Here is a 230,686-nt window from a genome sequence, read left to right on the forward strand (position 1 = left end):
GGGCGATTCAACTCAGCTCGATGGAACAGTTCTGCATCATTTTTAAATCGCCTGATGAATGGCCTGTCTGTAGGGGTTTATCCCCCTTAATTTCAACGTGTTTCAGCAGGCATTTAAGTCCGCAAGGCGCTACTGGCAAGGCATTCGGCAGACAAAACCCGCGGATGGCATTCGTCGGATGGTTCCGCGCATACTTCCGCCCCAATGTTCAGAAGTGAAACATAAATCTTTTCGGGTCCTGTGTGCGGTGCGGCATATCCAGCCTGCCCCCTTGCCGGCATTGGGTTTCGCCCCTCTTGGCACGGTCCTCGCTAATAGTAAGGTGCAGCACTCGCTGGTGTCGTAAAAGCCGGAACGACAAACAGGCAATACGACAATTACGAGAACTGCTTACGGGGCTGGCCGCTTTGATGTTCACGATGGATGCCACCAGATGCATCCACTGAACTCAAGGCAGGCTGGAATAAAAAAGTACGGCGCACAGCGCAAAAATATAAGAGAAGACCATCATGTTGACGCTTCAATCCGACCTGCACGGCAATCATCTGTTGGGCGCGCTTCCGGCGCACGAATGGCAAGCGCTCACGCCCCACCTGGAGCTCGTTCAATTACGTACGGACCAGTTGCTGTGTGATTCGGGACAGCGGATTCACTTCGTGTATTTCCCGACGACCGCCATCATCTCGCTGCTTCACACGATGGAAGACGGCGGTTCGGCCGAGATCGCCGCGATCGGACGCGAAGGCATGACAGGTGTTCCAGTGCTGACGGGCGGCGACACCATGCCCACGCGCGTTCAGGTCCAGTGCAGCGGGTTCGCGTACCGGATGAGCGCAAGCGCCTTGCGTGAGCACTTCAACCGTTCCGATTTTCTGCGCCGCCTGATGCTGCTGTATATGCAAGCGCTGTTGACACAAGTGGCGCAGACGGCCGCATGCAACCGTCATCACTCGCTTTCCAAGCAATTGTGCCGCTGGTTATTGATCGAGATCGATCGTACGCCGACGAATAACCTGCAGGTCACACAGCAGATGATTGCCGACATGCTGGGCGTGCGCCGGGAAGGTGTGACGGAAGCAGCGGGTAAGCTTCATGACGCGGGCCTGATTCACCACAGCCGCGGTTGCATCAAGGTGCTCGATCGGGCCGGTCTTGAAGCGCGTGCGTGCGAGTGCTACGGCATCGTCAAGCGTGAATTCGACCGCATGCTGCCGCGCATGCGCCAGACTGAAGAAGTTTGATGAGGGTAGCAAGCGAAACGACGGCCCCGGAGTCGCGCAAGCCGCGAGTCTGGTGAAAGCCCGTCACGCAGCTTGAGGCAATGTTTTAACGTGAAGTATTAAGCGGGCCGCCCACGCGATAACGGCGACGCGCAAGCACTTCACTCATTTCAAGTTCAGCGGCTTCGGCATCTCCGGCCTCGGCTAGCTTTCGAGCCATCTGAAACGCTTCGCGCTCCGCTTCATTGGTAGGCTGCAGTTGTTCCAGCATCGCTTCAATGCGGGAGTGTGCGGTGCGAAATGTCGTCGATGGCTGTTCAAGCAAATTGGAACGTGTTTGCATGGCGCGTCCTGTCTGAAATTTCAGTGCTAGGGTTTTTACTAACCTTAGCACACGACTTATTTATCCGTGCAAGACGTTAGGTGAGAACTGTTTGACCGGGCTTACGTGTTCCTTTCGTGCCTGACGATTACGCATCGTTTGTCTTTCGTTGTTCTACTGCGTCCAGTACGGCATCGGGGTTTGTCGCCGCTTCCAGCATTTCCGTTTCCCATCTTCGCGCCTGGCGAATTCCGAGACCTATCCAGATTGCCGTCGATGGCATTGGATATCCTGCGTTCGGTGTCGCTTTGAGGCGCCTCGTTTTGTGGCATGGCCGTGCCTGACTATCCGCGAAAATCTTGCCTGCTGTTTGTGCGACAAAAATCATCGGCGGACCCGACGGCCCCTCCCTGCGAGTCATGGAGGCATGCGCCTTGCGGATGGCCTGATAGGTGGCGAAAAAAGCTGTCGCCCGCGCCGCAACTGCATTCGTGCACGTTCGGCTCCCGCCGGTTTCAGCCCGCTCCCATCAACTCTCCATTAAAGGTTTCCATGACTGATCCACGCAACGTTGCACACGACAAGAAAGTACAGCAAGAGAAAAAGCATCACGGCGAGGAGATTGCTCCTGAAGCGGTTCATGCTCCACAGCCAGGGAAGAAGCCGCATTTGAAGGAAGATGAAAACAAGGCAACGCCATCGGACGATGAAACCGCCAGCTAGTAGCACATTCAAGGAGAAACTATGGCTGAGGTCTTGAATGCCATCGCCATCATGAAGGCGAGTGCCGGTAAGGAAGATCAGTTGAAGGGCTTGCTGCTTGACGCGTTGCCCAAGTTCCAGGCGGAGCCGGGTTGCCTCGCGTACACGCTGCTCAATGACCTTGAGCAGCCGACGCGCTTCATCACATACGAGGCATGGGAAAGCGAAGCTGCATTACAGGCGCATATGAAGGCGCCCACACTCACGCAGGCCACACCGGTCATGAAAGAAATCTTGGCCGAGCCAATGGAACAAATACGCTTGAATGCGCTTCCCGGAAGCACGCCGTAGTCGTTCAATGCACCCCTCGCATGGGGCGACCTGCAATTCGCTTTAAATTACTCAGCCGGAGATATCATGGATTTCGCAACCCTGGACTCAACCATTCCCGAAACGCCGCCAGACGCTCCGAACCCCGGACCATCGCCTTCAGATGTGCCCGATGTCGGCAGCCCGGAGCCGGAACCGGATCAGCGTTGAGACTGCCGGAATGCGGGTCAAGCAGTCGTAGAGCGGCTCTGCACGTGTGTCGAGAAGACCGGCTGAATTCGTTCAGTCAGCCGGTCGTTCTCATACTCGGGTTCCGAAGACTCGGTCATCTGGATCTCAACCTGCCATGTGTCCACCCGGCGCAGTGGCAAGCCGGAATTGCGACACACTTTCGATTAGCCGTCTGCCCTGGGTTTCGAGCGATTGCGAAGCGGCCGCTGCCTCTTCCACCAGCGCGGCGTTCTGTTGCGTTACCTGGTCCATTTGCGTGATTGCGAGGTTGACCTGCTCGATGCCACGGCTCTGGTCGCCCGAGGCAGAGGAGATTTCACCAAGGATGGTGGTGACGCGCGAGACGGCCTCTGTCACTTCTGAAATGGTGACGCCTGCTTCGTCCGCAAATTGCGAGCCTTGGCGGACATTGTCAACCGACGTCGAGATGAGCCCCTTGATCTCCTTGGCCGCACTGGATGAACGCTGTGCGAGGCTGCGTACTTCAGACGCGACGACCGCGAAACCGCGCCCCTGTTCGCCGGCGCGCGCCGCTTCCACGGCGGCGTTGAGCGCGAGGATATTGGTCTGGAACGCGATGCCTTCGATAATGCCAGTGATCTCCGCAATCCGGCCTGAGTTGTCGCTGATCGCCGCCATGCTGTTCACGAGCCGGCCGACGACTTCATTGCCGCGTGTCGCGACATTCGATGCGTCCGCTGCAAGCGTGCTCGCGAGCACGGCATTCTCTGCATTGCTGCGCACGGTCGAGGTCAGTTCGTCCATGCTCGAGGCGGTTTGCTGCAAGGACGCGGCTTGTTGCTCCGTACGGGAGGACAAGTCGATGTTGCCCGCGGCAATTTCCGTCGAGCCATTCGCGATGTTCTGCGCCGCTCCGCGCACTTCGCCAATCAGCCGGATCAGGCTCGCACGCATGTTCGCCATCGACGCCATCACGCTGCCTTCGTGCGCGTCAAGCGACGCGTCGGAGGGTGTGAGTTCGCCGCGTGCCACCCGTTCGGCCTCGGCGCGCAACATGTCCGGCTCGGCGCCGAGCGCGCGGGTGAGGCTGCGCGTGATGAGCACGCCGGCCGCGAGCGCAAGCGCCACCGCCAGGGCGCAAAGCCCGACAAGAATCGCGCGCTGCGTCGCATACGCGCTGTCAGCCTGTATTTCCAGCTTGTCCGCTTGTTCTCGTGTGTAGAGCGCGAAATCATCGGTCGACTTCACGAGTGCGGCGAGAAGCGGGCGGCATTTGGACGTGATCTTCACGCGCGCCTGATCCTGGCGGCCTTCGAGCGCATCCTTGACGATGTCCAGTGCAACGGGCCCGTAATCGCGCTCGACCGATGCAATGGCGTCGATCAGCGTTTTAGCGTTGGGGTCGTCGGATCTGGCGATCGAGTCGTTAAGTTTTCTCAGGTTCGACTGGACATCGTCGTGCGCGGCGAGGACCGCCGCCTTCTCTGCCGCCATGTCGTCGGCCGAGGTGACGATCACGAGATTGCGCGCTGCGATCGCGCGCCGGTCCACGGCGGTTCGCACGCGCATGGCGAGGTCGGCGCGCTCGCTCACACCATCGATATACGTTTTCAACCGATGATTCGCCTCGCTGAGTTCAATGAGCGCGAGTCCCGCGACCACCACGAGAAGCATCATCAACATGCCATACGAAGCTGCTAGCCGACCGCGCACGGTCCAGGATTTCGATCTCATTGAACACCTCTATTTTTGTGGTTGAGCGGATCAGTGTTTTCCGGGTCCCGAAGAAATCAGCGAACGCGTACATGGAAGGTTAACGAGTGGAAGGCTGGATACTTTAGCGATTTTTCCAAATTTGCCAATTTTGGCATTTCTACTGAATAGGGATTGCGCGAACGGGTAAGATGTAGGAATGACCGCGCAATCGTTGTCCTAGCGTGTGTCCATGCCCAATCCACTTTTTCCCGCACCATGGACGATCCAATCATCACCTCCCGAGAAGCCGCATCCTTGCTGGGAGTGTCGACGCGCACCGCGCAAGTCTGGATCGAGCAATACGCACTGGAGTCGTGGAAGACACCCGGCGGACACCGGCGCGTGCGTCGCAGCGAGGTGATCGCGCTGCGCGAACGGCTGGCGCCATCCGAGCCGAAGCGCAGACCGGTGATGCTGGTTCAGGCGGGCAAGCTCAACAATGCGCGAGTTTGCGAAGCACTATCGGCGCTGGGCGAGGTGATCGCGATCGACGACAGCGATCCGCTCTCATCCCTGACCATCATCGGCCGAACCATGCCGGCGGTCGTAGTGATTGAAGTGGGACATACGAACCTCGAACAGCTCGCAATGCTCACGCATCTTTTTATCGATCCGTTGCTCGGGCATACGCATGTGCTCGTTCTTGGCGACATGACCGCTGGGCAGGTCGTGGCGCAAATGCGTCCCGGTGAGCAGGTATCGGTGGCGTCGCCGCAGTCTGGCGGCGAAGAACTTCGCGCGATCGTCGAGACGATCCTGGCGCAAGGTGAGCCCGGTGCATCGAATCGAGTACCTGCGCTGTCGGAACGCATGCGCGGATATCCGGTTCCTCCCGACGAAAACGAGCGGCTCAAAGCGCTGAACCGAACGGGCCTGGTCGATACACCTTTAGAGCCGGCCTTCGACAAGATCGTCCAGATGGCGGCAAACGTGTTGCAAACGCCGGTTTGCCTGATGAGTCTGCTGACGCACGACCGGCAGTGGTTCAAAGCGCAGGTCGGGTTGACCGAACGCCAGACGCCTCGCCTATGGGCCTTCTGCAACCATACGATCGTGCAGAATGGCGTTTTTGTCGTGGAAGATGCGGCTGCCGACGATCGTTTTCGCGGCAATCCGCTCGTGACCGGAACGCCGGAGATTCGTTTTTATGCCGGCGCTCCGATCAAGGACTACGAAGGTTACGCGCTGGGATCGCTTTGCGTCATCGACAACAAGCCACGGCAGATCAATGACGAGCAGCGGGCAACGCTCAAGACGCTCGCCGAGCTCACCTCCGATCGCATCAATCTGAGAACCCACACGCGCCAGCTTGCCGGCGGGCCGACGAGGTAACGGGCGGCGGAGCGCACCAAGTCTGCGGCGTGACACAACGAAATTCGCGTCGGCGCTAAGATAGGAACGATCAACCGTTCATTCATCGTGGGTCCGGGAGCTGACATGGAACATTTGCATCAAATGCCGCACACGGCGCAACGGCAGCTCATCGTCGATTTTTACAAGGCGGTCGCCGCGCACGATATGGAACAATTGCGCGCGGTCGTGGCGGGCGATTGGCAGTACATCCCCGCCATATCAGACGACCAGTCCGGCCCGGACCAGATGATTCCCGCATTCAGAAATCTGGCGATCGGCTTGCCCGATATGAAAATCGATCTGCTCGATGTTCTCGTCAGCGACGACCGCGTCGCCGTTCGTGCGAGTGTCTCGGGAACGCAAACCGGTCCGATCATGGGCGTGGCGGCGACGTCGAAGCCAGTGACTTTCGCTATTCACGCGTTCCACGAAGTGAAGAATGGCAAGATCACCCGGACGTGGCATCTCGAGGACTGGCTCAGCATGTTTCGGCAGATCGGCGAACTGCCCACCGACCTGTCTCACTGAACCCAACAAGAAGAACCGGGAGGTTCAGTTGATGCGTCCAGGGTTTCATCGATAATGGAAGTGGACGCCGCAACCGACACCACAGGAGAAATCTTGAGCCCGACATCATCGCCACTCTCCGCTGCCCGGCGCGCGCTCGATACAGAGCCGCAATCCATCGATGCACCGTTGTCGGCGGCAGCCGCATTCCTTATTCTCGTCGTGAAAGACGACGATGCGTCGATTGCCACAGCGCGCTCAGTTGTAGGGAGCACCGATGACCTCGTCAAGGATGTCAGGATCCGGACCGAGGGCGGCGTGTTCACCTGCAACGTGGGGATTTCACATCGCGTATGGGGGCCGCTCACCGGCAAACCGGCGCCCAGCGAACTCGCGCCGTTCAAGGAAGTGCGCGGCGCGAAGCATACCGCGGTGGCCACAGAAGGCGATCTGCTGTATCACATTCGTGCCGAGTCGATGGGCGTGATCATCGAGTTCGAGAAGCTTCTGCTCGAGGCCTTCGGGGACTCTGTTACCGCAATCGACGACGTCGCAGGATTTCGCTACTTCGATGGCCGCGACCTGCTGGAGTTCGTCGACGGCACCGCTAATCCCGACGGCCTCGACCTGCCGGCCGCGACGATCGTCGGCGACGAAGATCCGGCCTATACCGGCGGCAGCTATGTTGTGATCCAGAAGTATCTGCACGACATGGGCGCCTGGCGCGCGCAGAGTGTGGAAACCCAGGAGGCGATCATCGGTCGTACCAAGTTCAGCAACAGCGAGTTGCCGGATGCGACGGAAGGCCAGAAATCCCACAAGACGCTCTGCACGATCGAGGACGCAGAGGGTGAGCATGACATCCTCAGGGACAACATGCCATTCGCCGTTCCAGGTCGCGGCGAGTATGGTACCTACTTCATTGGCTATTCGCGCCATCTGTGGGTGATCGACAAGATGCTGGAACGGATGTTCATAGGCAACCCTCCGCCGCTTCATGACCGGATCCTCGACTTCTCCCGGGCTGTCAGCGGGGTTACCTTCTTTGCGCCGGCCCGCAAGTTCCTGAGCGATTTGGGTGACTGAGTGATTTGATTCTTCAGTTGCTGACGCCAGTCATGAAACTTAAGTGGCATGAGGTGGTCGAGATGCAGGGATTCAGCTTTTACATTACCCTGAATAAGCAGAGTCCCGGGCTCTCCGTGCGTAAGGGCTCGAGCCTGCCCGACCTCGCCGATACAAGCGACGTACCGGGACTTCACAAGGCACTCGAGGCCAACGGCCATGCATTGCAGGAGCTGGGTGCATGGCTGCCGACGTTATACAAACCGGAGCGCTTAGCGTTTCAAGGTAAAGGAGGCAACCATGCCGGATCAACAGGGCGACTTGAGTGAGGCGTTTATCGCACAGCAGCGCACACGCCTCGAGGCAATGCGCCGTGAACTGCTGGGCGGCGAGGAAAATACGATCGCGGATGAGCGCACTTCCCAGGAGAAGCATGACGACGAGGCGGTCGAGTTCGAGGACGACGCGCAGAACATGGCACAGGACGAGATCAACCAGTCGCTGCGCAACGTGAATGAACATCGCATTGGCGATATCCTGCGCGCGCTGCAGAAAATCAGCGAAGGCACCTATGGCCTCTCGGACGAAAGTGGCGATCCCATCCCCAAGGCCCGGCTCGAGGCAATGCCGGAAGCCATCTACACCGTTGCGGAGCAGGGGCGCCGTGAGGCCGGGTAAGCGCCATCGCGCGATGGACGGCGCTTCGCCCGTTTACTGATCGACGACGAAACCGTCGAAATGCGGTCTCATTGAAATGGGCTTGGACAAGGGCGGACGAATGCGCTGCGCATCCGGCAGCAACGCCATGCCGAGCCCCGGACCATTGGGTATGTCCACGAAACCCTGGTTCGGCAACGGCACCTTGTCGACGATATTGCTGCCCAGATGTTCCGGCCGCGATTCGAAGATTCCGGCCTCGAAGCCCGTCGCGTATTCCTGGATCGCAAAGTTGGGGATCGCGGCATCGAGTTGCAGGCATGCAGCGAGACCGATAGGCGAGAGCGGGTTGTGCGGCACGACCTGGATATGGTGCGCCTCCGCCATTGCCGCGACTTTGCGTGCGCCGGTAATGCCGCCGCACAGGCACAGGTCGACGCGCGCATACTCCACGCCGCCCCGGGCCATCAAGGTCTGGAATTCATAGATGGTCGAAAAGCGTTCGCCCGTCGCGATCGGAATATGGATTTTTTCCGCCACACGGGCCATCCCGTCGGGACCCTCCGGACGGATCGGGTCTTCAATGAACATGGGATGCGTGTCTTCAATGCCGCGCGCAAATACGATCGCCTCGGCCGGCGTCAGGCGTCGATGCAATTCGATCAGCAAGTCCACGCGGTCGCCCACTACTTCACGCATCTGATGCACGTTGCCGATGGCATCGCGCATCTTCTTGATGTGCGTCTTGAAGTAGACCTGGTCGTTGCCTTCATCGAGGAATGGATTCAGGTGACCGAATGCGTTAAAACCCGCTTCCATCTTGGCCTGACATTCCACCAGGATCTTCTCGATATTGCTTTCGTAGATATGCCCGTAAATACGCGCTTTCGTGCGCACCGGACCGCCGAGCAGTTCATAAATGGGTGCGTTGAATGCTCGTCCCTTGATATCCCAGAGCGCGATATCGATGGCGGAAATCGCGGCGTTGATGGCCAGTCCCTGGAAGTAGCTGAAGCGATGCATCACATTCCAGTGATGTTCGATTGCAAACGCATCCTTGCCGACGAGATATTCGGCAAAACGGCGGATGGCAGCGCCTGACGCTTCGATATGCCCCCATGCGCCGGCTTCTCCGTATCCTGTGATTCCTTCGTCGGTATCGACGCGAACAAACATGAACTGACCGACATGCAGTGGTTCGACTTTCGTTATTTTCATGGCTACTCCTGTTTTGTCCTGTGCTTTGATTGTTACCGTGAGGCTTGCGCCGGTGCTGCGTCGCTCTTGAGTGCAGCAGCGTCTGCACTGGCCGTTAGATCGTCGAGATTTCGGCCTCGCGTCTCCGGTCCGAGGGAGACCGAGACCGCCGTGATGACGCCGAGCGCCACGACATACCATGCGACCAGATGAGGCGAGCCAGCGCCGGCTGAGAGCAGGCCGACCGCGATCATCGGCGCGATGCCGCCCGAGATGGGCGAGGTGACCTCGCGGGCGAGGGAAAAGCCGGTGTACCTCACGCGCGATGGAAACATCTCTGCGAGCCATGGACTTTGCGCGGAAGTCATCATCGTCTTGGCTATCGACGAAACCAGGATGAGTCCCGCGTAGATCCATATGATCTCGCCGCTTTGAAGCATGCGAAAGAACGGGAAGATCGCCAGTCCGGAGATCAACGCCCCGCCTATATAGACGGGTTTGCGTCCCACCAGGTCGGAGACCCAGCCGAAGAACGGGACGGTTACGAATTGCAGTGCAGTACTGAACATCAGTGCTGTCACGATCACGTCGCGCGACATATGCAACTGCTGGGTGACATAGACGATCACGAACGATTCGTAGATATAGGCGAGCGAATTGTCGCCAAGACGCGCACCCCATGCGCACAGCATAGGGCGCAGCGAGGTGCTGAAGACTTCGCGAATCGGCGCCTTGACGACAGCATTGCGTTTTTGCAGGTCGAGGAACGCGGGCGTTTCCTTGAGCGAGCTGCGCAGTACCAGGCCGAGGATCACCACCACCGCACTCAGCAGGAAGGGTATGCGCCAGCCCCATTGCTCGAACGCACCTTTCGACAGGCTCGATGAAATATGAAAGGTGGCAAGCGACATCAGCAGGCCAAGTGCGACGCCTACATACGGCAACGAACCATAGAGGCCGCGCCGTTTCGGGGGCGCATATTCGATCACCATCAGGACGGCGCCTGCGTACTCCGCGCCGGATCCCAGTCCTTGCAGCGCCCGCAGGACGCACAGAAGGAGCGGCGCCCAGACGCCGATCATGGCGTAGGTTGGCAGGAATCCCATCAGCGTGGTCGAGCCGCCCATCAGCAGAAGGGTGATGATCAGCACCTTCTTGCGGCCAATCCGGTCCCCGAGCCGTCCAAAGATCACGCTGCCCACGGGCCGCACGAAGAATCCGATAGCAAAGCTTGCGTAAGCCAGGAGAGTGCCCGTCAGATGATCGTATGACGGGAAAAACAGCTTGTTGAACAGCGTGGCGGCGGCCGTCGCGTACAGGTAGTAGTCGTACCATTCAACCGCCGTCCCGACGATGGCGCTCAGAATGGCGTTGCGGACTGCACGCCGTACTTCAGGCGATTGACGGTGTGTGCTTTGCACAGGCAACCTCTTTTTTACGAACGCCGCGCGAGGCGCAGCGTGTCTCCATCGGCTCCGAGCGACGCCGCTCGCAGTATCTGGCACTACCAATGCCGCGTTGGCGCGGGCATTTCATTGACCGAACTCCGCCGGACTTCACAATGCTGCTTTTTGATACGCTTGCCGGCGATATTGCTCGACGCGTCCGGTACAAACACCCCGCGTCTTCAATTATCGTCTGGAAACGTTTCCGGAAACGTTTCCAGACGATAATTGCTTCAAACATGTGTTGTCAAGAATTGATTGGGAAATTTCGAGATGAGCAACAAGACAACAGAACCTGCCATCGTGAAGTCCGGCATCAAGGCGGTCGCCGAACTGGCGGGCGTGGGAATCGCATCCGTGTCGCGGGTGCTCTCAGGTCAACCCGGCTCCAGTCCGCAGATGACGCAGCGCGTGATGGACGCGGCTCGCCAGCTTGGCTACGCGCCCAACGTGCTCGCACAAAGCTTGCGCCGGCGTGCGACGCATTCGATCGGATTCGTCGGCTCCGACATCAATAACCCGCTGATCGCATCGATAGTGAGCGGTGCGGAAAGCGTGCTGAGCGTTGCCAAGTATTCGGTCTTGCTGACCAACTCAGGCGGCGACCCGGGAGTGGATGCGCAGCGCATCGACGTCCTGCTACAGCGCCAGGTCGATGGTCTGATCGTGTTGCCCGCGCTCGAGGACGATCCTGCGACGCTGGCTGCGTTGCGCGGGGCTCAGGCGCCGGTCGTCCTGATCGACCGCACCTTGCCCTCTGACATCGGCGCGCACTATGTGCTGTCCGATCACTTCCAGGGCCTCGGCGATGCCGGCCGCCATTTGCTTCAAGCCGGTCACAGCCGGATCGGACTGGTCGTGGGACTGGACGTTAGGCCGACCCGCGAACGGATTCGTGGAGTGGAGGCGGCCTTCGACAGTCTGGGCCTCGCGCGAAACCTGATCGTTCACCGGGGACGCTTGTCGCCGGAACATGGCGAGCAGGCCATCGAAGAACTGCTTTCTGGCGAGAACCCGCCAAGTGCGGTCATCCTGGGTGGCAATCAGTTGCTCGAAGGTGCGCTGCGTGCGGTGCATCGACGAAACCTTACGCTGGGCGTGGATTTGTCTCTGGTAAGTTGCGACGACCTGCCGTTATGCCGCCTTCACCATCCGCCCATTGCAACGGTCATGCGCGATACGGCTCTGCTCGGCCGACGCGCCGCGGAACTGCTTCTTGCCCAGCTTCGTGAACCTGGTGCCACCGATCCTGAATTGATGCCGACATGGTTCGAGGCCCGGGCGAGTTGTGGTCCGTTCGTGGGCTCGGCTAGCACGTCTGCTGCTTCTCCAGGAGCGAAGAAGCGCGCGAAGCAGGGACCCTCTATTTCCAGCAAATAAATCCGTCAGCTCAGACTGCCAGGACAACGGCCCGAACAAGATTAAAGTTGGAAAATCGATCCACTGAATACGGATAATCAGGGACAACCCTGCGCTCGAGATTTGCCCGTTTATTTGCCTGACACTCAGACGTGTTAGTTTGAGGGGCATTAACTCGTTCTTACCCAGCTCGCCGAGAGTTGAAAACACCGGTGCCTCGACCATTTTGAAAATGCGGTGTTGGACATATACGGCGCGCGGTAGGCGGCCCTCAAGCAGGAGATCGTTCTTTGAAAATAATTGGGTTCGCCATCATTGTCGGGCTGTTACGGGTTTTATCGATTCTTCCATATTCGTGGGTCGCTCGCTTTGGCAGCGGAATCGGAGGTGCGCTTTATCTGATTCCGAGCAGGCGAAAACGCATCGTGCTGATAAACCTGGGCCTTTGTTTCCCGTTAAAAAGCGCGAACGAGCGGGATATTCTTGGTCGTGACCACTTTCGACAAGTCATTCGAAGCTATTTCGAGCGGGGCATCCAATGGTACGGAAGTGCGCAGTCCCTCACGAAGCGCATCACGATCGAAAGCAGCATTGACCTGTCCGATGCCAATGCACCCCCTACCATTTTCATGGATTTCCATTTCGTCGGAATCGAGGTAGGCTGCCTGCTTTACTCCACGCGCCAGCCGGTTGCAGCACTGTATTCACCGATGTCGAATGTCCGTTTGTGCGAACTCGCCCGGAAACAACGGGGCCGATTTGGCGCAGAGATGGTCGAGCGCGGTTCAAGCGCAAGAAAGGTCATTGCGTTGCTGCGGGCCGGAACCCCCGTGATGCTCGCGGCGGACCTCGATCATGGTGCGGCCAACTCCGTGTTCGTGCCGTTTTTCGGCGTACCTGCCTGTACGCTCACGTCGGTTTCACGACTGGCCAAGGTAGCCGGTGCACGAGTGGTGCCATTCGTTACGGAAGTATTGCCGGGCTTCAAGGGGTACAAGCTGACGATCTTCGAGCCGTTGATCGACTTTCCCTCAGGCAACGACACAACGGATGCGCGCAGGATGAACGCATTTCTCGAGGCGCAGATCCTTCGGTTTCCGGAACAATACTACTGGGTGCATCGTCGTTTCAAACATCGTCCGGCCGGGTTGCCGGGCGTTTATTGACGACGTCATGAACCGGACGCGAAGAGCGCCTTGCGGATGATCGCGTGCACGCCCCAGTTTCCATCGACGACCTGAGTGACGCCGAAGTCGACCGCGACCGACATGAGTGAGATCGCCTCGTCTTCGGACAGGCCTTTCGTCGACATGAGGAATCGCCGCGTCTTGATGAATGCGTCGCGCATGGCCTGATCGAGTGTCGACTTCTGATAGACCTCGCTTTGCGCGCTCGTGCCGAACTCCGCCAGGTAGTTAGGATGACTGAAGCCATGCAGAACCCATTCTTCAGCAGTTTCCACGAGCGGGTAAGTGAGGTCGGCGAAGGGCTGGTCGGTCAGCGTCTTTTTCTTGTGCAGGACGAGTTCGAAGTCGCCCGTCAGCGAGCATTCGATTGCCGTGCCGCAAAGCTCCGAATCACCCTGCGACGCATGTGGATCCCCAATCGAAAGCAACGCGCCTGCCACGCCCACAGGCAGATAGACGCTTGCGCCACGCCCGACGCGCCAGTTATCCAGGTTGCCGCCGAAGGCTGACGGCGGGATCGAATCGATCAACCCGTCCTGCTGCGGGGCGACCGCGATCACGCCAAAATGCGGCCGCACTGGAATGGTCACGTTCTTCAGGATGTTGTGATTTTTGACAACCGTTGAGTGATCGACCGGCACGCCCGGGTAGTCGATTGTCGGATGGACCACGCCGAACGGATCACGTTGCGGTGTCCATCGGTAGTTGTAGACGGCGCGTGCATAAGCGGTGACGCCGTCGTCGGCGGGTTCTGCGTCAATCTCGTAGATGGTGACGACTTCCCGCGGCTTGGGCTCCGTCAGCAGTTCACGATAATGAAAACCCCACCACGCGGCCGCGTTGCTGCCGAACGCACGGCCGTGGAATTTCGGGTTGGCGCAAGGGCGCGCGTGAATATCGACAATTCGAACTTCGAGGACGTCGCCGGGTTCGGCATCGCGAACGGCAATCGGACCCGTGCAGATATGCACGCCGAAACCTTCGCCGGCGCCGCGGCCATAAATGGATGCGTCCATCGGGCCGGCGCCGCGCCGGTTCACATTCTTGCGCTCTGAAGTCCAGTGGAACACGCTTTCGGCACCCGGGTCACCCGCGACCATGCGTTCCCAGTCATCGGCGGCATGCTGGGTGAGCGCCTCGATCGTGACCGTGTCGCCGCTTTGCACCTCCAGCACCGGCTTCAGGTCATGGCTGAAATAGCCCCAGTGCACGGTGTTGGCCGTCGCGCGCAGCAGATGATGACGCGGCTTGCCGCGTTGCACGGGGGCTTCGGTAAGCACTGCATCGAGGCCGTTCTCGAGCGCCACCAGCGTATCCGCATCCGCCTCGGCGCCGGCCTGTTTTGCTTGCAGGAGCAGGGCAGGCGCGTTCACGGGCAATCCACGCGAGATGCGCCGCACGAGATGCCGCGCGATCTCAAGACTCGCCTCATGACGAAATGTGCGTGGCGATGCACCGTACCGCTCGCGAAAGACACGGCTGAAATGCGCGGGATCGTTAAAACCCCACCTGAAACAGATATCGGAGACAGAAACCTTTTCGTACAACGGGTCGACCAGTTCCGCACGACAGCGCTCGAGTCTGCGCGAGCGCAGGTAGGTGGAGAAGCTTTGCCCTGCGGTCTCGAAGAGCTTCTGCACGTAGCGTGGCGAGACACGCTCTTCCTTGGCAAGCATCGCGACGCTGAGCGCGGGGTCGCCAAGGCTCGCTTCGATCAACCGGCACACACGAGAAAAAATCGCCGCCTGGGAAGGCGTCAGCCCACCGAACGAACCTTTGCGTTCGTGTCCCGCAAGACTCGCGACAAGGAACTCGGCCAGCGCCAGTTCCAGCGGGCGAAGTTCTCCCGCCGACAAGCTCTCCACGCTTTCCGCGACCGATCGAAGAAAGCCCGAGAAAACGTGGCCGATGCCGGCTTCGCCCGAGAGTCGCGCCGCCCGCAGCGAAAAAGGCGACAGCACGCGCGCATTGACGGCATCTCGCGGCACCCGTACGACGAACACGCGAAAGCTCGAAGCAAACGCGATCGATGCGGCCTGTTGAGAGGACGCATAGACGATGTCATGGACGCCGACCGGCTCGCGCAAATCGTCTGCGATCAACGTGGCGTCTCCGTCAAGCAGCAGCACGATCATGAGGCTGTCTGCATGATCGGCTTTGAGTTCCAGCGTCTGCGCGACTGACGCGAGCGACGTGAGCTCGAACCCGCCCGTGGATGTCTGCGACGTCAGAGTGCCGTGCAGCGTGCGGTCGGAGGCGTTGAGCCTGCTGTACCAGCCGAGCCTGTCGAGCACCGTACTCCATTCGCGCACGCGTTCGACTTCAGGGTATGACTCGGTGGTGAAGCGCAACAGGTCCAAGCAGAACTCCAGAAGAAAGCGGCAAGACGCACTGCTTGAAAGCAACCTTCGCGCCATCGGCAATCGCGGCCGTGCTGGACCATTCAGCGCAAATTCGTGCGTGGTGTGTCGGATGCAGTGCATGCATGCGCCATTGCAGCGCACTCATGCACGAAGAAGCACGCTTCGCAGCAAGCACCCGTGAGCGGCTCACACCGGCGTTCACGTCTGTACCAGCAGTTGTGCGCGTGCAGACAAGTCTTGTTGATTTCGTTCACATACGCTCGTGTCGTGCAATGCAACAGGGCGTGCGTCGTGCAAGCCATTGTCATCAGCCGCATAGGAGCGTTTCAATGAACAAGAATATTTTTGGCCGGGGTTGGCAGCGCATGAGCGCGTGGTTGGGCAAAAGCCACGCACGCCTGGCGTTGCTCGGCAGCGTGTGCTCCGTGTTGTTTCTCGTGTCGGGACAAGCCAGCGCAGCGGGTCCGGCTACGCCGGCGGCATGCACGGCGTTGCAAGCCAAGTATCCGCAACTCAAGGGCAAGACGCTCGTCAACGCAATCAATCCGCATACGCCCGGTTATGAGGCGCTGGACCCGAACGACCCGAGCAAATACATCGGCTTCGATATCGATCTTGGCGAACTGATCGGCAGTTGCCTCGGCTTCACGATGACCTACAAGCCCGTCACCTTCGCCGCGCTGCTGACGACCTTGCAGAGCGGTCAGGCAGATATTGTCATCTCCGATATCTACGCGACCGAAGAACGTGCGAAAGCTGCCGACTTCATCACTTACTCCAAGGTGTTCGACGGCGTGCTGGTCGTGAAGGGCAATCCGAAGAAAATCACCGGCATCAACACGACGATGTGCGGCACGACAGCCGCTGAAAACACGGGCTACGTGGAGGTTCCGCTAATCCAGAACCTCGGACCGGCATGCAAGGCCGCCGGCAAACCGGAGGCAACGGTACAGCTTTACGATAACAACGCGAACTGCATCCAGGCGATCCTGGCCGGCCGCGCCGACACCTACATCAACGATGTCAACACCGTCGACCAGGCGGTCAAGGCGTTCCCGGACAAGCTCGAAAAGGCGACCGCCGTGACGTTGCCGTATTCGGTCGGCATTGGCGTACCGAAGGGCAAGACCGAGTTCCGCGACGCCATCATGGCCGCGCTGGTCGCGATCCAGAAGAGCGGTGCGCAGACTGAGCTGCTCAACAAGTGGCAACTCGGCGCGGGCAATCTCGAACCGGCCAAGCTGATCGTATCGAACTGATGGATCTTTTTCTCCATTACCTTCGGCTGCCGTATCTGCTCGAGGGCATCAGCTTTACGGTCGCGGTCACGGCACTGGGTCTTGCAGGAGGCCTTGTCGTCGGGCTTGTGCTGGCTGCCATGCAGCTCAGCCGGATCGGGCCGCTGGCGGCCATCGCACGCGGCTACACGGTCATCTTCCGCGGGACGCCGCTGATCCTTCAGCTCGTGTTTGCATACGATGCGCTACCGCACATCGGATTGAAACTGAGCGCGATCGGCGCAGCGGGGCTGGCGCTGGCATTGAATGAAGGTCCGTTCATAGCGGAGATATTGCGCTCGGGCGTGCTGGGCGTCGATCGCGGCCAGACCATCGCGGGTCAGGCGCTGGGCATGACGCCCGGCGTGCTGATGCGGCGGATCATTGCACCCCAGGCCATTCGTACGATGGTCCCGGCGCTCGGAAACGAATCCGTCAGCGCGCTGAAAAACTCATCGCTCGCTTCGGTGATCTCGGTAGGCGAGTTGACGTTGCGCAGCACGCAACTCGCATCGTCGACCTTCGATTTCTTCTCGATCTTCTTTGCGTCCGGCTTGCTCTACTTATGTCTGACCGGTGCTATCGCTGCGATTCAGCTCTCCATAGAACGGGCGCTCGATCTCGACAAGCCGGCCTCGCCAAACGGTTTCAGGCGCTTTCTGCCCTGGTACAGGTCAACGCCTGCATCAAAGCCTGACCCGGGCGGCGCAGCCGCTGAACCCGCAGCCGATATGCCGCCCGCGTTCCTTCCCGTAAGCGCTTCAGAGCGCGCGACCCGGTACGACGCGTTGTCGCGCAACGGCGCAGCAGTGCAGATAAGCGGGCTGCAAAAGCGCTACGGCGAGCAGACCGTGCTCGATGGCTTCGACCTCACTATCCGCTCCGGCGAAGTCGTTGCGCTGCTGGGTCCGAGCGGGTCGGGCAAGAGCACGCTGCTGCGCTGTATCAATCATCTTGAACAATGGGATGCAGGCGAGATCCGCGTCGGCGGCAGGCGCCTGGGCTTTCGCGACGATGGCCGGCGCCTGAATCCGCACGATCTCGCAAACGAGCGCGCAAGTGTGGGCGTCGGCATGGTGTTCCAGCAGTTCAACCTCTTCAGCCATCTCAGCGCACGCGAGAACATTGCCGGCCCGTTGCGCTGGGTGCATGGCTTGACGCCGGCGGCCGCCGATCAGCGCGCGCGTGAACTTCTGGAGCGCGTGGGCCTGAGTCATCGCGCCGATGCGCTGCCGCGCCATCTCTCAGGCGGCCAGCAGCAACGCGTGGCGATTGCACGCGCGCTCGCACCGAATCCGCGCGTGCTGCTGCTCGATGAACCGACGTCGGCGCTCGACCCCGAACTGGTGGGCGAAGTGCTTGAGGTGATCCGGCGTCTCGCATTCGAGGACGGCCTGACGATGATCATCTCGACCCATCAATTGCGTTTCGCCGATGAAGTCGCCGACCGCGTGGTGTTCCTGAGCGGCGGCGCGGTGGTTGAGGAGGGACCCGCGCATGAAGTATTGACGCGCCCATGCCATCCGCTGACTGCGCGGTTCCTGAGCGTCATGGGGGCGGACAGCCGCGTGGAAGTCATGTCGTAAAGATGTTCCCGGGCACCTCCGGTCGCCAGTGAACGACAGGTGCCTTCCAAGAAAATCTGCAAACACACTACCGCCTGCGGTTGCTCCCCGAGGTCCGAACATGAAGCATCACATCCTTCCCGTGTCACCTGAAACCGTGCATTGGGGATACTTCAGCAAACAGGTCGCACCGAGCCTGACGCTGAAATCCGGCGACCGCGCCACCATCGAAACGCTCACGCATCATGCCAACGACGACCATGAACGCATGATTGCCGGAGACCCGGGCGCCGAGAGCGTCTTTCACTGGACGCGGGAGCACAAGGCCGTATCGCGCCGGGGCGCAGGTCCGGTCGACGGCCCCTTCAAACTCGGCTCGGGAGAGGGCGTTGGCGTCCATCTGCTGACCGGCCCGGTGTTCATTGAAGGCGCCGAGCCTGGTGATGTGCTGGAAGTTCGTATCCTCGATGTCCGCCCACGTCCGAGCTGCAGCGCCTGTCACCGTGGCCGTTGCTTCGGTTCGAACGTTGCCGCCTCATGGGGCTTCCAGTATCACGATCTGATAGAAGAGCCGAAGCCCCGCGAAGTCGTGACCATCTTCGAGCTCGATACCACCGGCGAACCCTTCGCGCGTGCCGTCTACAACTATGTCTGGACGCCGCAGACCGATCCGGATGGCATCGTGCATACGAACATCGACTATCCCGGGGTGAAGGTCGATCACACGCTCGTCAAGCGGCGCGAGAACATTCTTCCCGACATCAAGGTGCCCGCGCGGCTGCATTTCGGCACGATGGGGCTGGCGCCGTCCGAGGCGGACTTTGTCAGCTCGATTCCGCCCAGCTACACCGGCGGCAATATCGACGACTGGCGCGTGGGCAAGGGCGCAACCATGTATTACCCGGTCGCGGTCGAAGGCGCATTTTTCTCGGTCGGCGATCCACATGCGGCGCAGGGCGACAGTGAACTCGGCGGCACTGCAATCGAGACGTCGCTTACGGGCGACTTCGAATTCATTCTTCACAAAAATGCAGACCTCGGTGGCACCATGCTTGAGGGCCTGACTCATCCGATGCTGGAAACCGATCAGCAATGGTCGGTGTACGGCTTCACGTTCCCCAACTACCTGGCCGAGCTCGGACCCAACGCTCAGCTTGAAGTCGCACAGCATGCAAGTCTCGACAAAGCCATGCGCGATGCATTCCGCAAATTGCGGCGGTTCCTGATGACCGTGCACAAGCTGAGTGAGGACGAAGCGATCGCGCTGATGTCGGTCGCGGCGGACTTCGGCGTGACGCAGGTTGTCGATGCGAACTGGGGCGTGCATGGTTCGATTCGCAAGGACGTGTTTGCAGCGCACAGATAAGTGGCACCGGCCGATCGTTCAAACACGAGGAAAATCCGCATGTCCGTGCAGCTCGCGTTACGCAACATCCGCAAATCGTTTTCCAACAAACTCGGCACGGTCGATGTACTGGGTGGGCTCACGTTCGATATCAACGAACGCGATTTCGTGAGCATCATCGGTCCATCGGGATGTGGAAAAACGACTGTGTTCAATGTGATTGCGGGTCTGCTCGAAGCCGACAGCGGCGACATAGTGTACAGGGGGCAGACGGTCGAAGGCTTGCGCGGCAAGGTCGGCTACATGATGCAGCGCGACCTGTTGCTGCCGTGGCGCACCGTGCTGCAGAACGTGTTGATAGGCCCCGAGCTGTCGCACATGCCAGTCGCGCAAGCGCGCGACATGGCGATGGAATATCTCAATACGTATGGCCTCGCCGGTTTCGAGAACGCGTATCCGCGCATGCTTTCGGGCGGCATGCGCCAGCGCGTTGCGTTGATCCGGACGCTGATCAATGACCCCGACATCATCCTGCTCGATGAACCGTTCTCCGCGCTCGATTATCAGACCCGGCTCTATCTGGAAGGCGTATTGATGGAAGCCGTGGAGACGTTTCATAAGACCGTGGTGCTCGTCACCCATGATATCGATGAAGCTGTCGCGCTCTCCAAACGCGTGGTCGTGCTTGGCGGACGCCCGTCGCAAGTGAAGAAGATCTATGACATCGATATCAGCGCGCGCTCGCCGATCGGCGCGCGCAGCGATCCAAACTTCTCCGGCTACTTTCACGCGCTGTGCGGCGAACTCGATATCCAGACGGAGGTTGGTTCAGCATGACGCAATCCGTTTCCATCGTGCAACCGGAGCAGAAAGTGCGTGCCCGCAAATTTGTATTCGACAGCGGCTGGGGCCGTTCGCTCCTGCAACTCGCCGCGGTGGTCGCATTCTTCGCGATCTGGGAAGGCGCCGCGCGGCTCGGGTGGGTATCGAATTTCCTGGTCGGGTCGCCGGCGAAGATCTTCGATGCACTCGTGCGCGATATTCATTCAGGCCAGCTTTTCATCGATACCGGCTACACGTTGTTCGAAGCGATTCTCGGTTTCGTGTTCGGCACGGCGGTCGGTTCCGTATGCGGTCTTGCGCTCTGGTATTCGCCGTTCATCGCGCGGCTGATCGAGCCTTTCATTGTCGCGATCAACAGCGTGCCGAAGATCGCGTTCGCGCCAATCGTGATTCTCTGGTTCGGGACGGGGCTCGTATCGAAGGTCGCATTGGCGATATCGCTCACGGCCATTGTCGCGCTGATTGCCGCGTATGAAGCCGCGAAGGACGCTGACCCCGATCTCCAGGCCTTGCTTGTCACGCTCGGCGCCAACAAGAACGAAGTGTTCACGAAGGTCGTCGTGCCTTCCACGCTGCCGTACGTGATCTCCACATTTCGCATCAACGTCGGGTTTGGTCTGGTCGGCGCGGTCGTCGGCGAGTTCATTTCTTCGGAGCATGGACTCGGGCACATGATCTTCACGGCGTCGAGCCTTTATGACCTGAACACCGTCTGGGAAGGGCTTTTCGTGCTGATGGCGATCGGCTTCGTGCTCTATTTCCTGATCGACATGATCGAGCGCCGGCTGCTGCCGTGGCGCCAGGCATCGAATGCAAACACGCTCAAGGTTTGATTGATCAACTACTCGAACAGGGAAATACTGATGGCTCTCAAAGCAAAAAACCTTCTTACCGTACTGGGCTCGGTGCTCGCGTTTTGCGCGACGTCGGTCACGACCACGGCGCTCGCCGCCGACAAGAAAGCGACCATCTCGCAGGCATTTCAGTCAATGCTGTACCTGCCGCTCTATGTTGCTATCGACGGGGGTTTCTTCACGAAGGAAGGACTGGACGTGACCAAGCAGACGGCGGGTAGTCCGAGTGCGGCATTATCGGCCGTACTGTCGGGCAGCGCCGACTTTTCGCTTCATGGCCCCGAGTGGACCGCGGTTGCGGCGGAGAAGGGCGCGGACGTCGATGTCATTGCGAACGTCGTGAACGGGGCCGCCGTGTGGATTGCGACGGCGCCTGACGTCAAGTTCACGAGCATCAAGGACGTGAAAGGCGAAGTCGTGGTCTCGGGACAGATGCCAACGACCAGCACGTCGCTGTTCTTTCGGGCGCTCAAGGAAAACGGCATGTCGCCAGGCGACGTCAAGCTCATACAGGTCCCGCTTGGCTCGGAGATCGGGCCGCTGGTGGCGGGGCAATCGAAGATCGCGGTGATGTACGAGCCGGGTCTCGACCAGGCGGTCGCCAAGGGCATGAAAGTCGTGCTGAGTTTCCCCAAGCTTTATGGCGAGTACGCGTTTTCGTCGATCACGGCCAAGCGCATCATCGACCCCGATACAGCCGCGCGCTTCGTGAAGGGCTTGCAAAGCGCGTTGCTATACATGCAGACCAATCCGGCGGAGACTGCCGCGATCGCCCGTAAGGAATTCCCGACGCTCGATGCACCCGTGGTCGACGCCGCCGTCAAGCGTATGCTTGCCGATGGCGTCTATCCAAAGAACGTGGACATCACGCCGAAAGCACTGACGGTCGCCATGGACACGCAGATCGCGCTTGGCAATCTGAAGCAACAGCCCAAGTACGATACGTTCGTCGCGCGTAGCTATATCCAACCCGCACTCGCTGCCAAGTAAAGCTCAAGCACATGACCAAGACTTACGTTTGCCCGACCATCGCTGAGATCCGCGCTGATGTGGCCTCAGGCAAGACCCGCGCCGCAGAGTTCGTTGCACAGGGTTTCGCCGCCGCTCAGGCTTCGCAATCCACGCTGCATGCATTCCAGTACTTGCCTGATGCATTGCCGGTCACGCACGTTGATGAAAACTTGCCGCTGGCTGGCGTGAGCGTAGCGGTGAAAGACATCATCGATACCGCCGACATGCCGACCGAGTTCAACTCGCCGGCCTATGTTGGACGGCGGCCGGCGCAGGACGCGACAGTGGTCGCGCGCTTGCGCGCTGCGGGTGCCACCATACTCGGCAAGTCGGTCACGACCGAATTTGCATTTCGTCATCCCGGGCAGACCGTCAACCCGTGGAACAGCGCATATACGCCGGGTGGATCGTCGAGCGGCTCGGCGGCAGCCGTGGGCGCAGGCATTGTTTCGCTTGCGCTTGGGACGCAGACTCAAGGTTCCGTGATCAGGCCGGCGGCGTATTGCGGCGTGGTCGGTTTCAAGCCGACATACGGCACCATTGCGAGAACGGGCGTGCTTCCGCTTGCATGGTCATTGGACCACGTCGGGTTGTTCACGAGGAGCGTTGCGGATGCGGCTTATGTGCTCAAGCTGGTCGCAGGCGCAGGCCCGGATGATCCACACGCGTCACATGTTCCTTTGGCATCGACGGTTGCAGCGGGGCGTCGTATCGGAATGCTGGTGAGGCAGGTCGGCGGCGCTGTCGAGCCCGCACAACAAGCCGCACTCGATGCCCTTGCCGAGCGCCTTTCACGCGACGGGGCCGAGATCGTGATGGTCGATCTTCCGGCTGAAATCTTCGATACACCGGCTCACGCGCTGACATTGATGGGCGTGGAAGCGGCCATCACACACGGCGATTTGTATCGGCGTTCGCCGGAGCTCATCAGCGCTCCCATGCGGGGATTGATCGAAGAAGGACTGCGGTGTGCGGCGACCGATTACGCGAAAGCCAAGGTCTTGCAAGGCCGGATGGCGCATCGGTTCGACGCATGGCTGAGGAAAACGATGACGCTCGATGCGTTGCTGGTCGCACCGGCGAATGGCGAACCACCGCATGGACTGGATTCCACCGGCGATGCTTCGTTCTGCGCCCCCTGGACGTTTCTCGGCGTGCCGGCTGTGACCGTGCCGATGAGTTTTGGACCTGCTGGCTTGCCGTTGGGTGCGCAAATCGTGGGCGCGGCCGGCAGTGATGCTGCGCTGCTCGATCTGGCTGAGTGGATCGAGGCCAGGACGAATTGGGCAAGTCGTGTTTCAACCACCAACGATACTGGGGCCTGAAGTCGTCGAAATCGTGCGGCGTCCATGTCGCGTCGACCATGGGCTGCACAGATCGATCCCTGGCGGCCACGCCTAGCAGAAAAGCCCAACGAATTCAAAGTTCGCGCACCTCTTCATGGTACGATCCGCCCACCATCAAAACGGAGATCGCCATGGCGTTCAAAGAAACCAAAGGCGATAAGACCGTCGAAGCTTGCGTAATGCCCGCCCCTGGCGCAATGTTCAAGGGTTACATTCGTGTTACCACCACGTGGCGCAACCACACGATCAACAAGACGATCGGTCGCGGTTGTGGTCGGCCGGTCAAAACCGAAGCGGCAGCTCTGGAATTCGCCGAAGCGGAAGCACGCCGAGTGCTCGCAATCAAGTAGTCACAGCGAATCACCGGTTTCGACAGCAGTCGAGATTCGGGTAGGCAGCCAAGATCCCCGCGCCGCAAGAACGGCGCATCGGAACGAGGCTGCCTTTTTTTGTTCCGCTCACCAGGTCTCTTCCCCCTGTTCCTTATTGAGCAGCCTGGCGAGCCGTTCAAGATCCGCTGGTTTAGTGAAATGATGATCGAAGCCTGCGGCCTGGGCGTCCTGCTGGTCCTTTTCCTGCCCCCATCCCGTCAGCGCGATCAGATCAACATGCACTCCCCACGGTTCTTTGCGAATGCGTCGGGCGATTTCGTATCCGTTGATATCAGGCAGGCCGATATCGAGAATGATGACCTCGGGCCTGCTGTCCCGGGCCGCCTCGAAGCCGGAGGTGCCGTCGAATGCGACATGAACTCGATGCCCTTCCATTTCAAGAACCATGGAAAGACTTATCGCGGCGTCTTTGTTGTCGTCGACTATCAGCACGCTGCGTCCTCTTCCGCTTGCAGGAGGCAGGCGTCGAGGCTTCGACGCGACGATCCTCTCTTCCTCGGAGACGGGCAAACGGATCACGAACTCGCTGCCTTTTCCAATCCCGTCGCTGCGCGCAGCCACGCTGCCGCCATGCAGCCGTGCGAGAGCTCGCACCAACGCCAGCCCGATGCCGAGGCCGCCCTGGGTCCGGTCAATTGCATTCTCGAGTTGCGAGAACATCTCGAATACCGTTTCCAAGCTGCCCTGCGGAATGCCGATGCCTGAGTCGCGAATCCTGATGGCGACGTCAGCCCCCTCGCGATTCGCGCTGAGCCAGATTTTTCCTCCGGGGGGAGTGAACTTGGCGGCATTGTCCAAAAGGTTCTGGATCATCTGCGAAAGCCGCGTCGGGTCGGCATCCAGCATGACAGGCTCACCGGGGATTGCGATAGTGAGTTCATGCGAGGCTGCAAGCACGAGAGGCCTCGAATTCTCGACTGCTCCCGTCAGCACTGAAACCAGATCGATATTCTCCCTGCGCAACTCAAGCTTGCCCTGCGTGATACGCGACATTTCCAGCAGATCGTCTACCAAGCGGGTCATGTGACGGACCTGCCGCTCGAATACTTCGCGACCCCAGATGATCTGTGGGTCGACAAGTTCCTTCAGGCTCAGCATCTCCAGGACGTTGCGCATGGGAGCAAGCGGATTTCGGAGCTCGTGCGCCAGCGTGGCAAGAAATTCATCCTTGCGCCGATTGACCTCGCGAAGGGCATTTTCCGCTTCACTGCGTGCCTCGAGCGCTTGCTCGGCGTTGCGCCGTGCGCCTAGCAATTCGAGCTCATACTGGTGACGCTCCGCAACGACGAGCACCGCGAACTCATCGAGCTCTTCGCCATCGAATTGCGTTCGCGACACATTGAAGAGAATCGGCACGACAGGACCAGCCCGGCTGACGATGTCTACCTTGACCTCGGCAACCGAATTGCGGAATTGCAGCAGAGGCGCCACGTGCGCCTCGAAGAGAAGCCGGCCGCCGACCGTCAGCAGATCCTGAATGCGGCGCAGTCCAACGAGGTCTGCTTCCCGATAGCCAATCCAACGGCAAAACGTTTCGTTCGCGCGGACGATGGTCCCGTCTTTGGTCGTCGTGAACAGACCGCACGGCGCGCGATCAAGCGTCTCGCTGATTGTCGGCAACAGTCTCTTTTGATGGGCCATCTGCGAGCGTTGGAAGGGTTTTTATGAAAGCCTCGATTGCATCGATGCATGCACGCGGCGCGCTGATATGAGGACAGTGTCCGGTGCTCTGGACGGTGGCAAGGACGCTTTCCCGGATCATTTGCCGCATATGGTCGCCCACTTCCAGGGGCACGAACGGATCGTCGCTTGATTGCACGATAAGGGTCGGCATGGTGACGCGGACCAGTTCGGAGCGGTGATCCGAAAGGAAGGAAACGCGCGCAAAGTGTTTTCCAATCTCAGGGGCGTTGCGGCAAAAGCTGTCGGCGAAATCGGCGCCGGGTCCGGATTGCGCTTGCGTGCCCAGGACTGATGGTGCGATCGAATTGGCCCATCCGAGATAATTACTCTCCAGCGATCCCAGCAGCGCTTCGATATCGCCTCGCTTGAATCCCCCTCTGTAGTCGCCGTCATCAATAAGCGAAGGTGTCGGCCCGATCATCACCAGTCCGCTGAAACGCTCGGGCGCCTCGATCGCCGCGAGCATTCCGATCATGGCGCCCACGGAGTGGCCAATTAAAACCACCGGCGCGCTGGTGAATTCGGCCAGTACTTCGAGCAGGTCTTTCGCATGACCGTGAAGCGTGCCGTATTTGACGAAATCGTACTTGGACAGATCGGAGCGGCCGCTGCCCACCAGATCGAGTAAAACTATGCGGTAGGTCGGCGCAAACGCGTCGGTCAGACACTGCCAGATGCTCTGGTCGAATCCAAAACCGTGCGCAAAAACCAGCGTGACAGGGCCGTCTCCGACGACGTGGACATTATTGCGTCTGTGGGCTTCCATTCCGCGCCTGTCATCGATAAATAACCAATCAGCACGAATTCCGCGACCGCCTCTTGAACCCAGCGAGACTACAAGGGCTTCCCCGTTAAGCGCAAGCTCAATCGAAGTCCGCGTTAATACATGCTGCAATGCCACGTCGGCGCGCGTGAGAAGGTGAAGGACTGCTGTACTACAACCGGTCATGTTGAGCCGTGGCCCGGACCCTGATGAAAGACGCGCGCAAGGACCTCATTCGTTGGACGGGATAGAAATCCCCGTCTCGCTGGCAGGTATGCCTTGCGCGGGTCCAACCCGCTTCACATCACCGCTGGCAGTGCAAAGTGATCGTTTATCCGCTCATGATGACTATCATTGATCGTCGGTGTTTGGTCAGGCCCGACGACTTCACGCTGCGGCCGGTTCGTGCTTGAAATCGTCGCCGTAACTTAGCATTGCCCAAGCCATTCTCGCATTCTTGGCCGCAATCGCAACTGCCGCACGCCAGTAGCCGCGGCGTTCCATAAGGCTGCGTACCCAGCGGCTGAACCGATCCTGCTTCTCGCCCAGACTGGCGATCACGGCGCGCGCCCCGAGCACTAGCAGGCTGCGCAGGTAGGCGTCACCGGCCTTTGTGATGCTACCCAGCCGCGCCTTGCCGCCGCTGCTGTGCTGGCCAGGCGTCAGTCCAAGCCATGCAGCCACCTGGCGACCGTTCCTGAAATCGTGTCCGGCACCGATGCTCGCAAGCAATGCGCTTGCGGTGGTCGGGCCGATGCCGCGCAGTAGCATGAGTCGCTTGCTGCGTTCGTCCTCACGCGCGATCTCCCTAATCGCGCGGTCGTATTCGGTCAGTCGGTCCTCGATGCTACCGGCGTGCTCGAGCAGATCGCTGATGCATCGTCTGGCCCAGCCGGGCAAGGCATCCAGATGGGTTGGGATCTCTCTTCGCAAGCGTTCCGGACTTTGCGGCAACACTACGCCGAATTCGGACAGCAGGCCACGTATCCGGTTGTATATCGCGGTCCGTTCCTCGATAAAACCCTGCCGCGTCCGATGCAGGCAGAGCGTGGCTTGCTGGTGTTCGTCCTTCAGTGGCACGAAACGCATGCTCGGGCGAGTCACCGCTTCGCAGATGGCTGCCGCATCGGCGGCGTCGTTCTTGCCACGCTTGCCTGACATCCGGTACGGCGCCACGAGTTTCGGCGCCATCAGCTTCACCGTGTGGCCGTACTGCTGGAACACCCGCGACCAGTGGTGCGCACCCGAGCAAGCTTCCATACCGATGAGACAGGGCGGTAGCTGGGCGATCAGCGCGACCAATTGATCGCGTGAGACACGCGGTTTGATCAATACCGCCTTGCCGGCTTCATCCACTCCGTGAACCGCGAAGACGTTCTTGGCAAGATCGATTCCGACAGTGACAATAGGCATGGATTTCCCCTCTTGTGGGTGTTGATGAACGTTCGAAACTTCATCATGGCACGTTGCTGCCGATTGCGGCTTCCGCGGCAGCCTCGGGACTGGGAAGTCCCTTTCATTCGTTGCGGGCGCATTGGAATATTAATACGTTTGGTCTAATTTCTCCTAGCGGTGTGATGTGGCGAATCACAGGCTTAAGTAATGCCCATCAAATGCATTTTTTCTGCGATGGACCAGCGGAAATAAATGCCTCTGTGACGTGTCGGTCGAGTAATGTCTACAGAATTATGCAGCAGGCTTATTAGTTTTCTTCGGTCAGTCTCATCGCCGTCGAAATGCGTCCAATTCCTGGACGATGGGTGTCTACCCACCAAGCACCCACAGGTGCCGATCAAGGTGCTCAGCCAGCTGCAGTATGGCTTCTCATCATGGCATACGACTTGCAGAAGCGTGGCCATTGCCGGGTTGCCGGTTTTCATCGAGTCGCGCCATGTTGAGTTGGGTACATTTCGGGGACCTCCACGTTTCGCACGACGACAGCTTCAAGAGTGTCGGCCTTCTAGAGCGTTTAGTCAGTGCGGTCAACACTAACGTCGCTCATGCGGTGGAGTTCGCCTATCTTCCGGGAGATAACGCCAACAATGGCAAGCCCGAACAGTACGCCAAGATTCGCTCGATCCTAAGTTCGCTTCGATTACCTACCAATGCGATTCCAGGGGATCATGATTTCGAACCAGGCTCGCTTGAAACATTCCATCGCGAACTGGGCGTCGACTCACTACCCAAGCAAGTCACCGTGAAAGGACATCGCTGCCTGTTTTTGGACATCGTGTCCGCCGGTGAAGGCGGTCCTGATTTCCGCCTTGGCGCGGCGCAGACAGAATGGATCGCAGCACAGCTGGCAGCTTGCGTGAACGACAAGGAACGGCCAGTTGTCTTCATGCATGCTTACCCCGGCGATCTTGCTGAAGGTGGGGAAGCGCTGGCACACCTGTTTGCATCCGCTGGAGTACTTGTCGTCGACACCGGCCACACTCACTACAACGAACTGCTCAATGACGGATCGGTTATTTACGCCGCGACGCGCTCGACCGGACAGATTGAAGAAGACGACGGGCGAGCGGGCGTTGCGATCGTCACCGTGGACGCCAGCGTGGTGAGTTGGCGGTTTCAGCCTGTCTCTGCAGCTTGGCCGCTGGTGATGATCACGACGCCGGCAGACAGGCGGCTCGTGACTGACCCCGCTGATCAAAGACAAGTGCCGGTTGGCAACTGCGAGGTGCGCGCCAAGGTGTTTGGCCAGCAGATAGCCGAAGTCGTGGTTTCCATTGGCGAGCAGCGTGCAACCATGCAGCCAGTGTCTGGTGAACATGCGGTTTGGCAAGCGGAGCTGCCGCGCCCTCCGGATGTGGATCGCTACCAGGTAACGGTCGTGGCGTCTGACGCGAACGGCAACACAGCGTCAGACACGATAGAGGTGCTCTCGCGACAGGGCGCGGGGAGCCGCGCGTTCGCCGCCGCCCCTCCTGGCACTGATGCGCACGCGGTTGGAGAATGGGCCGACCACGGCTTGCTCGGCTCGCAACTCGGCCCCAACAAAAATGGTCGTGCCTGGTGACGCCGTCTGCTGAGGTGGCCGTCCGGCCCGCCGGCAAGGCGACACGCCCGCTTGAGGCGCTGAATTTCTTCATGGCCGACGTGCAGGCAGGGATTGGCCCATTTCTCGGCGTATTCCTGCAGGCGCGGGGTTGGGGAACTGATTTGATCGGCACCGTGATGACCATCGGCGGCATCGCGGGAATGCTGGCCACTTCACCGGCCGGCGCCCTTGTGGATGCCACCCGGTACAAGCGCGCGGTGATCATCGTGGCTGGCGTGATGACTGTGCTTGCGTCTTTGCTGCTTTGGTTTGCACACGGCTTCTGGATGGTGGCCGCATCGCAGATTGCTACCGCAGTGACGGGCGCCGCGCTCGGACCCGCAATCGCCGGCATCACGCTGGGAATGGTGAGGCAGCGCGGCTTTGACAAGCAATTCGGCCGCAATCAAGTCGCCAATCACGCAGGCAACGTGGCCGCTGCGGCGCTCTCCGGCTGGCTGGGTTGGCGCTTCGGGTTCGGCGCCGTATTTGGCCTGAGCGCGATATTCGGCGTGGTTTCAGTTTTCACGGTGCTCCTGATTCCCGCAGATGCGATCGATCATGATCATGCGCGCGGTCTGGAGGGGGGGAACAAGGAGGCAAGCGAACGCGGCAACGACGAAATGAGCGGCTTTCGCACCCTGCTGCAGTCCAAGCCGCTTTTGGTGCTGGCCGCGGCGTTGGCAATGTTTCATCTTGGCAATGCCGCAATGCTTCCGCTTTACGGACTTGCGATCGTGGCTGCCAAGCAGGGCGACCCCAGCGCCTTCACTGCGCAGACGATTATCGTTGCACAGCTCGTGATGGTTATCGTATCGATGATGGCGAGTCGGCTGATCAAATGGCGCGGGTATTGGTGGGTGATCTTGATCACATTTCTGGCGTTGCCGCTGCGCGGCGCCATTGCCGCCAGTGTGCTTCATGCGTGGGGGGTGTGGCCTGTGCAGGCACTCGATGGCATCGGCGCTGGCTTGCAAAGCGTGGCGGTGCCGGCGCTTGTTGTTCGCCTCCTTGACGGCACAGGGCGCGTCAATGTGGGGCAGGGCGTTGTCATGACGTGCCAGGCTGCGGGTGCTGCGCTTAGTCCATTATTGGGCGGACTGCTTGCCCATACGTTTGGATACTCAGCCGCATTCCTGGTTTTAGGCGCTGTGTCTACCGCATCGATCGCCTTGTGGCTGGGATTTGGCACCAGTCTTCGTAACGCATGCCGCAGTTCTGAAAGCATATCGATCGAAGGCAAAACCGCAGCTTCGAGTGCCTGACGTACGTGCGGCGCTCAATGGGCCCGTCTGTACTCCTTTACTTTTTGAGAATCGCCGACGTGAATCCAACCTTCCTTTCCTGGGGCATCGCAGCCATGGCTACGGCCGGCGTCATTACGCGCCCGTTCAAATGGCCTGAGGCTATTTGGGCCGTCGCTGGCGCGTTGCTCATTGTCGCTCTGGGTTTGTTGCCTATTACGCAAGCTCTGCAGGCGGTCGCCAAAGGAGCAGATGTATATTTCTTTCTGTTTGGAATGATGTTGCTGTCCGAAGTAGGGCGCCGCGAGGGCTTGTTCGACTGGGTCGCGGTACTTGCGGTCAATCATGCGAAGGGGTCGCCCGCACGCCTGTTTTTGCTGGTGTACTTGGTAGGCGTGGTTGTTACGACATTCCTGTCCAATGATGCTGCCGCGGTTGTGCTGACACCGGCGGTCTTCGCCGCTGCGAAGAAAGCCGATACAAAGCCCTTGCCTTTGTTGTTCGTATGCGCATTCATTGCGAATGCGGCAAGCTTTGTTTTGCCGATCTCGAATCCCGCCAATCTGGTTTTGTACGGTAACCATACGCCCGCGCTGTCTCTCTGGATGGGCCGTTTCATCGTGCCTTCGGTACTGTCCATCGCGGCGACCTATTTCATGCTTCGCTGGGCGCAGCGCCGCGATTTGAGAGGCGAATGCAAGTCTGGCCTGGACAATGTGCCGTTGTCATCCAGCGGCCGCATTGCGCTGGGTGGAATCGCCGTAACTGCGATCGTGCTGCTCCTTGTCTCGGCGTTCGACATGCAGCTTGGCTTGCCGACCGCAATTCTTGGTGCGACGACCGCTGCAATCGTGCTGATCCAGGAGCGGAAATCGCCTTGGGCTCTGGTGAGGGACATCTCCTGGAGTGTCTTGCCTTTGGTTGCCGGGTTGTTCGTGCTGGTGGAGGTGTTGCAGCACACAGGCGTTATCGCGCACCTCGCACAGATGCTCCAGTCCGCTACTCAGCGCGACGAATCATTGAGCGCCGGATTGTCGGGTGGCGTGATCGCGATCGCTTCTAATCTAATGAACAATCTCCCGGCGGGGCTGATTTCGAGTGCGACTGTGATGCAGGCACACAGCCCTGAGCGGGTCATCGATGCGTTGCTGATCGGGGTGGATCTCGGGCCCAATCTCTCGATCACGGGGTCGCTGGCAACCATCCTCTGGTTGAATGCCATCCGGCGTGAAGGCGAAGACGTAGGATTCTGGAAGTTCTTGCAAGTGGGAACGGTAGTGATGATCCCGGCGCTGATCCTGGCGCTAGGTGCACGCGTACTGATCTGACAATCCGGAGAGGACCGATGAGCAATGCATGGATTTATCCTTTCATTATTTTAGGTGGTGTGTTGCAGGCGGCCGGTGCACCAATCAACGGCGTATTGAAGGCATCGTTGGTCAACCCGTGGCTGGCATCGGCGGTCTCTTTCATGCTGGTCACTTTCCTTGCCATAGCGCTGTTCTGGATACAGCCAACCCCGCTGCCGACGCTGACTGAGCTCAAGGACATGAAATGGTGGGCACCGTTGGGCGGCATGGTGGGAGCCGTGGCTGTATTTGCGGGCTTGACATTGGTCCAAAAGGTCGGCGTCGGAGCAATCAACGGGCTGACCATCTGTGCAAATCTGATAGCCTCAATTTTCATTGACCATTTCGGTCTGATCGGCGTGCCGGACCATCCGCTGAGTTGGCTAAGGGCGCTTGGAGCCGTTCTCATGGTAGGTGGCGTGGCGATGGTGATGAAGTTTTAAGTGTCATTCCAAGTGCCATTGCCATTGCCATTGCCACGGTTGATCGCGGGTGTTCGTCCTGCAAGTTGCGTGTACTTGCCGCCCATGATCGCGCGTGTCGATGCCTGGACTGCGACCGTGCCACCGCTTGCATAGACGTCGCCCGATCCAGGCGCGTTGCTCGATGCGAGCAATCAGCTTTCCACTCTGAACCAGCGTGCCCACCTGTATAGGCATTCGACCGGGTTGGCGTCAGCGCACCTGTTCCGCACATGTTGTTTCGCCATGTGTCGAATGCGTGAGGCGGCCCTGGCCTGCGCATCGTCAAGGACTGGAGAGCCCGCGTTCAATGCTGTTGTCCTGACTACGGCACGTCGCTGGTCGGCGCTCCGGGACGGCTGGCGAGTTTCCAGCGAGCACTGGAGCGCAAACGCACTATTTTTTCTAGCGCGTTTGTATCTGGTGCCGCATCACTCGCTGCACCTACACTTCCAGTCACACGGTGCCACATTGCTCCGTGTTGTTAACCCACCCTAAGGAGCATTCATATGAACAAGAATAAGGTCGACGGGACGCTTAAGCAGATCAAGGGCTCGGTGAAGGAAGCGCTGGGTAAAGTGACCGGAAATACGTCACTGGAAGTTGAAGGGGTTGCTGAAAAAACTGCAGGAAAAGTGCAGGAAGGCGTCGGGAAGACGCAGGAGAAAGCCAAGGACATCGCCGATAAAGCAACCGGCAAGGACTGATTCCCGGCATTCGATGACCGGGGCAGATAGACCATCGAAAGTCATCGATGATTCGTCATCCGAAACACTAAAGTAACGAGGTAATCATGTTTGAGAAAGCGGAAGGATCGATCAAAGAAGCTGCTGGGAAGGCGCAAGCCGCGCTCGGCAACGTCACGGGCGATAACGGGTCGCAACTGGAGGGCCGTGCGCGTCAAGCTGCTGGCATAGCTCAGCAATCGTATGGCGAGGCGCTCGACACCGTGCGTGGTGCGACCAAGAGTAACCCGGTGGCGTCGTTGGCGCTTGTCGCAGCGGTGAGTTTTATCGCTGGTGCCATATGGGCGAAGCGCTAGACCGGCTGACAGACATGTCGGGCGGGACCGGCTCGTGCGCTCCCTGAACTAGAATAAAAAGGTAATCCATGAATCGAATCCATACATCTCTTGACCCCCAACCAGTGAACGTATTGCGTGTCTCCTGGGGTGCCGTGTTCGTCGGCCTGTTGCTGGCCATGATGACGTATCTGTTCCTTGGCGTACTGGGCACGGCGATAGGTGCAAGCGCACTCGACCCAATGGGTGAGCGTAATCCGCTTGCTGGCTTCGGCACCGGCGCGGGGATCTGGGTCGGCGTGTCCACGCTCGTGTCGCTTGCGGTCGGAGGGTTTTTCGCGGGGCGGTCCTCGCCACGGCGCGGCGCGCTGCACGGCGTCCTCTGCTGGTCACTGACCACCCTGGTAACGCTCTACATGGTGTCGAGCCTGGCCGGCGGCGCGATCGGTACCGCATCCGGGGTGGCTCGGGCGGGACTGTCGGTGGCGGGTCAGGGCGTCGCTGCAGCGGCTCCGGGCATCGCTTCCGGCGTGAAGGGCGCGCTCAAGAGCAATGGCATCGATATCGATATGACCGATGTCCAGGGACAACTGGAGACGCTATTGCGTCAGACCGGCAAGCCCGCGCTCGACCCGTCAAATCTCAAAGCGTCCGCTCAGGGCGCAGCGAGTGACGGCACTGCGACCGCTGCAGGCGCTGCCGCGAAACCGCAGAACTCCGCCGATGATCTCAGCAGCTTTTTCGATCGATTGAAGCAGAAGGCGTATCCTGCCCTCGACGCGACGGACAAGGAAGCGCTTGTCAACGTCATCATGGCGCGCACCGGCAAAAGTCGTCCTGAAGCACAGACCATCGCGAATAACTACGAGCAGACCTACAACCAGGCACTCGAGAAGTACCGCAGCCTGAAGATCCAGGCCGAACAGAAAGCGCGTCAAGCCGGCGAGGCGGCCGCAACCGGCGTGAGTCATGCAGCGTGGGCGGGCGTCGTGATATTGCTTTTGGGCGCGCTTGTCTCCGGATTTGCCGGGTTTCTGGGACGCCGCAGCAATCCGTTGCGTGAGGAAGTCGTGGTGTAATGGCGACTGATGTATTCTGCCAGTGCCCTTGGTTGCCGCGATCTCTTTTGCTCGCAGCACCAAGGCGCGATTTTTATTATTTCACGACAGTGCAGGCGGCATGGCCGCATCGGCATCCAGGAAGAACCCAACCATGAACGACCGCGTGCTGCGTACCGAGACGGACCGGCGTCAGCTCCAGCAGATCATTACCGGACTGACCGAGGGCGTCATCCTGATCGAGCCGGATCAACGCATTTTGTGGGCGAATGAGGCTGCTCTCGGCATGCATGGCGTGGAAAATGTGAGCGACCTCGGCAAAGACGTGGGGGAGTATCGGGAACGGTTCCGGCTTCGCTATCGTAACAACCATATTCTTTCGAATGGGCAGTATCCAATCGAGCGCGTGATCGCGGGAGAATGTTTTAGCGACGTAGTGGTCGAGGTATTCCCCGCAGATGACGACTCGGTCAACTGGGTGCATCGGGTGCGCAGTCTCGTGCTGACGAACAGCCAGGGCGAACCGGACTGTCTCGCCCTGATCGTTCACGATGCGACTGAATGGGCAAGCGCCGAACAGCGCTTCGAGAAGACCTTCAATGCAAACCCGGCACCTGCGGTGATCTGCCGGTTGAGCGATCAGCGCTACATGAAGGTCAATCAGGGGTTCCTGGAGATGACGGGTTACGTTCGCGAAGACGTCATTGGCCGATCAGTGTATGAACTCGATGTATTCGAAAACGCCGAGAAGCGGGGCATCGCAATCGAACGCCTGAGCCAGGGCGCGACCATCCCCCAAATGGAAGCGGAGCTGAGGCTTCCGGACGGCGGTTTGAAACCCGTCGTGGTGGCGGGACAACCGATCGATATCGGTGAAGAAGACTGCATGCTCTTCACCTTCATGGATCTGGAACCGCGCAGGAAAGCAGAGAGCACACTGCGTCAAAGCGAGGAGCGGTTTCAGAAGGCTTTTCGCATGCTGCCGGTCCCCAGTGCCGTTGTGACCGCAGACGAGTTCGTGATTCTCGATCTCAACGAGGCCTTCACTGTAACGACGGGCTATGCGGCCGAAGACATCATCGGTCGGGCAGGCGCAGATGCGAACGTCTGGATGGGTGATGTCCGCAGCCGACTCGCAAGTCTGCTCGAGAGCGGCACCGGGGTGCGCAACGTCGAGTTCGACGTACGGAAGAAGAATGGCGAGACGATTCGCTGTCTTGTTTCGGCGGAATCAGTCAGCATCAATCGGCAGGATTGCGTGTTGATGGCGTGGCTCGATATCAGTGAACGAAAGCGCTCGGAAATGGAACTCGTCGATGCCATCGAAGCGGTCATGCAGGATGCATCCTGGTTCAGCAAGACCTTGATCGAAAAGCTGGCGAATGTCCGGCGTGCCAATGCGCCGGGAACGTCTGCTGGCCGACTCGATGACCTGACCGCACGGGAGCGCGACGTATTCGATGCCCTGTGTGAAGGGCAGGCCGACAAGGAGATCGCCAAGCACCTCGGTCTCGCATTGAACACGGTTCGTAATCACGTGGCGACCATCTACGCAAAACTCGATCTTCACAGTCGCAGCGAGGTGCTGGTCTGGGCGCGCGAGAATTCTTACTTCGGGCTTGCTGATCGCAAGAACAACAGGTAGCTCATGGTCGTTTGAGTTCTGGACTTGCCGGAAGATGAACATCTAGCCGTGGTGTACGGTGCTACCCGGCTTGCGTGGTACGGCACTCGTTGCCTTTAAAAGCTGGACTACTGCTGCGATAGCCGGGCACCTTCCGGCTCGAGCGGGCCGCCCTGCTCCTCGATTGCCTCGAGCGATTGCGAGCGTGTCTCGATGCCGAACGCGAGCACCACGAGTGCCTGGACCACCAGCAATGCCGCGACGCTGAAGGCGACGTATCGAATGCCACCGGTGCGGTACAGGAGCAGCGTAATGCCGGGCGCGCAAAACGACGCAATCCGTCCGAGTACGGCGCAAAAACCGTTGCCCCGAAGCCGGTAGCGCGTTCCGAACAACTCGGGAATGTAACAGGCAACAGCCAAAGCAACGATTGCATATAGGCAGCAAAAAAGGAGAAAGCCCATTATTGCGGCCATCATCGGCGAGCTCGAGAGCGCGTAGCTCACGCCCATTGCCGCGCCGATTATCGATGCGATCGCGATGCATCGGCGGCGTCCGAAGCGGTCAGTGCAGATGAGACCGATACCCGCGCCTATTGGACCACCCAGCGACATCACCATGCTGTACCCAAGCGATGACGACAGGCTGAGGCCCTGCCTAAGCAAAAAGGTAGGCACCCAGGTGACGAAGCTGTAAATGGCGATGCCAATGACAATCGATATGGTTGAACCGACCAACGTACGCGTCCAGACTTCGCTTGAAAACAGCACAGACAACGGCGGCGTCGGCTCGAGGTCCGGGGGCGTGCCCGACTGCACGGGCGCCCGATAACCCTTGCCATGCACTTCTTCCTCGATGCGGGTCACGATCAGATCGGCTTCTTCCAGCCGGCCTTCGCTTGCGAGCCAGCGGGGCGACTCAGGCATCGATTTACGCGCAACCCAGACAAGCAACGCACCCGCGCCGGAGACGAAAAACATGGAGCGCCAGGTCCACAACGGAATCAGGAAATAACCCGCGAGCGACGACACGAACAGCGCGCTGTTGGTCACCAGCGCGAGCAATGCGGAATAACGGCCCCGCTGCTTCGGCGGCGTCATCTCGATCAGGGTCGAATATCCAACAACGATCTCCGCACCAAGCCCGATACCCATCACGAGCCGACACGCGATGAGCCACGGCATGGAAGGCGCAAAGCCCGCCGCCAGTGACGCAAGACCGAACACGAGAAGATTCGCCTGATAGGTGAAGCGGCGGCCAAAACGGTCGCCGAGCATGCCCGCCAGCGTCCCGCCAATCGCCATGCCGACAAACGTGGCTGATATGAAATAGCCGTTGAGCTGCAGGTTCGACATGCCGCTATGGACCAGCGCACCGAGCACGGAGCCGGCAAGCGTGATGTCGAAGCTGTCGAAGAACATCCCTGCCGCAATGAGCCACAGCATGCGCCGGTGAAAACCGCTGAGCGGCAGCGCGTCAAGGCGCAAGCCAATGGATGCCGGGGATGCCATGTTGTCTCCTGTTTGTTTTTCTGTTTTGTTGCGTCGTTGTGCGTGGCGTCAGCGCGGTTTATCGATGAAACGCGTACGCAGCGCGTCCCAGTCGTCCGAACCCATGCGCTGGAAACGTTCCTTCGCGCTCAGTGCGCTGGCTGCAAGCGGGGGCATGCCGGTTGCGGCCAGCGCCGCCAGTTCCTGCTCGCATACCCGCATCACGCTTGCCAGCAGCAAGCTTGGCAGGATCGCTAGCCGATAGCCCATCTCGCGTACATCGTGCAGCGAGATGTCGGGCGTCTTGCCGCCCCGGACGATGTTGAAGAGACAAGGACCATTCACGCGCCGCGGAATCGCGGCGATTTCGTCGAGGTCGCGCGGCGCTTCGACAAACGCGAGGTCCGCTCCCGCAGCGAGCGCGGCGTTTGCACGCGCGATTGCATCGTCGAGACCGGAGACGCTGTTCGCATCGGTCCGCGCAATGATCACGAAATCCGGATTGCGACGGGCAGCGAGGGCGGCACGGATCTTGGCCACGAACTCTGCGGCGGGTACGAGTTCCTTGCCGTCGAGATGACCGCAGCGCTTGGGCGACACCTGGTCCTCGATATGAATGCCCGCGACGCCCGCCTGCTCGTAAGCGCGTACGGCCCGCGTCACGTTCAGCTCGTTGCCAAAACCAGTGTCGGCATCGGCGATAACCGGCAGGGTGGTGCACGCGACGATGCGCGCCGCGTTCGCAACCATCTCGGTCATTGTGAGCAGTCCATAGTCGGGCAGACCGTAGCTCGCGGCCGTGCCTGCGCCGGTCATGTATAACGCGGTGAACTTCGCCTGCTCGGCGAGCCGCGCCGTGATGCCGTCGTAGACGCCAGGCGCTACCAGCATGTCGCCCGAGCTCAGGTACTGGCGTAGACGTGCCGCAGCGGGGACCTGATTGTTGTCGTTCAAGAGCTTAGTCTCCGAAATGCCCGATAGCGGACCGCGCGTTGAAAATCAGGCCGCGCTGACCGGCGATGATGTCGGCGTCCATTCGCGCAGGCTCATGCCCATGAGCGCCGCCTGACGTTTTTCATACGCTTCGAATGCCTGCGAGCGAGCGCTTCCGCGCAAGCCGCCGCGCACTGCGCCAGCGCGTATGTCGCCGAAATATTCGAGCCAGTTTTCCGGCAGCGGCTGCGCGTTCGGGATGGACAGCCACAGACGCAGCAGATGACGCTTCATGTCCGGCTCCTCGTAGTCCTCAAAGCCGGTTCGGGAATGGATCGTGACGTAGTTGTTGAGCAGTTGCAGGTCGCCACGCTCGAGCGACATCGAAAAGCAGAAGCGCGGGTCCGTCATCGTTTCATCGAGCAGATCCAGTGCGGCGGTCTGAAGGGTTGAAAGACGCGGAACGTCGTCGAAATCGCGCTGTGCTGCGACGATATTCTTACGGTTCGTGCGCATGGCGAAATGCTCCGGCTGGTCGCCAACGATCGGGCAGCAATAGTAAGGCGGCTGGGCCGGGTCCTGAGCGCCTTGATAGCTGAAATAATAAGGTCCGCGCAACGCATTTGCGAGTTCTGGATGCTGGCGCTGCATATCCTCGAACACGGCGATCGAGCTGACGACCTTGCTCTCGCCGCCCGTTCTCGCGGCTCGACGGCATAGCAGGCCGACTACATCGCATGAGTCCATGTGGAAATCAAGTGATGCGTTCGTGTTGTAACCCCGGCCGTTCGTGGTCTTGTACGAGGAACCTACATCGCGTACATCGTTGAGGATGTCGCTCGCGCGGTTTTGCGTGCGCGCCACACCGATGTGCAGGCCCATGCCCCAGTAAGCAAGACGGGTGTCGTCCTCACTCCATCGGTCCACTGGAAAGCCTTTCAGCAAACACATGCCCCAGCGGCCCTGGGTCGTATCCACCGCGCGTTGCAACGCGTTCCGAGACACGGCGGTCAGCGGGAAATCGTCGGGGGTCATCTCAAGAAGGTCGCGGCCGAGCGTTTTTGCATGCGCGAGTGCGACGTCGAATCCGGCCACTTCGTCGGCGCTCAGACGCTGCATCCAGGATGTGTCGTCTTTCGCGTCGGTCGCGAGCCACGGAACGGGTCTGAAGCTGTTCATTGCTGTCATGTCTCCGGCTGTCTGAATTGTCAGCGGCGGGATGGAGTGAACTCCCGCTGCATATCTTGCAAAAAGTATAGGCTCGGCGGATAGTCAATAAAAGTGACTTTATTTCACTCCTTAGATAAGAGATCTTGATGAAACTGGAAGCGTTCGAAACGCTTGGAGCGGTTCTCTCCGAGGGTTCGTTTGCCGCTGCCGCGGCCGCGATGAACCTTACGCCGAGCGCGGTGAGCATGCAGATGAAACATCTCGAACAGTATCTCGGCCAACCACTGTTCAGGCGTGCCGGCTTGCGCGTACAACCGACCGTAATGGCGCATCAGGTGATTGCCGCGATGCGCGAGGGCCTGCAACAGATCGACGTGCTGAGGCGTCGCAATACCGTCGTCGTGGAAGGAACCATTCGGCTCGGCCTGATTGAATCGATCCAGCCCATGCTGCTGCCCGGGACCATGCGCGTGCTCCGGGATACCCATCCGCGACTCCTGCTGAGGCCGCAGCGGGGACGAAGCGCGGGTTTGACGGCCGACGTCAAGGCAGGTGTGCTAGACGCAGCAGTGGCCGCGCAGCCCGAGAAGGGGAGAGTGGCCGGACTGATCTGGTATCCGCTGTTAAAGCGGGAACTGGTCCTGATCGCGCCGCCTGATGCCAAAGCCGCAACCGTGTACGAATACCTCCGGCATTACGACTGGATTCGCTACGATCGCCAGACGACGACGGGAGCAATGGGCGCGCGTTACGTTCGTGAGGTGATGGCTGAGAAGCGCAGCGCGCTCGAGCTGGACAGCGTGACAGCGATTGTCGCGATGGTGAGCGCCGGGCTTGGCGTGTCCGTGCTGCAGGTGGTGGATCCGCGTGTCTGCGAGCAGTACCCGGTCAAAACGATCCGTTTCGGCGCGTCGCCGCCAACCTTGCAGTTGTCCGTGGTGACCCGCAAGGATGACGCAGATAGCCGGCTGTTGCTGGCCGTTCGTGAGGCGCTGAGCCTTGCATTGAAGACCACAAGGCCATAGGCAGGCGATAAGCAACCGGCGTTGCAGGTAAGTAAACAGTAAGTCACACCGTTTTAAAGTCGGTCCCGTTTTTGCCATTTAACCAGGGATCGACAGTGAGAAAGAATGTATGCGGCGAATATGCGTTGCTGCTGGCCTTTGCTTCAATGCTCGTATCAGCGCCGGTCTGGGCCGACGGGGCAGGCGCGCAGCCACCTGACGCGGACGACTCGGGTTTCACCGTGTTGAGCAACGCGACCAACGTCACGCATTGGGGATTGGGAGCCGGTTTCGGATACCAGCAGGCGCCGTACAAGAACTACGGCTCGAAGTTCGACCCGATCCCTTTATTCTTTTTTGACGACAAATGGATTCATGCTATCGGAACGACTATCGATTTCAAGGTCGGGACGTGGCACAACGTGAGCTTTACCCTTCGCGGTCAATATGCGCTCGGGGACGGGTACGAGGGCTCGGATGCATCCAGCCTCAACGGCATGCAGACACGCAATAGCGCGTTCTGGTATGGGCCGGCACTGGCGTGGAAGACCCGTTTTGGAACGCTGACTGGCGACGTGCTCGAAGGCGGGAACAAGGGGCAGAAGGCGAGCGTCGATTTCGGCAAGCGCATTGACTACGGCAGTTTCTCCGTTGAACCGCATGTAGGGGCCGAATGGCTGAGCAGCAAGTATGTCGACTACTATTACGGCGTCCGCTCGTCGGAAGTCCGCGCCGGACGTCCAGCTTACTCGGGCACATCGACATATGACATGTCGGCTGGCGCGCGCTTCGATTATCGGTTCACGCGCCAGCAGTCTGTCACGCTCGACGTCGGCGCGAAGCATCTTGGAAGCGGCATCACGGATAGCCCTATCGTGGGCAAGCGCTTCATTCCCGAAGCCAGATTCGGCTATCTGTACCAGTTCAATTGATCGGGTGATATGTCACGAGTCGCACTCATAGAAGATCATGTCCGGTTGTCGGCAATGATCCGGCAGGCGTTGCTGGGCGCCGGCGTGGAGACCGATACCTTCTGCACGCTATCAGAGGCCGCGTATGGCATGAGCCGGGGCGATTATGCGGTGCTGGTTGTCGATCGCGGATTGCCGGATGGCGATGGCCTCGCTTTCCTGAGAAACCTCCGCGCCGCTGGACAGATGACACCTTGCCTGATGCTCACGGCCCGCGACGCGTTGCACGATCGTATCGACGGGCTGGAAAGCGGCGCGGACGATTACGTGACCAAGCCGTTTGCGATGAGCGAACTGGTCGCGCGGGTTCGCACGCTGATGCGCAGGCCGCAGGAGCTCACTGCGCTCATCCAGGCCTTTGCCGATATTTCCGTCGATCCGCAGCAGCGCGCATTGCGATGCGGCGAGCAGTCGATCGTGCTCGCGCCCGCCGAACTCCAGATCATGCTGACCTTGATGAAAGTAGCCGGCCAGACCGTGCGGCATGCGGCCCTGGAGCACGCTGCTTGGGGACTTGCGGAAGCGGTCACGCCAAACGCGCTGGAAGTCACGGTGCATAGACTGCGCAAGAAGCTTTCCTCGATCAACGCAAGGACGCGTCTTGCCAACGTTCGCGGCGCGGGTTTCGTGTTGCAGGCGCCGGCCTGAGGCGGAGGTTTTTCAAGGAGGTTTGATGAAGCGCCTGATTCTTGTAGTCGATGCCGACCCCGGCTGCCGCGACGTGTTGCGCAACCGTTTTCACGCGGCGGGCTTCGACGTATCAGTCCTCTATGATGCAGCGGGGATCGCACATCGGCTGACACTGGAGAGGCCCGCGTTGGCGCTCGTCGCAAGCGGTCTGTGCATGAGCGGCGGACTGGCCGAGATCAAGCGCTTGCGCAATAGCGACGACGACTTGCCCGTCATCATGCTGGGTGAAGGGGACGACGCCACGGAGCGCATCGTCGCGCTTGAATGCGGTGCGGACGATGTCGTGTCGAAACCGTTCAATGTCGATGAAGTACTGGTCAGGGCCCGCAATGTTCTGCGCCGTGTCGGGCATCGGCCGATTCGGGAGCCGGCGTGCGGAATGCCTTATCGGTTCGATGGTTTCAAGCTCGACTTCCTGGCGCGCAGCCTGAGCTTTCAAGAGCGGCCCGTTGCACTCTCGGAAACCGAATATTCGCTTCTGAAACTGCTTGTCTCCTCGCCCGGCCGGGTGATTTCGGTCAGTGCCATAGCACAGATGATGGATTCGCGCGTACTTGACTCGAGCGTTCGTATTTGGGTTCACAGGCTGCGCTCGCGGATCAGGCTGGCCGCGGGCGCATGCGAGCAGATACTCACGGTTCAGGGTCAGGGTTATGCGTTTCACCCTTGCGGGAATGCAGAATCGAACGGCGCCCAACATGTTTAGGTACTGGGTCCGCAGCCTTTCGGCGCGACTATGGCTCACCAGCGTGACGGCGCTGGTGATCTGCCTCGGCGTGATCGCTGCGATCACCATGTACACGTTCAGTCATTCGCCTCCGCGGATGTTGCAGCGTCACGCCGACATTCGCGCCGCGCAGCGCATCGTTGACGGACTGCGTTTCGACAGCCACGGACAGCCAGTGGCGGTCGCGCTCGATGAGCAGAGCGCGTGGCTGTTCAACGTCGCGACGAACGACCTGATGTACCGCGTGCTCGATGACCGCGGTCATTTGCTTCTGGCGTCGGGCAAGGCAGCCGGCGGCGAACAGTGGGAGAAGGGCAATCCTGCAGAGGAGAGCCGTGAAGATCGCGAGGTGTCCATAAACGGGCGGCCGTTCGACCTGGTGACGCGAGAAACGCAGCGCGGCAACGCGCGGTTCGTGGTCCAGGTTGCAACGAGCGTCGCGTTCAACAAGGCCGTGCTGAGCATGAAGGTCAAGCCGATTCCCGGCATAGTGGGATGGACCATCGCGCTTGCCACGATCATTTTTGGTCTGACGCTGACATTCACCGTGCACCGGCTGCTTCGGCCGCTGAGGGCGGCATCTCGCGCCGCGGCGTCGATCACGCCGTCCAGTCTCACGATGCGTCTTTCCGACAAAGGCATGCCAAGCGAAATCAAACCATTGATCACGGCGTTCAACGACGCGTTGTCGAGGCTTGAGAACGGTTTCATTGTCCAGCAGGCTTTTCTGGCGTCGGCAGCTCACGAGTTGCAGACGCCTTTGACGCTGATCCGCGGACAAATCGAGTTGCAGCCCGGGATCGAAAAGAAGGAACTGATCTATCGCGAGATCGACCTGATGGCGAGGCAAGTGCGTCAGTTGCTGCACCTCGCCGAAGTCAGCGAGTCGCAAAACTTCGTGTTCAGCGATGTCAACTGGGCCGACGTAGCCGACGATGTCGCGGGCTACTTCGCCCTCAAGGCCAGCACGGAGAATGTATCGCTTGAGCTAGACTCGCCCGTCATTGCCTCGGTCATCAAGGCTGATCGAAGCGCGTTGTTTATCCTGCTCAAAAATCTCGTGGAAAACGCGATCAACGTCACGCCTGCGGGCGGCAGGGTGACGGTATCGGTGGACGGCAGTTCTATCCGGGTGAGCGATGAGGGTCATGGCATTGACCCGGAACATCTGCCATTCTTGTTTCAGCGTTTCTGGCGCGCCCCTGATGTCCAACACGATGGCGCGGGTCTCGGCCTTGCAATCTGCAAGGAGATTGCCGGTGCTCACGGCTGGCAGATCAACGTGAGACGGTTGCAAGTAGGAACAGCTTTCAGCGTGGTGTTCAACGCTTGAAGAGAAGCGGTCGTTACCCGGCTGCGCACGGTGGATTTTCCCTCGTGTGATCATCGAATCGACGTTGCGAAGGTAACAGGGCGTCCCGGTCGACCATCCCCGCAAAAAGCGCCTCTGCCTTGGTTGCCCCCTCAGTTGCGCATTTGAAACGCCAACCAAGGCGCCCGTCACCACGAATCCGCTCGGTCCTGCCTTGGCGGTCTTCGATCAACACAAACACCCCACCTTTGGAGCGCATCGGTCATTTGACCGATACCGACAAGACAAACCGAATGCCATGATCTCCACCCATGCAGGCCTACTTGTCGCGATAACGCTGTGCGGTCCTGCCGACAGCCCGTCACAGCGAGCGCCTGGCGTGTCGCCACGGCGACGCGGCCGATCAAATTTCAAAGGGAATTTCAATGGCTACTCGTCTTTCAGATACCACCGGCCTTCAGGATGAGCGGTGGCTCAAACACTACTACCTCACACGTGCAGCGTTTTCCGCGGTGTGGGTCGCGCTCGCGTTCGCCGTCGGTCAGCATGCCGCAGCGATCGGTGCGGCATTGCTCATTGTCTATCCCCTGTGGGACGCGCTGGCTAATTACATCGACATGTCGCGTAGCGGTGGGGCGCGCGAAAACCTCACTCAGGCTTTCAACGTCTTTGCAAGCCTGGTAATAGCAATTGCGGTGATGATGGTATTGAGCGTCGACACACGCCTGATTCTTGACGTATTCGGAGCCTGGGCCGTTCTATCCGGATTGCTTCAGCTCGCTACTGCCGTGCGCCGCTGGAAGCGGTTTGGTGCGCAATGGGCAATGATCTTGAGCGGAGGCCAGTCGGCGCTGGCGGGCGTGTTTTTTATCGCGCAGGCCCATTCAACAGCACCTCCCGCGATTATCAAAATCGCCGGCTATGCGGGTGTCGGTGCGATCTATTTTCTCGTTTCGGCGTTGTGGCTAGCCGTCGGGCAGATGCGGCGCAAGGTTGCATCGACGCACTAAAGAACTGGTTCAACCCCGGGCGTCTTTCTCGAGGAGCCTGGTATAAAGCGGCTTACTCATGGATCAACCGCTGAGTAATCAAGGTTATTGCATCAGCTATCGAGCATTGAGTGGTGTCGATGCGAACGTCGGGAGCGATCGGTTCCTCGTAGAGGGAATCGATACCCGTGAGATTCTTGAGCACTCCCTGTCTTGCGAGCTTATACAGTCCTTTAGGATCGCGGCTTTCAGCGATTGCAACGGGAACATGTACGTGCACTTCCACGAACCGATGAGACCCGGCAGTGAGCCGTGCGATTTGCCGATCTGCCGAGAAGGGTGAAATGGCGCAGACCAACACCAGCAGCCCGGCGTCAGCCATCAGCCGAGCGACTTCGCTCAACCGCCTGATGTTTTCATGTCGATGCTCATCGGAGAATCCAAGATCCCGGCATAGCCCGGTACGCACGGTGTCGGCATCCAGTAGGAAACTGTGTTTGCCGGCGTCATGGAGCGTAACTTCGAGGGCGTCGGCGAGGGTGGACTTTCCAGCCGCTGGCAAGCCGGTGAACCAGACTATGCCAGGTTTCTGCCCAAGCAAGTCGGAGCGGTCGTCGACGCCGACTGAAAACGCATGACGGTGAACGTGAGATGAATTGTCGGTTGGCAAGTCCATCTGATCTCCTCATTGCTTATGCCACTATGAATGACCCTGCGTCAGTAGTAGCGCCACTGTTCTGACAGTTCTCGAGCGAGCACCAGCTTTTCCTTAATGAGCTCAGCACCGTCCGTCCCAGGTCCCGATGCACCTCTTTTCGATACCATGAAACCCAATGCTGAGGCGTGAATGGATTTGATCGAGCGTCCGTCGATTCCCTTCATGAGCGAAGCATTACCCTTCATCTGTGCAACGAGATCTCTTGCAGCGCTGAAGTCCGGCGTTATTGCGACCTGGCCTCGAACTTGTGCCCGTAATGCCAAGGCGTATTCGGGAGACTGTCCCAGCCGGTCAACATCGACCAGCAAATCGGCTTCGTCGGCCGAGCGCATTGCAGACAGCATCCACACCGCTAAAAACGCTCGATATGCGTTGTCGCCGTCGACCGTACGCACGAACTGCTCGCAGGCCGCAGCATATTCATCGATCGAGGTGACGGGAGCGGGCGGCAAGCGAACGCCGCACACTTCAATGACCTCTTTGACGATAGGCTCGTTTTGATTAAGGCCCAATATCCGAAACGGAGCAGCAACAAAGAAGGGATTGCTCCATTGCTGATGAAGCAACCATCCAGAGGCAAACTGCGATGCGGGATTTCGCAGGACGACTGCGTGCATCACCTCAGGAAACGCGTCCTTTAACCATGGCAACCGGCCAAGGGATCGACAAAATTTGAAGACAGGTATCTTTCCCTGCTTCCTTGTCTGGTCGTGGAGGCTCTTCAGGTACGCTTGCAATGTTGAGAAGGCAGCATCCGCCACGGGTCCGAATCGATCCGCACTAAAACTTTTTCGATAGCCCGCCACACCATGTAAGTCGTCTCGAATGAACGGCCTATATTCGGTGAAATAAGGCGCTGTAAGTTTCGGATGACCCGAAGTCCAGGTCGGCTCTAAAGCGGGTATGTCAGCGGCTCGCAGGTCGGCCAGTATGGGGTGAAGCGGTTCATAGAACGCCGTCACGGTCTGCAAGGCCCGAAAGCGAGACCATACCCACGTTCCCGCGCTTCTCCAGCCGGCATGCAGAAAAATTCCACCCGCCGGTCCTTTCTCTCGCATGACAGTTTCCTGACTGCGGGGGTCTGCGGATGTCTGCTCCTTGTCATCGGTGATGTGCGAAGCACTGTTTGATGGATGCATCATCAGCTTTCTCTACAGTCCGAAGGGAAGGGTGTGTTTTGCGCGATTAAAGGACTAAAGGCTTGCAATGAGAGCCACAGTGAAAGGCGATTGTGCGTCTGCGGATATCAGAGAGCGGATGGTGAACGACAGGTAGTGTAGTTCCACGCGTCGTGTTCCGCGTTACCACAAGGGTCGTGACGGTTACGATCCATTACCAGTGCAATTCGCTGAGGTGTTGCGAAGCAACAGTTGATGCAGGTCGATCAGATTTTCACCGACTTGCTCGAATCCGAAGATGACTGAATGCAAGGAACGATACCGGTCGTAGCTATCGCGTGCGGCCGAGCCGTCAAGTTCTTCCCGCAATGTTTCGTGCGCTTCATTGAGCGCTCGGCTGCATGCGTCAGGATCCGGTGCCGCATGACCTCCTCTTACATAGGCAGCCAGCCTCGAAAGATAAAGCGCCCCACACGTTTTGACGTTGTTGCCGACGTCCATCATCACTTCTCGATCTCCCGTCGTGAAATGGCTGCCATGGGCGGAACCGATTCGATCCAGAAGAACAAGGCCGTGCCAAAGGCGTTCAGTTGCCGAGAGAGCAGACGACAGCGTCAGGCCTGATTGAAAGTGCGCGCGTATGCGCGTGTCGATTGAAACGGATCGAGCCAGTTCAAGATGTCCAAGGAATCGCTCGTGTAGAGCGTCGAGCGCGGCACGGTCGTGTGGTTGATCGAATATGGAAATATGGTTGAGCAATTCACTGCAATCGTCGAGTGCCGCTGCAATGAAATTGAACACGCGTTGGCGGGCGAGCTGCGGCCATACCGACATCGACACCGCGATCCCGATGCCGGAACCGAGGATGATCGCCCCAGCACGACTGATCGCATCAGAAATGCCGGCAGACGGGGCAAGCGCGATCACAGCGGCCGCCACGACGCCATAGCTTGTCGCGGGCCAGATCGCGGTCACACTGCAGGTCACAAGCGTGGTCAGCCCGAGTCGCAACATCGACTGCTCGCTGCCGGGAAAAACGTGTATTGCTGCCAGACCGACAGCGGTGCCGAATACCGCACCCGCCATTTGCCCAAGGCCATATCGCATGCTTCGGTCGAAATTCTTCTGCAGGGTAAAAAGGCTGGAGAAGATAGCCCATGTGGCATTCGAAGGATCAATGGCCGCGAGGACAGCGTAGCTCAGAAGGCTCGCGACAAGTGACTGCAAGGCTATGCGCAATGAATCGGAACGGCGCGCGCGCCAACCATCGGCAGCTCTCTTGATCAGATTCGCCGGTTGCGATCGGCCGAGATGTGGCATTGAATTTCCGTCAAACAATTTCCGCGGTGGACGCAAGGTTGGCCATTCCGAACCTTCGCGCGATCCTGCCGCGAAGTCCGACCGCCGCCGGATCCGCGCGGAAAAAATGGCGAACGGCCGAATATGGTTCAGCCGACCCGATCCGAGTACCGCATGCCACCCCTGCAATAGTCTGGTGCTCGCGGGTTACCGGGCAAAGAACAAACGCGGCGCGGCATATTGCAAGGGAACGCTGAAGAGCGGAAAAGGCATGCTCACAACGTGACGACGGCGTTGCCCGTCAGTCGACCGCTTTCGACAGCCTCGTGCGCCTCGACAATGTGCTCGAGGGAGAAACGCTCTGCCACGTTGTGATTGAGCGCGCCGGTTTTCAGATAACCATTCAGCGCACTCACAGTCTCGGCGCGCGCTGCGGGCGAGAGCTCGTAGACGATAAAAAAACGTATTGCGGCGCCACTTTGAATCATTGGCAGGAAGTCGAACTGCACCTGCGGCTTGCCCGACCCATAGATCGCGCCCATGCCGTCACGCGCCAGGGCCGCGGGGTACAGTGCGGCGTTCGCGGCGGCATCGACCTCCACGATTCTGTCCACGCCGCGTCCGTTCGTCAGCGCCTTCACACGCGCAACCACGTCCTCGTTGCGGTAGTTGATGACATCGTCGGCGCCGAGGCCCTTCGCGATCTGTGCCTTTGCATCCGAACTCACGGTGGTGACGACCCGAGCCGCGCCCAGGAGGCGCGCAAACTGAATCGCATATGCGCCCACGGCGCCTGCGCCCCCTGTGACGAGCACAGTCTTGCCAAGCACGGTGCCGTCGATCGTGAGTGCGCGAAGCGCGGTGAGTGCAGGAATGCCAAGGCACGCGCCCTCATCGAACGAGGTATTGTCGGGCAGGTCCACCGCTTGTTCCGCTGGCAGCGCGATGTACTCTGCAGCCGTGCCCCCAGCACGCTTCCATTGACCATTCCAGAGCCAGACCCGCTCGCCGATACGGCTCTCCGGGACGCCCCTTCCCACGCTTGTGATGACGCCCGCGCCGTCGCTGTGCGGTGTGATGCGCGCCGCCATGGGGGGACGGCTGGAACGCCCTTTGACATCGGACGGATTGACGCCGGACGCCTTGACCTGCACGCAGACTTCGCCTTCTTGGGGAGCGGGATTGTCGAGCTCGCCGACCGTAAGCACCTCACGCGCCGCGCCATTGCGCTCATACCATGCAGCTTTCATCTGAATTTCTCCTTGAATTAGCAGGCGGGATGGGCTGCGTTACCCGTGTATAGCCGCATCACGCGCGCAAGACGATCCCGTAAGACGACCTTCCGGCAAAACCGCCTGCATGTTGATTCGCGACCGTGGTTCAATCAAATTCCGAGCATCTGCGCCATCGCCCGTACAGCGTTCGACGTTGAATTCAGTAGGCCGGCTGCTTTCGTTAGGTCTTGTTGAATAGGCGCGTCACCGTCGAGAAAATGCATATATGAATTGCTTGGTCGGTGAGCTGGGAAAAGCGCCATAAACCTGAAAAACAGAAAGTTCATTAGGAAATATTGTACAGCCTGATGTTTTTTCTGGCAGCGTACAACGCGCAATTGCTGGATGAATCAGTGCATGCGCGTCCTTGTCAGTGACAACGCCATGCAGACTGACCGATGGACAAGTGGTGTTTATTTGGCATACCTAACCGGATCAATGCGGTTTACCGATCAAGACCAAGAATTGATCGATCAGGATTGGCGTCTTATGGCGTGTACGTAACGCTATCGTGGTTCGACAGAAATATGCGCATTACGTCCCGCATGCGGGCAACGGCGAGTGCACTTGTTGATAGCGAGGTGACGTTGCGCGCGCCGAGGTGAGGTTCAGCTCGAACGGCACAAAAACGATGCCGGTCGTCCCCGTGCTATGAACAACGAGGTCATGCTGGAATGCAGGTGGACTATTTCGCCGGCTGGTTCCAGGTAAAAAAATCGAGAAGGCTCTGAGGCGCGTCGGGACCGAGACACACCCTGAGTACGTCTTCCGCCTCCGCGGCCTCGGACGCGCTGCGGGGGAAGAGGTCCTGCTCATACAAGATGAGCGCGGCCTCAAGGTCATCGGGGTGGGCGGCGATAACCTTGCCGAGCTCAGCGCCGTCGAACATTGCAAGGTTGGCCCCCTCACCGGACGGGATCATCAGGTGCGCGGCGTCGCCGAGCAGTGTCACCCCCGGTATGCGGTCCCATCTGTGCTCGACTGGAAGCGCGTGAATGGGGCGGGGCATAAGGTTTGTCTCACCGTCGGTGATGAGCGCTACGAGTTCCGGAGCCCACCCGTCGAACTCCCTGGCAACGCAAGCTCTGGCCGCTGCCGGGTCGGAGAAGTCGATGCTGTCAATCCAGTCCGCGGGCTTGTTCAACTGCGCGTACGTATGAAGCACGCCATTGGGCTCGCGATGCGCCAGTATGCCCCTGCCCGGCGCGAGCGCAAATAGCGCTCCGTCGCCAACCGCTTGGGCGCTTGCCGCGTGTCGAGTGTCGCCGTCGTAAAGATGTGTCTCGAAGAATGACGTGCCGACATACGCCGGTTCCGCCAAGGAGAGAAGGGGACGAACTCTCGACCAGGCTCCGTCGGCCCCCACGAGGAGGTCGGCCGTCACGGCGGAGGCGTCAGCGAAGGTCAACATGTGCCGGCCGCCACCAAGCGCAGACGCTGCTACGAGCTTGTGTCCCCACCGGATCGTGTCGGAAGGGATCGAGTCAAGCAGGATACGGCGTAGTTCCCCTCTAGGTACCTCGGGTCGACCGCCCGTACCGTCGTCGGGTTCGTCAAGCAGCAGGTTGCCGTCCTTGTCGAGTAAGCGCGTTGCCTGGCCGCCAGCGTGAATGACCTTCAGGAACTGATCAAAGAGGCCCGCTGTTTTGAGCGCGACTTGCCCGTTGTGTTCGTGAATATCGAGCATGCCCCCCTGCGAGCGCGCGTTCGCCGAGGTTTCCGCTTCATAGATCGTCGCAGCAATGCCGTGAACATGGAGGACTCGGGCGAGTGTCAGCCCGCCCAGCCCCGCACCGATGATAGCGATTGAAGTATTCCTGATCGACGTGTTCATTGAGCCTTGATTGTCAGTTTCGCAGCCGCATGACCGTGTCCCGGCTATTGCGACCGCTATGGAACGGTATTCCATTCATTTTGGAACGCCATTCCATCGGTGTCAACTTGGAACGTTATTCCATATCTGCCAAAATGGGGTATGCCCAAAAAAGTACCGAGCGTTAAACGACGTAAAGAGTCGCTCTCACGGGAGCGTGTCATCGAGGTGTCGATCGAACTACTGGACAGCAGTGGAGAAAGTGGGCTCACATTTCGCGCCCTGTCAGAGCGGCTCGTCACGGGTCCCGGCGCGATTTATTGGCACATCGACAGCAAGAGCGAGTTGCTGACCGCCGCCTGCGACTCCATCGTCGCTCGCACGATGAACGCGCCCACGGCCAGCGGAACACCGGAGGCGATCATTCGATCCCTTGCGCTCGGCCTGTATGACGCGATTGATACGCACCCTTGGGTAGGCTCGACGCTTACGCGTGCTCCGGGGCAGTTGCCCATAGTGCGCATTCTCGAGCGCATCGGCCAGCAGGTTTGCGCTCTTGGCGTACCGGACGAGGAACAGTGGGCAACGGTGTCCGCGTTACTGAACTACATAATCGGTGTCGCTGGGCAGAACGCGGACAATACGCAATTCGCTCGAACGCATAACCTCGACAGAGCCAGTTTCCTGGAGACGGTTTCGACCGTCTGGTCTCAACTCGATCCGGTCGAATACCCGTTCGCACGTAGCGTTGCCAGCCAGTTGCCTTCTCACGACGACCGTGCCGACTTTATTGCCGGCGTTGATCTGATCCTTCGCGGGGTCGCGGCCGCGGGCGAACGTTGATATGGAGCGCTGAACGCCCACAGCGGAAAGTCCACTGGGGACGGTTCTTGGATTGAAATGTTAAGCGTCCTGCGATGCAAAAAGTGGATAATTTATATTATGTCAAATATGCTAGGCGTCCTTGATTCACGGCGATGGAGTTGGGACAATTATGTCAGCTGGGGTGTCTGGCGTTGTGCGCGTTATGGCCATCGCATTTGCCTAAAACCCGCGCACTTACGATCTTGGTGCGCCAACGCGATTTATTTTCGAGCAGAATTGTCGCAAACAACACACGTGTGCAACGCTCTCCTTCGGAGCTGCCTCATCGTCCGCAATGAATTGGCACGTTACCGCACCACGCACTGCCTCCAACCGGGTCAACGATCATCGAGTTTTTGGGCCAGCGCGCTTTATTGCCATGTCGAACGGCGTGGACTGCTTGCGTTCTCCGGTCAGATGATAAATGGCATTGGCCTTCATCGATGATCGACTCGCCCGCGAACACATCGGGAATGTAGCTGACCGCCCGATACCAACCCGTCGGAACGCCCGTTCATGACGGACCCAGCCAATGTCCAGATGCGGCGCACGGTACATGAACTCGCCCGCGTTGATGGCCTCGGTGGTGCTGTAGTCCATACGATCCGCGCGATCGAAATAACCCGGCTCCCATTGCTCCGGCGAAGCCGGCGAAACCGGTTTGCCGGTCTTTACTGCGAGGTACGTGACTTCGAACAACCAGTATTTGGACTTTGCGCGTGCGCCTCAGAAGCGATGGCAAACGGCACGATCAAGCATGTCTACGTCTCTCTCATTTTGGACTCCTTTATATTATGGATGTCTTTAACTTAAATCCCAATGACGCAAAGAATCTCGTCTCCCTCCTACAAAGAGCAACGGAGCGACGGCGTCGCTCCGTTGCGTACTGCTTCATGCAGCAATGACTTTCGTCATCGGCTTTTCACCGGAAGGGAGATTAAAGAGGGAAAGCCGAGTCGAAAGGTTTGCCACCAACCCCGACAAAGCCGAGAGCGTCTTCACCGCACCAAACACGTAATAATCCGGGCGCACGAGGATCGCCTTCACGCCATGTTCATCGAAGAATTGCCGGTATTTGCCGCTCACGTCGAATAGCACGCGCCCCGGCACGGTCTTGTCCGCGTCTGCGGTGATGCCAACGGTCTGCGCGCCGATCCGGGCGAGCGCTGCCTGCGAGACGGCGTCCAGATGCTGTTCAGGGTCCGCATCGAGCGCAATGATGTGAAAACCATTGGGCAGTGCGTCGTCGTAGCGCATCTGTTGCCCGTCGTTGGCGACCTGTCCATGCACGCTTAGTTGCCCCGCTGCACCGCAAGTTGAATAGCGTTCCTCACCGCAGATGAGACCATCGGTCAAGCCGGGGAATGGCGGCAAGGGCGACACCTGACCCGACAGATAGGCATCGTCGCGCAGCTTCGCCTCGTCGGGATCGGAAATGCAGACGACCCGGCCCATTGCGATGGAAGCGTCGATGACGGCGCGCACCTGCGGGCGACGCTCCGGTGTGTAGCTTTCGAGAAGCTCCGGCGATGAGATACCCTTAAGTATCAGATCAAACCGCCACGCGAGGTTCCACGCGTCCCGAATACCCGAGCACATGCCCTGCCCCATGAAGGGCGGCATCTGATGCGCGGCGTCGCCTGCGAGCACGATGCGGCCGCTGTGCCAGTTCTCGGCAATCAGCGAACGGAACTTGTAGACGGCGAAGCGCACCAGCGTTGCTTCCTGTGGAGTGACCCACGAAGAGAGCAGTTCCCATACTTTCTCTGGTTTCTGCAGGTCCTCAACCGACTCGCGCGGCAGGCGCATGAATTCCCACCGTCGGTAACCGGGGCCGCCCGGCACCATCGTGGTCGGACGCGCCGGATTGCACCACTGGCCGATATCCGGCACGTCAAGCTTGACGCCTTCGTTAGGCTTAAGGTCAATGACAAGCCAGTCTTCCTGAAAACCCAGGTCTTCGAAAGCAATGTTCTCGGACTTGCGCACAAAGCTGTTGGCACCATCGGCACCAACCACATAGCGGGCGCGCACGGTCTGCGTCTCACCGGTCGGCACCCACACGTTGCCGTCCATCTTTCCTTTGCGCATCGTTACTTCGCAGTGCTCGGGCAGCTGGCGTAAGCTGATCGCTTCCCAGCCCTGCTGGACGGAGACGCCGGCCAATGATTTGGCCTTTTCGTCCAGAAGCGCCTCAAGCGAAGGCTGATTGAACAGATAGCCAACCGGACCGTCACTAATGGATTCGGCCGACCAATCGATCTCGACCAGCGTCTTCCAGTCAGCGTTAAACCACTGGTAAGTGGACGAGGGTTGCGAAATGCGTGCGACCTGCGCTCCGATACCCATAGCGTTAAAGATTCGCCGGATTTCGTGGTCGTGGAACACGGCGCGAGGCAGCGGATATAACGCCGGCCACCGGTCGAAAGCGGCAACCTTGTAGCCGCGTTCGCCCAGCAGGATGGACAAGGTCTGTCCGACGGGTCCGTATCCGACGATGACGACATCGAGAATGTTTTGGTCAGCCATTTGAGTCCACTTGCTAAAAAAAGGATGAGTCGTACCCCTGGCGCCAGACGACCCGGCTGCCATCATAAAGATCCGTTGGAAAGACCTGCTTTAACCTTCGGGAACGACACCGGCCACATCCGCCGGCGCTTCAGTGTTGTGGATGAAATTGTCCGGAACAGCTGGACCCCAAAGATAAAGGGAATCCTCCGGAGGAAAGTCGCCCGCCGGCCATTCACGCCCCGCCGAGACAAAGTCGATATCGGCCGAATACTCGCAGAACGAGCCCCACGGGTCCTGAACATAGTGGAAGTAGTTCGAGCCCAGCACGTGCCGGCCGGTGCCCCACCCTTTGCCGTAACCTGCCGCAGCCATCTGCGAAGCACCTTCGCCCACCAGGTTGACGTTATCAACGTCCCAGGCTGAGTGATGCCATCCGCGCGCCGTACTTTTTGCAAAGGCGACCAGATGATGGTCGCTCCCGTGCGGCGCGTGCGTGAACGCGATAATGTCGCGCGATTTATCCGACAGTCGCAATCCGAGCGCCCGGCGATAAAAGTCGAGCGCACCCAGCACATCGGGCGTGAACAGGAGCACATGCGAAAGGCGTCTGGGCCGCACGAGCGCGCTGGACGATCGGGTGTGCGAGCCGCGCTCATCCGCGGCGCTTCCCGCAACGACACAGGGGGTCTTGCTCGAAGGGCTTGTCTTGGGACCAGTCTTGACCTGAATCAGGTTTCCGTCCGGGTCATGGAACCAGAAAGCTTCACCGTCGGGCGCGGGGTCGCGCTCAACGACAACGGCGCCGGCCGCCTTCACCTGACTCAGGATGGCCTCGAAATCTCTTTCGAAGCAACTGAAGCTCAGATAGGCGAGTGACTTTCTGTCCGACGGCAGGATGCGAGCCCAACGGTGGCCATCAACCGCCCGAAGCTCTAACTGTCGTGCTTCTCCGGCACCCGAAGAAACGTCGAATCCGAAGGCGCGAAAAAATCGGTCTGCGTCCGCTATCGAGGGAACGTTGAGCGCGAAGTGGTCGATCGAATGCACACTTGCGCCGTCGGGAACGGCTACCGCATCAGCCATGACTGTCTCCATTGGTGTGTTCTGTTGCGCCGACTCGGCGGCCGGCTTGGGTTCGCGGCGCGGCCCGCCGCGTCGCCTGCTGGGATGCTTGTTGGGTCGCTTAACCAGCGGTCTCGTCGGCGATCACGTTTCTCAGCGTTCCGATTTTTTCAACACTGACTTCGCACACGTCGCCAGCTTTCATGAAGACCTTGGGGTTGCGCGCCCAGCCGATACCCGAAGGCGTCCCAGACACGATGACATCACCCGCTTCCAGCGTGATCGCTTCGCTGATGACGCTGATGAGGGTGGCGACGTCAAAAACCATTGAATCCGTATTGGCAGACTGCACAACTTCGCCGTTTAGCCGCGTCTCAAGTAGGAGGCCCTTGGCGCCCGCAGGCAATTCGTCGGCCGTTACCAGATCGGGGCCAAAGGCGCCGGTGCCGTCAAAGTTCTTGCCCACCGTCCACTGCGGCGTCTTGAACTGATATTCACGGACCGAGCTGTCATTGAACAGCGCATAACCGGCGACGTGCGCCAGCGCGCTTTCCTTGGTGATATGACGACCGCCCTTGCCCAGTACAACGGCAATTTCGCCTTCGAAGTCGAGCCCTTCCGAGTCCGTGACGCGCGGACGGATCATTGGCTCCTCATGCGCGATCAGACTCGTGTGCACGCGGAAAAATAGCGTCGGGTAGTCCGGCTGCGCATAATTGCTCTCCGACGTGTGGTCGGCAAAGTTCAAACCGACGCAGATGATCTTTGGCGGACGGCGCAACGGCGGCAGGAACTTCAAGCCCTGCGCCGCGATCTTTTCTCCACTGGTCCTCTCTTGAGCGTAATCGTTCAAGTGGACGCCGCGCGCGAGCAATGATTCCAGAGTTTCGTCACCCAGAATCCGCACCTGCGCACCCTCACGCACGCCCAGGGTTGCCTTGCCGTCCCGTTCAAAACTCACAAATCGCATTACTGCCTCCTGTTGATGCCCGGGTGACGGGCCGGCGAACACATTTATTTCGTATTGACATATTTGTCACTTCTAATTCTAGTTGATTTGACAAAATGGTCAACTAGAATACGTATAGGAGATACCCGCATGCCAAATTGTTTAAAATCTCATACGAAATAAGGGGAAATGTCGTGCCGAAATTACCGACCGTCGAAAACTATCAAACACGCGTCGGGGCATTGCGCCGGGAGAAGACTCGCAACCGCCTCATCGAAAGCGCCTTAGGCGTATTTGCTGAGAAAGGGCCCGACGCGCCGCTCATCGATGACTTCATCGCCGCGGCGGGCGTTGCACGCGGCACGTTCTATAACTACTTTCGTACCACTGCCGAATTGCTGTCCGCAGTGGTCGGAGAAAGCAGCGATGAAGTACTGGGCGTCATCGACCCGGTGGTAAGGGAAGTGCAAGATCCGGCGCGGCGCGTGGTGATGGGTTCGCGGCTCTACATGCAGGTGGCTGTGCGCTATCCGCTATGGGGCGCGTTCATTACCAGGATCGGCACAAGACGTGGGTCGCGCGGTCGCCTGCTCGATGAGTACCTGACGAGGGACCTCACGGCAGCGATCGACCTCGGGAGATTCCGGGTGGCCGATGTAGCCGTGGCACGCGACATCGCGCTGGGCTCGATCATGTACGGTATCGAAACGCTTCTTTCAGGCGAAGCCCCGGTCAACTATGCGCAGCAGTCCATGTACGCCCTGCTTCAGGCGTTCGGCATCAACGCTGACGAAGCGAGGGAACTCGCCTATGAGCGCGTCGTCGAATGTCCCGAACCGCGCGGCGTGATCTTTGAGCGGGGAAGCACTGCTCCTGTCGCGAACGAAGTCTACATTAATGAACAATCGCTTCCCGTCTCCAGCTAAAAGGCGACGCGAGGACGCGGCAAGATCCGACATTATTGAGACGGTACGGAACTACCGGTCACAGTGGCTTGATGTCCTACGCTATTCGCCGGGGCAACGAGGACAACAGCTCACGTACCACCCCTTCTCGACTGGCTCGTGAGGCTTTCCCCTCTGCAATGTCGCGCAGATCCCGCCTGGCAACGTGCATGCGCGGTGGCATCGGAACAACCTTGTCGCGCTGGTCGCGCTGCGAAGTGGAATTGGTCCATCCGAAGCGTCGTATTGCAACGATTTCCGGTCATCAAGTGCCACCGCGAGGGTTGCCGTGGCTACGTCTAACAAAGGCGGATCATCGGGGACATCGGGTCGGATGGACGGATCGACCTCTCCGTAGTTTTTGTCTCCAATGAGGTACTCATGCACGTCGCCACCGTCCCACCCGATGGTCATAAGCAAGAAGACGTAAAGCCTGGAAAGCTCAACGGATCCGCGAACGAGAATCTGCCGCCAAAGCGCTGGTCTGAGGCCCAGTAGTTCAACCCGCAACTGATAGACGAACTCTGGAGACCTGATCATTCGCAACGTGGGTTTGCGACTACTTGATTTGCGTGCTTGAGCCATTGTGATGGTCCGTTAGGCCGCAGCTGAGTGGCCTGTTCAACGGGCATCAGGCGCCACGACGGTTTTGTCGCAATAAGGATGGATGGGCGATTTAAGGCGACTCACGGACATCGTCGAACAAAGACTTGATGCGGGCGTGCGGCTTGGAGAGCAGGTTGCAAAGGCCATGGTCGCCGTTCGCATCGGCCCGGAAGTACGCATGGCCGTTGTTGGTACTCCCGGTTATTTTCGTCACGCATCCAAAGCCGAGATGAGCTTGATCTTCAGAAACTTGAGTTTGAGGCGTTGAACCGGCGCTGACTGGTCGGCCTTCGTATCATCCTGAAGTAAAGCTTAAGATGTACATTTTCGGTTATCTGAACTGTATTCAATACAGTCGCCGCCTTGAACGCGAGGCCCAGCGCAACGTTAAATTGATGTGGCTCACGGGCCGCCTGGCAAAGGATTTCAAGACTATTGCGCGATTTCGCAAAGACAACGGCAAAGCGATCCGCAACGCTTGTCGTCAGTTCGTCATGCTATGCCAACGCTTGGACCTTTTCGCCGAAGCGCTCGTTGCGATAGACGGCAGCAAGTTTAAGGCAGTGAACCATCGCGATCGCAACTTCACGAGCGCAAAACCAGAACGGCGAATGAAGGATATCGAGGCAAGCATCAGCCGTTATCTGGTGAAAATGGACACCGCCGATCGCAAGGAACCTACTATCGCGAAGGTGAAGACTGAACGGTTGCAAGACAAGATCGCGGCTCTCAAAGAGCAGATGCAAATCCTTGAGAAAGTCGAAGTTCAACTCGGCGCGACGCCAGACCAGCAAGTGTCGCTTACCGACCCGGACGCGCGCTCAATGAAGACGCGAGGAACCGGCGTCGTCGGCTACAACGTCCAGGTAGCAGTCGATGCAAAGCACCATTTGATCGTCGCGCACGAGATCACCAATAGCGGCATTGATCGGGATCAACTCCCGTCGATGGCGACGCTCGCGCGTAACGAGACGGGCGTCGAGAAGCTCACGGCAGCTGCGGACAGAGGTTATGACAAAAGCGAGGAGGTACTCGCGTGTCACCAAGCTGGCGTTACTGTGTACGTTCCCAAGACGGTGACGTCGAGCGCGACGGCTCACGGTCGCTTCAGCAAAGACGATTTCATTTACGATGACGAGGCGAACGAGTATCGCTGCCCAGCGGGACAGCGTCTCACATGGCGCTACGTGACGATCGAGCGCGAGCTAAAGTTGCATCGTTATTGGAGTTCGAACGGCCAGCAGTGTTCGTTAAAGGACAAGTGCACGCCGAGCATACAACGCCGGGCGACGCGCTGGGAACACGAAGAGGTTCTCGATGCGATGCAAATCCGTCCTGACCACAGTCCCGACATGATGCGTATCCGACGACAAACCGTCGAGCATCCGTTCGGCACAATGAAGGCTTGGATGGGAGCCACGCATTTCTTAACGCGAACGATCAAGCGGATAAGCACTGAAATGAGCTGCACGTGCTTGCGTACAACATGAAGCCGCGAGAACAGGTGTCGTCAGAGTCTGCGCCGTTACGCCTTTTGACACGGTCCGGCCGGCTGCCGCCCGACGGCCCACAGCGCTCCGTCGCCTCCCTCGGAAGCGCCCTCGTCCACGTCAGCAACTGCAAGGCGGGGATATCGGATGTTCACCCGAAAAAGAGCAACAAAACAAGAACTGGAGCGTACTGAGTGCGCACAGGCGGCATCATGAATGCATCCATTCATGGAGCACAAACACATGAACGCGCCTACGTTATCGCCGAACCCCACATCATCCATCAAGGGACGCAGGTTGCACTGGTCAGCGTACCCTCAACCTGAACGGTATAGATCTCGCGCCTAATTCTTCAGTGTTCTGGTTGGGCTGGCGAGGAGTGCTTGGTATTGCGTCCGGCTCGCGGACCACACGCAACCGCAGATGACACTGGAAGTGCGCTTTACGGTTGCGTCGAGATCGTGTTGTGATGGTCGGATCGGATACCGTATCGGGCGAAATGTCACTGATCCCGTCGAAGACCACTGCTTTCAATGCGCACTCCTTGGTGAGGACATGGCTCAGTTTCAGTAAACTGCGGACCCGAAGCAATGGCGCCGCTAGCAAGACACCTTCGCAACTCGACAATCGCACCCGAGATGCTTTGCCGCATTCGAGTCACGCAAAGCATCGACTTGCTGGCGTTAAAAGGTCGGGCAGTTCGTATCAGTGGAGCGGTATCGAAAATGGTTGACGAACGTCACTCCGGCTTACGCCTCGGAGAAACACTCGGCATGGGCGTCTATAACGCCACGCGTGGTTTTGGTGGCATAACGGCTCGTGGACTGCGTATGGATAAGCGCATGTGGGCGACAAGATCATACGCGTCCATGATTTAATGCTTAACTGAGGCAGGACTTGGCGGTTTGGACGAAGAGCACTACCGAATTTTTATGACAGACTTTCGCAACTTCAGCCAATTCATATCAACACGGTGGTGCGCTTCATCAAAGCGGCGGCTGACTCACCGAAATCAGGCCCTTCGCCCGAAATTTATCCAGAAACTGGAATCGTTCGGTTCCCTCCTCCGGTCCAGGCTGTATCACATTCCCGATTCGCATAGTCTGACTGCCAGCGCCGGTGTATTGCGGCCATTGTGGCAGCCCTGCCCCGTTCGGGTTTCCCGACCGAGCAAAATTCGTCCAGTACGATTGCATGGTGTCGGACACAGCCAAATCCTGCGCGCTTGCCGTCACGTTTCCATTGGGCGTCAGGTTGCCGAACACATATGGCACCTCCGTCGCATGCGTGGCGACCGGGTTATACGCCGATGTCTGCTCGAAATGATAAACAAATACCGCTGAATGTCCCGTCTTCTGTTGCTGCGTAACCCAACCCCAAGTCTGGTATTTGATCACCTGGTCCCCGATCAATGCCTGTGCTGATTGCGTCGCTTGCCCGATTGAACTGGCAGGGTACGCCTGCTCGAACGCGGTCACGTTCGATGGACCGAACTCAGTTGCGGCGGCGCTCGTGTAGGACTGAATCGTCGTATGCGGAAGCGCACGGTTGAAGAACGCGAGACCTTCATCGGAGTTCCATCCTGCCAACAGCGGCACATCGTTTTGACGACCATTGAGAAAACGGATATAGGGATTTTCCGGCAGAACATAGCCGTCCACGATCGGTGAGAAGTTGGTTAAGCCAGGATCGGTGGCGAAAGTCCAATTGGTTGCCGTCTCGAGTGTCAAAGCCGGGACGGCTCTCAACTGAGCAAGTGTGGGCGCGTTCATCTGGGTGCCGAGGGCGGTTCCCATCGCCTGCGCATCGGCATACGGCTTCATTTCGCCATGTTCGCTTTCCCAGAACGCGCCGCTTTCGCCAATCGCTTTCTGAAACAGTCCGGTCGCCAAGGGCGACGCCATCAGCAAGCCGATTGCATGAGAGCCGGCCGATTCACCGAATACAGTCACGTTGGCAGGATCGCCGCCAAACGACGCAATATTATCCTTGACCCACTTGAGCGCCGCGATCTGATCCTCAATGCCATACATCCCCGACTTGTGACCATTCGACTCCGCATCAAGATCCGGTCTTGAAAGATGTCCGAATACGCCCAAGCGATAATTGATCGTCACCATCACGACGTTTTTCTTTGCGAGCGACGTACCATCCAGACTGTCGTCCGACCCGGTGCCGAACTGAAATCCGCCACCGTGAAGCCACACCATGACAGGCAGTTTTGCGCCTCGTGTTTTCGCGCCACTCCAGATATTCAGAAACAGGCAGTCTTCGATCACGCCATCAGTGCTAATCGGGCCACCGAATGCCGCGGCCGCCCAACACTTTGCACCAAAGGTGGTGGCGTCGCGCGCGCCAGTCCACTTCTGTGCCGGTTGAGGCTCTTTCCATCGCAGGTTTCCCACGGGAGCGGCAGCATAGGGAATCCCCTTGAAACTGACGATGCCCGAAGCGTCTGCCGCATTGCCCACGAGACTGCCCGACGCGGTGGTTACATGGTTATCGAGCGGCGCGGCGGATTGGTCCGGCGTGGATCCGTTGCCGGCGCATGCGGACAGAATGACCACTGCAATTGGCAGGGCCATGCTCCGGGGACTAACATTTCCTTTTTGCATAAACATTGTTTCGTCTCCTTGATCAGAACGTGTGCTTGATGCCGGCCATGACACCGAGTTGCCCGATGCCCGCAGCGGGTGTTGTCCCGGGTCCACCCTGGCTCAGCGTGTAGCGCGCCTTGTTACTGTTGAAGAGGTAGCCGCTTTGCAAATAGACGCTGGTTCGTTTGGACAACAAATAGGTGCCGCGCAATGCCGTGAGCGTGGCGCGCGTGTCCTGTTGCTTGTCAAGAGTGCGGTAGACGCCGCCGTCCAGAGCAACGGACGGCGTGACAAGATACGTTCCGGTCAGATAGTAAATATTCGTGCGAACATCGGGCACGGCGAGCGCTTGCGTATCGACGAAGCGTCCCAGCCAGCCGGCTCCTAACTTCAACTGTCCCACCTTGAAGTAGCCGTTCAGTTGCATCCGGGTGTCCTTGTCGCTGCTTTGCGTCAAGGACACCGGCACCACACCGTTGAAAAAATTCGCCGCAGCGCCGGGTCCACCTCGCTGTTCGTCGTAGGAAGCCGCAAGGCCGAAAGCGCTGCTGTCGTAGCGCAGCAGCGCAGACCACTGCCGACACGCCTGCGAGTTCCCGGGAATGGGTCCCGCGCATGTGCCTTGTCCGGGCGAATTGCCAGTACCAGCCGAATCGCGTCCAAACGAATACGTCGCGCCTACCGTGAGGCCACCGAAGGTACCCTTGTAGGCGATCGTGTTATCGCTTCGCGAGTTCGGGATGTACGCGTCGATTGAACCGACACCCCCATAGATATCAGGGCCCAAGGCATCGGCGTCGCTGATGGCCCAAAACGACATCGTGTATTGACGGCCAAAGGTCAGCGCGCCGTACGAATTCGCAAGACCAACCCACGCCTGGCGTCCAAAGAGTCGGCCACCCTGGTTTACATCGCCGGCGCGCGTATTGAAACCGTTCTCCAAAGTGAAGATTGCGGCAAAGCCGCCACCAAGATCTTCCCTGCCGCGAATCCCCCAGCGTGAGGGCACAGAACCGGTTATGCCCGGCATTCGGATCACTTTGTCTCCTGCCGCATCCGCATGCGTCACCAGTTCGATACCCGTGTCGAGAATTCCGTAAAGCGTGACGCTGCTCTGTGCGAAGGCGGGGCCGCTGAATGCAAGCATGGCAACCGCTGCAATCGTATTGATTTTCATGTCTCCAAACCCTTTGTCGAGTTCTAATTTCTTATGAACTGCAGTTCCCGCGACACGTTGATCCGTCAGGCCTCCGTGTTGTGTATGAAGTAATCGGGCACGTCGGGTCCCCATTGATAAAGCGAGTCTTCAGGAGCGAAATTGCCGGCCGGCCATTCGAATCCAGCGGAAACGAAATCAATGTCGGCGGAATACTCGGAAAACGAACCCCACGGGTCACGCACGTAGTGAAAATAATTTGAACCCAGCACGTGCCGCCCCGTCCCCCATCCAGCCTTGAAGCCCGCCTTGGCCATTTGCGTCGCACCGTTGCCGACCTCATCGACGCTCGCGACGTCCCATGCCACGTGGTGCCATCCTTTGGCCGTGCTTTTTGCGAAAGCAACGAGATGGTGGTCGCTGCCGTGAGGCGCATGCGTGAACGCGATGATGTCGCCGGAGCGATCCGACAGCCGCAAGCCAAGGGCCTTCTCGTAGAACGCCACAGCACGCAGCACATCGGGTGTGAACAGCAACACGTGCGACATACGTCGCGGATGTACGGTCGCAACCTCGGAGCGCATTCGCGAACCACGATGATCCGCACTTGCGCTAAACGGCGCGAGCGGCAATTTGGCCTCGGGCGTGGTCTTCGGGCCGGCGCGCACCTGAAGCAGGTTGCCGTCTGGATCGGCGAACCAGATCCCTTCGGAGCGGGTCGCATCGTTTGACGACATGATTGTGGATCCCGCCGCGCTCACTTGCCGCGCGATCCTGGCCAGGTCGCCTTCGAAGCAATTGAAGCTCAACCAGGCAAGCGACTTGCTGTCGGCCGGCAGGATGCGAGCCCAGCGATGACCGTCTGCGGCGCGAACATCGAGCGCGCCGCTTGTGCGCTTGACGTCGAGACCGAATGCCGTGAAAAAATGCTCGGCCTCGGACAGCGACGGCACATTGAGCGCGAAGTGATCGATCGAATGCACGCCGGCGGGCGGCGAATCAGTACTGGCGGACATGGTGTCTCCCGAACGGCGAATGGTGGATCAGGCGGCCTCGTCGACGATTTCGTTTCGCAACGTGCCGATGCCTTCGACCGATACCTCGCACACATCGCCATGACGCATCAGCAGCTTTGGATTGCGCGCCCAGCCCACGCCGGACGGGGTGCCTGAGACGATCACGTCGCCGGCTTCGAGCGTGACCGCTTCGCTCAACAGAACGATCAGGGTTTCGACGTCGAACACCATGTCGTCCGTACTGGCCGATTGCACGACCTCGCCGTTCAGCCGCGTTTCAAGACGCAGGCCTTTCACGCCTGCGGGAAGCTCGTCAGCCGTTACGAAGTCCGGACCGAATGCGCCGGTGCCGTCGAAGTTCTTGCCCATCGTCCATTGCGGCGTCTTGAATTGGTACTCGCGCACCGAAGCATCGTTGAACAACGCGTAACCCGCGACGTGCGACAGCGCGTCTTCGCGGTGGATATGGCGGCCACCCTTGCCCAGCACAACGGCGATCTCGCCTTCGTAATCGAGGCTGTCCGAAACACGCGGGCGAATGATCGGCGCGTTGTGCGCAACGAGGCTCGTATTGAGCCGCAGGAACATGGTGGGGTAATCAGGCTGTTCGAAATTGCTTTCTTTCGAGTGGTCCTTGAAGTTGAGACCCACGCACAGAATCTTGGTTGGCCGGCGTAAAGGCGGCAAAAACGTCAGACCCTCTTGCGCTTCCACTCGGCCGCCTTCCTGAGTGGCCGCCCAGGTGTTCAGGTCGACCCCCTGCGCGAGCAAGTCTTCCAGGGTGAAATCGCCAAGCGTGCGGATCGCGCTGCCTTCGCGAACACCGAGCAGCGCCCTGCCGTCTTTCTCAAAACTTACGTACCTCATGCCCTTCTCCTGAATGAACGCGGCGCTCGCGCCGCAGTGAAGTCAAATCTGTGATGTGTCGCGCCCGTGATAGACCCAGCCGTTCGCGAGCATCGCGACACCTGCGATCACGACAGGCGCCGCGAACACGACGAATGCAATATCGACGGTATGGAATGCAACCAGCAGGACACCGCCCGTCATCGAACCGATGATCGAACCAATGCGGCCGACGCCAAGCGCCCAGCTCACGCCGGTGGCGCGCGCAGCCGTCGTATAGAACCCGGCGACGAGCACGTTCGCGCCGGTTTGCGCGCCTGAGAGGCCAAGACCTGCCATGAAGACGGTGACGTACACCCATGTGGGTTGGTTGATCGAAACCCCGATCAACGCAATAGAGACCGCGGCGACGGCGTAGGAGCCGGCGAGCACGTAGAACGGATTCATCCTGTCCATCAAGCGCGCATTTATCAGCGAGCCAATCGTTCCGCCGAGCGGCAACATGGCGCCGACGCGTGCAGCGTGCGAGGCTTCGATACCGGCGCCGGTGATCACCGTGGGCAGCCAGCTGCTGACTTGGTAGTAGACCCACAAGGTGCAGAAGAACGCGAGCCAAAGCAGCAGCGTCCCAGTTCGATAACGCTGACTGAAAAGGGTGCCGACCGCATTTTCACGGACCGCGTTGGCATTGGCTTCCTTGGGGATCACCTCTTCGATCGGCGTGTTCGCGTCGCCGGTCAGACGCCGAAGCACCTCACTGCTTTCGCGCTGATAGCGTGGTTTTCCGGCCATGAATCGCAACGACTCCGGCATCCAGAGCCAGATTATCGGTGTCAGCAAAAGCGGGAATACACCGCCGAAGACAAAGACGCCCTGCCAGCCGAAGGCCGGAATCAATAGCGCAGCGACCGCGCCGCCAAACGCCAGCCCGAGCGTAAAACCGCAAAACATCAGCGTGACCATCAAGGCACGGCTGCGCGCAGGGCTAAACTCCGACGACAGAGTGATCGCATTCGGCATCGCACCGCCGAGTCCCGCACCGGTTGCGAAACGCAGCAGGATGAGCCACGTTGGCGAAGACGCATAAGCACATGCGAGGCTGCCGATCCCGAACAACACAAGCGAAATCGCGATGACGCGCTTGCGGCCAATGCGATCCGCGAGCGGCCCAAACAGGAAGCTGCCGACTGTGAGACCGAACAGGCCCGCGCCGAAAATCGGACCGAGCTGCGCCGGGCTGAGCGACCATGCTTTCTTGAGCAACGGCGCGACGTAACCCACGGACGCAACGTCGAAGCCGTCGGCGGCAACGACTAGAAAGCAGAGAACCAGGGTGAGAATTTGTAGCGGCGAAGTCTTCCCGTCGTCCACGACGCTGCGGGGCGTGATTGCGTGCGCATGCATTTACTGTCTCCGATGGATGGGTTCGCTTGAATGCGAAACTATTTCCGTTTTTGTTTTTCAGAGGTCCTTCAAGACCTCCCTGTCGTTCAACTCATGGCGTCATGGCCGTTTCAGAAGACGGCGCGGCGCCGTTATCACATGCATGTCCAATGGCACGCCTCACTGCTGCTTCGAACTCGCTACCCAGCGCATTGCCGCGCCAAGCCACGTGCTGGTCAGGCCGGATCAATACGAAATCGGCCTTGTAGAGCTCAGCTACCGCCGCTTCGCTGATACACATGACCGCCAGTTGCGGTAGCGTCGATGCAGCGCGGTGCAATGCTTCATCGTGCGCTGCGTCGATGCCTGCCGGTGCCGTACACAGCAATGTGAAGCCCATGCTGAGCCGGTCGTAAAACGAATGGCCGCCGGCGAGCCACACATGCGGCGCGCGATGGCCGGCGCGTGCGCACGGCACGTAGAGGTTGGCTGTATCGGGCGGGCTCGCACCGGCTTCGGCTTCAATCAGCGGCGACATTTCGTAACGCGTGCCGAGATGCACTCCCGGAATGACGAATTCGGCGGTGGCATGAAACTCCAGATAGTCACCGACAGCTTCGCGCGCGGCATCGCCGTGTGGCCCGTCTTCGTATGCCGCCGCAGGCACCTGCAGATGGCCGATGCTATCCGCGAAACCACGTGCAAATGCGGTATTTCTCAGCGCCGCTGGACGGCGTTCTGCCTCGTAGCTCGCGCCGAGTGCGGCTCCCGCGAAGCCCTTGACCATCGCTTCGAGTTTCCACGCAAGATTGGCTGCGTCCTCGATGCCGGTGTTGTAGCCAAGGCCGCCTGTCGGCGTGAAAAGATGCGCGGCGTCGCCGGCAAGAAACACTCGCGCTACCGCGAACTTCTCGGCGACCAAGGTGAAGCCCGCAGTCCACGTCGAACCGCTTTTCAGTTCGAACGGAATATCCGCGCCGATTGCTTCGCTGATACGGCGCCGGACGCTGTCGTCGTCGGGCAGTTCGTCCTCGCGCATCTGCACGTTCATGATGAAGTGACCTTTGCCGTCGACTGCAATGATCAGCGCGCGTTGCCTCGCGCTAAAGGTCCAGTATTGCCATGCGGGCGCATGCGGGCTGACTGTGTAGATCTCAGGTGCGTAGAAATACACGGCGTCCATCTGGCCGCCCATGAATTCGCGCTTTTCACCGGATACGCCCTCATACCGCACGCCAAGCGATTTGCGCACGAAGCTTCGTGGGCCATCGCAACCGATCAGATAGCGTGCGTTGAGCTTGCGCGTTTCGGCGTCGCGTTCGGGCGTCGCGGCCAACTCGACGGTGGCCGTTACCGAATCGCCGTCTTGCGCGAATTCGGTCACGCGCGCGCTGAAATGCACACGGCACGCGGCGTTTTTGCGCGCGGCTTCGAGCAGAACCGGCTCAACGTAGAGTTGCGAGCAACGGTGTGGGGGTTCAGGCGTAGCCCAGGTGAAGGAATGCGCTTTTGCCCATTCGACTGCATCTTGGGATGCCGGTTGATGAAGGCGTGCAAGCTCATGACCGGCGATTGAAGTGAAGTACGCAACATCCGGTGCATAGTCGCGCGGCAAACCCAACGCACGAACCGCCTCCGATATACCGATGCGTCGAAAGTGCTCCATCGTGCGCGCGCTATTCGCGTTGGCGGCCGGATGAGTGCTCGTGCCCGCTTTGGCGTCGAACACTTCCGTGCTGATGCCTCGCTGACCCAATTCAGCTGCGAGAAACAATCCAACCGGGCCACCGCCCACGATGATGACGTCGCAATCCACCACTTCTGTCTCCTGATTCTCTTTTTATCGACCGTGGAGCAAAGTTAATCGTTGGGCGGGTATAAATCTATACAATGAGTTTCATATCCATAATGAATCTGGTGCATACATGGACTCGCCCGACCTTAATTTTCTGTACGTCATTCAGGCGCTCGGCGAGGAACGGAGCGTCTCCCGGGCAGCCGACCGCCTCGGCTTGACGCAACCCGCGGTAAGTCATGCACTGGGGAAACTCCGTACACTGTTTCAGGACGATCTGTTCGTGCGTGCCGGCCCTGTGATGGCGCCCACGCCCGTGGGCGAACGTCTGATTGACGGCGTAGCGCACGTGCTAGGCGTGGTCCAGCAGGAGATATGGAGCGCGAAGGCATTCGACGCGGCCACCACCACGCGAACGTTTTCCGTTTGTCTGAGCGACATGGGCGTGATCGTGTTGTTGCCTCGGCTTCTCGCGGCGTTGCGTGAACGCGCGCCGCTTGCATCGCTCAAGCCGATCCAGTTGCCGTCGCTCGAATTGGCGAGCGCGCTGCAGGATGGCGCGTTGGATCTGGCCATCGGATATCTGGGCAAGATGGGCGATAACCTGCATCAGCAGCCGCTCTTCCGCCGCTCGCTGGTCGGCATCATCAGAGGCGGGCCCACGCGCAGGAAGATCCGCATGACACTCGCACAGTTCATCGAGAAACAGCATGTGGTGGCCGGCACCCTCGCGCTCACCAATCAGCTACTCGAAAAAGAAATGCGGCGGCGGGGTGCGCGGCTGAAGGTCGGTTTGGATGTACCGTATCTTCTCGCCGTGCCGAGCCTCGTTGCGACATCCGATTTCATCGCGGCGGTTCCCGATGAACTCGCCGACCTGTTTGCGCGCTTGGCGGATGTTGATGTGTTTCCACTGCCTGTCGACTTACCCGATCTGACCGTCCAGCAGTTTTGGCACGCTCGACATCACAACGACGCGGGGCATCGATGGTTTCGCGGGCTTGTCGCCACCACGTTGCGTCAACATCGCGGCGGAAACACCGTGCACGGAAAGGACTAGAGGGCCGCATGTGCAGTCGGCGTAGACTTCCGCGCAATACACGTTCGCCGGAATTTCATTTATGTCTCGCATTTGGCCCTATCTACGCCAGAAGCAGCGAAAATAAAAACCGCCCATGTCATCTTGATGTCCTTATCGAAGCATCCAGATACTAATGGGAAATGCTTTCAAGCGACGCGCCTCTGGTCCGCGGAACCATCGTTCCAATGACAATCATCACGATCACCATCGCGCCCGCAATGAAGCAGAACACGCCAGATACACCAAAATCTCTCAGGATGAAAGCGATCACAAAAGAACTGAAAACAGCAGACAAACGGCTCCAGGAATAGACGAAGCCCACAGCTCGCGCGCGAATCGCGGTCGGATAGAGTTCCTGCTGATAGGTGTGGTACGTGAACGAGATGATGTTGCCCGCAAGTGTCAGGCAAACACCTAATGCGACCACCATCGCGGCGCTGCTCACTTGGCTGAAGATCAGCCCACAGGCAACGTTGGCGCCCGCCATCACGACGATCACATGCTTGCGCTCGAAGCGGTCGGCAATCCAGTAGCCAAGAAGCGGGCCAATAGGCGCCGCGAGTCCGATGACAGTTGTGTACAGGAGGCTTGACGTCACCGTGATGCCTTGCTTGACGAGCAAGGTTGGCACCCAGTTTGCGAAACCGAAAAACCCGACCGTCTGGAATACGTGGAAGATAATCAGCATCACCGTGCGTTCGCGATAAGGCGGCTTCCACATATCGCTGAAACCGGCATTGCTAATTACCGGCTCGGCAGGTCCAGGCACCGGCAGCGGCTCGCCGTACTCTTTCTGAACCTTTGCTTCGAGCTGACTGAGCACTGCGTCCGCTTCTTCCAGCAGTCCTTTACTGGCTAGCCACCGAGGGCTCTCGGGCAGATTGCGTCGGAACCACCAAATCATCAGTGCGCTGCTACCACCGAGCAGCACCACCCAGCGCCAGCCGGCAATGCCGAACGGCGTGCGCGGCACCAAGAGATAGGACAGGAAGGCCACGACCGGCACGGCGGAAAAGCCCACCGCCTGACAAATTGCGAATGCACGGCCGCGTAGATGCTTGGGTGCGAGCTCGGACATGTAGGTGCCGATCGTAATCAATTCAACGCCAATGCCGAGCCCTGAGATAAAGCGCCAGGTATTGAGGCCTAAAGCCGACGTTTGAAGCAGCATCACCGTATTTGCCACCACGTACCACAGCAGCGCATAGGTGAAGATCGCGCGCCGGCCGAAGCGGTCGGCGAGAAAGCCGCAGGCGATGGTGCCAACAAACAGTCCGGAGAACAGCGCGGCGATAAAACTGGCGACGCCGGAAGTGCCAAAAAGTCCTGCCGTCGTCGACGTGAGGATGCCGCTTCTGACGAGACCTGGCGCGATATAGCCGCTGAAAAGCAGATCATAGATCTCGAAGAAGAAGCCAAGGCTCAGCAAAACGATGAGTTTCCAGACTGCGCGCGTCGCGGGCAATCGGTCCAGACGGGCCGAGATGGTGCCGCCATCACCGATGCGGTCGAGGTGGCTCGGACTGGCCGCGTCTGCCGCCGGCTGGAGGCTCTGCAAAACGGGTTGTGCGCTGGCCATGCTTGTCTCCTGCTTTTATAACCGTTTGACCGGAAAAGGTGTTTACCCGGATCAGGCCAACGGAACTCAGGGCTGTCCGATCGAACACGCGATCGCTTCGCCCATTTGCCGCGTACCGACGAGTCGGGTGCCCGGTCGATAGATGTCCGCCGTGCGCAATCCCTGCCGCAAAACCTGTTGCACCGACGCTTCAATACGATTCGCAAGATCGTGGCGCCCACCGGCGTGGCGCAACATCAATGTTGCCGCGCGGATGCATGCGATCGGATTGGCCCGATCCTGCCCTGCGATATTCGGTGCACTGCCATGCCCGGCTTCGTACAGGCTCGGCCCCGTTGAGCCGAACATCGCAGACGCCGCCAACCCGACCGACCCGGTCAGCGCCGACGCCGCATCGGACAGCAGGTCGCCAAACGGATTGCCGGTGATGTTGGTGTCGAACGCCATCGGCTGGACGATCGTCTGCACGCTGGCGTTGTCAGCGCACTGATGGGTCACCGCAATATCCGGATAGTCCTTGTCGACTTCTGTCACCACCTGCCGCCAGAGCCTTGAAGTTTCCAACACGTTTGCCTTGTCGACGCTGTACAAACATTTGCTGCGTGCGCGTGCCGCGTCAAAGGCAATCTGCGCGACGCGCCGCACCTCCGACTCGCAATAACGCATCGTGTCGAAACCTTCCCGCTCACCGCCTCCCGGCCCGTCCGCAATCACACGTTGACCGCGCGGCGTGCCCATGTAAACGTCGCCGGACAACTCCCGCACGATTAGCAGGTCCAGTCCCCTCACCCGCTCGGGCGTCGGCGGCGAAAGCGATGCAAGTTCCGGCTCGATCTTCACCTGCCTAAGGCTGGCGTACAGCCCGAGCTGTTTGCGCAATCCAAGAATTGCCTGCTCCGGACGAAGCGCGCGATCAACATGGTCATAGCGTGCATCATCCACGGCGCCAAACAGCACGGCATCGGATTGCATTGCGATATTTACGGTCGACTCCGGCAGCGGATTTGCGCACTGCTCGAATGCAGACGCACCGGCGAGTGCGGCTTTGACCGAAAATTCGAAGCCGAACGGCCTCAACGCGCGGAGCACCTGCAGCGATTGCGCAATGACTTCTGGACCTATGCCGTCACCGGCGATGACCGCGATCTTCATGCGTGACGCTGCCGAAGTTCGTCGAACGAGACAATCTCGCCAGCAATCGCGCTCGCTGCAACGGTCGGCGGACTTGCCAACCAGACCTGCCCGGGTCCCGAGCGGCCCGGAAAATTGCGGTTGATTGCGCTTACAGTGACTTGAGACGCGTCGGTGGAAGATCCGGGGCCGCAATTCGCACAGGCGCCGCAAGAGGGCTGCAACATCTCGGCCCCGACGCGTTCGAACGTCTCAATGTAGCCGCGCGACACACAGTAATCGCGAACGTCGGTGGTGCCGAACTGAAGGTACAACTTCACGTGTTTGGGCACGCGCAACCCACGTTCGGCCGCCCACGCAAGCACTGCGTGATAGTGATCGAAGTCATCTCGCTTGCCCGCCGTGCACGAACCGCCATAAGCGACGTCGATCGCCGGCCGCTCCTGCAACTCGTCGATCGCGACGCCATTACCCGGATCACCGGGCAAAGCCACCATCGGCTTGATGACGGTGCAGTCAAGCACGATCGTGTCCGCGTACACGGCATCGGGATCGCTTTGCATCCACGGTTCGATCGTGAAATCGACGCCGCGTCGCTCTTTCAGGAAGCGCACCGTCTCCCCGTCCGGCGCCACGATGCCGGTGAAACCGCCAAGCTCGGCTGTCATGTTGGTGAGCGTCGCCCGTTCGTCGGTCTTGAGCCGGGCGACCACCGGGCCCATGAATTCAAATACTTTGCCTACGCCCAGTCCCGCCCGAATCTTTGGGTTAGCGAGCAGATGCAGTACCAGATCCTTCGCGGTGACGCCGGCACTCGCGGACCCGCGCATGTCGATGCGCAGCGACTGCGGCACCGTCAGGCGCACAGCACCCGTCACGAACGCGTTGGCCATGTCCGTCGTCCCTACGCCGAACGCAAGGCAGCCGAGCGCCCCGCTATGCGGCGTATGCGAATCAGTGCCGACGACGACTTGCCCCGGCAGCGCATACAGCTCGGCCATCATTGCGTGAGAAATACCTTCGGAACCCTCAGCGGGTTTGCCGTCGATACTGTCGAGATAGCCATGATTGCGCACACCGTAGTCATCGACGAAGGCACGGTGTGCATCCGACAATTCGCGAACGTTAGGCAGCAGGCCGTTCTTGATGTGCAGTTCGCTGCGATGGGAGTAGGACAGATGATCCTCAAAGGCGAGGATGCCGGCGGGATCGAACAATTGAAGCGGCCTCCCGAAGGTGGCGTGCAGCATGTGCGTTGCCATGCCAGTGTAGTACTCATGGATGAAGCGCCATTCCGCACGTACGAAAGCGCCATTGCCTGGCTCAATTGTCGCGCTGGTTTGCTCCGTGCGGATCGCGTGACGGGCGAGAATCTTTTCGGCGAGCGTGCGTGGCACGGCATCCGCCCGCGCGCCAAGACTTGTGACCGCGACATGACGCATGTTCGTCGCGCCGTACCGCAACAGCCCGCCACTACGCAAGATCGCGGCTGCCAGCGCGTCGCGCGATGCAACCAGTTCGTCGATGTCGATCGGCTCGCCGCGCTGGATGCGCTCGACCAGACTAAAATCGGTCGATGTGAATAGTCCCAGATTGTCGGCGTTCTGTCGGTAGATGCGCTCGAAACTTTTGGCGATAACTAGGTGAATACCAGCGTTGAGCTCCGCGACTGGGCTGTGTTCGCGGGACGAACCCTTTCCATACCGGTTGCCCGCAACCGTGACACAAAAGCCGTTTGATTTGATGTCGTCCACGCCAATCGGACACTTCGTGCCCACACGCAGGCCAACGTAAGGATAACGGCCAAGACGTTCATCATATTGCGTTAGCACGCTCATCGGCGTGATCTCGTCGGTCGATACGTCGTCGCGTAGCTCGTGCGCCGTCGATAGCGTCAGGTTTTCGCCCGCCAACTGCCGTTCGATGAGACGTGGTTCCGCGCTCAGAAAAAGGACGCGGCCCGCTAGAGTTAAAATTGCCATGTTTGTCTCCCATCTGGCAATCTAGCCCGGCGAAGGCGTTGCAACGAAGTGCTGTTTCGGCAAACGGGGCATCGCCGATTACGATGTCCGTGCTAACCCTCATCCCGCGTTTGTGACAGATGCTCGATCAGCGCCTGAACGGCTTTCAGGCGCGGCGACTTACGTAGCGCATAAACGCACAATTCCCGCTGTCCCCAGCGTTCGTCGAGCGGACGTCTCACGAAGTTGCGCGTGCCTGCAAACGCCGATGCCGCGCTCGTCGGTACGATGCCTATCCCCAATCCGGCCTCAACCATCCGGCATTGTGCGTCGAAACTATTGACTGTGACACTAATCCTAAGCGAACCACGCGCCGCGTCGGCACGCTCTTTGAGGAGTTGATCGAGTGATCCCCCCGCTTGAAGTGCAACCAGCGGAAATCTAACGACATCGGAGAAAGAAAGCCTATCCGCGTTAGCGAGTTCGTGCGCGGGAGGAAGCACCACCATTAACGGATCGTCGGCGAAATGCCTTGATTCAAGGCCAGACGGTACAGACGCTGGCGCAACGCACACGCCAATGTCGGCACGATCTTCCAGACACGCGCGCAGCACGTCGTCACTGATGCGTTCGTTCAACGCGATATCGACATGGGGATATTCCGACTGGAAGCTCATAAGTCGCTCGGGCAGAAATCCTACGACGGCGGACGCATTGGCAAACAGGCGTACGACGCCGGATACCTGTCCGCTGAGAGATTGCACGTCACGACCGAGAGATTGAAGGTCATCGTGCAGCCTGGTCGCACGGATGAAAGCGTGCCGCCCTGCTTCCGTCAACTCGACGCCGGCCGGAGAACGCACCAGAAGCGGCATGCCAATGGCGAGCTCGAGATCGGCGATACGACGGCTGAGCGCCGATGTTGCAATGTGCATCCGCTTTGCCGCCCGCGCGATGGAACCCTCTCTGGCAGTTGCGAGAAAAAGCTCCAGGCTATACGGATCGATTCTCATGGGTGGACGTCGGAACGATTCAAGTTGGGTCGGTCGATCTTACAACGCCTGTTAGGAGACGACGCCAATTCGTTCGCGATACAGAAGCTCATCTGTTGTTCAATCGTTCGAGTAGGGTCTTCTATTTCGCTTCGTTGGTATTAAGCATAAACCTGAGACAACCTTTGGAAACATCAATGCGGATGTGCTCGCGGACAAAGACGCCGCGTTCAAGCGCATCAATTTTTGCGACATCATTCGAGCCTCTGGCTGGGACGGCTAGCGGATCAGGGCTGCGTCGAGGCAAGAACAGAAAGGTCGAGTCGCGGCACGCTGCGACGAACACTAAGGATCCATCTATCCACAAAGCACGAAGCAGGTAAAAGGAAAGCATAATGTCAACGCTGACAAACAAAGTTGCGGTTGTAACAGGCGCATCGAAGGGTATCGGCGCATCAATTGCCAAGCATCTGGCAGAGGCAGGCGCGTCAGTTGTCGTCAGCTACGCCACTGACAAACAGGGGCAGGCAAAGTTGTCGCCGAAATCGTCAAGGCGGACGGAAAAGCCATCGCGGTACAAGCCAGTGTGAGCGTCGAAAGCGAGGTCGTCGTCATGCTCGCGGCGACGCAAATGGCGTTCGGGAAAGTGGATATTTTGGTGAACAACGCCGGCGTGTATGCGTTCTCGGCGATTGAAGCTGTGACACTTGAAGACTTCAACCGACAGTTCACCACCAATGTTTTTGAATTGCTGTTGGTCACCAAGACTGGGCTGCCTTTTTTCGCCCCGACAGGCGGCAGCATCATCAACATCAGCTCAGTGGTCAGCACCATGGCCCCGCCAACGAGAAGTATTTACGCCGGCACCAAAGCCGCCATTGATACGATCACGAAAACGCTCGCGAAGGAACTCGGACCCAAAAATATCCGTGTAAACGCTGTCAATCCTGGACTAGTCCTCACCGAAGGCCTTCACACCGCTGGGATTTCTGGCGGGGACATGGAGGCGCAAATGGTGGCGATGACTCCACTGGGTCGTGCTGGGCAACCGGCGGATATCGCGAACCTGTCGTGTTCCTCGCGTCAGACGACGCCGGCTGGATAACCGAAGAAACCCTTTATGTTTCCGGTGGGGCTGGGGTGTAAATCGATGACCCCCCATGCCCTTGCCCCGGCACCAACGCAATTCGTTACCGCTGGAGACGTCCGCTTTGCCTACCGACGTTTCGGGAAGAAGGAAGAACGCGCCAGCATATTCATCGCGGCCCTACAGGACAAGGCTCGTCAAATAGCTGACGCGCAAGGAGCATCTTTCAGCGTTCCGAGAATTCTTCCGTTGAGGCAGCGGGAGACGCAATCGTCGATATCGTCCGGTATAAGCGATGAAGGCCTGCCAGGGCACAGCATCTACGCTGCTTTTACGGCATTATTTCGACGTCATCGTAACCGACTGCGATCAGCAAGTTTCACCCCTATGAAGTGCATTTCAACTATGCGTTTTAGCTATCTAGTCTGAGACCCCCTGCTCTGGCAAAGTTTCTACAATGCCGGATAAGGGACTAACGTGAAACTCCAGGACCAGCTTGACGAGGTAAGAACACACTTTGAACTAGACCCTACAAACGCCGCTTCATCGGACGCATTGTATGGCGTAGTCGCGAGACTCATCAGAGATAGGGCCGCATACCGTGCGATCCAGGCCGGCGTCGTCGCGCCTAATATTTCTCTTCTGGACAGCGCGGGAACAAAAGTTTCGCTTAGAGGCTTGCTGTCCAAGGGGCCAGTCGTCTTGGTGTTTTATCGCGGTGCCTGGTGTCCGTATTGCAGTCTTGAGTTAAGCGCCTTTGAGCAAGCCCGTCCAAAGATTGAAGAGTTGGGCGCGACCCTCGTGGCCGTCTCCCAGCAGAGAGCTACCTTTAGCGAACAATCACGGCAGGACAACAATCTTCGCTTCCCAATATTGGTGGACAAACTGGGCCGCGTCGCCGCTGCGTATGGCGTTCGTTGGTTATTGCCGGTCGAGTTGCAGGAGGTGCATCAGCTACTCGGTGCAGACCTCTCCATCTTCAATGGCGATTCTGAATGGACGCTGTCCATGCCCGCGAAATTCGTAATCGGGCAGGACGGGTACATCGCCTGGTCAGACGTCAATCCGGATTACACCGCTCGCGCCGAACCAGCCGAGCTGTTCCCGATTCTCAGGCAGTTAGCGCGAAGCAGAGAGAGGTAGGGCCAAGGCGACTTCGACGATCGGCGTCGACCGTCGTCGGGGCTTGTATGTTTCACCACCAGATTCACGAGTAAAACCAGGACGACAAATGATTACCATGACGGAATTAACCATCGAGCCTCTCAAGCGTGGATTGCAGCAAATGTCGGGCTACCTCGATCATGCCCAGAAGCACATCATCGACTACGGGATCGCTCCTGACTCACTTCTTGCAGCACGGCTTGCCCCCGGCATGATGACCTTCAGCGCCCAAGTTCAGCGCGCGAGTGACAATGCTAAAAATGGCGTTGCGAGGTTGACCGGCACCGTTGCGCCTGTCTTCCCCAATACGGAAGCAGACATCGAGCAACTGAAGACTAGGCTTGGAAACACAGCGAAGCATTTGGCAACGCTCACCGGTGAGGACTTTGCCGGAGCCGAACGGCGCCTTATTCAACTGCGATTTCTAAGCATCAACGGCGACATGACCGGTTTTGAGTATTTGACCCGTTTCCTGTTGCCCAACTTTTATTTCCATATCGCGACTGCCCACGCGATTTTGCGACATCAAGGTGTCGCAATTGGCAAGAAAGAGTATCTCGGTCCGTTGCATTAACGCTGACCAACCCGAAAGCCACACTCCGCCTTTCGTATGCGACAAAGACAATGCCGCGCACATCGTGTAAGCACCTCGCGCCGTGGTGTCGAAAAGTATCTACTGCTCGTGGCTTTGAAGAAAACTTATCAAATATTCAACGAAAGTCTTCGCCGCAAGTTTTGCAGCCCGCCCAGCAGGAAAAACCGCGTGGATCTCAGTTGTCCCCATATCCCAGTCCTTCAGAACCCTTATCAACTTTCCGTCCAATAATTCGGCGCTGCATCCCATCAATCCTGTACCCACGATTCCGAGTCCTGCTACTGCGGCAGCCGTGGCACCGTCGTTGGAACTTGTCGCAACACGTCCTTCGAGGCGAATGGATTGCGCTCGACCGTCGCGTTCAAACGACCAGCTTGCCATGCTCGCGGACGGCCCAATAATTATTTGATGGTCTGAAAGGTCAGGCGGCGAATCGGGAACGCCCGCGCGACTTAGATATTCCGGCGAGGCTACCATCACTCGTTGGTTCCTGCATAGCAGCCGAGCCGTTGCGTTCGAATCTGCAAGCGTACCGAAGCGAATGGCAACATCGACGCCTTCGCGAAGCAAGTCTTGCCTGGCATCGTCCATCAAGAGATTGATCCGCAGTGCAGGATGCCTGTCAAGGAAGGCTGGAAGTTTCGGTATGACCTCCCGTGTAGCAAATGTCGCCGGCAACGCCACACGCAGCTCTCCTTGGAGCTGGTCGGCCCCGCGCACCGCCTGGTTGGCTTCGTCGAGCGCGGCAAGGATAGGCTCGATGCGTGCAAGATAGTCCGCGCCCGCCTCTGTCAAGACCACGGCACGGGTAGAACGCATAAGCAGCGGGGCACCCACGTCCTTTTCGAGCATGGCGATAGCGCGCGACGCCGAGGGCTGTGACAGCGAGAACTCACGTCCGGCTTTCGAAATGCTCCCCGTCCGAACCACACGCACAAAGAGTTTCAGCGCCGAAATACTGTCGGTCATGTCTGGGATGAATAGTAGAAAGTTCGATTGTGCGCCTTATCAACGTTCGATAAAGGGGTGATGCTCAATCAACGCCAACTCCGTTGGCTCTCTCACAAAGGATTCACCATGTCACAGCAACAAAAGCTCGCAAATAAAGTCGCCATCGTTACTGGCTCTTCAAAAGGTATCGGCGCCGCTATCGCCAAGGAACTAGCGTCCCAAGGCGCTTCGGTCGTAGTCAATTATTCGTCGAGCAAGGTCGACGCTGACCGCGTTGTGGGCGATATCGTCAACGCTGGCGGAAAGGCTATTGCAGTTCAGGCCAACGTTGCTGTTCAATCTGACATCGCCCGGTTGTTTGCCGCTACCAAAGAGACATACGGAAAGCTGGACATTCTTGTCAACAACGCCGGAATCTACTCGTTCGCACCACTGGAATCCGTCACTAGTGAAAGCATCACGGCCATGTTCAGCACCAATGTCTCGGGTCTGCTTTTCGCGAGCAAGGCTGCGCTGGCATTGTTCCCTGCCGAAGGCGGAAGCATTGTGAATATCGGATCGGTGGTTGGTGAGCTGACGCCGCCGACTTCGGTCGTCTACTCCGGCACCAAGGGTGCAGTGAACTCGATTACGGTAAGCGCGCGATTTCGCACACCTAGCTTGCGTTGTTAAGAAGGCTCACGATTGCGTCCGCAACCTCACTTTGCGGACGCAATCCATGACAGAAGATGACCTCAGTTTTTTGCCCTTACGCGTGACGCGTGTTGGTGTCGGCGGCAAGCGAAGCTTCGATCCGGCGGACAAACGACGACTCGTCGAAGCCTGTCTGCGGCCCGGCGCCTCGTTATCGGGCCTTGCCCTGAAGGCTGGGGTGAACGCCAACCAGTTGCATAAATGGGTTCGCGCGCGTGAACAGCCGCAGTCCCTAACCTCCCACTACGGACCGGTTGCAGCGTCAGCTTTTATTCCTGTGGTCGCAATCGACGAGCCGACAGCAGTCATGGCATCCGCGCCCGCATCGCACCGTGCCACCCGAGCGGAATCATCCTGCGTTTCGCCACGCTCAACCCGACTGGCACGGCTGTCTGCCCACCTGCCCAACGGCGTGAAGCTCGAGCTCGAATGTTCAGCAGAGGACGTGGTAATCGTCAATGCGATGGTTGCCGCATTGGGAGCGCGTTGATGTTTCGCTTCGAAGCAGACCTGACGGTCTTCCTGCATCGCGAACCGATCGACTTCCGGGCCGGCATCAATAGTCTCGTGACGCTTGTCGAGCAGTCCATGCAACTCGATCCGTTTGCACGCGCCGTGTTCGCCTTCCACAACCGCAAACGCAACCGGGTCAAACTGCTGTTCTACGATCGCAACGGTTTCTGGATGATGTTGAGGCGCCTCGAAGAAGACCACTTCGTCTGGCCACGACGGCAGCAGACCGTCGTCAAGCTGACGAGCGAGCAGTTGCACTGGCTCCTGGAGGGCATCGACATTGATGCTGTGCGCCGCCACCCGGTACGGTCGTACCATCACGCCAGTTGAGCGTTGCGCGTCACCTGTGAGCATCGGCCGGCCTGTTACAAATTACCGTAAACCCATCGCGCGTGCGACTTCGTTATCGTGGAGGCATGAACGAAGACGACTTCTCCCGATTGCCACCAGCCGCCCAGGCCTATATCCGTGAACTCGAGACACGCAACCGGCAATTGGGCGAACGGATCACTCAGCTCGAAGAGCAGTTTCGGCTCGCGCAAAGCAAGCGCTTCGCCCCAAGCAGCGAGAAGCTCAAGGATCGCGTCTTCGACGAGGCCGAACAGATCACCGGCACCGAACCCGACGACATGGACGCCGACGCCACTGACGACGCGTTCGTGCTCCCCGACACGGGCCTGCCGGATCCGGCGGCACCCCCGAGAAGCAAACCGGGACGTAAGCCTTTACCGGCGCACCTGCCACGCCAACGCATCGAATATGACCTGCCCGAGAACGCGAAGGTATGTCCGTGCTGCGCGCACGCACTGCACCGCATGGGTGAAGAGCTTAGCGAACAGTTGCACATCGAAGTAAAGGCGTCGGTGCTCCAGCACGTGCGCTTCAAATATGCGTGTCGCCACTGCGAACGCCACGCCGAGCGCACTCCTGTGATCACCGCACCGATGCCGGCCCAGCCATTGCCGGGCAGCAATGCCAGTGCGGCGATGATCGCCACGGTCACCGCGGGCAAATACGTTGACGGAACACCGCTATACCGGATGGCCCATGCGCTGGCGCGCGCGGACATCGAAGTCGGACGCGCTACGCTGGCGAACTGGATCATTCGGCCTGCTGAGCTGCATTACAGCCGTTTGTACGAGGCGCTGCGCAAGACATTGCTGTCGCAACAGCTGATTCACGGCGACGAAACCACGGTGCAGGTGCTCAAGGAGCCGGGCAAAACCGCCCAGAGCACGTCGTATATGTGGGTGTACCGTAGCGCTGAAGACTGCTCCGAACCCGTCGTGCTGTTCGACTACCAGCCGGGGCGCGCTCAGCAATATCCCCAGGCGTTCCTCGCGGGCTACAAGGGCCTGCTGATGACCGATGGATACGCCGCCTGGCGCACGCTCGAAGGTCCGACCCACTTCGGCTGCCTCGCCCACGCGCGACGCACGTTTGTTGATGCCTTCAAGAGCATGAAGAAACCAGGCGGGCGTGCAGCAGATGCACTGGAATACTTTAAGGCGCTCTACCAGGTCGAAACACTCGCAAAGGGAGATCTGCCCGAGGGCGAGACGCGCGTCGATTACACCTTCCGGCTGCGCCAGCAACACAGCGTGCCGCTGCTCGAATCCTTCAGGAAATGGCTTGACGAACTGGCACCGCAGATCCTTCCTGAGAGCCTGCTGGGCAAGGCGATCTCCTATACACGCAATCAGTGGACGTACCTGAGCCGCTACGTGAACGATGGGCGTGCCCCAATCGATAACAACGTGATCGAGCGCGACATCAGGCCATTCTGTACCGGCAGATCCTCGTGGTTGTTCAGTGACACCGTTGCCGGTGCGAAGGCCAGCGCCATGATCTACAGCTTGATGCTCACGTGCCGAGCGTGCAACGTCGAACCTTATGCATATCTCGTACGGGTACTCAGCGAATTGCCGCAACGAGCATTAGACGCCGATGTTAGCGACCTGCTGCCGTTTAACTTCTCGAAGCCTACGCCTTGACCGCGTAACAACGCTTGGTCCAACCACCGTATTGACGCAACCGTTGCCATGTGGCCACGTTGGTCCCGTGTGCCAGATCGAGCGCTTACCGATTACGCGAGTTCTCGCAAAAGAGCTAGGACCCAAGCAAATCCGCGTCAACGCCGTGAACCCGGGCGCAGTGAAGACAGAAGGCTTTAAATCGGCTGGCCTTGAGGGCGACTTCGAAGCAATGATGATCGCTGCAACGCCGCTTGGCCGCGCAGGACAACCCGGCGATGTCGCCACCATCGTCGCGTTCCTTTCCTCCGCCGATGCTGGTTGGATTACTGGTTCGCTTATCGATGCTGCAGGCGGTTCGCGATAGGCCGATTCATCGCGGACCCGCCCGAAGTGAAAGGCGGGCCGCGCGAATAGAGCTGGCGACTGCCGTGCGTTGAATCGTAAGCGCTGTGCCAAAGGCGTGTCTTCGAACTGCCGAGGACGAACCCGCATTTGCGTCGTTAAATGAAAAACCCTACGAACAAATGCGGGCTGGTCTCAGCAGTTCTTTCTTGATCTCTCCAACATTCAAGGTTTTAAAATGCCCACTCTCTCTGGCAAGGTTGCCGTTATTAGCGGCGGAACGTCCGGTATCGGTTTGGCTATCGCACAAAGGTTCGTCGCCGAGGGTGCTCATGTCTTTCTTTTCGGTCGCCGGCAATCCGAAGTTAATCAGGCCGCCGAGCTGCTCGGGCCAAACGCGACGGCTTTGCAAGCTGATGTCACAAAGTTCGCTGATATTGATCAGGTAGCCGCGACCATAAAGGCGAAGAAGGGTGTAATCGACATCATCGTGTCCAACGCGGGTTTGACGGAGGAGGCTTCGATTGAAACTCTCACGCCTGCTCACTTCGACAAAACGTTCAACCTTAACGCCCGCGCCCCGGTATTCCTGGTCCAGAAGCTTCTGCCGCTGATGACACGGGGTGGCTCGATCGTCTTGGTTTCGTCGGCGATGCACCTCAAAGGCTTTCCGGGCCACACCGCGTACGCGGCCACCAAGGCGGCGTTGCGCTCCTATGCCCGCACTTGGGCTGCGGAATTCAAGGACCGCGGCATTCGCGTCAATACCCTCAGTCCAGGCGTGATCGATACCCCAATTCTCGACTCGCAGGCACCCACGCCCGAAGCGCGCGAGGCTTTGGTGAACATGTACCTCGGAATGATTCCGCTCGGCAGGCTCGGCCGCGCCGAGGAGATGGCCAACGCAGCACTGTTTTTGGCGTCTGACCAGAGTTCTTACATGACCGGCTCAGATTTGATGGGTGACGGGGGCGCCGGCCAAGTCTAGGAAGGCTTGGGTTAATCGCGATCCCGTTTCGATTTGACAGGCGGCGGTACGGAGGGAATTGCAGGCAGCATGGATTCGCACAAGTAACTGCACCCTGCCCCTTCCGCTCGGCTGATAGCCGGAAAGTTGCTCGATGGGCGACACGCGAGGGCTAGTACTCAGTGGCGCTCACCCGTCAATATGCCACCGCTAATTTCCCGTGCTATGACGATTCAAAGCTAGTGACGCAGGCTAAATTTGTTGCTTGCCAATCAATTCCATAACTGAAGCTTTAAATAGGACAAGTTTGTAGGCCCTCCTTTGGTTGCTGTGGTAACTCTGCCCAATGTCGTCGAGGCCATGTCGATCGTCAATTTTCTCCGCAGTGGAGAGATTCTTGCCTCGGGGTTCCTTGTGGCACAGGGCACGACCACACGACTGGTGGCGAACTTGCGATATTCAATATCGCTGTATATACAACCTGTGCTGTATGTTTGAACAGTATGCCAGGGGGCAAAATTGGACCTTTTGGTCACGCTATACACAAACGAGTCAGTCGAACGCTCGAATGGCTGCGTCGGCATGTCGGTGACGCAGCCATTGGTCATGCTGTCAAACGATGCGCTAAACCGGGCAAGCCCTATCTCTGCGCCGTTTGTAGGCACTGAGAATCAAAACGCCTAAATTTTCGATTCCACGCTGAGAAGCGCCAAGTCCGGTGGCCGAAAATTCTCCAGCTACCATCCGAAGCATTCTTACCGTGCGGACGTCAGCACCTCGCACGACAGTCGGGGGTCCACGCTAGCGGTTATCGCCAAACGTTATGCTTCCGCCGATTCCACCGCCCGGCACCGCCGCCCTCTTTGTGATTTATGAACCGCTGTGTCATGTGATTCACAGACTCAACATGCTTTCATTGGAGTTCGGACTCTGTTCGATGCAGCAGCTAGCCAATTGGTTCGCAAAACTGATGCAAAGTTGCCCAAAATACTTATGCAAAATATCATCCTCAGGGGGAGTTGCGTCTGCACACAGTAAATAGGCCAACGCTCACTGCCTCATGTAGCATCAACAAAGGCCAAATCTAACCTCACGCCGTCCCGGCACTTCGGACTTTGCCTTCCAAACCACTCATGATTGCTTCTTTCGACTGGTCCTCGATTCAGACAGGTGCAGCGCAAGCACTGCACGATTCGGTGATCGAGATAAGCGGTTGGATGACGCCGCTCGATCGATCGGCACTCAAGGTCGATTATTTCCTGCTGAGCGTCGACGAACCCTGTTGTGGCGGCTGTCTCCAGGCGAATCCGCTGTCGTGTATCGAAGTGTTCGCTACACAGCCCTTTACAGTGACAGGTGACATGCTTCGTTTGCGTGGCCGCTTGCAGCCGCTGTTTGAAGACCCCGCGGGCTGGATTTACCGGTTGGTCGATGCATTTGATCTTCGCCCTGCTTCCCCTCCTTCCCACCAATCCATTGGCCGGCGCGCGTTCCTTGCGTCGAGCGCCGCGCTCGGCCTCGCCGCCTGCGTACCTGGACGTTTCGCGGGGTATCGGGACGACGCCAGCGAAGCGCCGCAGTGGCAGCCGTCGACCACGTCGCCCACCATCGACATGCATAGCCACGCCGGGCGTGTGATCGTGTCGCGGGACCCGTTGGTCGGCGCGAATCGCCCATTCGTGCCGCTGTCCGAACCCATGAGGGCCGGCGGAATGAATGTGATCTGCCTCGCGATAGTGACGGACACGACAGTGACTCACGTGTCCAGCGACCGCAAGCGTTTCGAAGCGTGGAGAACGCCGCAGCCCGGCGAGTTGTACGCGCTGGGAAAAACAGAATTCGCCCGAGCACACGCGCTTGTCGCGCGCGAAAAGATGCGGGTCGTGACGACCGCAGCGTCACTTCAGGCGCAGGCGTTCTCCGGACCATGCGCGATCATCGCCGCAGAGGGCGGCGATTTCCTGGAAGGAAATATCAACGCGCTCGATGAAGCTTTCACCCAGCATCAACTGCGCCATTTGCAGCTCACGCACTACCGCGTGAACGAGCTTGGGGACATTCAAACCGAGCCGCCCGTCCACGGTGGTCTCACGGATTTCGGTGCCGACGTTATCCGCCGATGCAACCGCCTGGGCATCGTGGTCGATGTCGCCCACGGCACATATGCGCTCGTCAAACGGGCTGCGTCCACATCGACCAAGCCGCTGGTCTTGTCCCATACGGCACTTTCCACGCATCCGGGCGCCCGCTCCCGCCTGATTTCGCCTGATCACGCGCGCGCGATTGCCGACACGGGCGGTGTGATCGGCGTTTGGCCAAGCTCCGGCACGTTCAGCGATATCCACGCGATGGCCGAAGGCGTCAAGCGCATGGCCGATGTTGTCGGAGTCGAACATGTGGGGCTCGGCTCGGATATGCTGGGATTCATATCGCCGCCGGTATTTCGCAGCTACGAGCAGTTGCCATCGCTTGCGAGCGCCCTGTTGTCTGCGGGCTTCACGCAAAACGATGTGACCCAGATACTGGGTGCGAATTATCTGCGCGTGTTCACGGAGTCGGTGGGCTAAAGCTCAATGAATCGCTTATCTGCTTACGGGAGTGACTATGGACGATGTTTTTACGCCGGCGGATGCAATGCGCGCCGATTATTTCTACGAATTTCATGAGGTCGGCAACACAGACCCTTCGACGCCTCTCGCCCAGGTTACAAAGCGGGTTCCCATACCGCACCTGGACACTGGCACGATCGTGGTATTGGGGGTGAATGGAGGCAGCGGACGATACATTGTCGAACGAGTGGAGCTGGACTTGTGGAGCGGCGACGACAGCTCGGTGTATTTCGAGGTGTACGTCACGCAGGGATAAGGTCGGGGACGCAAACAGCCAGGGCGCCAACGTCCCAGGCGCATACTCAAGTTCACTGAGGCGCGCAAACGATAAACAGATCGGCGTCTGTTCGCTGCAAATTCCACCGGCGACGGTGACGTGTTCAGCTATCGTCCAGCCATGTATTGGGACCATTCCAGAGATAATAAGGACATCGCAGCATTGATTTGGCAGACTCACCGAACCCCGATAAGCGCGAAAAGATGCGGCACACTAATTGCCCCTAGAGCAGTGCAGCCATTGCATCATGCTTTTCATTCGCCAGGCCCTTCTGATTGGATATCTATCTGGTTCGCGCAAGGGTGCAGCGCATCACGTACAACCAAACTTTCTTCGTGGGAATCAATTTTGAACAAGCAGATTTTATCGGCAAGTGAAATCCAGCAGGCGATCAACCAAGACCTCGAAAAGGCCGGACTGGGCTCTTCCTATCGGGTTGGAGTTCCGGTTCGTCTATCGCCGGGTACACCGGATGGACATAATTGGCATTTCATGGATCTGCTGAGTGGCGACAGCAAGAGCATGGATACTGTCACAGGCATTCTTTCGGACGCGCGGAATCGTTATGCATTGCCGGAAGAGTGAAGCACTGCGGGGCAAGTTGCACGCCCTACCCACGTAAAAATCAGTAGTCGCACCGAATGCACGCACGAGGACCAGAACAGTTCAAAGGTGGGCGCGTTTCAACCTGAGGTGAAGCTGTCATGACTACGCTCGAAGCGAACACGCCGCTTCCCAAACTGCTCGGCTACGGCGGCGCGATCCCATTTATCGGGCTAGCACTGCTTGTGCACATGCTCGCCAACCATCAAGACGTAATGAGGCATGCGCTGTTGGGCTATGGCGCATGCATCGTGTCGTTCGTGGGCGCCGTTCACTGGGGCATATGGCTCGCAACAAATGGCAAGCGCGCGGCTGGCATTTTATGGAGCGTTGTTCCCTCGATCGCCGCCTGGGTCGTCCTTAGCGTCAACGATCAACTGTCTTGCCTCGCGATGGCGGCAGTACTTGTATCCTGCCTGATTGCAGATTTTCGTTTCCGCCAGCTTGGCGACCTTCCGCAATGGTACGTGCGAATGCGGATTACACTGACTACCGTGGGCGCGCTTTCGTTGATAGCAGGAACCTTTGGCGCGTAACCCTTGAAAAACTGATCGGGTGGCCGCCGCCGTCCCTTACTCGTGTTCGGCTTCGAAACCCATTAACCTGAACCATCGAGAAAAGCTCATGAAACGCGCAACCTGGAACGGAACGGTAATCGCATCGGCCGCCGATGACGAGATCAAGATGGTGGAAGGCAATCTGTACTTCCCACCCCACGCGCTGAAACTGGATCATCTGAAGCCGAGCGAGAAGGTCTCGACGTGCGGATGGAAGGGCGAAGCACATTATTACGACGTAGTCGTAGACGGCCAGACGAATGCGGACGCGGCGTGGTACTACGCAACCCCTCTCGACGCCGCACGCGAGATCGCCGGACACGTCGCATTTTGGCGCGGCGTCCGTATCGAGGACTAGCATCTTCTCAAGTGACTTGGCTCAATGCTCGATCAGGGCGATGCAACTCCTGCGCGCGCGGGTTGATGAAAATACCAGTGTGATGCCGGTTCAGGTCGCTCAGGAGCCCTGAGTCATCATCTAGACGGTTCTTGAGTTAACCCTCACACCTTTACATACGGAACAACCTATGACCGACCAGTCCGATCGAACGCAAACATCTGCTAACCACGCGCCCCGCCTCTTACACGTGATAGGGTCGCCAAGGGAGTTGCGTTCTGCTTCGCGCGAAGTCGCGGATTCATTCATCACCGCATGGCTCGCGGCAAATAGCAACGGTACAGTCGATACCCTCGACGTGTGGAGCACTGAACTTCCCGAATTCGACGGCTATGCTTTGGGCGCTAAATATGCCGGGTTGGAAGGCCGGGAGCGGACAAGCCAGGAGGTCGAGGTATGGGAAGCGATAACCGCATTGGCAGACCGATTTCGTAACGCGCAGTTGATCGTGTTCAGCGTTCCTATGTGGAACTTCGGAATCCCGTACAGGCTGAAACACCTGATAGACGTCGTGAGCCAGAAAGACCTTCTGTTCACTTTTGACGAGCGTGGATTACAGGGGCTTTTGACTGGCGTCAAAGGCGTAACGATCTCAGCGCGCGGCGCCGAGCTGGGCGCATTCGCTGAACATCAGGGCGCCTATATGTCCACGTGGTACGAGATGGTGGGGATAACGGAGCACCACGACATCGTCGTAGAGAAGACTTTATACGGCTCCGAGGTCGACTCGAAGTCGCGAGCAGCCGGGCGCGATGCGGCGCTGGGTTTGGCACAAAGGCTGAAGGTTTGAAGGGGATGCATCTGAAAGTCCCGTTGCGTGCCCGTGAACCTGAGAAGCTCGATAAAAATGATTGCCACATAGTTGCGATGATCAGCCCGTGTCGCCGCCTGCGACCGGCAACACCGTGCCGGTGATATAACCGGCCTCGTCCGATGCGAGGAACAAAATGGGCGCGACCTGTTCCTCAAGGCTGCCGTATCGTTTGAAAAAGGTCGATTCAGTGACCTGCTGCACCGCTTCGTCCATCCAGGTCTTTTCCTGTTCGCTGTCGCCGGCAGCGTTGCGCGGGACGCGGCGCGGGGGTGCGTCGGTCCCGCCCGGCGCAGTGGCCACAACGCGGATGTTGTGCTCCGCGTACTCCATCGCGAGCGACTGGGTTATCGCGTTGACACCGCCCTTGGCCGCCGAATACGGGACACGGCGTATGCCGCGCGTGGCGTTGGAGGAAACATTGACGATGGTTCCGGCGCCGCGCTCGAGCAAGTACGGCAATACGGCATGGCAGGTGTACAGGGTAGGCATGAGCGAGCGGCGAATTTCCGCATCGATCTGCTCCGGTTCGAACTCGGCATAGGGGCGCATGCGAATCGCGCCGCCGACCCCGTTGATCAAGATGTCGATCCCGCCGAATCGCTTAACTGCAAATGCCATTGCTGCGGCTGCGCCGGCATAGGTCTCGAGGTCGGCTACAAACCCAGCCGTCTCCCCGTCGTTGGCCTCGGCGGCGATCTCGGCTACAAAATTGGCCCGATCAACAAAGAGCACCCTGGCACCTTCGGCGGCCGCACGCAGCGCCACGCCGCGCCCAATGCCCTGAGCCGCGCCGGTGACGACCATGACCTTGCCCTTGAATCTTTTCATGGTCATGCCGTCTCCAGTTCTGCATTGGGGGCGAACTTCTCATAGTGGAAACTGCGAGGCTTCACGCCGCTGTCGTCGAAATACTTGCGCACCGCGTCGACCATTGGCGGCGGCCCGCACAGGTAGACATCGACATCGCCATCATTCAACGCCCCGGCCGGCACATGCTGCGTGACCCAACCTTTGCGGGGATGGGCTGAATCCGCATCGGCCACAACGGTGTCGTAGCTGAAATTGGGCAGCTTCTTCCTGTACATCTCAATGGCGTCGACGTGCACCACGTCGAGGTCTCGGGTCACGCCATAAATCAGGTGAACATGTTGTTGCGAGTTGGCTCGCGCGAGCACTTCCAGCATCGACAGGAACGGCGCCAGTCCCGTGCCGCCGGCAATGAATAGCAGCGGCCGCTCAACGGCGCGCAGATAGAAGCTGCCAAGCGGCCCGGTCAGCTCTACCTTGTTGCCTGGTTGTGCCGATTCGAGCCAGGTGGTCATCACGCCTCCCGGAATCTTCTTGATCAGGAAACTGATTCTGGATTCACCCGGCGGCGATGAAAACGAGTACGAGCGGTGTCGGCCGCTGCCAGGAACGTCGATGTTGACGTACTGACCCGGGAGGAACGCGGGCGCCGCACCGTCCACCTCCAGTTCGAGAACGACGGCCGCGTCGTTATGCGGTTTCACCTTCGTTACTGTCGCGGCAAACGTGCTCTTCCCGGTCTTGCAGACGGTGGAAGATGCCGGCACGGCGATCACGCAATCGCTTTCCGGGACCATTTGACACGTGAGTACGAGCCCGCTGTCCTTCTCGTCATTGCTCAGCGCGTCCTCGATGTAATCGTCGCCAAGGTCGTAGCTGCCGCTCTCAGCGCGGCACTTGCACGTCCCGCAGACACCGTCCGAGCAATCCATCGGCAGATTGATTTTCGCGCGGAAGGCTGCATCGAGCACTTTCTCCCCCGGCTTGCATACGACGAAGCGAGTGACGCCGTCCTCGAAGTTGAGTGCCACGTTGTAGCTCGGCATGTTGCCTCCTTTTCTGCAAATGTATTACCGGCGCTTGCCATCAGACGTGGTACACGTCGAGCACCTGACGGATATAGTCGTTCTTCAGCACGATTCGCTTGTTGGAAATCAACAGGTCGTCGCCGACCCCGCGCAAGGTGACGAACATGGTGCCGAAAAAATAGTCGGTGATCTTGTATCGATGACTCAGCGTGTTGAAGTTGTAACGCACGTCCACTTCGTTGCCACGTTCGGCCAGCACCTCGACATTGGCGACGTTGTGACTGGTACGCGGTTCAGGCATGGAAGCACCACTGCGTTCGGTCTTGATACGGAACACGCGGTCTTCCAGGCCGCCGCGATCCGGGTAATACATCAGCGAGATCTGGCTCTCGTGGTCATCGGTCACCCGGTCGTCGTCATCCCACGCCGGCATCCAATACGTGACGTCCTCGGTGTAGCAGGCGAGCCAGTCATCCCATTCGCGGTCATCGAGCAGGCGCGCCTCACGGTACAGCAACGCGCATATGGTGTGGTAGTCGAAGCTCATACGACCGCCTCCCCTTGCTCCTTTTTCAGCGCATCGCGCATCAGTCTTACCCAGTATTCGTGCTGGGTTACAAAGAGCCCTTCGTCTTCGCTGCGCTCACCCGAGATGAGCGGGTTGAGACCCATGCTTTTCGCATTTCTGTCCGGGCCATCGACCCACAACGGAGCACCGCGCGAGAGGTCGTTCCACAATGCAGTGGTGCCTGCGTAGCCGGCCTGGCACGCGCGGAACTCCTCGAGGTCATCTGCGGTGCCCATTCCCGAGACGTTGAAGAAATCCTCGTATTGGCGAATGCGGGTGGCGCGGTCGGCTGCACTCTCGCCTTTTGGTGCAAAGCAGAAGATGCTGACTTCAGTTTGACCAACGCTCAACGGACGGACCACGCGAATCTGGGTGCTGAACTGGTCCATTAAAAAGACGTTCGGATACAGGCAGAGATTGCGAGTTTGATTGACGATGAAATCTGCTTTTATGCCGCCGACCCGGGCCTTTATTTCTTCGCGTTGTTGATAGACCGGGCGCACTTCCGGGTTCATCGAATTGGTCCAGAGCAGGATGTGACCGTTGTCGAATCCGTACACGCCGGCAACCGACTTGCTCCAGCCGTTCGCATCGACAGCCTTGGTGCCATCGACCTTGCGCCGGCCCATGGTCGCGGCGTAATTCCAGTGCACGGTGCTGACGTGGTAACCATCGCATCCATTCTCCATCTGCATTTTCCAATTCCCGTCGTAGATGTACGAGGAATTGCCACGCAACACTTCAAGCCCGTGAGGCGCCTGATCGACGATCTGGTCGATGATGACCTTGGTCTCGCCGAGGTGGTCCTCCAGCGACATGGCGTCGGCATTGAGGCTGCCGAACAGGAAACCGCGGTAGCTCTGAAACCGCGGTACCTTTTTCAGGTCATGCGAGCCGTTCGAATTGAATTGAATGGGGTATTGCGTGGTCTTCTCATCCTTCACCTTCAAGAGCTTTCCGGTGTTGGCGAATGTCCAGCCGTGAAACGGACACGTAAAGCTGCCTTTGTTGCCATGCTTGCGCCGGCAAATCAAGGCGCCTTTATGAGCGCAGGCATTGATGACCGCGTGAAGTTCTCCGGCCTTGTCTCGCGAGACGACTACTGGCTGACGGCCAATCCATGTGGTGTAGTAATCGTTATTGTTGGGAATCTGACTTTCATGCGCCAGATACACCCAGTTGCTTTCGAAGATGTGTTTCATCTCCAGTTCGAACAAATCGGCATTCGTAAAAATATCGCGGCGGCAGCGAAATACACCAGTCTGCTTGTCGTCCTGGACGGCGGCGTGCAGCAATTCATCCAGCAGCACGGACTTTTCGATAATTACGGACATAGAGGCTCTCCCTGTGCAGGCTCCGAGCATGGAGCCGTGCACCGGTGTCAGTGATTTTTGCGGGGGATCAAGCGACGGCAGCGATACCGGGCAGCCGCTTCAGGCGATCAAGCCGTAGCTGATACGCGCGGACGATGGACGACCTGGTTGTCCTTGCCCTGGACGAGCGGCGTCAACGCAAAGTTGAACTCGATTTCCCGGTATGCGTCGGATTTGAGGCCGAGCGCAATGCCACCGGTCTTCTCGACCACATGCGCAATCAAGTCCTCGCGGGTTGCATAGGCAAAGTCGTCCCAGATCAGCGGGTCGCCTTCAATATTGATTTGCGTGGTCAGCTTGCGGTGCTTGTCGCTGCCGGCGAAGAAATGCACATGCGCCGGACGGTTGCCGTGACGCGCGAGCACGTTCAGCAGTTGCTGAGTCGCGCCATGCGGCGGGCAACCGTAGCCGACCGGCATCAGCGTACGAAACTCGTACTTGCCGTCGACACCCGTTTTCACCGCCCCGCGCAAGTTAAAGTCGCTCTGCGCTCCGGTCGGGTCGAAGTGCGAATAAAAGCCTTTAGAGTTGGCGTGCCAGCACTCGACAATCGCATTTGCAACGGGCTTGCCATCCAGACCGGTCACGGTGCCACGAATGACCAGAGGGCCCGCTTCCTGATCGGGGTCGCTGTCGATCTTGGATACCCCGTCGTGCACTGGCGCACCGGCGACATAGAGCGGGCCTTCAATGGTACGCGGCGTGCCCCCGTTGATCTCGGCTTCCCTGTCCGCAGCATCCATGCGCATGTCGAGATACTTTTCAATGCCGAGGCCAGCGGCGAGCAACGCCGCTTCGCCATCCTGACCAAGCTTGTTGAAATAATTGACGCCGGCCCAGATTTCATCGGGTGTCATATCGAGGTCGTCGATTGCCTTGAATAAATCGCTCAGCAGGCGGCCGACAATCTGTTTGGCGCGAGCATTGCCGCTCTGGCTCTCAACGTTGGCAGCAGCCTTCAACAGGTCTTGCGCTTCTTTCGTAGCGAAAACTTTCGTCATTGTCTTCTCCAGAATCTTTTGTGCTTATGGTGGGGGTTAACCCCTGTTTCAACGCAGTTGCAGAATGCCTGAAAGGTATAATCGGGCGTTGAACAGAGCGTAAAAACAGAATAAGTCCAGTCGGAAAGGCCCGTCCAACACTGATTTAGTATCGGGCTATATCAAGGAGGTATCGAGATGGAACTCCGGCATCTGCGCTACTTCGTAGCGGTAGCCGAAGAGCGCAATTTCACGCGAGCGGCCCAGCGGCTTCACATGGCCCAACCGCCCTTGAGCCGGCAGATACAGCAACTCGAAGAGACACTCGGAGTGCAACTGTTCGAGCGCAACTCGCGCCCGTTGAAGCTCACGGAAACGGGCAAGTTCTTCTATCTCCATGCCGTGCAATTGCTGGCGCAAACCGCCGAGCTCGAATCCATGACGAGGCGAGTCGGCAATATCGAGCGCAGCCTTTCAGTCGGCTTTGTGGGCTCGACCTTGTATGGAATGCTGCCGAAAATCATCCGGCGTTTCCGGGATGAAAACACAACGGTCGAGTTGAGTCTCCACGAGATGTCGACAATGGACCAACTCAGGGCGCTTAAAGACGGGCGCATCGATATCGGGTTCGGCCGTATCCGGCTCGAAGACGCAAACATACGCCGAGTAGTGCTTCGCGAGGAAAAGATGATCGTCGCCTTGCCGGAAGGGCATGCGCTTTCCATGAGCAAGCCCATCCTCGCGCTTCGGGACCTGGTGAACGAGACGCTGATCATTTTTCCGAAAACGCCGAGACCCAGTTACGCCGACCAGGTCCTCTCCGCATTCCAGGACAGGGGTCTGAAGCCTCACCGGATTTATGAAACGCGGGAACTGCAAGTCGCGCTCGGGCTGGTAGCCGCCGGCGAAGGGGTGTCTGTTGTGCCGAGCAGCGTGCATGGCCTGAAACGCAGCGACGTGAGCTATAAGGAACTGGATGATCCCACCCTTGTATCGCCCATCATCATGAGCACGCGCTTGCTTGACGAGTCGCAAGACATCAAGGAAATTCTGGAGCTTATTTACCGGCTCTACGAAGAGGAATGCATACCCTACGTACCCCGCACCGGCTCCGGGGGCTGATGCTCGTCATACCGCAGAGGTATGGCACCAGACGTCGACGGTGTTGGACACGGGATCATGGGGCGCGTAATACTTGAGCAACTCATAAACTTTGCCCATCCGCCATGAATGCCCAAATCATCTCCGTCGAAGCAATCCTGGTCGACCTTCCGACCATTCGCGCGCATCAACTGGCAATGGCGACGATGCAGCAGCAAACGCTTGTCATTGTGCGCCTGCGTTCGAGCGATGATATCGAGGGTCTTGGCGAAGCCACCACCATTGGCGGTCTCGCTTACGGTGAGGAGAGTCCCGAGGGCATCAAGCTGACCATCGACACCTACCTCGCACCTGCGCTGATCGGAATGGATGCGACCAATGTCAACGGTGCAATGCTGAAGCTGAACAAGATCGCACGGGGCAACCGGTTCGCCAAATGCGCACTGGAAACGGCCTTGCTGGACGCTCAGGGCAAGCGCCTGGGCGTTCCGGTTTCAACGCTGCTGGGTGGCGCTGTGCGCAAGACACTTCCGGTCCTGTGGACGCTCGCGAGTGGCGATACCCAACGCGATATCGAGGAAGCGGAAATGCTCCTTGCCGAACGTCGTCACAACACCTTTAAACTGAAGATCGGCCGGCGCGGCGTTCGTGAGGATGTGGCGCATGTATCGAAAATCAAGGCCGCACTTGGCGGCCGAGCCAAGGTCACCGTCGATGTGAATCAGGCATGGAGCGAGGTCGACGCAGCCTCGGGGATCGAGGCGCTCGAAGCTGCGGGCGTCGACCTCATCGAGCAACCCACTCCGCGAGAACAGCGCGGGGCACTCGCCAGACTTGCGTCGCGCTTCATTGTTCCCATCATGGCCGACGAAGCAGTGACCGGCCCGGAGGACGCCCTCGAACTCGTGCGCGGTGCATGCGCGGACGTGTTTGCATTGAAGATTGCGAAATCCGGCGGCATCTACGCAATGATGCGCACTGCCGCCATCGCCGATGCAGCCGGCGTGTCCCTGTATGGCGGAACCATGCTTGAAGGCAGCGTCGGGTCGGTTGCGTCAGCCCACGGCTTCAGCGCGCTTCCCCAACTTGACTGGGGCACGGAGTTGTTCGGCCCCCTCTTGTTGAAAGACGACATCGTCACCGCGCGTCCCCAATACCGCGACTTCGATCTGCATTTGCCGGAGGGGCCGGGGCTGGGTCTTCATATCGATGAGGAAAAGCTCGCTTTCTACCGGCGCGACAAACGCGCTTAAGCCCACAAACCATGTACCTTTGGACGATAAGAAACTCATGCTATATCTCGTGAGAATGGATGTACACCTGCCACTCGATATGCCAACGGCTCAGGCCGACGAGATCAAGGCACGAGAAAAAGCCTACTCGCAAGAACTGCAACGCTCCGGGAAGTGGCAGCAACTGCATCGCGTTGTTGGCGAGTATGCGAATTACAGCGTTTTCGACGTCGACTCACACGACGAACTGCATGCGATCCTTTCCGGATTGCCGTTGTTTCCATACATGACGATGAACGTGACGGCGCTCGCACATCACCCGTCGTCGATCCGCTGAAGCTGCGAACGCACGCACTCGCAAGCCTTGACGCCGCGCGCAATTCGCACCTGTCAGAGACCAGTTGCGTCACCCGTTGTTCCCAACCACGTCTGTCCACTTGCATGGCGACGAAGTTGCGCGGGCTATAGGTCTAGCGATGCTCTCTAGGCGGCACGAAATCAACGTCCAATCGTCGACGGCCAGTTGCAACAACAGATCCCTATTTTTCCATTACGGCTCGGTTCATACCTCAAGCCGCTCGTCTCCAGTCTCGCATCGAACAGAAGCGATGCGCTCTCGTTGCACACGAACGCCGTGTATGGCGTATTCGATGGCGCTTGTCACTGAGCTTCAACGCTTAGCGTGTTGGTCGTATGTTTCAATAACGCGTTTTCGCTTGCATGCGGTCGCTGCAATACAGGCTTGGCGCGTGCTACAAGCAGACGCTTCGCAAGCGACCGACGTCGCGCGGGTTTTCAACAGACCGTCCGGCAAGGGTTCTAAACTGGTTCCAGGCTTCTTGCGGGCACGGCGGTTGCGACATGTGTTTTCGGGGACAAATCATGATGTTTGCGCGGCAGCATCGCTGTCTCCTCACACGAGATCGCAATGCAAACCATATTCCCTGTTGATCCGGGTGCCGCTGTACTTGTCCAACTTCTCGAACGCATTTCAAGCCGCGATGTAAAAGCGCTAAGGACGCTTTACGAACTTACCTCTCCAAACCTGCTTGTCATCGCACTTCGCATACTGCGACGCAGGGAGTTTGCTGAAGAAGTACTACAAGACACATTCGTCAGCGTCTGGAAGTTCGCTCCTGACTATAACAGCAGCGTTTCCCCGCCAATGGCGTGGATGGCGGTGATTGTCAGAAGTCGCACCTTCGACTATTTAAGACGACGCAAATCCTCTGCGGGGCCGGAGATAGAGTGGAGCGATAAACTTGACGAAATCTTGACGGCTGAAACACTTGATCCCTGTGAGCTGGCGGCCTTGAATCAACAAGCGCGACACTTGGAAACATGCATGAACTTCCTCCAAACCAATCAGAGGCGTGCATTGGAGCTAGCGTACTTTCATGATTTAACGCACAGGGAGATAGCGGAGGAAATGACCGTACCGCTTGGTACGGTCAAGGCATGGTTACGTCGTGGAACCGAAGCGCTCAAGGTCAGTCTGGGCACGAATGGCGGGACCGTCTCATCAACGTCGCCGGCAACTGCGAAACATCTCTCTTTAAGTTCGGCACGGGCAATCAACTAGGCATACGTCTATGAGCTCGGGTCCTGGAGACTTGCCCAAGGCGTCCACAACCCGACACATCGGACGCAGGCCGACCCGAAACGGTCAATCAAATCCATACAAAGCAGTCATTCAGTCAAGTCCCGGATTGAAGCCATTTTGCTCATCCGGGAACCCGGGCGCGCGACGATCTACGTAGTTCGTTTCCATTCCGGTGCTGTAGTTACTCTGAATGCATTGGACAATTGCCGCTTGTCATTTCCAGACCCGGGGATTTGCCCATCAAGGTGTTCTGCACAACGTTTGAATCCGAAGCGAGTCAAAGCATGAGTCTTATCCATCTTCTCCACCTTGACACCGGTTTTCACTATCTGCCGCACCGGACGACACCTCCGCTATCCAGGCTGACGCGTCGTCCGTTAGACGGTGCGCGCAGAGTCCCAGGTTAATTGACCAAGTTGGGATGACATGCCTCGGCTGAGCAAGCTCAACAATTACGGCCAGTTTGAGCAAGCGTCGACCCGCTTCAAGTAAGCAACGGCGTCAAGTCCGGATCGCCTTTAGCCATCGCCCGCTGGTATGCGGGCCGTGCGCCGATGCGCTGCAGATACGCGAGTATGTAGGGATAAGGCGTAAGGTCGACAGAATGAAACAGGCGCATGGTGGTCAGCGAGAACACGCTCATGATGTCGGCTGCGGTGAAGTCGCTTCCAGCCAGATAATCGTTCTGCGCGAGCCGCGCTTCGAGCAGCGCGAGCACCTTGTCCAGCCGTTCTTGCACCGATGCCTGAATCGGATGATCGGGCGCGAGGCCGCAGCGTCCCACCATCATCGATCGTCCCATCACCGGTTGAAGATTGCCATTGGCGAAATGGAACCAGTAAAGGTAGGAGGCAAAATCCGGATGGTCGGGCGCAAGCTGCAATCGTCCGTGCCCATAGCGCGCAAGAATGAATTCGACAATAGCGGCCGACTCAGCGAGCAACATACCTTCGACTTCGACAAGGGGCGCAGCGCCGAGCGGGTGCAGCGCTTTCAGTTCCGGCGGCGAAAGGCGGGTGACCGCGTCTCGCGTGTATTTTTCGAGCTCGTAAGGAACGCTGAGTTCTTCGCAAAGCCAGACGACACGTTCCGATTGAGAATGACCGAGGTGATGGATTTTCAGCATGAAGCTTTCCTGGCGAGAATGTGAAGACAGGCCGAAGCCAGTCGATAGTGACGCTAGATAGCGCGAGGCTTGGAACGCTTGCGAACGATGGATTACAGCTTTCGCGATTTCCACGAGCGTCGTCGACGAGCGAAACTGAACGCGCATGAACCCGCACCAGGATAGGCAATGACCGACGAGGTTCGCAACCTGCGGGAAGCGCCACCCTATTTTATATGGCCGAAAAGCGCATTATGAACGGCGACTTGGGGCTGATGGCCTGCCTCTGTCCTCGCAAACGTCACGACACCTTTTTAAACTACTTGTAGACGACTGGTCTACTACGCGTTATAGTCCGTACATGGCCATTGCAAACACATCTGAAACCACCGACGTCCGCGAGAACATCATCGCCGTCGGTCAACGGCTGATCGGCGCCAAAGGGTTTTCTGCCGTTGGCCTGAATGAAATTCTTTCGGAGGCCGGCGTGCCGAAGGGATCGTTCTACCATTACTTCGGTTCGAAAGATGCGTTCGGCGTGGCGCTGCTCGAGAGTTACTTCGAGGACTATCTGGACGATCTTGACCGGACGCTTGCTCAGCCCGGTCTGGATATGGCACAGCGGTTGGCGGACTACTTCCGCATCTGGCAGGAAACGCAATCGTTCTATGACTGCCAGGGCAAATGTCTTGCGGTCAAACTGGGCGCCGAAGTGGCGGACATGTCGGAAGCAATGCGTGCCGCATTGAATCGCGGCACGGCAGGCATCGTCAGCCGGCTGGCGCGCGCTATCGAGACTGGCGTGACGGAACGATCGCTTGCAATTGAGGGTGACCCGCAGAACGTTGCGCAAAGCCTTTACCAGCTATGGCTGGGCGCCAGTATCATGGTCAAGATCGTTCGCAATGTGCAGCCCTTCGCAATGGCAACGACGACAACGCAGCAGATGCTTCACCTTGCCACCTGAAAGATCGGCGCGGCAAGTGCACCTTTCCGGAGGTGCTTTTTTAGGCCCATTTTATAGACGACTGGTCTACTACAACCGTTAGCGCTATTCCGATTCACTTACTCACCCGACGGAGAAACACCATGAAAGTACTGATGATTCTGACCTCCCACGACCAATTGGGCAGCACCGGCCGCAAGACCGGTTTCTGGCTCGAGGAACTGGCAGCGCCTTATTACGCGTTCAAGGACGCCGGCGTGGACATCGTGCTGGCTTCGCCCAAGGGTGGCCAGCCGCCGCTCGACCCGAAAAGCAACGAGCCCGCGAACCAGACCGAAATGACGCATCGCTTTGAAGCCGACTCGCAGGCAACGGCGCAACTCGCGACCACCGTGCGCCTCGACAGCGTCTCGCAGTCCGACTTCGATACAGTCTTCTACCCAGGCGGTCACGGTCCCCTGTGGGACCTCGCCGAAGACAAGAACTCGATTGCGTTGATCGAATCGTTCATCGCCGCTGGAAAGCCAGTCGCCTTGGTCTGCCACGCCCCAGGCGTCCTTCGCCACGTCAGGTCGGCGGACGGCAAGCCGCTGGTCGAAGGCAAGAAAGTGACCGGCTTCACGAACTCAGAGGAAGCTGCAGTCGGGCTGACCGATATCGTGCCGTTCCTCGTGGAAGACGAACTCAAGGCGAAGGGCGGCGTATATTCGAAGTCCGATGACTGGGCGCCCTACGTCGTCAGCGACGGGTTGCTGATCACGGGACAAAACCCCGCTTCATCGGCGCCGGCTGCGGCTCTTCTGCTCAAGCACCCCGCGCTCGCCGCGAAGTGAAAAAAGCCGCGCGAAGTGGGAGGCGCGCGGCGACAAACGATGCTCGAATTCTTCGGGTTCATCGCATGGAAAAAGCTATTGCTCTTCTTCCCGCTGAAAAACCGCGCGGTTCGCAGTCACGTAATCGCTCACTGACATTGGCTTCCTGCCGGTGATTCGTTCGACATTGTCGTTCGTGCCTGCGAACTCGCCCGCCTGATAAGCCCGATACACTGAAACGATGTGCTGAATGAAATGCGCTGACAGGCCGAGCTGTGTGAGCCGTGCTTCGAACGACTCGAAGCTCTCGTCCTCGTAACGGATCGGTCGGCCGAGCGCTTTGCCCACCGCCTGCGCCAACGCCTCGTGATTCATTTCTTCAGCACCGAACAGCGGATAGGTTTTGCCCGCATGAGGCGCGGGATCCAGAAGGATACTGGCGATCACGCGACCCTGGTCGGCAGCGGCGATCGGCGCGTGCCGGCCGGTGCCTGCGGGCACACGAAGCAAGTCGTGGTTGGCAATAAGCGGCAACTGGAAACCGTACGTCAGCCATTCCATGAAGAACGTCGGACGCAGATGCGTTGTCGGAACACCGGCCCAATCGAACACGCGCTCGCCATACCAGTGGGCGAGCGCAGCCTGGCTGCGCGCGTCGTCCTTGGCCGAGATTTGCGACATATTGACGATCGACTGAACGCCCGCAAGCTTTGCCGCATGCGCGAAATAGGCTGTCGCATCGATGAGCCGCGCTTGCATGACCGGGTACACGAAATACGCGCCAGCGACACCCTGCAGCGCCGCGTGCACAGCATGACTGTCCAGCAGGTCGCCCATGACGACCTCGACGTTTCTCTCGCGCAACGCGGACGCACGCTCGTCTTCGCGGTGCACGAGCGCCCGCACGCGAGCGCCCTTCGACAGCAACTCCGCAATGGCGGCGCTGCCCGTGTCTCCAGTGGCGCCTGTGACAAGGTATAGATCAGGGTTCATCTCATACTCCAATAGAAGAGCTCATCGGCAGGAATGTCCACGCGCCGAGACCGAAGCGATCGGTAGTTCGGACGAGTGCCGGCCTGTTCGCTATGCGGGACCCGCTCGTGCCGATTCGCACACCGTCGCTAATCGGCGAGCGTCCGCAGAGGCGCTGGGGCCGCCACAGTCTCGACCAAGCCGGTTTTCACGTCATAGACCAGACCCGACAGCATCAGGCCGTCTGGAAGCTCGAGACGCGTCTTCAGTGTCGCGATATCGAGGAGGATGGCCTTGTGGGGCTCCGTGATCGCCATATCGTCCAGAGCGGCTGACTCGACGTCGAGATACTTGGCGAGCACCGCAGGTGCATGCCGGTAGCAGCCGATGATGCCGCAATCAGTATGCTGAAGCAGAACGAGATTGCGTGGCCCTCCGGGACGTCCGGCCGCGGCCCCTACGACGCTCAGCACTGCCAACGTTTCGAGCAACGCATTGTTGACCCGGCCGCCGACATTACGAATCACCGCCGCTTCGCCCAGCTTCAGGCCCAGCACGTTCGCGGGATCGACACGCGGGTCGACGCAGCCCACGACGATCGTTCCTGTCGACGGCATCATCTTGAGGTCAGGCTTAAAGCCCGTTGTGGAAAAGCTGGCGTTACGTTCGAGCATGTCGTCATGGAAGTTCATTTGTCTCCACTCCTGCATGTTGGGGAAAAGTTGTCCGGCTGGAATTTCGATCGCGATGCGGCTATCGACTTGTCGCGTCAGCCGGATAATCGCCGCTTGCGTACTTTGGTCGCGCCGGGACGAAACGCTCGAAACGCGAGGATATGTAAAGCCAGCGCCAGGGGCACGAAGAACCCCGGAATGAACGTGTACGGGAACATCAGGATTGCCGTGTCGGGCGGATCTGCATCGATCAGTCGAAGCGGTCCTGGCGCCGTCAACACGGCACGCGCGACGATGTTCGCCAGCGAAATTATTCCGATGACATTCCACGCCCATGCGATCCGGCGACCAGCCGTACCGCGCGATGCGAGCCATGCAGCTACGGGCGCGGTAACAGCCACTACTATCTCGATGTTGCCGCCCTCGATGGTCATCAGTTTCGGCGCCAGGCCAAGACTCCAGAGATGATGCAGGAACATTTCCACGCCGACGCGAAATACCTGAAATCCGATCAGGACACCGAGCGGAATCTGCTCGGCGAGCGTGGCGCCGCCTCGGGTCAGCACGACTGCCAGCACCGCGACCAGCACCGGCAGCGTGAGTAACGCTATGCCGGGAGGGAATGTGTTCGCATGCCGCCCCACGATACCTTTCACGCCCATCCAGCCACCAAATACCAACCAGATCGCGATAAAACCCAGCGTCGTGGTCGCTTTGCGAGAGCCGAGCCTCACGCATACAGCGATCGCCGCCGCAGCGGCGACCAGCACAAGATAGGCGATAAAAACGGCCGACAGTGACACGGTAGGCATGTGTTTAATTTAGACGGAATGCAGTCCGGTCAATCGCGAGCCCGAGCACGTCCGGACGACTGCAATGCCCGCGCAAATCCATCATGCGCTTCCTCTTGTAGATCTGCCAGAAATCGCGAACTGAACGGCCTGCTTGCCCAGCTCCAGGATTTTTCGAACGACCTTAGGACGGGCGCTATCTGTACGGCGGCCGCTTCAAGAATCTTCGACATGATGGCGTTCCTTTCGGCCGGTACAAGGTGAACAGGGAAAGCGCTTGTACCTTAACGCGTCCGGCCGTTACGATGCATGTCGTAATTGCCACCATTTAAGACGTTTGCAGCGGCGAGCGAAGCACGTGCCCGCCTTGGCGCCATCTGCGGAACTTTTAGACTGCTGGAGGAAAGATGCATCGGATAGGATTCATCGTGCCTCAGAGGTTTCAGCTGATGAGCCTCGCGGCGCTTACGGCGTTCGAAATAGCGAACCTGCCCCCGACAGGCGAGTGCTACGACATTCATCTGCTGTCGGAACATGGCGGACCGGTGCGCTCGTCGGCCGGCATGACGCTGGAAACCGAAAAGTTTGGCGATCCGTACTTCGACACGGTCATCGTCGGTTCGATCACCGAGTTGAAAATGCCGCCATTCGAACCGGCAATGATCGCGTTCGTGCAGGAAGCGGCCAAAGCGTCCAGACGGATCGCCTCGATTTGCAGCGGGGCATTCGTTCTCGCCGAAGCCGGCCTGTTGAATGGCCGGCGTGCAACCATGCACTGGGCACATGCGGCCGAGTTCAGAACGCGCTTCCCCGAGGTCGCAACAGACGAAGACCGGATTTTCGTCAACGATGGCCCTGTCTGGACCTCGGCGGGAATGACCGCCGGGATCGACCTTGTGTTGGCGTTGATCGACCATGACCTCGGCCCCGACGCCGCAAAAACGGTTGCCAGGCTTCTCGTCATGAATCAGCGTCGGCTAGGTGGACAGAAGCAGCATTCGGCACTGCTCGACATGACGCCCAAGTCCGATCGCATCGAATCGGTCTTCGTGCACATCCGGAGCAATCTGCGCAGTCCGCTGACGGTCGAGGAGCTGGCGGCCGTGGCCAATCTCAGTCCTCGCCAGTTCAGCAGGGCCTTTGTGGCCGAGACTGGTGTGCCACCGGCAAAAGCGGTGGAACAGCTTCGGCTCGAGGCTGCCAGATTCATGATCGAGCAAGGCCGGCACACGCTCAATGTGGTAGCCGATGAAACGGGCTTTGCAGACAGGGAGCGCATGCGCCGCGCTTTTCTTCGGACGTTCGGTGTTTCGGCAGATGTGCTGCGTCGAAATGCCAGAACAGAACCGGTCGCCGACAGATGAGATCCGGCCGGCGAAAGGCTTTTCCGAAGACGCGGCGATCGCGCCCACGTCCTGCTTATAACTGCACGCCCCGCGTCAGTGCACCGTCTACCACGAGGTTCGTGCCGCTGACAAAGCTCGCAACAGGGCTTGCAACAAACGCGACCGCGTTCGCGATTTCCTGTGGCGTCGCCATGCGCTTGGTCGGATTGAGCGCGAGCGCTTCGGCAAAGAGCGCCGGATTGTTGTTCTCGATCCAGTCCCACACGCCGCCCTTGAAATAGACGTTGCCCGGCGACACTGTGTTTGCTCGAATTCCCTTCGCCGCAAGCTGGTAAGCAAGGCCCTGCACGTAATGCACGATCGCCGCCTTGAACGTGCCGTACGGCCCCGCGGCAAAGTCCACTTCCCGACCCGAAACACTCGAGATGGCAACGATCGAAGCGGCTTGACTGGCTTCGAGATAAGGCATGGCGGCATCGACCAGGTTGACCGTCCCGAGCATGTCCGTTTCGAACTGCTTGCGCCACGATTCAATGTCGTTCGTGATGGAAAGCGCGCTCACATTTGCAACGACGATATCGAGGCCGCCCCAGTGCTGTGCAACGTCTTCCACCCACTGCTTGAGCGCTGCGCCGTCGGCTACGTCAATGCCCGCTCCCAGCGCCGCGCTCCCGCTCAGTGCGCCGAGGGATGTAGCCGTTTGCTCGGCTGCGTGCGCGTCGCGCGAGCAGATCGCAACCATTGCCCCTTCCTTTGCCAGTGTTTGCGCAATCGCCAGCCCAATGCCTTTGGTGCCGCCCGTGACAATCGCCTTCAGTCCTCTTAGCTGCAAATCCATTTTGGGGTCCTTTAAAGGTCCGGCTGGGTATGTGTATCGTCGGGACAGGGCTTGATGGCCGTGCGTTTCACCTTCAGCAATTCGCCCGCCTGGATAATCGAGTGGCACATGTCGTCGACGCTGACGCGCTTGGCCATCGCCTGGCCGCGGAGAATTTCATACGCTTCAGCTTCCGATATCTGATGCATTGCCATCAGGATCGACTTGGCCTCGTTGAGATGCCGCGCACCATTCACCTTCTGCTCGAGGCTCGCGATCCGCTCCGTCATCTGCCGGTTTTGCCTGGCATTCTGCATGGCGAACACGACCGTTGCCAGCAAGCCTGAGGCACGTATTGGCGTCGTGATGATCGCGTTCGAGCCCATCTTCAAAGCCTGGTCGATAAACGTTGGATTTTCATAGGAGATGATCGATATCACCGGTGGCGCTTCCGGCCCGAGCCATGCATCCCTGGGCGCCTGCTCTTCCGGAATCAGCGCGCGAAAAACCAGGTCGACCTTGTCCGGCAGCACTTCGAGCGGCGGCCAGAATGCCGTCACCTGAAAGCCCATGCGCTTCAGGTGATTGGTGAGGGTCGCGCCGTCGTTGTCGTCGGGATGAAAGACGACGACAGACAGCCCCCGGTTCAGTACCGAACCGGTCAGGCTGCGTTGTCGACCCTCACGTTGTGACGTCACGTCAGTACTCCCGCGTGCTGAGCTTCGTCACCCAGTCGCCCAGGCTCTGTGATGCCATGTACGGGTCCGGGGGCACCGCGCTGGCCGATTCGCGCAGGATGGAAAACTGCCCGTCGCTTTCCGCGCGCCCGATCCGCGGATACAGCGCCATGTGATGATTGACGCGGTCGATATGCACAAGCCCTTGCGGCGCTGCGAATTGCGCGCCCAGCAAATGCGGCATGATCGTGCCGATATCGTCCGAGCCTGCTTTATTGAAGGCATTTGCATACATGTGCATCTGGTAGTACGCCGCCTCCCAGTTCATGTCGGTGGGATGCTGGCGTCCAAACCGCTCTGTATGGCGCGCGAGCGCTGTTCTGTTTTCAGGCGTGCCGATACTTTGAAAATATGGCGCCGCAGTGATATGTCCGGTCGCGACGCCACGTTCCATCAACGATATTTCGGTTTCCGATGTATTCAGGCTGCCTATTGGCATGCGCGCCGGGTCCAGATCCGCATGCGCGAATGCCTGGTAGAGATATGGCACGGTACGCCCTATCACCGTGCAGAAAATGAAGTCGGGGCGTTTCTTCCGGATGTCCGCGACGACATCGGCGAAATGTTCGAACGGTGCGTTCAGATCCAGATAACGTTCGCCCAGAATCGCGCCGTCGGGATGCTGCAGCAACAGTTCCTGCATTGTCCGGTTGCATTCATAGGGATACACGTAGCGCGATCCGACCATGTAGCACCGCGCGCCGTAGGTCGACGTCATGAAGTCTGCAAGCTGCAAGCCGTTCTGGTTCGGTGAAGCGCCGCTATAGATGATGTTCTCGGAAAACTCGAAACCTTCGTATTGCTGCGAGTAAATCAGCAGACGATTATGTTTCTCCACGACGGGCAACATCGCCTTGCGGCTCGACGACGTGTAACCGCCAAAGATCACGTTGACGCCGTCGTCGAGAATCAGCTTTTCTGCAAGCGCCCGAAAGCGTGTGGAGTCCGAGCCCGGATCGTAGTGCACGACCGACAACTCACGCCCTGCTACACCGCCGCGCTGATTGATCTCCTCCACAGCCAGGATCGAACCTCGCCATTGCGACATCTCCAGCGGCGCAGTTGCACCGGTAGTCGAGCAGAGCAGCCCGATCTTGACAGGTTCGGATAGAGACATGGAGCGCTTTTCAGATCAAACATTCATGGGACAGCGTTGGCATCACTTCAGGTAGTGCTTCGCGATCATTGCGCCGACCGTGTATTTTGGATCGACAAAATTGCCGAGACGCACCTTGCCGCATTGACTCAGCATCATATAGGCATCCCATTTGTCGAATCCGTATTCCGCAGCCATCCACAGCACGAGTTCACGATACGCAATCCGCGTCGCGTCCTCGAGCGGCCGCGCGCTGCCGATGCTCATCAACGCGTCCTCGTTCTCAAGACGTGGCCACGCTATGGCCCAGTTCTTGATCAGGTCCACGCGGATGGTGGTCGTGCTTGCGTATTCAACTGCCGTTCCGCAGACCTCCCCGTCGCCCTGGCACGCATGCGCGTCGCCAATGAACAAACGGGCGCCCGGCGAGCGGACCGGCAGGTAGGTGATGCTGCCCGGCCCCATGTCAGGTACGTCCATGTTGCCGCCGTGGGAATCCGGTGTCAGCGAATTGATGGAGTCGATTTCCGGGGAAAGACTCAACGTGCCGATATGCGGCTTGTACGGCAGGGTATTGCGCCGGCTCCAGTAGACGTTGTCTTCGTCGATCCTGATCTTGCGGACAATTTCCGGCAGCGGTTCATTGAGCAAGGCCGTATAGTCCGTACCCGTCAGCGCGCCGAAGTTGGGGATCATGCAGCAAAAGCCATGGGGATCATCGCCACGCGGCGCCATCTTTTCGATGTACACCGCAATCACGTCACCCTTCTCCGCCCCCTCGATCATGATCGGGCCATTCTGCGGATTCAGGAACGGCATCTTCAGGATTTGCGACGGCTTGTCCGTCTCGGACATGATCTTGCCTTCGAACGCATCACGCGTCTCGACCACGACCGTATCGCCAGGCTGAACGTGCATGACCGGTGTGGAATACGGACCGATGGTGTAATGGAACGTGTCCTGCAGCGCTTCGGTCAGGTGATGGGTCGTGCCTTCGCGATTCGCGCCCACGCCGCGTTGCATCATGATCGAATCCTTAAGCCATTGCATGCCGTGTCCTTTCTAAAGTGCCAGATACTGGCGAATCAATTCTTCGTCGGCGAGTTGGGCGCGGTCGAGCGTGCTGACAATCCGCCCCTTGTCCATCACGCAGCAGCGCGCCGCGACGCTTTCAACCATCCCCATGTTCTGCTCGACCAGCAACACACCAATTCCGGTTTCATGAGTTATCCGGGTCAACGTCTCGCCAATCAGATCCACGATTGAAGGTTGGATGCCTTCGGACGGTTCGTCGAGCAACAGGATCTTGGGCGACCCGATCAACGCACGCGCAATCGCAAGTTGCTGCTGTTCGCCGCCGCTCAGCGTGCCGGCTTTCTGCTGGAAGCGTGCGCCGAGCACGGGGAAATAGCTCACGACCTTGTCGAGCATTTCCGTAAGGTGCGCGCGGTTCGACTGAGCGCCCACTTGGAGGTTTTCACGCACCGTCAAAGCCGGAAATACCTCGCGGCCTTGCGGTACGTATCCCACGCCGTGCCGTGCGCGCGAATACGGACGCGAGTCGCCAATCTCTTCGCCGTTCAGCGCAATGCTGCCGGCCATCAATGGAACGAGGCCAATCAACGCGCGCATCAGCGTTGTCTTGCCAACACCGTTGCGCCCGATCAACGCGAGAATCTCTCCGCGCTCGACCGTCATGGAGACGCCGTTCAGGACCTTGCCACCGGCATAGCCACATTCAACGCCGGCAATTTCGAGCAGAGTCGTCATTTCTTCTTGCCCAGGTAGATTTCGGCGACGTCATCGCGTGCGAGGATTTCCTCCAGCGGGCCATCGGCGAAAAGGCGGCCCGCGTGCAATACCGTCACGCGCGTCGCCACCTGCCTCACGAAGGCCATGTCGTGCTCGACGACCATGATGGTGAGTCCGCGCTCGCGCAAGCCCATGATCAACTCGCCCGTTGCGTGCGTTTCTTCCGCGGACATCCCGGCGACGGGTTCATCGAGGAAAAGAAGCTTCGGTTTGAGCGATACGGCCATCGCGATCTCGAGCCATTGCTTCTTGCCGTGTGACAAGTTGCCCGCAAGCACGTGTTCTTCCTCGGTCAGCAAGAACTGATGAAGCAGTTGCCCAAGCGACTCGATGCGATCGTCTTTCGCCCGATGCAAACCGAGCTGCAAATGCTGGCGCACGGTGAGCTCCGGAAAAATGCCCGGGATCTGGAACTTGATGCTCATGCCCATGCGGATTCGCTCATGAGGCAGCACGTGATTCAGATCGCGGCCAAGGAACGAAACGGACCCGGCACTCGGACGATGCTCGCCCGTGATGAGCTTGAAGAAGGTGCTTTTCCCGGCACCGTTCGGCCCGATCACACAGCGGATCTCACCCGCGCCGATTGCAAAGTCGATACCGTTGATCACGTGCGCGCCGCCAAAATGCTTGGCAAGCGCACGGGTTTCGAGCAGGTTGGTACTCATGGCTCACTCCTCGTGCGTGCCTTGAACGACTGCGTGGAATGCGCCTTGCGCGCAGTGCCGCGCCGCACGAGCTTGAACATCAAAGGCAGCAAACCTTCAGGTGCCACCAGCACCACGAACAGGAGGATGGCGCCCATCAGGATCAGCGCGTACTGGCTTCCGTAGATTGCGAGCCATTGCGACAGCCACACGAGCAGCGCAGTGCCGATGATCGCGCCACCAATGCTTCGGCGCCCGGCCGTTGCGACCCAGATGATCGGCATGGCGGCCGACGTCAACCCCATCGCGGATGGCGTGATGTACGAACCCCAGATCGTATAAAGCGCGCCGGACAAGCCGCCGAGGGTGCAGCCGAATACGAAGATGAGGAGCTGATGCCGGCGGATATCGACGCCCAGCATTTCGGCCCGTTGCGGATTCTCACGGATCGCAACGAGCGTCAGCCCAAAAGGAGAATCCAGAAGGCGCCGGGTAATTCCATAGACAAGCGCGAGCAGCACGACGACCAGATAGTAAAAGCGCGTATTCTCCAGCGTCACTTCGCCGCCAAACCACGGTATCGACAAAGGCGGCATGCCGGACATGCCGTTGTATCCGTTGAGGCGCGCCTCACCAATGGCCCATTGCGGTCCCGCCGTTTGCGCCATGAACGTCTCCAGGACGAGCGTCACCGAAAGCGTCACGATGCCGATAAACACGCCCTTGATCTTGCCGTAGAAAATCATGTAACCGAGGAGCGCCGCGACGACCACGCTCACCGCGAGCCCGATCAGCAACCCGCTCCATGACGAGACCCAGCCATCGCCAAGATTGATCGTGACGATTCCGTAGGTGTAGCCCGACAGGCCGAAGAACGCGGTTTGTCCGAACGACAGAATGCCGCCCTGGCCCCACATTGCGGCAAGCCCTATTGCCGAAAATGACCAGACGAGGCAATACGCGAAGTTGCCGCTCGCAGTGCTGTCGACAACAAGCGGCAGACACAAGGCCAGCAGCCACGGCGCGAGTCGCATGACCGTCGGAACGAGGCGTCGCGCCGGGGCATTGGAAGTTGATTGATTCATCGGCGATTCCTAGCGTGCGCGGCTGAAGAGATTGCCCAGTCCCTGCGGCATCAGACGGATCACGACGATCACCGTCAGCAGCAAGCCGATTTGTCCGAACAGTTGTCCATACGACGCCGTGAGCGCGGTTTGAATGACGGCGAGCGCGGCGGCGGCCGGCGTGGTTCCGGCGATCACGTTGGCGCCGCCCACCACGACCGAGACAAACGCCTGCACGATGAAGTTCGTGCCCATCGTCGGAACCGCCGTCATGGTCGGTGCGTAGAGTGCGCCCGTGAGTCCAGCGAGCCCGGCGCCGAGCGCAAAGGTCAGCGTATAGAGCCGGTCCGTGCGCAGCCCGAGCGATTGCGCCATGTTCGCGTTTTGAATCGTGGCTCGCGCGCACACCCCGTAGTTGCTCTTGAAAAACAACAGGTAGAGCAAGCCGAGAATAATCAGCGCGATGACCGGCAACACGGCGCGGTATGTGGAGAACGAATATTCGCCGAGAGCGAACGACCCGAAAGGCGTGCTGATCCCTTCCATGGACGGACCGGCCACGAGCAGCATGGTCTGCTGCACGATCAGGCTGATCGCCCAGGTCGCCACGACTGAATCGTAGAGCCGGTTGTAGAGATGCCGGATCACAAGCCGTTCGATGGCAACGCCCGCGATAGCCGCCGCGAGCGCGCCAGACAGCATGGCGAGAGGCAATGGGACGCCACGCTTCGCGCAGATGATGGTCACGTAGGCGCCGCACATGATGAACTCCCCATGTGCCAGGTTGATGATGCCCATCATGCCGAAGATGACGGCCAGCCCGAGCGCGGCAAGCACAAGGTAGGCGAAGTTGTCGCCAAACTGATAGATGACCGAATACAGTGCGGAGAGTGCTGTCATCGCGAAGAAGATCTCGTTGAAGCTTGGGTATCGGCATGAGCATGATCGCCCCGCCATGAAGCGCGAGGCGACCACGTCATTGCATCAGGACTTGGGCAGGCTCGACGGCGTGTACTGACGATGATCCGGCTTCACGGGAAGATTGCACCCGACTTGCCCGAGCCAGTACGGTTGGACGTCGTTCCATACCTTTGGAATCTCGACCGAGTGATCTTCCTTCACATGCACGAGATAGATCGTGTGGCTCAGGTGATGACTCTTCGGATCGATGCAGACCTTCCCTGAAGGTCCGTCCGTGCAGATGTTGCCGCCATCCAGCGCTTTCTCCACTGCAGCCTGATCGGTCGACTTCGCCTTTTCCACTGCAGCCTTGTACAAATACACGGCGTCGTAGGCGTTCGCTGCTTCCTGATTGATGTAGGACTCGTTCGGATACTTGGCGTGGAAGCGCTTCTTGAAATCGTTGCTCGCGGGCGAATCAACTTCTTCCACATAGTTCGCGGTGACGAACATGTCCTTCAGCGCCGGCGCCTTGAAGCGCTTGTGCTCATAGGCCTGGCCTACGTTCACGGAACTTCCCATCGGCAGGTTCAGATGGGCGGACGCCTGCTGCTCGTAGTAGGACGCCTGATTCGCGCCGACCAGCAAGGTCATCACGAAGTCCGGCTTCGCTTTCTGGATGTTTTGAATGGTCTGTCCGAACTGCGAGACGCTGAGCGGAATGAACTCTTCGCCGACCATTGTGCCGCCGTTTTCCTTGACGATATTGCGAACCCATTCCGCCGATATCTGGCCGAAGTTGTAATCCGCTGCGATCGTGTACACCTTCTTGCCGTACTTCTGCATCATCCATGGAATCAGCGTCGAGAATTGCTGCTCGGGAACCGCGCCGGTAACGAACACGTTCGAGTCACACACGCCGCCTTCATACTGGTTGTTGTACCAGTAGAGCTGGTGCGCGCGGTCCATGATCGGGCGGATCGCTTCACGCGACGCGCTTGAGAAGCCGCCGAAGATCACGTCGGCCTTGTCGGTCTGGATGAGGCGGCGCGACAGTTCCTGGAACTTGGTGTTGTCCGACTGCGTGTCATAGGCAATCAATTTGATCGGCCGGCCCATGATGCCGCCCTTCGCGTTGATCTCGTCCACTGCAAGTTCGGTTGCGTGTATTTTGGGAATGGTGGCCAACGCGAAATTTCCCGATGCGTCTTCGAGTAAACCCAGCTTGATAGGGTCCGCTGCAATCGCGGCTACGGAAGAACAGGCAAGCGCGACCGAAACGGCCATGCGCAACCAGGATGACTTGTCAGCCAGCATGCGTTATCTCCTTGGATTCATTCGATCAAAAAAAAGACGAAAAAAAGCCCTCCGACGAACCAGGGTTCGTTGAAGGGCTTCGGTGCCATGTCCTCGTGCCGGCATCGTTGGCGACATGAGGAATCTTGCAGCAATCTTAGGACGCCAAAAAACGCGGTGTCAATGCTCTTTGACTCAGGAGGCGAAAATTCGCCCCGGGAAAATCGCGTTCAGACGCTGCGCAGGAGCACGTTCCACTCAGGCGAGTCGATCACGGAGCGAGCGCGCATGAACTTCCACGCGCCATACTTGAAGTAGTCGAAGTCGAGCGTCGATATCTCGTTCTGAAGCATGGACCAGGTCGCCCATTTGAGATCGGCGAGCGCCTTGTGCACAATAACGCGCGCCATGTTCGCTTCGCACACGCTGCCGAAGTAGGACTCGACCATTTCCTCTTCCATCTGGCGCGTGAAAAACATCTCGCCGCTCAATGCGCCGAGATCGTAGCAACGATCGTTGTTCGAAGCGTATTCGTAGTCGATCAACAGCACTGTCCCGGCTTCATCGCGGAGAAAGTTGCCGGGCATGGGGTCGTTGAAACACGCAACGATATCCAGTCCCGACGCTTCCAGCGCGGCGCGCGCGCGAGTGTACTCACCGTGCAGGCGCGCGAAATCCGCGGGCAGTTTGCCACCGACCTCACGCACCTGCTCCACATGTTCGTCGATCAGGTTGAAGATGGTCTTAGTCAGCGGCAACAATGGCGAGGCGTGCAATGCACGATATGCGGCAATGATCGAAGCACGAAGCGGTGCGTCAAAAAAATCGCGGTTCGAACACGTCGTGCGCCCTTCCACGAAGTCGTTGATCTCCACACCCAGTTCGGCGGCAAAGTCGTAAAGGCGCGGCCCGATGCCAATGGTCTCGGCCTGCTTGCTTGCCGCAAACGCCACTTTGCGATCGATGAACTGCTCCGTTCCACGCCCCGGCACCTTGACGAAATAGCTCGTTGATTCGCTATCCAGCCAGACACGCCAGTTGCTGTTGCTGATGCCGCCGGGAACGGGCGCGTATCTCAACGCACGGCCGTTCCAGGGCTGGACGCTCCGCAGTACGGCTTCGATTTCCCGTTCGGCTTCGCTTGAAGCCGTACCCAGCATTTTCGTCTGCATCGTCATTGCCTTTTCAAAGCAGGGGAAGCAAGTCATCGGTGTCCATGCGCGACGCGGCCATCGAGCAGCGCAGCAGACGCCATTGGGCATACTTCAGGAACTCGATGTTCCGGCGCGGCGACGTCGCGTTCATCTTCAATCCCCACAGACCCCAGCGCAGGTCGTCGGCGAATGCATAGCACCGGGTACGCGCGAGCGCCGCGTCCGTAACGTGGCCGTTCGCCATTTCCAGCGCCGCCGGCCACGTGGAAAGCTCGGGCAGGACCTCGTTCAGCGTCACGGCAATGTCGAATGCAGGGTCGGTGTTCGATGCCTCGTCGAAATCGACGAGTTGCAAATCGGCACCCGAGCCGCCGGCGCGCAGCATCACGTTCGAAGTCACACCGTCCGCGTGACACGGACATGTGTCGATGCCTGAAGCGGTGATTGCAGCACTCATGCGCGACGCAGTTACAACCAGGGTTGCAACGTCCGCCGTCAATGTCATGGATGCGGCGAGATGGCCGACGCGGTCAAACACGTTTGAATTCCGTTCGAACGCGGGGAGCACATGAATCGCGCGCTTGGCCGCAAGCAATTTTTCGAGTGTGGCGGGCTTTGCAAGGTCATCGAGATGGGCTGTCTGCCAGGTGGCGTCGAGCAGATCGAACGCGCTTATCCCGAACAACTCATTCAGGTGACGCGGGCCTGGCGTGAGGCCGATCGCGGCAACCGCAGCAGCCGCTCGCCAGGACGCGCCGATGTCTACCGTTTCCGCGAGATCCCGATGCATGATCTTGATGAAAAACGCGGGTGGCGCGTCACCGATGCCCACGCGAAGACATTCGCTCGATACACCGCGGTGCATCGGCGACATGACAGGCGTAAGCGCGGCTTCGTAGCTGACCGGTCCGCTCGCCCACGCAGCGATCGAACGGATGGCCGCTTCCACATGTGGCGAAGGTAGCATGACCTCAGCCTCCGCTCGCCGCTGCAACCGGGTCGCCGCCCGACTGGCAGAGGCGCGTCGCCACGCGCATGAGCACAGTCATGCCCGTGTCGAGATCATCCGAATGCGTGTCCTCATTTTCGTTGTGCGCAATACCGCCAACGCTCGGCACGAACACGAGTCCCGTCGGACACGTGTCGAGCAGACTGAGCGCGTCGTGGCCGGACACTGTATCGATCTCCCGGCTGCGCACGCCCGCCTCCAATGCACAAAGCTTCACGAGCTCACCCACCGCCGGCGGCAGCACGCGAATCGAACGGCTCGTGCGATTGCCGATCTCGACGGCGACGTTGGCGCGCTGCGCCGCAGTATCGATGGCTTGCATCGCGATGATTTCCGCTTCCTGGAGAATGCTGTCGTCCACGGCGCGCAACTCGATGGACAAATCCGTTTGCGACGGCACGACATTAGGCGAGTTGGGCTGCACGACGAGCCTTCCCACGGACGTATGAATCCGGTCCGGCCATTTGTCCGCAATGGCCCGAACGTCGCAGATCAATTGTGCCGCGGCGAACAGTGCGTCGCGTCGCGCGCCCATTTTTGCGGGACCGGTATGCGCCTGTTCACCTTTGAACGACACGTCGATTTTCGCGGCACCCCAATTACGCGTGACGATCCCGATGGGCACCTCGTCCGCTTCCAGCAGCCCGCCCTGCTCCACATGCAACTCGACATAGCAGGATGGCACGCAGGGCGGCGCGTCCGTGCCACGATAACCAATCGCCGCGAGGGCGTCGGAAAGCGTCACGCCGTCGTCGTCGCGGCTCGCGAGTGCATCGTTCATGCTCATCTTGCCAACGTATGTTCCGCTGCCGAGCAGACTCGGACGAAACCGCGCGCCTTCTTCGTTCGTCCAGTTCACCGCGCAAAAATCGCTGTCGAACGATACACCCGCGCGTTTTGCCAGCATCAGCCGCCGTCCGGCTTCGAAGGCCGCCAGCACACCGAGCACGCCATCGAAGCGCCCGCCACGCGGCTGGCTGTCGAGATGCGAGCCCATCATCACGAGGGGCGCGCCGGCGCGATCCGCGAGACGGAAGATGCCGAATTGATTGCCGACGCCATCCTTCGAAACTTCGGCGCCGGCCTCCCGCAACAGCGCGGCGAACGCATCGCGCGCCTCGCCGTCCTCCGCGCTTGCGCACAGGCGCGTCACGCCACCGGTCGCAAGGCCGCCGAACTGTGCAAACCGGGCGAGCAGGCTCGCCAGCTTGCCGGTCTCGGATGCATCAGGGATGGATGAGTTCGATGTCATGCTCAGCAAATATGTCCTTGAATGGAGCGGGTGGCGCGCGGTCACAGACCACCGTTACTTTTTCCGTGATCGGAAAAGTGTTGAGGTACGCTTCGCGTCCGAATTTGTCGATGTCGGCGAGGATCACCGACAAGCGCGTCTGCAACTTCAGCACCCCGCGCAGGTTTGATTCGTGTTCTTCATAATCCATCCAGCCATGCTTCAGGTCACAGGCGGCGATTCCCATGAACGCGGCATCGTAGAAAAAACGTCGCGCGTAAGACAGCGTCTCGTAGCCGACCAGCGCGTTGTCCTTGCCGCGCAGCATGCCCGGCGTCAAGTTCACGCGGGTGACGCTCGTGCCGAGCAGCAGTGCAATATCGATGGAGTTCGTCGTCACCGTCACGTTGCGTCCGATCAGCCGTCGGGCAAATGCAACGGTGGTCGTTCCTGAATCGATGAACAGCGACATGCCGTCCTCCACCAGCGGCACCGCCAGTTCCGCAACACGCGCCTTGCCGCGCACGTTGACCTTGCCCCGCTCCGTGACGGGACGTTCGACATCCAGCCGCGGCGGGACGGCGCCGCCATAGATGCGCCGCAACATGCCGCTTTGCTCGAGTTCCTTGAGGTCGCGGCGGATGGTTTCCTCCGACACGCTCAAGAGCTTGGCAAGGGGCGTCACCGAGACGCGCCCGTTGTCGCGAAGCCGGGTCAAAATCTCCTGATATCTATGCTCGGACATGAATTGTTCTGTTCTTGCTCTTCTACGATGGCAGCCGTCCTCAATCCTGAAGGACGGGCGTTCGCCGATGACCTCCGGCGGTTTCGTAATCGTATGCCATCGCGAGCAGCGCCGGCTCGCTCCATCGGCGGCCGACGAAAATCAGGTTGAACGGCGAGCCCGATTCGTAATATCCGGCCGGCAACGTGACGCCCGGCAAGCCTGCAATATTGATCTCGCACACCGTTGTTTCATGCAGCGTTTCGGTGCCCTCCCGCGGCGGCAACGCGTCGCGCAATTGCGGGAACACGAGACCGTCGAGCGCATGCTTCGTCATGACGTCTTCGAAGATCGACAGATAGGTTTCGCGCAGCGCATAGAACGCGCCGATCACCGGCGGCGCTGCTGCGTCTTGCAGATTTGCTTCCATGTCGGGCAGCGTCGACATGTAGGTCAGCACGCCCCCGGGCCCGAACGGATCTTCCGCGCGGGTCGCATGGACGAAATCCGTCCATGTCTTGATCGTGTTGCCGGGACCGAGACGCTCGAGATACTTCTGCATGTCGTACGGAAGGCTTTCCATGCCGCGTGCATCGAAGTGATCCGATCCCGGCGCAGGCTTGCCGAGCGCTGCGAAGCCACTGCCGGCGAAGGGGTCTGCAACCAGGATCGCGCCGCGTGCTTCGAGCTCTTCCTGTGCGCGTTCATAAAGCGCAATCGTTTCTTCCGATAACCCCCGGTCACGCCAGCCCGGACCGTAAAGTCCCAGCCGCTTGCCCTTGAGCGCGTCGTCACGCAAGCCCGCCGCGTAACCACCGGGCGGCTTCATGCCGACACCGGCCACGGTCTTCAGGTCCTCTTCGGAAAAACCCGCGAGTGCGTCGAGCGTCAGCGCCGCGTCGCGTACGCAACGGGCGATAGGGCCGACCACGTCGCGCGTGCTGCCTGCAAGCGGCATCACGCCTGCGTTGGGAACGAGCGCGAAGGTTGGTTTGATACCGACCAGCGCCTGCGCCGATGCCGGGTTCTGGATCGAACCGCCCGTTTCCTCCGCGAGACCAAGAACGGCCATGCTCGCACCGACCGCCGTCGCCGTGCCTGCGCTGCTGCCTCCAGGCATGAACGATACATCGACCGCGTTGAGCGTGGGACCCGCCCAGCTATCGTTTGCATGCGAACCTGTGGCGCTGAGCACGGGTACGTTCGTCTTGCCGAGAATCACGCAACCCGCCGCACGCATGCGAGCCACGACCGGAGAGTCCGTGGACGGCATCAGGTCCACGCCGCCGGTCGGGCTGTAAAGCAGCGTCCAGCCGGCGGTCGTGGGGAAACCCGCCATGTCCATGGTGTCCTTCACGACCACCGGCACGCCCGCGAGGGGCCCGAGCGTCTCACCCGCCGCGCGGCGGGCGTCGATGGCGCGGGCGTCATCGAGTGCGTCCGGATTCAGGAAGATGATCGCGTTATAGCGCGGATTGAACTTTGCTATACGTTCGAGGAACGCAGCAGTCAGCGACTCGGAAGTCATCGCGCCGCTGGCAAAGCCGGACTGGACTTGTTCGACGGTGAGTTCGGTGACATCGATGGTCGTGTCGGTCATGGAAAGATATCCGGTTTCAAACGAGCAATGAATGGAGTGGTTCTGGCGCTTCAGGCAATACCGGCGAACTCGTCGAGCATTGCCGGGTCCGTGACGATCTCGGGCGGAATCTCGCGCGTGACCGTGCCCTTTTGCAGGATCAGGATGCGCTGCGACAGTGACGCAATGAAGTTGAGGTTCTGCTCGACCAGCAAGATGGTGAGGCTGCGCTGCTCGGCAACACCCTTCAATGTGTCGATGATTTCGTCGATGATCGACGGCTGGATCCCTTCCGTGGGTTCATCGAGCAATACGATTTTTGGTCCGCCGCACAGGCATCGCGCGAGCGCCAGCAATTGCTGCTCCCCGCCCGATAGCGCGCCGCCCGGGCGGTCGAGATACGCTTTCAGACGTGGAAACAGTTCGAGGATTTCCGCGATCGTCTCTGTCTCGCCGCGCTTTGACAGCAGGCATCCCACACGCAGGTTTTCCATCACGCTCAATGTCGGGAAAATCTCGCGGCCCTGCGGCACATAGCCGATTCCCGCCTTGGCGCGAGCCGTGGCGCTGTAATGCGTGATGTCCACGCCATTGAAGCGCACGGTCCCGGAGGTCGTCGGCAAATGCCCGGTCAGCGTGCGCAGCAGCGTGGTCTTGCCCATGCCGTTATGGCCGAGAATCCCCACGCGCTCGCCTGCCTTCACGGAGAAATTCACTTGATTGAGAATCGGGATGCGGCCGTAGCCGGAGCATAACTGCGTCGCCTCGAAGAGCACCGTGCCCGCGTTTTCGCCGCTCATGCTGCACGCCTCCCGAGATACACATCCTTCACACGCTGGTCGGACAAGACAGTGTCCACCGATCCTTCCACCAGCACCGCACCTTGCGAGAAGACAGTCACGGTGCGTGCAATCATGCGAATGAACTGCATGTCGTGTTCCACCACGACCAGGGCCTGCGTCTTGTTGATTTCCTGAATCAGCTCCGCGGTGCGATGCACTTCTTCGTGGTTCATGCCGGCGGCAGGTTCATCGAGCAGAATCAATTCGGGTTCCTGAGCAAGTACCGTTGCGATCTCGACCCACTGCCGCTGTCCGTGCGCGAGCTGACCGACGATCCGGTCCGCGATGCCATCGAGTTTGAGCCGGGTCAGCGTTTGATCCACGATACGACGCGCATGCGCCAGCGACTTGCGCCGCCCCGCGCCAATGAACACGTTCTCGCGCACGCTGAGTCCGTTGAACACGTTGGGCACTTGCGTCTTGATACCCACGCCCAGCCGAGCGATCTGATGCGGGTTACTGCCGGTGACATCGTGGCTGCGGAAATGAATGCTGCCTTCGGTTGGTTTCAACTGTCCCGTAAGCATCTTGAAGAAGGTGCTTTTGCCCGCGCCGTTCGGGCCGATCAGGCAGCGCAGTTCGACTTCGCGCAGCGTGAAATCGACTTCGCGTACAGCGGTCACACCGCCAAAGCGCATGGTGACGCCCTTGGCCTGGAGAAGCGGAGGAAGAGCATTCATCAGTGCGACTCCGGCTTGGCGGTGGCGGACGAAGGCGGCGCGCCGGCAGCGCCTTTTGTCGGCGAGCCCAGTCGCAACAACAAGGAGCGCGCGACAGGCACGACGCCCTGCGGCACGAGCAGCACAAACGCGACGAGCACGATGCCAAGCCCCAGACTCGGGTCGATCACATGCTGTGTTCCAGCAATATTGATCAGATACTGGATGGCAACCGCGCCGAGTATCGGTCCGATCAGCGTGCCCAGCCCGCCGATCAGCACGGAAATGATGACCTGCGCCGACATGGTGAGCGCGAACACCGTCGGGCTGATGAAGCCACCCCAGTTCGCGAAGATGCAGCCCGCCGCGCCCGCAATGCCCGCGCCGACCATGAACGACATCAGCTTGTACATGCGCGGGTCGTAGCCGATCAGCATGGCGCGGGTTTCGTTCTCGCGGATCGCGACCACGACCCGTCCGAAACGCGACGCGAGAATCCACTTGAGCAACCCGTACACCACGATCAGCGCGCCCATTGCGACATACCAGACACCGATCTGGTCGAGCTGCTCGTCCGGTTTTCCCGGCGGCGCAAACACGGGGATGGCAGGGATGCCGTTGAAGCCGCCGAGCACCGCTTCACCAATGTGATACTGGCTGCCCGAGGTCGAGTTCATCAGTTCGAACAGGATCACCGAAACGGTCAGCGTGATCACGCCAATGTAGGCATCGGATATACGGCCGTAGAACATGAAGTAGCCGAGCAACGCGGCGAACAACATGGGGGCGATGATCGACAATGCGGCGGCCAGCGTGGTATCGCCGAAATTGATCGCCGCAATGGCATACGTGTAGGCGCCGATGCCGAGAAACGCGGCTTGCCCGAACGACAGGATGCCCGCATAGCCCCACACGAAGCCCTGGCTCAAACCGTAGATGGCCATGCCCGCGAACAGCGTTGCCTGCATTACGCCGAACGCGCTGATGGTGCGAGGCAATGCGAACATGACCACGAGGCAGATCATCACGACCGCCAGCGTGCCGCCCAGAAAAGATCTCGACCGAAGCGATTTCATGAGCTGCGCCTGAGGAAACGTCCGGTGATGCCCTGCGGCAGGATGCGGATCAGCAAGACCGCTGAAGCAAGCAGCGCGATATCGCCTATGACAGGCGTAGACATGAACGAGACGATCTCGTTGATGAAGCCAAAGAGCCCCGCCGCGAGTCCCGTTCCCGCGATGATCGCAGGGCCACCACCCAGCACGGTAATGAACGCCTTTGCAATGTACGCGCCGCCCATGCCGGGCGAGACACCTGAAATCGGCGACAGCACGCCGCCCGCAAGACCGGCGAGCGCGGCGCCAAGAGAGAACGTCGCCATGTAGACCGCCGACGGCCTGACCCCGAGCGAAGCCGACATCGCCGGATTCTGCATGGTGGCACGCAGGATCAGGCCGAAGCGCGTGCGGCGCAAGAGCATGAGCAAGGCAGCGAGCACGACAATGCCTATGCCGATGATCACCAGGCTGTACGCACTCACGCGGTATTGCCCGATCGAAAAACTCCCCACCGGCATCTGCACCGACTTCACCACGTTACCGAAGATGGACGTGATCAGCCCGATGAGACCCAGGCTGATGCCCCACGTGGCGAGCATCGTGTCCATCATGCGGCCGTAAAGAAACCGGATGATGGTGCGCTCGAGGATCAGACCCACCAGGCCGACGACGATAGGCGGCAGGATCAGCATCGATACCCAGATGTTGACGCCTGCCGTGCTGGCCGTCACGGCTGTGTAAGCGCCGAGCATCATGAACTCGCCGTGCGCGAGATTGATGATGCGCATCATGCCGTAGATGACGCCGAGGCCGATCGTGATGAGCACAAGCGTGGCGACGCCGGTCAGCACATTGAAGGCGAGTAGCCCGGTCAGGTCCATGGGTTGCGCCTCCTCAGGCCGGCGTGAACTGCTTGTTCGTGCGGGGTGACTTGATGAGATCGCACGCGCCGCCCGTGTCCGACGGGAACTGGTTCGGGAATGTCTGCAGGATGTCCCACACCTTGTCTTTCGGCCGTGCAAGGTAGGCGTTCCGAATGGTGTGATGCGTCGCCGGATCCATCTTGACCGTACCCGATGGTCCTTCGATCGTGATGCCGGTCTCGAGCGCCGTCACGACCTTCGCCTGCTCTACCGACCCGGCTTTCTTCACCGCCTCGGCCCACAGCATGATGCCTTCGTAGGTGGCGGTATCGAGCTCGCCGAGGTCCGTCAGGCTGGGCCCGTACTTCGCCTGCATGCCTTTGACGAAGGCGTTCGCGTTTGGCGTGTTGAGGTTGTTGTAGAAGCCGAAGCACGTGATGATGCCGTCGGTGGTCGCGGCGTCCATGGTCGTGAGTTCATCGCCGAGACCGAACACGGTCGCACCCACCGGGATCTTCGACTTCATTCCCGCTGCAGCCCACTGCCGGTAGAAACCAACATGGTTCGCGCCGACCAGCGCCGAGAGCACCATGTCCGGCTTCGCTTCCTGAATGCGGCTGATGGTGGAGGAAAAGTTGGTGACATCGAGCGGGAAGAAATCGGTATTGACCACCGTGCCGCCCGCCGCCTTCACGAACTTCGTCATCCAGCTTGCGGTGATGTGACCATAGTTGTAGTCAGCCGCGATGATATAAACCTTCTTGCCCCAGTTCTTCATTGCGTATTCGACGATGTGGTCCACCGTCTGCGCGGGCGTCGTGCCGGTACAGAACACGTTGCGGTCGCACACACCGCCTTCGTATTGCGTGTTGTAGAAATAGAGCGTCTTGCTGCGATCGAAGATCGGCCGGATGGCTTCACGCGAAGCCGACGTAATGCCGCCCTGGATCACATCGACCTTGTCCTGCAGCACCAGTTGCTGCGCATATTGCGTGTAGAGCTGAATGCTGCTTTGTGTGTCGTAGGCAATCAGCTTGACCGGCCGCCCGAGAAGGCCGCCCTTGTCGTTGATCTGCCCGACGGCGAATTCCGTCGCCTGTATCATGCGCCGGCCCTCGAGGCCAAGCGCGCCGGTTCCATCCAGGAGGCTTCCCAGCTTGATCGGCTCCGCCGCCGACGCGTTGCGGGTGACGTACGGCCCCACCAGTGCACCTACCGCGGCCGCCGCTCCAAATTTCAACGCTTTACGACGAGATCCGGATTCCATAGTCATCGATTCGCTCCGCATGCGATTGTGTTTGATTTGCCCGGTTTCAGTGTAGGCAAACAAAAATCCGCAAGATATTTATCAAAATAATCAATACATCGGGCAAATCGGGCATGACCAGACAAGAAAAAAGGCGCTTGTGAAGCGCCTTGCGCGATGCATGCCGGTTTTGGAGCCGACTCAGGCAATCGATCGAGGCAGTCGCGGATTGCGTTGCAGGGAAGGCGAGCGCTCGGTGATCTGCGGGCCGGAGTCTCCTTCAGCAATATCTCCAGCCGCAAATTGCTTGCGATACGCAGCAGGCGTGAGTGCCTTCAGCGCCTTGAACTGCCGGTTGAAGTTAGCGACGTTCGGAAACCCGGAGCGGGCTGCAACAACGGAAACGGGTGCGGAGGTATGCGCGAGCATCCGGCAGGCATGTCCAATCCTGATCCGGGCGATATATCGCCCGACGCTCTCTCCAATGTGCTGCTCAAAGTAGCGGGCCAGCGAACGTTCCGACACATTCGCCGCTTCGCAAAGTTCCGATAGACGCAGCGGCTCGGCGAAGCGCAAGTCGATCATCGACAGAACGCGATTGATGCGTTCGGGTTCATGGCCCGATGGCCCTTCTGTCCGGTCGCTGAATGAAGTGGGCGAAGCGAGCGGTTCGCCGGGCGCTTCGGCAAGCGTGCACAAGACATTCAACGCTGCGGCGAGGCGTTCTCGAGATGTGCTGGATAGCAGCTTGTCGACGTGCGTGTGCATTGCGGCGCCGACCTCCGGACTGAACGCAAGTCCGCATGCCGACCTGCGTAACAGGTTGCGCAAAGGCGCGTACTCCGGACAGACATCGGCAAGTCGCCGCGCCCAGTCGCCACCAAACCAGATCACGATTGCAACCTGCGGGGACGCCGGATCGATCGAGCGATTCGACGCCCACGTATGCGGAAGATTGGGCGGAACGAGAACCAGGTCTTCATCGGCATAGGCCGCAATCGAATCGCCGATATAGCGCTTCCCGTGACTATTCAGCGTCAGTGTCAGCTCGTATTCAGGATGGTGGTGCCATTCGAAAGGAATGCGCGGCAGACGCCGGTGGTAAACCCTGACGGAGCAGTCGTCTCCGAAATGAACGCGTTCGTAAGCGGGTTTCATGGCACAAGGCGCAAAGTAATTGTCCGGATCGTATCACTATCGCGGAGACGGTCAGCCTATGCTCTGGATAACCCGGAACCCATAAGGAGACAATCATGGCGCTGAAAATCGACGACCTTCCCGCAGCCATCCGGCAGGCCAAGCAGGAACTTCGTGCGCGCCTGCCGAACTACCGAGATGTCTTCGCGGAGGTGGACGAAGCTATTCGCGCCGAAGCCGCCAGGCTCGCCGCACAACGCGGTCGCGGCGAAAACGTAATCCCCGAAATCCAGTTCTCGGACATCGCGGAGCAGCGCGTGAGTGCCGCGCAGATCGACCTTGTAAAGACGCGCGGTGCTTGTGTAATCCGCAACGTCTTCGACCGCTCGAAGGTCGAGCAATGGGACCGTGACATTGCAGAGTACGTGGAGCGCAACGACCTGGATACACGACTGAAGACCCGTGCAGAAGACAAGTATTTTGGGCAGCTTGCATCGAGCAAGCCGCAGATCTATGGCGTGTACTGGTCGAAGCCGCAGGTACTTGCGCGGCAGGCGCCGTCGCTGACTGCGGCGCGCGTGTTCTTGAACCGACTGTGGTGCAACGAAAGTGAAGGCCGGGTCCACTTCGATCCGGAGCGCGTGCCGGCTTATGCGGACCGGATGCGCCGGCGGCCACCCGGCTCCGAGTCATTGGGCTTGTCGGCGCATTGCGATGGCGGCTCGGTCGAGCGCTGGATCGAGGGCAATTTCCGCAAGGTCTATCGGCATGTATTCGATGGGAACTGGCGTCAATACGACCCGTTCGACGCCGCGTTCCGGCCGGACGTGGAGGAGATTGCATCGCCTGCAGTATGTTCGATGTTTCGCACGTTTCAGGGGTGGACTGCGCTCACGCCACAAGGAGCTGGCGATGGCACGCTGCAACTCGTGCCCATTGCGAATTCAATGGCATACATCCTGTTGCGCGCCCTTCAGGACGATGTGGCCGACGACGACCTGTGCGGCGCCATGCCCGGCCGCGCACTTTCCATCAAGCCGGAATTTCATGCGCCGCTGTTCGACGCCCTCTCGTCAATCCCACACATGCAGGCGGGCGACACCGTGTTCTGGCACAGCGACGTGATTCACGCGGTGGAAGATGCACACCGCGGTGCGGGCTACAGCAATGTGATGTACATCGCGTCGGCACCCTCATGCGCCAAAAACGACGAATACCTCAAGCGGCAGTTATCCAGCTTCATTGAAGGCAAGAGCCCGCCCGACTTCCCGGCCGACAATTTCGAAGTCGATTTTGCCGGACGAGCGACAGCCGAGGACTTGACGCCGCTTGGCAAAGCGCAACTCGGCTTTGGTCTGTAATCGCCATCAATCAAAGGACACGACGGCACGCCACGATGGCGTGCGTCCGCCTGGTGAGTCATCACACTTCGACCTTGTCTTCAATCACAACGTCCTTCGCCGCCTGTTGCCGAAAGTCCTTTGGCGAGCAGCCCACGATACGTCTGAAAGCATTGCTGAACGCACTCTCGGATGTGTAGCCCAATGACCGCGCAAGCACGTTGACGTGCATCCGGCTCTCCAGAAGCGCCCGCTGCGCGAGGTGCATGCGCCATTTCGTCAGATACGAGAGAGGCGACATCCCGGCAACTGTCTTGAAGTACGCTGCAAAAGTCGCCCGTGACATCGACGCTGCTTGTGCGAGTTCCCGAAGTTGCCAGACGCGGCCGGGGTCGCCATGCATAAGCTGGAGCACCGGCACGAGACGCTTGTCGCTCAGGGCGCGAAGCCATCCGGCAGGTTGGAACCCGCCTGCCTCGAAGTGGGCCCGCAGTATTTGAATGAACATCAAATGCGCGAGTTGATTCGAGGCGATATGCACCCCAGGAAGCGCATCCCGGCGCTCCCGGACAAGTTGTTCGAGTAGCCAGCCAAGGGGTTGCGCTTGCCTCGATGTCCCGCGCACATGGATCAAGGGCGGCAACGCTTCCAGCAGAAACTGGCTGGATGCAGCACTCAACTCGACTTTGCCGCCGATCATGAAAAAGTCATCGCCGTCACCATGATGTACCACGGCGCCGATGCGTCCTTCGAGAACATCAGCGAGATCGACGCGCTCCGCCGCGAGGTCGCTGCCGAGGACGTGTGATCGCGGCGCGCAAAGCAGAAACACGTCTCCGCTTTCGATGCGAGCCGGCGCCGTGTCGTCTTCCAAAAGCAGCCAGCAGCTTCCCCGCACCACGCCCCAGAACTTGACCGTGTCCGCACGCGGGAAATTGATTGCCCAGGCGCCGCCCGCGACAAGTCCACCCGAAATGATGGACCGCGCGTTCATGAGGCTGAGAAAGTCTGAGAAGGGATCGAGCATGATGCTCGGATTCTGACGCAATAAATCCCGACTTTCAAGCATTCAAAATCCAGGTTACTCCACTTAGACTTGGCTGACTGCCTGGGCTCGTTGCCCACGGACCTGAAACCCGAACACCTCGGAAAGGATCTCGACATCATGAAGCGCACCTGGTTTATCACTGGCGTCAACAGCGGCTTCGGCCGTCACATGGCAGAGCAACTTCTTGCGCGGGGCGACCGCGTCGCCGGTACCGTACGTAATCTTAATTCGATGGCCGATCTCAAGGCTCGCCACGGCGACGCGCTCTGGCTCGCAATGCTCGATTTGACGGACGCCGTCGCGATTCGCCGCGTCGTCGATCAGGCGTTCAACGATCTCGGCCGTATCGACGTCGTCGTAAGCAATGCGGGCTACGGACTATTCGGCGCGGCCGAGGAAATGACCGACGAGCAGATCGGACACCAGATCGACACGAATCTCATCGGCTCCATTCAGACAGTTCGCGCAGCGCTTCCCCATCTGCGAAGCCAGGGCGGTGGCCGGATCATCCAGTTGTCCACGATGGGCGGACAAGCGGTATTCCCGGGCGGATCGCTGTACCACGCAAGCAAGTGGGGAATCGAGGGTTTCATCGATTCAGTCGGACAGGAGGTCGCCGTGTTCAACATAGGCTGCACGTTGGTCGAACCCGGCGGTGCACGAACGAACTTCCGCTACCAAAGCGCCCGGCTTTCGCCGAAGCTCGATGCCTATGATGTGTCGCCGGCGCGCATGGCGCATCGAACGGTGGAGGAAGGAACCAGCATTCCGGTTGGTGATCCGGCGAAGATGGCCGCAATCATGATTGCCAGCGCCGACCAGAATCCCGCGCCCAGACGTATAGCGCTCGGCAGCGATGCTTATGGCGTCATGCACAAGCAATTGAGCGATCGTCTCGCGTCGCTGGAAGCACAAAAAGAACTCGCGTTTTCGACAGACTTTCCTTCGGGTAACTAAAGCTTCGGCACGTCAACTGCAAAGAAACACACGATCCTCGGAATAAGACCGGCAGTCGCCACGTTAATACTGTTCGTACCAGGCGAACCGTACACGCCGCGTGCGCAGCGACCATCGGATAGTGAACTTCAGGCTCACACTCCGGCCGCAAGCAAGGAACAATCGCTTGTATTCCCAAGGTGTGTTCGGATGCCACTAATCAGACGAATCAAGGACTTTGCCAAGTCGACGTTGCCCGACTCGATCTTTCTCAGCCTTCTGCACAGGAAGTATGTTGGCCGGTTTCCTAACCTCAGGCGGCCAACGACTTTCAACGAAAAGATCCTGCGGAGAAGCATGGATCCCGACCCCCGTTACGTCCCACTCACTGACAAACTGGCTGTTCGAAGTTATGTCAGTGAGAAACTGGCGCAAAAATATCTGGTCCCGCTGATTGCCGCGCCGGTCGCGTTCACACGCGCAGCGTTCGACGCGTTGCCGGCTTCCTTCGTCATGAAGGCAAATCACGGCAGCAGCTTTGTGGAAGTGGTCAGGGACAAATCGCAAACCTCGTTCGAGAGACTGCAGCACCTGACCGAGCAGTGGCTGCAGACCGATTTTTATAAAGTTTCGAGGGAAAGGCATTACAGCAAAATCAGGCCGCGGATCTTCTTCGAGCAACTGCTTCTCGATGAACGCGGCAAGTTGCCGCCCGACTACAAAGTGCACTGCTTCCGAAGGGGCAACGCGCAGCCGGTCATGTACATCTCGGTCATCTCAGACCGATTCGGCGACACCACTCGCGGCGATATCTTCGACGTGCGCTGGAATCGTCTTGATTTCGTTATCGGTTATTACTCTCGCAGCGAAGAACCACCCGGTGCGCCACCGAATCTGGCAGCGATACTGGACACGGCAAAAACGTTGTCTGAAGGCTTCGATTACGTTCGCGTGGACCTGTATGCGCCTGGCGACAACATCTATTTTGGCGAGCTTACTTTCACGCCCGGTGCCGGCGTCCTGCCTTTCGTTCCCGACCGGATCGATTACGAATGGGGACGGCTCTTACGGGAATGACATTCCCTTTTTCGGCGCTCCCAAACAGCTTCATTCAGGGTTGTTTTCTTCGCAATCCTCCCAATACCGCAGCGGGTCGCGATGTTTTGGATAGCGGGCAGTAAGCCACGCGGACAACCTCGTCCAATCCGGATGGTTGGTGCCCGTTTGAGCAGACCAGATCGATGACCTTTCGAGGACCTGACCAATCGCGCGATCCCGGATCAGCAGGCTGCCCAGTCCGCTTGAACTGTTCGTCTGCGATTCAACCTGGTACCGCGGCAAAACCCTGAGCTCGGCGTCCTTGGCCCACCCATATAGCGCGCGGACCACGCCGGACGAATCGCGCAACTCTATGGGCCCGCTGTCCGGACGAACGGCCGTCCATCCCTCGGGGAACTCGGCAACAATCTCGCTTGCACCTTCCCTCACCCATTTCACGCGTAATGATCGCGTCATTGCCTCGCGCAGGTGAGAGGCAGAGTCATACCCCGCCGGCAATTCGATTGCCGTTGGAAGCGTGATGAGATTGTCTTTCCAGAGCCTGGTTTCATCGTCGACGCGCTTGACGACGTCGAACACCCCCGCTTCGAACGGATTCTCGGGCCGGCTCGATGCCCTGGCATCCCCGGCGGGCAAGCCCTCGAAAAGACGCTCGGCATCCTGGCGAGTCAGTTTTGTTTTCCCTTTTTTCATAAGTCTCTTTGCAGTGCATGAATTCGCCCAACACCTTGGCGCTGACACCCGTTGTGTCAGGCGCCACCTTCGTTCTCAGACACCGTTGCACTCGCCTGCCGCGCTATTCTGCGCCATCCGCATGGTGCCGGCTTGTGCCGCCGCAATCAGCGAGATGCAACGTCACGAATCTTCCAGGACGACGATAGGCGCCGATCCTTGCGCCGCCCGTGGAAACCCCATTTCGACCGTGTGCTCGCGGCCGTCATCGACCAATATCACCTCACCGCCTTGCTGTGGCACACCATCAAGAATGGCGTGCTTCGCGCTATCGATCGCAGCCTCATTGACCGTTATGCGGAACGGCGTATCCCCGTACCGATAAGTCATCTCGAAGGAACGCCAGTTCGCCGGCAAGAGCGGTGCGACGCTCAAGCGATCACCGATCACGCTCAAACCAAGCAACGACTCCACCACCAGCCGGTACATCCAGGCCGCCGAGCCCGTGTACCAGCTCCACCCGCCTCGGCCTTCGTGGGGACTGACGCCATAGACATCGGCCGTCATCACATACGGTTCGACCTTGTACTGCGTGATGGCCGGTCCGCCTCTGCCATGAAGGACGGGGTTGATCATGCGCAGCAATTCCCAGGCGCGCTCGCTGTCACCCAGCGTGGCGAAAGCCATCGTCGCCCATATTGCTGCATGCGTGTACTGGCCGCCGTTTTCACGCACGCCGGGCACATAACCCTTGATATATCCGGGATCGAGCGCCGAACGGTCGAACGGCGGTGCCAGAAGCTGGATCAGCCCGGCGTCGCGCTTCACCAGATATCGATCGAGCGACGCCATAGCCTCGCGCTGCCGGTCAGCGGACCCCGCGCCGGACAACACCGACCAGCTTTGCGCAATCGAATCTATCTTGCATTCGTCATTGGCGGCAGATCCGAGTGCAGTGCCATCGTCGAAATACGCTCTTCTGTACCAATCGCCGTCCCAGCCATGCAGTTCCAGGTTATCGCGCAATAGGACTGCCTGGCTCCGGCAGCGGGTTGCGAACCCGGCATCGCCATGCATGAGCGCGGTGTCGGCGAACTTGAGCAGTACGTCGTAGAGGAAAAAGCCAAGCCACACGCTTTCACCCCGGCCCTGTGCGCCAACGAGGTTCATGCCGTCGTTCCAGTCGCCACTGCCTATTAGCGGGAGCCCGTGAGCGCCCTTCGTCATTCCATGCTCGATCGCGCGAACGCAATGCGCGTAGAGCGTTTCGACCAGCGGCGAAGTTCCCGGCAAGTCGTAGTAAGAGTCCTCGCCGACGTGGACTGCGCGCCCTTCTATGTATCCGACGCGTTCGTCGAGCACGCTGCGGTCGCCTGTAATCGCGACATACCGGCTGGTCGCAACGGCGAGCCACAAGTAGTCGTCCGAGCATTCGGTGCGCACGCCGCGTCCAAGCGGCGGATGCCACCAGTGCTGCACGTCACCCTCCGGGAACTGGTGCGCGGCGCATAAGAGCAAATGCGCGCGGGTGAGCTGCGGTGTGGCGTGAATCATCGCCATGGAGTCCTGCAACTGATCCCTGAATCCAAATGCGCCGCCCGACTGGTAATAGCCGCTGCGAGCCCAGAACCGGCAAGCGATGACCTGGTACATGAGCCAGCCGTTCACAAGCACGTCCACCGCCGGCTCGGGTGTCTTCACCTGCACGCGTCCAAGCGTCGCCCGCCAGTGCTCACGCACTTCATGGAGCGCGCTGGCCGCTGCTGCCGACCCGCGAAACGCCTTCGCAAGACCCTCCACCGACTGCGCATCGTGTGCCGCGCCCATCTGGAAAACTATTTCATGACTGTCGCCATCGGCGATATCGAAGTCCGCTTTCAGTGCCGCGCAGGGATCGAGCCCGGCGCCCGCACGTCCGGACAATCGGGCGTGCCGCATGGCCGCTGGCGCACGAAGGCTGCCATTGCGGCCGATAAACTCGCGGCGATCGCACGTGAAACTCGACACCCCTTCGTCGACGGCGAAGAACCCGACGCGACCGCCGAATTCCATCGAATAGTCGTTGCGGGCAAAGAGCGTCCCCGTCAGCGGATCGGCTTCGGTGACGATGTGCATGGCGGATTTCTCGCGCAGGTCTCCGAGCGTCCACTCCACATAGCCGGTCGCAGAAAGGCGTCGCGCACGACCGGAGACATTGCGGATCTTGAGCACCGAAAACTTGATCGATGCGTGCAACGCGACGTACACCCATAACTCGGACCGGATGCCCTCTTCCTCGTGCTCGAAGACGCTGTATCCAAATCCGTGACGCGTGGTGTATGTGCCGCTGCCGCGCCGGGGCAGCGGCGTGGGCGACCAGTGCTGACCGGTCTCCTCGTCGCGCAAATAAAACGCCTCGCCGCTACTGTCGCTGACAGGGTCGTTGATCCATGGCGTCAGCCTGAACTCGTGTGCGTTCTCGCTCCATGTATAGGCGCCCCCGCTCTCCGAGACGACCGACCCGAATTCCGGATTCGCCAGCACGTTGGACCACGGCGCGGGTGTCGCTTGCCCAGGCTGCAATCTGATGATGTACTCGGCGCCGTCTTCTGAAAAACCGCCATAGGGGTTTTGCAAAATCAGCACGTGCGGCTTTTCGGCAGGATGCCTTTCCAGCGAGGGTTCCTCGGCATACCCCGGCGTCGGCTCGAACGGCGCTTCGCTTGTTTCAGGACGCCGCCGCTCGACTTGCTCGGCAAGGCTTCCTCGCGTGTCGCTCACGATAATGCGGGCGACCGCCTGCATCAGATCACGGTCTTCCCGTGACAATTGCTGGGCAGGTCGAACGAAGATTCCTCCCGGGCGGTCGATCAGGTTGGCTTCCGTGCCCGAAGCGATCAGACCCATGATCAGGTCCTGGAGATCCTGCCTGTACCCGGCATGGTCTTCGTTCCAGATCACGAGGTCGACAGCCAGACCCTTCAGCCTCCAGTACGCGTGCGCCTGCACCATCTGCCGGACCAGTTCGATGTTCGCCATATCGGTGATCTGCAGCAGAACGATAGGCAAGTCGCCTGATATCGACTGGCCCCACAGTCCCGACTGATTGCGGCGATTCGCGCTCAACACGCCGGATTCCGCGCGCAACGAAGCGTTCGCATAGATGATCGATGCCGCCATTTGCTCGTAAAGCCGGGCATCGGAGACCGTTGCGTTCATCTGCCTGAGCGACACCTGGCTATGCGTCCACGCAAGGTCGAACACACGGTCTGCAAGCTGACGGTCGCGATACTTGTTGATGAGGTGCAGGCACCCGTCGCGGCTGTCGCTCATGCCCGTCACGAAGTCGATGGTCGCCGACTGCCCCGGGTTGAGCGTGATCCTGCAACGAATGGAGACGACCGGGTCGAGCACCGACCCCGCGCTGTTGGAGAGCCGGCCCTGTGTGTCGGAACCGTCGTCCATCGCAGCGGGATGCGCCACGTTGCGTCCCCGGCCGATGAAACGGGCACGATCGGTCTCGTACGAAATTGCATCGATATCAACGCCATGCGCCGCCAGCAAGTGGCACATCCATGGCACCACTTCCTTGCTCGACCGGGCGCGCCGCGTGCAGAGGATTGCCTGCAGCGGCTCCAGCAGCTCTGTCTGGACAAACAGGTTGCTGAACGCGCGGTGCGCCGCGTCGGCAATCGCCGGTGCAAGCACGACTTCGCCATAGCTCGTCAGTTCGATGGTCCGCCGGACCCGCGCGCGATTGGTGATGCGAACACGCCGCAGCTCGATATCGTCTTCAGGCGAAACCACGATCTCGGTATGCGAATCGAAATCACGTTCGCGCACACGGAATTCGGCGCGTGCATCGGAGAAAATTGCTTCGTAAAGATCAGGATGCCGAAGCGTCGGCTGATGCGCGCTCGACCAGAATTCGCCGCTTGCAACGTCGCGCAGATAACAGAACATGCCCCAGTTGTCGGAGGTCATGTCCTCGCGCCACCTCGTGACCGACAGATCGCCGCAGCGGCTGTAACCGCCGCCCGCGCTGCTGACCATCACGTGATACCGGCCGTTCGACAACAATTGCACGGAAGGTCTCGGCCGGTCGGGGTCCGTGAAGATCCGCAACTTGGTTTCGGCAATCAGCGCGGCCGAATCCTCGGAAGGCAGCCCGGGCGTCGGCAGGTATTCCGTCGCGGTCTTCGGGATGCGCTCCTGCAACAACAACGTGGTCGCCTTGAACTGCGGGTCAGATTCAAAACGCCGCTGCATGGGTTGCCCCAGCAGGACGCTTGCCAGCGACAACAGGCTCATGCCCTGATGATGCGCCATGTACGACTGGATCACGACCGAGCTCTGGCCGCGAGGCACGCGCGCCTGGGTGTGATCGATGGCTTCGTACAGACCGAATCGGCCGGCCGCGCCGGTTGCGGCGAGACGCTGCAAGTTGCGGCATGCGGCGTCAGGCGCCACCATCAACGCGAGTGCGGTCGCGTAAGGCGCAATGACCACGTCGTCGCCAAGTCCACGCTTGAGCCCGAGCCCGGGCACGCCGAACGCGCGGTACTGGTAATTGAACTGCGCGTCGAGCACGTTGTAGCCGGATTCCGACACGCCCCACGGCACGCCGAGCTGATGACCGTATTCGATCTGCCGGGCGACCGCTGCGCGGCAAGTCTGGTCGAGCAGCGTGCCGTCGTATGTGGGCATGACGAGCATCGGCATCAAGTACTCGAACATCGAACCGGTCCACGACAGCAACACGGGAACACCGCCGGTACTCGTCAGCAAGCGTCCTAATGTGAACCAGCTTTCTTGCGGCAACTGGCCCTGCGCGATGGCAACAAAATTCGTCAATCGTGCTTCAGATGCAAGCAGGTCGTAGAAGCCGGCATCGAGACGCCGTTCGTCCACATTGTATCCAATGCTCAAGAGTTCGCGGCTGCGGTCGTAGAGGAACTTGAAGTCCATCGTGGCAAGCTCGCCCGCCAGTCGTGCCAGGCGTTCAGCTTGCGCAATACGGTCGACCGCCGCGTTCCGTACTTCAATAACGCGCGTGTCCGACGGGTCATGCCACGCGCTCATATCAAGTAGAGCGAGTTGGCGGATGGTCGGCAGGGCTGCACTTGAATCCGGCGCGGCCGTCAGGTCGAAGAGATCGAGCTCATGCGCGATGTCGAGACATTGCGCCTTGAGCGCCCGCGACCAGAAAGCGAGATCGCTGTCAGCGCCGCCCTTGATATCGTGAACGAGCGTGTCCGTCAGGACCGATACCTGGCGCATGACCGCAACTGCTTCGCTAAGCGTGCGCGGCGGCGTTGCCGACGCTGCGCCCAGAAGACCCGAGAGCGGCAGGAATGCGTCGAGATCGAACTCTGCAGCGTGGGCCGCTGCGCGATAGGCATCGAGGGTATCGGCGAGACCCGGGAACACGCGCCGGTCGAACGCCGGTTCGTCGGCCAGTTGCAGCAAGCCGCGGCTCAAGGTCATCAAATGGCCTGCGAGGTTGCCGCTGTCGACCGTCGAGACATAGCGCGGTCCAAGCGCCTCCAGCGTACTCGTGTCGTACCAGTTCAGGAAATGATTGCGATAACGCTCGAGGCCGTCCATGGTCGCAAGCGTCTCCCCGACTCTAGCGAGCATGCGTCCCGCGCTCAGATACCCGAAATCGAACGCCGCCAGATGCGCAAGCAGTCCCATCCCCATGTTGGTCGGCGACGTGCGGCGCGCGATGACCATCGCGCCGGTGGTCGGCATTTCCTGGATGTTGTCGGGCGGCAGCCAGTGGTCGTCGGCGCGGACATACTCGTCGAAGAAAGCCCACGTTTTCCTGGCCAGCGCGCGCAGGAACTGCGTTTCGCCGGCAGCAAAAGCGCTCTCGGTCTGAACAGGTGGCCGGCTGATCCACCATGCAAGCAACGGAGATACCAGCCACGCCAGCGCAAACGGCAATACGGCCGCCAGCGTTTCCGGTGTCCGGATGAACAGTACTATCGACGCTGCCCCAAGCAGCGGGCCGATCGCCATCTGCCTGTAGAGCGCCCTCGGGTCGTTCGTTGCGGCCCGCTCCACCTCGCGCGAAGCATTCCATTGCAGCATCTTCCTGTGGCTGTAACCGACCCGCCAAAGCGTGCGGACAATCGCGTCCATGCTGTACAGCGCTTCGTGTGGCAGCCACGCTAGCCCAAGCAGCGCCCGCGCGAGGTGACGACCTGCCGATTGCGTGGTCAACGCGATATGCCGGCGCAACGGCATGTCGTGCGGTTTCTGGAGCAATTCGATCAGGCTGGCGCTCAGCGGCATTCCCAGACTCAGCGCGACGATCGCGATGGTCCAGACGGCCGGCTGCCAGCCGCTGATCCAGCCGGTCAGCAACATGGCCAGCAAGGCGGCCGGCGCGGCGCTGCGGCGCAGGTTGTCGAACAGTTTCCAGCGGGACAGCAGCGAAAGCGGATTGCGCGCGAGGCCGCCATCCTGTGTCGGCGCCCAAGGGAAAATCCAGGGCAGCAGTTGCCAGTCGCCGCGAATCCATCGATGCCGACGGTTGACGTCCGAGCTGTAACGCGACGGATATTCCTCGTAGAGATGCACGTCGCTCAGCAAGGCGGCGCGCGCATAGCAGCCCTCCACCAGGTCGTGACTGAGGATGCGGTTATCGGGAAAACGCCCCTCTACTGCCTGCTCGAACGCATCGACTTCGTAGATCCCCTTGCCAATGAACGACCCTTCTCGGAACAGATCCTGATACACGTCGGACGCTGCCCGCGTGTACGGATCGATACCGGCATCGCCGCCGAACAGCCGCGCGTATGTCGAGCGTGCCGTGCTCGTCAGACTGACGCTTACGCGCGGCTGGAGGATCGCGTGGCCGGATGTGACCCGTTTCTTGTGCGCGTCGTAGACTGCTGCATTGAGCGGATGCGAAATTGCGCCGATGAACTGGCGGGCTGCATCGCGCGGAAGCTGGGTGTCCGTATCGAGCGTGATCACGTAGCGCACGCGGGGCAACGCCACGATGTTCCCCACGATCAGCGAGAACCGGTCTCGTCCCTCGCCTCGCAGCAGCGCATCGAGTTCAGCGATCTTGCCGCGCTTTCTCTCATGCGCCATCCAGGTTTTTTCTACAGCGTTCCAGCGTCGCGGCCGATGAAACAGGAAGAACCGGTCGCCTTCCGTGTCGCGATACTTTTCGTTCAACGCTTCAATGGCGAACTGCGCGCGGAGCATGAGGCCGGCATCCTGGTCCAGATGCTCGGTGGCCGCGTCCATGAAATCGGACAGCAAGCCGAAATGCAGATGCGGATCGCGATTCGCGAGGAACCGCACTTCGAGCCCTTCCGCCAGGTCCTCGATGTCCTCTGCGCTGCCGATCAACGATGGAATCACGACCAGCGTGCGCATTTGCGCCGGGATGCCCTTGGTGAAATCGAGGCGCGGCAACCAGTCGGGCTGGACCGTCAGCGTGACGGACCAGTTGACCAGATCGATCGCAAGGCGGCTCGCCATGAGCAGCGCGGGCACGGCGAGGAGCGCAATCAGGCCGCTGTGCCAGCCGTGACGATGCGCAGCATCGAGGAACGGCCATGCGAACGCGAACGTGATCAGCGCGGCGAGCGTCAGGTAGATTGGCAAAGGCGCCAGCCGCAGGATGCGACGCCACACCTCGATTGCACTGACCTTCGCTTGCAGATGCCGTTCGAGCAACGCAACGCCATCGCGCAACAGATAAAACCCAACGTGATGTGCGACACCGCGAAGAGGCGTCGCCTTCACGGCATCGCGGGCGAGGTTGATCGCGGCACGCGCCACGATCTCTTCCGGACGCTTGCTCGCACGTGCGAGCCGTTCAACGCTATGCCGGTAGCGGTCGCGCGTGGCGAAGTCCATCGCCCGATAGACGTCGGCTGGATCTTCCCGCAGGACTTGCTCGACAAGACTTGCACTCTCGACGAAATCGCGCCAGTCGGTGGACGAAAGCAAGCGCAGGCTGCTGATGCTGTTGCTGATCGACACCTGGTCGGCCGCCTGCTGCTGCGCTTCCATCTGCACCATGCGGTCGATGCTCAGGCCCGACTCCGCGAGCAACTGTTCGATCCATGTCAGCGGCAACGCCAGGGTCGCGCTCTGACCCTGCAAGCGCCGCGCAAGTTCGGCCACGAAGGAGCTTGCCACCGGCGGCCTGGAGCGCGCCATGTCGGCGACCGTCAGCACCACGCTCTTGGGATCGCGTCCGGCCGTCTCGGTCATGCGGTCCGCCCACTGCCCTGCCAGGTTGCGGTCGTCCAGGTCGGTCGTCACACGGCTCGCAACACGCCGCAGATTTTCGATCAACGCCAGGCGCAACATGATCGGGATGGCCCACAACTCGCCGAGCGTGAGCGGTGTCACCGTCTGATATGCAGCGATGAAGCGGGACAGGCTTTCGTTGTTGACCCGTCCGTCGCCGTGTGAAATGGTCTCCAGCGCGATGCTGTAGACGCGCGGCAATTCGCTCGATGGCCCGTTTGCAAGGCGCGGCAGTTCGCGGCTGTATCCTTTGGGAAGATGGTGACGCGCAATGCGGATCTGTTCTGCGATCAGATAGTAGTTGTCGAGCAGCCACTCGGCAGCGGGCGTGACGCGGTAGCTGCCGAGCGTTGCTTTCGTGAGTCGTTCGTAGGCGTTCAGCAGCGCCGCTTCGTTATTGGTGAGCCGCGGCAGCAGGTGGTCTGACCCTGACCCGGTACTCAAGCGGTGCAGGCCCGCCAGATGCGACCCGTGCAGTTCCATCTGGTCCGCGCTGAAAAGCTCGGCGCGCAACGCGGGCTCTGGCGGCAACGCCCGGGATTGCGTTTTCCATTTTGCGTAGGTGGACAGAAGCAAATTGGGTTTGCGCGTTGATTTGGAGCGGAATAAGTCCATCGATGTCCATGTTGCGTGCGTGACAGCTTTCGGCAGGACGCGCGAAGGCGCTTGGCTATCGTCGGAGAACGAAGTGCCAAGGAAATCCCATGTGAACCACGACGCAAGAGGCGTCATCCCCGATGTGGGCGCCGAATGGGGTAGAGATCAAGGACGCCTGGCGCATGGCATCCGAAACGGGCGCAGAATCCGGCCAGCAAGCGCTGTCAGCGCGGCCGCGCGTGCGCCCCGGCTGGGTTCATTCAATCAACGTTGCGGGGTCCGTTTTAATCGAACGGGCGAATGAACACGCGCCGTTTGGCCGGATCGCTGACGTGCTCAAACAGAGACACGCCTGCGGGTTTGTTGAGCAGATCTTCCTTGATCGTGGCGTGCGCAGCGCCGAAGGTTTGCGCTGCGGCATCGCCAAGTCCGTTGATTCCGCTAAGAATGGGGGCTCTCGCGCAGTAATTCCGCACGAACGTATTTCCTGAATTTTGCAGCAGTGAAACCATCACTTCGAAGTCGTGACCATGTATGCGATGGCTTAAAACGAACTTTCCTTCCCCGTGTTCCGCCAGCAAGCCTTCTACAATACTGCGATTCATTTCTGCAATTCTCCTGTTCGGCAGTCATGCAGCGGCGCTGCGCAACCAGCGACCACGCGTACTCCCCGCGCAGTCGGTGCTGCCTCAGGGGAACACAAATCGGCGGGAAAAGGCTAATTCTTTTTAGGGGAGCGGGATTTCGCCTGTCCGTACCCCATTATTCGCGCCGTTTGCTGGTGGCTGAGGTAGCAGCGACAGCATCCGGTTCCGCCGCATCTCTTTGCCTGCGCGTTCGTGAATGGGGAACGTCGGTCTCTTTTCCGCTCCACCCCACGTGGGCACTAAAAATGCGGAGCGGTTCCTGCCGCTCGACGCGTCTCGCGCGTTTGGAGACGAGCGGTTAATTGCGCTCCCCGTCTGATCGCACAGGCGCCCTCGAACGATCTCTGTTGGCTAATCAATCGACCAAAAGGTGGTTACGCAATGAAACGGAAAATAATGGCAATTGTCTTTTCCACCGTGAGCCTCGCCATGGCGTCGGCCGTCTACGCACAATCAGGCGGTGGGTCCGGCGGCGGCGGTGGATCTGGAGGAGGTTCGAACGGAGGCCAAAAGAGCGCAGGAGCGAGACCGGATGGAACAACCTCTGTCGGAGGCGGCATGGGGACCGGGACGGGTTCGGCACCGGCGCGGGCTCATAAGAAGGGAACCGGCATGAACGGCCACGATAACGGCAGCGCGCCAGCGAAAGGCACTTCGCAAACGACACCCTAGCCTGCCATGTGCAGACTGGGATGTCTGCAACGAAGCCCGCTCCACGCCAAGGATGGGGAATCGACCCGTCCGGGGACGCTGTTGCTGAAAGACTGATGGTTAGCTGTAGGGGCCAGCGATCCTTGGCCTGGTTTCAAAGCCATCCGCTTAGGAGGTCAGGAGGTCTTCCAGCCGGTCAAACTCAAGAGGCTTGAGGGCGTACCCATTGAAGTCACCAAGGCTCACCTCCTGTTCCAATCCGACATGCCCTGTCATCGCGATGATTCGCGAATGTCGGGACAAACCCTCACGCCGGATCGCGGCGCACACTTCCCTGCCGTCTGCATCACCCAGGCGAAGATCCAGCAGGATCAGATCGAAAGTGGTGGCGCGCGCAAGTTCCACTGCGTCATGGCCGTCATATGCGGTGGTGGCTTCGTGCCCCATGGTCGACGCAAGGGCTGCGAGGGCATCCGCAGATGCGCGGTTGTCATCAACAAGCAAGACATTCACGATTTGGCTCCTGACAACAAAGGCGTTTTGATTGCAACTTTAGGCGATAGCCGGGAAAAACGCAGACGATTGTATCGCTTCGAGCCCCGTCCCTGCCCGCACACAGTGTTAGTCCGTGCTGTATGCCAGCCACAGTAGTCAATACCTCATCGACGAAATCCGGACTGTTCATGGGTTCAAGGTCCGTTTCGAATCATGCAATCAGTCGACACCAGCTTTGGTTGCGGACTCGATTGTCTTAAGTAGCACCGGCCAGTCGGGCGAATCAATCGAGACTTCGTCGTAGTGGCTTGCATCGGGAACCACGAGATGACGAATGTCATCGCCCGCGCGGCGCGCTTCGTTTGCGAAGTGCGTCGCAAGCGCGGGCGGCGCTACAGTGTCCAGCTCGCCGTTGATCAGGATCATCGTGGAGCCGATGGGCAGCATGCTTTGCGGCGAGGTGTCGGCGAATACATCCGTGCGACCGGGTTGCGGCTTACCGGTCAGCACGGCGGCGTTTGCGCCGCATGCTCGCTTGATACCGTCTGCATCTCCAAGATCAGGCAGCACGCCAAGCCCGATCACGGTTGGCAGATAGAGCGGGTTGGCCGAATGAAGCGGACTGTCCGGGGCAATGCGATTTCTTGCAGCAGCCCATAGCGCGAGCTGCGCGCCCGCTGAATGTCCGACCACGACCATTCGGGAAAGGTCGATGTTCAAGCGCGCCGCTTCGTCCGAAAGTTTTTGCAGCCCCTGCGCAACGTCGAGATACGTCCCGGGGAAGCCGCCACCCGCTTCGTCGATGCCGCGATACTCGATGTTCCACACCATCCATCCCTTCTCCGCGAGCGCACTGGCGAGAGGCGCGATCTGCCGCAAGCCGCCATACTGATGCGCCCAACAGCCACCATGAAGCAGCACAACGACGGGAAACGGACCGCTGCCACGGGCGCGAAATAGCTCCACGAATTGCGACGGAGCCGGACCGTATGGGATGTGTTCATCTGCGGCGCGCCCATGCATTGCGAGGTACTCCTGCAAATGCAGAGGTTCTGCGCCAAGCGGACCCGCGCATAATGCCGCAGCGATCGTCAACAAGCGAGTGAGGCGTCGAGCGGGCATTGGACTGGAAACATCAAGAGGTTGGAAATGCCGGGTTCGAGCGGCAGAGAGCGAATGAAATTGCGACTCGCACCGCAAGCGCGCTGTATGTGCAGTTGCGCCGCATAGCGTCCTGGCGAGGTGCCGAACGCCTTGCGAAACATGGCGACGAAGCTGCCGGCGCTCTCATAACCGAGGTCGTCCGCAACCTGCTGGACCGAAGACCCCGTGCCACAGACCGCCTTCCATCTCGCAGGTGAGTACGCCACGGTGCAGCGCAAGCAATTCGCCCCTGGAGTGACAATGAAAAACCGTTTCGTGACGACTGACACCGACGCGAACCGAACCGCCCGAACTGAAGGTCACAACCGGTCGAGGCACGAGATCCGGCTCCACAAGCTCGATGGGGTTGGAGAAGTCACTTGGCGCAGGCATGTGATCGATCGGCCTTCGGTGGCAAAATTACGTTTGGCGTGATTTCACCATGATTTGGCAAACTCGACCAATGTCGCCAAGCTTTCCAGCACCTGCCATGCACCACGCGCTGATTGATCTTAAGCCGGTGCAAGCCGGCAGACGCATAACCCGTACGTCGAAGCCCGTGTTTCAAAAGAGTTCGGTACGCTGACTTGCGTGCTACGCTTACCTTGAGCCGGCATGGCTACATCCACTAGTCAGCTCCCCGCAATCTTCCGTACCTACAATAGCTTCTGCAGCGCCTCCCGAATCGCAACTCAAAGGAATCGATAAAATTGGAAACGATCAAGGTCTCCAGTTGGCAAGAGTTCACCGACCTGAGTCTGGCACTCGACGGATGGGCATTTCGAGGCCAGCAGGACGCCAACTGGTTATTGCAGAGTTCGCTCGCACGCTACCTGTCATCGTTCGTTCACAACGCATCCAACTGGCGCGTACAGGAACAGCGGGCAATACGCATCTTCCGGCGCAAGGCGCATACTTACATTGCCGATGCACGCGTGCTGTCAGATGACCTTCGATGCCTTGGATTGATGCAGCATCATGGCGCGCCGACAAGGCTGCTCGATTTCACCAAATCTCCCTACGTAGCAGCGTTCTTCGCACTGGAACGCGCCATTGGCGAGTCCGCCGTCTACGCAGTGAATACGCCTGCTCTCTACACTGACCGCGCAATACCGAAAACGGCGCCCGATCTCACGCGCGACATGATCGATCCCCGCAGAGCAGGGAACTTCGAAAAGTATTTTCTTCCCGATACCAACCCGATCATCTGGTTTGGCGAGCCGACCGAGATGGACCGGCGGCTGATTGCTCAAGCGGGAACGTTCATGGTGCCGGGCCTGCTGCACGAACCGCTCGACAAGATCTTCGATCATTACGCGAGTGACGACGATCTGGTCCGGAAGATCGTTATCCCGTTCTCAGTGCGAGACGAAGGAATGCGCTCGCTGTACCGGATGAACATCACTAACGCGTCGTTGTTCCCGGATCTGGAAGGGCTGGCTCGTTCGATCGCGCTCGAGCTCGAGGTGGTCTGGCCGAAGTTGTGAGCCCTGCGTTACCGACCATCATGAAGGGACTTCTTCCGAAGCCTCGGCACTTATCGCCGATGAAAGCCCCTTGCTCGTCGATGGCGCCGGCTCTGCCGGAGGCGCATCGAACAACGGTTTCTCCGGATGAACGAACAACCAGAGCACGGTCCCCAGCCCCGTCGCCAACGCGATGACAACCAGAGCGCTCGCCCAGTTTCCCGTCAGCTTGACCATGAGCGCAACGCTCATGGGCCCCGCCACGTTCGACGCAGCGCCCCATAGGTTGGTCCAGCCCGACATCACGCCCGTGAAGCTCCGGCCCAGGTCCTGCGTGGCGGACCACACGACGACCTGCACGAATCCCACCGCAGCAAACGACAAACACAAGAACCCGATGACCGCAGCAATGTTGACAGCGAATGATGCGAGGCACAGCGTCACCGCGCTGACAAGGAAGCCCGCCATTGCAACCGGCACACGTGCCGCCCACACCGATTGAGTTCGCTTCAATATCTTGTCGCAAACGATACCCGCTGCAAACACCGCCACGAATACCGCAATCCATGGCAGCGATGCAGCGAACCCCATCGACTTGAGCGACAGTCCTCGTGCACGCATCAGGTATGTAGGCAGCCAGGTCGTGTAGAAGCTCTGGATCAAGACCAGCAGAAAGTACTGGATGCCGAACAGCCAGAAACGAGGATGCTTCAGGCACTTCAAAAATACGCCCTTCGTCGCGACTTCGGATTCCGTTTGCCCCGCCGCAATGTAAGCCGCCTCCTCCGTACTGATCAAAGGATGTTTTGCGGGAACATCGCGATAACCAAACCACCATGCAACGCCAAGCAGGATGCCTATTGCGCCGAACACATAGAAGACGGAGTGCCAGCCGAATTGCAGGATCATCCACGCGGTAAGCGGCGCGGAGACGATCGGCCCGAGGTACAGGCCGCCAAGAAGAAAGGAATTCCCCTTTGCGCGTTCACTCTTCGGAAACCAGCGCTTCACTGCAAGCACGCCGCTCGACCAGTCAGCGGACTGCGCTCCGCCAAGCAAGGCCCGGCAACCGACGAGCCAGTTGAACCCCGTTCCCAGCGGCGTCAGGATCATCATGAAAGACCACAGCGCGCTCGTTCCCGCCAGAACCTTGCGTGAACCATGCCGCTCGGCCAGACGACCCGCAGGAACCTGCCCCAGAGCGTAGGCCCAGAAATACACAGTCAGGATGACCGACATCTCGACCAGCGAGAGGCCCAGCTCTTTCTGAATGGTGGGCGCCGCAATCGTCATGGCCGCCCGATCCAGCGTCATCACGAAGGTGATGGGAGCGACCAGCATCGAAACAATCCCCCACCGCAACTTGCCGATCTTGTTTGGCATTTAATCACTCCAGGTGATAACGGTCACACGGATTATAGGAAACCAAAAGAAACTGGATTCACGTCCCCAATATTCGAGGGATCATGCAGAAATGCTGACGGAGCGAGCAAGCCGTTCCGTGGATATATGATGCGTGGAGAGACCATTGGCGGACTGGGCCGCAGCGGACACGTGTTCCGCGTCATCACCGTGGATCTGGAACAGCGCGTCGCCGGCTTCCACGGTTTGTCCGACAGACACGAGCAAGTCCACGCCGGCGCTCAGGTCGTCCGGCGCGCCCGCTGCGCGCGCCACGCCTGCAATCGCCCACCCGTCGACACTCGTAACGACGCCGCTGCGCTGCGCCACGACCTTGCGCACATGTTTGCCGGGCAAGACCGGATGTGCCCGGCGACCTTGTGCATCGATAATGCGTTCAAACGACGCCAGCGCTTGTCCCGAAGCAAGAAGGGACTCAGCCACTTCCCGCCCCTTCGCCACTGTTTCCACGCCCGGTGCCCAGGCGAGAATCTCCGCGGCGAACAGCAGCGCCTTTTCCCGCAGGTCGGCGGGCGCATCTGCCGCGTTGGTCAGCACCAGTCTGACGTCGCGCACTTCCAGCGCAGGTCCCACGCCGCGCCCGACTGGCCCCCGGCCATCGGTCACCATGGCCTTGACGTGCATGCCCAGGCCTGTGCCGACGTATTCGAAAAGCTGGCCTAGCGCGCGCGCCTCGGCTTCATCTTTCAGCTTGGCACGCGGGCCGTAAGGCAAATCGATGATCACATGCGTGGAGCCAGCCGACCATTTCTTCGACAGGATGGATGCGACCGACCAGCGGTTCGAATCGAGTCCCAGCGGCCGGGTGAATGCGTTGATCCGGTCATCGATCATTGAATGATTCAGGCGTCCGTTCCATGCAATGCAGCCACGCGCCTCCTGTACGCACCGCTGCACTTCCGCCCGAGTGAGGTCGACTCGGGCGACAGTCTCCATCGCGTCCGCGGTGCCTGCTGCCGACGTGATCGCACGTGACGATGTCTTCGGCATCGCGAGGCCGAACGCCGTGACGATCGGTACGACAATCAGCGTGATGCGGCTGCCGGGAATGCCGCCCATTGAATGCTTGTCAACGAGCATGGGTTCATTCCATTCGATGCGGGGTGACAGCCGTGCGCGCACCTTTGCAAGAGCCAGCACTTCACGGTCGCTCAGATGCTGAGATGCCTGCAGAAGAAAGGCGTTGATATCGCGATCGGAATAGCGCAACGCGAGAATGTCATCGAGCACCGCGCCGTATTCGGTTTCATTGAGTGCATCGCCGGCAAGCTTGGCTTTCATCGCGGCCATGCTCGGCGCAGGCGGTTGGGTCGCACGGTCAAGCGCCGCGATGAAACGTCCGATGCCCTGCTCCAGCGTTCCATCGTTCGATACCCTGACGACTTCGACATCCGCCGGGAAAGGTTCGACCTTGCGCATCACGCGTTGCCGGACCTCTTCCGGCGTTTCCCGGCCCCGGGCGAGAATGCGCTCGGCGAGCACGGAAACCGGTGCACTCACCTCGATGACGACCAGATTCGGAACACAAGCGCGAAGCGCCTCGACCATCGCGCGAGATCCGTTGGCAATGACGTGGCGGCCATGCGCCAAGACACCGAGCAATTCGCGGCGCAAACCGTATTTCAAGCCATGCGCGGACCACGTAATCAGGAATCCGCCCTGACGTTCCAGCGCGGAAAACTCGGCTTCGCCCAGCGCTTCGTGGTCTTCTCCCGGCGAACCGTGAGCCCGGGTGATGACCCTTCGTGCGATCTCGAACGGACGGTCTGCACCACGCACCGCATCGATAAGCGAGTCCTTGCCGGCGCCACTCGGGCCCACAACAAAAAAGAAGATTCCGTCGGACATTGCGCGATTACTCCGCTTCGTCCAGACCGATGTCCACACACAAGGAAGCCTGGTTGATCTTGCTGGTGGAAATATAGTCCACGCCCGTCTTCGCAATTTCGCCGATGGTCGTGAGGTTGATGCCACCGGATGCTTCCAGTTTCGTGCGGCCACCGACGAGTTCTACAGCCTTCGACATCTCCTGCACCGACATGTTGTCCAGCATGATGACGTCCACGCCGGCATCGAGCGCTTCCTGAACCTGTTCCAGCCGGTCGCATTCCACTTCGAGCTTCGTCAGTACAGGCAGTTGACGGCGCGCCCGTTGCACAGCTTTCGCAATGCCACCGCATACAGCAATGTGGTTGTCCTTGATCATCACGCCATTGTCGAGTCCAAGCCGATGATTCAGGCCGCCGCCGCACGTGACGGCATGCTTCTCCAGCATGCGAAGCCCCGGGGTGGTCTTGCGCGTATCGATGAGGCAAGCGCGCGTGCCTTCCACCGCTTTCACGTATTCGGCCGTGAGGTTGGCGATACCCGACATACGCTGCACGATATTGAGCGCCGTACGTTCCGCGGTCAGTACGCTCCTCGCGTTCCCGCGCACATCGAGCATGACAGCGCCCTTTTTCAGCCGGTCGCCGTCGCTGACACGCACCGCCACTTCCAGCGTGGGGTCATAGCGCTTGAACACACGGGCCGCCACGTCGATGCCTGACACGATCAGGTCCTCGCGGGCGTTCATGTAGAAGGCGCCGGTTTCATTCGCCTCGATCATGACCTGAGCGGTCAGGTCGCAGTATCCGATGTCTTCTGCCAGCCACGTATCGATCAGTCGGTCGGTTTGAAATACGTCGTACATTGCCATCTCCAGAGTTTTGTAAAAAGATCAAACAAAAAAAATGTGCAGGAAACTGCTTTCAGCTTCGTGTGCATGCCTAAACATATTGTCTGGAACGGGCTTGCAATTGCCCACTCGATTTGGGCCGATTTCGCGGCCTCGTCTTTTAAATATGTTCTTCAGAACTCGAAGCACCTGCCTCAGGACCACATCGCGATTTACTTAGTGCTCTAAGTTGATGGACTAACTCTAGCGTACACATTATTTTTTTCCAAGCAGTTTTCGTATTGTTTTTTTGGTGCACAAGCGCCATTTTTTGGTGATAGTTTGCTGCATGTGCACATTTATCGGGAAAACCTCAATGGACTGGTTGGCCGACAAGCGCCTCGATAAAACTGCGTATATAGCGTGTACGCTATATACGCACGAAATCATGGTGGCTGAGCCTGGCGAAACCAACGGTCGTGAACAGGAAGCAATGCGCTGATTGCCCCACTCCGCTTGCTCCTCAACCGGTATCATCATTCTTCTCCCACAGGAAAAACAAAGAATGAGCCGACCTGAATTCATCAAACACTGGACCGAACTGGAAGAAGCCGAGGCGCACGTGTATCGCGGTGACACGGAACGCATGGCGCTCGACGCACCCCTTTCCGATGCACTCGGCATCACGCGTATTGGCATTCATCATGTAAGACTTCTGCCGGGACGGCGGACGTCATATCCGCACGCTGAAAGTACGGAGCAGGAGTTTGTGTACGTGCTCGAAGGCAAGCCGGATGTCTGGATCGACGGAGTGCTGCACGCCATTACAGAAGGCGATTCTGTTGCGTTCCCGGCAGGGACCGGGATCTGCCACACGTTTATCAACAACACGGAAGAGGAAGTCAGGCTGATGGTGATAGGCGAGCGTCCGCGCGACGACAACCGCATACGTTATCCGCTTAACGAAGCTTACGAACGTGCGCGCCCGGATCGCTGGGTGGACTGGCCCACGAGAACGCTCGGCGAGCATGACGGCATGCCCGATTGAAGCAGCAGGGTCTCCCGGCCAGTCAAACTTCCTTGATCACGCGAGCGACTGCAGGCACGCGCCGTCCTGTCTGCAAAAGATAGACTCCGCCGAGGACGCACGACATCGCGACCAGATCGAGGGGCCTGATGGATTCATGTGCGAACCACACGCCCATTAGAAGTGCGATGACCGGCGGAATGTAGGTGACGCCTGACGCGGCAATCGCACCCAGCCTCCTTACGATGAAGTAACAAAGAATATATGCCGCGCCCGTCCCGAGCAGTCCCAAGCCGAGGACGAGGCCGGTCAACGCCCGCAGGTCATCTGCGATTCGAGTGACGCCGCGAAAATCCGTTATGCACACAATGATGGCCAGTGCCAGCCCGATCTGATAGGTGGAAAGCGCGACCGGGGATATGTCAAGTTTCGATATAAACCTGCGCGCATAGACAAATGAACACCCTACGCTCATCGAGCCCGCAATCATGTAAAGCACGCCCGGCAAGCTCACGGCCGAAGTAGATGCAGCCCATGGCCGGGCGATCAGCAGGACACCGGCAAATCCACAGACCACGCCCGCGATCATGCGCCCTGTCGGACGTTCGGCACGAAGCAGGGCCCAGGCGCATACGAACGCGAACAGCGGTATGGCGCCGCTCAGCATGCCGGCCACGCTCGACGGCAGCAACGATGCACCCTTGGCGAACGCATAGTAGTACACCACCGTGGCCAATACGGACATGACGACAAAATGGTGGGCATGCCGGGCGTGGCGCCATTTCAGGGATCGCGACAAAAGCGCATATACGAGCAGCGGTACAAAACCGAACAGCACCCTCAACGCTACGATCTGCACGGGCGTGATCATCACGCTTGCCCATTTCATGAACAGAAAGTTCGTACCCCATATCAAACCCAATAAAGCGAATGCCGGATATGCGGGGTTCATGGTCACACCACCTTCAATGGTTGATCCGGTTGTTCGATTGAACCCGGATTTAAGACGCCGCCCGAAATGGTTTTCGCGGCCAGATCGGCCGCTACTTCGGTGCGTAATGCATCTCTCCGTTGCCGTACGACCAGTCCTCGCGGTTGACATCGACCAGATTGATGCAGATGTCTTCCTTTCGCAGGCCGGTTCTTTCATGGATGCCATTCGCCACCGCAAGATAAAACGCTTTCTTCACTTCAATGCTGCGTCCTGCATTCCATGTCACCTGGATCAACACGATCTCCGGCGTATAACTCACACCGAGATATCCCTCTTTCGGGTAAATGATTTCGTTCGCGGCATGACGCGAAAATACCTGGAACTTGTCGTGCACGGGCACGTTCGCCACGGTGATCATGGCTTCGTAGATGGCATCGCTGATGCCACTGACCACTTCCGGGGATGCATCCCTGGACAAATCGACTCTGACTAACGGCATCTTGTTACCTCGGCTAGTGATTGAAAAAACGGGCTTGAACCGCATTCCCATCATGGACGCAGGCTGACGATGCGATTTGAAGAATCTTGCGGTTTATTTAACGGATGGTGCTTGGCGAGACGCCATAGAAGCGGCGGAATTCACGGCTGAAATGGGCCTGGTCTGCGTAGCCGACCCTGATCGCCACTTCGCGAAGCGGGTGACCTTTGAGCAACAACCGCCTTGCCTGGTCGACGCGCCGTTGCATCAGATAGGCGTGGGGCGGCAAGCCGACAGCAAGCTTGAACTGACGCAACAAATGGAAGGAACTCAGGCCGGCTGCAGTGGCGATTTCATCGAGTGTCGGGTTCGCTTCAATGCAACTGTCGATATATTCACGCGCACGCGTGACTGCACCAGACGCGGCGCCCGGCAGAAAGCCAGGCCGCTCGCCCTGTCCGTGGCGCGACGCGAGCTGGCGAAGCGCCAGCGTAAGCCGGGTGCTTTTTTCCAGCCACGACACGTCCGGTGATTCCGAGCACGAATGCGCTGCCCGCATCACGCGAACCAAGGCGGGATCGTCGATTACAGGGTCATTGAAATACGGTAAGGCACTTTCCGGCAATGCTCCCTCAATACCAAGGATGTTCGCCAGTGCCGAACGCGGCAGATAGATCATCCGATAGTCCCATCCGCCCTCGGTCGCCGGGCCGCCCTCGTGGAACTGGCCCGGGTTGATTACGCAGATCGTGCCGGCCGGCATGACCGTGCGCTCGCGCTGGCCTTCGGAAAACATCTGCGCGCCACGTTCGATAAAACCAAGCGCGTATTCGTCGTGGGAATGCTGCGGGAAGGTATGCGTCGGATAGGTCGCACGCAGGAACTCTGTATTGAACAACGACGGCTCGCGCCAGAGCTTCGCGCGATTTTCCTGCGGCGGCAAAATGAAGTCATTCATGGGCCGCCGTCCTCCTGCAAGGCTAAATCGTCACGGTGAAACACGCTTCATTATCGGTGAAGACTGCATCGAGCGTTGCACCATGGCCTCTGACGATGGCATTGGCAATGTAGAGGCCAAGGCCCATTCCGCCCTTGTTGTTCGGACTGGCAAGCGCACCGCTCTTGAAGGGATCCACCAGTCGCGCAAACGACACCGTCTGTTTGCGCAACAAACGGTTGCGAATTGCAATCGTTCTGAGGACCCCATTCAGCGCCCCGGTAATCCGGATCGGTTCGCTCATGTCCCCATGCTGGCGCGCATTATTGACCAGGTTCCCGAGGGCTTGCGCAAACCGGTCTTCATCGAGTTCGGCATCGCCCAGTTCAGGACATGCATATTCTATGGTGATGCCCGGGTAAGTCTGGCGAAGCTGATTGACCGTCGCATTCAATGATTCGGTCAGCGGCGTTTTCCGGCGCTCGAGGATCAGGCCCATGCCCGCTCTGATGCGGCTGACATCGAGTATGTAGGTGATGAGCGATTGCATTCGCCGTGTCGATCCCTCCACACGCTGCGCCGCGTCTTGCACGCTCGCCAGACCGCTGCGCATGAGCTGGACCGCCAGATCCACCGATTGCAGCGGATCGCGCAAATCGTGAGCGAGCGTGGCCAACAAAATCATCCGGGAGCGATCCGCGTCGCGCAAACGCTGCAGCGCGACGTCCTGCAAAATAGACTTGAGTTCGCGCGCGGCGAAAACGTCTGTCTCCGTCCATGGGCGGCAGCGTCCGGTCACGACCTGTTTCCACGTTTCGAACGAAGCGCGCGGCGTGAGACGCGCTCCGTTCGGCCCCATCGCGACCACTTTGTCCGGCGCACCCGCCCAGTTGATCGTTTGCACGAGTTCGTTGCGCAACCAGATGATCGTGATGCGCGCGTCGCCGTTCATTTGAATGGCAAGCAGTCCCGCGGCAACGCCCGTTGGTGTCATTGGCCTGATCAGGTGCGGCTGCGTGTCGGCGAGCGATTCAATGACGATCAAGTCGGAACCCGCTTCGCGCATGTGCTCCGCAATACCAAGGAGCGCCGCTTTATCGACGAGCCAGGGTGCATCGAGCATCACGGTCTGGCCATCGACGACAATCGCCACCGCATCGCTTCCGATCATTGCCGAAATGCCGCTTGCCGCGGCCACCAGACCTGCGACGGGATCGTCGGCTTGCCGCATCGCAAAAGCCACTTCCGCACCCAGGACCCGCACGCTTTGCTCGGCCGTGACGCGCTGTTCGAGTTCGAGTTGCTGAAGCAGGATGGTCACCACTTCCATGAACAAGATGCACGACAGCCGGATTGCATGAGGAACGCGGTGGTCGCTCATATGGTGGCAGGCGATCATGCCCCACAGGCGCTCGTTGATGACAATGGAAATGCTCATTGAAGCAGCAACGCCCATGTTCTTCAGATATTCGATATGAACCGGCGACACGCTGCGCAAGACGGAGTGGCTGAGATCGTAAGGGCGATTCGTTTCAAGATTCAACAAGGGTTCGATCGGCACAGCGACAGCGTTGACCGAGGAGATCTGCCGGATCGGACTCAGCACATAAAGCCGGCGCGCTTGTGCGGGGATGTCGCCGGAGGGAAAACGCTGATACAGGTACGACACCAGGTCTTCCCGACGCGACTCGCCAATGACCTCTCCGCTATCGTCCGCGAGAAACCGGTACGCCATCACCCGGTCGCATTCGGTCATGACCCTGACGGTGTCCGCCGCGGCCTGCAGCACTTCGTTGACCGATGTGTACTTGCGCTCCTGCAAACGCCGGATCGTGTTCCGGGCGAGCGCTGCGTAATGCGCCAGCATGACGGTCTGGTTGGCGATATGCTCCCACTCGACCATCAGGTTATCGTCGGACCAATGCATGACCAGGTCAAATCGCATGCCGTCACTTCTTTCCCACTCGACGCTGTCGCCGGCATGGCTGGGGTCTTGAAGGGCGGCATCGATCGCAATGCGTGCTGAGGCGTTCAGATAGCGCGGAGTCAGCGCCTCGCCAATTCCGGGCAAGGTACCCAGCCATGTTTCGGCCGTGCTGCTGCGTGCCAGCACACGGCCGTCCGAGGCGAAACAGATCAGTGCCCCGTGCGGCTGGATGCTCCCAGGGGCTTGAATCGGCTCGTTTTCACAAGAGATGAGCGTATCGGTCGGCAGGCTATTGTTCATGTGACAGCTTACGCGCTGCACATGAGTTAATTTAATGTATTTTGAGATAGGTTATTTTCCGGCTAGGCCGATTTCAAATAAAAACCTTCAATCGGGCCGCTCGCGTACTGATGATTGCATCCCAATGCGCGCTATCTTGCGCACGATAAAAATGACTTATCATGTTGCCCCAAACGGCGACATCGAAAAAATGGCGAGAGATGGCAGAACTGACCGAAATTTCACGGTTTGACGCCGGGACGAATTTCAAACTTGACAGGCTATGGTCAGAGTTCGAAGACGCGTCGGTGGAACACGAGTTCCAGCGTTATCAGCGCGTCGCGCACCACACTGCGCTCGTGCGGACGCTCGTTTTCTGCAGCCTTTTCTATATCGCCTTCGCCATCACCGACGTCGGCGCCCTTGGCTATTCTCGGGCGGCTCTCCTGCTGTTTCTGGCGCGCTGCCTGGTCGGGCTGACCTGCGCAATCTGTTTGCGTGCCGCAAGCGCACAGCGCAATTCCGTCCCCGCGCTGCGTGCAGCGGCGAGCGTGGTGGAAATCGTCGGCTTCGCGGTCTTCATGCTGATCACGTGGCTGCGGTCGGGCGGAATGTCGGTTCACGAGATGTCCATGTGCATCATGTTGATCGTCGCCTACAACTTCATTCCGAACAAGCTGGTCTACGCTCTTGCGATCAGCGTGGCGGCGACGTTTGCATTTATCGCCATTTCCTCGGCGTCGCGCATGCTCGATCCGTCGTCGCTGCTGACTTCGTCCATGCTGCTCGTATTTACCAACGCCCTCGGTTACGTCACTGCCCGCCGCCATAACCGGCTCGCACGCGACGAGTTCTGCCAGCACGCGCTGCTCAGGAATCTGTCGGTTCGCGACTACCTGACAAGTTGTTTCAACCGGCGCTACCTCACCGACGTGCTGTTCAACGCGGAACTCCAGCGAGCACGCGAAACCCGCTCGAAACTCGCGGTGGTCCTGTGTGACATCGACCAGTTCAAACAGATCAACGACAGTTACGGCCACCCCGCCGGCGACGCAGTCATCCGGACATTTTCAGCCTTGTTGCTCGCGCACACACGCCATGACGTGGACAGCGTCATTCGCTATGGCGGAGAAGAATTCGTCCTGCTGTTGCCGCGAACCGATATTGCCGGCGCCACGGCGCTCGCAGAACGCATCCGGCAGGCATTCGAAATGGCTGCGTCGAAAGCATGGGACGGACGCGAGATACGTGCTACCGCGAGCTTCGGCGTGGTGGTCGTGGATTGTGCACGCAGCACAGCGCGCGTGACCGAGGACAGCGTAATCGGAGCGGCGGATGCGCAGCTTTATCGGGCGAAAGACTCGGGGCGTAACCGGGTTTGCGCCGACGCATCGCCGATCGCGACGGACCACGATGCGGGCCAGGGAATGATCGCGGCAGTTTAAGGTCGGGGGCGGGCGGCTAGCCGTGCCAGATACTGTCGCCCAACACCACCGTATTTTTCTGGCGGCGCATTCAGGCGCTTGGCCGCCGCAAAATGCTGTTCGGGATGACGATCAAATCAGCTAAGCTGATGCCTGATCAAGAAGCTTAGCGCAACAAACCGCCATTGGACGCAAAGCCATCACAAGTGGCCCAGCGGACCTCGCATTACACAGGAGACCAGTCCATGCATGATCCGTATATTGCACATGCACGCAATACGCTCGACCAAATCCGCGCAGACGGTTTCTACAAGTCCGAGCGCGTCATATCTAGTCCTCAATCAGCCGATATCCGGCTCGCCACCGGCGACGAAGTGCTCAACTTCTGCGCCAACAATTATCTCGGCCTGGCCAATGATCCGCGCCTGATCGAAGCAGCGAAAGCAGGCCTCGACCGCGATGGTTTCGGCATGGCCTCGGTGCGATTCATCTGCGGCACGCAAAGCGTTCACAAGGAACTCGAACAGGCGCTGGCGTCGTTTTTGCAAACGGACGACTGCATTCTTTACTCGAGTTGCTTCGACGCCAATGGCGGCTTGTTCGAGACCTTGCTCGACGAGTCCGACGCGATCATCAGCGACGAACTCAATCACGCGAGCATTATCGACGGCGTGCGTTTGTCGAAGGCAAAGCGCTATCGCTACAAGAATAACGATCTCGCCGATCTGGAAACCAGGCTGCGTGAAGCCGACGCAGTCGGCGCGCGCTTCAAGCTGATCGCAACCGACGGCGTGTTTTCAATGGACGGCATCATTGCCGATCTCGCCGGCATCTGCGATCTGGCGGACCGTTATGGCGCGCTCGTGATGGTCGACGATTCGCACGCGGTGGGGTTTATCGGCGAGCATGGGCGCGGCACGCCTGAACATTGCGGCGTGCTTTCGCGCATCGACATCATCACGGGTACGCTCGGCAAGGCGCTCGGCGGCGCATCGGGTGGCTATGTTGCCGCGCGCCGCGAGATTGTCGAGTTGTTGCGCCAGCGCTCCCGTCCCTACCTGTTTTCCAACACGCTCACGCCGAGCATTGCCGCGGCCACGCTCAAGGTGCTCGAACTGCTCGGCAGCGCCGAAGGCGCCGAGTTGCGCTCGCGTGTAAGCAGCAACGGCGCGCGTTTTCGCAACGCCATGAGCGCGCTCGGCTTTACGCTCGTGCCCGGCGAACATCCGATCATCCCCGTGATGCTCGGCGACGCCCAGGTTGCGTCCCGCATGGCCGATGCACTCCTGCAGGAAGGTGTCTACGTGATCGGCTTTTCGTTTCCGGTCGTGCCCAAGGGTCGCGCCCGCATCCGCACGCAGATGAGCGCCGCGCATACGCCGGAGCAAATCGATCGCGCCGTCGATGCGTTCGCGCGTGTTGGCCGTTCACTCGGCATCATCTAGGACATCGAGACCATCATGAAAGCATTGGCCAAGCTGGAACGCGCACCGGGGCTGACACTGACGCACGTGGCGAAGCCCGAGGTCGGGCACAACGACGTGATGATCCGCATCACGCGCACCGCGATCTGCGGCACCGACATCCATATCTGGAAATGGGATGACTGGGCTCAAAAAACCATTCCCGTTCCCATGCATGTGGGGCACGAATATGTTGGCGAGATCGTGGAAATGGGACAAGAGGTACGCGGATTCGCAATTGGCGATCGCGTCTCGGGTGAAGGCCATATCACGTGCGGCTTCTGCCGTAATTGCCGTGCGGGACGGCGGCATTTGTGTCGCAACACGGTCGGCGTCGGTGTAAACCGGCCGGGCGCGTTCGCTGAATTCCTGGTGATTCCAGCGTTCAACGCCTTCAAGATCCCGCCGGAAATCTCCGATGACCTCGCGGCGATCTTCGATCCGTTCGGTAACGCCACGCACACGGCGTTGTCGTTCAATCTCGTCGGCGAAGACGTGTTGATCACAGGCGCAGGCCCTATCGGCATCATGGCCGTGGCGATTGCCAAGCATGTAGGCGCACGCAATGTGGTGATTACCGACGTGAACGAATATCGCCTCGAACTTGCGCGGAAGATGGGGGCCACGCGGGCGGTGAATGTTACGCAGACTGCACTGCGCGATGTGATGGCGGAACTTCACATGACGGAAGGCTTCGATGTGGGACTGGAAATGTCCGGCGTGCCGAGTGCATTCAAGGGGCTGCTCGAGGCCATGAATCATGGCGGCAAGGTCGCGATGCTGGGCATTCCGCCAGCGGAGATGGCGATAGACTGGACCCAGGTCATCTTCAAGGGACTGGAAATCAAGGGCATCTACGGACGCGAGATGTTCGAGACCTGGTACAAGATGGTGGCCATGTTGCGGAGCGGGCTTGATCTTTCGCCGATCCTGACGCATCGGTTTGCGGTCGATGATTATCAGCAAGCGTTTGCCGCCATGCTTTCCGGGCAGAGCGGAAAGGTGATTCTGGATTGGACCGTATAGTGCCTGACGCTCGGGGGCATGTGCATGCCCCCGTTATCGCCTTAACGCCGATCCCCTGAAATCACATCGATCCACACCGCCAGCACCAGGATCCCGCCCTTCACGATCATCTGCCAGTAAGAATCGACATCGAGCATCGACATGCCGTTGTCGAGGCTTGCCATCACCAGCGCACCAATCAGCGCTCCGTAGACCGTGCCGGAACCGCCGCGCATCGATGTCCCGCCGATAAAACATGCCGCGATTGCATCCAGTTCGCCCATCGTCCCCGCAGATGGCGACCCCGCCGCCAACCGTGCGGTGTTGATCAGACCGCCAAGCGCGCACATCAATCCCATCAGCGCGAAAATCATCAGCTTCACGCGATTGGTATTCACGCCCGACAAACGGGTCGCCTCGAGATTGGAACCCACGGCATAGATGCGCCGGCCAAACACGGTCTGCGTGGCAATGTAGGTAAAGATCCCAAGCAGCGCCAGCAGCAACAGTACAGGCACCGGAATCCCGCCATACCGGTTCAGCGTCGTCACGAACGCAACCAGCACCAGACCTGCCGCGATTATCTTGACGCCATCCTGCCAGAGCGGCACGACAGCGAGCTTGTATCGCTGCCGGTTCTGCCGCTGACGCACGGTCAACGCAACGAGTATCACGAACATGACCAGTGCCAGTGCGTTGCCGGCCAGCCGGGGCAAGTACCCCTGCCCGATGAAGACCAGATGCTCCGATGCAGGCGCGATAGTCGAGCCGCCCGTCACCCCGAGCAGCACGCCGCGATAGGCCAGCATCCCGCCGAGCCCCACAATGAACGAGGGCACCCGCAGATACGTGGACCACCATCCATTGAAGAGCCCGATCGCGACGCCAAGCAGCATCACGGCGGGCACCGTGAACTGGATTGGCCAGTGATATGAAACATCGAGAATCGCAGCCACGCCACCGAGCAGTCCAAGCAGCGATCCAACCGACAAGTCGATCTCACCGGCAATGATCACGAAGACCATGCCGCATGCAAGCATGCCGGTAATCGACATCTGCCTGAGGAGGTTCGACAGGTTTCGCGGCGTGACGAACGCGCCATCGGTCAGGAATGAAAAGAAGATCCAGATGACCGCAACCGCAAGCAGCAGCGCAAGCAGCTTATAGCGCGTGAACACTTGCCTGAAGCGTTGACCGGAACTCGTGCGCACATTACCGGCTGTGCTGCGCTTTGGGGACGAAGTCACGTCAGGTGTCATGCGACGCTCGCTTGGATAGGGGTTGCCTGGGATGGCGCGCCAATGGCTGCAGCCAGGATATGTTCTTGCGTCAGTCCTTCGTTGATGAAATCGCCGCGCAGTTCGCCTTCGCCTATCACGAGCACGCGGTCGCTGACACCAAGTACTTCATTGAGCTCCGATGATACGACGATGATCGATACCCCTCGCCGTGCCAGCGCAAACATCAGCTTGTAGATCTCGAACTTGGCGCCGACATCCACACCGCGAGTGGGTTCATCGAGGATCAGGATGGCGGGGTTCGTCAGCAGCATCTTGGTCAGCACGGCCTTCTGCTGGTTGCCGCCCGACAAGTTCGCAATTGACAACATGGGCGTCGCGGCGCGAACCGACAACCGCTTCATCTCGGTGTGAATGGTGTCGAGTTCCGCAGCGGAATCGATACGGCCGCCCTTTGCGAAGCGTGTGAGGACAGCCAACGTGATGTTATGACCCACCCCGAGTTGCGGCACGATGCCATGGCGCTTCCGGTCTTCCGGCACCATCCCGATACCGGCATTGATGGCATCGGCGGGCGTCCTGATCTTCAGTTTCTTGCCATTCAGATAAACATCCGCCTCGCTCACCCCGGGATACGCGCCGAAGATGGCCTGCATCAGTTCGGTCCGCCCCGCACCCACCAGCCCTGCCACGCCGAGAATCTCGCCTTTGCGCAGCGAGAAAGAAACATTGTCCACGCGCTTTCGCTGCGCATTGGTGACGTCGAGACACGTTACGTTCCTGGCCTCGAAAATCACCTCGCCAATCTCATGCGGCTCCCGTGGAAACAGATTCTTGATTTCGCGGCCCACCATCATCGCAATAATGGCGTCCGTGCCCAAACCCTTCATGGGCTGCGTGGCGACGTGCTTGCCATCGCGGATCACAGTGACTGTGTCGCATACGGCTTCGACTTCATCGAGCTTGTGCGAGATATAGACGCACGCGACGCCTCGCTTCTTCAGATCGCGCACTATATCGAGCAGGATACTGATCTCGCTTGCCGTCAATGACGACGATGGTTCATCCAGAATCAGCAGCTTCGCGCGTTTGTTCAAGGCCTTCGCAATCTCGATCAGTTGCTGATGACCACCGCCGTAGTTCATCACAGGCTGCGCGACGTTGATGCCGCTGATGTTGAGGCCGCGCAGCAATTCGTCCGCGCGCTGATACATCGCGGCATAGTTCATCCGGCCGCCGCTCAGCGTGATTTCATTGCCGAGGAAGATGTTTTCCGCGACGGACAATTGCGGCACGAGCATCAGTTCCTGGTGGATGATGACAATGCCGGCGTTCTCGGTATCGCGGATGTTCATCGCACGTAAAGGCTCACCTTCCCAAAGGATCTCGCCATCCCATGTTCCATGCGGATAGACGCCTGAGAGGACCTTCATCAGCGTCGACTTGCCCGCGCCATTTTCGCCGCACAAGCCGACGCATTCACCGGGCGCCACCACCAGGTCGATACCGTCGAGCGCCTTCACCCCGCCAAACGTCTTGACGATGCCGTGCATTTCCAGCAGCGCATTTGCCATGCATATGTCCCTGACGTGATTGCGCGTGAAGGCCGCTATAGAAGCGCTCTTCAGACCCTCACGCGCCGCTCATCCATGCACCAAGTGTCAATTGCCAGCCAGTTGCGACTGGGTATAGAAACCGTCCTTGATGACGGTATCGACATTGGCCTTCGTCAGGAGCGTCGGCTGCAGCAACACGGTATCGACCTGCTTCTTGCCGTTGTCGTACTTGGCGTTGAAGGCAGGCGGCTGTCCTTTCGCCAGATCGACAGCGAGCTTGGCTGCGTCGCCCGCAATCAGCTTGAGCGGCTTGTACACCGTCATGGTCTGCGTGCCGTCAACGAGGCGCTTGACTGCGGCCAGGTCTGCGTCCTGGCCCGAAATGGGCACCTTGCCCGCCAGTTTCTGCGCGGCAAGCGCCTGAATGGCGCCGCCGGCTGTGCCGTCGTTCGATGCCACGATAGCGTCGATCTTGTTGTTGTTCGCCGTCAGCGCGTCTTCGGTGATGCGCAGCGCGGTCGCGGCGCTCCATTCCGGCACCCATTGCTGACCGACGACCTTGATGTCACCGCGATCGATGGCCGGCTTCAGAATCTTCATCTGACCTTCACGCAACATCTTCGCGTTGTTGTCGGTCGGTGCGCCACCCAGCAAAAAGTAATTGCCCTTGGGCTGCGCGTTGAAGACCCCTTGCGCCTGCATTTCGCCGACTTTTTCGTTGTCGAAGGAAATGTAGGCATCGACATCTGCATCGAGAATCAAGCGGTCATAAGACACGATCTTGATACCCGCCTTGTGCGCTTCGGCAACTACATTGCCGAGCGTCTTCGAATTGAAAGGCACGATCACGATGACATCGACTCCGCGCGAGATCAGATTTTCGATCTGCGAGATCTGGCGCGCCTCGCTGGCATCGGCGGATTGCACCGAGACCTTCGCGCCCAGCTTGGTCGCTGCTGCAACGAAATAGTCGCGGTCGCGTGACCAACGCTCGACCCGCAAGTCATCGATACAAAAGCCGATCTCGGGTTTGTCCTTACTGGCATGCGCAAGCGATGGAATCAGGGATACGCTGGCGAACATCGCACCGCACGCGAACGTGGCCAGAATTGAACGGCGCATTGCAGACTTCCGCATTGCAGACTTCATGTCTCACTCCTTTTTTATGGTTGACTAGCCGATGCATCCCCTGCGTAGCCGGTCACGGCCACGCATGTGCGAGAGAAAGAGACGTCGGCGGAATCTACTGCGTGCGCCGCGAATTCGTGTTCACGGTCGTCGTTTTACGAAAGCTTGTGTCTTTGGATTTTTGCTTAGCCTGGCCTTTATGCGCATCTGGCGCAATTGCGAAATCAGCCGGGCGCTTTAACGTTTTTCCTTGAGGCTTTCAGACTTGAACGTCAGCCGTAAATCGCCCGGTTGACGATGTTCTCCAGATACTCCTGTTGCCCGCTCACATGCTGAGGGTTAACGCGGCGTCCGAGTGCGTCAATGGCAAGCGATTCAAGAGAGTAACCGCCCGAGAGAATCTTGCGGCCGAATTCCGTATCCCAGCCTTCATAACGGTGCTTCTTGAATTCCTCCAGCTTGTCGTTTTCAATCAGTATGGCCGCTCGTTCCAGGGCAATCGCAATGACATCGATAGCGCCAATATGGCCGTAGAACAAGTCCTCGGGGGCAACGCTCTGGCGCCGCACTTTTGCATCGAAATTCATGCCGCCTGTGCTAAAGCCGCCGTGCTTCAGGATCTCATAGAGCGCAAGCGTCAACTCTTCAACGCTATTCGGAAACTGATCGGTGTCCCAGCCGTTTTGCGGGTCGCCGCGGTTTGCATCGACACTGCCGAAGATGCCGAGCGCATAAGCCGTCGCGATCTCATGGTGAAATGAATGACCCGCGAGCGTTGCGTGATTTGCTTCTATGTTCACGCGGATTTCATTTTGCAAACCGAACTGCGTGAGAAACCCGTGGACGGTGGCGACATCGTAATCGTATTGATGTTTGGTCGGCTCCTGCGGCTTCGGTTCGATCAGCAGAGCGCCCTTGAAGCCGGTCTTGTGCTTGTGCTCCACGACTATGTTGAGAAAGCGACCGAGCTGGTCGCGTTCGCGCTTGAGGTCGGTGTTCAGCAGCGTGTCATAACCTTCGCGCCCGCCCCACAGCACATAGTTCTCGCCACCCAGACGATGCGTCGCTTCCAGCGCCTGGAAAACCTGCGTGGCCGCAAAAGCAAACACTTCGGGATTCGGACTGGTTGCGGCGCCCGCAGCATAACGCGGATGCGAAAAGAGGTTTGCCGTGCCCCACAGCAGCTTGATACCCGTCTCTTCCTGCTTGGCCGCAAGATAGTCGGTCACGCCTTTGAAGTTGTTGACGTAGTGCTTGATGCTGTCGCCTTCGGGGGCGACGTCGGTATCGTGGAAGGTGTAGTACGGCGCGCCGAGTTTTTCGAAAAACTCGAAGGCGGCGTCGGCCTTCAGATGCGCACGTTCTATGGCGTCGCCGGGTTGCTGCCACGGCCGGTGAAACGTGCCCTGCCCGAACATGTCCACGCCCGGCCACACAAAGGAATGCCAGTAGCAGACGGCGAGCCGCAAGTGATCTTCCATGCGTTTGCCGAGCACCAGCTTGTCGCGGTCGTAGTGACGGAAGGCAAACAGGTTGTCGGACTCAGGGCCTTCATAGCGCACGGCCGGCAGGTGTTCGAAATACGACATGGGCGTCTCCGTCTTTTAATGTGACGCCATGCTGCCAGCTTGGTCCGCCTCGGGGCAATTGCGAAATCCGCCAGCGCGCATGGTGATTCTTGGGCTAAGTGGAAATCAGGCTGGCGGCAGACCTGTCACGAGGCCTAGAATCAGCAAACGCTAAAAAGCGGCGAGAACAAAACACAGAGGCGCATATTGCGCCGCAACGGAGATGACGGGCATCTCGCTGCAATGCGGCGCGAGACCCGTCCGGAGCTCGATGACACGACCCCAGACCGCTCAGGCTTCGCACAGGATCGCACTGCTGTTCAACGCGAACAAGGTGTATGACCGCGAGGTGATCACGGGCATTGGCAACTACCTGCTCTCTACGCGCGTTGCGTGGGACCTGTTCCTGGAGGAGGATTTCCGCTGCCGGCTTAACGGGATTGAACGCTTTGAAGGCGACGGCATCATCGCGGACTTCGACGATCCCGCCGTGGCCGAAGCGCTCGGCGATTCGCAGTTGCCCGTGGTTGCAGTGGGTTCATCGTATGCGGACTGCGCATGTTATCCGGCCAACCTGCCCTACATTGCCACCGATAACGCCAAGCTCATGTCATTGGCGTACACCCATCTGATAGGCGCGGGCCTGCAGCGTTTCGCGCTCTATAGCCTGCCAGAGTCGCTCGAGAACCGCTGGGCGCAGGAACGCGAATTGGCATTCAAGGCGCTGCTTGCGGCGGATGGACTTGAAGCCGATATTCATCGCGGATTGCCGACCAGCGCGCCGGTCTGGAGTCAGGCAAGTGCGCAACTGACATCGTGGCTGGAGAGTCTGCCGAAGCCCGTTGGTGTAATCGCCGTCACCGATGCCCGCGCGCGTCACTTGCTTCAGGCGTGCCTTATTTCGGGCATACCCGTGCCTGAACAGGTTGCGATCATCGGCATAGACAACGATCCGTTGACGCGCTCGCTTACACGCATACCGCTTTCTTCAGTCATTCAGGGTACCGAGGAAATGGGCCGAACCGCCGCGCATCTGCTTCATCAGATGCTGGGCGGTGCCCGATTCCATGGCAGACGGATTCTCGTGCCGCCTGTCGGCATCAACGTGCTTGAATCGACACGCCATCAACCGGTTTCGAGCCCCTATGTCATGCGTGCTCGCCACTACATCCGGCAGTACGCGTGCCAGGGCATCAAGACCGAACAGGTGGCCGATTATGTTGGCGTATCGCGCTCCTCGCTTGAGGATTATTTCCGGCGTGAACTCGGGCATACGGTGCATCAGGAGATCCTTAACCACAAGCTCGATGTCGCGAAGCAGCTTCTCGCGCGCCACGACCTTTCCAGCGCGGAAGTCGCCATCCGATGTGGCTTTACGTCGTTGCAATACATGTACGCCGTATTCCGGCGCGAGCTCGACTGCACGCCGCGCGAGTATCAGGAGCGGCTGCCCGTCGCGCCATGCGGCCAGCCCGGCTGATCCCTCTTTCATGAACCTCGCTGCCATGCCTACCATCGCCCGAACAGGCTCTGTCCGCGTAAGCGCCGAACGCTGGGGTGCGCTGCCCGGCGGCGATGTCGCCCGGCTGTTCACGCTGCGCAATGCGCACGGCATGCGCGTGGCGATCAGTGACCTGGGCGCGACGCTGGTTTCATGGAACGCGCCCGACCGCGCAGGCCGCGTGGCGGACGTGCTGCTGGGCCACGACACCCCCGCCGAATACTTCGCCGGCCATGCGTATCTTGGCGGCGTGATCGGACGCTGGGCGAACCGCATCGAGAACGCGCGCTTCGCGCTTGGCGGCGTGGCCTATTCGCTCGATCGCAACGAAGGCGGCAACCTGCTGCATGGTGGCGCGGCGGGGTTTCACCGGGCGTTATGGGACGCGCAGGAAGTCGATGGCGGTATCGAACTCACACATGAATCGCCGGAAGGTGAAGCGGGATTCCCCGGAGCGGTATCGACCAAGTTGCGCTATACGCTGGACGACGACGGCACGCTCACGCTCGCATACGAAGCGGTGTCCGACGCGCCGACGCCCGTCAACCTCACGAACCACGCGTGCTTCAATCTCTCGGGCGACGACACAGCCGATATCCGCGGCCATGTCATCTCCATAGACGCCGATACCTTTTTTGAAGTCGATGCCGCCCTGATCCCTGAGGGCCGCGCCGAAGTCGCGGGCCACGCGTTTGATTTTCGCGCGAGCGCCCCGCTGGGTGCACGGCTCGACTGGCCGCACGATCAGTTGTCGCGCGCAGGTGGTTTTGATCATTGTTATGTAGTGGGCGAACGCGGTGATTCACACAGGCCCGTGGTGCGCCTTTACGACCCGGGCAGCGGCCGCGAACTGACCATGGGCACGAATGCACCCGGCGTGCAGTTCTATACGGGCAATCATCTCGATGGCATCGTCGGACGGCATGGCCGGCGCTACGGCAAACACGCCGGCCTGTGCCTGCAGGCGGGCGCGTTTCCGAACCAGGTCAACATGCCGGATGCCGGCAGTGTGATCGTGAGCCCTGGCGAAACGTACAGGCAGGTCACCTGGTATCGCGTGGGCGTGCGGCATGGCGCGTGAATGCCTGCGTGCCTATTTCACGACGATCATCCCCGTCATATGCGGGTGCAAGGAACAGAAGTACTTATACGTACCGGGCTTGACGAACACCTGAGAGAATTTCTCGCCGGAGTCGAGCGGCGGTGACTTGAACGTGCGCGGCTTGGCATCGTTGACGATGGTATGAGGGATATCGTCACGGTTTTCCCACGTCACGGTCGCTCCGGCCGCCACCGACAACTGCGCGGGACTGAACGAAAAATTATCGATGACGACCGCGGCCGTGGGTCCTACATCGGCAAATGCAGGACCCGTTGCACCGCTGGTTGCGATAAGCAGCGTTGCAATCCGTACCACCCGTAGAGTAGAAAGAAGGTTCATACGCTCAACCTCGTGTCGACGACGGCAAGTTCCATGTGACCTGGCACGTAATTCACGGACCGAACGCCGAGCAAGGTGCGCAGCGTGTCGGCAGGAACTTTCATTGGACCGGGGCCTGCCGCCGTCCCCGGCACAGGTTGCGGAAAGGCTGTTGACATTGCCGAGTAGAAGCTGATGTCGCCCTCCACCTTCTGCGCCACCTGATGCACGTGGCCGTTCAGAACCGTCACAGACCCGAAGCGTTTCATCATGCTCAATGCTTGCGCACTGTCATCGGTGCCCCATCCCCATTGCGGATACAACGACCACAGCGGGATGTGCGCAAACACGACAAGCGGCGTGCTGATCGAACGGCGCGCCAGGTCTTGTTTCAGCCATGCAAGTTGTTCATCGCCGAGATAACCCAGGCCGCCGCCGCGCATGTTCAGCACATTCGTCAAACCGATAAAATGAACCCCGCCCTGGTCGAAGCTGTACCATTTTTTATCGGCGGGCTTCGAGAAGCGTTCGAAATACGCATTGCCGTCGTCGACCAGTACGTCGTGTTCGCCAGGCACGTAGTGGACATCGAGTCCCGCGCTGCCGATGATTTGCGCGGCCGTATCAAACTCGCCCGGCTTTGACAGATGGCTGATGTCGCCGGTATGGATCATGAATGCAGGTTTCTGGTTCGACGCGCGGATCGTGTCGACGGCTTCCTGAAGCGTGCTCGCCGGATCGAGATTCGGGTCCTTGCTGAAGCCTATGTGACTGTCGCTGACCTGCACGAAGCTGAACGCGTGACGGTCGACCTGGGCTGCTTGCGCCGTGCCGCCCAAAAGCCTCGAGCCGGGGACGCCACCGCTGAGCGTCCATAGCATGCCGGCGCCGGCCCACGCCATGCAGCTCAGCGCGGTGCGCCTTTTGGCGCCATGTTCGCCGAGTGTTTCGGGCTCCGCTGTATCTTTCGTGATGTCAGGCATGACGGGTTCCTTGTAGTGTTGGAAATGGGTTTGATTGCCCCATGCTCATCGAACTGCAATACGCCCTGCCTTATTCCAGGTTTATTTTTTCCGCAAACTCGCGTAACGGGGAATAAATCGATGCCAGCGCCGGTAAGTTAGATTGAGTGCTTGCGTCCTTTCGCAGCTGGAGTAGTCAGGAGAACACCGATGGGGAAGTCCCCGCCGAATCGCTTCGATCAGGTGATGCTGCCGCATCTAGACGCGGCGTATAACCTCGCCCGCTGGTTGAGCGGCAGCGCGACCGAAGCTGACGACGTCGTGCAGGAAGCTTTCCTGCGGGCTTTCCGTTTCTTCGATGGCTATACCGGTGACAACCCGCGCGCATGGCTGCTCGCGATCGTGCGTAATACGTGGTTCACGGAGTGGCGCAAGCATCATCATCAGGCGGACTCCACGCCCTACGACGACTCGCTGCAAGTCGATGAACAGCTTCCCGGCTGGTCCGACGAAAGCGGCGACGACCCCGAGAAGATGGCGGTGCGACAGGACGAGACGGATCTCGTGCATCGCGCGCTTGCCATGTTGCCGGTGGAATTTCGTGAGGTGATCGTGCTGCGTGAACTGGAGGACATGAGTTACAAGGACGTGGCGCAGGTTGCGGGCATTCCTATTGGCACGGTCATGTCGCGGCTCTCGCGCGCGCGGCGACTGTTGTGCAGTGCAGTGCGCATAGCGCAAGGCAATCCGGAACACCCTGCCATTCGTCTGGTGAAAACACCGCCTGCCGGCGCCGAGGAGTCCAAGCGTGGAAACTGAAAACAACGTGTCACTCGCCGAGAAGCTGCGCGATGGATCGCTGTACGAACGTGCGCCTTCGTCGCTGCACGCTCAGGTGCGCGCGCGGCTCAACGAACAACACGAAAAGAAGCGGTGGTTCTCGTTGAACTGGCCGATGCGCTCCGCGGGCTTGCTGTTTGCCGGCGGGGGTATCACCGGGATCTGCGCATGCGCGCTGGTGTTCTTCTCGATGATGTTCTTTCAACGTCCCGGTGGAACGAACGGGATCGAACAGGAGATCGTTGCGAGTCACGTGCGGGCGCTGATGTCAGCGCGGACCATGGATGTGCTTTCAAGCGACCAGCATACGGTGAAGCCGTGGTTCAACGGGCGCATTGATTACGCACCTCCTGTGGTCGACCCACAAGCGCAAGGATTTCCATTGGTTGGTGGAAGACTTGACTATGTGGACCATCGGCCGGTGGCTGTCATGATTTATCACTACCTCAAACACCCTATCGATCTCTATGTTTTCCCTGATACCGCAGGTCATGCAGCGGTGCCTGCAGCCATGACCACCGAGACGAGTGAAGGGTATTCACTGATCAAGTGGCGGCAGAACGGGATGGTGTTCTGGGCAATCACAGACGCTTCGCCTGTTTATTTGAAGCGCTTTGCCGACGCCGTGGTTGCCGGTTTGCAATGAGGTCATGGGTCGCGCCCAAGCCCGGCTTGGACCTCGTTTTTCATCATACGGTTCTCTCTGCTCCCGAGCATCTTCAACGGGTCATTCATCTGATATTCGCGATTTGAAAACCTCGTTCGCACCGGCGAGCTAAGCCCTTTTTAAGCAGGCAGAATCATCGCCTGGTCGGGCGCTTTTCTTGCTGATTGGGGACACCACACGCCGCTTCGTCATGCTGATCAGAAACGAGTAACTCGTGCGAAAACGATGCGGGTATCACGTGCTGTGGTGTCCATCTGCCACGGGAGAACCGCCGTGAAATCTCTGCACTCCAAATTCGCTGTTTACGCAGTCTGTCAGCGTCGTCTGTTCGAGAGTTGTGCAGGATTGCTGATCGCGGTATGCCTCGGTTCATGTGGCGGCGGTTCAGGCGGCAGTCCTTCCACGTCTGCCAGTGCGGGGGGTGCCAGCGGCGCCAGCGGTGCCAGCGGAACCGCCGCAAGTCCAGGCACGAGCTCGGCGCCATCCGCGACCACACCCGCCGTGACACCCGCCACCCCCGCCACGCCCAGCACGCCCGCGTCCAGCGGCACGAACTCCGGTTCGACGACCACCACGCCAACGCCCGTCCCCTCCTTTGCAACCGACGTGCTGATGCATCACAACGACCTCGCGCGAACCGGTCAGATGCTGGCGGAAACAACGCTCACGCTCGCTAATGTCAATTCGGCAACGTTCGGCAAACTGCGCTTCCTTCCCGCTGACGGCAAGGTCGATGGCCAGCCGCTCTTCGTCACCAGCCTGACGATAGGCGCAGCGACGCATAACGTCGTCTACGTGGTCACTGAGCACGACAGCGTCTATGCCTATGACGCCGACAACGGTGCCGCACTGTGGCAAAAATCGCTGGCCGGCGCTGGAGAAACGCCGAGCCTCGATACCGGTTGCCAGGACCTCACGCCCGAAATCGGGATTACGGCCACGCCGGTCATCGACCGGTCGCGCGGTGCGAACGGCGCGCTCTATGCCGTTGCCATGAGCACGGACGCGAGCGGCAACGTTCATCACCGCCTGCATGCGATCGACCTTGCGACCGGTGCGGAGTTGTTCGGAGGCCCAACTGAAATTTCTGCAACCTATCCAGGCAACGGCGCAGAAGGCGTCAACGGAGTTCTGACTTTCAATCCGGCCCTGCACACGGTGCGTGCGGCGCTGACGCTCGTCAACGGCAACATCTACATGGGGTGGACAGCGCACTGCATGTCAGGCAACTACAATGGCTGGCTGATGACCTACAGCGCGGCTACGCTCAAGCAAACCGGCGCGCTTCCCGTGACGCCCAACGGCAGCCAGGGATCGATCTGGATGGCGGGTTCGGGCATAGCGTCGGACGGGACATCGATTTATTTCATCGATGGCAACGGCACCTTCGGCACGAATCTGAACGCGCAGGGTTTCCCGGCAGACGGTGATCTCGGCGATGCGTTCATCAAGCTGTCCGCAACCGCCACGCCGGCCGTCACCGATTACTTCGCCATGTCCGACGTCGTGGCACAAGCTGCCGCAGACAATGATTTCGGCTCGGGCGGCGCTATGCTGCTGCCCGATCAAACCACTGCGAACGGGACGGTCAAGCATCTGGCTGTAGGCGCGGGCAAGGACAACAACATCTACGTGGTCGATCGAGACAACATGGGCAAGTTCAGCCCGACGTCGAACAACATCTGGCAAACGCTGACCGGGGTCCTGGCCGGTGGTATCTGGGGGTCGCCTGCGTACTACAACAACGTGGTCTATTACGGCGGACAGACCGATGCGCTCAAGGCGCTGCCTGTCACTAACGCACTGCTCGCCACCGCGGCGTCCTCGCGGAGCCCGACGCAGTTTCCTTATCCCGGCGCAACGCCCGCCATCTCGGCGAACGGCGCCAGCAACGGTATTGTGTGGGCGGCGGAAAATGGCACGGTCGCAGCGCTGCACGCCTACGACGCCACCAACCTCGCGCATGAGTTATACAACAGCAATCAGGCCGGCGCGCGCGATCAGTTCGGCGCTGGCAACAAGTTCATCACGCCGATGATCGCAGCCGGGAAGGTCTATGTCGGCGCGACGAATGGGGTCGCCGTGTTCGGGTTGCTGAAATGAGATGACGCGCTGACGCTGCGCGCAAGCTGAGTTGCTGCCCGCATTGCTAGCTGATCAGCACTTCATCGCTATAAGGCCCGGCCACGCTCGTCTGATTCCGGCCTGAGGCCTTCGCGCGATAAGCAGCGCGGTCAGCCGCCCTGATCAACGCGAGCGCATCGGCGATATCGTCTGCCTGCGTCGATGCAACCCCGATGCTCACCGTAATCATGCCGTGCTCGCTGCCCGTATGTTCAATCGAAAGCGCGTGCACGGCGCAATGAATCGCCGCAGCAACGAGCGTCGCGCCCTTGCTGTCCGTTTCCGGCAGCACCACGACAAACTCTTCCCCGCCGAAACGCGCGGTGATATCGCCAGGACGCTGGCTGCTTTTCGCAATCGCCTGCGCGACAGCGGTCAGCGCGTCGTCGCCGGACTGATGTCCGTAGGTATCGTTGTAACTTTTGAAGCGGTCGATATCCACGAATAGGATAGCCAGCGGTTCGCCCGAACGTTTCGACCTGTGCCATTCGAACAGCAGACGTTCATCGAGATTGCGCCGGTTGCTCAGTCCGGTAAGTCCATCCACCCGTGTCATGTTGCGCAGACGCGCCTCGACTTCCAGCCGATGCTGAAACTCGACCGATAACAGCCGCGCCGCCGACACCAGCCCGAAGACCAGCAGCAGTGTCACAACGCCGATGTACCACGCCCGGCTGTTCCAGTCCGCGAACACGTAATGGCTCGTTGGCGCGATGATCACGATCATCTTGAGCTTCTCGAAGCGCCGGAAGTTGTAAAGCCGCTCGGTACCGTCCTTCGATACACCGAAGAACGAGCTGACGCCCGTCGACTTGAACCGCTCAAAATTCTTGCGCCCGGCGAAGTTCTCGTCGACGCGGGTTCCGTCGTTGGGATAACGCAGGATCACATGGCCGTCGTCCTGAAGCAGCGTGATGATGCCGCCCGGCCCGACGCTTACGCCAGACAGCAGGTTCTTGAAGTAGTCCAGTCGGAACGCCGCGACGACCACGCCGGCGAACGATCCGTCGGGCCGATTGACGCGGCGGCTGAACATCAGATCGACTTCACCCGGAATCAGACGCGACTGCAGCGGCCGGCTGACATATAAGCCAATGCCCGGATTGTCGCGGTGGATGGTGAACCAGACACGGTCGGCGAGATTGTTACCACGCGGCACGATACTCGACGAATCGACGATGATCTTTCCATGCGCATCGAGACACAGGAAAGAACCTATGTAGCGGCTTGCGCTAGCGGACCGGTCGAACAGCAACTCGTTGCGCAAACGCGGCGGCAACTGCATGACGTCCGCGTCTTCCGCGCCATCGACGGCAGCCTGGATCGAAAGATCCGTGAGTTCGGTGGTGTGCGTGATGTCGTGTTCCAGCACGCGCGCGAGGTTGTCGGCATTTTCGGTTGCACGAAGTGTCGCGTCGTTTCGCGCTTGCAGGAGAATCGCCATCGCAGAGACGAGCACGATGACCGAGAATGCAATGCTTCCAAGACTGATTGCGTTCGGGTGGCGCGCCAATGCCGCTCTTAGCCGAAAGAAAATGGTCGGTTTCTTTAACATTCGAAGGCTTCCAACGCTCGGGCGATGGTTTTCGGCATTTCACCATGACCTTTTTACATGCTTGGTGACCGGAATCGCCAGCGTTGCCGCCGGGGTTCCATCTTCCTTCAAAGCTGCGGTCTGCAAAGCGGGCATTCGGCGTTAGATTCCGCTAACTACAAGTGTGCACCCGCCGCACTTACACTGTAGGCTTATTTTAATGTTTTCCCGCTAAGCGCCTATTCTATTGCCATTACAGCACCTTTAATCGCTCCATAAAGCGCAAAAGCCGTTCCCGCGAAGGAACGGCTTACCGGCGCCAGGCTTCTAGCAGGAAGCTCAGCTTAGTGGCATCGATTAACCCAGTGGTGATGCACCTTCACCTTATGGCATTCGCGATGGTGATGATTATCAGCGGCAAACGCAGGAGCAACTGCGCAGAACGTCGATATCGCGACTGTAAGCGTGAGAGCGATCTTCTTCATAATGTTTTCCATAGAGTAACGGGGATTGGCAGTATGCCCGTACAAGCTTACGAATTTGAAAGTGTAAGCCTGACCCAGATGCCTGCCCGTGAACCGAAAGTGTTCACCATTTCTTAACCGCAAGCCGCGTTCCACTTCGCCGTGTTGTTTCGACTCCTGTCACGCCGCGTAATGCATGTAAGCGGCGCCGCAACCAAGCGGACAGCAAGCGCTTTTAAACTGAAGGTGCGTCTTTTCCCAAAGACGTGTTGTGAGTGGTGTAAGTGACTGCAGCTTGGCCCATCGTGAGCGATGGGCTTTTTTTCATCCCGTCATCTTGCGAATCCCTCTATACGTTTGGATACCTGATCATTAACGAAGTAGCGTAGACAAGGTTGTGCGCGCATTCTCATTCACAATTGCACGGTCGGTTTCGAAGCTCGTTTCCCTGGCAATTTCTAGCAGCATGCGCCGCGCTATGCAGCTACCATGACGGCGACACTTCTCTTGGTCGCCGTCGTGAATCCAGGTCCTCTCCAAAGCCGCCGTCGCTTGATACTCGCTTGCTTGTCGCTGTCTTGCGTATTGCCGGTGCCCATCACTGCTCACGCCATTGCGCCGTTATCAAGTCTCGACAAAAATCGCAAACGAGTCTTCGCTCATTACATGGTTGCATGGCCGCGGGGCGGACGACAGGCGAGCATCGAGTCGTATCGATCTGAAATGCGCGATGCACACGCACGCGGAATCGATGGCTTCGCGTTGAATTGCGGCGGCTGGCACCGAAGCGAACCGCAATACAAGCAACGTGTGATGAGCATGTATGAAGCGGCCGGGAGCCTTGATTTCGACTTCACGCTGTTTGTTTCCGCCGATGGCCACGCGCAGGACGAGATCGACGATATAGTCGAAAGTACCCGCGACCTGAAAGCGCAATTACGTATGGATGGCAAACCGGTTCTTTCGGCTTACGCTGCCGGAGGCAAAGGATTCAGCAATGGCGCCGCGCTGATAGACCACGCCCGAAGGCTTGGTGCGTTCTTCGTGCCGCACTTTTTCCCCGAGAGCGGAGAGCGACTCATCACGCCCGTTGCAGCCGATCAAATTGTGCAGCGGCTAGGAACCGCCGATGGGTATTTCTACTTCGGAGCAGCAGGTTTGCCGGAGCTGATCGCGGATTCCGTCGAGTGTCTTGGCCCCGAACTGCGTGCACACGGCAAGCTCTTCATGGCGCCGGTGACGCCGTACTATCGCGGATTGCCTGCGGGCACGAATTATCGTGCGTTCGAGACGGAGGGTTTCTCGGGCATGGCAGCCGAATGGGAGGCGGCAATCGCATCGAATGCGTCGTGGGTGCAGATCGTGACGTGGAACGACTGGGCCGAGTCCACGTATGTGGCGCCGTTGCCCATGCCTGCCGGAGCTGCCGGCCGTGCTCATGTCTACGATGACCGCTTTGGGGAGTTGCCCTCGCACGCGGCTTACCTCGATGCCAGCGCCTATTACATTCAGTGGTTCAAGACCGGTAACCAACCGGCGATCTTGCGCGACCAGTTGTTTTATTTTTATCGGTTGAATCCGCCGGCTTCGGCTGCGGGCACGCCACCGCAGAGTCAAACGCCGCTCTCGACGCGTATCCACGTATCAGTGTTCCTGACAGCGCCCGCAACGCTGATCGTGCAATTGCCGGGCGCGGATTCGGACAGGCAGATCGATGTCCACGTCGGAATCACCCATCTCAGCGTGGATTCACGCGCCGGCAGACCGCGCTTCGTGCTCAAACGTCAGGGAAAGAGGATCATCGATAAAAGCGGCGAACAGCCCATCACCGACGACGATTCCTCCGGCGCATACAACTATTTTTCGGGCAGCGCGCAGGCTTGAACAGCCGCTCACGCAAGAAGATGGCAAACCGCTTCAACGCGATTACCCGCCGGGTCGCACAGGAACGCAGCGTAATATCCGGCATGGTAATCAGCGCGCAAACCGGGTTCACCATCCGAGCGGCCCCCCGCAGCGAGCCCTGCAGCGTGAAACACATCGACCTGTTCGCGCGACGCAGCCTTGAAACACCAGTGGCGTTTCGAATCCGTTACTTCTCCGTGATCGAGATACACCGCAAGATAAGTCGACGCCGCATCCTGCGGCGTGCAGCGCTCACCGTATCCCAGCGCGTGCGGCAGGTCATACACTTTCGCAGCGCTGAGGGCGTTCATGATGGCATCGTAGAAACGCCGGGCAGCGTCCATATCGGGCACGCCAATCGACACGTGATCAAGAAGCTGCATAAGGAGTGTGCTGGAAAGAGCTTAAGCGCCTTCGATTTGCGAAAATGTGAAAAGCGACCTCAGTTCAATGCCGATGCCTTCCAGCATTTCCTTGCCGCCGCTTTCTCGATCGATCACGCACAACGTCACCGAAACCGGCACACCGTCAGCGCGCAGCTTCGCGGTTGCATCGGCAATAGCACCACCGCTCGACACGATATCTTCCACCAGCACGAGCTTTTTCCCGGTCAGATCCGCACCTTCGGCGTACTTGCACGTGCCGTATTCCTTGGCTTCCTTGCGGATGTACGCCGCGGGCAGGCCGGTTGCCTGGCTCAGCATCGTCACGATCGGAATCCCGCCCATCTCGAGGCCACCAAGGATTTCCGTGCCGGGCGGGATCAACGGGACCATCGCCTCGGCGATCTCCTTGAGCAGGGACGGATCGGATTCGAAGCGATATTTATCGAAGTAGGTATTGCTGCGCTTGCCTGAGCGCAGCAGAAAATCGCCGCTCAGCTTGGACACTTCGCGGATTCGCTTGGCCGTGGACATGGATGGATTCCTCTTACATTACCGGGGTGACATTTGTTTCGCGGTCGCAAATCTACGCGAAAAGTTGCGTTCGAGGAAGTGATTCCCTACAACTTCAGCAACGCCCGGCTGCGCGGAAGTGACCTGCCGATGCGCTGGATGCCTTGTCCATCAAGGCGCAGGGGCTTTTCGGGCCGCGGACTTCGTGCGACCTTACACTTGACGCCTCGTCCCTCGCGCGCAGGCACTTCACATGATCACGCTTCAAAAATCCATCGAAACTTACATTCGCGCGAAGGATGGCAACCGGCCGCATCTGATCGCCCAGGCGTTCGCCGCCGACGCCGAATTGACGATGAAAATCAATACCCGGGACATCGCGTTTCCGCCCGCCGTGAAGGGCGCGAAAGCCATTTCCGATGTGCTGGTCAGCGAATTCGCAGTGCGTTATGAGAACGTCTATACGTTTTGTATCGGTGAAAAACCACGCACCGAAACCACGTTCGCGTGCGACTGGCTTGTGTGCATGTCGGAGAAAGAGACAGGATCGGCGCGCGCCGGGTTCGGCCGGTACGAATGGACGGCCGATGATACCGGGCGCGTGCGGGCGCTGCGGATCACCATCGAAGAGATGATGAGCTTACCGCAAGAAACGGCCGAACCCATCCTCCAATGGGCGCAGGACTTGCCCTATCCATGGTGCCCGCGCGATCGACTTGCGGAAGGCGCACCGGAGATCGATGCGATCGCGCGGATCAGGGCTGCGCTCGCCTGATGCAGCCGGCCTAGAGCGTATAAGCAGGCTTGTAAGCGCAATCGCGGATCATTGCGGTGATGTCGTCGGGTCGCGGAACGCGTGCGAGATCGTTATCGAAGATGCATTCGGCTACCCGCACGGCCACATGCAGTGACGCCTCGAAGATCTTGCTTTGCGGCGGATAGATCAAACCGGTCGCAAGACTCGCGTCGGACACTTGCTCGGCGACCGCCTTCGCTGCGGCAATGAACATCTCATCGGTCACGCGGCTCGCCTGCGTGGCGAACACGGCCATACCGAGCGCCGGGAAAATATAGACGTTGTTGCCCTGCCCCGGCACGAACGTCTTCCCCTCGATTTCCACCGGAGGAAACGGGCTTCCGCTTGCAAAGATGGCTCGGCCCGACGACCATTTGTAGGCTTCTTCCGCCGTGCACTCCGAGCGGGATGTGGGGTTGGAATACGGGAAGATGATCGGGCGTTCGTTGATTTCGGCCATTGCTTCGATCACGTGCTGATTGAAGAGCTTGGGCACTGTGCTCACACCGATGATGCCGGTCGGTTTCAGCGCCTTCACCGCGTCGGTGAAGGTGTCTACCGGCGCGTGATCGACGGCGAAGGGCTTCTGGAAATCAGCAAGGTCGGTGCGCGATTTCACCATGAGGCCGTTGACATCGAATAACGCATTGCGGGCGCGCGCTTCGTCTATGGTCAGCCCCTCCAGCACCATTGCCTGGCTGATCAATTCGGCAATGCCGGTCCCTGCCGAACCGCCGCCGAGGAACAGAAAACGCTGATCAACGAGCTTCTGCTTCGAGATATGCAGCGCGGCAAAGATGCCCGCCAGCGCGACCGCAGCGGTGCCCTGGATGTCGTCGTTATAGGTGCAGATCTTGTCCTTGTAACGCGCAAGCAGCGGCACCGCATTGAAGTTCGCGAAGTCTTCCCATTGCACGCAGCACTGCGGATGCAACTCGAGCGCCGCTTCAACGAACTCGTTCACGAATGCATGATATTCGTCGCCACGCACGCGTTCCTGCCGCAAGCCGAGGTAAAGGGGGTCATCGAGCAGATCGCTGTTGTTCGTGCCGACATCGAGCATGACCGGCAGGCAATATTGCGGCGGCACGCCGGCGCACGCGGTGTAAAGCGACAGCTTGCCAATAGGAATGCCCATGCCGCCCACTCCCAGATCGCCGAGTCCGAGGATGCGTTCACCATCCGTCACCACGATGAACCGGACTTCTTTCTCCGGCCAGTTCTGAAGAAGCTCCTTCACGCGGCCGCGCGCCGAGATGGGCACATACATGCCGCGCGTCGCCCGGAAAATATGGTTGAACTTCTGACAGGCCTCGCCGACGGTCGGCGTGTACACGAGCGGCATGAAGGTCGCCGGATCGGACATGATCGTGGCGTAGAACAGGGTCTCGTTTCTCGCCTGCAGATCGGAGAGGAGCAGGTACTTCTGGAGGTCATTGTCGAGCGCGGCGAGTTCCGTATGCGTGCGTGCCACCTGCAGTTCGAGCGAGCTTGATCCGGGCGGCAAGAGTCCCTCGAGGTGAAACTTGCGGCGCTCTTCCTCGGTGAATGCGGATCCTTTGTTAAGACGCGGATCGCGAAGGATGTCGCGGCCGGAAAGCTCGATCGGTTTCTGCATTTCAGTCTCCTGGTGTTAGCTGTATGTGAATGGCCTCAACCCTTGAACCTGCGCTCAACCTGGGTGTTCAGGACGACAAGGCCTTCATGTGCGCATACAGATCGCTTTTCCCTTCAAAGCCTATACCCGGAAGTTCGGGCAAGGTCACATGACCATCGACTACTTTCACGCCGTCGGGAAAACCCCCGAACGGCTGGAACAGGTCCGGATACGATTCGTTGCCACCGAGGCCAAGACCCGCTGCAATGTTCAGCGACATCTGATGGCCGCCATGCGGAATGCAGCGTGAACGGGACCAGCCATGTTGATGGAGCATGTCGAGCGTGCGCAGGTATTCGACGAGACCGTAGCTCAGCGCACAGTCGAATTGCAGGTAATCGCGGTCCGCGCGCATGCCGCCATAGCGGATCAGGTTACGCGCATCCTGCATGGAGAACAAATTCTCGCCCGTTGCCATCGGCTTGTCGTAGTAGTTCCGCAGGGTCGCCTGCAATTCGAAATCCAGCGGATCGCCGGCTTCTTCGTACCAGAAGAGATCGTATTGCGAGAGCGCCTTGGCGTACTGGATGGCCGTATCCAGATCGAAGCGGCCGTTTGCATCGACGGCGAGTTTCTGTCCGTCCTGCAGCACGGACAGCACGGCATCGATCCGGCGCAGATCTTCGTCGAGCGATCCACCGCCTATCTTCTTCTTGACCACGGTATAACCCCGGTCAATGTAGCTGCGCATTTCGTCTTTCAGCTTGCTGTAATCCTGTCCGGGATAGTAATAACCGCCCGCGGCATAAACGAAGACCTTGCGATCCGGCGTGCCGTTGCCATAACGCTCGGCCAGCAACTGGAACGCGGCTTGCCTTCGATCTTCGCCACCGCATCCCACACCGCCATGTCGATGGTGCCGATTGCTACGGACCGCTCACCATGGCCGCCCGGCTTTTCGTTGGTGAACATCGCGGCCCAGACCTTGTGTGGATCGAGGTTGTTACCCGTTGCATCGAGCAGCGAATCCGGATCGGCTTCTAGCACGCGGGGAATAAAACGCTCGCGCATCAGCTTGCCCTGGCCATAGCGTCCGTTCGAATTGAACCCGTAGCCAATCACCGGTTTGCCGTCGCGCATCACGTCGGTGATCACGGCAACCAGACTCAGTGTCATCTTGCTGAAATCGATGTACGCATTCCGAATGGCTGAACTGATCGGAATGGTCAGCTCGCGAATTTCCACGATTTTCATGTGCCTGTCTCCTGAATGCGGGTCTAAGTTCGGGTGTAAGTGAGCGGTCTAGCACGTGCTTCAGCCGATAACCGAAGCTTACGCGCGCCCCGCCGCGTTACACTTCACCGGTACACATTTGATTATTCAGTTTAAGTGAAGAACGACGGCACCTCGGATCTCGAATTTTTCGTTCAGCTTGCACGCCTTGGCAGCTTGTCGGCGGCCGCGCGCGCGCTCGATCTGACGCCGCCGGCCGCAACACGCCGGCTTGCATTGATGGAACAACGCCTGGGAGTCAGGCTCGTGAATCGCACCACGCGCAGCACGAGCCTCACCGACGAAGGCGATACTTATTTGCGTCACGCCATCCGCATTCTTGCTGCAACGCGGGAGATGGAAGACGCGGTATCGCGCAGCCGCGAAGCGCCGCGCGGCATCTTGCGTGTGAATGCATCGCTTGGATTTGGCCGCACGACCATCGCGCCGCTCGTCTCCGCGTTCGTGCAGCGCTATCCGCAAGTCGAAGTTCAGCTTGATGTGACGGACAGGCCTATCGATATCGTCGAGCAAGGGTTCGATCTCGCTATTCGCTTCGGCGCACTCCCCGATACGCGGCTCAACGCGCGCCGCATCATGTCGAACCGGCGCTTTCTGTGTGCATCGCCAGCGTATTTACAACGGCATGGCAATCCCACCGCACTCAGTGACCTCGGGCGCCACAGGACCATCCTGCATCGGCAGAACGACGATGCCTATGGCGTATGGCGCTTCACGCGCGATGGCGAGACGGTATCGGTGAAAGTGCCGGGCGGCTTGTCGAGCAACGACGGCGACATCGTCCTTGGATGGGCGCTCGACGGACACGGCATCTCCATCCGCTCCGAATGGGACCTCGCCAAGTACCTCGAAAGCGGACGCCTGAAAGTCGTGTTGCCTGAGTTTCTTCTGCCGCCAGCCGATCTGTTTGTCTACTATCCGAGCCGCCGCAACCAGCCGGCGCGCATTCGTGCGTTCATCGATTTCCTGGCAGAGCACTTTCGCACGTCCCAGTGATCGCCGGACCATTGCCGCGAAAAAGGGCCGAAACTTAAGCGACGCTGAGTTTCAACTGCTTTATTGTTGCCGAAACAACAAATATCTTTCGACGAAACTATCGTTTGATTACGTCAATAGGGGGCCTAGACTGGTTTCATAGGTTGCGTATGCAGATGAACAAATTGATCTGCACCGCACTACTTGAAGCAGTCCAAGAACAGAACTCTGGAGGTTCATCATGACCAAGTCACTTTTCCCCGCCCTGCTGATTGCATCGGCACTTGCAGCACCGACTTTTGCCTTCGCCCAGGACAACGCACCGGTTACGCGCGCAGAGGTTCGCGCCCAGTTGAGCACCCTGGAAAAGGCGGGCTATAACCCGGCGACAAACGACAACTATTATCCGCAGGGCTTGCAAGCTGCACAGCAGCGTGTTGATGCAGCCAACGGCGTAGAAACGCAGTCTTATGGTCCGTCGACAAGCGGTACATCGGCATCAGGCATGCGCGCGACGATGGCCCCCGCATCGCCGATTCAACAGCATTCGATTTACTTCGGGCACTAAGCAGCTTTTGACTGTTTGAATTCGAGCTCGCAAGGATCGCTCGTCGCCTTAAGGCGTCGGGCGATTTTTTCATGTGCGCGTGCTAGCCAAGGGCTTCTGCAATGCGGCTAAAACCGCGCCGACAGCAAGCATCGCGGATGAGTACATCAGGCCGCGCGCGAGTCCCGCGCCGTCCGAGATCCATCCGATCACCACCGGCCCGACGATCTGGCCGAATGCGAACACGATCGTGAATGCGCCGATGCCGCGCGTCCACTGCGCGGCGGGAAGGTTATGCCGCACGAACGCCGTAGTCGACGCCACCGCCGATAAAAACGTCGCGCCGAACAATGCGCCCGACACGAACGCAACGACCGGTTGCGCAAACACCGCGGGCATTATTGTCGCGAAGGCGAGGACGCCGTTGAACACCGCAAGCGCCTGACCGCCGCGCATGCGGTTGAGCAGTCCCGACCATATCCGCGCCGACCCGATGGTCGCAACGCCGAGCAGCACATAGAACCCCGTGACCACCGCCGAGCTCATTCCCGTGGATCGAAGCAGCGCGATCAGGAACGTCATGTAGCCGATATACCCGACCCCGAAAAGCCCATATCCGGCGAGCATGAAACCGAGCCGGGTCAAAGGAAGACGCGCGGCAGACTGCAGGTTTGCGGCCACGGGCGCAGCCTCGTGGATTCCTGTCTTGCGCGCCGCCATGACCGCCGCGACCGAAGCAAGTCCGCAGGCCGCCGCAAGCGCAAACCACGCCCATTGCCAGCCGTGCACGCCGGGCAATACCGTGACGGGAACCAGCAACGCCGCCGCGATGATCCCAAGACCCGCGCCGCCGTAATACAGGCCGAGGACAAGACCGGCATCGTGTGGATGAGCCGATGCAAGCCGCGCCGCAAGCACGCTTCCGCCTACAAAAACGGATGCGCTCGTCATGCCGGTCACGACGCGTTGAACGAGTAGCGCATGGGTATCGGAAACGAGACCGCCCGCGATCATCAGGACCGCCGTCAGCACGCATCCCCAAATGAAACACACGCCCGCCGGCCAGCGGCGCGCGAGCAATGGGAAAGTCAGCGCGCCGAGCAGATAACCGAGCGCGTTTGCCGTGTTCATCGCGCCGGCTTGCGCGAAACTCCAGCCGAGATCGGCTTTCATGGCGGGCAATAACAGCGCGTAGGAGAAGCGCGTGAGGCCGAGTGCAATCGCAGTGCCGAACGATAAACCCACCGCAAGCACGAGCGTCGTGCGCCGCGAGTGCGCTGTGTCCGATGCAGGAAAGTATGGTGCCGCGGTGTTACGGGGTTCGTCGATCATCGGCTGGGCGGCTTGAGCTTTCGGGATGCGTGCAACGCAACAAGTGCAGAAGAAGCGCCACCATGATAATGCGATGCCTCTACTTCTTGCTCGACACCCGCGACGGAATCGCGCTCGTGCACGCCGCCACACATCCCAGCACGAGCGCAACGCCGGTCACGACCAGCGCGCCATTCGCGAGTCCCACGCCCGCCGCCACGACCGAGCAGGCGGCATAACCGTTCAACGCAGCGATAAACACCGGGTACGCGCGATCAGCGAGCGCCATGGCGAGGTAGGCGGCGATCAGCGCCACCATCGCGCCGATGATCACCACCGCGACCGCACCGCCCTCGAACCCCGCCGTATAAGCGATCACCGTGCACAACGCGGCGCACGCGAAGTGCATGCCGCTGGCGGGCGTGTTGAAGAACACGCCATTGAGCGCGCGGATGCGCGACCCGACGCGCAGGTACCCGGCCGCAAACACAACGATCACCGCCGATGACCCGCCGAGCGCAGTCCACCCGAGCGATGCCCCGGTATCGAGTCCAAGCGCATGGTCCGCCGATGCCGACGCCAGCGCCGCCAGCGCAAGCGCACTTTGCAGCGACGCGGGCGTGGCCTTGCCGGAGCGCGGTGTCAACACGGCAAACGCCGCAATGGCGAGCGCCACGAGCATCGATTCGAAGCCAGTCGCCATGGCGTAGGCCACGATCACGGCCGCGCCGACGCCCGCGGCATCGCGCAATGCCTGTTGCCGAGCCGGCGATACCGCGCCCGGTGTGCGCAGACTCTGTACCGATGCAATCACCGCTAACGCACACCAGACCCCGTCGAGCATCGATTTATCCGTGTTGGAAATTTTGTTGATGAAACGTGACGAAGGTATCGAATTCCTGCGCGTGGCGCCATTGCGGAAAGCGCGCATCCGCGCATGAAACGATCAATCCAAGATCAGATCGCGCCCAGGCTGCGCAGCGTCGCGATCTGGTCGGCCGAGTAGCCGAGTTCTGTCATGACCTCGTCGGTGTGTTCACCTAAAAGCGGTGAACGCGTGACCTCGGTGGGGCTGTCGGAGAGTTTGATCGGGTTGCCGACCGTCAGGTATTTGCCGCGCACCGGATGATCCACTTCCACGATCGTCCCCGTCTTTCGCAGTGACGTGTCCTCGGCAATTTCCTTCATCGACAAGATCGGTCCGCACGGAATGTCGTGTTGATTCAGGATGTCCATTGCTTCGAACTTGGTCTTGGTCATGGTCCACTGTTCGATCTCGGCGAAGATGTCCTTCAGATGAGGAAGCCTTGCCGCCGCCGTGCTGAAGTCCGGATGATCGATCCATTCCGGCTTGCCGACCACATTGCAGATTGCGCCCCACACGGGCGCCTGCGTGATGAAGTAGATGTATGCGTTCGGGTCCGTCTCCCAGCCCTTGCACTTCAGGATCCAGCCTGGCTGCCCGCCGCCCGATGCGTTGCCCGCACGCGGCACTGCCTCGCCGAACTCGCCGTTCGGATATTGCGGATATTCCTTCATCACGCCGGTGCGTTCGAGGCGCTGCTGATCGCGCAGTTTCACGCGGCACAGGTTGAGCACGCCGTCCTGCATGGCCGCGAGCACCTTCTGGCCGCGGCCCGTCGCGTTGCGCTGGTAGAGCGCGGTGACGATCCCGAGCGCCAGGTGCAGTCCGGTGCCCGAATCGCCGATTTGAGCGCCGCTGACAACGGGCGGGCCGTCATCGAAACCTGTTGTCGATGCTGCGCCGCCGGTGCATTGCGCGACATTCTCGTAGACCTTGTAGTCCTCGTAGGGTCCTGGTCCGAAGCCTTTCACCGATGCCACGATCATCTTTGGATTCAGTTCCTGGATGCGTTCCCAGGTGAAGCCCATGCGGTCGAGTGCGCCTGGCGCGAAGTTTTCGACCAGCACGTCGCAGCTTTTTACGAGCGATTCGAGGACCTTCTTGCCTTCGGGATTTTTCGTATCGATGGTCACCGAGCGTTTGTTGTGGTTCAGCATCGTGAAGTAGAGGCTGTCGGCGTCGGGGACATCGCGGAGTTGTTCGCGGGTGATATCGCCGATGCCGGCGCGTTCGACCTTGATGACGTCGGCGCCGAACCATGCGAGGAGTTGGGTGCAGGTCGGGCCTGACTGGACATGTGTGAAGTCGAGGATGCGGACGCCGGTGAGGGCTTTGCTCATGGGGGCTCGGGGCCGTGGGGCCAAGGTGTTTTTTTGGATGCTGCCGCTGGGTCGTTCTTGTTTTTGCTGTGATATACAATATTCCAAGTGCTGGCGGAGTCAAGAGGGTGTTTTCCAGAGGCTCGGCGTGGAGGGGACGTTTTTTTGTGGTCGGAGTTGATGCTGGGTTGTTGCTCTTTAGGCTATCGCACGTTCATTGCTGTCTGATTTCTCCAGCACTGTTAGCCACTGTGCGTGGCGGCACTTCATTTCACGAGTTTTGCGCTGGCGCTCGGGTCAATGTTTTTCGTGGTCTGGGTTGATGCCGGGTTGTTGTTCTTCAGGCTATCGCGCGTTCATTGCCGTCTGATTTCTTTAGCACTGTTAGCCACTGTGCGTGGCGGCACTTCATTTCACGAGTTTTGCGCTGGCGCTCGGGTCAATGTTTTTCGTGGTCTGGGTTGATGCCGGGTTGTTGCTCTTCAGGCTATCGCGCGTTCATTGCTGTCTGATTTCTTTAGCACTTTTAGCCACTGTGCGTGGCGGCACTTCATTTCTTTGTCCAACGGCGACAAAGAAACGAAGCAAAGAAAACGCCTCCCAACCGCTAATTCTTAAGTGTCCCGAGCGTGCAATGACAACTGTTTGGTACGTCAGAAGAACGGTTGCCGCCATAACCACGAACACTTGAAACCCTCCCCCTCCGTCAACCGCAACCCACACGCTTCGCCACCAGTTTGGGAGTCCATTAATTAGGCCTCCCCGCTGCGCGCGCTGGCGCCCAAACAAATGGATGGCTGTACTGGTTCCGTTGTATCCGGGCTTGCATGGGACCCCGGCGGCAAAGTCCTGTGCGGGTCAAGACCTGCGGAGCTGTTATGGCTTAACCCGTTGTTATGTCTTGGCCAGGTTTCCGTATTGACTGCCACAATTACTGGTGGCGAAGCGTGTGGGTATCTGATGACGGAGGGGGAGGGTTTCAACTGTTGGTGGTTATGTCGATAACCGTTCTTCTGAAGTACCAAACAGTTGTCAGTGCACGCTCGGGACACTTATGTGCCCTCGGTTGAGAGGCGTTTTCTTTGCTTCGTTTCTTTGTCGCCGTTGGACAAAGAAATGAAGTGCCGCCACGCACAGTGGCTAAAAGTGCTAAAGAAATCAGACAGCAATGAACGCGCGGCAGCCTAAAGAGCAGCAACCCGGCATCAACCCAGACCACAAAAAACATTGACCCGAGCGCCAGCGCAAAACCCGTGGAATGAAGTCCCGCCACGGACAGTGGCTAATAGCGCTAAAAAAGCGAGAAAGAACAGAACGCGCGTAAACGCAAAAAGCAGCAACCCGGCATAAAACCCGACCGCTGCTTTTAAACTTAAAAAACCAAAACCCGGCCCAAGCGCCAGCGCCCCACCCGCCTAATCCAGAAAATCGCAATTCTTTTGCACGAACGCGGCCAGATCCAGCGAATGCTGCCTGACCAATCTCTCGACCAATTCGGTATCCCGCGCTTCAAGCGCTTCAATAATCCTCATATGATCCTCGATCGATCTCGCTGCCCGGTCGCTTTGCGAAATCGTCATCTTCCGGATTGCCCGCACGTGCACAAATATATTCTTGATCGTATCGAAGAGAATCTGCGACTTGCTCAACTGCACAATCGCCTGGTGAAAGGCAATATTCGCCTCCGAATACTCATCAATATGCTCAGCCGGCGCCGTATTCTGAAAATGATCGAACATATGACGAAGCGAAGCGATCTCTTCATCCGTCGCGCGTTGAGTCGCGAGCCTCGCCGCCATGCTCTCAAGCGCGGCCCACATGTTGATCATCTCGACAATCTCGTGCTTGGTCTTGCGCACGATGTAAATCCCACGACGCGGCACCGTGCGCAGAAAACCTTCCTGCTCGAGTAACGTCATGGCCTCGCGTATAGGCGTACGACTCACACCCAACGCTTCGGTCAAATCCTTCTCGTCCAGCCTGATCTCTTCCCGCGAACGATAAATATCCGCTTCCGATATGGCCTGACGCAGCCGGGCATAAGCCTGATCACGCAACGAAACCGTCGCATTGATCGGCGCCAGCGAAAGCGTCACACCCGCAGCCCTCGGCTCCAGCCGCGGTTCGAGAATATTGGCAGACGTTGCAGCAACTTCAGTATCAGATGGCATTGATGGCTTGATGTCCAAGGTTCCGCGCGCCCGTCGTCGCCCGTGTACCCGTGCTGCCGCCCTGATCGTCCGCTGCCAGTCCGGCATAACGACCATTTTCCTGCGCACGCTGCAACACGTCTTGCGGCAACGCCGACGCCAGTGCAAACGTCACACCAACACCACCCGCTACCAAGGCAACTCCGATCACGACTAACAAAGCGATACTCATTTCCGGCTCCTAGTGGTTAACCTCAAGAGCCTTCAGTATATGTTGCGTCGCAATGCAACGCAACATATTTCGTATGTGATATATCAGAAACAACAACCCTTCCTTGATGGAAGTTTAAGCGGCTTTCCGGGAGCGTGTGAAGGATTCAATGGTTTTGATGCGCGGACGCGCCGTGCCTTGATTCACGCCCTCGCGCAGCTTGATGAGCGCGAGCACAGCATCGATCATTGGCGTCTTTACGCCAAGCTTTCGGCCGATTTCCTGAACGACGGTTACGATCGGATCGATTTCCATTGGCCGGCGGGCTTCGCAGTCGAGCAGCATCGACGTCTTGTGCGAACCCACGGCGCCTGCGCCATCGATGCGCTTTTCAATATCGACACGAAAATGCACGCCAAGCCGTTCCGCGATTTCCTGCGCCTCCAACATCATGCTGCGCGCCAGATCGCGCACGGCCGGATCGCTGGTCAATACATCGAGCGTCGCGCCGGTCAGTGCGCTGATCGGATTGACGCAGACACTTCCCCAGAGCTTGAGCCAGATTTCGTCGCGGATGTCGTCGCGCATCGGCGCTTCCATGTCGGCGGCGGCCATGATGTCGTGGAACGCCTGCAGTCGCGGCGTGATCTGCCCATCGGGCTCGCCGATGGGAAATTTCTTGCCATGGACATGGCGGATCACGCCGGGCTCGAGAATGATGGCAGCGGGATTGAGCACGCAGCCAATCGCGCGCTCGGGTCCGAGGATCTGCCATTGGCGACCGCCCGGATCGACGCTTTCAAGTGTCGTGCCCGACAACGCGCCGCCATGATCGTGGAAGTACCAGTACGGCAAGCCGTTGACGGCGGTGATGACGGCGGTATCGGGGCCAAGTAATGGCGGCATCTGGTCGACGACACCCGGAACCGAGTGCGCCTTCAACGCGATGATCACGAAGTCCTGTGCTCCCAGTTCAGCAGGATCGTGGGTGAATCGGGCCTTGACGGTATGCTCTTGTCCTTCGATTTGCAGGCGCAGGCCGTTAGCTTGCATCGCGGCGAGATGCGGCCCGCGTGCAACAAAGCTGACGTCCGCGCCAGCTCTCGCAAGCTGCCCACCCATGTAACCGCCAATCGCACCCGCTCCGTAAATGCAGATTTTCATCGTCGTCTCCTGAATCTTTTATCTTTCTGATATACAACATATTAGATTTCAGTATTGGGCAGCGCTCGCGAAAGCGCAAGGACAATGAACAATAAAAAAGCGCGGTCCTGTCGAGGGAGCCGCGCTTTTTTAAAGGTTGGAATGAACGCTCAGGCGTCAGCCGTTTGCAGCAGCTTGTGCTCCTCGCGATACGACGAAACGACGTGGGTCCAGATGCGTCTCGCTTGCGATTCCAGCGTACGTTCCCGATGCTTCGCGAGCACGATATTGCGGCTCACCGGCGGCGACAACCGCACCGCTTGAACCAGCGCATGCGCTGGCGCGGGCCAGGCGTGCATCGGCTGGATGCCGATCCCGAGACCCGTCGCGACCATCTGCACGATGCTCGCCGCTTGCGTCAGGCGCTGCACCCTGACGTTCGATACCCCTTGCTGGCCAAGCGCGTCGGCGATCATGTCGGCGCTGCCGGCGGTATCGTCGAGAAGGAACAGGTCGGCGCCGCTCAGCTCGCGCCATCGAACCGTTGCATTCGATGCCAGCGGATGACGCGCCGGCACGATCGCGCAAAAGGTATCGGAGAACAGCGTCTCAGTGGACAAGTCGCGACTTTCCTGCGGCTCGATCAGGATGGCCAGATCGGCGTCGCCCGAACGCAGCATGTCGAGCACGCGGTCTTGCGGCGCGTCGTGCAGCTTGAGCGAGAGATTCGGATAGCTCGCCCGGCAGGACGCAAGCAGCGCCGGAACGACTGAAGCAACCACGCTTGCGCTGCATGCAATCGATACCGCGCCGCTTTCCGCCGTCGATACCTCTTGCCCAAACCGCAGCGCGACTTCGAGTTCATCGACGAGGAGCGCGATGCGGGGAAGCAAGGCGCGGCCCGTATCGGTGAGCGCGACGTGGCGCGTGGTGCGATCGAAGAGCCGCAAGTCAAGCAGCTCTTCCAGCTCCCTGATGCTGCGGCTCGCCGCCGATTGCGTCACGCCGAGCGCGTTGCCGGCCTGCGTGAAGCTCCGGTGTTCGGCAAGGGTGACGAACAGGCGCAACTGCTGCAAGGACACGCCGGACCCCTTCAGCCCTGCTTCGGCGACGAGATTCCTGCTCATTGCGCCGACGAATTGCGCGGTGTTTCGGACCAGGCGGTCTGGAACGAAGCGGCATCGAGCCGGCTGGATTCGGCCACCGTATTGTCGATCCAGCGCTTTCTCATCGGCGCCAGGACGAACTTGGCGCACAAACCGGCTGCAATCGAGATGGTCGCCGTCGCGATGAACACCGCATCCCACGAACCGATCGCCGACAGCACCGACGCCAGCGGCACAAGCATGGAAGCCGTGCCCTTCGCCGTGTACAAGGTACCGGCGTTGGCAGCAGCGTACTTGCTGCCGAATGTATCCGCGCAGGTTGCAGGGAAGATCGAGAAGATTTCGCCCCAGCACAGGAACGTGATCGCCGCGAAGAACATGAAGAGATACGGGTTGTGGCCGAACTCCATCAGCCCGAGCAACGCAATCCCTTCGCCGATAAAGATGAAGAACATCGTGTTCTCACGGCCGATCTTGTCGGAGATCCAGCCGCACAAGGGACGCGTGAAACCGTTGCAAAGGTTATCGATGGAAAGCGCCATCGTAAGCAGCGGCAGCGTGACGCCGAGAATGCTGACCGGCATCTTGGCGAAGCCGTATTCCTTCGCGATCGGACCGAGTTGCGCCGTGGCGATCACGCCGCCGGCAGCCACGAACACGAACATCAGGTACAGCACCCAGAACAAAGGTGAGCGGACCATCTGCCCCGTCGTGTAATCGATCTTCGATGCCACCACGCGCTTCGCCGGAACCGCATGTGCGGGCGGACGCGGACGCACCAGCATCAACGCAAGCAGGAAGATGCAGACGCCCTGGAAGATGCCGAAGAACATGAATGCGTGTTCATAGCCCGAGGTCTGGATCATGTTCGAGATAGGGATCACCGTGACCGCCGCACCTGCGCCGAAACCGGCTGCCGTCAGGCCCGCTGCAAGACCACGCTTGTCCGGAAACCACTTGAGCGCCGTGCCCACGCACGTGCCGTACACGCAACCGGCGCCGATCCCGGCGATGACCGCCGCGATATACAGGTGGTAGAGGCTAGTGGCGTTGGCATCGATGATCCAGCCAATCGCCGCGCAAATCGAGCCGCCGATGACAACCGGACGCGGGCCGAATTTATCGACGAGCCAACCTTCGAGCGGCACGAGCCACGTTTCCGTCACGATGAACACCGTGAATGCCGTTTGAATCGCGGCCTGTCCCCAGTGGTGTTTTGCATCCATTGGGACAACGAACAAGGTCCACGCGTATTGCAGGTTGGCAACCAGCCCCATGCAAATGATGCCGATGGCAAGCTGCGCCCATCGGTTGTTATGCACCCCGCGTTTCGGGTTGCTTCCGGCGGGTGCCGTGAGCGTATCTGCGTTTGCCATGTCTGTCTCCGTTATGTATCGGCGCTCGTGCGGCGCGTAATCGACTGCGGCTCAACGGTGTCATCGGGTTGCATGCGTCTTTTGCGCAAGTTCCACCTGGCACCGGTGCGAGAGTTGGTTTTTGGTCGGTCAGGGTCCTGGTTCAGAGCCCCACGCAGCGAGCCGCAGCCGCGAGTGAAACACCGGCCGAAGGACTGAGGGAGCTGTCGGGAAAATCATGTAAAGGCACATCCAGTGTTCTTTTGTTGAGCGGACCGGAACGCTTGGCTGCACCGTGCCGGAGGTCTGTGTTTCTTCGCCCTTCTCCGCTCGCTTCATGGCGCCTTGTCCGTTATCACCTTACGGAACTGGCGCACGTTGAAAGCATGCTGCGGGAGAAAAACGATTAGGGAAAGTTAGAAAAATTTATTGTATAAATTCAGGATCGTTTATGGATGGAGACATGGTGATGATGCGCAACGCGACGTTCAGGCAACTCAAAATATTCGAAACCGTCGCCCGAAGACTCAGCTTTTCCCGAGCCGCCGAGGAGCTCTACCTCACGCAGCCGGCGGTTTCCACGCAGGTGAAGCAACTCGAGGAGCACGCCGGCCTGCCGCTCTTCGAGCAGCTCGGGAAGAAGATCTACCTGACGAGCGCAGGGGTCGAAATGCTCCATCACAGCCGCGCAATCCTCGAACAATTCCGCGAAGCCGACGACGCCATGGCCCGTCTTAAGGGTATTTCCGGAGGCACGCTCAACGTGGCGGTCATCAGCGCGGGCGATTATTTTTTTCCGCGCCTGCTCGCCGAATTCACCAAGCGCAATCCCGACGTCAAGCTCAACCTCGCGGTGCATAACCGTGAGGAACTGCTGCACCAGCTCACCGACAACCTCACCGACCTGGCCATCATGGTTCGGCCGCCGAAAGACATGGACACCGACAACGTGTCTTTCGCGCCGCATCCGTACGTGATCGTCGCGCCGCCGGATCATCCGCTGGTCGGCGTGAAGAACATCCCGCTCGAGTCGCTCTCCGAGGAGCCGTTCATCGTGAGAGAACGGGGTTCGGACACCTGGAATTCCATGGAAGAAGGGTTTGCTGGAAGGCTCAAGTCGCTCAACGTCGCCATGGAGATCACCAGCACGGAGACCATCAAGCAGGCCGTGATCGCGGGCATGGGCATCAGCTTCCTGTCCGCTCACACGATCGCCATGGAACTGCAGGTCGGGCGTCTTGCCGTGCTCGATATCAAGGGTTTTCCCGTCATGCTCAACTGGTATCTCGTGCATCGCCACAACAAGCGCCTTCCGGCCGTAGCGGCAGCGTTCAAGCAGTTCCTGATCGATGAAGGTGCGGCGCAAATCTCGGCGATAACGCATATCGGGTAAACCATTTATTAGGTATTCTGAATAGTCACGGTAAAAAACTGTGACTATCGTCTATGGATCATTTTTTCTATCCTGCAGTTAAGCAACACGGCCAACCAGGAGACAAACCATGATCCGTTCACACGCCACCACCGCCGCCGACGAGCGCGAACTGCAAACGCAACTCTGCGCATACAACAGCGCCTTCGAAGAACTCGACCTGATGTTTCGCTGGGACGCCGATACGCTCAAGGCGCTCTCCGGCGCACCCAACGACCAGGCGCGCATTGCGCGCTACATCGAAGTCCACTGCCCGCATCTGCTCAAGGCCTACAGTGCGGAATTTCTCTGCCAGGCCATCGTCGACAAGAAAAACGCCTACTACGACGCCTGCAGTGCCACGACCATCGCTCGCGCCGACGACACCCGCGGCGCCAAGATGTGGCGTCCCGAGTACGACACCGCGCGTGCAGCGGCTTGATCTACCGGAAACGGCCAGCTAGATGACAGCAGGCCGTCTTCCTCGTGCGCCCTTCAACCGCCCGGTTTGCCTTCGAGTTCGGTCAGACGTTTCTTCAGGTTGCGTTCTTCGGTGAAGCGGGTGGTTTCGTCGCGGATGACGGCGACGATGCCCGTCACCACGGCGTCCGGTCCCGCCGAATGGAGCAACGCGACCGTGAACGCAATCGATAAAGTCCGCCCGTCCTTGTGCACGGCAGGAACACGCAACACGTCGTGGCCATAGCGCGTTTCGCCGGTTGCCATGGTCTTTTCGTAGCCCGTCCAGTGACGCCCTCGCAATCGCTCGGGAATGATGATGTCGAGCGAATGGCCGAGCGCTTCATCGGGCGTGAACCCGAACATGCGCTCTGCTGCGGGATTCCATAACGTGATGGCCCCGCTTGCATCGGAGATCACGATGGCGTCGCCGATCACGTCGACCAGTTGTTCGAAATCGATTGGGGATGTTTTTGTATTCACAGCGCTGCTCATGGTCGAAGCACCCTCGTTAAAACATGCAGCGCTGTGAGTTCGTGAAAACCCACAGCGCCGCAGTTACGCGTTCAAACCGCTTGAGCGTCGTGCAGCTTGCTGATCTGGTCGCTGCTGTAACCGAGGCTTGCAAGCACTTCGTCCGTGTGTTCGCCGAGCAAAGGTGACGCCGTGATGTCCGGCTTCATGTCGGAGAACTTGATCGGGCTGCCCACGGTCAGGTACGAGCCGCGTTCCTTGTGCTGGACTTCCGTGATCGTGCCGCTCTCGCGCAGCGACGGATCGTTGGCCAGTTCCTTCATCGTCAGGACTGGTGCGCATGGAATGTCGAACTTGCGCAGGATATCGACGGCTTCGAACTTGGTTTTGTCGGCGAGCCAGGTTTCGATGGTCGCGAAGATGTCGAAGATATGCGGCTGGCGTGCCGAGGCGGTGTTGTACTTCGGATCCTCGATCCATTCCGGCTTGCCGATCGCCTTGCAGATCGGCGCCCACGCGTGGCCCTGGATCGTGAAGTAGATGTACGAGTTCGGGTCCGTTTCCCAGCCCTTGCACTTGAGCACCCAGCCCGGCTGACCGCCGCCGCCGGCATTGCCGCCGCGTGGGACGACATCGCTGAATTCACCGTGCGGGTATTGCGGATACTCTTCCAGATAGCCCAGGCGGTCGAGGCGCTGCTGATCGCGCAGTTTCACGCGGCACAGATTCAGCACGCTGTCCTGCATCGATACCGCCACCTTCTGGCCCTTGCCGGTTTTGTCGCGGCCAATCAATGCCGTCAAAATGCCAATGGCCAGGTGCATGCCCGTGTTGCTGTCGCCGAGCGCGGCTGCGCTGATGGTCGGAGGACCGTCCCAGAAACCGGTCGTCGATGCCGATCCGCCCGCGCACTGCGCCACGTTTTCGTAGACCTTGAGGTCGTCGTAATGATGGCCGTCACTGAAGCCCTTGACGGACGCCAAAATCATCTTCGGGTTCAGTTCCTTGATGTGCTCCCACGGGAACCCCATCCGGTCGAGTGCGCCCGGCCCGAAATTCTCGACCATCACGTCCGATTCCTTGATGAGCTTTTCGAGCACTTCCTTGCCTTCGGGCTTCTTGGTGTCGAGCGTGAGCGACTTCTTGTTGCTGTTCAACATGGTGAAGTACAGCGCATCCACGTTCGGGATATCGCGCAATTGCGTGCGCGTCACGTCGCCGGAACCGGGACGTTCGACCTTGATCACGTCCGCACCGAACCACGCGAGCAACTGCGTGCAAGCCGGTCCGGCCTGAACGTGCGTGAAGTCGATGATCTTGATGCCTTCGAGGGGCCTGGTCATGGCTTTTGTCTCCTGACTGACTGGATTAGTTGGTGTGTTGGATAAAGCGCAAGGGGAAGAGAGAGGCGCGTCAAGCGTGCTGGGATGTGTTGTCTCCTCTTCGAGGCGTCTATTGGCGCGGTGCCTACGGGCAACCGTGGTTTCTTGTGATATACAATATTCCGAACACAGTATTAGTCAAGGATATTTATTCTTTGAACAGGACGTGACGCAATGCAGCAGGCGCGATTACGCCGATGGCGCGAGCGCCACAGCGATTGCCTGTTGCAGTGCAAAAGAGAGGAAAAAGGGAGGCTTGTGGGATCGTCGTCCGCAGGGAGCGAACGACGGCACGGCGGGGAGAACCCTAAGCAGTGGCCGGTCGGCTATCCGATCCGACCCGCCACCTTTGCGGCGTCACCCCTTCCCATTGGTTGAACGCACGCGAAAACGAGTTGACCTCCTCGAAACCGAGGAACCAAGCGATTTCTCCCGCGCCGAGGTCCGTGCTCCCAAGCAGCCTGCGCGCAATCCGGTTGCGCACCCGATCCAGCAATTGCTGGTAAGTCGTGCCATCGACGGCGAGTCTTCTTTGCAGCGTCCTCGAACTGATGCCCATTTCATGCGCGAGTGCATCGACGCTTGGCCGTTGCCCGCGCATGCTCCGCGCAATTACCGCCTCGACCTGATCTGAGAAGGTCTGCGTACGGCTGAGTTCGGCGATACCGGCATCGAGCTGAGGTAAAACGGCCGCCAGCAAATCCGCGTTATGCGTGACGAAGGGCAGCGCGAGCGCGGCGGTATCGAAGACGATCACGTCTTGTGGCGCGTCGAAGACGATCTCGCAACCGTAATGGCGCGCGAACATCGTCCGGTTCGACGCCCGGCGCGTCAGTTCCACGCGGCGCGGCTTGATCTCGATGCCCGAACCGCGCCGGGCCATCGCCAGCGCAGATGCAAACATTGCGTCGGCAAGAAGATCGGGGAGGTTGCCATCGGCGAGAAGCCAGCGGAATGCAACCGACGCTTCGGCGCCGTTGATATCGACGATGACCTCTTCCGGACAGCTTAGCCGCTTGTAGCGGCCGAGCTTGGCGAGGGCATCGCGGAAATTCGCGGAATGCAGCGCGGCGAGCGACATGATGTCGAGCTGCCCGTGCGAAGTTTGCTCGCCGATGCGCAAGCCGATCGCCGGATCGCGGCTCACCTGCGCAATGGCTTCCCACAACGCGAAGTACTTCTGCGTCGTGACGCGCAGCCGCGGCGGCTCGGCGTTGGCTGGCGGCGGCCACGCAATGCCGGCCGCACGGAAAGTGCGCGCGACGTCCACGCCCAGCGTGTTGAGCCGGGCGATCAGCGCGGGACTGATGGGAACGCCGTCTGTTTTCATGGGCCTCGATTTAGTCGGTCGCTTTCTGCTTCACGATATCGAGTTTATCGATAAGACCGCGCCAGCCGGTTGCATCGTCGGCATCGGTGGACATGCTCAAGTCGCGCCATTGCGCGTCCATCGCGCCGCGCGCCTCGTGCAATTGTCCCGCGATATGCACGGCGTCGCTGCCCAAAAGCAGACGCAGCGGCGGTTCGTCCACTTCCGCGATGCTCAGGATCGCCTGCGCGGCTTTCGCCGGATCGCCGACGGGCTTGTGCGAATTCCGGTACTCCAGCAAAGGCGCGATGCTCTGCGCATAGTCGGGACCGGGAGCGTGGATGGTCATCGAGGAACCCGCCCAGTCCGTGCGGAAACCGCCCGGCTCGACAATCGTCACCTTGATCCCGAGCGGCGCGACTTCCTTCGCGAGCACTTCGGAAAAGCCCTCGACCGCCCATTTAGCCGATTGATAAGCGGCCAGGCCTGGCGAACCGACACGTCCGCCTATCGATGAAACCTGGATGATGTGCCCGCTGCGCTGTGCGCGAAGGACCGGCAGCGCCGCTCGCGTGACGTTCGCGACGCCGTAGAAATTGGTTTCCATTTGCGCGCGGAAATCGGCGTCGTCACCTTCTTCGATCGATGCAATGTTGCCGTAGCCCGCGTTGTTCACGACCACATCGAGACGGCCGAACGCGCTGACGGCTTCCTGCACGGCGGCGCGTGCCGACGCGGGATCGGTGACATCGAGTGCGACGGCGCGCACGCGCTCGCCGTATTGCTCGACGAGCGCGTGAAGGTCCTCAGGACGACGCGCGGTCGCGACCAGAAGATGCCCCGCCGCGAGAACTGCTTTTGCCAACTCGTGGCCGATGCCACGCGAACTGCCGGTGATAAGCCAGACTGACGACATGAGGCGCTTCCTTTTAACGATGAACGAGGTAAATGCGTTCACCGATTCTAGGAGCGAGCCCTCGGCGGCACTAATCCGATCGCGCCAACGTGCAATCGGATTGCGCCAGGCCGTTGGAACAGTCAGCCGTGGCCCTTCTCGCTGTCCAGATGCGCCATTTGCGCTGCGGCATACCGGTCGCCCGCTGCTGCACCCTTCGGAACGGCCTGTTCGATTGCGGCGAGGTCATCGGCCGAAAGCGTGACGTCGAGCGCGCCCAGTGCTTCGGTCAGGCGCTCGCGCCGACGCGCTCCGATCAGCGGCACGATGTCCTTGCCCTGCGCCGCGACCCATGCAATCGCGATCTGCGCCACGGACACGCCCTTCGCTTGTGCGATTCGCCGCAGGGCATCGACGAGCTTCAGATTGCGCTCGGCGTTTTCACCCTGGAAGCGCGGACTATGCGCGCGGAAATCGCTGCCCGCCAGATTCTGCGCGGGCATCCAGTGCCCGCTGATCAGCCCGCGTGACAACACGCCATACGCCGTCACGCCGACGCCAAGCGTGCGGCAAGTATCGAGAATATTGTCTTCGATACCGCGCGAAAGCAGCGAATACTCGATCTGCAAATCGGCGATCGGATGCACGGTTGCGGCGCGGCGGATGGTGTCCGAGCCGACTTCCGACAGCCCGATGTGCCGCACATACCCCGCCTTCACCAGATCCGCAATCCCGCCGATGCTTTCCTCGATAGGCACGTTCGGGTCGAGCCGCGCAGGACGATAGATATCGATGTAATCAAGCCCCAGTCGCTGCAGCGAATACGCAAGGAAATTCTTGATGGCTGCAGGCCGTGCGTCGTAACCTGCCCAGCCTCCCGCCGGGTCGCGCAACGCGCCGAACTTGACGCTGACGACGGCGGCCTCGCGTTTCGTACCCTTTAACGCTTCGCCGATCAGCGCTTCGTTATGGCCGCTGCCATAGAAATCGCCGGTATCGATGAGGTTGATGCCCGCGTCGAGCGCCGCGTGGATCGTGGCGATGCTTTCGCCGCGCTCCGACGGCCCGTACATGCCGGACATGCCCATGCAGCCGAGTCCGAGGGCGGACACTTGCGGTCCTGTTTTTCCGAGTTGACGCTGTTCCATGCTCTTTCTCCTGTTCGTGCCGGTGCGGATGCGATGACAGGAGTATGCGAGCCGCCCAAGCGTGCGACAATCCGGCCGTTACAGCACGGGCTGTACGGAAACACGCACAATGGACGATCCCGATCTCTCCGATCTCACCGCCTTCATGGCCGTCACTCAAGTACGCAGCTTCCGCGCGGCGGCGCGTGTGCGCGGCGTGTCCGCATCGGCATTGAGCGAGGCGATCCGGCGTCTTGAAGCGCGTCTCGGGGTCCGTTTGCTGAACCGGACCACGCGCAGCGTCACCGTGACGGAAGCGGGCCAGCGGTTGCTGGAACGCCTCGGGCCGGCGCTCGGCGAGATTGCCGGCGCGCTGGACGCGGTCAACAGTTTTCGGGACAGCCCGACCGGGACATTGCGCCTGAATGTCCCGACCATCGTTGCGATGCATGTCTTGCCGCCGATCGTCACGCGCTTTCTGGCCGCGCATCCAGGTATCAGGCTGGAGGTGGTATCGAACGATACGTTTATCGATGTGCTCGCAGCCGGTTTTGATGCCGGCATTCGCTACGACGAACGTCTGGAGCGCGACATGATCGCGGTGCCAATCGGCCCGCGCACGCAGCATTTCGTGGCGGCGGGTTCGCCCGCGTATTTCGAGAGACATGGCCTGCCCGGGCATCCGCGTGACTTGCTGGACCATGCGTGCATTGGCCACAGGTTTGCGAGCGGCGTGCTGGCAGCGTGGAATTTTGTGCGCGGCGACGAACAGGTTCGATTCACGCCGCAAGGACCGCTGGTGGCAACGACGTTGGCACTTGAAGTGGCCGCGGCGACCGCCGGCCTGGGCATGATCTATACCTTCGATGAATTCCTGCGTCCGCAAATCGACAGCGGCGCGCTCGTGCCGGTGCTCCACGAGTGGTGGGAGCACTTTTCAGGGCCGTTCCTGTACTACCCGAGCCGCACGCACATGCCCGCGCCGTTGCGTGCGTTCATCGATTTCGTGAAGGAAGAGTGACCGGCTTCCCGTCCGTTGGCTATCGGTTGGCGAAGAACGACTTTGCAGCGCTCAATGCGTCTTCGACTGCAGCCCGGTCCACATCCAGATGCGTGACCCAGCGCTGTTTGGTCGCGCCATAGGCCGACGTAATGCCAATTCCGTGCGACGCGAGATGCGCCGAGAATCCCTCGGCAATCGCGCCGTCCACCTCGACAAAGACGATGTTGGTATCCGGCATCGTGACCTTGAGCTGGCTGAACGATGCGAGGCCTTCGGCCAGGGCCTTCGCGTTCGCGTGGTCATCGGCGAGACGCTCCACGTTGTGTTCGAGCGCGTAGAGGCCCGCCGCCGCGAGAATCCCGACTTGCCGCAAACCGCCGCCCAGCATCTTGCGCGTACGCCGCGCCTTCGCAATCAGCGGCGCACTGCCGACCAGCACCGAGCCGACCGGTGTACCCAATCCCTTCGACAAACACACGGACACCGTATCGAATGGACGCGCGAGGGTCGCGACAGGTGTCTTCAGCGCCGTGGCCGCGTTGAAAATGCGCGCGCCATCGAGATGGGTAGCCAGCCCGTGGCGGCGCGCAAGCGCTGTCGCCGCCTCCATGTATTCATGCGAGAGGACCTTGCCGCCGATCGTGTTTTCCAGCGCGAGAAGCCGCGTTCGCGCGAAATGCGAATCGTCGGGCTTGATCGCTTCTTCGATATCCTGCAGCGCGAGCGAACCATCGGGCTGATTGTTCAAGGGCTGCGGCTGAATGCTGCCGAGAACGGCCGCGCCGCCGCCTTCCCATTTGTACGCATGGGCCTGCTGGCCCACGATGAACTCATCGCCCCGTCCGCAATGCGCCATCAGCGCGACCAGATTCGATTGCGTACCCGATGTCAGGAAAACCCCGGCGTCCTTGCCAAAGCGTTCTGCGAGCGTTTCTTCCAGGCGGGTGACGGTAGGGTCATCGCGAAAGACGTCGTCGCCCACTTCCGCCGATGCCATCGCGGCGCGCATCGCCGGGCCGGGTCGCGTAACGGTGTCGCTGCGGAAGTCGTGCTTGATCGGGGTACGCATTGCGGCTCCTGGTTTGTGGAGCGCTTATTTTGCCATTGTGGATGCGCGGTCGTGAGCTGCGTCATAAAGGCCGGTGGGTTTGACGAGTCCGCGATTACCCACAGTTGCTCAATTAAATCAATGTCTTGCAGCCGAAACCTACGCATGAGAATTAACTTCAGGCACAAGCTTATAAAGCACTTGAAGTTAGGTTCGCGCACTACACAATATTTTCTAAGCAAATCAAGAGTTTAAGAAGTATTCTTAAAAAAAATTATTAGGTTTAATATAATTCTCTTTTAGATCAAATGGTTAACACGTATATCTAATGCAAATTATCGAGTTTTGCCGCTGCCGACGCAAGCGGAACGCCGCGAAGCTCCGAACGTATAATCTTCCGCAATCCACTGCGACCAAGCCTCGACTCCCATGAACGCGCCCGACCCGCAATTGCAAGACGATCCCTACATCGGCCGCTATGAACGCTCCGCCGGACATGGCGCCGAATGGTGGCACGTGACGCTCTCCGACAGGCCCCAGATGTACCGGATCGAACATGGGCGCGACGAGGCGCCGGCGAATATCGATACCGTCGTCGATCTTGAAAACCTGAAATCGAAGCTGCAAAAGTGGCATCGCGAAGGTTTTCTGCGTCCCGGCGACAAAGAAGCGCCAGTTGCCGGCGAAAGACGCAACGGCTTTCTCAAGGACCTCAAGCGCGCAGCATCGGGCAAAGCAGTGCTCGCCACGCTTTCTCAGCCGGACCATGCCACTACTTTGATCGGCACAGTCGAAATGCCGCTCGGCCACGCCGGTCCGCTCGTGCCGCGCCTGAATCCCGCCTACCTCTTCCCCGGGCGCTTCGCCGACATCCTTCAGGACATCGTCGAAAACCGGCGTGTGATGCTGATCGGGCATACCGGCGCGGGCAAAACCAGCCTGATCGAACAGGTGGCCGCGCGCTCGCAACACGGCGTGCTGCGGGCGAATATGAACGGGCAGACGACCATCGGCGATTTCGTGGGGTTCTGGACCGTGAAAGGCGGCGAAACCCTGTGGGTGGACGGCGTGTTGCCGACCGCGATGCGCGAAGGCCTCTGGCTCGTGGTCGATGAAATCGACTTTGCCGAGCCATCGATCCTCGCCGTGCTGACCGCCGTGCTCGAACCGCACGGACGCTTGCTGCTGAAGGAAAAAGGCAACGAGCTGGTCGCGCCGCATGCGTCCTTCCGGTTGTTCGCGACCGCGAACGCCGTTGGTGCGATGAGCGTTTATCGTCATCTGTACCAGGGCGCAAACCTGATGAACGAAGCCTTTCTCGACCGATGGCGCGTGTATCTGATGGATTACTTGTCGCCAAAAGAGGAAGCCGAGGTGCTGATGCGCACGCTCGGCGCGCGCATCACGCCGCCGATGGCAAACACGCTCGCCGCGATTGCCGCCGATTGCCGCGCGGCCTTCGCCCGGGAAGATCTGGCGAGCGCGTTTTCGACGCGCCGTTTGCTCGACTGGGCCGACCTCATGCTTCGTTCGGGCGATCCGGAGCGCGCCGCCGGCCCTGCGATCTACGCAAAAGTGAGCGCGGAGGACGCTGCGCTGATACGCAGCATCATCCGGCATCACATCGCGTTTGACGATTGAGCCGCGTTGGTGAGCCGCGCCCAACTCACGCCTGACACGCTAAGCCGGCTCGCGCGGGTCCTGACGGGCCGCTATGGCGTGACCGTCTCCTTCGATGCACGCGGCCCGCGTGTCGAACGCGAGCGCATCGTGCTTGCGGAACCCGCGCCGGATTCACCGGACGCGGACGCCCTCACCGGCCAGCTCGATCTGCTCGCGGCGCGCTGGAAGTTTTCCGTCATCGATGAGATCGACGCGCTGCCTTCAGGTCCGGCGCGGCAACTTGCCGAGGTCATAGAAGACCGGCGTGTGTGCGAGCGTTTGTTCGCCGACTATCCGGGTGCCCGTGGATATATCGAAAGGCTGCGCGCGCAGAAGGCGCATGCCACGCACCAGAAATGGTCCACGCTTTCATGGCGCGACAAGCTGATCTGGCTTGTCGAAGGCGCGCTGTGGGGCGAAACGCCCGCCGTCACGGAACGCACGCCCGCGCTTCTGGCCACGCTCGGCGCTGTGACCGATGCACTGGAAACTGCGCGCAAGAGCCGGTCGACGCGCGAAAGCATCGCGAATGCGCACGCGCTCGTGGCGCGGATCAGATCGCTCGGCGCGGGCGACGTCAATACGATGATGTTCACCGCCGACGCCGATGACACGCTCGACGCAGAGCAAGCCGCGAGCGATCCGGACGCCGCACCGGAAAACGAAACGCCGGATGCAGCTTCAGCCGATGCCATGACCAGCGCGCCATCGGCGTCGGACGCCGCTGCGCAGGCTTCCGAAGCACAATCGCCCGCGGCACCCATGTCGCTGGACAATATAGATCTGATCGACGGCCGCCCGCGCCTCTCGATCCCGCTCACCACCGCATTCGACGTCATCACCGACCTGACGGGCCGAGGCGACCCTGCGGCATGGCGAAACCTCCGCGCACTCGCCCGCGCGGAAACCGCTCCGCTGACCGCACGCCTTGAGCGGGCGCTCAAAGCCGACGAACAGACGCATTGGAAACGCGAGCAGGAACGCGGCGAAATCGACCGGCCGGCGCTGGCGAAGCTCGTGGTGTCGCCGGGTTATCGCACGCCGTTTCGTGTCAAACGCACGACCGAAGGGCGCGACGCGGCAGTGACTCTGCTCATCGACCTCAGCGGGTCCATGGCCGGAAAAAAGATGGATCTGGCGCGCCTGTGTGCAGCGGCGCTGTGCGATGCGCTGATGCAGTTGTCGTTCAAATGCGAAGTGCTGGGGTATAGCTCCGTAGAGTCCACGGAGATGCAAGCGTATTACCAACAGATGCTCGGAGAAGGCGAAGATCTAACTCGATACAACCGCAAGCTCGAACGCCTGGACCTGAGGATCTACAAGCGGTTTGGATCGAGCAATCCCACCGGCCTGAGCACAATCGACTGCAGCCACGAGAATCCCGACGGCGAAGCGCTGGTCTGGGCGGCCGGCCGGCTTTTGGCGCAGCGGGCAGGACGCCGCATCCTGATGGTGCTGTCCGATGGTTACCCCGCCACCGGCGACGGCCATCCGGTCATCTTGCGAACTGATTTGCGGGCGCGGATCGGTGAAATCACGGCTTCGGGAATCGAACTCGTTGGCATCGGCTTGCTCGATGACGCCGTAGAAAAGTTTTATGCGCATAACATCGTCGTGCAAAAACTCGTTGAGCTTCCAACCATGGCGTTCGCGATTTTGAGCAAACTCCTGCTATCGAGGCGCGGGTAAAAACACCCGCGGCTAAAAAACAACTCTGACCCCGGTATTTAATTCAATAGCTTGCTAACGAACTGTCGGCGAAATACAATGCGCGCCATGCCGACAATCGACGTACTCCGACAATCCGTAAGCAGCGCGCTTGTGATCGCCTCCCGCCAGTGGCGGCGAACCAGTCATAGCGTGATCGCCGCCTACAACGTCTCCGAAGCCTGCGCTACCCCGCTGCTTATCGCGGGGCGGCTCGACGCGCCCGTTCGGCAGGTGGCGCTGGCGGAAATGACGGGGATCGAAGGCCCGTCGCTCGTGCGTCTGCTCGATCAACTGTGCGCCGCCAGTCTCGTGCGCCGTGAAGAAGATCCCGACGACCGGCGCGCCAAGATCATTTCTCTCACCGACGAAGGCCGCACCGTAACAGCCAAAATCGAGAAAGAACTGATCGGCCTGCGCGCCGATGTGTTGCAAAACGTCACCCAAGAAGACCTGGAAGCCACCCTGCGCGTATTCGCCGCGTTTAAACTGGGTGCGGCGATGCCCGCGTCCCAGGCATCGTCGAAATCCCATCCGGCCGGCACCGATACGGAAGAAGGCGTCTAGCGCACCATGACGTACCCCACTTCGCGCGAATGGCTGTTTTCGGTCAAGACCTTCATTGCTTCCATGCTGGCGCTTTACATCGGCCTCAAGCTGGAATTGCCGCGTCCGTACTGGGCAATGGCGACCGTGTATATCGTCTCGAATCCGTTTGTGGGCGCAACCCGCTCGAAGGCTTTGTATCGCGCGCTGGGAACCATGATCGGCGCGGCGGCGGCTGTGCTGTTCGTGCCGCCATTCGTGGAATCGCCGTACATTTTCAGCGCCGTCGTTGCAATCTGGACGGGCACGCTGCTGTTTCTCGCCATATCCGACCGCACCGCGCGCAGCTACGTCTTCATGCTGGCGGGGTACACCATGCCGCTGATCGCCCTGCCCTCCGTCATGAACCCGGCCGGCATCTTCGATCTCGCCGTTTCACGGACCGAGGAAATCGTGCTCGGCATCGTGTGCGCGAGCGTGGTCGGCGGCGCGTTGTTCCCAAGCCGTCTTGCGCCCACGCTGATCGAACGTACCGACGCCTGGTTCCGCGACGCCGCGTTCTACACGAAGGAAACGCTTTCCGGCCGGCTCTCCGGTCAAACCATTGCGGCATGCCGCCAGCGGATGGCCTTGACAGTCAATCAGCTTGAGTTCCTGCTGAGCCAGCTTGCCTACGACCATAGCCGGCCCGACGTCCTTGCTCGCGCGCAAGCGCTGCGCGGACGGATGCAATTGCTGCTGCCGATCATGTCGGCTATCGGCGATCCGCTCGCGGCGTTGTTCAGCGGCCAGCAGCCACCGCCGGACGGTCTCAAGCCGCTTCTCGACGATATCGTCAAGTGGTTCGACGAACCCCTCGATGCAAAATCGGGGTCTGCTGATGCCGATGCCAACGCCGACGCATTGCGTGCCCGTATCGCAAGCCTGCAACCCGACGCCGACGGCCTGCGCACGTGGGACGGCGCGCTGCTCTCGAGCACGCTCTGGCGGCTGAAACAGCTCGTGGATGTCTGGCAGGACTGCCGCTCGCTGCGCGTGATCATCACCAACGAGCAAGGATCGTGGCGGCCGCGTTATCGACACTGGCGGCTCGGCGGCACGCAGCAATATTTCGATCGCGGCATGCTGATGTTTTCGGCGGGCTCGGCCATGCTCGCCATCTTCGTTTCCATGAGCATCTGGATTGCGTCCGGCTGGAACGACGGCGCGGGCGCCGTGACGCTGGCGGCGGTCGCGTGCTGCTTTTTCGCCGCGCTCGACGAACCCGCGCCGCAAGTGTTCTCGTTTTTCATCTATACATGTCTTGCCGTGGTGCTGGCCGGGTTATATCTCTTCGTGATTTTGCCGACCGTGCACGACTTCCCGATGCTCGTGATCATGTTCGCAGTGCCGTTCATCTTGATCGGCACGCTGATCCCGCGTCCGCAGTTCAACCTCGCGACCATGCTGACGGCCGTGAACACGGCGACGTTCATCAGCATCCAGGGCACCTACGACGCCAATTTCCTGACCTTCATGAACAGCAACCTCGCGGGTCCGGCCGGGCTGCTGTTCGCGTTCGTGTGGACGCGTGTGACGCGGCCCTTCGGCGCGGAACTGGCGGCTTCGCGACTGATCCGGTCGAGCTGGCGCGACGTGGTGCTAAGCGCATCGACCCGTCCCGTCGATGACCAGAAAAACCTGACGGCCCGCATGATCGACCGTTTGATGCAGATCATTCCGCGCCTGGCCGCCACCGACGAACGCCGTCATCCGTCCATCGAAAGTTTTCGGGACCTGCGCATTGCGTTCAACGCGCTCGATCTGCGGCGCCTGCGGCGCAGGCTCGGCGAAGCGGAACTGGCGTCGGTGGACAGCGTGCTCGAAGGCGTGCGCGCTTACTTCCAGTACAACGTCGAGCGTGGATCTCGGCAACCGGTACCGCAAAGCCTGGAAACGGCCATCGATACCGCCCTCACGCGCATCACGCGCCGCGGCGGCGCGGTCCATGCCGAAGCCAATGCCGAAGCTGCAGCCTCGCAGACCCAGGCGCCCGCGCCCGGCCGGCAGGTACGCGATGCGCTGCATGCGCTCGTCGGCATGCGTTTGTCGCTGTTTCCGGAAACCGTCGCGTCCGCGCTGCCGCCAGAACCCGAGGCCGCAGCATGACGCGCCGTTTGCTCATCCCTTTACAAAGCATCCCGCGATGATCGGCGAAATCGATATCTACGGCGTGTTCCTGCCGGCCGTGCTGATCCTGATGCTGGTCTCGTACCTGCTCTGCCTCGTACTCACGCGCGTGTTCGCGCGCGTGGGGCTGTACCGTTTCGTCTGGCATCGTTCCATTTTCGACCTCGCGATCTACGTGATCGTGCTTGGCATCGTGGTCATTGTTTCGCATCGGCTATTACCGTGAAAAAAACCTGGTTCTCGATTGGACAGATCCTCTTTACGCTCGTCGTCGTGGCGATCGCCGCGTTCGTGCTGTGGCGGCTCGTGGGCTATTACATGTTTGCGCCGTGGACGCGCGACGGCCATGTGCGCGCCGACGTCGTGCAGGTGGCGCCTGATGTCGGCGGCCTGATCGTTGATGTAAAAGTGGTCGATAACCAGCCGGTGAAGGCCGGCCAGGTGCTCTTCGTCATCGATCAGGCGCGTTACGCGCTGAGCTTGCGCCAAGCCCAGGCGACCGCACTGCAGCGCCGCGCGACGCTCGACCAGGCGCGCCGCGAAGACGCGCGTAACCGGACGCTCGGCGACCTCGTCGCACGCGAGATCACGGAAGAAAGCCGTTCGCGCGTGCAGCAGGCCGAAGCGGCGCTCGCCGATGCCGAAGTCGCCATCGATACCGCCCGCCTTAACCTGCAACGCACGACGATCGTGAGTCCCGTCGATGGTTACCTCAACGACCGCGCGCCGCGCACGGGCGAGTTCGTGACGGCGGGACGCTCGGTGTTGTCGGTGGTGGACCTGCATTCGTTCCGTGTCGATGGATACTTCGAGGAAACGAAGCTGCGGGGTATCGATATCGGCCAGGCAGTCGATATCAAGGTGATGGGCGAACCCGCGATCCTGCGCGGGCATGTGCAGAGCATCGTGGCGGGTATCGAGGATCGTGACCGCGTGCAGGGATCGAACCTGCTGCCGAACGTGAATCCGGCATTCAGCTGGGTGCGGCTTGCGCAACGGATTCCGGTGCGCATTGCACTCGACGAAGTGCCGGCGGATTTCCGGATGATCGCGGGGCGCACGGCGACGGTGTCGGTGCGTGATTTGACGCCGACCGGAAACACCCGCGCCGACGGCGCTTCATCGGCTTCGGCAGCGTCTGCACCCGCGTCTGCGCCGGCCACGGCCAGCGGCGTGGTTCCCGTGACCACCGGCGTCGCCGCATCCGCACCGGCGGCAAGCAAATGAAGATGCCGCGCGCCCTTGCCCTGACGCCGTTCGTGCTCGCGCTCGCCGCGTGCTTCACCGTCGGCCCTGATTATTCCCTGCCGAAAGACGCTGCCGTCAACGCGCCGTACGCGAACGCGCCGCTCGATGGTGCACAAGGCCAGTCGACGGTATCGGCGGGCGCCGTGCCCACGCACTGGTGGCGTCTCTACGACGATCCCGTACTCGACGACCTCGTGCAGCAGGCGATGGCATCGAATACGGACCTGCGCGTGGCGGCGGCGAACCTCGGCCGCTCGCGCGCCGCGCTGAGCGTCGCGCAATCGCAGGGCGGGTTTTCGGGCGGGGCGTCGGCGGCGTTCAAGCGCGCGCAGGAATCCGCCGAACAGTACCTCATCTTCGAAAAGATCCCGGTCGCGAACGAAGGTGATGTCGGCATCAACATTTCGTACGAACTCGATCTTTTCGGCACGCTGCGCCGCGGCGTTGAAGCGGCGCAAGCAGACAGCGATGCAACCCAGGCCGCTGCCGATCTCGCGCGGATCTCGGTCGTGGCCGACGTCGTGCGCGCTTATGTACAGAATTGCTCGGCGGCCGAAGAACTCGTGATTGCGCAAAGGTCGCTGGCGTTGCAGCGCCAGCGGGTATCGGTATCGCGCAGGTTGCAGCAGGCTGGACGCGGCAACGCGCCCGATGTGACCGCCGGCCAGACGCAGGTCGCCACGCTCAGCGCGAATATCCCGGTGTACACCGCGCGCCGCAAGATCGCGCAATATCAACTGGCGGCGCTGCTGGCGCGTTCGCCGGAAGACCTGCCCAAGGCCGTGTACGCCTGCAACAAGACGCCGACGATCGCACAACCCCTGCCCGTCGGCGATGGCGCCGCCCTGCTGCGCCGCCGCCCCGATGTACGGCAAGCGGAGCGAAGGCTGGCGGCATCGACCGCGCGCATTGGAGTCGCGACGGGCGCGTTGTATCCGACGGTGAGCATCGGCGCGTCTGCCGGTTTGACCGGCGTGCTGGAAGACCTCGGCACGCAACCGACCGCGCGCTGGGGCTTTGGTCCGCTGATCAGCTGGACGTTCCCGGTGAATGGCGCACGCGGCCGGATTCACGAAGCGCAATATGGCGCCGACGCTGCGCTCGCCCAGTTCGATGGTGTCGTGCTCAAGGCGTTGCGCGAGACGCAGTCGAGTCTCGCCACGTATTCCGCCGATTACACCCGCGCCGACGCGCTGCGGGCCGCGCAGAAATCGGCGGCTGAATCCGCTGATCAGACGCACCGGTTTTTCCTCGCCGGGCGCGAATCGTTTATCGCCGATCTGGATGCGACTCGCGTGCTGACATCGACGAACGCGCAGTTGTCGGCGGCCGAGGGGCAAGTGGCGATCGATCAGGTGAATTTGTTTCTTGCGCTGGGCGGGGGATGGGAGATGGGTTCGTCCCCTGATCCCAGCGTTGCTGTGGCGCCCCGCCCGGTCTCTGCTCCCACGAGCGGATCGGGGACACCTCATTTCATAAAGTACGATAGCGCCGATTAGTCTGCTATGGCCGGCCTTGGTCTCCTGAATCGATTCGGGAGAAGCCTGTTTTGAAAATCAGCGATCAGTTTGTGCAGTTGGTATTTGCACCCATCGGTTACAGTTTGTCCGTTTCGATTACCATGGCTACGTAAATTGGTATATTTTCAAACCATGCTGAGTTCGAAAAAATCTACGTACGCCAACCATGAGTGAGCCAAACCAGCGAAAACTAAACCAACTTGGGATCTTGCTTCCGGAAGGTTTGCTTGTGGACGCCGAATGGCTGTCCACGAACCACTATTCCACGTCTCTTCGCTCCAAGTACGTCGCCGCTGGTTGGCTTGAACAACCCGCGCGCAGGGTTTATCGGCGTCCCCGTGGTCAACTCGGCTGGCAACAGGTCATTATCTCTTTGCAAACGCTGCTTGAGCGCCGCCTGATTGTTGGCGGCCGCACGGCCCTCGAGCTGCAAGGCTATGCGCACTATCTTTCGCAAAGTTCTCCCGAGATCCATCTTCACGGTCCCGCCAGACCGCCGGGATGGCTTTATTCGCTCCCGCTTAAGGAACGATTTGTCTATCACAACAGCGCGCCACTTTTCGGGAACGACCTGAGCGTTGTCGAATTTCCCCCTCTTGTCCGGAATGACGAGCTTCCCGCGCGAGATCCCGCCTTATTCCAAGATGCCGGATTGCGCTCGCTTCCATGGGGTCAATGGAACTGGCCACTGACAGCCTCGACGCCCGAACGCGCCGTGCTCGAACTTCTCGATGAACTGCCTGGCCACGAAAGTTTTCATCAGACAGACATGCTGATGGAAGGATTAAGCAATCTTGCTCCACGACGGCTGCAAGCGCTACTTGATCGATGCCAAAGCGTGAAGGTCAAGCGTCTCTTCTTCTTCTTTGCGGACCGGCACGGTCATGCATGGCTCAAGCATATCGATCGATCGAAAATCGGGCTTGGTTCGGGCAAGCGGGTGCTGGTAAAGGACGGACGTCTGGATTTCACATACCAGATCACCGTTCCCAAAGATCTCGACGAGGTACATTGAATGGCCTTTGCCGATGTTTATCGACGTCAGGTCGAATTACTGATCCGGACCTTGCCTTCCGTCTCCGCAGAAGAGCATTTCGCGATCAAAGGCGGCACCGCCATCAACCTTTTCGTACGCGATCTGCCACGTCTTTCAGTCGATATCGACTTGACCTATTTGCCCATTCAGGACCGTCCGGCTTCGCTTGCGGCGATCGATACGGCCATGAAACGGATGGGCGAACGTATTGCCGGGGCTCTCCCTGGAACACGCGTTCTATTCGCGCGTTCCAGGGAGGACGTGGTCACCAAACTCGTCGTTCGTCATAACGGTGTACAAATCAAGATAGAAGTGACGCCGGTTCTCAGGGGGTGCGTGTTTGAACCGGAGATGCGCTCGGTCACACCGAGCGTCGAGGAGGAATTCGGATTTGCCGAGATGCGTGTACTTTCCTTCCCGGACCTTTACGCGGGCAAGATCGTTGCGGCGCTGGACCGACAGCATCCGCGTGACTTGTTTGATGTGCGCGATCTGCTGGCTAACGAGGGTATCGACGAGTCACTGCGGCGAGCGTTCCTGATCTACCTGGTCAGCCATGATCGACCGATGGCCGAGATCCTGACCGTTCGACGCAAAGACATCGCGGCTGAGTTTGAGCGAGGTTTTGTCGGAATGACTCGCGATTCGGTCCAGCTCGAGGAACTCCTGGCGGCGCGGGAAACATTGGTTCGCGAGATGATTGGATCGATGCCAGAGATCCATCGGGAATTCCTTCTGGCTTTCGAGCGGCAACCCCGCCTGGGATTCCCTCGATTTGCAAGCCGCCGCGGAGTTGCCCGCAGTGCGATGGCGCCAACGCAATCTGAAGAGTATCGATACGGACAAACGAGCAGCCCTCGTGGCACAGCTCGGAAAGGTTCTGTCATCAACGTGATGGATCGACGCTTCCCCAAGCCTGATCCCGGCGCGCTTTCCGTGTAACCTTGAGCGCTCCCTGACCCCGACGTTCAACCATGCGACGCATTCCCCAGCAAGAACGCGCCGAGAAGCGCATGCAGGACATGCTCGCGGCCGCCGGCACCGTCATCGCCGAACGCGGCCTCGAAGCCGCCACCATGACCGGGATCGCCGCACGCGCGGGGGTATCGATTGGTGCGGTCTACCAGTATTTCCCGAACAAGGACGCGCTCGCCATCGCGCTGCGCACCGAGTATGGCGCGCTCATGGACGAACGCTGGAGCGCGCTCGCCGGGCATGCACGCACCGCCAGCACGCCCGAGCTCGCCGGGCGGCTGATCGACCTGATGACAGGGTTTATCGGCGACCATCCGGCTTATCTGGCGTTATCGGCGGCGTCCACACCCACCAATCGCAGCGACGACGACCGCAGCCGCCTGCGGCAACGCTTCGCGGAACTGTTCGCGCACCGGCGCACAGACCTGGCGCCGGCCGACGCACTGCGCGTCGCCGAGGTGCTTCTGCAGATCGTGAAGGGCCTTCCGCCGCTCTACATGGCCGCGAAACCGAAGGAACGGCGTCTTCTCATCGACGAATACAAGACCGCCGTGACGGCGTATCTCACCGCGCGCCTGAACTAGCGGCATGCAGGTTGCTGCGCAATAAGGTGTACGCTCGCCGAACCGCCACATTTTGCGCATGTTCCAGGCTTGACCGGGACTTGTGTCACGCACATCGCGCGCACTCCGACCTCCGGGCTCATGAAAACTTTCCATTGCAATCACTGCAATCAGTTGGTGTTCTTCGAGAACTTCCGCTGCGAACGCTGCGAGTCCCTGCTGGGTTTCATTCCCGAACTCGCCGAAATCAGCGCGTTCGAAGACGCGGGCGACGGCCTCTGGCGCAGCCGCCACCCCGAACGCGGCGACGCGGGCCTGTACAAGCCGTGTCACAACTACGCCGTCGAAAAAGTTTGCAACTGGATGGTGCCGGCCGATTCACGCGATCCCCTCTGCCACGCATGCCGCCTGACCCACACCATTCCGAACCTCGGCGTGCCCAATCGTCGCTACTACTGGTTCCGGCTGGAAGCGGCAAAGCGGCGCCTGCTCTACACGCTCGGCGCGCTCGGACTTCGCGTGGACTCCCGCCAAGACAATCCGAAGACGGGGCTGCAGTTCGAATTCATGGAGGATGGCCGGGGCAAACGCGTGCTGACGGGCCACGACAACGGCCTGATCACGATGAACATCGCCGAGGCCGACGATGCCCAGCGCGAACGCGCCCGCCTCGCGATGGGCGAGCCCTACCGTACCTTGCTGGGGCATTTCCGGCATGAGATCGGCCACTACTATTTCGACCGGCTGATCGCGGATACGCCGTGGATCGACAGTTTCCGGATGCTGTTCGGCGACGAACGCGCGAGTTACAGCGGAGCGCTCGCGCGCCACTACAAGGAAGGTCCGCCGCCGGACTGGAACAAGTCGTTCGTGAGCGGCTACGCGACCACGCACGCGTGGGAAGACTGGGCGGAGACATGGGCGCATTACCTGCACATCTTCGACACCATCGATACCGCCCGTGCTTGCGGCGTAGCCCTCGCGCCATTGAACACGCTCGATCCCACGCTCGTGGCGCAGCCGCCCGTCGGCGAAGCGACCTTCGACCACCTGATGCACCAGTGGTTTCCGCTCACCTATGCGCTAAACAGCCTGAATCGCAGTCTCGGCATGCCCGACGCGTACCCGTTCGCGCTCGCGCCGCCGGTGGTCGAAAAGCTGCGCTTCGTGCATCGCGTGATCGCGGCCGCGGGGCAAGTCCAGCAATAAACTTCCTACGCCACGGCTTTGAGGGCTGCCGGGCTCGCACTGTACGAAGCCGGTTGCCCGCCGTGCAACGATACCTTCGACGTCTCCGGCAACATCATCCCGCCAATCAGGCCCATCACCGAAATAACGATCAGGTACAGCGCCGGCGACATGTTGTTGCCGGTCGTCGTGATCAGCCACGTGGCGACGAGCGGCGCGGTGCCGCCGAAGATCGTGTAAGCGAGGTTATAGGTGATGGCTGAAGCGGTGTAGCGTGTGCGCGTCGGGAATATTTCGGACAACAAAGGTGCGGTCACCACGCCCGACAACACTGCGCCGATCGCCAGCAGTCCTACCCCCAGCACCGACGGCAGGAACTGCCCTGAACTGCCAAGCGAAAACGATGGATATACGGTCGCGATCAAAATCACGCACGTCGTCAGCACGGTTTTCCTGCGTCCAACGAAGTCTGAATACAAACCTGCGAGCGGGCACAGCGCAGCCGCGAAAAACAGCGCAATCACCGTAATCAGCAAGGATGTCGCGCGATTCAGATGGCCGGCGACCTGCAGGTAAGTCGCGAAGTACGTCGTGAACATATAAAACGACAACGCCGTCACGGAGATGAACGCGCCCAGCTTCAGGATGCCTGCCGCCTGCGTGCGCAGCGTATCGCGTAATGGCGCGTGCGCCACGGCGTGCTCGCCCTCGAGCGCACGGAACGCCGGCGTTTCGTTGAGATTCATCCGCAGATAAAGCCCGATCAAGCCGATCGGTGCGGCCGCCAGGAATGGCACGCGCCAGCCCCACGAACTCATGGCATCGGCGGACAGCGAGGCATCGAGCGCGTAGGCCACGACCGCGGCGACCGCGAAAGAAGAAAACGTCGAGACCGGCACGAAACTGCCATATCGCGCACGCTTGTGCTGCGGCGCGTGTTCCATCACGTAGGCGCAGGCACCGGCGTATTCGCCGCCCGCCGAGAAGCCCTGCACGCAGCGGATCACCGTCAAGAGCAGCGGCGCGAATGCGCCGACGGCGGCGTAAGTCGGCAATAAACCGATCAATGTCGTCGCGCCCGCCATCAGCAAAATAGTCAGCGCCAGCGTGCGCTTGCGGCCGATCCGGTCGCCGATCACGCCGAACACAATTCCGCCGAGCGGCCTGAACGCAAACGCCACGGCGAACACGGCAAAGGTCTTGAGCAATCCGACAGCGGGGTCTCCGCTCGGAAAAAACTCGCGTGTGAGGATGGTCGCGAGAAAGCCGTACGCGGCGAAATCGAACCATTCGACGAAGTTGCCGATCGACGCCGCGAGAATCACTTTGCGCAGCGTTTTCAGATCGACTTCGGGAGGCGCGGCTTCCAATGTTCTCGACATTCGATGACTCCCGGATAAAGGACTGGCCTTGGCTGTTTGTTGGATTGATGGGTCCCCTTTGAGTAGATGCGACCATAAACCAGACTCCTAGAACGATCGCGTCATAGTGGTAGGACCCAGGCGACACGAACACCATGCCGTCCTTTGCCGTCTCCTCGCAATCTGCACGAGTTCGAAGTACGCCAGTCATTGGTATCGATGACAGCGATGGTTCCGCCGTCGACCAGGCGCTGGAACTGACCGGTGGTGAAGGCGCTGACCGGGGCTGCGAATGCGTGGGTTATCAATGCAGTTGCAAGGGCCATGAAGTCCCGATCATCTCGCACGAATTGCCGCTCGACGAGGCGCCCGAAGCGTACAAGCACTTCGACGCACGCGGCAACGGCTGGACCAAGGTCATATTGAAGCCGGCTGCATAAGCATCGGGAGCGCCACTGACCGCGCTCCCTCAGCCTTTTTTGAGTCCCGCCGATTTGAACGTCCCTTGCGCGCTCGCGATCAGGATCTTGTCGTCCACCCACGCCTCGCCGCGTGAGAAGAAAATGCTGCGGCCCTGTCTTTCGATGAAGCCCTTCGCCGTCACGCTTTCACCCAGCCCCGTATCCAGGTAATTGACCGTCAGCGACAACGTGAAGCCGTGCCTGGCAGGTTCTTCCTCGGGTGCATACAAGCCGGCGTAACCGCAGGCGGCATCGAGCAGCGTCGCCACCACCCCGCCCTGCAACACACCGCGCCGGTTCAGGTGCTTCGGCTGGATCGGCATACGGAATTCGGCGTAACCTTCCTTCCAGCCTACATGCCGAGCATCGAGGTATTCGAGGAAAGGATTGTCGAGGACGAGATTGGACATCGGGAAAAGATCTCCTTTGCCGACCGGAGTTATCGCCGCAGCACTTAGTCCGGTCTCGTGAATCTTGATAGGATCGACCGGAAAAAAAGCTAACTTCGATCCCGGCCGGAACATTGATTCGATCACTATAACCAGGCCACGGCGAAGTCGTTGGCCTGCAGGCTATCCCCTGGCAAGCCTGTCCATCTTTGCGGGAGCGGCGAGATGTACGCGTGCGCAAACTGAATCGACGTCCGATAAAGCGCTCAGGCAATCGCCTGCGGTTTATAGCCGCCCAACTACTGCTCTGCGACCAGCTCCGGATAGCGACGTCTATTTCGCACCGCGTTCAAACCGGTCTGAGCCCGTGCGGCTATTGGTACGACATCGTGAATGTAGCCAATGCCTTGATCGATCCGGCCGTGACGTTTCCGGTACGAATGTACTGCGCCGTTAAAGGCAGCACGAGCACGCCGTTCGGCGAAGCACCGATCAACCACTGATTCGGCACATTCGGCCCCGCCGCATCCGGACCGAAACTTACCGGCGTGCCCTTGTCCCTGAGGACCTGTACACCAACGCCCTTGGCCGTCGATTCAGACGCGAGGTTAAGCACGTTCGAACGGTTCGACGGATCGACTGCGTCGGTGATGACTATGGAAACTTGTGCGCCGGTTGCACAGGCAAAGCTGAGGTTGAACGATTGAGCGCCGGCCGTGGTTCCCAGGCCGCCTGAAAATCCGCGTACGGATACGGTGGGGAGCGCAACGACCGGAGCGTCGGTCTGTACTGAACAGGTGGCAGTGCTGAGCGTGCCGCTTGCCGTGCCCGTATAAAGCGAACCAAACTGGTAACTATTGCCAGGACTGTCTGAGTGCTGATAGGTGATCGTGACGGTCGGGATTGTTAAAAGGCTCGATGCTCCCGCGGCGACAGGACCGGTCGTCACGAGACTGACGACACTTGCGATATCGATATTTACATAAGGTCCACCGACCGGCGTGTTGACGGGACAGGTCAGCCTGACCTCTCCTTTGTCCAGCGTGGCATTAACCGCATTGCACGCCGGTGCGTTGAACGCAAAGCGAACACCCAGGCCTGGGACGTTGGTCGCATAGACATCACTAAACCCTGATGCCAGCGACGCGGTCGTCTTAAAAATGGCGTATTCGTCGGCTGAAGTCGAGACGGGCGCAGACGAAAGAAGCCTGCACGGTATCTGAAACGCATCCGGTGCCAGCGTCTTGACCGTGGCCCCCACAGCAGGCGACGCCGGGACCGAAATGGTTCCTGCGGCAAGCACTTTGCTTACGTTCACCGGGTAAGTGCATGTCAGGCTGGCGCGTGCGGACGTCGCGCTGAAGACAATGCACGCTGTAAGCGCAATGAAGAAAAGGTGCCTGCTGAAAGAGGTCTGGATGCCCCAATCGATAGCAAAAAAGCGGTTGTTCGCCGAGCGGTCGGTGCTGCTAGTGGCAGATGAAACGAATGCGGTTTTTGGCCACATAAACATTGAAGCCCTTCAGGTAGCAGGTCAATATGTAAGCCGGAATCAAGCCGATGTGCAGTCCGGCCTTGGCGCACCGAGGCACTGAGGCACCGACACCCTACCGACCGCGTGCCATGACCGTCCACCTCGAAATTGACAACAGCAGTCTTCCAACAAAACGCTTGATTAACATGAGTTGTTCGCGCCTGAGCCCGTTTGGTTTGTCGCTGTCATGAGTCCAAAGCACGGACCGTTTCTTGTTTGGAAACGGTAATGGAAAAATTGGCAATTCTCGACTTGGTGTGTGGACGGCATGATGAGCATCCGAGACCTTGCGGCGCTCAAACGTGGCGATGCCACGCCTCAGCTACCAGCGGCATCGCACGAAAACAGGAACCACTGCCATGACCACAATTCATAAACGCCTGTATATCCAGGAAGTCGCGACCCGTGACGGCTTTCAGAACGAAACGCAGTTCGTCGATACCGACGCAAAGATCGCCCTGATCGATGCCCTGAGCACGTGCGGCTTCGCGAAGATCGAAGTCACGTCGTTCACGTCGCCTAAGGCGATTCCCGCGTTGCGCGACGCCGAAGCCGTGATGCACGGCATTACGCGGCGCGAAGGCGTGGTCTACACCGTGCTCGTGCCGAATGTGCGCGGGGCGGAACGCGCGCTGTCGTGCGGCGTGGATGAAGTCAACCTCGTGATGTCGGTCAGCGAAACTCACAACCGCGCGAACCTGCGCATGGGCCGCGAGCAGTCGTTCGCCCAGTTGCGCGAGGTGATCGGCGTGGTGAAGTCGACGCCGGTTGCCATCAACGTGTCGCTGTCGACATCGATGGGATGCCCGATGGAAGGCGACATTCCCGTTGAAGAAGTGCTGCGCTGGACGGAAGAATTCGCCACGCTCGGCGTGCACGGCGTGACCCTTTGCGATACCACCGGCATGGCTTATCCGTCGCAAGTGAAAGCCTTGTGCGAGCGCGTGCGCAAAGTGTTTCCCGCGCTCGAACTGACGCTGCACTTTCACAATACGCGCGGCATGGCGCTTGCCAACACTCTCGCGGCGCTGGAAGCGGGTATCGATCGTTTCGATGCGTCGCTGGGAGGCATTGGCGGCTGTCCGTATGCGCCAGGCGCGAGCGGCAACGTCTGTACCGAAGAACTCGTGCACATGCTGGCGCTCGACGGCTACGATACCCGTGTCGATCTCGCTGCCGTGCTTAAGGCATCGGCTTTGTTGCCCGGGTTGATCGGCCACGATGTGCCCAGCCAGATTCTCAAGGCCGGCCGCCGGCTCGATCTTCACGACGCCCCGCCCGATCAGCAAAGAACAGCCGCACACGAAGGAGCTTGATATGACCCTCATCGATCATCTGGATCATCTGGTGTTGACTTGCATCGATGAAACGGCGACTCGCCACTTCTACACGGAAGTCCTTGGCATGCAGCTCGAAACCTTCGGCGAGGGGCGCAGCGCGTTTCGCTTCGGCAAGCAGAAAATCAACCTGCATGTTCGCGGCAAGGAATTCGAGCCGAAGGCGCATCTGCCGGTTTCGGGCGCGCTCGACCTGTGTTTTATCGCAGCCGTTCCCCTGGCCGACGTCATTGCACATCTGAACCAGTGCAACTGGCCGATCATCGAGGGGCCGGTCGAACGGACCGGTGCAACGCAAAAAATCCGCTCGGTGTATGTCCGCGACCCTGATCTGAATTTGATCGAGATTTCCGAACTGGTCTGATCCACGGCGTTCAATTCGGCAGACGAATACCGGTCAGTCGCTCGCATGCTGCGATCAGGCCGTCCTGCAAACGCTCATCGCTTGCGGCCGCACTCGGCTTGCGCGGTTTCATATGGAAGAAATATTCGCCCGTCACGCTTGCTGCAGGATCGTCGCTGACCGCAAGCCATGCTTGCGTGCGCGGCGCGGCCTTCATGTCGTCGGGCGCGCCCGCGCCGCCCATCCTGGTCGGCACCCATCCGGGATGGACCGCGTTCGATAAAACGCCCGGCCAGCGCCGTGCAACGCTGAATGCGAGCCAGAGATCGTGCAGCTTCGAATCCGAATAGGCGCTTGCGCCTTGCCACCTGCGCTGTTTCCACAGCAGGTCATCGAGACCCGGATCGCCGCCTTCATGCATGCCCGAACCGAGATACACGAGCCGCTCAGGCTTTTCGATCAAAGCTGTGAGGATGTAAGGCGCAATCGTGTTGATCGCGAAGACATGAGGCAAGCCATCGATGGTCTCGATACGCCGCGACTCGCGATAACCGACGCCCGCGTTATGGATCACGGCATCGAAGCGGCCAAGCCGGTTCACTTGCTCGGCAACGTCACGTGTTGCGTCCATACTGGACAGATCGCCCGATACCACCGCTTCCGCACCTGGCACAGCACGCATTGCATCGCAGGCGCGCTTTTCGTTACGTGCATGCAGAACCACGCGATGTCCCTGCGCCACCAGCAACTCTGCAGCCATCTGCCCGAGGCCATCGGCGGAACCCGTTATGAAAACGCGTGACATGTTTTTCGTCCTATATAGATCGGCTTAGATCTGATCAATAAACGCCGCATCCGACTTCGTAAAAGATCTCGGCGATGCGGCAAACAGGGAATAAATCGTAATGCGGCGGAGTTTGAATGACGATAGCCTGCGCGTCATCGAATCAATGACACGGGGTCATGGCCAGCCGAACGCTTAAAAGCCCTGCAATTACGAGGTTTTCATAAGACGCGTGCTCCGCTACAGTAGCCGGTCACGTTCTTTTCGAGTGAGCGAAACATGGACGTACCGGAGCACACCGCAGAGATCGCCACGCCAACGCCGTCACAGCTCGTTTCGGCATCCGCACGCGACGCAGGCCTGAGCCTCATCCGTAACCTGTCGGTTCCCAAGGCATTTCCCGACGTTGCGCTGGAAGCGCAGTTCCTCGAAGACCATAGCCGGCGCTTCTGCGCCTTCCGGCGCGCGTCCGCGCTGCTCGCGTTGAGCGTGTGGGTCTGCTTCCTCTGGTACGACTTCAATTTCGGGCGCGTGAGCACGGTGCTCGAACCCGTGTTCATGGACATCATGGCGCTGCGGTTTGCGGGCATCGTCTGGCTGATGTTCGTGCTAAGCCTGGCTCTGCGGGGTTCTTTCGCCACCCATGCCGCATCCCAGCGGGTGACGCTCATGGGCGTCTACGGCTGCAACCTGTTGCTGCTCCTGCTGGTTTCCATCACGCCACGGCCGTTCAACTACACGTGGTATTTCGTCGGCCTTTACCTGGTCTTTTTCTTTCAGTTCGGTTTCTTCTATCTGAAGTCGAAGGTCGCGTTGACGGCCGCCGTGGTCACGTTTTCCAGCATCATCCTGCTGCAGCTCACCATCCGGATTCTTTCGCCCGAAGATTTCTACATGGGCATGTTCTATCTGTTCAACGTGGTCGTGATCGGACATGGTGTGTGTGTTCACGCGGAACGGGTATCGCGCGAACGCTTTTCGGCCGAGCGCGCGCTCGGCGTGCTCAACAATGAATTGCTCACGGCGAACGTACAACTGGAGCGCAAAAACCTCGACTTGCTGGCATCGAAGAAAGATCAGGACACAAAAACTCGCGCGCTGATATCGCTCAAAGAGCAGCAAACGTTGGCCGCAGAAACGGCCAGCAAGGAGAAGTCCAATTTCCTCGCCGCCGCCACGCACGATCTGCGGCAACCCATGCACGCGCTCAACCTCTTCCTGCAAGCGGCCGCCGAAGCCGTGCGCCACGACGACGTGACTGAAGCGGCGAGGCTTATCGATGAATCCGGCCGTTCCTCCGTGATCCTCGCGCGATTCCTGAACGCCGTGCTGGATCTCTCGAGGCTCGAATCGGGTCGCGTGATGCCGCGATATCACGTGTTCGACCTGAAGCTCGCGGTGTTCGAAGTCGCCGAGCAATTGCGCCCGCTTGCCGCCATGCATGGCGTCGATCTGCGCCTGCGCATGCCTGCCGCGCCCGTCTACGTGCGCAGCGACTCGCACTGGCTTCAACGGGCTATTGCGAACCTGGTATCCAACGGAATTCGTTACGCCGATGCCGTCAAGAATCCCAAGCCCGTTGTGATCGTGGGCGTGGTGCGCTCGGCGACGCGTACGCGCATCGATGTGGTCGATAACGGCATCGGCATTGCGTCCGAGCACTGGGACGCAATCTTCCAGCCGTTCTTCCAGGTCGGCAATGCGGAGCAGGACAACGATCGCGGGCTCGGGCTGGGATTATCGATCGTGAACGCGGTGGTCTCGATGCTGGAGGAGCATCGGATCGAACTGAAATCGGCTGAAGGCCGTGGTTCGCGTTTCTCGCTTGAAATGCCGATTTGCGGCTCGCCGCTTGGAGACGCCGCGCCGCGCGCAAAGGGCGACACCGCTGACTATCTTGAAGTGCCGCTCGAAGGGCTGTACGTATTGTTGGTCGAGGACGACAGCCTCGTGCGGGCATCGACGGAAGCGCTGCTCGTGCAATGGGGCGTGCTGTTCGATTCGGCCAGCAGCTTCGAGGAGTTCGAACAGATACTGGGTTCGATCGAGCGATACCCGGACCTGATCATCACCGACTTCCGTTTGCGCGATGAAAAGACCGCCCGTGAAGTCGCGATGCTCGGCGCCGCCAAGTTGGGCCGGCGTTGCCCATGTCTGGTCGTGACGGGCGAGCCCGCCGCGACGATCGTGCCGCTTGCCTGCGATCACGACGTGCTGAGCAAGCCGGTGAGTCCTGCGGAACTGCGCAGGCAGATGGCATCGCTGATATCAGGGAGGTCGTTTGCTGAAGCGGCCTGGCGGTGCTGAAGGAGAAGATCGAGCCAGTGCTGACACGGTGATTCGGGTGTACTTGGTTGCAATGGGCAGGCGACTCGCCTGCCCTTGCGTTTCTTATTTTTGGTCTCTCAGATCCTGCCCAACCCCCGCTTACCTTGCCGGCACCGCGGCACTACCCATCGGCATCTCAATTCCCCGGCGCGCCATCTCTACAATCAGGAAGGTTCGCCGTGTCACATGAAACCGCGCAAGGAGATCGCTCGAATACTCCTTCGCAGTGTTCTCGCTGATATTCATCTTCCTGGCGATCGCCTTGTTCGATAAACCCTGCAGCAAATACCGCAGCGTTTCCGTCAGCCGTGGCGGCAGGTTCAGCGACTCGACCGTCACGCCTGAATGCGTCGATACCGGCTTGGGGCTGTGGCCGCCCTTTCCAAGCACGCTATTAGGCAAATACACCCGGCCGCTCAGGATAGTCTTGAGCGCCTCGCGAAACACGCCCGCGCCTTGCTCACTCGCTTTCGATATAAATCCGCATGCGCCGCTCCTGATGCATTCCAGCACCGTATCGCGATCATCTTGTGCGGACAGCATGATGGTCTGCACCTCGCGCTCCTGTTCCCCGATCCAGTTCAGCAGATCGAGGCCCGTGGAGTTCCCCCGCAATTGATAGTCGAGAAAGACCAGATCGTACGAGCCGCCGGAGAGTTTTTCCTTGGCCTGTTCGATGCCGTCAGCCTCATCGATATCGAGTAACGGTTCATTGGCAAGGATCAGGCTCTTCATGGCGCTTCGCGTGAGCCCCTCGTCCTCGACCAGCAGCACCGTCTTGAAGTTACCGTTTTCCATTGCCATTCCCAAAAATCACAATTCGATGGTACCGGTAAGGTGGCCTCCCGCAACCCCTCCTTTCGCAGGGATCAGTGGGAGGGTATTCGATCCCCCCGAAAATCGCGCGACATGCCCCTCCTCGACCGGGTTTTGCGGCGAACGCTTAAACGCGACACTGCGTCATCGACTCTGCAACACCGCCATCACCGAACTCGAAGCTGCAGCTAGCGAGAGGAGACACGGTCCGGCGTTCCACTCACATAAAAACCACGAGGAGGACATCATGAGCAGTCGTTCAGGCACCGATGACGAGAGACACTTTGCGTTATGGAGCGGCAAGCAGGCACGTATGCCAGTCGGTTCGCCCCGCGTGTTGATCGCGCATCAGGACAAGCTGATTGGCGAGTCGCTGGCAGCATTGCTGCGGCTTACCGGATTACAGGTGATGCAAACGCAGAACCTGAAGTCAGCGCGTTCATTGCTGCAGAACTGGAAACCCCAGGCGTTGATACTGGATACGCGGCTCGACAGCGATTCCGGTTACGCCTTCATCAGCGCGCTACGGCCCGACGCCGACATGACCGGCCGCCTGCTGGTCGCAATCAGCAATATCTGGCCGGCGGACCCCATCGAAACGCTGAAGCACGCCGGATTCGATGCCCATTGCCGCCGTCCCTGCGCCACTTGGCGCCTTGCGGAAATGCTGACCACCTACTTTTCGATACCGCAACGCCGCAGCTACTAGCACGTGCGCGGCCTGGCTTCAGCCGATCGCCATGACGATCAGCACCGCGCCCACCACGGCCACTGTGTCTTCTATCAGCGCGGCAGGCAGATCACGGCCAAACCCACGCGCCAGCGCACCCCGGGCGCTCGCCCCGCCAAACGTGCCGATGACCGCACCGATCAAGCCGGCCACCGCACCACCGATCATCGATCCGGCCGCCGCCCCTATCGCGGCGCCGCTCACGGCACCGGTCACAAGCCGGGCGCCGAACTGCATCGGCACTTTGCGGCTGGGCGTCTTGGGCAACTGGTCCGTGACGAGTTCAATCAGGGCAAGCGCCGTCAGGATGTACGGCGTAATCGTCGCGCCGAGAAAAGCCAGCGGCGTGTGCTGCAGCGGCAGGAGGCCAAGGTGCGCGGCCCAGCTTACGGCGGCGGGCGCGGTCATCGCCCGGAGACCGGCAATCACGCCGATGAGCAATGCCAAAAGATAGAGGGACATCAAAAGCTCCGGTGGTTCGAAGAAGGAAGATCGGGATCTCAGTGAGCCAAACGCAGTTCGCGTTCCCGAGCAATATCCGAACTCAATCGATCAAGGAAGGACCATGAAAAACGGCGCGGAGTCCAAAGACGTCCGCGCCGTTTTCCTATAGAGCTCAAAGCAGTTTAAAACGTGCTCCAGCCGTCATCGCCGGCAGCTTTCAGTTGGGCGACGCGAACGGCCGGCGCTCGTTTCTGCACGCCCTGTGCACCCCTCGCAATCGCACGAGCTTGCGGCGCCACGCTCGCCGCCGCAGAACCCTCCATCTGGAAAAACGCAACCGCATCCATCAACTGGCGCCCTTGTTCCTGCAGCGAATGCGATGCCGCCGCGGCTTCCTCCACCAGCGCCGCGTTCTGCTGCGTGACTTCGTCCATCTGTGTGATCGCCTGATTCACCTGTTCGATACCGCGCCCCTGCTCGATCGATGCCGCCGCGATCTCCTCCATGATGTCCGTCACGCGCGCCACCGCCTGCGTGACTTCGGCCATCGTCTCGCCGGCCTGCCCGGCAAGCACCGATCCGCTCTGGACCTGCTGCACCGAGTTGGCGATCAGCTCCTTGATCTCCTTGGCCGCGCTCGACGACCGTTGCGCCAGGCTGCGCACCTCGCTCGCCACAACGGCAAACCCGCGTCCCTGCTCGCCCGCCCGCGCCGCTTCCACGGCCGCGTTCAGCGCCAAAATGTTCGTCTGGAACGCGATACCTTCGATCATCCCGGTGATTTCCGCAATCTTCGCCGAGCTCGCGCTGATGCCGTGCATGGTGTCGACCACCTGGCTCACGACCTTGCTGCCGCGCTCTGCGACATTCGATGCACTCGATGCCAGAGCGCTTGCCTGCTGCGCGTTCTCCGTGTTCTGCTTCACCGTCGATGTCAGCTCTTCCATGCTCGCCGCCGTTTCCTCCAGCGACGCCGCCTGTTCCTCCGTCCGTTGACTGAGGTCGGTATTGCCGGTGGCAATCTCGGTGGAAGCGTTGGCAATGCTTCCGCTGCTTTCACGCACGCGGCTCACGGTTTCGATCAGGCGCGCGTTCATATCGGCGAGCGCGCCGAGCAACTGGCCGGTTTCGTCCTTCTGCATCACCACGATGCGGCTTCGCAAGTCACCACGCGCGACGGTGCTGGCGACATCGACTGCACGGCGGATCGGGACGGTGATCGAGCGCGTAATGAATACGCCCGCGGCGGCTGCCAACGCAAGCGCGGCGACGCAAAGCGCGACCATCCAGTTGCGCTGCGTCTGGTATTGCTCGTCTGACTCGCGCACCATCTGCTCCTGACGCCCACGCGTGTATTCCGCGTAAGCGTTCGTGGCCCTGACAAGCGCGGCCAGCAAGGGCCGGCATTCGTTGTCCATCTTCACGATGGCCTCGTCGTGCTTGCCGCTCAGCGCCAACGCCACGATGTCATTCGCGACCGGCCCGTAGAGCGATTCCACACGATCCACCTCGCTCACGAGGCTGCGGGCAGTGTCGCTGCTGTCAGGCCCGGTTGCGACCATGGTTTTCAGGAGCTTGAGCTTCGTCTGCACATCTTCCGAGGCCTGAATCACTTCGGCCTTTTCGATCTCGAGGTCCGATGGTTTCGTGACGAGCACGAGATTGCGCGCGGCGATTGCCCGGCGATCCACGGCCGTGCGCACTTGCGTGGCGACATCGGCGCGGGCATTCGGGCCATGCACATAGCTGGAGAAGCCGTCGGTCGAGGCGCTTAAAGCGTGCAGCGACATCACCGAAACGCCCAGCACGATGACGGCGAGCACACCGAATCCTCCGATGAGCTTGCTCTTGATGGACACGTCTTTGAGATTCATGTGGCGACTCCTGCCCTCACGGGCATAACGGCTGAGTTGCCGCTGCGGCCTTTGCCCCCAAAGAACCGCCAGCGGATCGAGTGCGGCGCGGGCGGACCGGTTTTATCGATGGTCCTGCCCGCGGCCCATGCCTGTCGCAAAGTGCTTTAAGACGGCGAGGCTCTCACCCCTCGAACGCGATAAACTTTTTTCGTGATGCTCCGTCGCACATTTGTCGATCCAGGCAATGTGTTTATCGACCGCCAGAAAAATTGCTTGAGGAAAAAGATGCAGATCTTTTACTGAATTTCGCAGCGCCCGTGGTCCTGAGGGATTTTTTGCCGACGCATACGACAAAGGCGCACCCGAGGTGCGCCTTATTGATGTTGACCGCACTATTGCGCGCGTCAGTCAGGGATTTTCACGACCGGCTGAAATCAGCCGCGATCGTCGACCCAGTTGCGGGCCCACTTGCGGGAGTGGCCGATTGCTTGCGCTTCGTCCTTGAAGTAGTCAAGGGCATGAAATTGATAGCGATTGCCTTTGCCTGTGCCGCTGTTACGTTCAAGCAGCAAATTGGACGCGAACAATCCGTCCGGCAGACGATGTGCGAAAGCTATGACTTTGTAGCCGTGATACTGCGAAATTTTAGAGTTATGGTTTGAGTTATGCATGGGTGATACACACGAATGAACGCCGTCCCACAAAAGCTTGTGCAAGGACGCGTCGTTGCTGGCACGAGGCCATGAATTCGCAGAGGAGCAGCAGAAATACAGCAGAAAGCAGCCCGAGGTACAACGCGGCGACGAACTCAAAACGTTCGCAGCTCGATCGCGATGTAGCAGCGGAGTGTTGCAGGAGATTGCAGGGGACTAAAGCGGCAGAGGACTAATGCGACAGCGGACTAAAGTGGAGGTGCAACACATGCAAGCAGAGGCAGACAGGTGCAATGCTGATGGCAGCGGCGCCGTGGAACCTGATAACTCAAAGATCACCTGGTTGATACGGCTGCCGCAACCGGGAGCCAAAGCTCCGCGAAACGCTTGATACACGTGTGAACCGGTGCGAACCAATTCACACGCTGAAACAAATTACACCGTCAATTACAGCGGGGTAATGTTCGAAGCTTGCAGACCCTTCGGGCCTTGCTTCGTTTCGAAGCTAACCTTCTGGTTTTCGGCGAGGGTCTTGAAGCCTTCGCTGCGAATTTCCGAAAAGTGGGCGAAGAGGTCGTCGCCGCCTGCGTCAGGCGTAATGAAGCCGAAGCCCTTGCTGTCGTTGAACCACTTGACGATACCGGTATCCATATTAAATCCTTGAAAATATAAAGATGATGCAACCTCTGAATGAGGCGAGAGAAGTTTCAAGGAAGTGAGAGGACAACAAATACCGCGGAGATGACAACGGAGAATGATGAACAGCAATCGAACTTCTTGAAATACTTCGACCCTCAGATTACGTCCGCTGAGGAGCCGTGTCAAGCTATTTCGGACTGAGCTTAGTCACGCAATGTGACTATTCGCCCCGCCGCCCCTGCGCACGTCACTCCGGCACGGCAATATCGCCCGCAACGAGGCTTGCGCCGTACTGCTCGGCGTAGTCGCGGGCGGTCTGTGCATCGGGGAAAAGCGGCATGTCCGCGCAGCCCACGAAAGGATAGATCACGCGCTTGTCGGAGAGGCGCGTCACGCGCAACGTGGGCATGGTGCCGCCCGTTGCGCGCCGGGACGATACCGCCACGTTGTAATTGCTCCGCACGGCAGGCTTGTCGAGTGAGGACACGGCGCGAGAAAGGTCGAGTGAGGATGAGTAACTCATAGATCGGAGATGGATTCGCCCGCTACGCTGCCGTCGATCAGTTGCTCGGCGTAGCGCATCGACGCGAGGCGCGCTTCGCCCGAACCGGTAAAAGGGCTTTCGCCCGGCACGCGATAGACCCGGCTGGTCGTAGTGCTGTCATCGATACCGCGCCGCGAGATTTTCACGGCGGCGTCGAATCCTGAGTCGTAATGCCGCGAACCGTCCGCGCCACGCGGCTTGTGGGGGTAGATCAGCGGGTAGATTTCAAGGCCGCGGTAGCTTCGTACTGTGTCATTCATGATCATGCTCTTTCGGTTGTGCGCGAGGTCCCGAGATTCCGTCACGCGGTATTGCTGCCTGGCTCTCAGCCCAGTTCATGTGCCGTCGTTCATTGCGCCGTCATTGCCTGTCTTCAGCGGCACAGGCGCTGCCGCAACAGCCGGCGTAGCCGGCCTGAAGCGCCTTACCGAATGCGAAAAGCGTCCGCTGCGCGCGTTGTAGAGCGCGCCTGCCTGCACCTTTCCGTCGATGATGTCCCGGCCGTACTGCATCGCCAGTTCAATCGCCGCATCCGCGCTCGCCGGCTCCGTGCCCTTGAGACCCGGCGAATATCGCTTCGAGGTCGCAGTGTCGGTGGGAACCGAATCGATCTGGACGATTGCGGAAAATCGCTTCGGGCCTTTTGCGAACGGATCGCCGTGGGGCGGGAAAATCTGCTGCGAATAAGCACGCAGTGCAAAGCCGCGATATTCGCTGATATGGATGGTCATGACGCACTCGCTGAACACACTGCGCTGACCGCCGTGGAAAACACCTGATGAACCGATAGAGAAAACAGGCGGTCATCGGCATCGGAACGATTAAGAATGCGCCGAATTGGTGTTTTGGGCAAGGCAAATCGGAGTAAGCGCCGATTCCGGGGATGCTTGCCGCGCGGATATGTCCCGACAGTATTTAAAGCGATGGATGAACTCTCCGGACGATTTTCCCGTTTTCATGAGTCCGGAGTTCAAAGCGGTATTCAAAGCGGTATAAGTGGCCGAATTGTTAATCCACAAGCATAAAGCGCCGTTTCAAATATTCTTGAAACAGCGCTTTTTAAGCTGGACTGCAATCAGGTAGAAACCCGCGCCTTCGGCTGATCTTTCTGCCGCAGCGTTGCCGGCAGGCCGAAAAGCAGAATCGCGGCGCAAACCAGGCTCATTGCCCCGATTGCATACAACGCTGGCGTCGTGCTGCCCGTCAGGTCGCGGACCCGCCCGACCATGACCGGGCTCACGATGCCGCCGAGCTGCCCGAGTGTGTTGATCAGCGCGATGCCCCCTGCCGCTCCGGCACCCGTCAGCAGTTTGGGCGGCAAGGCCCAGAATGCGGGGATCGATGCAACCACGCCGCCGCCCATCACGCCCAGTGAAATGATGAGCAAGCCGGTCTGTTTGTCGAAGATGCCTGCGGCGAAAAACCCGATCGCCGCCATCAGCAACAATCCGGAGACGAACTTGCGGCGCTCGCCGGACGCATCGGAAAGACGGCCGACGACGACCATGCAGATCGCGCCGCAGATGTAAGGCACGGCGGTCAACAGACCGATCGTCGTCGGGTTGTGTGTGCCTGCGCTGCGAATCAGTTGCGGCGCCCAGAAGTTGAGTCCGTAGGACGCCACCTGGATCAGGAAGTAGACCAGTCCGAGCGTCAGGAACCCCGGCGTCGTGATTGCGCCCCAGAGCGATTTCCCGGCGCCCGAGTGCGGGGCCTGACGCACGATACGGCTTGCGAGCATCGACTTTTCGGTGGGGTCGAGCCAACCCGCGTCTTCAATGCGGTCCTTCAAAACCTTGAGCACGAGCACACCGAGTGCTATGCACGGCAAGCCACCGAGCAGGAACAGCCAGTGCCAGCCGCGAATCCCGAGCACGCCATCCATGTGGCCAAGCACGAGACCCGAGAGCGGTGCGCCGACCAGCCCCGAAAACGCGGAGGCCAGGAACAGCAAGGAAGTGATGCGTCCGCGATGACTCGCCGGGAACCACAGCGTGAGGTAATACAGCACGCCGGGTGCAAAGCCCGCTTCCATCGCGCCGATGATGAAGCGCAGCCCATAGAACTGCCATTCATTGCCCACGAACACCATCAAGCTCGTGGCAATACCCCAGGAAATCATGATGCGCGCAATCCATCGGCGGGCGCCGACTTTGTACAACATCAGGTTACTTGGGACTTCGAACAAAACATAGCCGATCACGAAAAGGCTTGCGCCGAGGCCGTAGGCGGTGTCCGAGAAACCCAGGTCGCTTTGCAACTGGAATTTCGCGAAGCTGATGTTGATGCGGTCGAAAAAGGCGAACAGATAGCAGATCATGATCAGCGGCATCACCCGCCACGCGACCTTCCGGATGATCGCCTTGAAATCGGTTTCGTCTTGCTCGTGTACTGCGGTCGCCGTGGCGCCTGGAACGCTCATGATCGTCTCCTGCCGGACTGGTTGTTATGTCCGGTCATCGTTATTGAAGGTGATGAAGGTGATGACGGCGACTATTGAACCGCACCTTCGCGGCGCAGGCGGGCAACGTCCTGCGAATCGAAGCCGAGATCTTTTAATACGGAGTCCGTATGTTCTCCAAGCGAAGGCCCCTGCCAGCGAACTTCGCCTGGGGTGTCCGAGAGCTTGGGTACGATGCCTGGCATCTTCACCGATACCCCACCGGGCAGCGCTGCATCGAGCAACATGTCACGCGCCTGGTAATGCGGGTCCGCAACGATGTCCGCCACGGAATAGATCCTGCCCGCAGGTACTTCCGCTGCTTCGAGCGCGGCGATCACGTCTTGCGTGCAATGGTGCGAGGTCCACGCGGTGATGGCGGCATCCAGCGTTTCGCTCTGCGCGGCGCGACCGTCGTTGCGGGCGAGCGCGGGGTCATCGGCGAGATCGGCGCGGCCTATTACGTGCATCAGGCGCTTGAAAATCGGATCGCTGTTGCCCGCAATGACGACATAACCGTTGTCTTCGGTCGGATACGTATTCGATGGCGCAATGCCCGGCAACGCGCCGCCACTGCGCTCACGCACGTGACCGAGCAGATCGTATTCGGGGATCAGGCTTTCCATCAGGTTGAACACGCTTTCGACCAGCGAAACATCCACCACTTGCCCGTCGCCCTGCCCTGTCTTCACGCGCAGGATGGACATCAGCGCGCCGATCACGCCATGCAGCGACGCGAGCGAATCGCCGAGACTCACGCCCACGCGCGCAGGCGCACCATTGGCTTCGCCGGTCGTGTAGCGGATGCCGCCCATCGCCTCGCCGATCGCGCCAAAGCCCGGACGGTCGCGATACGGCCCGGACTGGCCGTAGCCGGAGATGCGCACCATCGTGAGCCTGGGGTTGATTTCGTGCAGGATGTCCCAGCCGAGGCCGAGTTTTTCGAGCGCGCCGGGACGCAGGTTTTCGATGATGACATCGGCGTCCGCAACAAGGCGCTTGACGACATCCACACCGTCCGGCGACTTGAGATTCACGCACACCGACTTCTTGTTGCGCGATTGCAGATACCACCAGAGTGACGTGCCCTCGTGCAGCTTTCGCCATTTGCGAAGCGGGTCGCCATTGTCGGGCGCTTCGATCTTGATCACGTCGGCGCCGAACTCTCCCATCAGCCGGGCGGCGAACGGCGCTGCGATGAGCGTGCCGATCTCGATTACGCGAATGCCTGCAAGCGGTCCGGCCATGATGCATGTCTCCAGAAATGTCCAGTCTGAAGACAGCTTAGGAGCGCGCCGCGCCCCGCGTCCAACCTCAATTCACCAACGACCGTTCGCGAACGGCGAACGCTCAAGCCGGATTCTGTTCGTTATGCTCGACTGAGAGCAGATGATCGAAGAGCATTTTGCTGACGGGAGACAACGCGCCGACGTCGCGCACGACGACGATCAGATCTCGCTGGCTCCAGGGTTCATCCAGTGTGACAGCCGTTAGTCCCAGCGGGCGGCCGACCGTGTTGAACACCTTGAGCGGCAGCACGCTGATGCCAAGACCGGTCTGGACCATGCGGCACACGGCATCGAAACCGGGCACCTGGATGCGCAGGCGCAGCGGCTTGCCCGCCTGCCGCGCGGCCATGTGCGTGCGCAGGTTGATGGAGCTTGCCGCGTGCAGCCCGACATGATCGCCGTCGAGTGTCTCGACGAACGCGACCTTTTCGCGACTCGCGAGCGCGTGATCCTCGCGCATCACGACGACGAGCGAATCGTGCCGATAATGCGACACATGCAGTCCACGGGTATCCGCTTCGCCCGAGCAGATGCCGACATCGGCGAGGCTGTCGGCTATGCCCTCCACCACGCCGCTGCTCGGCCGCTCTTCCAGGTCGAGCTTGATGCGTTCGTTCATCGAAAAGAAAGCGCGCAGATCTTCCGGCAAGAATTCGACGATAGCCGAGAGGTTCGCCATCATCCGCACATAACCGCGCACGCCGGTTGCATGCTCGGCAAGTTCGATGCCGATATTCTCGACATCGCGCAACACGCGGCGTGCGTGGTGCAGCAGCGTTTCTCCGGCCGGCGTGAGCTCCATGCCGCGCGCACGGCGAACGAACAGCGCTGCGCCCACGGCCTGTTCGAGTTCCAGCAGACGTTTGCTTGCAGCCGACACCGCGATCGCCTCGCGCTCGGCAGCGCGTGTGAGCGTGCCTTCCTCGTAGACGGCGAGGAATAGTTGCAGCGTGGTGAGGTCAAGCCGTCTCAGGAGGTTTTTGAGTGCCATGCGCGGGTCGAGCATCGTGGGGCGGAAGATGCCCGATGTTACCCGAGGCGTCCTGAGAGCATCATTCCTGCCGTGTCTCGCTCCATCCGCCGCCAAGCGAACGGTAGAGCGCAACCGCCGCAAGCGCGTGCTCGCGTTTCGCCTGATTCAACGCGTCCGAGTCTTTCAGGTAAGCGTCCTGCGCCGCGAGGACATCGAGGAAACCGCTCGCGCCGCCCTTATACAGTTGCGTGGAAAGCCGCAGCGACTGGTCGGATGACTGCAACGCGTCTTTCAAACGATCTGCCTGCTCCGACGTGCTGACGAGATCGCTGCGCGTGTCTTCCACGTCTTTCAACGCCTGCAGCATGGTCTGCCGAAGGCGCAGATCGGATTCCCGCATGCGGCTTTCGCTCTGTTCGATACCCGCGGTGATGCGCCCCGCGTTGAAGATCGGGCTCGTTGCGTTGAGCGCGGCGCTGAAAAGGTTGTCGGTGAGCGTAGGCAGGCCGACGTACGACGCTGCCAGCAAACCATCAGTCAGTTGCAGCGAAAACTTCGGATAGCGATTCGCGTTCGCCACGCCGACTTCCGCCGCGCGCTGCGTGAGTTCGGCGTAGGCGCTGCGGACATCGGGACGACGCAACAGCGCTTCTGACGGCAGCATTTGCGGCACGGCATCGGTCGGCGTCGGGATTGCGGCGGGCGTGGCGAGCACGAGGGTATCGACCGATTCGGGCGTGCGCCCCGAGTACACCGCGATCAGGCTCAACTGATGCTGAATCGTCGATGCCGCCCGCGGCAAGCGCGATTGCAGTTCGCTCAACTGGTTCTGCGCACGGGCTACGTCGAGCCGCGTGGAGAGTCCGTACTGCATGCGTTCTTGCGTGAGTTTGAGCGCGCGTTCGCGGATGGCGACGTTGTCTTGCAGGATCTTCTGCTCGCTTTGCGC

General features: G+C 59.7%; 208 protein-coding genes and 6 pseudogenes (1 of these 214 running past the window's edge). 98 read left to right on the plus strand and 116 right to left on the minus strand.

What is annotated here, in order from left to right; all coding sequences use genetic code 11:
* Window positions 1-509: 509 nt before the first annotated feature.
* Complete coding sequence (locus AXG89_RS16150; RefSeq protein ID WP_062002931.1) at window positions 510-1,241, plus strand: Crp/Fnr family transcriptional regulator; 732 nt, start codon at window positions 510-512, stop codon at window positions 1,239-1,241.
* Between the two features lie 85 nt (window positions 1,242-1,326).
* On the opposite strand, the gene AXG89_RS16155 is transcribed toward AXG89_RS16150, so the two are convergent.
* On the minus strand, window positions 1,327-1,563 hold the full coding sequence (locus AXG89_RS16155) for a hypothetical protein (protein ID WP_062170823.1): 237 nt from the start codon (window positions 1,561-1,563) through the stop codon (window positions 1,327-1,329).
* Between the two features lie 531 nt (window positions 1,564-2,094).
* On the opposite strand from AXG89_RS16155, the gene AXG89_RS16160 reads away from it, so the two are divergent.
* From AXG89_RS16160 to AXG89_RS44150, 3 genes are all read left to right on the plus strand, one after another.
* The gene (locus tag AXG89_RS16160; protein ID WP_086382831.1) at window positions 2,095-2,265 is read left to right on the plus strand and encodes a hypothetical protein; all 171 of its coding nucleotides are present in this window, start codon (window positions 2,095-2,097) and stop codon (window positions 2,263-2,265) included.
* A gap of 21 nt (window positions 2,266-2,286) precedes the next feature.
* The gene (locus tag AXG89_RS16165) at window positions 2,287-2,595 is read left to right on the plus strand and encodes a putative quinol monooxygenase (RefSeq protein ID WP_062170825.1); all 309 of its coding nucleotides are present in this window, start codon (window positions 2,287-2,289) and stop codon (window positions 2,593-2,595) included.
* Window positions 2,596-2,661: 66 nt separating this feature from the next.
* The gene (locus AXG89_RS44150) at window positions 2,662-2,784 is read left to right on the plus strand and encodes a hypothetical protein (protein ID WP_256701233.1); all 123 of its coding nucleotides are present in this window, start codon (window positions 2,662-2,664) and stop codon (window positions 2,782-2,784) included.
* A gap of 126 nt (window positions 2,785-2,910) precedes the next feature.
* Here AXG89_RS44150 and AXG89_RS16170 read toward each other — a convergent pair whose 3' ends face one another.
* A complete protein-coding gene (locus AXG89_RS16170) occupies window positions 2,911-4,500 on the minus strand; it encodes a methyl-accepting chemotaxis protein (RefSeq protein ID WP_062170826.1) in 1,590 nt (529 codons plus the stop codon).
* Window positions 4,501-4,785: 285 nt separating this feature from the next.
* Between AXG89_RS16170 and AXG89_RS43030 the strand changes: the two genes are divergently transcribed.
* The 5 genes from AXG89_RS43030 (at window position 4,786) to AXG89_RS16195 (ending at window position 8,124) form a co-directional block, all read left to right on the plus strand.
* Entirely contained in the window at window positions 4,786-5,853 is a 1,068-nt protein-coding gene (locus tag AXG89_RS43030) for a GAF domain-containing protein (RefSeq protein WP_236873494.1), read from the plus strand.
* Window positions 5,854-5,958: 105 nt separating this feature from the next.
* On the plus strand, window positions 5,959-6,402 hold the full coding sequence (locus AXG89_RS16180; protein WP_062170831.1) for an ester cyclase: 444 nt from the start codon (window positions 5,959-5,961) through the stop codon (window positions 6,400-6,402).
* 93 nt (window positions 6,403-6,495) lie between these two features.
* Window positions 6,496-7,467: a Dyp-type peroxidase gene (locus tag AXG89_RS16185; RefSeq protein ID WP_062172541.1), complete on the plus strand. Its 972-nt coding sequence runs from the start codon at window positions 6,496-6,498 to the stop codon at window positions 7,465-7,467.
* A gap of 32 nt (window positions 7,468-7,499) precedes the next feature.
* Window positions 7,500-7,775 carry a hypothetical protein gene (locus AXG89_RS16190; RefSeq protein ID WP_062170833.1) on the plus strand — a complete coding sequence of 92 codons (276 nt, stop codon included), beginning with the start codon at window positions 7,500-7,502 and terminating at the stop codon, window positions 7,773-7,775.
* Window positions 7,747-8,124, plus strand: a complete 378-nt coding sequence (locus AXG89_RS16195) for a TraR/DksA family transcriptional regulator (RefSeq protein ID WP_062170835.1) — start codon at window positions 7,747-7,749, stop codon at window positions 8,122-8,124. Before AXG89_RS16190 ends, AXG89_RS16195 begins: the two co-directional genes overlap by 29 nt.
* Before the next feature lie 33 nt (window positions 8,125-8,157).
* Here the strand turns inward: AXG89_RS16195 and AXG89_RS16200 are convergent, their stop codons facing one another.
* Together AXG89_RS16200 and AXG89_RS16205 are read right to left on the minus strand one after the other, a co-directional pair.
* Window positions 8,158-9,321, minus strand: a complete 1,164-nt coding sequence (locus AXG89_RS16200; RefSeq protein WP_062002939.1) for a mandelate racemase/muconate lactonizing enzyme family protein — start codon at window positions 9,319-9,321, stop codon at window positions 8,158-8,160.
* Window positions 9,322-9,353: 32 nt separating this feature from the next.
* Window positions 9,354-10,721, minus strand: a complete 1,368-nt coding sequence (locus AXG89_RS16205) for an MFS transporter (RefSeq protein ID WP_062170837.1) — start codon at window positions 10,719-10,721, stop codon at window positions 9,354-9,356.
* 297 nt (window positions 10,722-11,018) lie between these two features.
* Here AXG89_RS16205 and AXG89_RS16210 point away from each other — a divergent pair, with 297 nt between their 5' ends.
* Window positions 11,019-12,125, plus strand: a complete 1,107-nt coding sequence (locus tag AXG89_RS16210; protein WP_062170839.1) for a LacI family DNA-binding transcriptional regulator — start codon at window positions 11,019-11,021, stop codon at window positions 12,123-12,125.
* A gap of 269 nt (window positions 12,126-12,394) precedes the next feature.
* Window positions 12,395-13,270 (plus strand): lipid A biosynthesis lauroyl acyltransferase, encoded by an 876-nt coding sequence (locus AXG89_RS16215; RefSeq protein ID WP_062002942.1) that lies wholly within the window; start codon window positions 12,395-12,397, stop codon window positions 13,268-13,270.
* A 5-nt stretch (window positions 13,271-13,275) separates the two neighbouring features.
* Here AXG89_RS16215 and AXG89_RS16220 read toward each other — a convergent pair whose 3' ends face one another.
* Window positions 13,276-15,651, minus strand: coding sequence for an acetamidase/formamidase family protein (locus AXG89_RS16220; RefSeq protein WP_062170841.1), 2,376 nt, complete (start codon window positions 15,649-15,651; stop codon window positions 13,276-13,278).
* 332 nt (window positions 15,652-15,983) lie between these two features.
* Here AXG89_RS16220 and AXG89_RS16225 point away from each other — a divergent pair, with 332 nt between their 5' ends.
* From AXG89_RS16225 to AXG89_RS16260, 8 genes are all read left to right on the plus strand, one after another.
* The gene (locus tag AXG89_RS16225) at window positions 15,984-16,913 is read left to right on the plus strand and encodes an ABC transporter substrate-binding protein (protein ID WP_082771481.1); all 930 of its coding nucleotides are present in this window, start codon (window positions 15,984-15,986) and stop codon (window positions 16,911-16,913) included.
* Window positions 16,913-18,517 (plus strand): amino acid ABC transporter permease/ATP-binding protein, encoded by a 1,605-nt coding sequence (locus tag AXG89_RS16230; RefSeq protein WP_062170843.1) that lies wholly within the window; start codon window positions 16,913-16,915, stop codon window positions 18,515-18,517. Before AXG89_RS16225 ends, AXG89_RS16230 begins: the two co-directional genes overlap by 1 nt.
* Window positions 18,518-18,617: 100 nt before the next feature.
* Window positions 18,618-19,862, plus strand: coding sequence for an acetamidase/formamidase family protein (locus tag AXG89_RS16235; RefSeq protein ID WP_062170845.1), 1,245 nt, complete (start codon window positions 18,618-18,620; stop codon window positions 19,860-19,862).
* A gap of 39 nt (window positions 19,863-19,901) precedes the next feature.
* Window positions 19,902-20,678, plus strand: a complete 777-nt coding sequence (locus AXG89_RS16240) for an ABC transporter ATP-binding protein (RefSeq protein ID WP_062170847.1) — start codon at window positions 19,902-19,904, stop codon at window positions 20,676-20,678.
* The gene (locus tag AXG89_RS16245) at window positions 20,675-21,517 is read left to right on the plus strand and encodes an ABC transporter permease (RefSeq protein WP_062002946.1); all 843 of its coding nucleotides are present in this window, start codon (window positions 20,675-20,677) and stop codon (window positions 21,515-21,517) included. The genes AXG89_RS16240 and AXG89_RS16245 overlap by 4 nt, the downstream gene beginning before the upstream one ends.
* Window positions 21,518-21,547: 30 nt before the next feature.
* Window positions 21,548-22,528, plus strand: coding sequence for an ABC transporter substrate-binding protein (locus AXG89_RS16250; RefSeq protein WP_062170849.1), 981 nt, complete (start codon window positions 21,548-21,550; stop codon window positions 22,526-22,528).
* 11 nt (window positions 22,529-22,539) lie between these two features.
* Complete coding sequence (locus tag AXG89_RS16255) at window positions 22,540-23,874, plus strand: amidase (RefSeq protein WP_062170851.1); 1,335 nt, start codon at window positions 22,540-22,542, stop codon at window positions 23,872-23,874.
* A 152-nt stretch (window positions 23,875-24,026) separates the two neighbouring features.
* A complete protein-coding gene (locus AXG89_RS16260; protein ID WP_062002949.1) occupies window positions 24,027-24,245 on the plus strand; it encodes a hypothetical protein in 219 nt (72 codons plus the stop codon).
* A 108-nt stretch (window positions 24,246-24,353) separates the two neighbouring features.
* On the opposite strand, the gene AXG89_RS16265 is transcribed toward AXG89_RS16260, so the two are convergent.
* The 3 genes from AXG89_RS16265 to AXG89_RS16275 all read right to left on the minus strand — a co-directional run bounded on the left by AXG89_RS16265 (window position 24,354) and on the right by AXG89_RS16275 (window position 28,146).
* Window positions 24,354-25,907 carry a hybrid sensor histidine kinase/response regulator gene (locus AXG89_RS16265; protein WP_236873448.1) on the minus strand — a complete coding sequence of 518 codons (1,554 nt, stop codon included), beginning with the start codon at window positions 25,905-25,907 and terminating at the stop codon, window positions 24,354-24,356.
* Window positions 25,882-26,736, minus strand: a complete 855-nt coding sequence (locus AXG89_RS16270; RefSeq protein ID WP_062170856.1) for an alpha/beta fold hydrolase — start codon at window positions 26,734-26,736, stop codon at window positions 25,882-25,884. The genes AXG89_RS16265 and AXG89_RS16270 overlap by 26 nt, the downstream gene beginning before the upstream one ends.
* A gap of 384 nt (window positions 26,737-27,120) precedes the next feature.
* A complete protein-coding gene (locus AXG89_RS16275; RefSeq protein ID WP_062170858.1) occupies window positions 27,121-28,146 on the minus strand; it encodes an IS110 family transposase in 1,026 nt (341 codons plus the stop codon).
* Window positions 28,147-28,624: 478 nt separating this feature from the next.
* Between AXG89_RS16275 and AXG89_RS16280 the strand changes: the two genes are divergently transcribed.
* The 4 genes from AXG89_RS16280 (at window position 28,625) to AXG89_RS16295 (ending at window position 32,809) form a co-directional block, all read left to right on the plus strand.
* The gene (locus AXG89_RS16280; RefSeq protein WP_062170860.1) at window positions 28,625-29,752 is read left to right on the plus strand and encodes a metallophosphoesterase family protein; all 1,128 of its coding nucleotides are present in this window, start codon (window positions 28,625-28,627) and stop codon (window positions 29,750-29,752) included.
* 71 nt (window positions 29,753-29,823) lie between these two features.
* The gene (locus AXG89_RS16285; RefSeq protein ID WP_062172542.1) at window positions 29,824-31,038 is read left to right on the plus strand and encodes an MFS transporter; all 1,215 of its coding nucleotides are present in this window, start codon (window positions 29,824-29,826) and stop codon (window positions 31,036-31,038) included.
* Between the two features lie 59 nt (window positions 31,039-31,097).
* Window positions 31,098-32,345, plus strand: a complete 1,248-nt coding sequence (locus AXG89_RS16290) for an arsenic transporter (protein ID WP_062172543.1) — start codon at window positions 31,098-31,100, stop codon at window positions 32,343-32,345.
* 17 nt (window positions 32,346-32,362) lie between these two features.
* Window positions 32,363-32,809 (plus strand): DMT family transporter, encoded by a 447-nt coding sequence (locus AXG89_RS16295; RefSeq protein ID WP_062170861.1) that lies wholly within the window; start codon window positions 32,363-32,365, stop codon window positions 32,807-32,809.
* Here AXG89_RS16295 and AXG89_RS42155 read toward each other — a convergent pair.
* Entirely contained in the window at window positions 32,806-32,982 is a 177-nt protein-coding gene (locus tag AXG89_RS42155) for a hypothetical protein (protein ID WP_155524342.1), read from the minus strand. The two genes, AXG89_RS16295 and AXG89_RS42155, sit on opposite strands and share 4 nt — an antisense overlap.
* A 354-nt stretch (window positions 32,983-33,336) precedes the next feature.
* Here AXG89_RS42155 and AXG89_RS16300 point away from each other — a divergent pair, with 354 nt between their 5' ends.
* From AXG89_RS16300 to AXG89_RS16315, 4 genes are all read left to right on the plus strand, one after another.
* Entirely contained in the window at window positions 33,337-33,534 is a 198-nt protein-coding gene (locus AXG89_RS16300; RefSeq protein ID WP_062002956.1) for a CsbD family protein, read from the plus strand.
* Between the two features lie 86 nt (window positions 33,535-33,620).
* Window positions 33,621-33,869, plus strand: coding sequence for a CsbD family protein (locus AXG89_RS16305; protein ID WP_062170864.1), 249 nt, complete (start codon window positions 33,621-33,623; stop codon window positions 33,867-33,869).
* A gap of 68 nt (window positions 33,870-33,937) precedes the next feature.
* Complete coding sequence (locus tag AXG89_RS16310; RefSeq protein ID WP_062170866.1) at window positions 33,938-34,927, plus strand: YrzE family protein; 990 nt, start codon at window positions 33,938-33,940, stop codon at window positions 34,925-34,927.
* 133 nt (window positions 34,928-35,060) lie between these two features.
* Window positions 35,061-36,551, plus strand: a complete 1,491-nt coding sequence (locus AXG89_RS16315; RefSeq protein WP_062170868.1) for a helix-turn-helix transcriptional regulator — start codon at window positions 35,061-35,063, stop codon at window positions 36,549-36,551.
* 107 nt (window positions 36,552-36,658) lie between these two features.
* Here AXG89_RS16315 and AXG89_RS16320 read toward each other — a convergent pair whose 3' ends face one another.
* From AXG89_RS16320 to AXG89_RS16330, 3 genes are read right to left on the minus strand one after another with little or no spacing between them, the layout of a single operon-like run.
* Window positions 36,659-38,041 (minus strand): MFS transporter, encoded by a 1,383-nt coding sequence (locus AXG89_RS16320; protein ID WP_062170870.1) that lies wholly within the window; start codon window positions 38,039-38,041, stop codon window positions 36,659-36,661.
* Window positions 38,042-38,089: 48 nt separating this feature from the next.
* On the minus strand, window positions 38,090-38,974 hold the full coding sequence (locus tag AXG89_RS16325; RefSeq protein WP_082771483.1) for an isocitrate lyase/PEP mutase family protein: 885 nt from the start codon (window positions 38,972-38,974) through the stop codon (window positions 38,090-38,092).
* A gap of 45 nt (window positions 38,975-39,019) precedes the next feature.
* Window positions 39,020-40,132, minus strand: a complete 1,113-nt coding sequence (locus AXG89_RS16330) for a TauD/TfdA family dioxygenase (protein ID WP_062170871.1) — start codon at window positions 40,130-40,132, stop codon at window positions 39,020-39,022.
* A gap of 137 nt (window positions 40,133-40,269) precedes the next feature.
* Between AXG89_RS16330 and AXG89_RS16335 the strand changes: the two genes are divergently transcribed.
* The 6 genes from AXG89_RS16335 to AXG89_RS16360 all read left to right on the plus strand — a co-directional run bounded on the left by AXG89_RS16335 (window position 40,270) and on the right by AXG89_RS16360 (window position 45,837).
* A complete protein-coding gene (locus tag AXG89_RS16335; protein ID WP_062170873.1) occupies window positions 40,270-41,148 on the plus strand; it encodes a LysR family transcriptional regulator in 879 nt (292 codons plus the stop codon).
* 95 nt (window positions 41,149-41,243) lie between these two features.
* Window positions 41,244-42,059 (plus strand): MipA/OmpV family protein, encoded by an 816-nt coding sequence (locus AXG89_RS16340; protein WP_236873449.1) that lies wholly within the window; start codon window positions 41,244-41,246, stop codon window positions 42,057-42,059.
* Window positions 42,060-42,068: 9 nt separating this feature from the next.
* Window positions 42,069-42,746: a response regulator transcription factor gene (locus AXG89_RS16345; protein WP_062170875.1), complete on the plus strand. Its 678-nt coding sequence runs from the start codon at window positions 42,069-42,071 to the stop codon at window positions 42,744-42,746.
* A 25-nt stretch (window positions 42,747-42,771) separates the two neighbouring features.
* Window positions 42,772-43,494, plus strand: a complete 723-nt coding sequence (locus AXG89_RS16350) for a response regulator (protein ID WP_062170877.1) — start codon at window positions 42,772-42,774, stop codon at window positions 43,492-43,494.
* Window positions 43,487-44,848, plus strand: a complete 1,362-nt coding sequence (locus tag AXG89_RS16355; RefSeq protein ID WP_062002965.1) for a sensor histidine kinase — start codon at window positions 43,487-43,489, stop codon at window positions 44,846-44,848. Before AXG89_RS16350 ends, AXG89_RS16355 begins: the two co-directional genes overlap by 8 nt.
* 404 nt (window positions 44,849-45,252) lie before the next feature.
* Window positions 45,253-45,837: a DUF308 domain-containing protein gene (locus tag AXG89_RS16360; protein WP_062170879.1), complete on the plus strand. Its 585-nt coding sequence runs from the start codon at window positions 45,253-45,255 to the stop codon at window positions 45,835-45,837.
* 52 nt (window positions 45,838-45,889) lie between these two features.
* On the opposite strand, the gene cysC is transcribed toward AXG89_RS16360, so the two are convergent.
* The 5 genes from cysC to AXG89_RS16385 all read right to left on the minus strand — a co-directional run bounded on the left by cysC (window position 45,890) and on the right by AXG89_RS16385 (window position 52,059).
* Window positions 45,890-46,492 (minus strand): adenylyl-sulfate kinase, encoded by a 603-nt coding sequence (cysC, locus tag AXG89_RS16365; protein WP_062170881.1) that lies wholly within the window; start codon window positions 46,490-46,492, stop codon window positions 45,890-45,892.
* Window positions 46,493-46,533: 41 nt separating this feature from the next.
* Window positions 46,534-47,673: a hypothetical protein gene (locus tag AXG89_RS16370; protein ID WP_442861754.1), complete on the minus strand. Its 1,140-nt coding sequence runs from the start codon at window positions 47,671-47,673 to the stop codon at window positions 46,534-46,536.
* 183 nt (window positions 47,674-47,856) lie between these two features.
* A complete protein-coding gene (locus tag AXG89_RS16375; RefSeq protein ID WP_143325599.1) occupies window positions 47,857-48,972 on the minus strand; it encodes an FUSC family protein in 1,116 nt (371 codons plus the stop codon).
* Between the two features lie 254 nt (window positions 48,973-49,226).
* A complete protein-coding gene (locus AXG89_RS16380; RefSeq protein ID WP_062170889.1) occupies window positions 49,227-50,201 on the minus strand; it encodes an NADPH:quinone reductase in 975 nt (324 codons plus the stop codon).
* Window positions 50,202-50,910: 709 nt separating this feature from the next.
* A complete protein-coding gene (locus tag AXG89_RS16385; protein WP_062172546.1) occupies window positions 50,911-52,059 on the minus strand; it encodes an FAD-dependent oxidoreductase in 1,149 nt (382 codons plus the stop codon).
* A gap of 141 nt (window positions 52,060-52,200) precedes the next feature.
* On the opposite strand from AXG89_RS16385, the gene AXG89_RS16390 reads away from it, so the two are divergent.
* Window positions 52,201-52,881, plus strand: a complete 681-nt coding sequence (locus tag AXG89_RS16390; RefSeq protein ID WP_062170891.1) for a TetR/AcrR family transcriptional regulator — start codon at window positions 52,201-52,203, stop codon at window positions 52,879-52,881.
* Window positions 52,882-53,338: 457 nt separating this feature from the next.
* Here AXG89_RS16390 and AXG89_RS16395 read toward each other — a convergent pair.
* From AXG89_RS16395 to AXG89_RS16410, 4 genes and pseudogenes are all read right to left on the minus strand, one after another.
* Window positions 53,339-53,628 (minus strand): annotated as a pseudogene (locus AXG89_RS16395) (aldehyde oxidase); the annotation flags it as partial.
* A gap of 165 nt (window positions 53,629-53,793) precedes the next feature.
* Window positions 53,794-55,431, minus strand: a complete 1,638-nt coding sequence (gene mhpA / locus AXG89_RS16400) for a bifunctional 3-(3-hydroxy-phenyl)propionate/3-hydroxycinnamic acid hydroxylase MhpA (RefSeq protein WP_062170895.1) — start codon at window positions 55,429-55,431, stop codon at window positions 53,794-53,796.
* A gap of 90 nt (window positions 55,432-55,521) precedes the next feature.
* Window positions 55,522-56,496, minus strand: coding sequence for a VOC family protein (locus tag AXG89_RS16405; RefSeq protein ID WP_062170898.1), 975 nt, complete (start codon window positions 56,494-56,496; stop codon window positions 55,522-55,524).
* A gap of 100 nt (window positions 56,497-56,596) precedes the next feature.
* Complete coding sequence (locus AXG89_RS16410) at window positions 56,597-57,445, minus strand: fumarylacetoacetate hydrolase family protein (protein WP_062170899.1); 849 nt, start codon at window positions 57,443-57,445, stop codon at window positions 56,597-56,599.
* A gap of 173 nt (window positions 57,446-57,618) precedes the next feature.
* Between AXG89_RS16410 and AXG89_RS16415 the strand changes: the two genes are divergently transcribed.
* Entirely contained in the window at window positions 57,619-58,350 is a 732-nt protein-coding gene (locus AXG89_RS16415) for a TetR/AcrR family transcriptional regulator (RefSeq protein WP_082771485.1), read from the plus strand.
* An 81-nt stretch (window positions 58,351-58,431) separates the two neighbouring features.
* Here the strand turns inward: AXG89_RS16415 and AXG89_RS44635 are convergent, their stop codons facing one another.
* Window positions 58,432-58,953 (minus strand): IS1096 element passenger TnpR family protein, encoded by a 522-nt coding sequence (locus tag AXG89_RS44635; RefSeq protein ID WP_082771486.1) that lies wholly within the window; start codon window positions 58,951-58,953, stop codon window positions 58,432-58,434.
* 249 nt (window positions 58,954-59,202) lie between these two features.
* Here AXG89_RS44635 and AXG89_RS16430 point away from each other — a divergent pair.
* Window positions 59,203-60,466: pseudogene (locus AXG89_RS16430) on the plus strand (IS1182 family transposase); the annotation flags it as partial.
* 984 nt (window positions 60,467-61,450) lie between these two features.
* On the opposite strand, the gene AXG89_RS16435 reads toward AXG89_RS16430, so the two are convergent.
* The 6 genes from AXG89_RS16435 to AXG89_RS16460 form a co-directional block, all read right to left on the minus strand.
* On the minus strand, window positions 61,451-63,175 hold the full coding sequence (locus tag AXG89_RS16435; protein WP_162916080.1) for a carboxylesterase/lipase family protein: 1,725 nt from the start codon (window positions 63,173-63,175) through the stop codon (window positions 61,451-61,453).
* The gene (locus AXG89_RS16440) at window positions 63,102-64,238 is read right to left on the minus strand and encodes a porin (protein WP_062170908.1); all 1,137 of its coding nucleotides are present in this window, start codon (window positions 64,236-64,238) and stop codon (window positions 63,102-63,104) included. The genes AXG89_RS16435 and AXG89_RS16440 overlap by 74 nt, the downstream gene beginning before the upstream one ends.
* Before the next feature lie 65 nt (window positions 64,239-64,303).
* Window positions 64,304-65,233, minus strand: coding sequence for a VOC family protein (locus tag AXG89_RS16445; protein WP_062170910.1), 930 nt, complete (start codon window positions 65,231-65,233; stop codon window positions 64,304-64,306).
* A 27-nt stretch (window positions 65,234-65,260) separates the two neighbouring features.
* Window positions 65,261-66,100 (minus strand): fumarylacetoacetate hydrolase family protein, encoded by an 840-nt coding sequence (locus AXG89_RS16450; protein WP_062170912.1) that lies wholly within the window; start codon window positions 66,098-66,100, stop codon window positions 65,261-65,263.
* A gap of 42 nt (window positions 66,101-66,142) precedes the next feature.
* Complete coding sequence (locus AXG89_RS16455; RefSeq protein ID WP_062170914.1) at window positions 66,143-67,483, minus strand: MFS transporter; 1,341 nt, start codon at window positions 67,481-67,483, stop codon at window positions 66,143-66,145.
* Window positions 67,484-67,574: 91 nt separating this feature from the next.
* On the minus strand, window positions 67,575-69,281 hold the full coding sequence (locus tag AXG89_RS16460) for an FAD-dependent monooxygenase (RefSeq protein WP_062170915.1): 1,707 nt from the start codon (window positions 69,279-69,281) through the stop codon (window positions 67,575-67,577).
* Between the two features lie 106 nt (window positions 69,282-69,387).
* Between AXG89_RS16460 and AXG89_RS16465 the strand changes: the two genes are divergently transcribed.
* On the plus strand, window positions 69,388-70,317 hold the full coding sequence (locus AXG89_RS16465) for a LysR family transcriptional regulator (protein WP_062170917.1): 930 nt from the start codon (window positions 69,388-69,390) through the stop codon (window positions 70,315-70,317).
* Between the two features lie 151 nt (window positions 70,318-70,468).
* Here the strand turns inward: AXG89_RS16465 and AXG89_RS16470 are convergent, their stop codons facing one another.
* The 4 genes from AXG89_RS16470 to AXG89_RS16485 form a co-directional block, all read right to left on the minus strand.
* The gene (locus AXG89_RS16470; protein ID WP_062170919.1) at window positions 70,469-71,917 is read right to left on the minus strand and encodes an MFS transporter; all 1,449 of its coding nucleotides are present in this window, start codon (window positions 71,915-71,917) and stop codon (window positions 70,469-70,471) included.
* 66 nt (window positions 71,918-71,983) lie between these two features.
* Window positions 71,984-73,069 carry a 3-isopropylmalate dehydrogenase gene (leuB, locus tag AXG89_RS16475; protein WP_062170921.1) on the minus strand — a complete coding sequence of 362 codons (1,086 nt, stop codon included), beginning with the start codon at window positions 73,067-73,069 and terminating at the stop codon, window positions 71,984-71,986.
* The gene (locus AXG89_RS16480) at window positions 73,066-75,030 is read right to left on the minus strand and encodes an aconitase family protein (protein WP_062170923.1); all 1,965 of its coding nucleotides are present in this window, start codon (window positions 75,028-75,030) and stop codon (window positions 73,066-73,068) included. The genes leuB and AXG89_RS16480 overlap by 4 nt, the downstream gene beginning before the upstream one ends.
* Window positions 75,031-75,122: 92 nt before the next feature.
* Window positions 75,123-76,022, minus strand: coding sequence for a LysR family transcriptional regulator (locus tag AXG89_RS16485; protein ID WP_062170925.1), 900 nt, complete (start codon window positions 76,020-76,022; stop codon window positions 75,123-75,125).
* 136 nt (window positions 76,023-76,158) lie between these two features.
* On the opposite strand from AXG89_RS16485, the pseudogene AXG89_RS43035 reads away from it, so the two are divergent.
* The 4 genes and pseudogenes from AXG89_RS43035 to AXG89_RS16505 form a co-directional block, all read left to right on the plus strand.
* Window positions 76,159-76,284: pseudogene (locus AXG89_RS43035) on the plus strand (phosphohydrolase); the annotation flags it as partial.
* A gap of 112 nt (window positions 76,285-76,396) precedes the next feature.
* A pseudogene (locus AXG89_RS16495) lies at window positions 76,397-77,147 on the plus strand (glucose 1-dehydrogenase).
* Between the two features lie 418 nt (window positions 77,148-77,565).
* Entirely contained in the window at window positions 77,566-78,231 is a 666-nt protein-coding gene (locus AXG89_RS16500) for a peroxiredoxin-like family protein (RefSeq protein ID WP_062170927.1), read from the plus strand.
* Between the two features lie 88 nt (window positions 78,232-78,319).
* Window positions 78,320-78,826 carry a DUF1993 domain-containing protein gene (locus AXG89_RS16505; RefSeq protein ID WP_062170930.1) on the plus strand — a complete coding sequence of 169 codons (507 nt, stop codon included), beginning with the start codon at window positions 78,320-78,322 and terminating at the stop codon, window positions 78,824-78,826.
* Between the two features lie 99 nt (window positions 78,827-78,925).
* Here AXG89_RS16505 and AXG89_RS16510 read toward each other — a convergent pair whose 3' ends face one another.
* Window positions 78,926-79,816, minus strand: a complete 891-nt coding sequence (locus AXG89_RS16510) for a LysR family transcriptional regulator (RefSeq protein ID WP_062170932.1) — start codon at window positions 79,814-79,816, stop codon at window positions 78,926-78,928.
* 108 nt (window positions 79,817-79,924) lie between these two features.
* On the opposite strand from AXG89_RS16510, the gene AXG89_RS16515 reads away from it, so the two are divergent.
* The 12 genes and pseudogenes from AXG89_RS16515 to AXG89_RS16575 all read left to right on the plus strand — a co-directional run bounded on the left by AXG89_RS16515 (window position 79,925) and on the right by AXG89_RS16575 (window position 89,522).
* Window positions 79,925-80,470, plus strand: a complete 546-nt coding sequence (locus tag AXG89_RS16515; protein ID WP_062170934.1) for an SDR family NAD(P)-dependent oxidoreductase — start codon at window positions 79,925-79,927, stop codon at window positions 80,468-80,470.
* Between the two features lie 46 nt (window positions 80,471-80,516).
* A complete protein-coding gene (gene tnpA, locus AXG89_RS16520) occupies window positions 80,517-80,981 on the plus strand; it encodes an IS66-like element accessory protein TnpA (RefSeq protein WP_062170936.1) in 465 nt (154 codons plus the stop codon).
* Complete coding sequence (gene tnpB, locus AXG89_RS16525) at window positions 80,981-81,334, plus strand: IS66 family insertion sequence element accessory protein TnpB (RefSeq protein ID WP_062170938.1); 354 nt, start codon at window positions 80,981-80,983, stop codon at window positions 81,332-81,334. Before tnpA ends, tnpB begins: the two co-directional genes overlap by 1 nt.
* An 86-nt stretch (window positions 81,335-81,420) precedes the next feature.
* A complete protein-coding gene (gene tnpC / locus AXG89_RS16530) occupies window positions 81,421-82,998 on the plus strand; it encodes an IS66 family transposase (protein WP_062170940.1) in 1,578 nt (525 codons plus the stop codon).
* A gap of 91 nt (window positions 82,999-83,089) precedes the next feature.
* A pseudogene (locus AXG89_RS43040) lies at window positions 83,090-83,344 on the plus strand (SDR family NAD(P)-dependent oxidoreductase); the annotation flags it as partial.
* Between the two features lie 216 nt (window positions 83,345-83,560).
* The gene (locus tag AXG89_RS16540) at window positions 83,561-84,310 is read left to right on the plus strand and encodes an SDR family NAD(P)-dependent oxidoreductase (protein ID WP_062170945.1); all 750 of its coding nucleotides are present in this window, start codon (window positions 83,561-83,563) and stop codon (window positions 84,308-84,310) included.
* A gap of 1,112 nt (window positions 84,311-85,422) precedes the next feature.
* A complete protein-coding gene (locus AXG89_RS16550; protein ID WP_075359035.1) occupies window positions 85,423-86,856 on the plus strand; it encodes a dipeptidase in 1,434 nt (477 codons plus the stop codon).
* Between the two features lie 37 nt (window positions 86,857-86,893).
* The gene (locus AXG89_RS16555; protein ID WP_062002982.1) at window positions 86,894-87,154 is read left to right on the plus strand and encodes a hypothetical protein; all 261 of its coding nucleotides are present in this window, start codon (window positions 86,894-86,896) and stop codon (window positions 87,152-87,154) included.
* 369 nt (window positions 87,155-87,523) lie between these two features.
* The gene (locus tag AXG89_RS16560; protein WP_062170947.1) at window positions 87,524-87,760 is read left to right on the plus strand and encodes a hypothetical protein; all 237 of its coding nucleotides are present in this window, start codon (window positions 87,524-87,526) and stop codon (window positions 87,758-87,760) included.
* A gap of 119 nt (window positions 87,761-87,879) precedes the next feature.
* On the plus strand, window positions 87,880-88,314 hold the full coding sequence (locus AXG89_RS16565) for a DUF3429 domain-containing protein (protein ID WP_062170949.1): 435 nt from the start codon (window positions 87,880-87,882) through the stop codon (window positions 88,312-88,314).
* An 88-nt stretch (window positions 88,315-88,402) separates the two neighbouring features.
* Window positions 88,403-88,693 (plus strand): DUF427 domain-containing protein, encoded by a 291-nt coding sequence (locus AXG89_RS16570; protein ID WP_062170951.1) that lies wholly within the window; start codon window positions 88,403-88,405, stop codon window positions 88,691-88,693.
* A gap of 169 nt (window positions 88,694-88,862) precedes the next feature.
* Window positions 88,863-89,522 carry an FMN-dependent NADH-azoreductase gene (locus tag AXG89_RS16575; protein ID WP_062170953.1) on the plus strand — a complete coding sequence of 220 codons (660 nt, stop codon included), beginning with the start codon at window positions 88,863-88,865 and terminating at the stop codon, window positions 89,520-89,522.
* Window positions 89,523-89,603: 81 nt separating this feature from the next.
* Here the strand turns inward: AXG89_RS16575 and benD are convergent, their stop codons facing one another.
* The 5 genes from benD to catA form a co-directional block, all read right to left on the minus strand.
* Window positions 89,604-90,380: a benzoate diol dehydrogenase BenD gene (gene benD, locus AXG89_RS16580; RefSeq protein WP_062170955.1), complete on the minus strand. Its 777-nt coding sequence runs from the start codon at window positions 90,378-90,380 to the stop codon at window positions 89,604-89,606.
* Window positions 90,377-91,399 (minus strand): benzoate 1,2-dioxygenase electron transfer component BenC, encoded by a 1,023-nt coding sequence (gene benC, locus AXG89_RS16585; RefSeq protein WP_062170957.1) that lies wholly within the window; start codon window positions 91,397-91,399, stop codon window positions 90,377-90,379. The genes benD and benC overlap by 4 nt, the downstream gene beginning before the upstream one ends.
* Before the next feature lie 40 nt (window positions 91,400-91,439).
* Window positions 91,440-91,928: a benzoate 1,2-dioxygenase small subunit gene (gene benB / locus AXG89_RS16590; protein WP_062170959.1), complete on the minus strand. Its 489-nt coding sequence runs from the start codon at window positions 91,926-91,928 to the stop codon at window positions 91,440-91,442.
* The gene (locus AXG89_RS16595) at window positions 91,925-93,283 is read right to left on the minus strand and encodes a Rieske 2Fe-2S domain-containing protein (protein ID WP_062170962.1); all 1,359 of its coding nucleotides are present in this window, start codon (window positions 93,281-93,283) and stop codon (window positions 91,925-91,927) included. The genes benB and AXG89_RS16595 overlap by 4 nt, the downstream gene beginning before the upstream one ends.
* Before the next feature lie 107 nt (window positions 93,284-93,390).
* Window positions 93,391-94,323 (minus strand): catechol 1,2-dioxygenase, encoded by a 933-nt coding sequence (gene catA / locus AXG89_RS16600; protein WP_062170964.1) that lies wholly within the window; start codon window positions 94,321-94,323, stop codon window positions 93,391-93,393.
* Window positions 94,324-94,500: 177 nt separating this feature from the next.
* Between catA and AXG89_RS16605 the strand changes: the two genes are divergently transcribed.
* The 4 genes from AXG89_RS16605 (at window position 94,501) to AXG89_RS16620 (ending at window position 98,217) form a co-directional block, all read left to right on the plus strand.
* A complete protein-coding gene (locus tag AXG89_RS16605; protein ID WP_062170966.1) occupies window positions 94,501-95,424 on the plus strand; it encodes a LysR family transcriptional regulator in 924 nt (307 codons plus the stop codon).
* A 104-nt stretch (window positions 95,425-95,528) separates the two neighbouring features.
* Window positions 95,529-96,656 (plus strand): muconate/chloromuconate family cycloisomerase, encoded by a 1,128-nt coding sequence (locus AXG89_RS16610; protein ID WP_062170969.1) that lies wholly within the window; start codon window positions 95,529-95,531, stop codon window positions 96,654-96,656.
* Between the two features lie 37 nt (window positions 96,657-96,693).
* A complete protein-coding gene (gene catC / locus AXG89_RS16615) occupies window positions 96,694-96,972 on the plus strand; it encodes a muconolactone Delta-isomerase (protein WP_062003686.1) in 279 nt (92 codons plus the stop codon).
* Between the two features lie 591 nt (window positions 96,973-97,563).
* Window positions 97,564-98,217 carry an RNA polymerase sigma factor gene (locus AXG89_RS16620; protein ID WP_069638386.1) on the plus strand — a complete coding sequence of 218 codons (654 nt, stop codon included), beginning with the start codon at window positions 97,564-97,566 and terminating at the stop codon, window positions 98,215-98,217.
* 505 nt (window positions 98,218-98,722) lie between these two features.
* On the opposite strand, the gene AXG89_RS16625 is transcribed toward AXG89_RS16620, so the two are convergent.
* On the minus strand, window positions 98,723-99,364 hold the full coding sequence (locus AXG89_RS16625) for a glutathione S-transferase family protein (protein WP_062172548.1): 642 nt from the start codon (window positions 99,362-99,364) through the stop codon (window positions 98,723-98,725).
* A gap of 340 nt (window positions 99,365-99,704) precedes the next feature.
* Here AXG89_RS16625 and AXG89_RS16630 point away from each other — a divergent pair, with 340 nt between their 5' ends.
* Both AXG89_RS16630 and AXG89_RS16635 read left to right on the plus strand, forming a co-directional pair.
* Window positions 99,705-100,310 (plus strand): TetR/AcrR family transcriptional regulator, encoded by a 606-nt coding sequence (locus AXG89_RS16630; RefSeq protein ID WP_062170971.1) that lies wholly within the window; start codon window positions 99,705-99,707, stop codon window positions 100,308-100,310.
* A 122-nt stretch (window positions 100,311-100,432) separates the two neighbouring features.
* Window positions 100,433-101,122, plus strand: coding sequence for a type 1 glutamine amidotransferase domain-containing protein (locus AXG89_RS16635; protein WP_062170973.1), 690 nt, complete (start codon window positions 100,433-100,435; stop codon window positions 101,120-101,122).
* Between the two features lie 75 nt (window positions 101,123-101,197).
* Here AXG89_RS16635 and AXG89_RS16640 read toward each other — a convergent pair whose 3' ends face one another.
* From AXG89_RS16640 to AXG89_RS16650, 3 genes are all read right to left on the minus strand, one after another.
* Complete coding sequence (locus AXG89_RS16640; RefSeq protein ID WP_062170975.1) at window positions 101,198-102,094, minus strand: NmrA family NAD(P)-binding protein; 897 nt, start codon at window positions 102,092-102,094, stop codon at window positions 101,198-101,200.
* A gap of 128 nt (window positions 102,095-102,222) precedes the next feature.
* Window positions 102,223-102,765: a carbonic anhydrase gene (locus AXG89_RS16645; protein WP_062170976.1), complete on the minus strand. Its 543-nt coding sequence runs from the start codon at window positions 102,763-102,765 to the stop codon at window positions 102,223-102,225.
* 77 nt (window positions 102,766-102,842) lie between these two features.
* Entirely contained in the window at window positions 102,843-103,559 is a 717-nt protein-coding gene (locus AXG89_RS16650) for a hypothetical protein (RefSeq protein ID WP_062170978.1), read from the minus strand.
* Between the two features lie 386 nt (window positions 103,560-103,945).
* Here AXG89_RS16650 and AXG89_RS16655 point away from each other — a divergent pair, with 386 nt between their 5' ends.
* Complete coding sequence (locus AXG89_RS16655; protein WP_062170980.1) at window positions 103,946-104,902, plus strand: GlxA family transcriptional regulator; 957 nt, start codon at window positions 103,946-103,948, stop codon at window positions 104,900-104,902.
* A gap of 55 nt (window positions 104,903-104,957) precedes the next feature.
* Here AXG89_RS16655 and AXG89_RS16660 read toward each other — a convergent pair whose 3' ends face one another.
* The 20 genes from AXG89_RS16660 to AXG89_RS16760 form a co-directional block, all read right to left on the minus strand.
* Window positions 104,958-105,722 (minus strand): SDR family NAD(P)-dependent oxidoreductase, encoded by a 765-nt coding sequence (locus tag AXG89_RS16660; protein WP_062170982.1) that lies wholly within the window; start codon window positions 105,720-105,722, stop codon window positions 104,958-104,960.
* Window positions 105,723-105,733: 11 nt separating this feature from the next.
* Complete coding sequence (locus tag AXG89_RS16665; protein ID WP_062003000.1) at window positions 105,734-106,399, minus strand: ANTAR domain-containing response regulator; 666 nt, start codon at window positions 106,397-106,399, stop codon at window positions 105,734-105,736.
* 1 nt (window position 106,400) lies between these two features.
* Window positions 106,401-107,555 carry a transporter substrate-binding domain-containing protein gene (locus tag AXG89_RS16670; protein WP_062003001.1) on the minus strand — a complete coding sequence of 385 codons (1,155 nt, stop codon included), beginning with the start codon at window positions 107,553-107,555 and terminating at the stop codon, window positions 106,401-106,403.
* Between the two features lie 42 nt (window positions 107,556-107,597).
* Window positions 107,598-108,584, minus strand: coding sequence for an acetamidase/formamidase family protein (locus tag AXG89_RS16675; RefSeq protein WP_062170984.1), 987 nt, complete (start codon window positions 108,582-108,584; stop codon window positions 107,598-107,600).
* 12 nt (window positions 108,585-108,596) lie between these two features.
* On the minus strand, window positions 108,597-109,304 hold the full coding sequence (locus AXG89_RS16680) for an ABC transporter ATP-binding protein (RefSeq protein ID WP_062170986.1): 708 nt from the start codon (window positions 109,302-109,304) through the stop codon (window positions 108,597-108,599).
* A complete protein-coding gene (locus tag AXG89_RS16685) occupies window positions 109,301-110,014 on the minus strand; it encodes an ABC transporter ATP-binding protein (RefSeq protein WP_062170988.1) in 714 nt (237 codons plus the stop codon). Before AXG89_RS16685 ends, AXG89_RS16680 begins: the two co-directional genes overlap by 4 nt.
* Entirely contained in the window at window positions 110,011-111,027 is a 1,017-nt protein-coding gene (locus AXG89_RS16690; protein ID WP_236873495.1) for an ABC transporter permease subunit, read from the minus strand. Before AXG89_RS16690 ends, AXG89_RS16685 begins: the two co-directional genes overlap by 4 nt.
* 60 nt (window positions 111,028-111,087) lie before the next feature.
* Window positions 111,088-111,957, minus strand: coding sequence for an ABC transporter permease subunit (locus AXG89_RS16695; protein WP_062003006.1), 870 nt, complete (start codon window positions 111,955-111,957; stop codon window positions 111,088-111,090).
* 84 nt (window positions 111,958-112,041) lie between these two features.
* On the minus strand, window positions 112,042-113,274 hold the full coding sequence (locus tag AXG89_RS16700; RefSeq protein ID WP_062170992.1) for an urea ABC transporter substrate-binding protein: 1,233 nt from the start codon (window positions 113,272-113,274) through the stop codon (window positions 112,042-112,044).
* 209 nt (window positions 113,275-113,483) lie between these two features.
* Window positions 113,484-114,425, minus strand: coding sequence for a choline/ethanolamine kinase family protein (locus AXG89_RS16705; protein WP_062172549.1), 942 nt, complete (start codon window positions 114,423-114,425; stop codon window positions 113,484-113,486).
* 13 nt (window positions 114,426-114,438) lie between these two features.
* Entirely contained in the window at window positions 114,439-115,374 is a 936-nt protein-coding gene (locus AXG89_RS16710) for a phosphotransferase (RefSeq protein WP_062170995.1), read from the minus strand.
* A gap of 4 nt (window positions 115,375-115,378) precedes the next feature.
* Window positions 115,379-116,668, minus strand: coding sequence for a Zn-dependent hydrolase (locus tag AXG89_RS16715; RefSeq protein WP_062170996.1), 1,290 nt, complete (start codon window positions 116,666-116,668; stop codon window positions 115,379-115,381).
* A complete protein-coding gene (locus AXG89_RS16720) occupies window positions 116,643-117,392 on the minus strand; it encodes a DeoR/GlpR family DNA-binding transcription regulator (RefSeq protein ID WP_062003010.1) in 750 nt (249 codons plus the stop codon). The genes AXG89_RS16715 and AXG89_RS16720 overlap by 26 nt, the downstream gene beginning before the upstream one ends.
* 40 nt (window positions 117,393-117,432) lie before the next feature.
* Complete coding sequence (locus AXG89_RS16725; RefSeq protein WP_062170998.1) at window positions 117,433-118,971, minus strand: amidase; 1,539 nt, start codon at window positions 118,969-118,971, stop codon at window positions 117,433-117,435.
* Window positions 118,972-119,021: 50 nt separating this feature from the next.
* The gene (locus tag AXG89_RS16735; protein ID WP_062171000.1) at window positions 119,022-119,750 is read right to left on the minus strand and encodes an ABC transporter ATP-binding protein; all 729 of its coding nucleotides are present in this window, start codon (window positions 119,748-119,750) and stop codon (window positions 119,022-119,024) included.
* Window positions 119,747-120,472, minus strand: coding sequence for an ATP-binding cassette domain-containing protein (locus AXG89_RS16740; protein ID WP_062171002.1), 726 nt, complete (start codon window positions 120,470-120,472; stop codon window positions 119,747-119,749). Before AXG89_RS16740 ends, AXG89_RS16735 begins: the two co-directional genes overlap by 4 nt.
* Window positions 120,472-121,527 carry an ABC transporter permease subunit gene (locus tag AXG89_RS16745; RefSeq protein ID WP_062171004.1) on the minus strand — a complete coding sequence of 352 codons (1,056 nt, stop codon included), beginning with the start codon at window positions 121,525-121,527 and terminating at the stop codon, window positions 120,472-120,474. Before AXG89_RS16745 ends, AXG89_RS16740 begins: the two co-directional genes overlap by 1 nt.
* Window positions 121,524-122,390, minus strand: coding sequence for a branched-chain amino acid ABC transporter permease (locus AXG89_RS16750; protein ID WP_062171006.1), 867 nt, complete (start codon window positions 122,388-122,390; stop codon window positions 121,524-121,526). Before AXG89_RS16750 ends, AXG89_RS16745 begins: the two co-directional genes overlap by 4 nt.
* A 13-nt stretch (window positions 122,391-122,403) precedes the next feature.
* The gene (locus tag AXG89_RS16755; protein ID WP_062172550.1) at window positions 122,404-123,645 is read right to left on the minus strand and encodes an urea ABC transporter substrate-binding protein; all 1,242 of its coding nucleotides are present in this window, start codon (window positions 123,643-123,645) and stop codon (window positions 122,404-122,406) included.
* 174 nt (window positions 123,646-123,819) lie between these two features.
* Window positions 123,820-124,776, minus strand: coding sequence for a helix-turn-helix domain-containing protein (locus AXG89_RS16760; protein ID WP_062171008.1), 957 nt, complete (start codon window positions 124,774-124,776; stop codon window positions 123,820-123,822).
* A gap of 95 nt (window positions 124,777-124,871) precedes the next feature.
* Between AXG89_RS16760 and AXG89_RS16765 the strand changes: the two genes are divergently transcribed.
* A complete protein-coding gene (locus tag AXG89_RS16765) occupies window positions 124,872-126,116 on the plus strand; it encodes a DUF1479 domain-containing protein (protein WP_062171010.1) in 1,245 nt (414 codons plus the stop codon).
* A 61-nt stretch (window positions 126,117-126,177) separates the two neighbouring features.
* On the opposite strand, the gene AXG89_RS16770 is transcribed toward AXG89_RS16765, so the two are convergent.
* Window positions 126,178-127,164, minus strand: coding sequence for an AraC family transcriptional regulator (locus AXG89_RS16770; RefSeq protein WP_069638387.1), 987 nt, complete (start codon window positions 127,162-127,164; stop codon window positions 126,178-126,180).
* Window positions 127,165-127,260: 96 nt separating this feature from the next.
* Between AXG89_RS16770 and AXG89_RS16775 the strand changes: the two genes are divergently transcribed.
* Together AXG89_RS16775 and AXG89_RS16780 are read left to right on the plus strand one after the other, a co-directional pair.
* Window positions 127,261-128,100: an SDR family oxidoreductase gene (locus AXG89_RS16775; protein ID WP_062171012.1), complete on the plus strand. Its 840-nt coding sequence runs from the start codon at window positions 127,261-127,263 to the stop codon at window positions 128,098-128,100.
* 189 nt (window positions 128,101-128,289) lie between these two features.
* Entirely contained in the window at window positions 128,290-129,156 is an 867-nt protein-coding gene (locus AXG89_RS16780) for an ATP-grasp fold amidoligase family protein (protein ID WP_062171015.1), read from the plus strand.
* Window positions 129,157-129,186: 30 nt separating this feature from the next.
* Here AXG89_RS16780 and AXG89_RS16785 read toward each other — a convergent pair whose 3' ends face one another.
* From AXG89_RS16785 to AXG89_RS44640, 6 genes are all read right to left on the minus strand, one after another.
* Complete coding sequence (locus tag AXG89_RS16785) at window positions 129,187-129,831, minus strand: hypothetical protein (RefSeq protein WP_062171017.1); 645 nt, start codon at window positions 129,829-129,831, stop codon at window positions 129,187-129,189.
* Between the two features lie 162 nt (window positions 129,832-129,993).
* On the minus strand, window positions 129,994-138,687 hold the full coding sequence (locus tag AXG89_RS16790; protein WP_062172552.1) for a GH36-type glycosyl hydrolase domain-containing protein: 8,694 nt from the start codon (window positions 138,685-138,687) through the stop codon (window positions 129,994-129,996).
* A gap of 266 nt (window positions 138,688-138,953) precedes the next feature.
* A complete protein-coding gene (locus AXG89_RS16795) occupies window positions 138,954-139,274 on the minus strand; it encodes a hypothetical protein (RefSeq protein WP_062171019.1) in 321 nt (106 codons plus the stop codon).
* An 861-nt stretch (window positions 139,275-140,135) separates the two neighbouring features.
* Complete coding sequence (locus AXG89_RS16800) at window positions 140,136-140,480, minus strand: response regulator (protein WP_062171021.1); 345 nt, start codon at window positions 140,478-140,480, stop codon at window positions 140,136-140,138.
* A gap of 201 nt (window positions 140,481-140,681) precedes the next feature.
* Window positions 140,682-141,485 (minus strand): alpha/beta hydrolase, encoded by an 804-nt coding sequence (locus AXG89_RS16805; RefSeq protein ID WP_062171023.1) that lies wholly within the window; start codon window positions 141,483-141,485, stop codon window positions 140,682-140,684.
* A 68-nt stretch (window positions 141,486-141,553) separates the two neighbouring features.
* Entirely contained in the window at window positions 141,554-141,895 is a 342-nt protein-coding gene (locus AXG89_RS44640) for a helix-turn-helix domain-containing protein (RefSeq protein WP_205583077.1), read from the minus strand.
* A 420-nt stretch (window positions 141,896-142,315) separates the two neighbouring features.
* On the opposite strand from AXG89_RS44640, the gene AXG89_RS16815 reads away from it, so the two are divergent.
* The gene (locus tag AXG89_RS16815) at window positions 142,316-143,092 is read left to right on the plus strand and encodes an FRG domain-containing protein (protein WP_062171026.1); all 777 of its coding nucleotides are present in this window, start codon (window positions 142,316-142,318) and stop codon (window positions 143,090-143,092) included.
* Window positions 143,093-143,110: 18 nt separating this feature from the next.
* Here the strand turns inward: AXG89_RS16815 and AXG89_RS16820 are convergent, their stop codons facing one another.
* The 3 genes from AXG89_RS16820 to nadC all read right to left on the minus strand — a co-directional run bounded on the left by AXG89_RS16820 (window position 143,111) and on the right by nadC (window position 147,185).
* Window positions 143,111-144,454, minus strand: coding sequence for an MFS transporter (locus tag AXG89_RS16820; protein ID WP_062171028.1), 1,344 nt, complete (start codon window positions 144,452-144,454; stop codon window positions 143,111-143,113).
* An 81-nt stretch (window positions 144,455-144,535) separates the two neighbouring features.
* Window positions 144,536-146,341: a phosphonate metabolism protein/1,5-bisphosphokinase (PRPP-forming) PhnN gene (gene phnN / locus AXG89_RS16825; RefSeq protein ID WP_062171031.1), complete on the minus strand. Its 1,806-nt coding sequence runs from the start codon at window positions 146,339-146,341 to the stop codon at window positions 144,536-144,538.
* A 7-nt stretch (window positions 146,342-146,348) separates the two neighbouring features.
* Window positions 146,349-147,185 carry a carboxylating nicotinate-nucleotide diphosphorylase gene (gene nadC, locus AXG89_RS16830; RefSeq protein WP_062171034.1) on the minus strand — a complete coding sequence of 279 codons (837 nt, stop codon included), beginning with the start codon at window positions 147,183-147,185 and terminating at the stop codon, window positions 146,349-146,351.
* Window positions 147,186-147,525: 340 nt separating this feature from the next.
* Here nadC and AXG89_RS44155 point away from each other — a divergent pair, with 340 nt between their 5' ends.
* Window positions 147,526-147,651: a hypothetical protein gene (locus AXG89_RS44155; RefSeq protein WP_256701236.1), complete on the plus strand. Its 126-nt coding sequence runs from the start codon at window positions 147,526-147,528 to the stop codon at window positions 147,649-147,651.
* A 63-nt stretch (window positions 147,652-147,714) separates the two neighbouring features.
* Window positions 147,715-148,197, plus strand: coding sequence for a cupin domain-containing protein (locus AXG89_RS16835; RefSeq protein ID WP_062171036.1), 483 nt, complete (start codon window positions 147,715-147,717; stop codon window positions 148,195-148,197).
* 22 nt (window positions 148,198-148,219) lie between these two features.
* Here AXG89_RS16835 and AXG89_RS16840 read toward each other — a convergent pair whose 3' ends face one another.
* The 4 genes from AXG89_RS16840 to AXG89_RS16855 all read right to left on the minus strand — a co-directional run bounded on the left by AXG89_RS16840 (window position 148,220) and on the right by AXG89_RS16855 (window position 152,752).
* Window positions 148,220-149,128, minus strand: a complete 909-nt coding sequence (locus AXG89_RS16840) for a DMT family transporter (protein ID WP_062171038.1) — start codon at window positions 149,126-149,128, stop codon at window positions 148,220-148,222.
* A gap of 91 nt (window positions 149,129-149,219) precedes the next feature.
* The gene (locus AXG89_RS16845) at window positions 149,220-149,609 is read right to left on the minus strand and encodes a tautomerase family protein (protein WP_062003028.1); all 390 of its coding nucleotides are present in this window, start codon (window positions 149,607-149,609) and stop codon (window positions 149,220-149,222) included.
* A 97-nt stretch (window positions 149,610-149,706) separates the two neighbouring features.
* On the minus strand, window positions 149,707-150,546 hold the full coding sequence (locus tag AXG89_RS16850) for an AraC family transcriptional regulator (RefSeq protein ID WP_062171039.1): 840 nt from the start codon (window positions 150,544-150,546) through the stop codon (window positions 149,707-149,709).
* Window positions 150,547-150,568: 22 nt separating this feature from the next.
* The gene (locus tag AXG89_RS16855; RefSeq protein WP_062171042.1) at window positions 150,569-152,752 is read right to left on the minus strand and encodes a GAF domain-containing protein; all 2,184 of its coding nucleotides are present in this window, start codon (window positions 152,750-152,752) and stop codon (window positions 150,569-150,571) included.
* Between the two features lie 200 nt (window positions 152,753-152,952).
* Between AXG89_RS16855 and AXG89_RS16860 the strand changes: the two genes are divergently transcribed.
* The 3 genes from AXG89_RS16860 (at window position 152,953) to tdh (ending at window position 156,644) form a co-directional block, all read left to right on the plus strand.
* On the plus strand, window positions 152,953-154,176 hold the full coding sequence (locus tag AXG89_RS16860) for a GGDEF domain-containing protein (RefSeq protein ID WP_062171044.1): 1,224 nt from the start codon (window positions 152,953-152,955) through the stop codon (window positions 154,174-154,176).
* A 224-nt stretch (window positions 154,177-154,400) separates the two neighbouring features.
* The gene (locus tag AXG89_RS16865; RefSeq protein WP_062171046.1) at window positions 154,401-155,600 is read left to right on the plus strand and encodes a glycine C-acetyltransferase; all 1,200 of its coding nucleotides are present in this window, start codon (window positions 154,401-154,403) and stop codon (window positions 155,598-155,600) included.
* A gap of 15 nt (window positions 155,601-155,615) precedes the next feature.
* Window positions 155,616-156,644 carry an L-threonine 3-dehydrogenase gene (gene tdh, locus AXG89_RS16870; protein ID WP_062171048.1) on the plus strand — a complete coding sequence of 343 codons (1,029 nt, stop codon included), beginning with the start codon at window positions 155,616-155,618 and terminating at the stop codon, window positions 156,642-156,644.
* Between the two features lie 41 nt (window positions 156,645-156,685).
* Here tdh and AXG89_RS16875 read toward each other — a convergent pair whose 3' ends face one another.
* The 4 genes from AXG89_RS16875 to xylA all read right to left on the minus strand — a co-directional run bounded on the left by AXG89_RS16875 (window position 156,686) and on the right by xylA (window position 162,134).
* Window positions 156,686-157,882 (minus strand): sugar ABC transporter permease, encoded by a 1,197-nt coding sequence (locus AXG89_RS16875; protein ID WP_062171050.1) that lies wholly within the window; start codon window positions 157,880-157,882, stop codon window positions 156,686-156,688.
* A complete protein-coding gene (gene xylG, locus AXG89_RS16880; protein ID WP_062171052.1) occupies window positions 157,879-159,435 on the minus strand; it encodes a D-xylose ABC transporter ATP-binding protein in 1,557 nt (518 codons plus the stop codon). Before xylG ends, AXG89_RS16875 begins: the two co-directional genes overlap by 4 nt.
* Window positions 159,436-159,522: 87 nt before the next feature.
* On the minus strand, window positions 159,523-160,566 hold the full coding sequence (gene xylF, locus AXG89_RS16885; RefSeq protein WP_231941558.1) for a D-xylose ABC transporter substrate-binding protein: 1,044 nt from the start codon (window positions 160,564-160,566) through the stop codon (window positions 159,523-159,525).
* Window positions 160,567-160,817: 251 nt separating this feature from the next.
* On the minus strand, window positions 160,818-162,134 hold the full coding sequence (gene xylA, locus AXG89_RS16890) for a xylose isomerase (RefSeq protein WP_062171054.1): 1,317 nt from the start codon (window positions 162,132-162,134) through the stop codon (window positions 160,818-160,820).
* 250 nt (window positions 162,135-162,384) lie between these two features.
* Between xylA and AXG89_RS16895 the strand changes: the two genes are divergently transcribed.
* Window positions 162,385-163,593 carry a XylR family transcriptional regulator gene (locus AXG89_RS16895; RefSeq protein WP_062172553.1) on the plus strand — a complete coding sequence of 403 codons (1,209 nt, stop codon included), beginning with the start codon at window positions 162,385-162,387 and terminating at the stop codon, window positions 163,591-163,593.
* 10 nt (window positions 163,594-163,603) lie between these two features.
* Window positions 163,604-164,695: an aldose epimerase family protein gene (locus AXG89_RS16900; RefSeq protein WP_062171056.1), complete on the plus strand. Its 1,092-nt coding sequence runs from the start codon at window positions 163,604-163,606 to the stop codon at window positions 164,693-164,695.
* Window positions 164,696-164,707: 12 nt separating this feature from the next.
* On the opposite strand, the gene AXG89_RS16905 is transcribed toward AXG89_RS16900, so the two are convergent.
* Window positions 164,708-165,055, minus strand: coding sequence for a cupredoxin domain-containing protein (locus AXG89_RS16905; RefSeq protein ID WP_062171057.1), 348 nt, complete (start codon window positions 165,053-165,055; stop codon window positions 164,708-164,710).
* Window positions 165,052-166,017 (minus strand): metallophosphoesterase family protein, encoded by a 966-nt coding sequence (locus tag AXG89_RS16910; RefSeq protein WP_062171059.1) that lies wholly within the window; start codon window positions 166,015-166,017, stop codon window positions 165,052-165,054. Before AXG89_RS16910 ends, AXG89_RS16905 begins: the two co-directional genes overlap by 4 nt.
* 189 nt (window positions 166,018-166,206) lie before the next feature.
* On the opposite strand from AXG89_RS16910, the gene AXG89_RS16915 reads away from it, so the two are divergent.
* The 3 genes from AXG89_RS16915 to AXG89_RS16925 all read left to right on the plus strand — a co-directional run bounded on the left by AXG89_RS16915 (window position 166,207) and on the right by AXG89_RS16925 (window position 169,606).
* Window positions 166,207-166,815, plus strand: coding sequence for an RNA polymerase sigma factor (locus tag AXG89_RS16915; protein ID WP_062171061.1), 609 nt, complete (start codon window positions 166,207-166,209; stop codon window positions 166,813-166,815).
* Window positions 166,805-167,482, plus strand: coding sequence for an anti-sigma factor family protein (locus AXG89_RS16920; protein WP_062171063.1), 678 nt, complete (start codon window positions 166,805-166,807; stop codon window positions 167,480-167,482). The genes AXG89_RS16915 and AXG89_RS16920 overlap by 11 nt, the downstream gene beginning before the upstream one ends.
* 246 nt (window positions 167,483-167,728) lie before the next feature.
* A complete protein-coding gene (locus tag AXG89_RS16925) occupies window positions 167,729-169,606 on the plus strand; it encodes a pyrrolo-quinoline quinone (protein WP_372237073.1) in 1,878 nt (625 codons plus the stop codon).
* Window positions 169,607-169,652: 46 nt separating this feature from the next.
* Here AXG89_RS16925 and AXG89_RS16930 read toward each other — a convergent pair whose 3' ends face one another.
* Window positions 169,653-171,182, minus strand: a complete 1,530-nt coding sequence (locus AXG89_RS16930) for a GGDEF domain-containing protein (protein WP_062171065.1) — start codon at window positions 171,180-171,182, stop codon at window positions 169,653-169,655.
* A gap of 1,109 nt (window positions 171,183-172,291) precedes the next feature.
* On the opposite strand from AXG89_RS16930, the gene AXG89_RS16935 reads away from it, so the two are divergent.
* Window positions 172,292-173,509 (plus strand): glycoside hydrolase family 71 protein, encoded by a 1,218-nt coding sequence (locus tag AXG89_RS16935; RefSeq protein WP_236873496.1) that lies wholly within the window; start codon window positions 172,292-172,294, stop codon window positions 173,507-173,509.
* 8 nt (window positions 173,510-173,517) lie between these two features.
* Here the strand turns inward: AXG89_RS16935 and AXG89_RS16940 are convergent, their stop codons facing one another.
* Window positions 173,518-173,913, minus strand: a complete 396-nt coding sequence (locus AXG89_RS16940) for a VOC family protein (RefSeq protein WP_062171070.1) — start codon at window positions 173,911-173,913, stop codon at window positions 173,518-173,520.
* A 21-nt stretch (window positions 173,914-173,934) separates the two neighbouring features.
* Window positions 173,935-174,447 (minus strand): orotate phosphoribosyltransferase, encoded by a 513-nt coding sequence (gene pyrE / locus AXG89_RS16945; RefSeq protein ID WP_062171072.1) that lies wholly within the window; start codon window positions 174,445-174,447, stop codon window positions 173,935-173,937.
* Window positions 174,448-174,679: 232 nt separating this feature from the next.
* Between pyrE and AXG89_RS16950 the strand changes: the two genes are divergently transcribed.
* On the plus strand, window positions 174,680-175,201 hold the full coding sequence (locus AXG89_RS16950) for a hypothetical protein (protein WP_062171074.1): 522 nt from the start codon (window positions 174,680-174,682) through the stop codon (window positions 175,199-175,201).
* Window positions 175,202-175,211: 10 nt separating this feature from the next.
* Here AXG89_RS16950 and AXG89_RS16955 read toward each other — a convergent pair whose 3' ends face one another.
* Together AXG89_RS16955 and AXG89_RS16960 are read right to left on the minus strand one after the other, a co-directional pair.
* Window positions 175,212-176,840: an NAD-dependent malic enzyme gene (locus AXG89_RS16955; protein WP_062171076.1), complete on the minus strand. Its 1,629-nt coding sequence runs from the start codon at window positions 176,838-176,840 to the stop codon at window positions 175,212-175,214.
* Between the two features lie 67 nt (window positions 176,841-176,907).
* Window positions 176,908-178,073, minus strand: a pseudogene (locus AXG89_RS16960) (mandelate racemase/muconate lactonizing enzyme family protein).
* A gap of 135 nt (window positions 178,074-178,208) precedes the next feature.
* Here AXG89_RS16960 and AXG89_RS16965 point away from each other — a divergent pair.
* Together AXG89_RS16965 and AXG89_RS16970 are read left to right on the plus strand one after the other, a co-directional pair.
* Window positions 178,209-179,108, plus strand: a complete 900-nt coding sequence (locus AXG89_RS16965) for a LysR family transcriptional regulator (RefSeq protein WP_062171078.1) — start codon at window positions 178,209-178,211, stop codon at window positions 179,106-179,108.
* A gap of 220 nt (window positions 179,109-179,328) precedes the next feature.
* The gene (locus AXG89_RS16970) at window positions 179,329-179,655 is read left to right on the plus strand and encodes a DUF4148 domain-containing protein (protein WP_062171080.1); all 327 of its coding nucleotides are present in this window, start codon (window positions 179,329-179,331) and stop codon (window positions 179,653-179,655) included.
* Between the two features lie 69 nt (window positions 179,656-179,724).
* Here AXG89_RS16970 and AXG89_RS16975 read toward each other — a convergent pair whose 3' ends face one another.
* The 8 genes from AXG89_RS16975 to oxlT all read right to left on the minus strand — a co-directional run bounded on the left by AXG89_RS16975 (window position 179,725) and on the right by oxlT (window position 189,115).
* Entirely contained in the window at window positions 179,725-180,966 is a 1,242-nt protein-coding gene (locus AXG89_RS16975; protein ID WP_062171083.1) for a YbfB/YjiJ family MFS transporter, read from the minus strand.
* Window positions 180,967-181,045: 79 nt separating this feature from the next.
* Entirely contained in the window at window positions 181,046-181,789 is a 744-nt protein-coding gene (locus tag AXG89_RS16980; RefSeq protein WP_119024666.1) for a hypothetical protein, read from the minus strand.
* Between the two features lie 113 nt (window positions 181,790-181,902).
* Window positions 181,903-183,150, minus strand: coding sequence for a formyl-CoA transferase (frc, locus tag AXG89_RS16985; protein WP_062171087.1), 1,248 nt, complete (start codon window positions 183,148-183,150; stop codon window positions 181,903-181,905).
* A gap of 1,394 nt (window positions 183,151-184,544) precedes the next feature.
* Window positions 184,545-185,225, minus strand: coding sequence for a GntR family transcriptional regulator (locus AXG89_RS16990; protein WP_256700993.1), 681 nt, complete (start codon window positions 185,223-185,225; stop codon window positions 184,545-184,547).
* Window positions 185,226-185,289: 64 nt separating this feature from the next.
* On the minus strand, window positions 185,290-185,511 hold the full coding sequence (locus tag AXG89_RS16995) for a hypothetical protein (protein WP_062171091.1): 222 nt from the start codon (window positions 185,509-185,511) through the stop codon (window positions 185,290-185,292).
* 114 nt (window positions 185,512-185,625) lie between these two features.
* A complete protein-coding gene (locus AXG89_RS17000; RefSeq protein ID WP_062171093.1) occupies window positions 185,626-186,654 on the minus strand; it encodes a 2-dehydropantoate 2-reductase in 1,029 nt (342 codons plus the stop codon).
* Between the two features lie 149 nt (window positions 186,655-186,803).
* The gene (locus AXG89_RS17005) at window positions 186,804-187,760 is read right to left on the minus strand and encodes a LysR family transcriptional regulator (RefSeq protein WP_062171095.1); all 957 of its coding nucleotides are present in this window, start codon (window positions 187,758-187,760) and stop codon (window positions 186,804-186,806) included.
* Window positions 187,757-189,115 (minus strand): oxalate/formate MFS antiporter, encoded by a 1,359-nt coding sequence (oxlT, locus tag AXG89_RS17010; RefSeq protein ID WP_062003057.1) that lies wholly within the window; start codon window positions 189,113-189,115, stop codon window positions 187,757-187,759. The genes AXG89_RS17005 and oxlT overlap by 4 nt, the downstream gene beginning before the upstream one ends.
* A 451-nt stretch (window positions 189,116-189,566) precedes the next feature.
* Between oxlT and AXG89_RS17015 the strand changes: the two genes are divergently transcribed.
* Together AXG89_RS17015 and AXG89_RS17020 are read left to right on the plus strand one after the other, a co-directional pair.
* Window positions 189,567-190,487 (plus strand): LysR family transcriptional regulator, encoded by a 921-nt coding sequence (locus AXG89_RS17015; protein ID WP_062003695.1) that lies wholly within the window; start codon window positions 189,567-189,569, stop codon window positions 190,485-190,487.
* Window positions 190,488-190,596: 109 nt separating this feature from the next.
* Window positions 190,597-190,947, plus strand: a complete 351-nt coding sequence (locus AXG89_RS17020) for a hypothetical protein (protein WP_062171096.1) — start codon at window positions 190,597-190,599, stop codon at window positions 190,945-190,947.
* Between the two features lie 53 nt (window positions 190,948-191,000).
* On the opposite strand, the gene AXG89_RS17025 is transcribed toward AXG89_RS17020, so the two are convergent.
* The 5 genes from AXG89_RS17025 to AXG89_RS17045 all read right to left on the minus strand — a co-directional run bounded on the left by AXG89_RS17025 (window position 191,001) and on the right by AXG89_RS17045 (window position 196,172).
* Complete coding sequence (locus AXG89_RS17025) at window positions 191,001-191,447, minus strand: PAS domain S-box protein (protein WP_236873450.1); 447 nt, start codon at window positions 191,445-191,447, stop codon at window positions 191,001-191,003.
* A gap of 83 nt (window positions 191,448-191,530) precedes the next feature.
* Window positions 191,531-192,781, minus strand: a complete 1,251-nt coding sequence (frc, locus tag AXG89_RS17030) for a formyl-CoA transferase (protein ID WP_062171100.1) — start codon at window positions 192,779-192,781, stop codon at window positions 191,531-191,533.
* Window positions 192,782-193,127: 346 nt separating this feature from the next.
* On the minus strand, window positions 193,128-194,150 hold the full coding sequence (locus AXG89_RS17035) for an AraC family transcriptional regulator (protein ID WP_062171102.1): 1,023 nt from the start codon (window positions 194,148-194,150) through the stop codon (window positions 193,128-193,130).
* Between the two features lie 10 nt (window positions 194,151-194,160).
* Window positions 194,161-195,045, minus strand: a complete 885-nt coding sequence (locus AXG89_RS17040) for an oxidoreductase (RefSeq protein WP_062171104.1) — start codon at window positions 195,043-195,045, stop codon at window positions 194,161-194,163.
* A 122-nt stretch (window positions 195,046-195,167) separates the two neighbouring features.
* Entirely contained in the window at window positions 195,168-196,172 is a 1,005-nt protein-coding gene (locus tag AXG89_RS17045; protein WP_062171106.1) for an aldo/keto reductase, read from the minus strand.
* A gap of 109 nt (window positions 196,173-196,281) precedes the next feature.
* Here AXG89_RS17045 and AXG89_RS17050 point away from each other — a divergent pair, with 109 nt between their 5' ends.
* Complete coding sequence (locus AXG89_RS17050; protein WP_062171108.1) at window positions 196,282-197,172, plus strand: LysR family transcriptional regulator; 891 nt, start codon at window positions 196,282-196,284, stop codon at window positions 197,170-197,172.
* A 19-nt stretch (window positions 197,173-197,191) separates the two neighbouring features.
* On the opposite strand, the gene ltaE is transcribed toward AXG89_RS17050, so the two are convergent.
* A complete protein-coding gene (ltaE, locus tag AXG89_RS17055) occupies window positions 197,192-198,223 on the minus strand; it encodes a low-specificity L-threonine aldolase (RefSeq protein ID WP_062171109.1) in 1,032 nt (343 codons plus the stop codon).
* 408 nt (window positions 198,224-198,631) lie between these two features.
* Between ltaE and AXG89_RS17060 the strand changes: the two genes are divergently transcribed.
* The 11 genes from AXG89_RS17060 to AXG89_RS17110 all read left to right on the plus strand — a co-directional run bounded on the left by AXG89_RS17060 (window position 198,632) and on the right by AXG89_RS17110 (window position 210,837).
* Entirely contained in the window at window positions 198,632-199,843 is a 1,212-nt protein-coding gene (locus AXG89_RS17060; RefSeq protein WP_062171112.1) for an AAA family ATPase, read from the plus strand.
* A 9-nt stretch (window positions 199,844-199,852) separates the two neighbouring features.
* Window positions 199,853-201,553, plus strand: a complete 1,701-nt coding sequence (locus AXG89_RS17065) for a cobaltochelatase CobT-related protein (RefSeq protein ID WP_236873451.1) — start codon at window positions 199,853-199,855, stop codon at window positions 201,551-201,553.
* 87 nt (window positions 201,554-201,640) lie between these two features.
* Window positions 201,641-202,138 carry a MarR family winged helix-turn-helix transcriptional regulator gene (locus tag AXG89_RS17070; protein WP_062172555.1) on the plus strand — a complete coding sequence of 166 codons (498 nt, stop codon included), beginning with the start codon at window positions 201,641-201,643 and terminating at the stop codon, window positions 202,136-202,138.
* Between the two features lie 6 nt (window positions 202,139-202,144).
* The gene (locus tag AXG89_RS17075) at window positions 202,145-204,265 is read left to right on the plus strand and encodes an FUSC family protein (protein ID WP_062171116.1); all 2,121 of its coding nucleotides are present in this window, start codon (window positions 202,145-202,147) and stop codon (window positions 204,263-204,265) included.
* 37 nt (window positions 204,266-204,302) lie between these two features.
* Entirely contained in the window at window positions 204,303-204,512 is a 210-nt protein-coding gene (locus tag AXG89_RS17080) for a DUF1656 domain-containing protein (RefSeq protein WP_062003069.1), read from the plus strand.
* Window positions 204,509-205,513 (plus strand): efflux RND transporter periplasmic adaptor subunit, encoded by a 1,005-nt coding sequence (locus AXG89_RS17085; RefSeq protein WP_062171117.1) that lies wholly within the window; start codon window positions 204,509-204,511, stop codon window positions 205,511-205,513. The genes AXG89_RS17080 and AXG89_RS17085 overlap by 4 nt, the downstream gene beginning before the upstream one ends.
* Window positions 205,510-207,033: an efflux transporter outer membrane subunit gene (locus AXG89_RS17090; protein ID WP_062171119.1), complete on the plus strand. Its 1,524-nt coding sequence runs from the start codon at window positions 205,510-205,512 to the stop codon at window positions 207,031-207,033. The genes AXG89_RS17085 and AXG89_RS17090 overlap by 4 nt, the downstream gene beginning before the upstream one ends.
* 250 nt (window positions 207,034-207,283) lie before the next feature.
* The gene (locus tag AXG89_RS17095) at window positions 207,284-208,069 is read left to right on the plus strand and encodes a type IV toxin-antitoxin system AbiEi family antitoxin domain-containing protein (protein ID WP_236873453.1); all 786 of its coding nucleotides are present in this window, start codon (window positions 207,284-207,286) and stop codon (window positions 208,067-208,069) included.
* On the plus strand, window positions 208,070-209,032 hold the full coding sequence (locus AXG89_RS17100) for a nucleotidyl transferase AbiEii/AbiGii toxin family protein (protein ID WP_205583078.1): 963 nt from the start codon (window positions 208,070-208,072) through the stop codon (window positions 209,030-209,032).
* Between the two features lie 32 nt (window positions 209,033-209,064).
* The gene (locus AXG89_RS17105; RefSeq protein ID WP_062171121.1) at window positions 209,065-209,649 is read left to right on the plus strand and encodes a TetR/AcrR family transcriptional regulator; all 585 of its coding nucleotides are present in this window, start codon (window positions 209,065-209,067) and stop codon (window positions 209,647-209,649) included.
* 120 nt (window positions 209,650-209,769) lie between these two features.
* Window positions 209,770-210,837, plus strand: coding sequence for a zinc-binding metallopeptidase family protein (locus tag AXG89_RS17110; RefSeq protein ID WP_062003075.1), 1,068 nt, complete (start codon window positions 209,770-209,772; stop codon window positions 210,835-210,837).
* Window positions 210,838-210,842: 5 nt separating this feature from the next.
* Here the strand turns inward: AXG89_RS17110 and AXG89_RS17115 are convergent, their stop codons facing one another.
* The gene (locus AXG89_RS17115; protein ID WP_062171123.1) at window positions 210,843-212,198 is read right to left on the minus strand and encodes an MFS transporter; all 1,356 of its coding nucleotides are present in this window, start codon (window positions 212,196-212,198) and stop codon (window positions 210,843-210,845) included.
* Between the two features lie 134 nt (window positions 212,199-212,332).
* Here AXG89_RS17115 and AXG89_RS17120 point away from each other — a divergent pair, with 134 nt between their 5' ends.
* Window positions 212,333-212,617 carry a hypothetical protein gene (locus tag AXG89_RS17120; protein WP_062171125.1) on the plus strand — a complete coding sequence of 95 codons (285 nt, stop codon included), beginning with the start codon at window positions 212,333-212,335 and terminating at the stop codon, window positions 212,615-212,617.
* Window positions 212,618-212,646: 29 nt separating this feature from the next.
* Here the strand turns inward: AXG89_RS17120 and AXG89_RS17125 are convergent, their stop codons facing one another.
* Window positions 212,647-213,048 carry a PaaI family thioesterase gene (locus AXG89_RS17125; RefSeq protein ID WP_062172556.1) on the minus strand — a complete coding sequence of 134 codons (402 nt, stop codon included), beginning with the start codon at window positions 213,046-213,048 and terminating at the stop codon, window positions 212,647-212,649.
* A gap of 352 nt (window positions 213,049-213,400) precedes the next feature.
* The gene (locus tag AXG89_RS17130; RefSeq protein WP_062171127.1) at window positions 213,401-214,540 is read right to left on the minus strand and encodes a fimbrial protein; all 1,140 of its coding nucleotides are present in this window, start codon (window positions 214,538-214,540) and stop codon (window positions 213,401-213,403) included.
* A gap of 380 nt (window positions 214,541-214,920) precedes the next feature.
* Between AXG89_RS17130 and AXG89_RS17135 the strand changes: the two genes are divergently transcribed.
* A complete protein-coding gene (locus AXG89_RS17135) occupies window positions 214,921-215,877 on the plus strand; it encodes a hydroxymethylglutaryl-CoA lyase (RefSeq protein WP_062171129.1) in 957 nt (318 codons plus the stop codon).
* 1 nt (window position 215,878) lies between these two features.
* On the plus strand, window positions 215,879-216,262 hold the full coding sequence (locus AXG89_RS17140; RefSeq protein ID WP_062171131.1) for a VOC family protein: 384 nt from the start codon (window positions 215,879-215,881) through the stop codon (window positions 216,260-216,262).
* 10 nt (window positions 216,263-216,272) lie between these two features.
* Here AXG89_RS17140 and AXG89_RS17145 read toward each other — a convergent pair whose 3' ends face one another.
* A complete protein-coding gene (locus AXG89_RS17145) occupies window positions 216,273-217,046 on the minus strand; it encodes an SDR family NAD(P)-dependent oxidoreductase (RefSeq protein ID WP_062171133.1) in 774 nt (257 codons plus the stop codon).
* A 258-nt stretch (window positions 217,047-217,304) separates the two neighbouring features.
* Between AXG89_RS17145 and AXG89_RS17150 the strand changes: the two genes are divergently transcribed.
* Entirely contained in the window at window positions 217,305-219,332 is a 2,028-nt protein-coding gene (locus AXG89_RS17150) for an ATP-binding response regulator (RefSeq protein WP_062171135.1), read from the plus strand.
* A 120-nt stretch (window positions 219,333-219,452) separates the two neighbouring features.
* Here AXG89_RS17150 and AXG89_RS17155 read toward each other — a convergent pair whose 3' ends face one another.
* A complete protein-coding gene (locus tag AXG89_RS17155) occupies window positions 219,453-220,151 on the minus strand; it encodes a response regulator transcription factor (protein WP_062003699.1) in 699 nt (232 codons plus the stop codon).
* A 265-nt stretch (window positions 220,152-220,416) separates the two neighbouring features.
* On the opposite strand from AXG89_RS17155, the gene AXG89_RS17160 reads away from it, so the two are divergent.
* Window positions 220,417-220,878 (plus strand): response regulator, encoded by a 462-nt coding sequence (locus AXG89_RS17160; RefSeq protein WP_062003083.1) that lies wholly within the window; start codon window positions 220,417-220,419, stop codon window positions 220,876-220,878.
* 18 nt (window positions 220,879-220,896) lie between these two features.
* Here the strand turns inward: AXG89_RS17160 and AXG89_RS17165 are convergent, their stop codons facing one another.
* Both AXG89_RS17165 and AXG89_RS17170 read right to left on the minus strand, forming a co-directional pair.
* Entirely contained in the window at window positions 220,897-221,361 is a 465-nt protein-coding gene (locus AXG89_RS17165) for a hypothetical protein (RefSeq protein ID WP_062171137.1), read from the minus strand.
* Between the two features lie 164 nt (window positions 221,362-221,525).
* Window positions 221,526-223,217, minus strand: coding sequence for a methyl-accepting chemotaxis protein (locus AXG89_RS17170; protein WP_062171139.1), 1,692 nt, complete (start codon window positions 223,215-223,217; stop codon window positions 221,526-221,528).
* 251 nt (window positions 223,218-223,468) lie between these two features.
* On the opposite strand from AXG89_RS17170, the gene AXG89_RS44645 reads away from it, so the two are divergent.
* On the plus strand, window positions 223,469-223,861 hold the full coding sequence (locus tag AXG89_RS44645; protein WP_205583079.1) for a hypothetical protein: 393 nt from the start codon (window positions 223,469-223,471) through the stop codon (window positions 223,859-223,861).
* A 438-nt stretch (window positions 223,862-224,299) separates the two neighbouring features.
* Here the strand turns inward: AXG89_RS44645 and AXG89_RS17180 are convergent, their stop codons facing one another.
* The 8 genes from AXG89_RS17180 to AXG89_RS17215 all read right to left on the minus strand — a co-directional run.
* Window positions 224,300-224,503, minus strand: coding sequence for a cold-shock protein (locus AXG89_RS17180; RefSeq protein WP_056365119.1), 204 nt, complete (start codon window positions 224,501-224,503; stop codon window positions 224,300-224,302).
* 235 nt (window positions 224,504-224,738) lie between these two features.
* A complete protein-coding gene (locus AXG89_RS17185; RefSeq protein ID WP_062171144.1) occupies window positions 224,739-225,014 on the minus strand; it encodes a DUF6723 family protein in 276 nt (91 codons plus the stop codon).
* The gene (locus tag AXG89_RS17190) at window positions 225,011-225,295 is read right to left on the minus strand and encodes a hypothetical protein (protein ID WP_062003700.1); all 285 of its coding nucleotides are present in this window, start codon (window positions 225,293-225,295) and stop codon (window positions 225,011-225,013) included. The genes AXG89_RS17185 and AXG89_RS17190 overlap by 4 nt, the downstream gene beginning before the upstream one ends.
* Window positions 225,296-225,370: 75 nt before the next feature.
* A complete protein-coding gene (locus AXG89_RS17195) occupies window positions 225,371-225,766 on the minus strand; it encodes a hypothetical protein (RefSeq protein WP_069638390.1) in 396 nt (131 codons plus the stop codon).
* Between the two features lie 344 nt (window positions 225,767-226,110).
* Window positions 226,111-227,457, minus strand: a complete 1,347-nt coding sequence (locus AXG89_RS17200; RefSeq protein WP_062171146.1) for an MFS transporter — start codon at window positions 227,455-227,457, stop codon at window positions 226,111-226,113.
* Between the two features lie 71 nt (window positions 227,458-227,528).
* Complete coding sequence (locus AXG89_RS17205) at window positions 227,529-228,722, minus strand: CaiB/BaiF CoA transferase family protein (RefSeq protein WP_062171149.1); 1,194 nt, start codon at window positions 228,720-228,722, stop codon at window positions 227,529-227,531.
* A 103-nt stretch (window positions 228,723-228,825) separates the two neighbouring features.
* Window positions 228,826-229,755, minus strand: coding sequence for a LysR family transcriptional regulator (locus AXG89_RS17210; protein WP_062172557.1), 930 nt, complete (start codon window positions 229,753-229,755; stop codon window positions 228,826-228,828).
* 61 nt (window positions 229,756-229,816) lie between these two features.
* Window positions 229,817-230,686 carry the 3' portion of an efflux transporter outer membrane subunit gene (locus AXG89_RS17215; RefSeq protein ID WP_062171151.1) on the minus strand. 543 nt of this gene lie beyond the right edge of the window, so only the last 870 of its 1,413 coding nucleotides appear in the window; the start codon falls outside the window, past its right edge; its stop codon occupies window positions 229,817-229,819.

The sequence above is a fragment of the Burkholderia sp. PAMC 26561 genome (assembly GCF_001557535.2).
In the GTDB taxonomy this organism is placed as follows: Bacteria; Pseudomonadota; Gammaproteobacteria; order Burkholderiales; family Burkholderiaceae; genus Caballeronia.

Excerpts from the sequence above, each read along its gene's own strand:
- AXG89_RS16150 (WP_062002931.1), top strand. The coding sequence starts at position 510 with ATGTTGACGCTTCAATCCGACCTGCACGGCAATCATCTGTTGGGCGCG.
- AXG89_RS16155 (WP_062170823.1), bottom strand. The coding sequence starts at position 1,563 with ATGCAAACACGTTCCAATTTGCTTGAACAGCCATCGACGACATTTCGC.
- AXG89_RS16160 (WP_086382831.1), top strand. The coding sequence starts at position 2,095 with ATGACTGATCCACGCAACGTTGCACACGACAAGAAAGTACAGCAAGAG.
- AXG89_RS16165 (WP_062170825.1), top strand. The coding sequence starts at position 2,287 with ATGGCTGAGGTCTTGAATGCCATCGCCATCATGAAGGCGAGTGCCGGT.
- AXG89_RS44150 (WP_256701233.1), top strand. The coding sequence starts at position 2,662 with ATGGATTTCGCAACCCTGGACTCAACCATTCCCGAAACGCCGCCAGAC.
- AXG89_RS16170 (WP_062170826.1), bottom strand. The coding sequence starts at position 4,500 with ATGAGATCGAAATCCTGGACCGTGCGCGGTCGGCTAGCAGCTTCGTAT.
- AXG89_RS16180 (WP_062170831.1), top strand. The coding sequence starts at position 5,959 with ATGGAACATTTGCATCAAATGCCGCACACGGCGCAACGGCAGCTCATC.
- AXG89_RS16190 (WP_062170833.1), top strand. The coding sequence starts at position 7,500 with ATGAAACTTAAGTGGCATGAGGTGGTCGAGATGCAGGGATTCAGCTTT.
- AXG89_RS16195 (WP_062170835.1), top strand. The coding sequence starts at position 7,747 with ATGCCGGATCAACAGGGCGACTTGAGTGAGGCGTTTATCGCACAGCAG.
- AXG89_RS16200 (WP_062002939.1), bottom strand. The coding sequence starts at position 9,321 with ATGAAAATAACGAAAGTCGAACCACTGCATGTCGGTCAGTTCATGTTT.
- AXG89_RS16210 (WP_062170839.1), top strand. The coding sequence starts at position 11,019 with ATGAGCAACAAGACAACAGAACCTGCCATCGTGAAGTCCGGCATCAAG.
- AXG89_RS16225 (WP_082771481.1), top strand. The coding sequence starts at position 15,984 with ATGAACAAGAATATTTTTGGCCGGGGTTGGCAGCGCATGAGCGCGTGG.
- AXG89_RS16230 (WP_062170843.1), top strand. The coding sequence starts at position 16,913 with ATGGATCTTTTTCTCCATTACCTTCGGCTGCCGTATCTGCTCGAGGGC.
- AXG89_RS16235 (WP_062170845.1), top strand. The coding sequence starts at position 18,618 with ATGAAGCATCACATCCTTCCCGTGTCACCTGAAACCGTGCATTGGGGA.
- AXG89_RS16240 (WP_062170847.1), top strand. The coding sequence starts at position 19,902 with ATGTCCGTGCAGCTCGCGTTACGCAACATCCGCAAATCGTTTTCCAAC.
- AXG89_RS16245 (WP_062002946.1), top strand. The coding sequence starts at position 20,675 with ATGACGCAATCCGTTTCCATCGTGCAACCGGAGCAGAAAGTGCGTGCC.
- AXG89_RS16250 (WP_062170849.1), top strand. The coding sequence starts at position 21,548 with ATGGCTCTCAAAGCAAAAAACCTTCTTACCGTACTGGGCTCGGTGCTC.
- AXG89_RS16255 (WP_062170851.1), top strand. The coding sequence starts at position 22,540 with ATGACCAAGACTTACGTTTGCCCGACCATCGCTGAGATCCGCGCTGAT.
- AXG89_RS16260 (WP_062002949.1), top strand. The coding sequence starts at position 24,027 with ATGGCGTTCAAAGAAACCAAAGGCGATAAGACCGTCGAAGCTTGCGTA.
- AXG89_RS16270 (WP_062170856.1), bottom strand. The coding sequence starts at position 26,736 with ATGGAAGCCCACAGACGCAATAATGTCCACGTCGTCGGAGACGGCCCT.
- AXG89_RS16275 (WP_062170858.1), bottom strand. The coding sequence starts at position 28,146 with ATGCCTATTGTCACTGTCGGAATCGATCTTGCCAAGAACGTCTTCGCG.
- AXG89_RS16280 (WP_062170860.1), top strand. The coding sequence starts at position 28,625 with ATGTTGAGTTGGGTACATTTCGGGGACCTCCACGTTTCGCACGACGAC.
- AXG89_RS16285 (WP_062172542.1), top strand. The coding sequence starts at position 29,824 with ATGGCCGACGTGCAGGCAGGGATTGGCCCATTTCTCGGCGTATTCCTG.
- AXG89_RS16295 (WP_062170861.1), top strand. The coding sequence starts at position 32,363 with ATGAGCAATGCATGGATTTATCCTTTCATTATTTTAGGTGGTGTGTTG.
- AXG89_RS16300 (WP_062002956.1), top strand. The coding sequence starts at position 33,337 with ATGAACAAGAATAAGGTCGACGGGACGCTTAAGCAGATCAAGGGCTCG.
- AXG89_RS16305 (WP_062170864.1), top strand. The coding sequence starts at position 33,621 with ATGTTTGAGAAAGCGGAAGGATCGATCAAAGAAGCTGCTGGGAAGGCG.
- AXG89_RS16310 (WP_062170866.1), top strand. The coding sequence starts at position 33,938 with ATGAATCGAATCCATACATCTCTTGACCCCCAACCAGTGAACGTATTG.
- AXG89_RS16315 (WP_062170868.1), top strand. The coding sequence starts at position 35,061 with ATGAACGACCGCGTGCTGCGTACCGAGACGGACCGGCGTCAGCTCCAG.
- AXG89_RS16320 (WP_062170870.1), bottom strand. The coding sequence starts at position 38,041 with ATGGCATCCCCGGCATCCATTGGCTTGCGCCTTGACGCGCTGCCGCTC.
- AXG89_RS16330 (WP_062170871.1), bottom strand. The coding sequence starts at position 40,132 with ATGAACAGCTTCAGACCCGTTCCGTGGCTCGCGACCGACGCGAAAGAC.
- AXG89_RS16335 (WP_062170873.1), top strand. The coding sequence starts at position 40,270 with ATGAAACTGGAAGCGTTCGAAACGCTTGGAGCGGTTCTCTCCGAGGGT.
- AXG89_RS16345 (WP_062170875.1), top strand. The coding sequence starts at position 42,069 with ATGTCACGAGTCGCACTCATAGAAGATCATGTCCGGTTGTCGGCAATG.
- AXG89_RS16350 (WP_062170877.1), top strand. The coding sequence starts at position 42,772 with ATGAAGCGCCTGATTCTTGTAGTCGATGCCGACCCCGGCTGCCGCGAC.
- AXG89_RS16355 (WP_062002965.1), top strand. The coding sequence starts at position 43,487 with ATGTTTAGGTACTGGGTCCGCAGCCTTTCGGCGCGACTATGGCTCACC.
- AXG89_RS16360 (WP_062170879.1), top strand. The coding sequence starts at position 45,253 with ATGGCTACTCGTCTTTCAGATACCACCGGCCTTCAGGATGAGCGGTGG.
- cysC (WP_062170881.1), bottom strand. The coding sequence starts at position 46,492 with ATGGACTTGCCAACCGACAATTCATCTCACGTTCACCGTCATGCGTTT.
- AXG89_RS16370 (WP_442861754.1), bottom strand. The coding sequence starts at position 47,673 with ATGCATCCATCAAACAGTGCTTCGCACATCACCGATGACAAGGAGCAG.
- AXG89_RS16375 (WP_143325599.1), bottom strand. The coding sequence starts at position 48,972 with ATGCCACATCTCGGCCGATCGCAACCGGCGAATCTGATCAAGAGAGCT.
- AXG89_RS16380 (WP_062170889.1), bottom strand. The coding sequence starts at position 50,201 with ATGAAAGCTGCATGGTATGAGCGCAATGGCGCGGCGCGTGAGGTGCTT.
- AXG89_RS16385 (WP_062172546.1), bottom strand. The coding sequence starts at position 52,059 with ATGAACACGTCGATCAGGAATACTTCAATCGCTATCATCGGTGCGGGG.
- AXG89_RS16390 (WP_062170891.1), top strand. The coding sequence starts at position 52,201 with ATGCCCAAAAAAGTACCGAGCGTTAAACGACGTAAAGAGTCGCTCTCA.
- mhpA (WP_062170895.1), bottom strand. The coding sequence starts at position 55,431 with ATGGCTGACCAAAACATTCTCGATGTCGTCATCGTCGGATACGGACCC.
- AXG89_RS16405 (WP_062170898.1), bottom strand. The coding sequence starts at position 56,496 with ATGGCTGATGCGGTAGCCGTTCCCGACGGCGCAAGTGTGCATTCGATC.
- AXG89_RS16410 (WP_062170899.1), bottom strand. The coding sequence starts at position 57,445 with ATGCGATTTGTGAGTTTTGAACGGGACGGCAAGGCAACCCTGGGCGTG.
- AXG89_RS44635 (WP_082771486.1), bottom strand. The coding sequence starts at position 58,953 with ATGGCTCAAGCACGCAAATCAAGTAGTCGCAAACCCACGTTGCGAATG.
- AXG89_RS16440 (WP_062170908.1), bottom strand. The coding sequence starts at position 64,238 with ATGAAAATCAATACGATTGCAGCGGTTGCCATGCTTGCATTCAGCGGC.
- AXG89_RS16445 (WP_062170910.1), bottom strand. The coding sequence starts at position 65,233 with ATGTCCGCCAGTACTGATTCGCCGCCCGCCGGCGTGCATTCGATCGAT.
- AXG89_RS16450 (WP_062170912.1), bottom strand. The coding sequence starts at position 66,100 with ATGAGGTACGTAAGTTTTGAGAAAGACGGCAGGGCGCTGCTCGGTGTT.
- AXG89_RS16455 (WP_062170914.1), bottom strand. The coding sequence starts at position 67,483 with ATGCATGCGCACGCAATCACGCCCCGCAGCGTCGTGGACGACGGGAAG.
- AXG89_RS16465 (WP_062170917.1), top strand. The coding sequence starts at position 69,388 with ATGGACTCGCCCGACCTTAATTTTCTGTACGTCATTCAGGCGCTCGGC.
- AXG89_RS16470 (WP_062170919.1), bottom strand. The coding sequence starts at position 71,917 with ATGGCCAGCGCACAACCCGTTTTGCAGAGCCTCCAGCCGGCGGCAGAC.
- leuB (WP_062170921.1), bottom strand. The coding sequence starts at position 73,069 with ATGAAGATCGCGGTCATCGCCGGTGACGGCATAGGTCCAGAAGTCATT.
- AXG89_RS16480 (WP_062170923.1), bottom strand. The coding sequence starts at position 75,030 with ATGGCAATTTTAACTCTAGCGGGCCGCGTCCTTTTTCTGAGCGCGGAA.
- AXG89_RS16485 (WP_062170925.1), bottom strand. The coding sequence starts at position 76,022 with ATGAGAATCGATCCGTATAGCCTGGAGCTTTTTCTCGCAACTGCCAGA.
- AXG89_RS16505 (WP_062170930.1), top strand. The coding sequence starts at position 78,320 with ATGATTACCATGACGGAATTAACCATCGAGCCTCTCAAGCGTGGATTG.
- AXG89_RS16510 (WP_062170932.1), bottom strand. The coding sequence starts at position 79,816 with ATGACCGACAGTATTTCGGCGCTGAAACTCTTTGTGCGTGTGGTTCGG.
- AXG89_RS16515 (WP_062170934.1), top strand. The coding sequence starts at position 79,925 with ATGTCACAGCAACAAAAGCTCGCAAATAAAGTCGCCATCGTTACTGGC.
- tnpA (WP_062170936.1), top strand. The coding sequence starts at position 80,517 with ATGACAGAAGATGACCTCAGTTTTTTGCCCTTACGCGTGACGCGTGTT.
- tnpB (WP_062170938.1), top strand. The coding sequence starts at position 80,981 with ATGTTTCGCTTCGAAGCAGACCTGACGGTCTTCCTGCATCGCGAACCG.
- tnpC (WP_062170940.1), top strand. The coding sequence starts at position 81,421 with ATGAACGAAGACGACTTCTCCCGATTGCCACCAGCCGCCCAGGCCTAT.
- AXG89_RS16540 (WP_062170945.1), top strand. The coding sequence starts at position 83,561 with ATGCCCACTCTCTCTGGCAAGGTTGCCGTTATTAGCGGCGGAACGTCC.
- AXG89_RS16550 (WP_075359035.1), top strand. The coding sequence starts at position 85,423 with ATGATTGCTTCTTTCGACTGGTCCTCGATTCAGACAGGTGCAGCGCAA.
- AXG89_RS16555 (WP_062002982.1), top strand. The coding sequence starts at position 86,894 with ATGGACGATGTTTTTACGCCGGCGGATGCAATGCGCGCCGATTATTTC.
- AXG89_RS16565 (WP_062170949.1), top strand. The coding sequence starts at position 87,880 with ATGACTACGCTCGAAGCGAACACGCCGCTTCCCAAACTGCTCGGCTAC.
- AXG89_RS16570 (WP_062170951.1), top strand. The coding sequence starts at position 88,403 with ATGAAACGCGCAACCTGGAACGGAACGGTAATCGCATCGGCCGCCGAT.
- AXG89_RS16575 (WP_062170953.1), top strand. The coding sequence starts at position 88,863 with ATGACCGACCAGTCCGATCGAACGCAAACATCTGCTAACCACGCGCCC.
- benD (WP_062170955.1), bottom strand. The coding sequence starts at position 90,380 with ATGACCATGAAAAGATTCAAGGGCAAGGTCATGGTCGTCACCGGCGCG.
- benC (WP_062170957.1), bottom strand. The coding sequence starts at position 91,399 with ATGCCGAGCTACAACGTGGCACTCAACTTCGAGGACGGCGTCACTCGC.
- benB (WP_062170959.1), bottom strand. The coding sequence starts at position 91,928 with ATGAGCTTCGACTACCACACCATATGCGCGTTGCTGTACCGTGAGGCG.
- AXG89_RS16595 (WP_062170962.1), bottom strand. The coding sequence starts at position 93,283 with ATGTCCGTAATTATCGAAAAGTCCGTGCTGCTGGATGAATTGCTGCAC.
- catA (WP_062170964.1), bottom strand. The coding sequence starts at position 94,323 with ATGACGAAAGTTTTCGCTACGAAAGAAGCGCAAGACCTGTTGAAGGCT.
- AXG89_RS16605 (WP_062170966.1), top strand. The coding sequence starts at position 94,501 with ATGGAACTCCGGCATCTGCGCTACTTCGTAGCGGTAGCCGAAGAGCGC.
- AXG89_RS16610 (WP_062170969.1), top strand. The coding sequence starts at position 95,529 with ATGAATGCCCAAATCATCTCCGTCGAAGCAATCCTGGTCGACCTTCCG.
- catC (WP_062003686.1), top strand. The coding sequence starts at position 96,694 with ATGCTATATCTCGTGAGAATGGATGTACACCTGCCACTCGATATGCCA.
- AXG89_RS16620 (WP_069638386.1), top strand. The coding sequence starts at position 97,564 with ATGCAAACCATATTCCCTGTTGATCCGGGTGCCGCTGTACTTGTCCAA.
- AXG89_RS16625 (WP_062172548.1), bottom strand. The coding sequence starts at position 99,364 with ATGCTGAAAATCCATCACCTCGGTCATTCTCAATCGGAACGTGTCGTC.
- AXG89_RS16630 (WP_062170971.1), top strand. The coding sequence starts at position 99,705 with ATGGCCATTGCAAACACATCTGAAACCACCGACGTCCGCGAGAACATC.
- AXG89_RS16635 (WP_062170973.1), top strand. The coding sequence starts at position 100,433 with ATGAAAGTACTGATGATTCTGACCTCCCACGACCAATTGGGCAGCACC.
- AXG89_RS16640 (WP_062170975.1), bottom strand. The coding sequence starts at position 102,094 with ATGAACCCTGATCTATACCTTGTCACAGGCGCCACTGGAGACACGGGC.
- AXG89_RS16645 (WP_062170976.1), bottom strand. The coding sequence starts at position 102,765 with ATGAACTTCCATGACGACATGCTCGAACGTAACGCCAGCTTTTCCACA.
- AXG89_RS16650 (WP_062170978.1), bottom strand. The coding sequence starts at position 103,559 with ATGCCTACCGTGTCACTGTCGGCCGTTTTTATCGCCTATCTTGTGCTG.
- AXG89_RS16655 (WP_062170980.1), top strand. The coding sequence starts at position 103,946 with ATGCATCGGATAGGATTCATCGTGCCTCAGAGGTTTCAGCTGATGAGC.
- AXG89_RS16660 (WP_062170982.1), bottom strand. The coding sequence starts at position 105,722 with ATGGATTTGCAGCTAAGAGGACTGAAGGCGATTGTCACGGGCGGCACC.
- AXG89_RS16670 (WP_062003001.1), bottom strand. The coding sequence starts at position 107,555 with ATGTCTCTATCCGAACCTGTCAAGATCGGGCTGCTCTGCTCGACTACC.
- AXG89_RS16675 (WP_062170984.1), bottom strand. The coding sequence starts at position 108,584 with ATGCAATGGCTTAAGGATTCGATCATGATGCAACGCGGCGTGGGCGCG.
- AXG89_RS16680 (WP_062170986.1), bottom strand. The coding sequence starts at position 109,304 with ATGACGACTCTGCTCGAAATTGCCGGCGTTGAATGTGGCTATGCCGGT.
- AXG89_RS16685 (WP_062170988.1), bottom strand. The coding sequence starts at position 110,014 with ATGAGTACCAACCTGCTCGAAACCCGTGCGCTTGCCAAGCATTTTGGC.
- AXG89_RS16690 (WP_236873495.1), bottom strand. The coding sequence starts at position 111,027 with ATGCGACTCGCGCCGTGGCTGCTGGCCTTGTGTCTGCCGCTTGTTGTC.
- AXG89_RS16695 (WP_062003006.1), bottom strand. The coding sequence starts at position 111,957 with ATGACAGCACTCTCCGCACTGTATTCGGTCATCTATCAGTTTGGCGAC.
- AXG89_RS16700 (WP_062170992.1), bottom strand. The coding sequence starts at position 113,274 with ATGCTGGCTGACAAGTCATCCTGGTTGCGCATGGCCGTTTCGGTCGCG.
- AXG89_RS16705 (WP_062172549.1), bottom strand. The coding sequence starts at position 114,425 with ATGCAGACGAAAATGCTGGGTACGGCTTCAAGCGAAGCCGAACGGGAA.
- AXG89_RS16710 (WP_062170995.1), bottom strand. The coding sequence starts at position 115,374 with ATGCTACCTTCGCCACATGTGGAAGCGGCCATCCGTTCGATCGCTGCG.
- AXG89_RS16715 (WP_062170996.1), bottom strand. The coding sequence starts at position 116,668 with ATGACATCGAACTCATCCATCCCTGATGCATCCGAGACCGGCAAGCTG.
- AXG89_RS16720 (WP_062003010.1), bottom strand. The coding sequence starts at position 117,392 with ATGTCCGAGCATAGATATCAGGAGATTTTGACCCGGCTTCGCGACAAC.
- AXG89_RS16725 (WP_062170998.1), bottom strand. The coding sequence starts at position 118,971 with ATGACCGACACGACCATCGATGTCACCGAACTCACCGTCGAACAAGTC.
- AXG89_RS16735 (WP_062171000.1), bottom strand. The coding sequence starts at position 119,750 with ATGAGCGGCGAAAACGCGGGCACGGTGCTCTTCGAGGCGACGCAGTTA.
- AXG89_RS16740 (WP_062171002.1), bottom strand. The coding sequence starts at position 120,472 with ATGAATGCTCTTCCTCCGCTTCTCCAGGCCAAGGGCGTCACCATGCGC.
- AXG89_RS16745 (WP_062171004.1), bottom strand. The coding sequence starts at position 121,527 with ATGAAATCGCTTCGGTCGAGATCTTTTCTGGGCGGCACGCTGGCGGTC.
- AXG89_RS16750 (WP_062171006.1), bottom strand. The coding sequence starts at position 122,390 with ATGGACCTGACCGGGCTACTCGCCTTCAATGTGCTGACCGGCGTCGCC.
- AXG89_RS16755 (WP_062172550.1), bottom strand. The coding sequence starts at position 123,645 with ATGACTATGGAATCCGGATCTCGTCGTAAAGCGTTGAAATTTGGAGCG.
- AXG89_RS16760 (WP_062171008.1), bottom strand. The coding sequence starts at position 124,776 with ATGAAACCCGCTTACGAACGCGTTCATTTCGGAGACGACTGCTCCGTC.
- AXG89_RS16765 (WP_062171010.1), top strand. The coding sequence starts at position 124,872 with ATGGCGCTGAAAATCGACGACCTTCCCGCAGCCATCCGGCAGGCCAAG.
- AXG89_RS16770 (WP_069638387.1), bottom strand. The coding sequence starts at position 127,164 with ATGCTTGAAAGTCGGGATTTATTGCGTCAGAATCCGAGCATCATGCTC.
- AXG89_RS16775 (WP_062171012.1), top strand. The coding sequence starts at position 127,261 with ATGAAGCGCACCTGGTTTATCACTGGCGTCAACAGCGGCTTCGGCCGT.
- AXG89_RS16780 (WP_062171015.1), top strand. The coding sequence starts at position 128,290 with ATGCCACTAATCAGACGAATCAAGGACTTTGCCAAGTCGACGTTGCCC.
- AXG89_RS16785 (WP_062171017.1), bottom strand. The coding sequence starts at position 129,831 with ATGAAAAAAGGGAAAACAAAACTGACTCGCCAGGATGCCGAGCGTCTT.
- AXG89_RS16790 (WP_062172552.1), bottom strand. The coding sequence starts at position 138,687 with ATGGACTTATTCCGCTCCAAATCAACGCGCAAACCCAATTTGCTTCTG.
- AXG89_RS16795 (WP_062171019.1), bottom strand. The coding sequence starts at position 139,274 with ATGAATCGCAGTATTGTAGAAGGCTTGCTGGCGGAACACGGGGAAGGA.
- AXG89_RS16805 (WP_062171023.1), bottom strand. The coding sequence starts at position 141,485 with ATGCATGGGCGCGCCGCAGATGAACACATCCCATACGGTCCGGCTCCG.
- AXG89_RS16820 (WP_062171028.1), bottom strand. The coding sequence starts at position 144,454 with ATGCCAAACAAGATCGGCAAGTTGCGGTGGGGGATTGTTTCGATGCTG.
- phnN (WP_062171031.1), bottom strand. The coding sequence starts at position 146,341 with ATGTCCGACGGAATCTTCTTTTTTGTTGTGGGCCCGAGTGGCGCCGGC.
- nadC (WP_062171034.1), bottom strand. The coding sequence starts at position 147,185 with ATGTACGACGTATTTCAAACCGACCGACTGATCGATACGTGGCTGGCA.
- AXG89_RS44155 (WP_256701236.1), top strand. The coding sequence starts at position 147,526 with ATGGACTGGTTGGCCGACAAGCGCCTCGATAAAACTGCGTATATAGCG.
- AXG89_RS16835 (WP_062171036.1), top strand. The coding sequence starts at position 147,715 with ATGAGCCGACCTGAATTCATCAAACACTGGACCGAACTGGAAGAAGCC.
- AXG89_RS16840 (WP_062171038.1), bottom strand. The coding sequence starts at position 149,128 with ATGAACCCCGCATATCCGGCATTCGCTTTATTGGGTTTGATATGGGGT.
- AXG89_RS16845 (WP_062003028.1), bottom strand. The coding sequence starts at position 149,609 with ATGCCGTTAGTCAGAGTCGATTTGTCCAGGGATGCATCCCCGGAAGTG.
- AXG89_RS16850 (WP_062171039.1), bottom strand. The coding sequence starts at position 150,546 with ATGAATGACTTCATTTTGCCGCCGCAGGAAAATCGCGCGAAGCTCTGG.
- AXG89_RS16855 (WP_062171042.1), bottom strand. The coding sequence starts at position 152,752 with ATGAACAATAGCCTGCCGACCGATACGCTCATCTCTTGTGAAAACGAG.
- AXG89_RS16860 (WP_062171044.1), top strand. The coding sequence starts at position 152,953 with ATGGCAGAACTGACCGAAATTTCACGGTTTGACGCCGGGACGAATTTC.
- AXG89_RS16865 (WP_062171046.1), top strand. The coding sequence starts at position 154,401 with ATGCATGATCCGTATATTGCACATGCACGCAATACGCTCGACCAAATC.
- tdh (WP_062171048.1), top strand. The coding sequence starts at position 155,616 with ATGAAAGCATTGGCCAAGCTGGAACGCGCACCGGGGCTGACACTGACG.
- AXG89_RS16875 (WP_062171050.1), bottom strand. The coding sequence starts at position 157,882 with ATGACACCTGACGTGACTTCGTCCCCAAAGCGCAGCACAGCCGGTAAT.
- xylG (WP_062171052.1), bottom strand. The coding sequence starts at position 159,435 with ATGGCAAATGCGCTGCTGGAAATGCACGGCATCGTCAAGACGTTTGGC.
- xylF (WP_231941558.1), bottom strand. The coding sequence starts at position 160,566 with ATGAAGTCTGCAATGCGGAAGTCTGCAATGCGCCGTTCAATTCTGGCC.
- xylA (WP_062171054.1), bottom strand. The coding sequence starts at position 162,134 with ATGTCGTATTTCGAACACCTGCCGGCCGTGCGCTATGAAGGCCCTGAG.
- AXG89_RS16895 (WP_062172553.1), top strand. The coding sequence starts at position 162,385 with ATGACACGACCCCAGACCGCTCAGGCTTCGCACAGGATCGCACTGCTG.
- AXG89_RS16900 (WP_062171056.1), top strand. The coding sequence starts at position 163,604 with ATGAACCTCGCTGCCATGCCTACCATCGCCCGAACAGGCTCTGTCCGC.
- AXG89_RS16905 (WP_062171057.1), bottom strand. The coding sequence starts at position 165,055 with ATGAACCTTCTTTCTACTCTACGGGTGGTACGGATTGCAACGCTGCTT.
- AXG89_RS16910 (WP_062171059.1), bottom strand. The coding sequence starts at position 166,017 with ATGCCTGACATCACGAAAGATACAGCGGAGCCCGAAACACTCGGCGAA.
- AXG89_RS16915 (WP_062171061.1), top strand. The coding sequence starts at position 166,207 with ATGGGGAAGTCCCCGCCGAATCGCTTCGATCAGGTGATGCTGCCGCAT.
- AXG89_RS16925 (WP_372237073.1), top strand. The coding sequence starts at position 167,729 with ATGCGGGTATCACGTGCTGTGGTGTCCATCTGCCACGGGAGAACCGCC.
- AXG89_RS16930 (WP_062171065.1), bottom strand. The coding sequence starts at position 171,182 with ATGTTAAAGAAACCGACCATTTTCTTTCGGCTAAGAGCGGCATTGGCG.
- AXG89_RS16935 (WP_236873496.1), top strand. The coding sequence starts at position 172,292 with ATGGTTGCATGGCCGCGGGGCGGACGACAGGCGAGCATCGAGTCGTAT.
- AXG89_RS16940 (WP_062171070.1), bottom strand. The coding sequence starts at position 173,913 with ATGCAGCTTCTTGATCACGTGTCGATTGGCGTGCCCGATATGGACGCT.
- pyrE (WP_062171072.1), bottom strand. The coding sequence starts at position 174,447 with ATGTCCACGGCCAAGCGAATCCGCGAAGTGTCCAAGCTGAGCGGCGAT.
- AXG89_RS16950 (WP_062171074.1), top strand. The coding sequence starts at position 174,680 with ATGATCACGCTTCAAAAATCCATCGAAACTTACATTCGCGCGAAGGAT.
- AXG89_RS16955 (WP_062171076.1), bottom strand. The coding sequence starts at position 176,840 with ATGCAGAAACCGATCGAGCTTTCCGGCCGCGACATCCTTCGCGATCCG.
- AXG89_RS16970 (WP_062171080.1), top strand. The coding sequence starts at position 179,329 with ATGACCAAGTCACTTTTCCCCGCCCTGCTGATTGCATCGGCACTTGCA.
- AXG89_RS16975 (WP_062171083.1), bottom strand. The coding sequence starts at position 180,966 with ATGATCGACGAACCCCGTAACACCGCGGCACCATACTTTCCTGCATCG.
- AXG89_RS16980 (WP_119024666.1), bottom strand. The coding sequence starts at position 181,789 with ATGCTCGACGGGGTCTGGTGTGCGTTAGCGGTGATTGCATCGGTACAG.
- frc (WP_062171087.1), bottom strand. The coding sequence starts at position 183,150 with ATGAGCAAAGCCCTCACCGGCGTCCGCATCCTCGACTTCACACATGTC.
- AXG89_RS16995 (WP_062171091.1), bottom strand. The coding sequence starts at position 185,511 with ATGAGTATCGCTTTGTTAGTCGTGATCGGAGTTGCCTTGGTAGCGGGT.
- AXG89_RS17000 (WP_062171093.1), bottom strand. The coding sequence starts at position 186,654 with ATGAAAATCTGCATTTACGGAGCGGGTGCGATTGGCGGTTACATGGGT.
- AXG89_RS17005 (WP_062171095.1), bottom strand. The coding sequence starts at position 187,760 with ATGAGCAGGAATCTCGTCGCCGAAGCAGGGCTGAAGGGGTCCGGCGTG.
- oxlT (WP_062003057.1), bottom strand. The coding sequence starts at position 189,115 with ATGGCAAACGCAGATACGCTCACGGCACCCGCCGGAAGCAACCCGAAA.
- AXG89_RS17015 (WP_062003695.1), top strand. The coding sequence starts at position 189,567 with ATGCGCAACGCGACGTTCAGGCAACTCAAAATATTCGAAACCGTCGCC.
- AXG89_RS17020 (WP_062171096.1), top strand. The coding sequence starts at position 190,597 with ATGATCCGTTCACACGCCACCACCGCCGCCGACGAGCGCGAACTGCAA.
- frc (WP_062171100.1), bottom strand. The coding sequence starts at position 192,781 with ATGACCAGGCCCCTCGAAGGCATCAAGATCATCGACTTCACGCACGTT.
- AXG89_RS17035 (WP_062171102.1), bottom strand. The coding sequence starts at position 194,150 with ATGAAAACAGACGGCGTTCCCATCAGTCCCGCGCTGATCGCCCGGCTC.
- AXG89_RS17040 (WP_062171104.1), bottom strand. The coding sequence starts at position 195,045 with ATGTCGTCAGTCTGGCTTATCACCGGCAGTTCGCGTGGCATCGGCCAC.
- AXG89_RS17045 (WP_062171106.1), bottom strand. The coding sequence starts at position 196,172 with ATGGAACAGCGTCAACTCGGAAAAACAGGACCGCAAGTGTCCGCCCTC.
- AXG89_RS17050 (WP_062171108.1), top strand. The coding sequence starts at position 196,282 with ATGGACGATCCCGATCTCTCCGATCTCACCGCCTTCATGGCCGTCACT.
- ltaE (WP_062171109.1), bottom strand. The coding sequence starts at position 198,223 with ATGCGTACCCCGATCAAGCACGACTTCCGCAGCGACACCGTTACGCGA.
- AXG89_RS17060 (WP_062171112.1), top strand. The coding sequence starts at position 198,632 with ATGAACGCGCCCGACCCGCAATTGCAAGACGATCCCTACATCGGCCGC.
- AXG89_RS17070 (WP_062172555.1), top strand. The coding sequence starts at position 201,641 with ATGCCGACAATCGACGTACTCCGACAATCCGTAAGCAGCGCGCTTGTG.
- AXG89_RS17075 (WP_062171116.1), top strand. The coding sequence starts at position 202,145 with ATGACGTACCCCACTTCGCGCGAATGGCTGTTTTCGGTCAAGACCTTC.
- AXG89_RS17080 (WP_062003069.1), top strand. The coding sequence starts at position 204,303 with ATGATCGGCGAAATCGATATCTACGGCGTGTTCCTGCCGGCCGTGCTG.
- AXG89_RS17090 (WP_062171119.1), top strand. The coding sequence starts at position 205,510 with ATGAAGATGCCGCGCGCCCTTGCCCTGACGCCGTTCGTGCTCGCGCTC.
- AXG89_RS17100 (WP_205583078.1), top strand. The coding sequence starts at position 208,070 with ATGGCCTTTGCCGATGTTTATCGACGTCAGGTCGAATTACTGATCCGG.
- AXG89_RS17105 (WP_062171121.1), top strand. The coding sequence starts at position 209,065 with ATGCGACGCATTCCCCAGCAAGAACGCGCCGAGAAGCGCATGCAGGAC.
- AXG89_RS17110 (WP_062003075.1), top strand. The coding sequence starts at position 209,770 with ATGAAAACTTTCCATTGCAATCACTGCAATCAGTTGGTGTTCTTCGAG.
- AXG89_RS17115 (WP_062171123.1), bottom strand. The coding sequence starts at position 212,198 with ATGTCGAGAACATTGGAAGCCGCGCCTCCCGAAGTCGATCTGAAAACG.
- AXG89_RS17120 (WP_062171125.1), top strand. The coding sequence starts at position 212,333 with ATGCCGTCCTTTGCCGTCTCCTCGCAATCTGCACGAGTTCGAAGTACG.
- AXG89_RS17125 (WP_062172556.1), bottom strand. The coding sequence starts at position 213,048 with ATGTCCAATCTCGTCCTCGACAATCCTTTCCTCGAATACCTCGATGCT.
- AXG89_RS17130 (WP_062171127.1), bottom strand. The coding sequence starts at position 214,540 with ATGTTTATGTGGCCAAAAACCGCATTCGTTTCATCTGCCACTAGCAGC.
- AXG89_RS17135 (WP_062171129.1), top strand. The coding sequence starts at position 214,921 with ATGACCACAATTCATAAACGCCTGTATATCCAGGAAGTCGCGACCCGT.
- AXG89_RS17140 (WP_062171131.1), top strand. The coding sequence starts at position 215,879 with ATGACCCTCATCGATCATCTGGATCATCTGGTGTTGACTTGCATCGAT.
- AXG89_RS17145 (WP_062171133.1), bottom strand. The coding sequence starts at position 217,046 with ATGTCACGCGTTTTCATAACGGGTTCCGCCGATGGCCTCGGGCAGATG.
- AXG89_RS17150 (WP_062171135.1), top strand. The coding sequence starts at position 217,305 with ATGGACGTACCGGAGCACACCGCAGAGATCGCCACGCCAACGCCGTCA.
- AXG89_RS17155 (WP_062003699.1), bottom strand. The coding sequence starts at position 220,151 with ATGGAAAACGGTAACTTCAAGACGGTGCTGCTGGTCGAGGACGAGGGG.
- AXG89_RS17160 (WP_062003083.1), top strand. The coding sequence starts at position 220,417 with ATGAGCAGTCGTTCAGGCACCGATGACGAGAGACACTTTGCGTTATGG.
- AXG89_RS17165 (WP_062171137.1), bottom strand. The coding sequence starts at position 221,361 with ATGTCCCTCTATCTTTTGGCATTGCTCATCGGCGTGATTGCCGGTCTC.
- AXG89_RS17170 (WP_062171139.1), bottom strand. The coding sequence starts at position 223,217 with ATGAATCTCAAAGACGTGTCCATCAAGAGCAAGCTCATCGGAGGATTC.
- AXG89_RS17180 (WP_056365119.1), bottom strand. The coding sequence starts at position 224,503 with ATGGATACCGGTATCGTCAAGTGGTTCAACGACAGCAAGGGCTTCGGC.
- AXG89_RS17185 (WP_062171144.1), bottom strand. The coding sequence starts at position 225,014 with ATGAGTTACTCATCCTCACTCGACCTTTCTCGCGCCGTGTCCTCACTC.
- AXG89_RS17190 (WP_062003700.1), bottom strand. The coding sequence starts at position 225,295 with ATGAATGACACAGTACGAAGCTACCGCGGCCTTGAAATCTACCCGCTG.
- AXG89_RS17195 (WP_069638390.1), bottom strand. The coding sequence starts at position 225,766 with ATGACCATCCATATCAGCGAATATCGCGGCTTTGCACTGCGTGCTTAT.
- AXG89_RS17200 (WP_062171146.1), bottom strand. The coding sequence starts at position 227,457 with ATGAGCGTTCCAGGCGCCACGGCGACCGCAGTACACGAGCAAGACGAA.
- AXG89_RS17205 (WP_062171149.1), bottom strand. The coding sequence starts at position 228,722 with ATGGCCGGACCGCTTGCAGGCATTCGCGTAATCGAGATCGGCACGCTC.
- AXG89_RS17210 (WP_062172557.1), bottom strand. The coding sequence starts at position 229,755 with ATGGCACTCAAAAACCTCCTGAGACGGCTTGACCTCACCACGCTGCAA.